General features: G+C 30.8%; 183 protein-coding genes, 10 tRNA genes and 1 pseudogene (1 of these 194 cut by a window edge). 106 read left to right on the top strand and 88 right to left on the bottom strand.

What is annotated here, in order from left to right; translation table 11 throughout:
• The 3 genes from LCI24_RS10875 to LCI24_RS10865 form a co-directional block, all read left to right on the top strand.
• Window positions 1–439: the end of an ABC transporter permease gene (locus LCI24_RS10875; RefSeq protein WP_274640388.1), read on the top strand. Its footprint begins 884 nt before the window's first position; only the last 439 of its 1,323 coding nucleotides appear in the window; the start codon falls outside the window, past its left edge; it ends in the stop codon at window positions 437–439.
• An 89-nt stretch (window positions 440–528) separates the two neighbouring features.
• Complete coding sequence (locus LCI24_RS10870; protein WP_274640387.1) at window positions 529–1,368, top strand: mechanosensitive ion channel family protein; 840 nt, start codon at window positions 529–531, stop codon at window positions 1,366–1,368.
• Between the two features lie 58 nt (window positions 1,369–1,426).
• The gene (locus LCI24_RS10865) at window positions 1,427–2,590 is read left to right on the top strand and encodes a sigma-54-dependent transcriptional regulator (RefSeq protein ID WP_274640386.1); all 1,164 of its coding nucleotides are present in this window, start codon (window positions 1,427–1,429) and stop codon (window positions 2,588–2,590) included.
• 66 nt (window positions 2,591–2,656) lie between these two features.
• Here LCI24_RS10865 and katG read toward each other — a convergent pair whose 3' ends face one another.
• The gene (gene katG, locus LCI24_RS10860; protein WP_274640385.1) at window positions 2,657–4,855 is read right to left on the bottom strand and encodes a catalase/peroxidase HPI; all 2,199 of its coding nucleotides are present in this window, start codon (window positions 4,853–4,855) and stop codon (window positions 2,657–2,659) included.
• 287 nt (window positions 4,856–5,142) lie between these two features.
• Here katG and LCI24_RS10855 point away from each other — a divergent pair, with 287 nt between their 5' ends.
• The 3 genes from LCI24_RS10855 to LCI24_RS10845 all read left to right on the top strand — a co-directional run bounded on the left by LCI24_RS10855 (window position 5,143) and on the right by LCI24_RS10845 (window position 6,443).
• Window positions 5,143–5,784, top strand: a complete 642-nt coding sequence (locus LCI24_RS10855) for a peroxiredoxin (RefSeq protein ID WP_121148250.1) — start codon at window positions 5,143–5,145, stop codon at window positions 5,782–5,784.
• Between the two features lie 90 nt (window positions 5,785–5,874).
• A complete protein-coding gene (locus tag LCI24_RS10850) occupies window positions 5,875–6,183 on the top strand; it encodes a thioredoxin family protein (RefSeq protein WP_099214027.1) in 309 nt (102 codons plus the stop codon).
• A 2-nt stretch (window positions 6,184–6,185) separates the two neighbouring features.
• Entirely contained in the window at window positions 6,186–6,443 is a 258-nt protein-coding gene (locus LCI24_RS10845; protein ID WP_028892839.1) for a DUF6952 family protein, read from the top strand.
• A 57-nt stretch (window positions 6,444–6,500) separates the two neighbouring features.
• Here LCI24_RS10845 and LCI24_RS10840 read toward each other — a convergent pair whose 3' ends face one another.
• The 3 genes from LCI24_RS10840 to LCI24_RS10830 all read right to left on the bottom strand — a co-directional run bounded on the left by LCI24_RS10840 (window position 6,501) and on the right by LCI24_RS10830 (window position 9,277).
• Window positions 6,501–6,923 carry a response regulator gene (locus LCI24_RS10840; protein ID WP_274640384.1) on the bottom strand — a complete coding sequence of 141 codons (423 nt, stop codon included), beginning with the start codon at window positions 6,921–6,923 and terminating at the stop codon, window positions 6,501–6,503.
• 2 nt (window positions 6,924–6,925) lie between these two features.
• Window positions 6,926–8,800, bottom strand: coding sequence for a sensor histidine kinase (locus LCI24_RS10835; RefSeq protein WP_274640383.1), 1,875 nt, complete (start codon window positions 8,798–8,800; stop codon window positions 6,926–6,928).
• A 96-nt stretch (window positions 8,801–8,896) separates the two neighbouring features.
• Window positions 8,897–9,277, bottom strand: coding sequence for an Hpt domain-containing protein (locus LCI24_RS10830; protein WP_274640382.1), 381 nt, complete (start codon window positions 9,275–9,277; stop codon window positions 8,897–8,899).
• A 132-nt stretch (window positions 9,278–9,409) separates the two neighbouring features.
• Here LCI24_RS10830 and LCI24_RS10825 point away from each other — a divergent pair, with 132 nt between their 5' ends.
• The 5 genes from LCI24_RS10825 (at window position 9,410) to LCI24_RS10805 (ending at window position 16,036) form a co-directional block, all read left to right on the top strand.
• Window positions 9,410–9,778: a response regulator gene (locus tag LCI24_RS10825; RefSeq protein WP_274640381.1), complete on the top strand. Its 369-nt coding sequence runs from the start codon at window positions 9,410–9,412 to the stop codon at window positions 9,776–9,778.
• Between the two features lie 157 nt (window positions 9,779–9,935).
• Window positions 9,936–10,907 carry a HEAT repeat domain-containing protein gene (locus LCI24_RS10820; RefSeq protein ID WP_274640380.1) on the top strand — a complete coding sequence of 324 codons (972 nt, stop codon included), beginning with the start codon at window positions 9,936–9,938 and terminating at the stop codon, window positions 10,905–10,907.
• Window positions 10,908–10,919: 12 nt separating this feature from the next.
• Entirely contained in the window at window positions 10,920–12,353 is a 1,434-nt protein-coding gene (locus tag LCI24_RS10815) for a glycosyltransferase family 2 protein (protein ID WP_274640379.1), read from the top strand.
• Window positions 12,354–12,359: 6 nt separating this feature from the next.
• On the top strand, window positions 12,360–14,771 hold the full coding sequence (locus tag LCI24_RS10810) for a sulfatase-like hydrolase/transferase (protein WP_274640378.1): 2,412 nt from the start codon (window positions 12,360–12,362) through the stop codon (window positions 14,769–14,771).
• A gap of 119 nt (window positions 14,772–14,890) precedes the next feature.
• Window positions 14,891–16,036 (top strand): YaiO family outer membrane beta-barrel protein, encoded by a 1,146-nt coding sequence (locus tag LCI24_RS10805; protein ID WP_274640377.1) that lies wholly within the window; start codon window positions 14,891–14,893, stop codon window positions 16,034–16,036.
• A 52-nt stretch (window positions 16,037–16,088) separates the two neighbouring features.
• On the opposite strand, the gene LCI24_RS10800 is transcribed toward LCI24_RS10805, so the two are convergent.
• The 5 genes from LCI24_RS10800 to LCI24_RS10780 all read right to left on the bottom strand — a co-directional run bounded on the left by LCI24_RS10800 (window position 16,089) and on the right by LCI24_RS10780 (window position 20,071).
• Window positions 16,089–17,402: a DUF3570 domain-containing protein gene (locus LCI24_RS10800; protein WP_420802993.1), complete on the bottom strand. Its 1,314-nt coding sequence runs from the start codon at window positions 17,400–17,402 to the stop codon at window positions 16,089–16,091.
• Between the two features lie 27 nt (window positions 17,403–17,429).
• A complete protein-coding gene (locus tag LCI24_RS10795; protein WP_099214035.1) occupies window positions 17,430–17,639 on the bottom strand; it encodes a DUF4266 domain-containing protein in 210 nt (69 codons plus the stop codon).
• Window positions 17,636–18,631, bottom strand: a complete 996-nt coding sequence (locus LCI24_RS10790) for an FAD:protein FMN transferase (protein ID WP_274640376.1) — start codon at window positions 18,629–18,631, stop codon at window positions 17,636–17,638. The genes LCI24_RS10795 and LCI24_RS10790 overlap by 4 nt, the downstream gene beginning before the upstream one ends.
• Entirely contained in the window at window positions 18,615–19,052 is a 438-nt protein-coding gene (locus LCI24_RS10785; protein ID WP_274640375.1) for a thioredoxin family protein, read from the bottom strand. Before LCI24_RS10785 ends, LCI24_RS10790 begins: the two co-directional genes overlap by 17 nt.
• A 125-nt stretch (window positions 19,053–19,177) precedes the next feature.
• The gene (locus tag LCI24_RS10780; RefSeq protein WP_274640374.1) at window positions 19,178–20,071 is read right to left on the bottom strand and encodes a LysR family transcriptional regulator; all 894 of its coding nucleotides are present in this window, start codon (window positions 20,069–20,071) and stop codon (window positions 19,178–19,180) included.
• Between the two features lie 110 nt (window positions 20,072–20,181).
• Here LCI24_RS10780 and LCI24_RS10775 point away from each other — a divergent pair, with 110 nt between their 5' ends.
• Window positions 20,182–20,805 (top strand): LysE family translocator, encoded by a 624-nt coding sequence (locus tag LCI24_RS10775; protein WP_274640373.1) that lies wholly within the window; start codon window positions 20,182–20,184, stop codon window positions 20,803–20,805.
• A 54-nt stretch (window positions 20,806–20,859) separates the two neighbouring features.
• Here the strand turns inward: LCI24_RS10775 and LCI24_RS10770 are convergent, their stop codons facing one another.
• The 5 genes from LCI24_RS10770 to LCI24_RS10750 form a co-directional block, all read right to left on the bottom strand.
• Window positions 20,860–21,291, bottom strand: a complete 432-nt coding sequence (locus tag LCI24_RS10770) for a hypothetical protein (RefSeq protein ID WP_274640372.1) — start codon at window positions 21,289–21,291, stop codon at window positions 20,860–20,862.
• 62 nt (window positions 21,292–21,353) lie between these two features.
• The gene (locus LCI24_RS10765; protein ID WP_274640371.1) at window positions 21,354–21,854 is read right to left on the bottom strand and encodes a cupin domain-containing protein; all 501 of its coding nucleotides are present in this window, start codon (window positions 21,852–21,854) and stop codon (window positions 21,354–21,356) included.
• On the bottom strand, window positions 21,832–22,005 hold the full coding sequence (locus LCI24_RS10760; RefSeq protein ID WP_274640370.1) for a hypothetical protein: 174 nt from the start codon (window positions 22,003–22,005) through the stop codon (window positions 21,832–21,834). The genes LCI24_RS10765 and LCI24_RS10760 overlap by 23 nt, the downstream gene beginning before the upstream one ends.
• Window positions 21,998–23,440, bottom strand: a complete 1,443-nt coding sequence (locus tag LCI24_RS10755; protein ID WP_274640369.1) for a sodium:solute symporter — start codon at window positions 23,438–23,440, stop codon at window positions 21,998–22,000. The genes LCI24_RS10760 and LCI24_RS10755 overlap by 8 nt, the downstream gene beginning before the upstream one ends.
• Before the next feature lie 63 nt (window positions 23,441–23,503).
• On the bottom strand, window positions 23,504–24,136 hold the full coding sequence (locus LCI24_RS10750) for an NAD(P)H-dependent oxidoreductase (RefSeq protein WP_274640368.1): 633 nt from the start codon (window positions 24,134–24,136) through the stop codon (window positions 23,504–23,506).
• 220 nt (window positions 24,137–24,356) lie between these two features.
• Between LCI24_RS10750 and LCI24_RS10745 the strand changes: the two genes are divergently transcribed.
• From LCI24_RS10745 to LCI24_RS10735, 3 genes are read left to right on the top strand one after another with little or no spacing between them, the layout of a single operon-like run.
• Window positions 24,357–25,628, top strand: a complete 1,272-nt coding sequence (locus LCI24_RS10745; protein WP_274640367.1) for a DUF2851 family protein — start codon at window positions 24,357–24,359, stop codon at window positions 25,626–25,628.
• Window positions 25,629–25,633: 5 nt separating this feature from the next.
• Window positions 25,634–26,026, top strand: coding sequence for a DUF3592 domain-containing protein (locus LCI24_RS10740; protein ID WP_274640366.1), 393 nt, complete (start codon window positions 25,634–25,636; stop codon window positions 26,024–26,026).
• A 55-nt stretch (window positions 26,027–26,081) separates the two neighbouring features.
• Complete coding sequence (locus LCI24_RS10735; protein ID WP_274640365.1) at window positions 26,082–26,852, top strand: SH3 domain-containing protein; 771 nt, start codon at window positions 26,082–26,084, stop codon at window positions 26,850–26,852.
• Window positions 26,853–26,936: 84 nt separating this feature from the next.
• On the opposite strand, the gene LCI24_RS10730 is transcribed toward LCI24_RS10735, so the two are convergent.
• The 28 genes from LCI24_RS10730 to uvrA all read right to left on the bottom strand — a co-directional run bounded on the left by LCI24_RS10730 (window position 26,937) and on the right by uvrA (window position 47,109).
• Window positions 26,937–29,390, bottom strand: coding sequence for an alpha-ketoacid dehydrogenase subunit alpha/beta (locus LCI24_RS10730; protein ID WP_274640364.1), 2,454 nt, complete (start codon window positions 29,388–29,390; stop codon window positions 26,937–26,939).
• Window positions 29,391–29,507: 117 nt separating this feature from the next.
• Window positions 29,508–32,330, bottom strand: a complete 2,823-nt coding sequence (locus LCI24_RS10725) for a gluzincin family metallopeptidase (RefSeq protein ID WP_274640363.1) — start codon at window positions 32,328–32,330, stop codon at window positions 29,508–29,510.
• Between the two features lie 105 nt (window positions 32,331–32,435).
• The gene (locus LCI24_RS10720) at window positions 32,436–33,146 is read right to left on the bottom strand and encodes an LOG family protein (protein WP_274640362.1); all 711 of its coding nucleotides are present in this window, start codon (window positions 33,144–33,146) and stop codon (window positions 32,436–32,438) included.
• A 165-nt stretch (window positions 33,147–33,311) separates the two neighbouring features.
• A complete protein-coding gene (locus LCI24_RS10715; protein WP_274640361.1) occupies window positions 33,312–33,524 on the bottom strand; it encodes a hypothetical protein in 213 nt (70 codons plus the stop codon).
• 12 nt (window positions 33,525–33,536) lie between these two features.
• Window positions 33,537–33,743, bottom strand: a complete 207-nt coding sequence (locus LCI24_RS10710) for a hypothetical protein (protein ID WP_274640360.1) — start codon at window positions 33,741–33,743, stop codon at window positions 33,537–33,539.
• Window positions 33,744–34,081: 338 nt separating this feature from the next.
• Window positions 34,082–34,258, bottom strand: coding sequence for a hypothetical protein (locus tag LCI24_RS10705; RefSeq protein ID WP_176550525.1), 177 nt, complete (start codon window positions 34,256–34,258; stop codon window positions 34,082–34,084).
• Between the two features lie 32 nt (window positions 34,259–34,290).
• Window positions 34,291–34,470: a hypothetical protein gene (locus LCI24_RS10700; protein ID WP_274640359.1), complete on the bottom strand. Its 180-nt coding sequence runs from the start codon at window positions 34,468–34,470 to the stop codon at window positions 34,291–34,293.
• 83 nt (window positions 34,471–34,553) lie between these two features.
• Window positions 34,554–35,843 (bottom strand): HlyD family secretion protein, encoded by a 1,290-nt coding sequence (locus tag LCI24_RS10695; protein ID WP_274640358.1) that lies wholly within the window; start codon window positions 35,841–35,843, stop codon window positions 34,554–34,556.
• 52 nt (window positions 35,844–35,895) lie between these two features.
• Complete coding sequence (locus LCI24_RS10690; protein WP_141554021.1) at window positions 35,896–36,078, bottom strand: hypothetical protein; 183 nt, start codon at window positions 36,076–36,078, stop codon at window positions 35,896–35,898.
• 3 nt (window positions 36,079–36,081) lie between these two features.
• Window positions 36,082–36,273, bottom strand: a complete 192-nt coding sequence (locus LCI24_RS10685; RefSeq protein WP_099214050.1) for a hypothetical protein — start codon at window positions 36,271–36,273, stop codon at window positions 36,082–36,084.
• 45 nt (window positions 36,274–36,318) lie between these two features.
• Window positions 36,319–36,513: a hypothetical protein gene (locus LCI24_RS10680; protein WP_274640357.1), complete on the bottom strand. Its 195-nt coding sequence runs from the start codon at window positions 36,511–36,513 to the stop codon at window positions 36,319–36,321.
• A gap of 16 nt (window positions 36,514–36,529) precedes the next feature.
• Window positions 36,530–36,757 carry a hypothetical protein gene (locus LCI24_RS10675; RefSeq protein ID WP_099214051.1) on the bottom strand — a complete coding sequence of 76 codons (228 nt, stop codon included), beginning with the start codon at window positions 36,755–36,757 and terminating at the stop codon, window positions 36,530–36,532.
• Window positions 36,758–36,775: 18 nt separating this feature from the next.
• A complete protein-coding gene (locus LCI24_RS10670) occupies window positions 36,776–36,982 on the bottom strand; it encodes a hypothetical protein (RefSeq protein WP_274640356.1) in 207 nt (68 codons plus the stop codon).
• Window positions 36,983–37,000: 18 nt separating this feature from the next.
• Window positions 37,001–37,183: a hypothetical protein gene (locus LCI24_RS10665; protein ID WP_274640355.1), complete on the bottom strand. Its 183-nt coding sequence runs from the start codon at window positions 37,181–37,183 to the stop codon at window positions 37,001–37,003.
• Window positions 37,184–37,282: 99 nt separating this feature from the next.
• Complete coding sequence (locus LCI24_RS10660; protein WP_274640354.1) at window positions 37,283–37,474, bottom strand: hypothetical protein; 192 nt, start codon at window positions 37,472–37,474, stop codon at window positions 37,283–37,285.
• 18 nt (window positions 37,475–37,492) lie between these two features.
• Window positions 37,493–37,663, bottom strand: coding sequence for a hypothetical protein (locus LCI24_RS10655; RefSeq protein WP_274640353.1), 171 nt, complete (start codon window positions 37,661–37,663; stop codon window positions 37,493–37,495).
• Between the two features lie 83 nt (window positions 37,664–37,746).
• Window positions 37,747–39,936 (bottom strand): peptidase domain-containing ABC transporter, encoded by a 2,190-nt coding sequence (locus tag LCI24_RS10650; protein WP_274640352.1) that lies wholly within the window; start codon window positions 39,934–39,936, stop codon window positions 37,747–37,749.
• A 73-nt stretch (window positions 39,937–40,009) separates the two neighbouring features.
• Window positions 40,010–40,159 carry a hypothetical protein gene (locus tag LCI24_RS10645; protein ID WP_274640351.1) on the bottom strand — a complete coding sequence of 50 codons (150 nt, stop codon included), beginning with the start codon at window positions 40,157–40,159 and terminating at the stop codon, window positions 40,010–40,012.
• Between the two features lie 19 nt (window positions 40,160–40,178).
• Window positions 40,179–40,373 carry a hypothetical protein gene (locus LCI24_RS10640; RefSeq protein ID WP_274640350.1) on the bottom strand — a complete coding sequence of 65 codons (195 nt, stop codon included), beginning with the start codon at window positions 40,371–40,373 and terminating at the stop codon, window positions 40,179–40,181.
• An 18-nt stretch (window positions 40,374–40,391) separates the two neighbouring features.
• Complete coding sequence (locus tag LCI24_RS10635; RefSeq protein ID WP_121148312.1) at window positions 40,392–40,628, bottom strand: hypothetical protein; 237 nt, start codon at window positions 40,626–40,628, stop codon at window positions 40,392–40,394.
• Between the two features lie 14 nt (window positions 40,629–40,642).
• Window positions 40,643–40,846 carry a hypothetical protein gene (locus tag LCI24_RS10630; protein WP_274640349.1) on the bottom strand — a complete coding sequence of 68 codons (204 nt, stop codon included), beginning with the start codon at window positions 40,844–40,846 and terminating at the stop codon, window positions 40,643–40,645.
• Between the two features lie 11 nt (window positions 40,847–40,857).
• On the bottom strand, window positions 40,858–41,049 hold the full coding sequence (locus LCI24_RS10625) for a hypothetical protein (protein WP_274640348.1): 192 nt from the start codon (window positions 41,047–41,049) through the stop codon (window positions 40,858–40,860).
• A 15-nt stretch (window positions 41,050–41,064) separates the two neighbouring features.
• Window positions 41,065–41,223, bottom strand: coding sequence for a hypothetical protein (locus tag LCI24_RS10620; protein WP_274640347.1), 159 nt, complete (start codon window positions 41,221–41,223; stop codon window positions 41,065–41,067).
• Window positions 41,224–41,258: 35 nt separating this feature from the next.
• On the bottom strand, window positions 41,259–41,465 hold the full coding sequence (locus LCI24_RS10615; RefSeq protein WP_099214059.1) for a hypothetical protein: 207 nt from the start codon (window positions 41,463–41,465) through the stop codon (window positions 41,259–41,261).
• Between the two features lie 2 nt (window positions 41,466–41,467).
• Entirely contained in the window at window positions 41,468–41,626 is a 159-nt protein-coding gene (locus tag LCI24_RS10610; protein ID WP_164723453.1) for a hypothetical protein, read from the bottom strand.
• Between the two features lie 116 nt (window positions 41,627–41,742).
• Window positions 41,743–43,341, bottom strand: a complete 1,599-nt coding sequence (locus LCI24_RS10605) for a vitamin K epoxide reductase family protein (RefSeq protein ID WP_274640346.1) — start codon at window positions 43,339–43,341, stop codon at window positions 41,743–41,745.
• 119 nt (window positions 43,342–43,460) lie between these two features.
• Entirely contained in the window at window positions 43,461–44,144 is a 684-nt protein-coding gene (locus tag LCI24_RS10600) for a response regulator transcription factor (protein WP_099214061.1), read from the bottom strand.
• A 139-nt stretch (window positions 44,145–44,283) separates the two neighbouring features.
• Window positions 44,284–47,109: an excinuclease ABC subunit UvrA gene (uvrA, locus tag LCI24_RS10595; RefSeq protein ID WP_274640345.1), complete on the bottom strand. Its 2,826-nt coding sequence runs from the start codon at window positions 47,107–47,109 to the stop codon at window positions 44,284–44,286.
• 99 nt (window positions 47,110–47,208) lie between these two features.
• Between uvrA and LCI24_RS10590 the strand changes: the two genes are divergently transcribed.
• The 25 genes from LCI24_RS10590 (at window position 47,209) to LCI24_RS10470 (ending at window position 69,435) form a co-directional block, all read left to right on the top strand.
• Window positions 47,209–48,033: a class I SAM-dependent methyltransferase gene (locus LCI24_RS10590; RefSeq protein ID WP_274640344.1), complete on the top strand. Its 825-nt coding sequence runs from the start codon at window positions 47,209–47,211 to the stop codon at window positions 48,031–48,033.
• Complete coding sequence (locus LCI24_RS10585) at window positions 48,033–48,260, top strand: PspC family transcriptional regulator (protein WP_099214064.1); 228 nt, start codon at window positions 48,033–48,035, stop codon at window positions 48,258–48,260. Before LCI24_RS10590 ends, LCI24_RS10585 begins: the two co-directional genes overlap by 1 nt.
• Window positions 48,257–49,261 carry a potassium channel family protein gene (locus LCI24_RS10580; protein WP_274640343.1) on the top strand — a complete coding sequence of 335 codons (1,005 nt, stop codon included), beginning with the start codon at window positions 48,257–48,259 and terminating at the stop codon, window positions 49,259–49,261. The genes LCI24_RS10585 and LCI24_RS10580 overlap by 4 nt, the downstream gene beginning before the upstream one ends.
• Window positions 49,261–50,160 (top strand): SDR family oxidoreductase, encoded by a 900-nt coding sequence (locus tag LCI24_RS10575; RefSeq protein WP_274640342.1) that lies wholly within the window; start codon window positions 49,261–49,263, stop codon window positions 50,158–50,160. The genes LCI24_RS10580 and LCI24_RS10575 overlap by 1 nt, the downstream gene beginning before the upstream one ends.
• Before the next feature lie 85 nt (window positions 50,161–50,245).
• The gene (locus tag LCI24_RS10570; protein ID WP_274640341.1) at window positions 50,246–51,937 is read left to right on the top strand and encodes an alanine/glycine:cation symporter family protein; all 1,692 of its coding nucleotides are present in this window, start codon (window positions 50,246–50,248) and stop codon (window positions 51,935–51,937) included.
• A 12-nt stretch (window positions 51,938–51,949) separates the two neighbouring features.
• The gene (locus LCI24_RS10565; protein ID WP_274640340.1) at window positions 51,950–52,849 is read left to right on the top strand and encodes a helix-hairpin-helix domain-containing protein; all 900 of its coding nucleotides are present in this window, start codon (window positions 51,950–51,952) and stop codon (window positions 52,847–52,849) included.
• Window positions 52,850–52,880: 31 nt separating this feature from the next.
• On the top strand, window positions 52,881–54,047 hold the full coding sequence (locus LCI24_RS10560; RefSeq protein WP_274640339.1) for an acyl-CoA dehydrogenase family protein: 1,167 nt from the start codon (window positions 52,881–52,883) through the stop codon (window positions 54,045–54,047).
• 228 nt (window positions 54,048–54,275) lie between these two features.
• A complete protein-coding gene (gene rpsU, locus LCI24_RS10555) occupies window positions 54,276–54,473 on the top strand; it encodes a 30S ribosomal protein S21 (RefSeq protein ID WP_028892869.1) in 198 nt (65 codons plus the stop codon).
• 83 nt (window positions 54,474–54,556) lie between these two features.
• Window positions 54,557–55,444, top strand: a complete 888-nt coding sequence (locus tag LCI24_RS10550; protein ID WP_274640338.1) for a tyrosine-type recombinase/integrase — start codon at window positions 54,557–54,559, stop codon at window positions 55,442–55,444.
• Window positions 55,445–55,458: 14 nt separating this feature from the next.
• The gene (gene hpf / locus LCI24_RS10545; protein ID WP_099214071.1) at window positions 55,459–55,767 is read left to right on the top strand and encodes a ribosome hibernation-promoting factor, HPF/YfiA family; all 309 of its coding nucleotides are present in this window, start codon (window positions 55,459–55,461) and stop codon (window positions 55,765–55,767) included.
• Between the two features lie 97 nt (window positions 55,768–55,864).
• Window positions 55,865–55,938 (top strand) — tRNA-Thr (locus LCI24_RS10540).
• 41 nt (window positions 55,939–55,979) lie between these two features.
• Window positions 55,980–56,062 (top strand) — tRNA-Tyr (locus tag LCI24_RS10535).
• Between the two features lie 21 nt (window positions 56,063–56,083).
• Window positions 56,084–56,156, top strand: a tRNA-Gly gene (locus LCI24_RS10530).
• An 11-nt stretch (window positions 56,157–56,167) separates the two neighbouring features.
• A tRNA-Thr gene (locus tag LCI24_RS10525) sits at window positions 56,168–56,240 on the top strand.
• Window positions 56,241–56,315: 75 nt separating this feature from the next.
• Window positions 56,316–57,503, top strand: a complete 1,188-nt coding sequence (tuf, locus tag LCI24_RS10520; protein ID WP_099214072.1) for an elongation factor Tu — start codon at window positions 56,316–56,318, stop codon at window positions 57,501–57,503.
• Between the two features lie 58 nt (window positions 57,504–57,561).
• Window positions 57,562–57,634: transfer RNA gene (locus LCI24_RS10515), tRNA-Trp, on the top strand.
• A 54-nt stretch (window positions 57,635–57,688) separates the two neighbouring features.
• Complete coding sequence (gene secE / locus LCI24_RS10510) at window positions 57,689–57,880, top strand: preprotein translocase subunit SecE (protein ID WP_274640337.1); 192 nt, start codon at window positions 57,689–57,691, stop codon at window positions 57,878–57,880.
• Window positions 57,881–57,882: 2 nt separating this feature from the next.
• On the top strand, window positions 57,883–58,431 hold the full coding sequence (nusG, locus tag LCI24_RS10505) for a transcription termination/antitermination protein NusG (RefSeq protein ID WP_099214163.1): 549 nt from the start codon (window positions 57,883–57,885) through the stop codon (window positions 58,429–58,431).
• Between the two features lie 65 nt (window positions 58,432–58,496).
• On the top strand, window positions 58,497–58,934 hold the full coding sequence (rplK, locus tag LCI24_RS10500; RefSeq protein ID WP_047790105.1) for a 50S ribosomal protein L11: 438 nt from the start codon (window positions 58,497–58,499) through the stop codon (window positions 58,932–58,934).
• A gap of 20 nt (window positions 58,935–58,954) precedes the next feature.
• Entirely contained in the window at window positions 58,955–59,644 is a 690-nt protein-coding gene (gene rplA, locus LCI24_RS10495; protein WP_099214074.1) for a 50S ribosomal protein L1, read from the top strand.
• Window positions 59,645–59,665: 21 nt separating this feature from the next.
• A complete protein-coding gene (gene rplJ / locus LCI24_RS10490; protein ID WP_274640336.1) occupies window positions 59,666–60,184 on the top strand; it encodes a 50S ribosomal protein L10 in 519 nt (172 codons plus the stop codon).
• Window positions 60,185–60,234: 50 nt separating this feature from the next.
• A complete protein-coding gene (rplL, locus tag LCI24_RS10485; RefSeq protein ID WP_099214076.1) occupies window positions 60,235–60,609 on the top strand; it encodes a 50S ribosomal protein L7/L12 in 375 nt (124 codons plus the stop codon).
• A gap of 240 nt (window positions 60,610–60,849) precedes the next feature.
• Window positions 60,850–64,659 (top strand): DNA-directed RNA polymerase subunit beta, encoded by a 3,810-nt coding sequence (gene rpoB / locus LCI24_RS10480; RefSeq protein ID WP_274640335.1) that lies wholly within the window; start codon window positions 60,850–60,852, stop codon window positions 64,657–64,659.
• Between the two features lie 98 nt (window positions 64,660–64,757).
• Window positions 64,758–69,032, top strand: a complete 4,275-nt coding sequence (gene rpoC / locus LCI24_RS10475; RefSeq protein WP_274640334.1) for a DNA-directed RNA polymerase subunit beta' — start codon at window positions 64,758–64,760, stop codon at window positions 69,030–69,032.
• 91 nt (window positions 69,033–69,123) lie between these two features.
• Complete coding sequence (locus LCI24_RS10470; protein WP_047790111.1) at window positions 69,124–69,435, top strand: DUF3467 domain-containing protein; 312 nt, start codon at window positions 69,124–69,126, stop codon at window positions 69,433–69,435.
• 180 nt (window positions 69,436–69,615) lie between these two features.
• On the opposite strand, the gene LCI24_RS10465 is transcribed toward LCI24_RS10470, so the two are convergent.
• Complete coding sequence (locus LCI24_RS10465) at window positions 69,616–71,151, bottom strand: vitamin K epoxide reductase family protein (protein WP_274640333.1); 1,536 nt, start codon at window positions 71,149–71,151, stop codon at window positions 69,616–69,618.
• Window positions 71,152–71,312: 161 nt separating this feature from the next.
• Between LCI24_RS10465 and LCI24_RS10460 the strand changes: the two genes are divergently transcribed.
• The 6 genes from LCI24_RS10460 to gwsS all read left to right on the top strand — a co-directional run bounded on the left by LCI24_RS10460 (window position 71,313) and on the right by gwsS (window position 74,960).
• Window positions 71,313–71,504 carry a hypothetical protein gene (locus LCI24_RS10460; RefSeq protein WP_274640332.1) on the top strand — a complete coding sequence of 64 codons (192 nt, stop codon included), beginning with the start codon at window positions 71,313–71,315 and terminating at the stop codon, window positions 71,502–71,504.
• A gap of 26 nt (window positions 71,505–71,530) precedes the next feature.
• Entirely contained in the window at window positions 71,531–71,731 is a 201-nt protein-coding gene (locus LCI24_RS10455; protein ID WP_274640331.1) for a hypothetical protein, read from the top strand.
• A gap of 65 nt (window positions 71,732–71,796) precedes the next feature.
• A complete protein-coding gene (locus tag LCI24_RS10450; RefSeq protein ID WP_274640330.1) occupies window positions 71,797–72,726 on the top strand; it encodes a hypothetical protein in 930 nt (309 codons plus the stop codon).
• Complete coding sequence (gwsG, locus tag LCI24_RS10445) at window positions 72,726–73,679, top strand: grasp-with-spasm system ATP-grasp peptide maturase (RefSeq protein WP_274640329.1); 954 nt, start codon at window positions 72,726–72,728, stop codon at window positions 73,677–73,679. Before LCI24_RS10450 ends, gwsG begins: the two co-directional genes overlap by 1 nt.
• Window positions 73,676–73,900 carry a hypothetical protein gene (locus LCI24_RS10440; RefSeq protein ID WP_274640328.1) on the top strand — a complete coding sequence of 75 codons (225 nt, stop codon included), beginning with the start codon at window positions 73,676–73,678 and terminating at the stop codon, window positions 73,898–73,900. Before gwsG ends, LCI24_RS10440 begins: the two co-directional genes overlap by 4 nt.
• Complete coding sequence (gene gwsS / locus LCI24_RS10435; RefSeq protein WP_274640327.1) at window positions 73,893–74,960, top strand: grasp-with-spasm system SPASM domain peptide maturase; 1,068 nt, start codon at window positions 73,893–73,895, stop codon at window positions 74,958–74,960. The genes LCI24_RS10440 and gwsS overlap by 8 nt, the downstream gene beginning before the upstream one ends.
• Before the next feature lie 32 nt (window positions 74,961–74,992).
• Here the strand turns inward: gwsS and LCI24_RS10430 are convergent, their stop codons facing one another.
• Window positions 74,993–75,679: a Crp/Fnr family transcriptional regulator gene (locus LCI24_RS10430; RefSeq protein ID WP_274640326.1), complete on the bottom strand. Its 687-nt coding sequence runs from the start codon at window positions 75,677–75,679 to the stop codon at window positions 74,993–74,995.
• Window positions 75,680–75,782: 103 nt separating this feature from the next.
• Between LCI24_RS10430 and LCI24_RS10425 the strand changes: the two genes are divergently transcribed.
• From LCI24_RS10425 to LCI24_RS10370, 12 genes are all read left to right on the top strand, one after another.
• Window positions 75,783–78,155, top strand: a complete 2,373-nt coding sequence (locus tag LCI24_RS10425; protein ID WP_274640325.1) for a heavy metal translocating P-type ATPase — start codon at window positions 75,783–75,785, stop codon at window positions 78,153–78,155.
• A 4-nt stretch (window positions 78,156–78,159) separates the two neighbouring features.
• The gene (gene deoC, locus LCI24_RS10420) at window positions 78,160–78,825 is read left to right on the top strand and encodes a deoxyribose-phosphate aldolase (protein ID WP_274640324.1); all 666 of its coding nucleotides are present in this window, start codon (window positions 78,160–78,162) and stop codon (window positions 78,823–78,825) included.
• A 42-nt stretch (window positions 78,826–78,867) separates the two neighbouring features.
• A complete protein-coding gene (deoD, locus tag LCI24_RS10415; protein WP_274640323.1) occupies window positions 78,868–79,566 on the top strand; it encodes a purine-nucleoside phosphorylase in 699 nt (232 codons plus the stop codon).
• 27 nt (window positions 79,567–79,593) lie between these two features.
• Window positions 79,594–80,979, top strand: a complete 1,386-nt coding sequence (gene hemN / locus LCI24_RS10410) for an oxygen-independent coproporphyrinogen III oxidase (protein WP_274640322.1) — start codon at window positions 79,594–79,596, stop codon at window positions 80,977–80,979.
• 89 nt (window positions 80,980–81,068) lie between these two features.
• The gene (locus LCI24_RS10405; RefSeq protein ID WP_274640321.1) at window positions 81,069–81,404 is read left to right on the top strand and encodes a hypothetical protein; all 336 of its coding nucleotides are present in this window, start codon (window positions 81,069–81,071) and stop codon (window positions 81,402–81,404) included.
• Window positions 81,405–81,515: 111 nt separating this feature from the next.
• The gene (ccoS, locus tag LCI24_RS10400; RefSeq protein WP_073184498.1) at window positions 81,516–81,680 is read left to right on the top strand and encodes a cbb3-type cytochrome oxidase assembly protein CcoS; all 165 of its coding nucleotides are present in this window, start codon (window positions 81,516–81,518) and stop codon (window positions 81,678–81,680) included.
• 33 nt (window positions 81,681–81,713) lie between these two features.
• Window positions 81,714–83,915 (top strand): cytochrome-c oxidase, cbb3-type subunit I, encoded by a 2,202-nt coding sequence (ccoN, locus tag LCI24_RS10395; RefSeq protein WP_274640320.1) that lies wholly within the window; start codon window positions 81,714–81,716, stop codon window positions 83,913–83,915.
• A 5-nt stretch (window positions 83,916–83,920) separates the two neighbouring features.
• Window positions 83,921–84,088, top strand: coding sequence for a CcoQ/FixQ family Cbb3-type cytochrome c oxidase assembly chaperone (locus LCI24_RS10390; protein WP_115902066.1), 168 nt, complete (start codon window positions 83,921–83,923; stop codon window positions 84,086–84,088).
• A 14-nt stretch (window positions 84,089–84,102) separates the two neighbouring features.
• The gene (locus LCI24_RS10385) at window positions 84,103–85,026 is read left to right on the top strand and encodes a cbb3-type cytochrome c oxidase N-terminal domain-containing protein (RefSeq protein ID WP_274640319.1); all 924 of its coding nucleotides are present in this window, start codon (window positions 84,103–84,105) and stop codon (window positions 85,024–85,026) included.
• Window positions 85,027–85,062: 36 nt separating this feature from the next.
• Window positions 85,063–86,484 carry a cytochrome c oxidase accessory protein CcoG gene (ccoG, locus tag LCI24_RS10380; protein ID WP_274640318.1) on the top strand — a complete coding sequence of 474 codons (1,422 nt, stop codon included), beginning with the start codon at window positions 85,063–85,065 and terminating at the stop codon, window positions 86,482–86,484.
• A 64-nt stretch (window positions 86,485–86,548) separates the two neighbouring features.
• On the top strand, window positions 86,549–86,995 hold the full coding sequence (locus tag LCI24_RS10375; RefSeq protein WP_274640317.1) for a FixH family protein: 447 nt from the start codon (window positions 86,549–86,551) through the stop codon (window positions 86,993–86,995).
• On the top strand, window positions 86,995–87,693 hold the full coding sequence (locus tag LCI24_RS10370) for a sulfite exporter TauE/SafE family protein (protein ID WP_099214091.1): 699 nt from the start codon (window positions 86,995–86,997) through the stop codon (window positions 87,691–87,693). The genes LCI24_RS10375 and LCI24_RS10370 overlap by 1 nt, the downstream gene beginning before the upstream one ends.
• A gap of 39 nt (window positions 87,694–87,732) precedes the next feature.
• On the opposite strand, the gene LCI24_RS10365 is transcribed toward LCI24_RS10370, so the two are convergent.
• Window positions 87,733–89,037 carry a hypothetical protein gene (locus LCI24_RS10365; protein WP_274640316.1) on the bottom strand — a complete coding sequence of 435 codons (1,305 nt, stop codon included), beginning with the start codon at window positions 89,035–89,037 and terminating at the stop codon, window positions 87,733–87,735.
• A gap of 129 nt (window positions 89,038–89,166) precedes the next feature.
• Between LCI24_RS10365 and LCI24_RS10360 the strand changes: the two genes are divergently transcribed.
• Window positions 89,167–90,003: a universal stress protein gene (locus LCI24_RS10360; protein ID WP_274640315.1), complete on the top strand. Its 837-nt coding sequence runs from the start codon at window positions 89,167–89,169 to the stop codon at window positions 90,001–90,003.
• A 67-nt stretch (window positions 90,004–90,070) separates the two neighbouring features.
• Here LCI24_RS10360 and LCI24_RS10355 read toward each other — a convergent pair whose 3' ends face one another.
• From LCI24_RS10355 to LCI24_RS10315, 9 genes are all read right to left on the bottom strand, one after another.
• Window positions 90,071–90,775: a DUF4369 domain-containing protein gene (locus tag LCI24_RS10355; RefSeq protein WP_274640314.1), complete on the bottom strand. Its 705-nt coding sequence runs from the start codon at window positions 90,773–90,775 to the stop codon at window positions 90,071–90,073.
• Between the two features lie 40 nt (window positions 90,776–90,815).
• A complete protein-coding gene (locus tag LCI24_RS10350) occupies window positions 90,816–92,123 on the bottom strand; it encodes a DUF819 family protein (protein ID WP_274640313.1) in 1,308 nt (435 codons plus the stop codon).
• 42 nt (window positions 92,124–92,165) lie between these two features.
• Window positions 92,166–92,831: a DUF2490 domain-containing protein gene (locus tag LCI24_RS10345; RefSeq protein WP_274640312.1), complete on the bottom strand. Its 666-nt coding sequence runs from the start codon at window positions 92,829–92,831 to the stop codon at window positions 92,166–92,168.
• A 140-nt stretch (window positions 92,832–92,971) separates the two neighbouring features.
• Entirely contained in the window at window positions 92,972–94,891 is a 1,920-nt protein-coding gene (locus LCI24_RS10340) for a S9 family peptidase (protein WP_274640311.1), read from the bottom strand.
• Window positions 94,892–94,935: 44 nt separating this feature from the next.
• Entirely contained in the window at window positions 94,936–98,130 is a 3,195-nt protein-coding gene (locus tag LCI24_RS10335) for a WD40/YVTN/BNR-like repeat-containing protein (RefSeq protein WP_274640310.1), read from the bottom strand.
• 96 nt (window positions 98,131–98,226) lie between these two features.
• The gene (locus LCI24_RS10330; protein WP_081728321.1) at window positions 98,227–98,394 is read right to left on the bottom strand and encodes a type II toxin-antitoxin system antitoxin; all 168 of its coding nucleotides are present in this window, start codon (window positions 98,392–98,394) and stop codon (window positions 98,227–98,229) included.
• 138 nt (window positions 98,395–98,532) lie between these two features.
• On the bottom strand, window positions 98,533–99,033 hold the full coding sequence (locus LCI24_RS10325; RefSeq protein ID WP_274640309.1) for a hypothetical protein: 501 nt from the start codon (window positions 99,031–99,033) through the stop codon (window positions 98,533–98,535).
• Between the two features lies 1 nt (window position 99,034).
• The gene (locus LCI24_RS10320; RefSeq protein ID WP_121148363.1) at window positions 99,035–99,202 is read right to left on the bottom strand and encodes a DUF4177 domain-containing protein; all 168 of its coding nucleotides are present in this window, start codon (window positions 99,200–99,202) and stop codon (window positions 99,035–99,037) included.
• Between the two features lie 16 nt (window positions 99,203–99,218).
• Window positions 99,219–100,079 (bottom strand): SPFH domain-containing protein, encoded by an 861-nt coding sequence (locus LCI24_RS10315; RefSeq protein ID WP_274640308.1) that lies wholly within the window; start codon window positions 100,077–100,079, stop codon window positions 99,219–99,221.
• Between the two features lie 122 nt (window positions 100,080–100,201).
• Here LCI24_RS10315 and LCI24_RS10310 point away from each other — a divergent pair, with 122 nt between their 5' ends.
• The 4 genes from LCI24_RS10310 to LCI24_RS10295 all read left to right on the top strand — a co-directional run bounded on the left by LCI24_RS10310 (window position 100,202) and on the right by LCI24_RS10295 (window position 104,873).
• Complete coding sequence (locus tag LCI24_RS10310) at window positions 100,202–100,990, top strand: S1/P1 nuclease (protein ID WP_274640307.1); 789 nt, start codon at window positions 100,202–100,204, stop codon at window positions 100,988–100,990.
• 129 nt (window positions 100,991–101,119) lie between these two features.
• Window positions 101,120–101,632, top strand: coding sequence for a TlpA disulfide reductase family protein (locus tag LCI24_RS10305; RefSeq protein ID WP_274640306.1), 513 nt, complete (start codon window positions 101,120–101,122; stop codon window positions 101,630–101,632).
• Between the two features lie 6 nt (window positions 101,633–101,638).
• On the top strand, window positions 101,639–102,259 hold the full coding sequence (locus tag LCI24_RS10300; RefSeq protein WP_274640305.1) for a thioredoxin family protein: 621 nt from the start codon (window positions 101,639–101,641) through the stop codon (window positions 102,257–102,259).
• 115 nt (window positions 102,260–102,374) lie between these two features.
• The gene (locus LCI24_RS10295; RefSeq protein WP_274640304.1) at window positions 102,375–104,873 is read left to right on the top strand and encodes a M14 family metallopeptidase; all 2,499 of its coding nucleotides are present in this window, start codon (window positions 102,375–102,377) and stop codon (window positions 104,871–104,873) included.
• 106 nt (window positions 104,874–104,979) lie between these two features.
• Here the strand turns inward: LCI24_RS10295 and LCI24_RS10290 are convergent, their stop codons facing one another.
• Window positions 104,980–105,885, bottom strand: a complete 906-nt coding sequence (locus tag LCI24_RS10290; protein ID WP_274640303.1) for a hypothetical protein — start codon at window positions 105,883–105,885, stop codon at window positions 104,980–104,982.
• Between the two features lie 265 nt (window positions 105,886–106,150).
• Between LCI24_RS10290 and LCI24_RS10285 the strand changes: the two genes are divergently transcribed.
• Complete coding sequence (locus tag LCI24_RS10285; protein WP_073184478.1) at window positions 106,151–106,306, top strand: YqaE/Pmp3 family membrane protein; 156 nt, start codon at window positions 106,151–106,153, stop codon at window positions 106,304–106,306.
• Between the two features lie 92 nt (window positions 106,307–106,398).
• Here the strand turns inward: LCI24_RS10285 and pafA are convergent, their stop codons facing one another.
• The gene (pafA, locus tag LCI24_RS10280; protein WP_274640302.1) at window positions 106,399–108,036 is read right to left on the bottom strand and encodes an alkaline phosphatase PafA; all 1,638 of its coding nucleotides are present in this window, start codon (window positions 108,034–108,036) and stop codon (window positions 106,399–106,401) included.
• A gap of 118 nt (window positions 108,037–108,154) precedes the next feature.
• On the opposite strand from pafA, the gene LCI24_RS10275 reads away from it, so the two are divergent.
• The 9 genes from LCI24_RS10275 to LCI24_RS10235 all read left to right on the top strand — a co-directional run bounded on the left by LCI24_RS10275 (window position 108,155) and on the right by LCI24_RS10235 (window position 115,998).
• Window positions 108,155–108,895, top strand: coding sequence for an MlaE family ABC transporter permease (locus LCI24_RS10275; RefSeq protein WP_274640301.1), 741 nt, complete (start codon window positions 108,155–108,157; stop codon window positions 108,893–108,895).
• A complete protein-coding gene (locus tag LCI24_RS10270) occupies window positions 108,895–109,659 on the top strand; it encodes an ABC transporter ATP-binding protein (protein ID WP_274640300.1) in 765 nt (254 codons plus the stop codon). The genes LCI24_RS10275 and LCI24_RS10270 overlap by 1 nt, the downstream gene beginning before the upstream one ends.
• A 134-nt stretch (window positions 109,660–109,793) precedes the next feature.
• A tRNA-Lys gene (locus LCI24_RS10265) sits at window positions 109,794–109,866 on the top strand.
• A gap of 47 nt (window positions 109,867–109,913) precedes the next feature.
• Window positions 109,914–109,996 (top strand) — tRNA-Tyr (locus tag LCI24_RS10260).
• Window positions 109,997–110,110: 114 nt separating this feature from the next.
• On the top strand, window positions 110,111–112,510 hold the full coding sequence (locus tag LCI24_RS10255) for a TonB-dependent receptor (RefSeq protein WP_274640299.1): 2,400 nt from the start codon (window positions 110,111–110,113) through the stop codon (window positions 112,508–112,510).
• Window positions 112,511–112,580: 70 nt separating this feature from the next.
• Window positions 112,581–113,696, top strand: a complete 1,116-nt coding sequence (locus LCI24_RS10250) for a C1 family peptidase (protein ID WP_274640298.1) — start codon at window positions 112,581–112,583, stop codon at window positions 113,694–113,696.
• A gap of 117 nt (window positions 113,697–113,813) precedes the next feature.
• On the top strand, window positions 113,814–115,262 hold the full coding sequence (locus LCI24_RS10245) for a DUF389 domain-containing protein (RefSeq protein ID WP_274640297.1): 1,449 nt from the start codon (window positions 113,814–113,816) through the stop codon (window positions 115,260–115,262).
• Window positions 115,263–115,291: 29 nt separating this feature from the next.
• On the top strand, window positions 115,292–115,702 hold the full coding sequence (locus LCI24_RS10240) for a winged helix-turn-helix transcriptional regulator (RefSeq protein WP_274640296.1): 411 nt from the start codon (window positions 115,292–115,294) through the stop codon (window positions 115,700–115,702).
• Between the two features lie 8 nt (window positions 115,703–115,710).
• Window positions 115,711–115,998: a YciI family protein gene (locus LCI24_RS10235; protein ID WP_099214113.1), complete on the top strand. Its 288-nt coding sequence runs from the start codon at window positions 115,711–115,713 to the stop codon at window positions 115,996–115,998.
• 122 nt (window positions 115,999–116,120) lie between these two features.
• Here LCI24_RS10235 and LCI24_RS10230 read toward each other — a convergent pair whose 3' ends face one another.
• The 3 genes from LCI24_RS10230 to pdxH are packed head-to-tail and all read right to left on the bottom strand — an operon-like array spanning window position 116,121 to window position 118,192.
• On the bottom strand, window positions 116,121–117,017 hold the full coding sequence (locus LCI24_RS10230; protein ID WP_274640395.1) for a Ppx/GppA phosphatase family protein: 897 nt from the start codon (window positions 117,015–117,017) through the stop codon (window positions 116,121–116,123).
• 8 nt (window positions 117,018–117,025) lie between these two features.
• A complete protein-coding gene (locus LCI24_RS10225; protein ID WP_274640295.1) occupies window positions 117,026–117,514 on the bottom strand; it encodes a SixA phosphatase family protein in 489 nt (162 codons plus the stop codon).
• A gap of 30 nt (window positions 117,515–117,544) precedes the next feature.
• Entirely contained in the window at window positions 117,545–118,192 is a 648-nt protein-coding gene (pdxH, locus tag LCI24_RS10220) for a pyridoxamine 5'-phosphate oxidase (protein ID WP_274640294.1), read from the bottom strand.
• Window positions 118,193–118,427: 235 nt separating this feature from the next.
• Between pdxH and LCI24_RS10215 the strand changes: the two genes are divergently transcribed.
• Both LCI24_RS10215 and LCI24_RS10210 read left to right on the top strand, forming a co-directional pair.
• Entirely contained in the window at window positions 118,428–120,584 is a 2,157-nt protein-coding gene (locus tag LCI24_RS10215) for a TonB-dependent receptor (RefSeq protein ID WP_274640293.1), read from the top strand.
• 101 nt (window positions 120,585–120,685) lie between these two features.
• The gene (locus tag LCI24_RS10210) at window positions 120,686–121,312 is read left to right on the top strand and encodes a tetratricopeptide repeat protein (RefSeq protein WP_274640292.1); all 627 of its coding nucleotides are present in this window, start codon (window positions 120,686–120,688) and stop codon (window positions 121,310–121,312) included.
• Here the strand turns inward: LCI24_RS10210 and LCI24_RS10205 are convergent.
• From LCI24_RS10205 to LCI24_RS10140, 14 genes are all read right to left on the bottom strand, one after another.
• Entirely contained in the window at window positions 121,309–121,986 is a 678-nt protein-coding gene (locus tag LCI24_RS10205; protein ID WP_274640291.1) for an SGNH/GDSL hydrolase family protein, read from the bottom strand. The genes LCI24_RS10210 and LCI24_RS10205 overlap by 4 nt on opposite strands.
• A 14-nt stretch (window positions 121,987–122,000) precedes the next feature.
• Window positions 122,001–122,651: an ArsR/SmtB family transcription factor gene (locus LCI24_RS10200; RefSeq protein ID WP_274640394.1), complete on the bottom strand. Its 651-nt coding sequence runs from the start codon at window positions 122,649–122,651 to the stop codon at window positions 122,001–122,003.
• 60 nt (window positions 122,652–122,711) lie between these two features.
• Window positions 122,712–123,182 carry a DinB family protein gene (locus LCI24_RS10195; protein WP_274640290.1) on the bottom strand — a complete coding sequence of 157 codons (471 nt, stop codon included), beginning with the start codon at window positions 123,180–123,182 and terminating at the stop codon, window positions 122,712–122,714.
• A gap of 183 nt (window positions 123,183–123,365) precedes the next feature.
• Complete coding sequence (locus LCI24_RS10190; protein WP_274640289.1) at window positions 123,366–124,001, bottom strand: nitroreductase family protein; 636 nt, start codon at window positions 123,999–124,001, stop codon at window positions 123,366–123,368.
• A gap of 11 nt (window positions 124,002–124,012) precedes the next feature.
• A complete protein-coding gene (locus tag LCI24_RS10185) occupies window positions 124,013–124,444 on the bottom strand; it encodes an organic hydroperoxide resistance protein (RefSeq protein ID WP_275563654.1) in 432 nt (143 codons plus the stop codon).
• Window positions 124,419–124,865, bottom strand: a complete 447-nt coding sequence (locus LCI24_RS10180) for a MarR family winged helix-turn-helix transcriptional regulator (RefSeq protein ID WP_274640288.1) — start codon at window positions 124,863–124,865, stop codon at window positions 124,419–124,421. The genes LCI24_RS10185 and LCI24_RS10180 overlap by 26 nt, the downstream gene beginning before the upstream one ends.
• A 119-nt stretch (window positions 124,866–124,984) precedes the next feature.
• Window positions 124,985–125,425: a hypothetical protein gene (locus tag LCI24_RS10175; protein ID WP_274640287.1), complete on the bottom strand. Its 441-nt coding sequence runs from the start codon at window positions 125,423–125,425 to the stop codon at window positions 124,985–124,987.
• Between the two features lie 99 nt (window positions 125,426–125,524).
• Entirely contained in the window at window positions 125,525–125,677 is a 153-nt protein-coding gene (locus tag LCI24_RS10170) for a hypothetical protein (protein WP_274640286.1), read from the bottom strand.
• On the bottom strand, window positions 125,667–127,235 hold the full coding sequence (locus LCI24_RS10165) for a serine hydrolase (protein WP_274640285.1): 1,569 nt from the start codon (window positions 127,233–127,235) through the stop codon (window positions 125,667–125,669). The genes LCI24_RS10170 and LCI24_RS10165 overlap by 11 nt, the downstream gene beginning before the upstream one ends.
• Window positions 127,236–127,377: 142 nt before the next feature.
• Complete coding sequence (locus LCI24_RS10160; protein ID WP_274640284.1) at window positions 127,378–127,785, bottom strand: GNAT family N-acetyltransferase; 408 nt, start codon at window positions 127,783–127,785, stop codon at window positions 127,378–127,380.
• A 196-nt stretch (window positions 127,786–127,981) separates the two neighbouring features.
• A complete protein-coding gene (locus tag LCI24_RS10155; RefSeq protein WP_274640283.1) occupies window positions 127,982–130,312 on the bottom strand; it encodes a discoidin domain-containing protein in 2,331 nt (776 codons plus the stop codon).
• Between the two features lie 206 nt (window positions 130,313–130,518).
• Complete coding sequence (locus LCI24_RS10150) at window positions 130,519–131,136, bottom strand: hypothetical protein (protein ID WP_274640282.1); 618 nt, start codon at window positions 131,134–131,136, stop codon at window positions 130,519–130,521.
• 17 nt (window positions 131,137–131,153) lie between these two features.
• Window positions 131,154–131,531, bottom strand: coding sequence for a nuclear transport factor 2 family protein (locus LCI24_RS10145; RefSeq protein WP_274640281.1), 378 nt, complete (start codon window positions 131,529–131,531; stop codon window positions 131,154–131,156).
• Between the two features lie 139 nt (window positions 131,532–131,670).
• Complete coding sequence (locus LCI24_RS10140; RefSeq protein WP_274640280.1) at window positions 131,671–132,156, bottom strand: GNAT family N-acetyltransferase; 486 nt, start codon at window positions 132,154–132,156, stop codon at window positions 131,671–131,673.
• Window positions 132,157–132,379: 223 nt separating this feature from the next.
• Here LCI24_RS10140 and LCI24_RS10135 point away from each other — a divergent pair, with 223 nt between their 5' ends.
• Window positions 132,380–132,979, top strand: coding sequence for a leucine-rich repeat domain-containing protein (locus tag LCI24_RS10135; RefSeq protein ID WP_274640279.1), 600 nt, complete (start codon window positions 132,380–132,382; stop codon window positions 132,977–132,979).
• A 149-nt stretch (window positions 132,980–133,128) separates the two neighbouring features.
• On the opposite strand, the gene LCI24_RS10130 is transcribed toward LCI24_RS10135, so the two are convergent.
• From LCI24_RS10130 to LCI24_RS10075, 12 genes are all read right to left on the bottom strand, one after another.
• On the bottom strand, window positions 133,129–133,284 hold the full coding sequence (locus tag LCI24_RS10130; RefSeq protein WP_274640278.1) for a hypothetical protein: 156 nt from the start codon (window positions 133,282–133,284) through the stop codon (window positions 133,129–133,131).
• A 193-nt stretch (window positions 133,285–133,477) separates the two neighbouring features.
• The gene (locus LCI24_RS10125) at window positions 133,478–133,639 is read right to left on the bottom strand and encodes a hypothetical protein (protein ID WP_274640277.1); all 162 of its coding nucleotides are present in this window, start codon (window positions 133,637–133,639) and stop codon (window positions 133,478–133,480) included.
• A 176-nt stretch (window positions 133,640–133,815) separates the two neighbouring features.
• Window positions 133,816–134,013 carry a hypothetical protein gene (locus LCI24_RS10120; protein WP_273695388.1) on the bottom strand — a complete coding sequence of 66 codons (198 nt, stop codon included), beginning with the start codon at window positions 134,011–134,013 and terminating at the stop codon, window positions 133,816–133,818.
• A gap of 190 nt (window positions 134,014–134,203) precedes the next feature.
• Window positions 134,204–135,136 (bottom strand): hypothetical protein, encoded by a 933-nt coding sequence (locus tag LCI24_RS10115; protein WP_274640276.1) that lies wholly within the window; start codon window positions 135,134–135,136, stop codon window positions 134,204–134,206.
• Between the two features lie 78 nt (window positions 135,137–135,214).
• Window positions 135,215–135,565, bottom strand: coding sequence for a hypothetical protein (locus tag LCI24_RS10110; protein ID WP_121148432.1), 351 nt, complete (start codon window positions 135,563–135,565; stop codon window positions 135,215–135,217).
• A gap of 16 nt (window positions 135,566–135,581) precedes the next feature.
• Window positions 135,582–136,289 carry a DUF3667 domain-containing protein gene (locus LCI24_RS10105; RefSeq protein ID WP_121148434.1) on the bottom strand — a complete coding sequence of 236 codons (708 nt, stop codon included), beginning with the start codon at window positions 136,287–136,289 and terminating at the stop codon, window positions 135,582–135,584.
• 576 nt (window positions 136,290–136,865) lie between these two features.
• Window positions 136,866–137,087 carry a heavy-metal-associated domain-containing protein gene (locus tag LCI24_RS10100; RefSeq protein ID WP_099214139.1) on the bottom strand — a complete coding sequence of 74 codons (222 nt, stop codon included), beginning with the start codon at window positions 137,085–137,087 and terminating at the stop codon, window positions 136,866–136,868.
• A gap of 118 nt (window positions 137,088–137,205) precedes the next feature.
• Window positions 137,206–139,659, bottom strand: coding sequence for a heavy metal translocating P-type ATPase (locus LCI24_RS10095; RefSeq protein ID WP_274640275.1), 2,454 nt, complete (start codon window positions 139,657–139,659; stop codon window positions 137,206–137,208).
• An 86-nt stretch (window positions 139,660–139,745) separates the two neighbouring features.
• Window positions 139,746–140,306 carry a helix-turn-helix domain-containing protein gene (locus tag LCI24_RS10090; RefSeq protein WP_274640274.1) on the bottom strand — a complete coding sequence of 187 codons (561 nt, stop codon included), beginning with the start codon at window positions 140,304–140,306 and terminating at the stop codon, window positions 139,746–139,748.
• A 51-nt stretch (window positions 140,307–140,357) separates the two neighbouring features.
• Entirely contained in the window at window positions 140,358–141,314 is a 957-nt protein-coding gene (locus tag LCI24_RS10085; protein ID WP_274640273.1) for an MBL fold metallo-hydrolase, read from the bottom strand.
• A gap of 189 nt (window positions 141,315–141,503) precedes the next feature.
• Entirely contained in the window at window positions 141,504–142,541 is a 1,038-nt protein-coding gene (locus tag LCI24_RS10080; RefSeq protein WP_274640272.1) for a methyltransferase, read from the bottom strand.
• 144 nt (window positions 142,542–142,685) lie between these two features.
• Window positions 142,686–145,247 (bottom strand): ATP-dependent Clp protease ATP-binding subunit, encoded by a 2,562-nt coding sequence (locus LCI24_RS10075; RefSeq protein ID WP_274640271.1) that lies wholly within the window; start codon window positions 145,245–145,247, stop codon window positions 142,686–142,688.
• Window positions 145,248–145,555: 308 nt separating this feature from the next.
• Between LCI24_RS10075 and gyrA the strand changes: the two genes are divergently transcribed.
• Both gyrA and LCI24_RS10065 read left to right on the top strand, forming a co-directional pair.
• The gene (gene gyrA / locus LCI24_RS10070; RefSeq protein WP_274640270.1) at window positions 145,556–148,057 is read left to right on the top strand and encodes a DNA gyrase subunit A; all 2,502 of its coding nucleotides are present in this window, start codon (window positions 145,556–145,558) and stop codon (window positions 148,055–148,057) included.
• A 17-nt stretch (window positions 148,058–148,074) separates the two neighbouring features.
• The gene (locus tag LCI24_RS10065; RefSeq protein ID WP_274640269.1) at window positions 148,075–149,313 is read left to right on the top strand and encodes a tetratricopeptide repeat protein; all 1,239 of its coding nucleotides are present in this window, start codon (window positions 148,075–148,077) and stop codon (window positions 149,311–149,313) included.
• A 69-nt stretch (window positions 149,314–149,382) separates the two neighbouring features.
• Here LCI24_RS10065 and LCI24_RS10060 read toward each other — a convergent pair whose 3' ends face one another.
• Both LCI24_RS10060 and LCI24_RS10055 read right to left on the bottom strand, forming a co-directional pair.
• On the bottom strand, window positions 149,383–150,156 hold the full coding sequence (locus LCI24_RS10060) for a C40 family peptidase (protein WP_274640268.1): 774 nt from the start codon (window positions 150,154–150,156) through the stop codon (window positions 149,383–149,385).
• A 25-nt stretch (window positions 150,157–150,181) separates the two neighbouring features.
• A complete protein-coding gene (locus LCI24_RS10055; protein WP_274640267.1) occupies window positions 150,182–151,357 on the bottom strand; it encodes an acetyl-CoA C-acyltransferase in 1,176 nt (391 codons plus the stop codon).
• A 207-nt stretch (window positions 151,358–151,564) separates the two neighbouring features.
• On the opposite strand from LCI24_RS10055, the gene LCI24_RS10050 reads away from it, so the two are divergent.
• The 5 genes from LCI24_RS10050 to LCI24_RS10030 all read left to right on the top strand — a co-directional run bounded on the left by LCI24_RS10050 (window position 151,565) and on the right by LCI24_RS10030 (window position 155,031).
• Complete coding sequence (locus LCI24_RS10050) at window positions 151,565–153,607, top strand: HD family phosphohydrolase (RefSeq protein WP_274640266.1); 2,043 nt, start codon at window positions 151,565–151,567, stop codon at window positions 153,605–153,607.
• A gap of 91 nt (window positions 153,608–153,698) precedes the next feature.
• Window positions 153,699–153,780: transfer RNA gene (locus LCI24_RS10045), tRNA-Ser, on the top strand.
• A gap of 25 nt (window positions 153,781–153,805) precedes the next feature.
• Window positions 153,806–153,880, top strand: a tRNA-Pro gene (locus LCI24_RS10040).
• A gap of 6 nt (window positions 153,881–153,886) precedes the next feature.
• Window positions 153,887–153,960: transfer RNA gene (locus tag LCI24_RS10035), tRNA-Arg, on the top strand.
• 318 nt (window positions 153,961–154,278) lie between these two features.
• Entirely contained in the window at window positions 154,279–155,031 is a 753-nt protein-coding gene (locus tag LCI24_RS10030; RefSeq protein ID WP_274640265.1) for a ThiF family adenylyltransferase, read from the top strand.
• Window positions 155,032–155,033: 2 nt separating this feature from the next.
• Here the strand turns inward: LCI24_RS10030 and LCI24_RS10025 are convergent, their stop codons facing one another.
• Window positions 155,034–155,792: a response regulator transcription factor gene (locus LCI24_RS10025; RefSeq protein WP_274640264.1), complete on the bottom strand. Its 759-nt coding sequence runs from the start codon at window positions 155,790–155,792 to the stop codon at window positions 155,034–155,036.
• Window positions 155,793–155,975: 183 nt separating this feature from the next.
• Between LCI24_RS10025 and LCI24_RS10020 the strand changes: the two genes are divergently transcribed.
• From LCI24_RS10020 to LCI24_RS09910, 23 genes and pseudogenes are all read left to right on the top strand, one after another.
• Window positions 155,976–156,581: a hypothetical protein gene (locus LCI24_RS10020; protein WP_274640263.1), complete on the top strand. Its 606-nt coding sequence runs from the start codon at window positions 155,976–155,978 to the stop codon at window positions 156,579–156,581.
• 131 nt (window positions 156,582–156,712) lie between these two features.
• Window positions 156,713–157,234 (top strand): UpxY family transcription antiterminator, encoded by a 522-nt coding sequence (locus LCI24_RS10015; RefSeq protein WP_274640262.1) that lies wholly within the window; start codon window positions 156,713–156,715, stop codon window positions 157,232–157,234.
• A gap of 152 nt (window positions 157,235–157,386) precedes the next feature.
• Window positions 157,387–158,046, top strand: a complete 660-nt coding sequence (locus tag LCI24_RS10010; protein WP_420802992.1) for a 4'-phosphopantetheinyl transferase family protein — start codon at window positions 157,387–157,389, stop codon at window positions 158,044–158,046.
• Between the two features lie 49 nt (window positions 158,047–158,095).
• Complete coding sequence (locus LCI24_RS10005; RefSeq protein WP_274640260.1) at window positions 158,096–168,088, top strand: non-ribosomal peptide synthetase; 9,993 nt, start codon at window positions 158,096–158,098, stop codon at window positions 168,086–168,088.
• Between the two features lie 43 nt (window positions 168,089–168,131).
• Window positions 168,132–169,448 carry a KamA family radical SAM protein gene (locus LCI24_RS10000; RefSeq protein ID WP_274640259.1) on the top strand — a complete coding sequence of 439 codons (1,317 nt, stop codon included), beginning with the start codon at window positions 168,132–168,134 and terminating at the stop codon, window positions 169,446–169,448.
• A 28-nt stretch (window positions 169,449–169,476) separates the two neighbouring features.
• The gene (locus LCI24_RS09995) at window positions 169,477–172,725 is read left to right on the top strand and encodes a condensation domain-containing protein (protein WP_274640258.1); all 3,249 of its coding nucleotides are present in this window, start codon (window positions 169,477–169,479) and stop codon (window positions 172,723–172,725) included.
• Window positions 172,726–172,846: 121 nt separating this feature from the next.
• A complete protein-coding gene (locus LCI24_RS09990; RefSeq protein ID WP_274640257.1) occupies window positions 172,847–192,475 on the top strand; it encodes a non-ribosomal peptide synthase/polyketide synthase in 19,629 nt (6,542 codons plus the stop codon).
• Window positions 192,476–192,484: 9 nt separating this feature from the next.
• A complete protein-coding gene (locus LCI24_RS09985; protein WP_274640256.1) occupies window positions 192,485–196,930 on the top strand; it encodes an SDR family NAD(P)-dependent oxidoreductase in 4,446 nt (1,481 codons plus the stop codon).
• A 2-nt stretch (window positions 196,931–196,932) separates the two neighbouring features.
• Window positions 196,933–203,229, top strand: coding sequence for a condensation domain-containing protein (locus LCI24_RS09980; protein ID WP_274640255.1), 6,297 nt, complete (start codon window positions 196,933–196,935; stop codon window positions 203,227–203,229).
• 3 nt (window positions 203,230–203,232) lie between these two features.
• Window positions 203,233–204,228: a TauD/TfdA family dioxygenase gene (locus tag LCI24_RS09975; RefSeq protein WP_274640254.1), complete on the top strand. Its 996-nt coding sequence runs from the start codon at window positions 203,233–203,235 to the stop codon at window positions 204,226–204,228.
• Window positions 204,229–204,394: 166 nt separating this feature from the next.
• Complete coding sequence (locus LCI24_RS09970) at window positions 204,395–207,445, top strand: amino acid adenylation domain-containing protein (RefSeq protein ID WP_274640253.1); 3,051 nt, start codon at window positions 204,395–204,397, stop codon at window positions 207,443–207,445.
• Window positions 207,446–207,464: 19 nt separating this feature from the next.
• On the top strand, window positions 207,465–209,060 hold the full coding sequence (locus LCI24_RS09965; protein ID WP_274640252.1) for an MBL fold metallo-hydrolase: 1,596 nt from the start codon (window positions 207,465–207,467) through the stop codon (window positions 209,058–209,060).
• A gap of 30 nt (window positions 209,061–209,090) precedes the next feature.
• Entirely contained in the window at window positions 209,091–212,432 is a 3,342-nt protein-coding gene (locus LCI24_RS09960) for a non-ribosomal peptide synthetase (protein ID WP_274640251.1), read from the top strand.
• A 76-nt stretch (window positions 212,433–212,508) separates the two neighbouring features.
• Window positions 212,509–213,831, top strand: a complete 1,323-nt coding sequence (locus LCI24_RS09955; RefSeq protein WP_274640250.1) for a condensation domain-containing protein — start codon at window positions 212,509–212,511, stop codon at window positions 213,829–213,831.
• Window positions 213,832–213,873: 42 nt separating this feature from the next.
• Complete coding sequence (locus tag LCI24_RS09950) at window positions 213,874–216,354, top strand: TonB-dependent receptor (protein WP_274640249.1); 2,481 nt, start codon at window positions 213,874–213,876, stop codon at window positions 216,352–216,354.
• A gap of 12 nt (window positions 216,355–216,366) precedes the next feature.
• The gene (locus tag LCI24_RS09945) at window positions 216,367–217,104 is read left to right on the top strand and encodes a thioesterase II family protein (protein WP_274640248.1); all 738 of its coding nucleotides are present in this window, start codon (window positions 216,367–216,369) and stop codon (window positions 217,102–217,104) included.
• Window positions 217,105–217,356: 252 nt separating this feature from the next.
• Window positions 217,357–218,994 carry a cyclic peptide export ABC transporter gene (locus LCI24_RS09940; RefSeq protein ID WP_274640247.1) on the top strand — a complete coding sequence of 546 codons (1,638 nt, stop codon included), beginning with the start codon at window positions 217,357–217,359 and terminating at the stop codon, window positions 218,992–218,994.
• A 61-nt stretch (window positions 218,995–219,055) separates the two neighbouring features.
• On the top strand, window positions 219,056–223,492 hold the full coding sequence (locus tag LCI24_RS09935; RefSeq protein ID WP_274640246.1) for an amino acid adenylation domain-containing protein: 4,437 nt from the start codon (window positions 219,056–219,058) through the stop codon (window positions 223,490–223,492).
• A gap of 8 nt (window positions 223,493–223,500) precedes the next feature.
• On the top strand, window positions 223,501–225,438 hold the full coding sequence (locus LCI24_RS09930; RefSeq protein WP_274640245.1) for an alpha/beta fold hydrolase: 1,938 nt from the start codon (window positions 223,501–223,503) through the stop codon (window positions 225,436–225,438).
• Window positions 225,439–225,460: 22 nt separating this feature from the next.
• The gene (locus tag LCI24_RS09925; protein WP_274640244.1) at window positions 225,461–226,822 is read left to right on the top strand and encodes a hypothetical protein; all 1,362 of its coding nucleotides are present in this window, start codon (window positions 225,461–225,463) and stop codon (window positions 226,820–226,822) included.
• Window positions 226,823–226,852: 30 nt separating this feature from the next.
• Window positions 226,853–228,229, top strand: a complete 1,377-nt coding sequence (locus LCI24_RS09920) for a hypothetical protein (protein ID WP_274640243.1) — start codon at window positions 226,853–226,855, stop codon at window positions 228,227–228,229.
• 32 nt (window positions 228,230–228,261) lie between these two features.
• The gene (locus tag LCI24_RS09915) at window positions 228,262–229,635 is read left to right on the top strand and encodes a hypothetical protein (RefSeq protein WP_274640242.1); all 1,374 of its coding nucleotides are present in this window, start codon (window positions 228,262–228,264) and stop codon (window positions 229,633–229,635) included.
• 451 nt (window positions 229,636–230,086) lie between these two features.
• Window positions 230,087–230,686: pseudogene (locus tag LCI24_RS09910) on the top strand (hypothetical protein); the annotation flags it as partial.

Below are 230,686 nucleotides of genomic sequence, written 5' to 3'. Positions count from 1 at the left end.
AATTTTCAGATTGCCTTTAGTAAAAATGTTCTTCTTATTCATTTTCTACTTCTTAGGAGGATATATGTTGTATAGTTCTTTGTTTGCAGCGGTAGGAGCAGCAGTGGATAACGAAACGGATACGCAACAATTTATGATGCCTATTATGTTACCGTTAATTTTAGCAGTATATGTAGGTTTTGCAACGGTAATTAATGATCCTCATGGTCCGGTTTCAGTAATATTCTCATATATACCATTTACGTCACCAATCGTTATGTTAATGAGAATTCCATTTGGAGTAGCTTGGTGGGAAATAGCTATTTCTATGTTGCTATTAATTCTTACTTTTATGGTGATTGTATGGATTGCTGCAAAAATTTATCGCGTGGGTATTTTAATGTACGGTAAAAAGCCAACCTACAAAGACTTATGGAAGTGGATTCGTTATAATGGATAATTAAATCTTTAAGTTAACTTAATAAATATTATTCTAAAGAGTTTAATAGTGAAACGAATCTGATGAATAAAAACAATAAGAACTAGTAGATGAAAGAATTAATAAAAGAAGTAACCGATTTTCTAAACCTTAGAATCCCAGTAGGAGGGAAAGAAATAGATATTACAATAAAGACAGTTTTGTTCTTGATACTTGGTTTAATTCTTGTGAAAATTTTACTGAAGTACTTAAAAAAACTAGCTAAAAGTAAACTAGAACAAGAAGACAAGAATAAGTTTGATACTATTTTCTCTTTTACCAGCTGGTTAGCTTATGTAGTTGTCTTTTCAATAGCTTTAAGTTCAGCAGGAGTTAATTTGAGTGCAATTTTAGTAGCGTCTTCAGCTTTATTAATTGGTATTGGTTTAGCATTACAGACTTTTTTTCAAGACATAATTTCTGGAATTTTCATTATCCTTGATAAAAGTGTTCATGTTGGTGATATTATAGAGTTAGATGACAAAGTTGGTAGAGTAGAGGAAATAAAACTAAGAACCACTAGAGCTGTTACTATTGATAACAAAGTATTGGTAATACCTAATCATAAATATTTATCTAATAGCTTATATAACTGGACTCAAAATGGTACAACAACAAGAGAAAGTGTAACGGTAGGTGTAGCATATGGAAGTGATGTAGCTTTGGTAAAAAAACTGTTAATGCAAGCGGCTAACGAACATTCAAAGGTGTATCAACATCCTGCTCCGTTAGTGCTCTTTGAAAATTTTGGAGATAGCTCTTTAAACTTTAAATTGATTTTTACATTAAACGATAGTTTTCAAGCAGCTATACCTAAAAGTGATATACGATTTAGAATAGACGAACTGTTTAGAGAACACAATATTAGTATCCCATTTCCTCAAAGAGATATACATATTATTAAAGAGTAAAGTAATAGTGGCTTAATTGTTGCCCTTTAGAGGAAATATTAAAAGAATAAAATAAAGCATGGCTAAAATATTAATAATAGAAGATGAAGCTGCAATTCGCAGGGTATTAAAAAAAATTATTTCTGAAGAGAATGATTCCTATGAAGTAGAAGAAGCTGAAGATGGTTTACAAGGAATTGAAATGATAAAGAAAACTGATTATGATTTAGTTTTATGTGATATTAAGATGCCTAAAATGGATGGTGTTGAGGTGTTAGAAAAAGCCAGAAAGTTGAAACCAGAAATACCAATGGTAATGATTTCTGGTCATGGAGACCTAGATACTGCAGTAAATACAATGCGTTTAGGAGCCTTTGATTATATTTCTAAACCGCCAGATTTAAATCGTTTGCTTAATACAGTAAGAAACGCTTTAGATAAAAAGGAGTTGGTAGTAGAAAACAAGCGTTTGAAAAAGAAGGTGAGTAAGAATTATGAAATGATTGGAGAAAGTGATGCCATAACTCACATTAAAGATATTATTGAAAAAGTATCTGCTACAGATGCTAGAGTTTTAATTACAGGTCCTAATGGAACAGGAAAAGAATTAGTAGCACATTGGTTGCATGAAAAGTCTGATCGTTCTAAAGCTTCAATGGTTGAGGTGAATTGTGCAGCTATTCCTTCTGAGTTAATAGAAAGTGAGCTTTTTGGACATGTAAAAGGAAGTTTTACAGGGGCTAATAAAGATAGAGCAGGGAAGTTTGAAGCAGCAAATGGAGGAACTATTTTCTTAGATGAAATAGGAGATATGAGTTTGTCAGCACAAGCAAAAGTATTACGAGCATTACAAGAAAACCGTATTCAAAGAGTAGGGTCTGATAAAGATATAAAAGTAAATGTACGTGTAGTTGCTGCAACAAATAAAGATTTAAAGAAGGAGATTGAAGAAGGACGTTTCCGTGAAGATTTATATCACCGTTTAGCAGTGATTTTAATTAAAGTTCCTGCATTAAACGATAGAAGAGAAGATATCCCGTTATTAGTAGATTTCTTCGCGAAGAAGATTTCTGAAGAACAAGGAATGTCAAAGAAAGGGTTCTCAGAAGATGCTATTAAGTTATTACAAGAATATGATTGGACAGGGAATATTCGTGAGTTACGAAATGTAGTTGAGCGATTACTTATTTTAGGAGAAAAAGAAGTTTCTAAAAATGACGTGAAACTATTTGCGAGTAAATAACATTACTAGTAATAAATAAAAAAGAAGAGCATTTTGCTCTTCTTTTTTTATGATTTAGTTTTTAAATTATGCTAAATCATACCTGTCAGCATTCATTACTTTAGTCCAAGCAGCTACAAAATCTTTCACAAATTTTTCTTTATTATCATCTTGTGCATATACTTCTGCATACGAACGTAAAATTGAATTTGAGCCAAATATTAAATCAGCTCTTGTAGCAGTCCATTTAGTACTTCCAGTTTTACGGTCAACAATATTGTATAAGTTTTCCCCTGCAGGCTTCCATGAGTATTTCATATCAGTAAGGTTTACAAAGAAGTCATTACTTAATACACCTTCATTATCTGTAAATACACCATGTTTGGTACCTCCATGGTTGGTTCCTAGTACACGCATTCCTCCAACTAAAACAGTCATTTCAGGAGCGGTTAAGCCCATAAGCTGTGTTCTATCTAATAATAACTCTTCAGGTTTTACTACATAATCTTTCTTTTGCCAGTTTCTGTACCCGTCGTGTAAAGGCTCTAAAACATCAAAAGATTCAGCATCTGTCATTTCAGCGGTTGCATCACCTCTTCCAGAAGTAAAAGGAACCTTAATGTTGACACCACCTTCTTGAGCAGCTTTTTCAACAGCAGCACTACCTCCTAAAACAATTAAATCAGCAATACTTACTTTTTTACTTAGCTCTGATTGAATCTCAGTAAGCTTATCTAGTACCTTCTTTAATCTTGCTGGTTCGTTTCCTTCCCAGTCTTTTTGAGGAGCTAAACGAATACGAGCTCCATTAGCACCACCTCTAAAGTCGGATCCTCTATAAGTTCTAGCACTATCCCAAGCAGTATTTATAAGTTCAGTACGAGAAAGTCCACTATTTAATAGTTTTTCTTTCAATTCTTCAATTTCACTGTCATTTAAAGTATAGTCAACAGTAGGAACAGGATCTTGCCAGATAAGTGTTTCTGCTGGAGCATCAGTACCTAAATAACGTGTATTAGGTCCTAAATCACGATGTGTTAATTTAAACCAAGCACGAGCAAATGTATCAGCAAAATACTCAGGGTCTTTATAGAATTTTTCAGATATTTTTCTGTATTCAGGATCCATTTTCATCGCCATATCCGCATCAGTCATGATAGGGTTTCTTTTGATGTTCGGGTTGTGAGCATCTACAGGCTTGTCAGCTTCATCCATACTAACAGGCTCCCATTGCCATGCTCCTGCAGGACTCTTTTTTGATTCCCATTCATGATTCAGTAATAAATGAAAGTATGTGTTATTCCATCTATCAGGTGTTGTTGTCCATGCACCTTCTAAACCACTAGTTACTGTATGTTCAGCATTTCCACTTCCTTTGGGATTCATCCAACCAAAACCTTGGTTGTGAATTTCTGCCCCTTCAGGACTTTGACCTAAAGCATCAGCATCACCATTACCGTGAGCCTTTCCTACGGTATGTCCACCTGCAGTTAAAGCAACGGTTTCTTCATCATTCATTGCCATTCGCTTAAAAGTCTCTCTAACATCTTGTGCAGTTCTTAACGGATCAGGTTTTCCGTCTACACCTTCAGGGTTTACATAAATTAATCCCATTTGAACGGCGGCAAGAGGGTTTTCAAGTGACTCACGGTCATTGTCACTTCCGTATCTATTTTTGGTAGGAGCCAACCATTCTTTTTCAGTACCCCAATAAGTATCTTTTTCAGGATGCCAAATATCTTCGCGTCCTCCTGCAAAACCAAATGTTTTGAATCCCATAGACTCATAAGCCATGTTACCTGCTAAAATAATAAGGTCTGCCCAAGATAGTTTATTTCCGTATTTTTTCTTGATAGGCCATAATAGTCGTCTAGCTTTGTCTAAGTTACCATTATCTGGCCAGCTATTTAATGGAGCGAAACGTTGGTTTCCTGTATTACTACCACCTCTACCATCTGCAACTCTATAAGTACCTGCAGCATGCCACGCCATACGAATCATTAAACCACCATAATGTCCCCAGTCGGCAGGCCACCAATCTTGGCTATCAGTCATTAAGTCTTTTAGGTCGTTTTTAACAGCTTCTAAATCTAATTTTTTAAATTCTTCAGCATAATTAAAACTTTCTCCTAAAGGATTGGTTTTAGTGTCATGTTGATGTAGGATGTCTAAATTCAATGATTTAGGCCACCACTCCATAACGTTGTCATGTATTTCAGTATTAGCGCCTTGAGAAAAAGGACACTTTCCATTTTTACTAGAAGAGTGTGAGTGTAAATCTTTCATATTTATATTTTTTTCAGGTTAGAATACGTTCAAATTTACAATAAAACCATGGATAATTTTTATCTATATTTTTTATTTTGGTATAATATATTTTTATTCTGTGTTTTTTTTGTTCTGTAAGTTGTTGGCTTTTAAAACGGTATTTGCTTTATTGATTTTGTTGGTTAGGAAGTATTGATAATTCTTATAATGTAATAAAAAAATATTTTTAGATTCACTCTTTTAATGATAAGAAACGAAATACATTTGTGCTCGTAAAAAATTATTAATCAATAAAAAATTATAAAATGGCTACAGCAGTAGGAAAAAAATTCCCAAGTTTAAACGTAGATGCAATGAATGAAATGGGTGATACGTTTAAATTAAATGTATTAGAAGAAGCAGTTAAAAACAAGAAAAAAGTGTTGTTATTTTGGTATCCGAAAGACTTTACTTTCGTTTGTCCAACTGAGTTACACGCTTTTCAAGCTGCATTACCAGAATTTGAAAAAAGAAATACTATTGTAATTGGAGCTTCTTGTGATACTCCTGAAGTACACTTTGCTTGGTTAAGCCAATCAAAAGACAACGGAGGTATTGAAGGTATTACTTATCCATTATTAGCTGACAGTAATCGTAATTTGTCATCTATTTTAGGTATCTTAGACATCTCTAACGAAACTTACGATGAAGCTACAGGAACTGTACAAGTTGAAGGTGATAACGTAACGTATAGAGCTACATATTTAATTGATGAAGAAGGAACTGTATTCCATGAAGGAATCAACCACATGCCAGTTGGTCGTAACGTAAACGAATATTTACGTTTAGTTGATGCTTACACTCACGTACAAGAAAAAGGTGAGGTTTGTCCAGCAAACTGGGAAGAAGGTAAAGAAGCAATGCAAGCAAATGCTAAAGCTACTGCAGAGTACTTAGCAGCAATCTAAAATATAATTTAAGAAAGGAAACAAGTTCGTGTGAGATAAGTGAAGGGGTCGAGCACGAGCTCCTTTCGAAATTGATAATATTAAGAAACTATGGTACAAGAATTGAGTCAAGACAATTTATCAGAGGTTGTTGCAGGTAATAAAAAAGTAGTAGTACAGTTTTCAGCTACTTGGTGTGGTAACTGTCGTATTATGAAACCTAAATTTAAAAAATTATCTTCTGAAAATGAAGATATGGTTTTTGTAATAGCTGACGCAGAGAAGTTTCCAGAAAGTAGAAAACTTGCAGATGTAAGTAACTTACCTACTTTTGCTACTTTTATTGATGGTAAATTTGTAAATCAAACTCAAACTAACAAGTTTGATGTGTTGAAAGATTTAGTAAACGAAGTAGCTTAATTATGAAATTACCTGTAATTAAACACTTAACTTCATTTATTGAAGAAAACGATCAAGACTACGTACTAGAAACTATTGAAACTCTTGAAGCTTTAACTGAGGTTCCATCGTTAAAAGACGAAGAATTAGACGTAATAGGAGAGTTAATCTCTAATATGTACGGAGCAATTGAAGTTGATAAAATGATAAAAGACGGAACACCTAAAAAAGAAGCGTTAAATAACTTTATGAAACGCGTTTTAGGTTCAATTGACCAATAGTTTTTAGAAAGACATTTTATAGGATCCCAGTTAACTGTTAACTGGGATTTTTTATTTTTAAGAGTGATTAAATTTTGTTGGAAAATTTGAAGCTAAAATACTTTTTAGTTTATCTGAAGTTAAAGGTTTTGATTGAAACTCATTTATTTGATTAATAGATTTAGCTTTTTCTCTGTCATTAGGATCTAAAGATGTAGTAAGCATAATAACAATCTTTTTAGCTTGTCGATTTTTATCAAACTTTTTATACTCTTCTAAGAAATCCCATCCATTCATTTTAGGCATATTAATATCTAAAAAAATAAGCTCAGGATGAGGAGATTTGTCATCAACTTTAGATTTTAAATATACAAGAGCTTCTTCAGCACTTTGTTTACATACAACATGTTCAGTACAGTTTTCTTTTTCTATAATTAACTTATGAAGAAAGTTGGTTGCAGGATCGTCATCGATTAATAAAATAGTGTGTAGTTTTTTCATAATTATTGGTTTGGTATTGTAAAGAAAAAGGTACTACCTTTTCCTAGTTTAGACTTAACTCCGATTTCTCCTCCATGCATTCCTACTATCTTATGGCAATGTGCAAGACCAATTCCGGTACCTTCATATTCATTTTCTGAATGTAGGCGTTGAAAGATTGAAAAAATCTTTTTTTGAAATTGCTCAGGTATTCCAATACCATTGTCTTTTACATAGAATTTCCATGCATGGTCTTTCTTTTTTGCTCTAATTGAAACTTCAGGAGGAATATCTTTTTTAGAAAATTTTATAGCATTACTAATAAGGTTCTGAAATAATAACCTAAGTTCTGTTGGATAAGCGTCAATAATGGGTAAATCACTATATTCTATAGTTGCTTTGTTTTGTTTAATGCTACTGTTTAAGTCTTCTATAATATCACTAACCAGAAGATTACAGTTTACTTTAGATATTTCTCTTTGACGACCTAACCTAGAATAATCTAATAAGTTTTTAATTAAACTACTCATTCTACTAGTTGCTTTTTTTATAAAAAGAAAAAGTTGTTTAGCATTGTCGTCTAATTGATTGTTGTATTCTTCATAAAGTATGTCAGAAAAAGCAGCAATAGTTCTTAAAGGTTCCTGTAAATCGTGAGAAGTAATATAGCTAAATTGCTCTAACTCTTGATTTTTTTGCTCTAAGGTTTTTACATATTTAGAAGCAAGTAATTCTTCGGCTTCTTTACGCTTTGTAATATCTAACTGAATAGCCATATACTCTCTAATATAGTCAGTTCTTTTCTTCAAAGGAACAATGGCAGTTTCTGTCCAATACAACGAACCGTCTTTAGCTCTATTTTTTACTTCTCCAAACCATGGTTTTCCTGAGGACACTGTTAACCAAGCTTCTGTAAAAAATGAGTCTGGATGGTAATCTGAACGAACAATTTCATTTGTGTGCCCTAGGATTTCTTCTCTAGAATATTTAGAAATTTCACAAAACTTATCGTTTACATATTTAATAAATGTGTTTTCATCTGTAATAGCAACAATAGCTATTTTATCTAAAGCTTCTTTAAACTGTAATAATTCTGAGTTTTTATGAATTAGACTCTTTTCTAATACCCTTCTTAGATAGTCAGATTTATTTAACCCTATAGATATAATGTAAGTATATAAAAAACCAGAAAGAATAAGTACTAAAGTGTATACAATGATACCAGATTGTGCTCCAATAATATTTTCATTTATTAGGGTTAACATTAAAAAGCTCAAGAAAAAAGGAATAAGAATAATAAAAGGTAGTAGTCTTTGAAGAGATTTGCTACCATCGCTGTTTCCTAAAATAGTTTCTTTAAACCCAATGTTATACGATTTAAATACTAATAAAAATGAAATAAAAATAAAAGATACTGCTGTTTGGATAGACATGGTTCTGAAGAAACCAATTTTTGATTCCATCGGGATTCCTAAAATAAAATAAAGGATACTAATTAACGAAACAACAGAGGTTACAAGGGCAACATGTTGAGTAGTTGCTATATAAGCTCTATTGGTTGATTTTAGACCTGTAAGTCCAATAGAAAAGAAAATAAAACATACTGCTGTAGCTTCAGACATTCTTCCTGGGTTAACTGCTGTAAAAGTATCTTTTACAAATAGGTTGTCTATATATAAGTTAATCCTAAAAATATATTCTATAAGAGTTAAAGTACTAATAAATAGTATGGTGTATGTTAGAATAAAGAAAGGTTTTCTGTATTCGCGTTGTTTTATTCTACAAATAATTAAACTTATTATAGATAGAAAAAATAATAAGGCAGTATTAAACTTAGTTGTAGCCCCATTTTTATTAATTGTAAATACGAGTTGTTTATGAAAAAACCACTCGAGCATAGTCAAAAGACTAAAAAACAAAACTAAATATGTGAACAAGTAACTTATGTACTTAAGTTTTTGTGATTTCATGTAGTGAGGGACTCTGTAAGTAGGTTAATTATTGTTTTTAGAAAAGCAAGAGAGCATTCTCTCATACTCAATAATGCTTTCGTGATAATTATCTATAACTGAATTTATAAGCAGTTTTATTCGTTTAATATCTTTTGATTGTGAGCTTAATTCTTCAATTTCAATAAGCAAATTTTTAGATTTTAGCCCCATAATGGTAAAGGAAGACTTTAAAAAATGAGCAACTTCTTTAATTAAAGTAAAATCTTCTTCATCACTAGCTTTTTTTAGAGTAGCAATTTTCTTTTTACTTTCTGTTAAGAAGACAGAAATCATTTCAACATACAAGTCAATATCATCAGAAAGATTCCTATTTAGAAAATCTAAATCAACAATTTCGCTATGAAAACAATTGTTTTTTAACATGGGGGACAGTTTTTTAAACACAGTTTTATTACAGGTAATTAAGTAGTTAAACTAGCATATTTTTGTTATATTTGAGTATTAAGTGTGATTTTTCTATAAAATTAGTAAAAAAAGTATGTAAATAATAATTTAATGAGCAAGGAAAAGAAAATTGTTATAGCTGAGGATAACTCAGTGTTTTTATTATTAATTAAATTGAAATTAGAAAAGGAAGGTTATGAGTTGTTTGTTGCTGAAGATGGAAAAAAGGCAATTGAACTCATAGAAGCTCATCAACCTGATTTGATTTTAACAGATATAATGATGGATTACCTTTCTGGTTTGGAAGTTATAAGTCATGTTAGAAATGTATTAAAAATGGATGTCCCTATTCTTGTTTTTTCGGCTTCAGGTCAAGAAGAAATGGTAACGCAAGCGTTTAATTTAGGTGCTAATGATTTTATGGTAAAACCATTAATGCCTAATGAGTTAGTGATAAGGGTAAAACGAATGCTTATGTAAAATAAACTTATCCCTCAACTTTATGGTCCCCCCTCAATTTATCGATTCTTTTTTAAAAGGCCTTCCGTCTATTGCCAAAATAATCTGGATACTTACTATAGTCTTCTTTTTTATTTTACTAAGTCTTGTCCTATTTTTAAAAGTGGTAAGATTTCGTTTGAGAAAAAAAGAAGCATTTGTTAAAAATCAGAGTGAGCAATATGAAATTTATATTGTAGACTACCTATATGCATGTGAAGATAGTAAAGAAGTAAACAGTACTCAGAAAAAGATTGTCTCACAAATAAAACTCAGTTTAATAACCAGTATAAACAGAAAAACATTTGTTAATACACTTTTAAAATTAAAAGGAGAAGTTTCTGGTAATATGATTGATATAATTAATCAGTTGTATAAAAAATTAGAGCTAGACACGCGAGCCTTATCTAAGCTAAAAAGTAGTAAATGGCATATAATAGCAATAGGAATTAGAGATTTAAGAAGGTTTAAAGTATTAGAAGCTCAAAATGAAGTAGCGAAGTGTATTAATCATTCTAAAATGGAGGTTCGTAGACAAGCCTATTTATACTTTATAAATTTATTTGGTTTTAAAGGACTTGATTTTTTAGATAACTTAAAGTCATCAATTTCCGTTTGGGATCGAATAGGAATTTTAGACGCATTACAAGGAATAAAATCTCAAGAAACCCCCGATGCTGGTAAGTGGTTAAACTCTAAAAATGATTATGTTGTATTATTAGCTCTTGAATTAGTAAGAGTTTATAATTTAAGGGGAACAAAAGAAGAACTACTACAACTAATACAGCATAAAAATAGTGAGATTCGTCTTAAAACAATAAATGTTTTAAACTACTTGTATATAACAGAAGCAAAAGAATTGCTAATTAATACTTATGAAACTTTATCGGTAAAAGAACAAATAGCTGTATTTAAGTTGTTGGAAAATATGGGAGCAAAAGAAGAAGAGCCTTTTGTTTTAAAATATGTTACCAGTAACGTTTTTGAAATTAAAGTTTTAGCCCTAAAAATTTTAAAACAAATAGACTCCCCTAAATTTATAGGTATTAAAAATGAAATAAGTAGGCTAGGGAATTTTAAGGTTATTGATTTTTTAGAAAATACCCAGTAAAAAAAGAAAACTATGGATACTTCAAGTGTTGCATATTACATATTGTTAATCATTCACTTTTTATTTTTAGGATACTCGTTTTTGGTTTTAGTATCCTACGGGATACTAGCAGTTTACTCTAGAAAAGAAACAATTTCATATTTACGAAAAAATAGCTTTGTTAATTACAAAGAAATCTTATCATCAAGGTTAGCACCAGGCATTTCAATAATTGCTCCAGCCTATAATGAAAGTTTAAATATTGTAGAAAATGTAAGGTCATTGCTTTCTACTCACTATGCAGATTATGATGTAATTATAGTTAATGATGGAAGTACAGATGATAGTTTAGAAAAGTTAATTAAAGCTTACAATTTAGAGAAGGTAGAATATCTAATTAATGAACGTATCAAAACAAAACCAATAAGGGCAGGAGTTTTTAAATCAAAAAACCCAGCCTTTGAAAGACTTATTGTAGTAGATAAAGAAAATGGAGGAAAAGCAGATGCCCTTAATGTAGGGCTAAACATTAGTAAAAATGATTATGTGGCTTGTATTGATGTAGATTGCCTGCTGATGGAAGACTCACTACAAAAAATGATTAAGCCTTTTTTAGAATATACAGATAGAAAAGTAATTGCATCTGGAGGAGTTATAAGAATAGCTAACTCATGTATTATAAAAAACGGGAAATTAATAGATATAAACTACCCAAAAGCAACCTTAGTTAGATTACAAATACTAGAATACTTACGATCTTTTTTATTGGGTAGAATGGCATGGAGTAAATTAAATGGATTGTTGGTAATTTCAGGAGCGTTTGGAATGTTCGATAAAAACATAGCCATTAAAGTAGGCGGATATAGTACAGAAACAGTTGGAGAAGATATGGAAATTGTTGTTCGAATGCGTAGGTATATGGAAGAGCAAAACAAAAAATATAAAGTAGCATATATTCCAGATCCTTTATGTTGGACGGAAGCTCCAGAAAGTTATAGAACATTTATATCACAACGAAATAGATGGACAAGAGGAACAATTGAAACATTAAAAACACACAGAGTAATAGGATTCAACCCAAAATATAGAGTTTTAGGAATGTTAAGTTTTCCTTATTGGTTTCTTTTTGAGCGACTAGCGCCTATAATTGAAGTATTAGGAATTATATATTTTACAGTTTTACTTTTTATAGGAAGTGTTCACTGGAATTACGTACTTGGATTTTTCTTGGTAGCCTATTTTTCTTCAGTAATTTACACCTTATTAGCAATTTTTTCAGAAGAATTTAGCTTTCACCAATATAAAAAAAGGGGAGTAGGCTTTCAGTTAATAAAGTCAGCATTTATAGAACCATTTCTTTTGCATCCAGTAGTCTTATATGCAGCGCTAAAAGGAAATAAAGACTACTATTTTAATAAAAAGCTTAAATGGGGAAAAATGACTAGAAAAGGATTGAGTAACAAGTAATGAATTATGAAAAAAAGCCTATTAATATATTTAAAAGTACTTGCAGCATTATTAGTAATGTTTTGGTTACTGGGTGTAGTAGAGGTTTTTGTTAGTTTTAAAGAAACACATACAATAATTTATGTTGCAAAACTTGTTATGTATAAGCTATTACATGCTTTTATAACAGTTGTAACAATAGGAGTGTTGTTTTTGCCAATATATTATTTAGTAGGGCTAGGAAATAAAAAAATAGCGGAAATAACAGCCATAGCCCTAGGAGTATTTCTTGTTATAGGAGAGTTTTCTTTAGTAAAATATAGTACAACTACTCTGTTAAACTTAGGAGCAGATCTTTTAGGGTATTCGTATGACGATATTTATAAAACTATTGAATCTTCAGAATCGTTTTCTGTTGTCAACTATCTACTTTTCCTAGTAATTCCGTTATTATTTTTAGTAGTTGTTTACCTGTTCAAAAAGAAAATACCAGAAAAGCTTTTTCTTAAAACAGCTCTAGGGTTGCTAATAGTGGCAGTACTATTAAGGCTCTTTAGTTTAGAATTTAATGAAGCTAAATATCAAAATAAAATAAGTTTTTTAGCAACAGATATTTTAAAATTTAAATTAGACGAAGCACAAACATACAGCTATCAACCAGGAGAAATAAAAGAGTATCCCTTTTTAAAACCATCAGAAGAAACAAAAGATGTGTTAGGAGCTTTTTTTAATACAAAATTGCAAAAACCTAATATAGTTATAATTATAATGGAAGGATTAGGGAGTGAGTTTGTAGATGGCAATTCATATAGCGGATTTACTCCATATTTAGATAACCTAATAACACAATCGTTATATTGGGAGAATTTTGTTAGTAACACCGGTCGAACCTTTGGGGTACTACCTTCACTACTTGGATCGTTACCTTTTGGAGACACAGGTTTTTTAGAAATACCCAAAACACCATCACACCTATCGCTATTTAATATATTAAAAGCAAACGGGTATACAACTTCGTATTATACAGGAACCCAATCTAGCTTTGATAAAATCATTAACTTTTTAGAATATAATAGCGTTGATTTTATTGTTGACGAAAATAAATATGGACCGTCATATGTAAAAACAGGTGGAGTAGATGGTTTTTCTTGGGGCTATCCAGACGCAGAAATGTTTAAAAAAGTTGTAAGTACTTTAAAAAATAAAAAGCAGCCTAGGTTAGATGTGATAGCAACACTTAGTAATCACGAACCTTTTGTGTTTCCAGAGAAAGAAATCTATAAAAAGAAAGTAGACAGTATATTAAATACATCACGGGTTTTTGGAGTTTCTAAAAGAGAAATAGAAAATAAAAAAGATATTTATGCAACACTACTTTACAGTGATAACTCTCTAAAAAACTTTATGGAGAGTTATAAAGAAAGAGAAGATTTTGATAATACAATTTTTGTGATTACGGGTGATCATAGATTAATTCCGATAGAACAAAAAGATAAACTGTGTAGGTTTCATGTACCGTTGCTAATATATAGTTCCATGTTGAAAAAAGCGGAACGCTTTAAATCTGTCTCTTCTCATTTAGATATAGCTCCGAGTCTCTATTCCTTTTTAACGAATAACTATATGCTAGAACCATTAAAAGAAACTGCGTGGGTAGGAATAGGTTTAGATACCACAAAAAGATTTAGAAATATTCATCAAATAGGCTTAATGCGTTACAAAGGAGGTTTGAAAGATTTTATTGATGGAGAATATTTACTTTCTGATGGAGATTTGTATAAAATAGATAAAGCTTTCGATACCCATAAAATTAATGATGGAAAAATACTTACCGAGGTAAAAAAGTCTTTTGAAGAGTTTAAAGCAATCAATAAATATGTAACTCAGCAAGATAAAATTTACCCAGATGTTATTTATGAAAAAAAACAATCCAAAATTCAATTTACAGAAGAAGAACAAAAAAGTATAAGAGAAATAACAGAAGGAAAAACGTTTGATGAGGTGTTTTTAATAGCAAGATCAAAGGCTTTTGATGGAGATAGGGCGGGAGCGAGACTATTATGCGATTTCATCTTAAATAATATGCCAAATCATGCAGATACAAGAATTTTAAAGGCTAGAACTTTGTCTTGGGATGGAGAATATAAAGAAGCAGAAAAACTCTTGTTAAATGCAGTTGAAAGGCATCCGTTTTATGATGATACATATGTTGCTTTGTTAGATTTATACTGGTGGTCTGGTCAAGAAAGTAAAAGTATAGCTGTAGCTAAAGAAGCTTATGCAAATGAAGTCAAAAACCCAGACATAAGTTTTAAGCTAGCAAAAGCACACCAACGATTGAAACAAAAAAATCAGGCATTAAAAATTATGGATAGTCTCTTAACAATTTATCCAGACAATAAAGAGTATGTAGAATTAGAAAAAGCATTAAAAGAATGATCCTAAAAAGTATAAAGTATCACCTTTGTATACTGTTAACTTTGTTTGTGTGCTCTGTTTTTTCACAACAGAAAGTATTTCAAGGTGACCCTGATGTAGCTTTTGAAAAAGCGAGAAAAATGACTTTTAATAAACAACGAAAGGAAGCTCAAGATACCTTACGATTTATTTTAACAAAATATCCAAATTATTTAGATGTGCGTTCCTTTTTGGCAAGTACTTATTCTTGGGATGGAAACTATAAAGAAGCTAGAAAAGAGTTTGAATATGTGTTGAAAAAAGATCCAAAAAGGAAAAATGATTGGATAGCAACAATTAAAAACGAGTTGTACGCTTCACTGCCATATAAAGCAAATGACTTGGTGAAAAAAGCATTATCATATTTTCCAGATGACACAGATTTATTATACCTAAAAGCAAAGTCAGAAGAAAAACTACAAAACCCAGAAGAAGCTTTAATAACGCTAGATAAAATAATTAGTATTGATGCTAACAATTCTAAAGCAATTTCTTACAAAGAAAGCTTAATCAATACATTGCGTTTTAATAGCGTTGGACTGAGTTATTCAACAGTTTTATATAATAAAAATGAAAGAGATGCATCTCACTACAGCACACTTAATTATACAAGACAAACAAAATATGGGAGTATTATAGCTAAAATAAACTACTCAAGACGTTTTGATACAGATAATTTACAATATGAAGTAGACTTATACCCAAGAATAACAGATGGTTTATATGCATATGTGAGTGCAGGTTTTTCAAATTCTAGTTTGTTTCCCAAGGTTCGTTATGGAGCAGAATTGTATAAGTCGTTACCATTTAGCTTAGAAGTTTCTTTAGGCTTTAGAGGGCTAAAGTTTTCTGAAACAACAACTATTTATACGGGGTCTGTAGGTTGGTATACAGGAAATAGTTACTGGTCATTAAGACCTTATTTTACACCTAATGATAATGGTACAAGTAAATCTGTTACACTAACCTATCGTAGATATTATAGTGACGCTGATAACTATTTTGGCATTGCAGTAGGGGCAGGATTCTCCCCTGAAATTGACAGATTTCCTGTAAATACAGAGCAAACGGTTGTTTTTGATTTAAAAACACAAAAAATTAGTGGTGAATATGCATTTACATCTAAAAGTAAAAAGCATGCTTGGAAAGCATCAGTAAATATTTTAAGAGAAGAAAAAAGTTTTGCTCGCGGCGAATATTTTTTACTATACACTTTAGGAATATCTTATGATTTAAGATTTAGATAGAGTTTTGGATAAAACTCTTATTGGATATAACTTTTATTTTATGAGAATTTTATTAGTCCATAATAAACTTAAACCCTGCCGTAATTAAACTTGAGTTAAAAGTTGTATTTCTGTCATACTTATAAAACTTCACATCAATACTTTTTAGTCCAAACTTCCATATATGTGCTTTTGAAAAAATATCAGTATAAGAAACACCAAAACCAAATTGGTTAGAAGAATATTTTGAAAGATCATAGTCTGAGGTATAAAAATTGTTTGTAGACAAATGTTTTTCGTAAGCTGCAAAATAATCTGCCGCAGTTTGGTTATAAAATCGGTATGAAGGGTACAATATGAACTTATCTGTAATCTTTACAGGAATTTCAATACTTGCTGTATGAGAGTTAATTCCCCAATCGTCAAAATAGTAACGATAAAAAGTTCGAATTGTAAGTAACTCGTTCAAGTACCAATTTAGTCTACCACCTAAGGCAATCTTAAGCCTATTGTTTGGTAGTTTTTCGTTAGCATCTGCTAATTGAAAGTTGTCAATAAACGAATCGTCTATATCACTAAAATACACTCTTTGGAAAGGAGTAGAAAGCAAGCCACTTTGCTTAGTAAGATCAAAAGCTAATGAACCTTGTACGTTTTTATGTAAAATTTGAGAAAAACCTAGCCCAAAGGAATAAGAGTTCCTGCCTTTATCAGAAAAATCATTAAAAATAGGATTGTAATTAGGGTTTCCTGTAACTGTATTTTGGATAAATAACGCATCATTTATACCGTCACCTCCATCAGAAAAAGGTCTTAATTCATAAGGGTAAATAGTTTTCCAAGTATCTAAGTATATGTTAGCACTAATACTAAGTTCAGTGTTTTTTTCATTAAAAAGTCTCGTGTAACTTCCACCGAAACCTATTGAAGAGTAATCAAACTCTGAAGAAACCGAGGCTTTTGCTGCCCAAATTTGGTTTCTGTCATCAGAACTATGGCTATAATTTCCTGTAAAATTAAACCATAAATCTGAACTTGAGGCTCCTGTAGATGCTTGAAAAGGGTCAGCAGTACCTTTATCAAAAGGGTTTACATTACTTGAAGAAGCTGAGGTATAGGCAGAAATACCTGTGTCTAAAGTTAGTGCATCATCATCATTTAAAGGAATAGAAACAATAATGTTGGCAGTTATGTCGGTTAATTCCTCCGTACCAACACCTCCACTTACTGCAGCATTATCACCATCTTGGCTATAATAGCTTGTTAAAAAATCTACTTCGGTAGTTTCTAAAACACGTTTTTTGTACACCTTAACTGAGTCTTTAGCTTGTTGAGAGAAGCTAAAGAATGATGTAAACAAAAAAGTTATTGATAAAAAATATTTCAAATTATAATTATTAAAAGATTTGACACATTAATTGCAGCCGCAACCGCCTCCTGTTTTACCTCCATTAGCTCCAGAAGCTGCTTCTCTATAGGAATGCATAGTGGTTACATAGCGATCACATTTTTTTTCCGTAAGTGCCATGTCAGGATCGTTGATATTTATTTTTTCGTATTCTTTAACAGCCACACAGCTTGTGCAGAAGAAAATACTTATACTAGCAACTATTAATTTTTTCATATTTTGTCTATCGTTATATTTTTTGAGGTTGAAATTTCACCTTTATCATCAATAATAATGCATTCAATTTTTGGTAATTGATTAACTCTGTTTATACCAACATTTTTCCCCATTACAAAGATTGATGTAGCTAAGGCGTCTGCTAGTTCTGCTTTAGGAGCAAAAACAGTAACACTAATAATTCCGCTAGAAGGATACCCTGTTCTGGGATCAATAATATGGGTATATCTTTTTCCGTTTAAATTTACGAATTTCTCATAATTTCCAGAGGTAACTACAGCACTATTAATTAAAGGGAAAAGAGCAAATACTTTGTTTTTGTTTAAAGGGTTGGTAATAGCAACTTTCCAAGGTTTACCATCAGGTTTACTTCCCCAAGTATTCATATCGCCTGAAGCATTGATAATACCAGCAGAAACACCTTTAGAAATAAGCAATGCTTTGGCTTTATCTGCAGCGTATCCTTTTCCAATAGCACCAAAGCCAATTTTCATTCCCTTTTCTTTTAAAAAGACAGTATTTTTACTTTTGTCTAGTATAATATTTTGGAACCCAACTTTAGCTACAGAAGCACTTATCTTATTAGGAGGAGGCATTTTTGTCATACTACCATCAAACTTCCATATTCGGTCCATTGAAGCATAACTAATATCAAAAGCACCATCGGTTAATTTTGAGATAGAGATTGCTCTTTTAATAAGTTTAAATAGTTCTGAATCAATGACAACAGGTTTAATACCTGCATTCTTGTTAATTTTTGATGTTTGTGAGTTAATATCCCAAGAAGAAATTAGTTTTTCAATTCTTGTAATTTCAGATACGGCAATATCAATATTTTTGTTTGCTAATGCCGAATCATTTGCAACTACTGTAATGTCAAAACGACTACCCATTAGTTTGAGAGTACGTTGATATGTTTGTTGACCGTAATTATAACTAGTAACTACTAAAAACAGTAGAAGAAAAGAGACTGTTTTATTTAATGAAAGCATTTAATTCGTCAATATATGATACTGGAGTTGTTTTTTTATATCCTGTTTCACCCAATACTTTTCCATCTTTATCTAATACTACAACTAAAGGGAAGAAACCTTTCTTGTTATAAGTTTCAAACAGTTTTGCATTGGTGTTCTGTTGTTCTTTAGATAATTTATTTTTCTTTTTTCTAGGAAAATCTGCTTGTAACATTACATAATGTTCTTTTGCATACTCTTTAAAAGTGTTTGTGTTCCAAACTTCTTTATTCAGCTTCATACATGGAATGCACCAATCTGACCCTTGAAAAACAAGGATGATAGGTTTATTTTCTTGCGAAGCTATTTCTTTTGCTTTTGAAAAATCTGTTTGCCAATCTTGGGCATAAGTAGTGCTTAAGCCTATTAGAAAAAAGATGATAATTGTTATTTTATTCATCCGATTGTTATTTTATTGTATTAATAACGAATTATATTTCCCTTTCTTACAATTTATATTAAAAAAGTTATTTAAAAATAAATACTCAATATAAATGTGGTTTAATAATTTTAAGTTGACTGATTCTATATGAATTTTCGGTTATAGTTTTTACCTAGTTTTACTGAATAGTCAATAACGTTTTTAATAATCTTTCTATTGTCATTTTTACGCCAATTAATGTATAGTTCGGTACTTTCTGGTAGTGTGATAAAACGAAGATTGGTATTTAATGAAAATTGATACGAGTAGGGTAAAATAGAAATACCCAAACCTCTACCAATTAAATTTAAAATCATACTTCCAAAATCAGATTCAATATGAGTTTGGGGTTCAAAACCGTAAGTATTAAAAATGTTGCGTAATAATGAAGAAAAATAAGTTGTATGATGTAAACCTGAAAGAATAAATTTTTCATCTTTTACATCCCTTAAATCTACAAATGAATCTTCTGTTACCCAATGATCTTTCGGAACTACAAGGCAAACAGGTTCAGCATACAATCTTTCAGATAAAATAGAAGTATTTAAAACTTTATTTCTGCTAAAAGCAAAATCTATTTGATAACTAGAAAGTAGTTTTTCAAGTGTAATGTCAGTAGGTTCCATAAGTTCTACTTTTAAATCAGGTTTCTCTTCTGAAAATATTTTGAGTAATTCAGGTAAATAGTTGTAAGAGATAGAACCAGGGTAGGCAATACTAACAAGCCCGGAAGAACCTTCATCAATTTTTTTAGCATGCTGATGTGTGCGATCAAACTCGTCTAATAAAACGTCCCATTTTTTCTTAAGGAATACACCAGCCTCGGTAAGTTTTACATTTCTTTTATCTCGCTCAAATAAAGTAACACCTAATTCTTCTTCTAAAGACTGAATTTGCCTACTTAATGACGATTGAGAGGTGTAAACTTTCTCTGCTGTTTTCCAAAAATGTAACTCTTCTGCTAGCGTTAAAAAATATCGAATCTGTTGAAATGTCATTTTAATGCGTTTTTTGCATTAATCAGTCAAAAATAAGTATTTTTTAATAAAGAGAACCGCAGTTGCTTTGCATAAAAAAAACTTTGTAATCATTTTTAAAAAATAAAGAAATGGGAATTGAGAATTTTATTGCATTTTTAGTAGCAACTGTTCTTTTTGTGTTAACACCAGGAATAGAAACTGTTTTTTTAATTAATAAGTCAATTAGTCAAGGACGAAGGTCTGGTGTATATACCAGCTTTGGCTTAAACACAGGTGCTTTAGTGCATACATTGTTAGGAGCATTGGGTTTGTCAATTATGATAGCCAAATCAGCATTGTTTTTTGCATTGATTAAGTATTTAGGAGCGGCTTATTTAGTTTATTTAGGAGTAGCAAAAGTGATGTCAAAAAAAGGATTAATAGCTGAAACGAATGAAGAACAAAAGAAAGATTCAGCAAAAAGTAGTTTTACATCAGGGTTTGTCACTAATATATTAAACCCGAAAGTTGCATTATTCTTTATAGCTTTTTTTCCGCAGTTTATAAGTCCAACAGAAATAGAAAATCCAGTTCCTTTTATTATTTTAGGAGTAATTTATGCAACGATGACTACTGTTTGGTATTTAGTTTTAACATCGTTTGCAGGATCATTTTCAACGAAAATTAAAGAGAACGAAAAAATAGGCGTAAGACTAAACAAAGTATCAGGTGCAATATTTATATTGATGGGATTACAAATAGCGTTTATGTAATAGTAAATAATGCTTAAAAGAAAAAACCTGAGTTATAACTCAGGTTTTTTAAATTTAGAATCGTACAGTTCTATTAGTTATGTTTTCATCATGTTTTTTAGCAAACTTCTTAAGTCTTTCATAATCTATTTCTCCCTTTATGTTAAGAACTTTACTTTTTAATAATTGTTTTATAACATATTTCCATCCTCTCCCATTAAAGCTACTAGTTTCAATTTTTATTTCATCTTCAGAGAAAAACATTTTTCTATAATCATCGTCTTGAAAATGAAGAGTTCCGTTATCTTCTATTTTCATATCTGCAACTTCGTTATCATTAATAAGAGAGTAAAAAGTTATTTCGGTACCAAGACCTCTTTTTTCATATTTTAAAATTTCTTTTCCGTCTACTAGTACTTTTCCTTTTTTTAATTTTATTTTTTGAGAAAACCCCAAAGAAGATATTAGAATAGTAAAAGCAATTGATAATAAAAGTTTCTTGTTCATAATGGTAATTTAATTTGTTTAATAAAGGGAATAAAAATAGCTTTTCTTTATGAAAAGAAACATTAAATGTGAGTTAATTTAGTTACTATTTCTTTATGCTCAGGGAATAATAGTATAAGCTCTTCTCTTTTAGGTAATACAAAATCGTTGAAATCAAATCCAGGGGCAACGGTACAACCTGTAAAAGCATATGAGTTTTCTTTACTAACTTCCGCAGCAAACCAGTAACCAGCAGGGACCACAAATTGTGGTTGCTCATCATTTTCTATGTTATTTCCAATCAATACAAAAGAGTAGTTTCCTTCGGGAGATATCATATGTAGTTTTAAAGTACTTCCTTTATAAAAATGCCAAATTTCATCTTGATTGATTTTATGAAAGGCAGAAAATTTTTCAGAAGTCAATAAAAAATAAATACAAGTGCTGTAGTTTCTATCACCTAAGAAGTTAGAATTTAAGTGTTCGTTTTTAATAACTCCGTTGCTTCTGTAAGTTTCTTTATAAAAACCGCCTTCAGGATGTTCCGTTAAGTCAAACTTTTTAATTATTTGTTGAACTGTCATTTTCTTTTTGTTCGTTTACTTTTTTAATAATTGCCTTTAAACGTTCTTTGGTACGTTGTTTTTCTAAACGAAGTTTATTTTCTTTCTGCTTCATCAAGCGCGTATGCTTCGCTTTGTTTACGGTATTTTTTGCTTTTCCTTTTTTAGCCATTTTTTGATGTTTTAATAGCTAATAATCCTAAGAAAGTTAAGAATCCGTTTAATATCAATACAAAGAATCCAAAGTCAAACCCGAGTTTTTCTTTGCTGTAAAAACTAATTGCATAGGTTAACACTGGAGCTATTAAGCAAATGATAGGAACTAACTTGTCTTTTATGTTTAATTTAGTAAATAGTCCGAAAGCATATAAACCTAGTAACGGCCCGTAAGTATAACCAGCAAATTGGAATATTTTAGCAATTACACTCTCGTTAGCAATAAAATATTTAAAAATTAAGATGGTAGCGACTAAAATAAAAGAGAATAGTACATGGATTTTCTTTCGTATTTTCTCTTTTTCTTCTTCGCTATCTTTCTTGTCAATTTCTAGAATATCAATACTAAAGGACGTAGTTAACGAAGTTAAAGCACTATCTGCACTAGAATAAGCAGCTGCAATTAAACCAAGTAAAAAGAATAGAGAAGTAGCCAATCCTAAATCACCACTCATTGCTATAGTAGGGAATAAATTGTCTTTATGAGCGTTTAGTTCATTTGCTGTAGCATAATCAGTTAACAGGATTCCTAAAGCTAAGAAGAAGAAGTTAACAATGACTAGCACAATGGTAAACCAAAACATGTTTTTTTGAGCATCTTTTAAATTGCGGCAAGTCAAGTTTTTTTGCATCATGTCTTGATCTAAACCTGTCATCACAATTGAAATAAAAGCTCCTGAAAAGAATTGTTTCCAAAAATAATTACCAGCCTTTACATCGTCAAAAAAGAAAGTTTTAGATAAGCTATTGTCTGTTACATACGAAAACAAATTATCAATTTGCATTTTATCTTTTATCATTACAATACAAACTCCAACAGCAATTAGCATAAACAACGTTTGTAAAGTGTCTGTCCATACAATAGTTTTTATACCTCCTTTAAAAGTATATAGCCATATAAGTAAAATGGTAATGGTTACCGTTACCCAAAACGGAATTCCATAAGCATCAAACAAAATTAACTGTAATACATTTGCCACTAAAAACAAGCGAAAGGCAGCACCAATAGTTCTTGAAAGTAAGAAAAAAGAAGCCCCAGTTTTATACGAATATCTACCAAAACGTCCTTCTAAATAGGTGTAAATTGAAGTTAAATTTAATCGGTAATATAGTGGAAGTAGCACCAATCCAATTACGGCATAACCTAATACATAGCCTAGTACCATTTGCATATAACTCATTTTGTCACCTTCAACCCAGCCAGGAACCGAAATAAAAGTAACTCCAGATAATGATGCTCCAATCATACCAAAGGCTACTAAATACCATGGAGATGAGTTGTTTGCTTTAAAAAATGTTTGATTATTTGCCGATTTACCTGTTATGTATGAGATAAGAATTAATACACCAAAATAGGCTAAAATAAGGAGTAGTATATGTAATGGTTGCATATAGTTAAATTATGAATTACGAATGTACTAAAATTATCATTCGTAATTCATAATTAGCATTGTCTAAGAAAGCTCAATAACTACTTCTTCGGTTTTTCTACGAACTTTTTTTAAGTTTTTCATGTAGTCATCTTCTGCTCTAAAACCAACAGGTAATACTAAAACTGACTGTAAGTTGTATTTATCTAATTCTAAAATTTCATCATATTTTTCAGGAACAAAACCTTCCATAGGGCAACTGTCAATTTTTTCATTAGCAGCAACTGTCATTAGATTTCCTAAAGCAATATATGCTTGGTTTTTCATCCAATGGAATAATACTTCAGGAGATTTACTTTCTATATCGTTAGTTAAAAACTCTTTGAACGGATTTAAAATTTCATCGGGTGTGTTTCTAATGTCTTTTACTAATTTAAAATAGCTCTCAACATCTTTAGTAGTAAGTTCTTTAGGGGTACATAATACCAATAAATGAGAAGCCTGTGCAACTTGGTGTTGATTCCAAGAATGTGCTACCAATTGTTGTTGTAAATCTTTGTTTTTAACCACAACCATTTTTACAGGTTGTAATCCATAAGAAGTAGCAGTTAAATTAAAAGCTTCTTTTAAAATATTGATTTGTTCTTCAGAAAGAAATTTATGTTTGTCAAATTTTTTAACAGCGTATCGCCATTGTAAATTTTCTATACTATTCATGTGGTTTTTAATTTTTGTTCTCAAATACTTGAGAGTTATAATACTTCAAGATTTGTCTTGAAATTGATATATTCCTTCACTTAATTACTTTGTAGATTTCTCTACAGTAACTTATTTAGCAAAAATAGAGGAATAAAAAGTTGCCTAAAAATACTTCGAATAATTAATATTGATAGTGTCATAGAAATATTTTGTACATTGAGAATGAAAAAGAAAGCAAATGAAAGAAGAATTTTTACACTTTTTGTGGCAATACAAATTATTTAACAGTACAAATTTAATATCAGTAAAAAGAGAAATCGTTGAGGTTATAGATTCTGGAAGTCATAATACAAATTCAGGACCTGATTTTCTAAATGCAAAATTAAAAATTGATGAGCAGTTATGGGTTGGAAATGTTGAAATTCATATAAAATCATCAGATTGGTATGCACATCATCATGAAAAGGATGTGAATTATGATGCGGTTATTTTACATGTTGTGTGGGAGCATGATGCAGATGTGTTTATGAAAAACAATCATCCAATTCCGACAGTAGAATTACAAAGTTTTGTTCAAAAAGAAGTATTAGAAAACTATAAAAAGCTGTTTTTAAAAGAGCAGCGATGGATTCCTTGTGAAAAGCAAATAGCTGAAACTAGTTCTTTTATATTGAATAACTGGTTAGAGCGCTTGTATTTTGAACGGCTGGAGAATAAGTCGATTGTAATAAAAGAATTATTAGAAAAATCAAATAATGATTATGAAGCAGTACTATTTCAATTACTAGCTAAAAACTTCGGATTAAAAGTAAATGGAGAGGTTTTTTTGCAATTAGCTCAGTCGTTTGATTTTTCTGTATTGCGTAAAGTTCGATTCAGTGAAGAACAATTATCAGCTTTATTGTTTGGGCAAGCTGGATTCTTAGAGCAAGAACTAGAGGGAACTTATTATCTACAACTACAAAAAGAATATGCTTACATACGGCATAAATATAGGTTAAAACCAATAGCTAAGCATAGATTTCAGTTTTTTAGAATGCGCCCGAATAACTTTCCTACGATTAGAATAACTCAATTGATAGCTTTATATAACAAGTATCAAAATTTGTTTTCAAGATTAATAGATATAAATAAAGTAGAGGACTTTTATGACTTATTTACAGGTGAGGTGAATGATTTTTGGAAAACACATTATACATTTGAATCAGAATCAAAGAAATCAGATAAAAGGCTTACAAAATCATTTGTTGACTTGTTAATTATTAATACGATTATTCCTTTAAAGTTTGTTTATGAACAGGCTAGAGGAGAGGTTGATCAAGAAGGTTTGTTACAATTAATAAAACAGTTGAAACCAGAAAATAATTCGATTATAAGTAAGTTTTTGGAGTTAAAAATTAAAGCAAATAATGCATTTGAATCTCAAGCTTTATTAGAGCTTAAAAATAATTATTGCGCAAAGAAATGTTGTTTACAATGCGCTATAGGAAGTAAGTTATTAAAAAAATAAACAATATGATATTTGTAGTTATAACTAGCGTTTTGTCTCTTTTAGTATTTGTTTATACATTACGTAATTACCTTCTTTTTAAGTTTGGAGAAGTAGTTAAGGGAAAGGTTGTTGATGTAAAGTATGAAGTTATAGGAATAAAAACTAGAGTACCAACTGCAAAAATAACATATAATTATACTGTAAGGGGTGAATTGTATGAACGAACGGAGAATAGCGATGCTAAAAAGTACATGTTTAAAATGCATTGCATGGAAGGAGAAACGATAAAGGTTTATGTACATAAAAAGGATATGAGTAAAGCTACTATTGTTGATCTGAAGCATTATTTTTTTCCAGTCGCTTTAACAGGCTTTTTGTTTTTAATTTCAGTTATAGCTGTAGTAGTATCAATATAAAAAACATATCAAATTAATTAATAAAATGATATATTTGCGACAAAAATTTATAAAAATGAAAAAAGTATTAATTGCTATTACATTAGTATCTACTATCTGTGTAGGTTGTAAAGACAACAAAAATTCAAAAAACAATGGAGAAGCTTCAACAATTGAAGAATCTATTAGTGAAAAAGAAGAAAAATCAGCTTCAGCAATTTGTTTATTAGATAAACTATCTATTAGAGAAAGTGCTTCTGCCAAAGGGAAATGGATTACTTCTATTAGCTTAGGTGAAAAAGTAACCTTAACAGGAGATGAAACTATAGATTCTGTTTCGAAGAAGGAGTATTACAAGGTAAAGTTAATTGACGGAAAAGAAGGATGGACTAGATCTACCTTTTTAGCTGTTAATGGTAAAGTGGGAGCTATGTTAGAAGAAGCAGTAGTTTATAAAAGACCAGATTTACTTACTAAAACAGAAAAAAAATACAGCATTATGGATATTATTGCTGTAACTGAAACTCAAGGAGATTGGATTAAGGTTAAAGGAAAAAGGTCTGAAGGAAAGTATATTGAAGAAGGTTGGGTGAAAACTTCTAACATTACAAATGATCAAGTTGATATAGCAACGGCTAAATTTGCAGGAATAGCAAATACTCAACCAACAATGACAGAAAGAATAAAAGCATTGAAAGATGTTATAAATAATTCAGATTTATCTTCTTCTAAGTTTATTACAGTTATAGAGAATAAAATAGAAGATTACGAGTCGAAAAATCAACCTTTAGATGCTCAGGAAGCAGCAACGGCTACTGAGGAAGTAGCAGAGAAAACAGCTGAATAATTATAAAAAAGACTAATAAAAAAACGATTTTAGAATATTCTAAAATCGTTTTTTTTTATTTTAATCTATTTTGAAAAATAGTTATTAATACAAACTCTTAAATTTAGCAGGGTTTGCTTCGTTCATGATTTCGTATACTTTTTCAAAAATATCTTCTGCAGATGGTTTAGAGAAATAATCTCCATCGGTACCATAAGCAGGTCTATGTGCTTTAGCAGTTAAGGTTTGTGGTTTGCTATCTAAATGTTTGTAACCATTTTGATTCTCAACAATTTCTTGTAATAAATATGCTGAAGCTCCACCAGGTACATCTTCGTCAACAACTAACAGACGATTTGTTTTTGCAACCGACTTTACAGTGTCATGATTCAAGTCAAAAGGTAATAAACTTTGTGCATCTACAATTTCTACATCTATACCTACTTGTGCTAAATCTTTAGCAGCTTCTTCAACAATTCGTAAGGTAGAACCGTAAGAAACAATTGTAATATCTGTTCCTTCTTTGATTGTTTCAACAACACCAATTGGAGTTTTAAAGTCTCCTAAGTTTGTTGGTAACTCTTCTTTTAAACGATATCCGTTTAAACACTCTACTACTAAAGCAGGATCGTCACCTTCTAATAAAGTGTTATAGAAACCAGCAGCTTTCGTCATGTTACGAGGAACTAATACATGAATTCCTCTTACGTTGTTTATTATTCCACCCATTGGTGAACCTGAATGCCAAATTCCTTCTAAACGATGTCCACGGGTACGGATAATTAATGGAGCTTTTTGCTTTCCAAAAGTACGATAACGTAGCGTTGCTAAATCGTCACTCATAATTTGTAAAGCATATAATAAATAGTCTAAATATTGAATTTCAGCAATAGGACGTAATCCACGCATTGCCATTCCAATACCTTGACCTAAAATGGTAGCTTCTCGAATTCCTGTGTCAGAAACACGTAACTCACCAAATTTTTCTTGCAAGCCTTCCAATCCTTGGTTTACATCACCAATATATCCAGCATCTTCACCAAAAATTAATACTTCTGGGTGTTTAGCTAAAATAGCATCAAAATTATCACGCATAATAATACGTGCATCTACAATATTTTTTTCTGCAGCATAAGTTGGAGCTTCTGCAGCAATATTTTCAGTTGCTAATTCAGTTTCACTTAATAAATGTGCAGAATATTTTACAGCAGCTTTGTCAATTGAAGCTTTGATGAAGTTTTTAAGTGCCGTTTTTTCAGCAAAATCTTCATCTCTTAAATAACGTAAAGTTTTACGAGCAGCTACTAAAATATCTTTTCTAATAGGTTCAGAAATAGCGGCTAAATCATTTTTATATTTTGTAATGAAAGAACCATTATTGCTTTTTTGAGCAATGGTTTCTAATAAAGAAATAGCTTCAGCTACTTCTGCTTTTATTTCATTTGTATAAGCACTCCAAGCATCACGTTTTGCCTTACTTACTTCTTTTTTTGCTTCTTTTTCAATGTTGATTAAATCCTCTTCAGAATCAATAAACTTTAAAGTTTCTCCATCTTCATTTTCTAATTCAAATTCTAAAATCCACTTACGCATTTGGGCAATACAATCAAAGTCTTGTTCCCATTGTAAGCGTTCTTTTGATTTATAACGTTCATGTGAACCAGAAGTTGAATGCCCTTGAGGTTGTGTTAACTCTTTTACGTGAATTAATACAGGAATATGTTGTTCTCTTGCAATTTGAGAAGCTTTATTGTAAGTGTCAATTAACTGAACATAATCCCAACCATTTACTACGAAAATCTCATATCCGTTACTTTCATTTTCACGTTGGAATCCTTTTAATATTTCAGAAATACTTTCTTTAGTTGTTTGGTGGCGTGCATGTACTGAAATTCCGTACTCATCATCCCAAACATTCATTATCATTGGAACTTGTAGAACACCAGCAGCATTAATTGTTTCAAAGAATAACCCCTCACTAGTACTAGCATTACCAATAGTACCCCAAGCAACTTCGTTACCGTTGATTGAGAAGTTCGTGTGATTTTCTAAACCTTCAACATTTCTGTAAATTTTAGATGCTTGTGCTAATCCTAATAAACGAGGCATTTGACCTGCTGTAGGAGAAATATCTGCTGATGAATTTTTTTGAGCTGTTAAGTTTTTCCAGTTTCCATTTTCATCTATAGAATGCGTTGCAAAATGTCCTCCCATTTGACGACCAGCAGACATAGGTTCAACATCAATATCAGTATGAGCATATAAACCTGCAAAAAAATGTTGTGGAGTTAATTCTCCAATAGCCATCATAAATGTTTGATCACGATAATAACCTGATCTGAAGTCTCCATTTTGAAAAGCTTTAGCCATAGCTAACTGTGGTACTTCTTTACCATCTCCAAAAATTCCAAATTTAGCTTTACCTGTTAAAACTTCTCTTCTCCCTAATAAACTACATTCTCGACTAATACGAGCAATTCTATAGTCCTTTAAAACTTCATCTTTAAAATCTTGAAAAGAAAGCTGTTGAGTATTAGCTATTTCGGTATTTTGCGTCATAATCATCTAATTTAGGTATGGTTACAAAGATAGGTTTTTTAGTTGAAATTTAAAAATTTCTATTTTCATTGAATATTTTTCAAAAAAAAGAGAAAAAACAAGATATTATTGAAGTATCTATAATATACCTCTTCTTATAAAGTTATAAATTCTATCAATATCCGTTGTAATGATGAATCTAATTTTTGAAGGATAGGCTCTCTTATTAATTTCAAAACCTTCGTTGGTGTATATAGGCAAGTAAAATTCAAATATTTCAGGAAGGAAGTTTAATCGAATACCATTTTCATAGAAAAATTTAGGAGAAGTGTTTTTGTTTTTCAACATAGCAACATCATTATAAATTTCAGCCCACTTCCATAAACTTACGCTAGTATTAATAGATGTTATAAGTTGATTAGCAAAATAAGGTTCTTTAAAATTAGATTTGAAACCTCCTTGTCCTACAACAAATTGCTGACTGAAAAAACCTTCATTTTCAGAACGCCCAAATAGGTTTTGCTCAAATAAATAATCGTTACCACGGTTTAATCCAAAGCTAAAGTAATTTCCTTCTGTTTTATTAGATAAAAAGAGTCCACCAAAAAAACGAACTTCAAAACTTTCATTAGCGGTAAAAAACTTTCTATAACGAAAATCAGTAGATATTTTACTAAAATTAGAGTTTATCTCAAGATTAGCAGCATATCTAATTCTGTGTATAGCATCAAATTTGTTGTTGATATAGCGTAGGTTAAAAATATTATACTTGTCTTGGTCACTTTGAGTGTTGTTAGGAGCAACTTCTTTATCAACACTAACCATACGGGCTATTAAGAATTTAGAACCAATATCACGGAGCGTATTTCTTCTGAATTGAAAATTAATAAATGGGCTTAAAGTATTGTATCCTAATTCAGGTGCGTAATGAAAGTTACTTCCTGAAATTCCATATCGTATTTTATAAACTTTAGAGTCTCTTAAAAAATGATTGTATCCTACAGAGAATGATCCGGTTAAGTTTCTACTTTTAAGACCATAGTTAGGAGTTAAACTGAATTGAAAGTTATGACTGACGAGTGATCTGTTATTTATGTTTACCCCAAGTATTAATCCATCATATAAATTGTATTTAATATCAGGATAATAGAATAGTTGATTATAGTATGGGTTCTCAAAATCTTTAAAAAAACGAAACTGAATAGGTTTACTTATAATGCTATTATTTACATTTCTAAAATTGTTAAGGGAATTAAATTCAGGATAATTATTTTCATAATTCAAAGCTAGCTTGTTAAAGTTGCCTCTTTTAATTTTTACTGTTTTGGTAGAATCTACATTGGTAACCCAAGTTTTAAGTTTTATATTTTTCTTTTGAATACCATAAAGTGCTACGGGAGCTGTAAAATCTCTTTTGTTTTTGATGGTTACAAATAGAGAATCTTTTTTTTTGGAGTAGGATACTTTTTTTATTTTGTAGTCAATTTTTTTATCGGTAGTAAGATAATCACCAAAAAACCATTGCAAATCTTTTGAAGTTTTCTTTTGAATAATCTCAGCAAAGGATTTACTGCTTGAGGGCGTTAATTGATTTTTAATGTAAAATTCTTTTACAGTTTCTTTTAAGATGCTATCTCCAACAAAGTCATGTAAATATTTAATTCCTAAACCAGCTTTATACTTACTTACTACTTTCCTGTTAAAGTTAGAAAGAGAGTCACTAGAGGTTGTTAAAGGTTGATCATAAAACTTACGAGAACTAAATTGATAAACAAGAGGATATTTATCGTTCTGTTTTAATTTGGCAATGTTATAGGTTTTTATGGGCCAATACTTGGAGTATTTACCTAGAAAAGTAACTTCTGGATAGTATTTTTTTACATACTCCATCATTAAATAAGTTTGTAATCCATCCGTTAACCAATAATCTTTTCTCGGTTTTTGAATAATTACATCATCGAAATACTTTTGAGTAAGTGCTTTAAAAAATCCTGTTTCCCATCTAAAGTTTTTAGGAAAAGGTTTTAACCAACTAGGAAGACCATAAATTTCATGTAGAGAGTTTTTGTTTATGGTACGTGAATCTACAAGGATTTCAGGGTGTGGGTGTTTACCAATAAAGTCTTCTATAAATTGTATTTGTCTATTTATAATTTTGGTGGTCTCGTTATTAGATATTTTTCTTAGATAAGCATCTGTTTTTATCTCTTTATCTTTTAATTTAAAAGATTTAAAAGTTCTTACTGTATCAATATGAAGTATAATATCCTTTTTTTTTGCTCCAACTAAATAATAGTTGGTATAATTATCATTTTCAGTTTTATACTGATATAAGTTACTTTCTATATGATAATTCTTAGGTATATCTATAGAAATTGAGTAATTAGAGAGTTCTTCGTATAAATCATCTAAATTTAAGTTACTCATTAACTGCCACTTTTTATCATATACAGCAGGAGTTATGTACCAAAACCGTAAATGATACCCTGTTTTTGTTTTTCCATATCCTGTATATTTTGCATTTGGTATTTTTACAGAATATGAGGTACGGAGTATTAAACTATCTTTTGGTTTTAAGGGCTTATTAAGAGATACTTTAATAATATCTTGTTGATTCTTTACTTCTTTAAATGATACTTGTTTAAAGTTAACAGTTAAGTTTCTTACTATGCTATAGCCTCGATCTTTATCTTTTGAAAAATGAAAAGTTTTTCTATAATCTTCAATAAAACGTTTAGCTAAAGGAGTGTCGTCATTTTTATAACTATTAGCCCAGTTGTGTAAAAAAATATAATTTAGATTAGAAGAAGAGTGATTATAAAGTGTTGTTTTTTGTAGAATATGAATTACATCGTTGTATATATCTAATTTAGCTTTTATTTCAACAGAATTTTCTTGTGCTACTATTTTAAAGCAATACAAGATGATAGCACATAATAAGAGGAGTGTTTTCTGTTTCAATATTATACAGGGTCTGTTTTAAGAAGGGTTATAAAAATATTTAATAAACCTTGTGAAAATAAAAAAGCTCATTGAATTTTCAATGAGCTTTAAAGATAAATATTTTTAGAAGTTTGGTTTTAGCTGATATTTAGCATAGAATTTATTAAAGTGTTCAACAGCTTCATCTGCAGTATCAACAACTCTAAATAAGTTTAAATCTTTTTCGCTAATGTTACCTTCCTCAATTAAGGTGTTCTTAATCCAGTCTAATAAACCAGCCCAAAACTTTCTACCAATTAGAACAATAGGGAATCGACCAATTTTGTTAGTTTGAATTAAAGTAATTGCTTCAAATAGTTCGTCCATTGTACCAAAACCACCAGGCATTACAACAAACCCTTGAGAGTATTTTACAAACATTACTTTACGAACAAAGAAATAATCAAAGTTCAAGTTTTTATCACCATCAATCCATGGGTTATCATGTTGTTCAAAAGGAAGATCAATGTTTAAACCTACTGATGTACCTTTTCCTCGGTGAGCTCCTTTATTACCAGCTTCCATAATACCAGGACCACCGCCAGTAATTACTCCAAAACCACTTTGTGTTAATTTAAAAGCTACTTCTTCTGCTAATTTATAGTGAGGATCATCGGTTTTTGTACGTGCTGATCCAAAAATAGAAACACAAGGACCTATTTTACTAAGTTTTTCATAACCTTCTACAAACTCAGACATAATTTTAAATATTGCCCAAGAGTCATTTGTTTTTATTTCGTTCCAAGTTTTTTGCTGTAGTTTTTCTCTAATTTTTCTGTCATCATTCGGACTCATAATTCTTCTACTTTTATATTAAATAACAAATTAAACTGCCAAAATTTGATTTTTAGCAAGCCTGCTAATTTAGCTTTTTTTTAAAAGATTTAGAGAAAAAAACAAAAAACTTAGTATATAAAAGAAAGCAACCCTAATTTCGGGTTGCTTAATTAAAAAGTAATGTTAATAACATACATCGATAGCACCTGGTCCAGGGCTATAACATGTTCCAGATACACAATCAAAATTTCCAGAGCATGGGCACCCGCTAGGAACTCTTTCTCCTTCTATTACATGACATGGGTCGCCTTCATGTGTAATTGGCGTACCACCACTTATTGTTTTTTGTTCAGTTTTGTTTAAAATGTTACCTATGTTTAGAATTGATTTTTTCATGATTAAGAATATTTAGCTTTCACAACATTGACCTCCTTGTATTTCACCGTAACAGTAAAACCCCTCTGGAAATAAAGCGGGATACATACAAGAACCGTCTCCATTATCTGTATAAGAAGAGGTGCATGGACATGGGTCGTTAAGTTTGTTTCCTCCTTTAATTTGTTTTTGATTAGCTATAGTTAAAGTTTTACCTAAATTTAAAATTGATTTTTTCATGATTAAAAATTTTAAAATAAATAATCCTTGAACATTTAAAGACACTCAAGGTTTGCGTCTATTCTTCGCGAAAGTTTTTTTATTTAAAATCTAAAGATAGAGGGATTTGTTCCCTCTATCAGTTATAATACAGGAATACTATAAAATATTAGTTTAATTTTTATGTGGGGCAGCAGTCTAAATAAAAGACACTATCAAAACGTTGAAAAAAACAGTAGTCTTTACATTTCTCTTCATCAGGTATTTGGGGGTACCCACCTGATATTTGTTTTTGATTAGTTTTATTTAAAACTTTACCTAAGTTTAAGATTGATTTTTTCATGATTAAAACTTTAATATTAGTACCAAATGCAACCAAATCTATCACATCTTCCAGGTGCACATAAGTTCCCCCAAGAGGTAGATTCACAACACATTACGCCATCCTGAGTACAGCCACGAGCAATACCTCCATTAATTTGTTTTTGATCAGTTTTATTTAAAACTTTGCCTAAGTTTAAGATTGATTTTTTCATGATTTAAAATTTTAGGTTATTAATTATTAAGTTTAATACCAAATGCAACCGTATTGTGTACATCTTCCTGCATCACAGAATTGTCCCCATTGAGTTTGTACACAGCATCTGCTTCCACTTCCAGTACAAGAACCAGAACCGAATCCACCATTAATTTGTTTTTGATCAGCTTTATTTAAAGCTTTACCTAAGTTTAAAATTGATTTTTTCATTTTAAAATAATTTAAATTTGATAAAAACCCTTGAACAGTTTAAAGACACTCAAGGTTTGTGTCTATTCTTCGCGAGAGAATTTTTATTTAATAATATTTTTAAGTTGATAGAAAAAACGTTCTATCAAGCGTAAGTCTTCAGTTACTATGTCTGCGGCACCTTTCATTTCTTGCCTAAAGGGGATTGTTTTATTGTATGTAGTTTCTAAATTTTGGGGTAATTCTACATCTACGAGGTAGTTGCCTTTTTCATTAGGTATAAGAGATATAGATTTTACTTTTCCGTTTAATTCACCAAATTCATCAGAAGGGTAGTTTAATAGTTTAATCTGAACCTTTTGTCCTTTTTTTATCTTTCCAGAGTTGGCAGCAGGAGCTTCTATTTTTCCGATAAATGAATTTCCTTTGTTAGGAATAATGGTGAATATTAGATCTCCCGTATTAACAGTTTGATTTTTATTCCAAAAAGATAAGAAGGATACTTTACCATCTATTGAAGAAGTTAATGCATATTGCTTTTCCCAATCCTTAATGGCTTTTTTCAAGTATAAAAAAGATTGAATGGCCTTCTTTTTCAAACGGGTATCTTGTTGTGTTTTTTTTATAGAAGTTCCTTCTAAATTTTTAGCAGAATTATTGATTAATTCTCTTATTTGTGAAATCGAAGATTCAAGGGTTTTGTATGATCGTTTAGCTTGTAAATACTCTATTTCTTTTTGATCTTTTTCTTTAGCAGAAATAACCCCTTGACCAAACATTTTTCTACTACGTTCTAAGTCTTTTTCTTTAAACTCCAATTCTTTTAAGTTTAACTCTTTTTGAGATAATAAGATTTGCAACCTACCTCTTGCTTCTATAACAGACATTTGATTTGCGAAATTTTCAGATTTAAACGGAGTTAATTTCTCGTTTAAAACATATTCAGAGTAGTCATTTTCAAATTGAGAGTAGCTAGAAGTTATGTCACCTAAAATTAAAGGTGGAACTTTATCAACAGGGAAAAAGAACTTTTGTTGATTTACTTCTATAGTATCAGCAATACTCTTTAGTAATAAGACATCTTTGTAAGAAGCGCTGTTTTCAATTACAGCTAAAACATCACCTTCAGAGACATTTTTACCTTCACTCGTTAAAAAAGTTTCAAATTGACCTGTTGATTTAGCATAAATTTTTTCAGGAGGAGTAGAAGTGGTAACCATTACCTCTGTAGATATAACATCGGGATATTTTACAAACCATGAAATGAATAATAGCATTATTATTAGTCCAAGAAGTAAAGTATTACCCCAACGAATCATCCAATTAGGAACATGAGTTAGGATTTCTTGAACTTCTTCACTACGAATTTCTATGTCTTGGGTATTGTTTGGCATATTTAGGGATTAAAATAGAGGGAAAAAACTTTCCCTCTATTGCTTTTTGTTTTTAGGAATTACAGGCGGCATGAGTTGGAAGTACACACATATAATTGCAGCAGACGTGATTTTCTACTCCACAAAAGAAACTGTATTTCTCTTTACATTCTCCATACTCGTTAATACTTCCATTAATACTCTGTTGTTCTGTTTTGCTTAAGTTTTTACCTAAGTTTAAGATTGATTTTTTCATTTTTTAAAGAAGATTACATGTTTTATCGTATTGAGAGTCAAAAGTTAGGCAAATTCCATAACAACATCTTAGTCTGGCTGTATCACAGTCTAAGTCGGTTTTACATCCAAATTCACCAAAACCAATACTTCCTTTAATTTGTTTTAGCTCTATGTTACTTAAAGCTTTACCTAAGTTTAAAATTGATTTTTTCATGATTAAAATATTTTATACTAGTTTTAGTAGAGAGATAAAAAAAGACTAATAGGATTGTTGACAAATTTGAGTGTAATCAGGAACACAGGTATCTCCTTGTAGTTTACAACAATCTGAACATAAAATTCCATAAGGTCCCTCATCTATAACATAACAATTGTTATTAGAGGAACCACCATTTAACTTTTGTAGTTCTTTTTTATTTAGTTCTTTACCTAAGTTTAAAATTGATTTTTTCATTTTTATTTTTTTAAAATTATACACCAAAACAATAATACCCAACTCTAACTCTGTTTTGACAGCTAGAAGGAAGGTTGTTATAGTCACTACAACTCCCACAATAAACAGCACCACCAAATAACTCTGTGTCACTATTACCATAGTAGCAGTTAATTGGAGGACATGATTCATTTCCTCCACCGTTAATTGTTTTCTGATCTATTTTACTTAGACCTTTACCAAGGTTTAAAATTGATTTTTTCATAATTATTTATTTAAAGGGTTAAGCAGGGCAACATTGTCCATTTTTTATGACACCTCTATTAGCTCCCCCTATACCATTTGGTACAGCACAAGCATCTCCTTCTTCGCAATCTAAAGCGCAAAAAAAGTAACTAGAGCAAGGAAAACCAATTACCTTTCCTCCATTGATTTGCAGCTGTGCAACTTTATTTAAAACTTTACCTAAGTTTAAAATTGATTTTTTCATAATTAAGGTTATTAAATATTAGCAAGGAACATAACAAGGGCAAGAGCTAAAAGCTGAACAGCCATATCTATCAATTTGGTCTTGTTGTTCTTCACGAGATACACTACAAAACTTTTCACAAGTATATATGTATCCACCATTAATTTGTTGTTGTTCTACTCTGTTTAGGGTTTTTCCCAAGTTTAAAATTGAATTTTTCATGATTAAAAAAATTAAGTATTTAACTAACCCTTGAATATTTAAAGACACTCAAGGTTTGTGTCTATTCTTCGCGCGAGAATATTTTATTTATATACTACTTTAGTAAGCCATTACACAACAATTATTGTGGCAAAGAGTAGGGGCTCCAGGTAACATAGTATTAATACATTCACTACAATCGTTTACGTAATACATTTCAAAACCGTCACAAGTTTGACCAAATTTCCCATTGATTTTTTGTTGTTCAAGTTTGTTTAAAGTTTTACCTAGTTTTAATATTGATTTTTTCATAGTTAAAAATGTTTGATATTAACAAGGGCACATTTGAAAAGCATCATAACCATAGAGGTCAATTTGAAGTTGTTGTGCTTGAGGCGAAGCACTACAGAATTCATCACAGGTAAACATACGACCTCCATTAATTTGTTTTTGATCAGCTTTATTTAAAGCTTCACCTAGGTTAGAAATTGATTTTTTCATTTTAAAATAATTTAAAATTTGATAGAATCCTTGAACATTTAAAGAGACTCAAGGTTTGTGTCTATTCTTAGCGAGAGAATATTTTATTTACCTAAATCTAGTTGGTTTTTAACTAGATGATAATAACTTCCTTTTAATTTGATTAGCTCTTCGTGACTTCCTTTTTCTATAATTTTTCCTTTTTCAAGTACCACTATTTGGTGGGCATTTTTTACAGTACTTAATCGGTGTGCAATTACCACAGCTGTCTTGTCAGCAAAGAACTCATTAAGCTTACCCATAATAACCTTTTCGTTATTGGCATCTAATGCACTAGTAGCTTCATCAAAGAACAAAAATTTAGGGTTTTTATAGACGGATCTAGCAATTAGTAAGCGTTGTTTTTGACCTGTACTTAATCCGTTTCCTTCACTACCTATTTTTGTATTGTAACCCAATGGTAAACCTTCAATATAATCTCCAATGTTAGCTACATCGATTGCATGAGCTAATTTTTCTTTATCAACATAATCTTCACCTACAGCTATGTTTTTAGCTATAGAATCATTAAAGATGTAACCTTCTTGCATTACAACTCCACAATTTCTCCTCCATTCTTTTTGTGATATATTTTTCAAATTGAAGTTGTTTATCATAATATCTCCTTGGTCTACTTGATAGAAACCAAGCAGCAACTTCATTAAAGTGGTTTTACCACTACCACTAACACCTACTATTGCCGTTGTTTTATTAGCAGGGATTTCTAGTGATAAATCTTTTAAAACAGGTTCTAAACCACCAGTGTATCTAAATGAAATGTTATTTAATTTTATAGATGCATTTTCAGGGATGGTAGTTACCTTTTCATCACTAGGTTTTTCTTCATCTTCCATGTTGTGTATTTCACCTAGCCTATCTAAAGAGATTTGTGCATCTTGTATGTCTCTCATGAAATTTATTAGTTGTGTAATAGGTCCATTTAATTGACCAACTATGTAGCTAATAGCCATCATCATACCTAAAGTAATTTGTCCATCTATAACTAACTTTGCTGAAAGTATGGTAATGAACATGTTTTTAAGCTCATTAATAAAGTTTGATCCCACACTTTGGGTTTGTTCTAAAGCAAGACTTTTAGTGGCCACTTTAAATAAACGAGCTTGTACATATTCCCAGTTCCAACGCATGCGTCTTTCAGCGTTATGAAGTTTTATTTCTTGCATTCCATTAATAAGCTCAATAACTTTGCTTTGTTCTTGACTTACTTGAGAGAAACGTTTATAATCTAGTTCTTTTCGTTTTTTAAAGAAGAACAACACCCAACCAAAATATAGCACACTTCCTAATACAAACACCCCAAATATTTGTAAGCTGTAATAACCTAAAACCAAACTAAAAATTAAAAGATTAAAGAAAGAGAATAGTACTGTTAATGAAGATGTAGTTAAAATTCGTTCAATACGTTTGTGGTCATTAATTCTTTGTAATAAATCTCCTGTCATTCTTACATCAAAGTAAGAGATAGGTAGCTTCATTAGTTTGATGAAAAAGTCAGAGATTAAAGAAATATTAATTCTAGTACTAAGGTGTAATAAAATCCAACTTCGAATAATTTCTAATGAAGCTTTTCCTATAAAAAGAAACAGTTGTGCAAATAAGATAAGGTATACAAAGTTTAAATCTTGGTTTTTAATACCTACGTCAACTACACTTTGAGTTAAAAAAGGTAAAATTAGTTGAAGCAAACTACCAGCAAGAAGTCCTATTATTAATTGAACTATAAATTTCTTGTATTTGTATAAGTATTTAAAAATAAATGAGAATCCAAACTTTTCATCTTCTTCAAACTCTTCTTGATAAAACTTAGGGGTTGGTTCAACTAACAAAGCGATTCCTTCCTCTGTGTTTTCGTCAGCGTTGTTACCAATCCAATGTTGGATAAACTCTCCTTTTGTGAAAGAAATTAATCCGTGAGCAGGATCAGAAATATAAACGGTGTCCTTTTTTATCTTATAAAGGACAACATAGTGGTTTTTGTTCCAGTGAACAATACAAGGAAAAGGAGCTTCTTTAAGTTTGTTAAAAGCTAATTTTATACCTAAAGACTTAAAGCCTATGGACTCGACAGCTTCACTTAAACCAAGTAAGCTACTCCCTTCTCTAGTAGTTTCACTTAAACTTCTTAGTTGTTGTGTGTTAATAGTTTTACCATAATGCTTAGCTATGATTTTTATACAAGTAGGGCCGCAGTCTTTAGCTTCAGTCTGTTTGTAATTTGGGAATTTTCTTGTCATTAAAATTGTTTAAAAAAATATACAGGGAAATTTTCCCTGTATAGGTGTCTTATAAATTAACAATTCTATATTGTTAAGGACGATAACAAATAGCTCCGTTGCAAATAAAACCATCACCACAATCTCTGTTGTTATTACAGTAAGGAGGGTGATAACCTCCTTTAACTAGTTTTTGTTCTGTTTTATTTAAATTTTTACCTAAGCTTAAAATTGATTTTTTCATAAAGTATTAATTTAAGATTTTATAGATAAGGAGCAGGACATTCTAGTGTTCCATAGCAGCAATTGTACTGATCTGTCCAACAGCAGTTTTTTACAGGGTTCCAATAATAACCTTTGTCTGTTCTACACCCTCCAGGGATTTCTTTACCTCCTTTTACCTGTTTTTGATTGTTTTTATTTAGAGCTTTTCCTAGGCTCAAAATTTGTTTTTTCATAATATTAGTTTTTTATAATTAACATCCAGTGCAACTAACGCCTCCATTAGGACAAAATTCCCAAGGGCCTGTGCAGTTGTTACCACCAGGGTCATTACTACCTCCATCATCTATATAACAATATATGCCTTCACAATATTGACCTGATGGACAATTACCTTGACCGTCACAAAAACCTACAGCTCCTCCACCATTGATTAATTTTTGTTCTATTTTATTTAGAGACTTTCCTAAATTTAAAATTGTTTTTTTCATAATTTTAGTTTTTATTAAAAACAAGCACAATTATTAGAGGTACCATAACCTCCACAACTAGGGCACCAAATCCCTCCAGTATTCCCACATTCTTCAGCAGTACAACATCTAGGATCTCCATAGTTAACTAAACACTTGAATTTGTCTAAACCTCCAAGAATAACTTTTTGTTCTGTTTTATTTAGAGGTTTACCTAAGTTTAATATCGATTTTTTCATAATTAATTTAGTTAAATTATACTACCATCACATAAAAATCCTGTGTTTCCTTGATCACCAAATAACTGACACCATCCAGCAGTATTACAGCAATACCCATTTCCACATTGGTAATGATTGTCACATTGCACTTTACCTCCGTTAATTTGAATTTGTTCTACTTTTCTTAAAGCTTTACCTAAATTTAGAATTTGTTTTTTCATTTTGAAATTTTTTATCTAAAAAGGTCCGAAGACACAATATAATTCAGCACAGTGATCTCCATAATCTTCACATACTCGGTCTTTGTTTGTATCACACATTTTTCTACCACCATTAATTTGGGTTTGTTGAGCCTTATTTAAAGTTTTTCCTAAGTTTAAAATTGATTTTCTCATAATTTAATACTTTTTGTTAAGAAGAAGTTAGTTAATTATTCTGGGAAATTTGGGCATTCCATTGCAGGACAATTCCCTGTAGGGTAATTAGGGGCTGATACAAGGAAACACATATTGCTACAGCAATGAGAGTTAAACCCACAATCAGAATCACATTGACAAAATCTTGGAGCTCCTCCTTTAACTTGCTTTTGTTCAGTCTTGTTTAAAAGCTTACCTATGTTTAAAATTTGCTTTTTCATAACTATTCAAGTATTAGGCGGCAGTAGGTTTCAGCACATTGCCAACCATAGTATTCACATACACGATCTCTGTTAGAGTCACATTGCATTCTACCTCCGTTAATTTGAGCTTGTTCCGCTTTTTTTAAAGCTTTACCTAAATTTAGAATTTGTTTTTTCATAATTAAAATATTAAGGTTACTTTTGCGGCGAACATTTAAAGACACTCACCAGTGTGTCTATTCTTCGCGAGAGAATTTTGTTCAAAACGCAAAGCCCTTTTTAGGGCTTTGTTTTTTTATGCTGTTTTTAATGAAATATTAGAAGTTTGCGAGTTTTCTTCCAAATCTTCAATAAATAATATTAAATCAGTTCTGTTATATTCTTTAGGGAATGATTTCCCGTTTATTAGAATTTCCGGAGTAAAATTGATCGCATTTTTTGTACACCAATCTTTTTCTTTTTCGAGTTCTGAAATATAGGCTTCTTTGTCTGTACACTCATCCCATTTTTTTAACCAAACAGCAGGCTTTTGCCCCTCATAAATGGCATCCATAGCAATGAGGCATTCCTTATCTCCTTTGGTATTGTATATTTCTATGAGCCTACTAGTAATTTTAACAACATCACTATCCTTATTTTCTACACTTATATTAAACCTTACTTTAATTTTTACATTGTTATGATACCTTTTGATGATTTCATCAACGTGAGCATGAACAGGTTTACAGTGCCCACAAAAAGGATTGGTAACTATTGTTATCTCAAGATTAGAGTTTGGGTTACCAAAAACGATTTCTTTGCTATCGGTCAATTGAGTATCAAGTTGAGGCGACTTTTGTAAAAGGCTATCAAATAAAGCGTAGTTTCTTTTAAATTTAACACTTGCTATTTTTTCTTTTTTAAGCTCTTGTACCTCAGTAAACAAAGGTTTTATATAGCTCCAAGCTAACCAAGTAAAAGAAGCAATGAGAACTAAGGTAACAAAATCACTAAGTATAAAAGTATTAATGTAATTACTTGTTAATACTGGAGCTAATGCTTGTAACCAAAGCACTCCAACAATACTTAAACATAAAAGACACCACTTTTTTACTACTGCATATTGATAATATAGCGAGTATAGAGTAATAGGTATAGCAAGTAAACTAATAGTATATGAAATTACAGGATTAGAAATTTGGGTAAAAGTTAAAAGAGATAAGCCTATAAAATAAAGAATGCTAAAGTCACTTAATTTATATCCTTTTAAAATTTCCGCTCCTTTTGAGGTTAATACAGCGTCACAATCTTTTTTATCATCGGCTCCAGAACAAAAAGCATCACCAATAGAGGTTTTTAATCCAAGTTCTTGTTTTATGATCGCAATGCTAATAACAATTCCTGTTATTGATAATAAGAAATAAAAGGTGTTATACCACGAAGTTGAATTGTTAAAAACAAAAAATAAAGCAAAAACAGCAAGTAGAGAAAAACCAATAGTTTTTACCAGTTTGGAGTTGTTTTTAGAAGCTTGATAATCCTCAGTTTCTTCAACAGCAACAATAATTCCAGTAAATTTATTTAGAAACTCACTTTCTGTTAGTTTTGTTTTTTTGTTTTCAGAATCGTAAATTATGTAATCTGACTTTTTTCTTTCTACTACAATTAAATCTTGACCATGTTCACTGTTTATTTGAGCAATAAAACAATCGGGTAGTTGAGAAAGAGTTTCTGAGTTAACAGGAACATCAGCAGCAACATTTTCAATATTAAAATGATCTAAAACTCCTGTAATTGCATGTAAACTAGGGTAAGAAGGATGGCTTTGAATTTGAAAAGCTAATTCTTCTTTGTCAAAAGAAATACTATTTTTCTTAAGTAATTTTTGTACTAAATTGATTAATGTGTCTTTCAAAAGTAAATAAGTTTTTTAAGGATAGCTATTTTAAATCTTCCCAAAGCTATATGTTGATAATTATTTTTTTGTAAAAAAAACCATAAAAAAAGTATGGAAAAACCGTAGTTTTTATTTTTTTAAATGAATCCCTTTTCTTTGGCTACTAATATTAACTCTCTGTCTCCTTTAGCTTTAACGTTAAATATTTTCTTTAAATGTCGTTTTCGCTTTTCAATACTAGCTGCAGAAAGTGGTATGTAATTAGGCATGTCTTTCATTTTAGAACCCAATGAAAGTTCATATAGAATTTGTCGGTCTATTGAATCAATAGAGAAGTTATTAGAAACTTCTTTTCTCAAAAGGCTTAAAACAGTTTTACTATAATAAGGAATATTGTTTGTTACATTTTTTATAGCGTTTTTTAACTCTTTTGAAGTTAGATCACTTTTAACAAGAAAACCTTCAGGGTTTAAGCTTTTAAATATATTGTGAATTCTATAGTTGTCATTACAATCAGTTGAAACAATAAGTTTTGTACTTGGAAGTAGTTTCCTGATTAAAAGGCCTAAATCTTCACCGGATAAAATTTTTCTGTTCTTAGCAGGTGAAAGTTTTAAATCTAAAACAACAAAGTTTAGAGAGGTTTCTTTTTCAATTGTCTTTTTTATAATATCGTAAGCTCCATTACAATTATAGGTAATGTCCGTGTTAAAATTAAAATTTGGGTTTAATCTAGCTATTTTAGATATTATGTTCTTATACGTTTCGCAAATAAGCGGGCAATTATCCGCTAATAAGGCAGATTGTTTTTCTTTTCTCATGTTTAAATAATTTCGGGGGGAATACTATTTAATTGATTCTTTTATTCAAAAAATCAGCTCATAAATTTATATAAACTAATTTAAAATCAAAAAAAATATGTATAAAATAAATTATCTATTGATGAGAAATATTGTAATTTTATTTTTTTAACTCTTTTTTTAAGAATTTTGCAGTGTAGCTTTTTTTGTGTTCAGAAACTTCTTCAGGAGTCCCAAAAGTAAGTACTTTACCGCCTTTTTTACCACCTTCCATACCTATATCTATAATATAATCGGCTAGTTTGATAACATCTAAATTATGCTCAATTATTAAGACAGTGTTTCCTTTATCTGCTAATTTGTTTAAAACATCCATTAATACACGAATATCTTCAAAATGAAGACCGGTAGTTGGTTCATCTAAAATATAAAAAGTATTTCCAGTATCTCTTTTTGAAAGTTCTGAAGCTAATTTAATACGTTGCGCTTCACCACCAGAGAGGGTAGTAGATTGTTGTCCGAGTGTAATGTAACCTAAACCAACATCTTTAATTGTTTTTAGTTTTCTGTATATTTTAGGGATATGCTCAAAAAATGCTGTAGCTTCATTAATTGTCATTTCTAAAATATCAGAAATAGATTTTCCTTTATAGCGAATTTCTAATGTTTCTCGATTAAAACGTTTTCCTTGACAGGTTTCGCATTCTACATGAACATCTGGTAAGAAATTCATTTCAATAACACGAACACCACCTCCTTGACAAGTTTCACAGCGTCCTCCTTTTACATTAAAACTAAAACGGCCTGGTTTATAACCTCGAATTGAAGCTTCTGGAGTTTTTGCAAATAAACTTCGTATTTCACTAAAGACTCCAGTGTAAGTAGCGGGATTTGAACGAGGAGTTCTACCAATAGGAGATTGATCAATATCAATTACTTTATCAATATGCTCTAAACCTTCAATTTTTTTATAAGGCATTGGTTTTTTTACTGCTCGATAAATATGAGTATTTAAAATAGGGTAGAGGGTTTCGTTAATTAAAGTAGATTTACCACTACCTGAAACGCCAGTAACACAAATCATTTTACCTAAAGGAAACTCAACAGAAACATTTTTTAAGTTGTTTCCAGAAGCACCTTTTAAAGAAATTGTTTTTCCGTTTCCTTCACGACGTTTTTTAGGAACTTCAATTACTTTTCTTCCAGATAAATAATCAGCAGTAAGGGTATCATGACTTTTTAAATCGTCAAAATTACCTTCACTAACAATTTCTCCACCATGTCGGCCAGCGCCCGGGCCAATGTCTAGGACAAAGTCAGCGTTTTTAATCATGTCTTCATCGTGTTCAACCACTAAAACAGAATTACCAACATCACGAAGTTTGATTAGAGAATCAATTAATTTTTGGTTATCGCGTTGATGTAAGCCAATACTAGGTTCATCTAAAATATATAAAACACCAACTAGCTGTGAACCTATTTGTGTTGCAAGTCGGATACGTTGTGCTTCTCCACCAGATAGTGATTTTGATGTACGGTCTAATGTTAAATAATCTAGTCCTACATCTAACAAAAACTGAATTCGAGTGCGTATTTCTTTTAAAATTTCAGCAGCAATAGTTAATTGTTTTTCTGATAGTTTTTTATCTACATTCTTGAACCAGCTGGCTAATTCTAGCACATCCATTTGCGCTAAGTCACTAATATTTTTATCGGTAATTTTAAAATGAAGTGCTTCTTTTTTTAAGCGCTTTCCATCACAGGAAGAACAAGAAACTTCATCCATAAAACCTTTAGCCCAACGTTTTATGGAAGTGCTTTCTGAGTTTTTGTATTGATTTTCAATAAAGGCAATGATTCCTTCAAAATCAATTTCATAATTTCTGGTAACACCAGCAGTTTTTGACTGTATTTCAAACTTTTCTTTTCCGCCATGAAGAATAATCTCCATAGCTTCTTTTGGAATACTTTTTATAGGGTCGGTTAACTTAAAACTATAGCGTTCAGCAATAGTTTGAAGTTGTTTGAAAATCCAACTATTTTTTTGTTCGCCTAGGGGAGCTATTCCTCCATTTTTAATAGAAATACTACTGTCTGGGATTACTTTTTGATGATTTATTTCATTTGTAATTCCTAGTCCATTACACTTAGAACAAGCTCCTTTTGGTGAATTGAACGAAAAAGTGTTAGGTTCTGGGTTAGGGTAAGCGATTCCCGTGGAAGGACACATAAGTTCACGGCTAAAATAACGTGGTTTTTCATCATCAACATCAATCACCATTAAGATATTGTCGCCAGTGTATAAAGCAGTTTTTATAGTTTCTTCTAAACGTTTTTCTGCGGTGTTATTTACAACTAAACGATCAATAACCACTTCAATATCGTGTGTTTTGTAACGATCGAGTTTCATGCCTTTTTCAATCTCACGAATTTCACCATCCACACGAACACGAACAAAACCTTGTTTAGAAATTTGTTCGAATAATTCACGGTAATGTCCTTTTCTCGATTTAATTAAAGGTGCAAGAATAGCAATGCGCTTTCCGTCAAAATCTTTTAAGATTAAATTTCTGATTTGTTCGTCAGAATAGCTAACCATTTTCTCGCCTGTGTTGTATGAGTAAGCATCTGCTGCTCGAGAAAATAATAAACGGAGAAAATCATAAATTTCAGTAATAGTACCTACTGTAGAACGTGGACTTTTATTAGTAGTTTTTTGTTCAATAGAAATTACAGGAGAAAGTCCATCTATTTTATCAACATCAGGACGTTCTAATCCTCCTAAAAACTGACGAGCATAAGCAGAAAACGTTTCAATATAACGACGTTGTCCCTCAGCATAAATGGTGTCAAAAGCCAAAGAAGACTTTCCACTTCCACTCAAACCAGTAATTACAACTAGTTTTTCACGAGGAATTTTAATATCAATGTTTTTTAAATTATGAGCGCGTGCTCCGTAAACTTCTATGTATTCTTGTTCTTTCAAAGTGAGGATTTTACCAAAAACAGCAAAGTTACCAAAACCAAATTTATTTTAAAGTAACCATTGTTAACAAATAAGTTGAAAATAGTATCTTGCGTATTAATGAGTGGCCTAGGAATAGAAATACATGAAACAGCGTTTGTTACATCAACATTTAGATCTTTAAATGCTGAGTTAAGTAGAGATATGTATGCAAAGCTTTGGAATAACTCTCGGACTGACGAGTTAGTGGAAAAATATCTTAATAACGTTTGTGAAGAAGAAGTTTCAGCTCATTGTTTAAGAAATAGGTTTTTTCTAGAGGAGATTGAAAGGTTAAAACCAGCCGTAGTTGTTAATTTTGGATCAGGTTTTAGTATGTATCCGTTTTTGTTGGATAAAAGTATAATCAATATTGAAATTGATAAAAAAGAAATTATTGATTATAAGGAAGAGAGGATAAAAGAATTTCAAAAAAAAGGAGAACTACCAAATAGAACAATTCATTATGTAGGAGTTGATTTTAGTGAAGATTATGTTGAGGATTTACTAGAAAGAATAAAACCTATTGTAAAAAACAAAACTTCATTTGTTTTAATAGAGGGAGTATTGTTTTTTCTGTCAAGAAAAGATACCGATAAACTTTTTGATTTTTTCTCGATATTACAAAGAAAAGGAGATTATATAGGAAGTGCTTCATTTCAAAAAGATTTAAAAAAATCTAAAGGGTTTAAAAAATTACTCGACTTTTGTAATAATGAAATGGTGAAAACTGAAGCATCAGATTGGCAAACAATCGAAGATGATTTTTATGTTGAGAACAAAAGTTATGATTTGTTAAATCATCAAGATTATTTTAGTCTCTCAGAAAAATATAATAATGAAGTGAAGTTAGAAAAAGATTTAATTTTAAATGAGAATTTTTATATCTTGAAAAAAATAGTGTAATGAAATTTATCCATTCTGTACGACATTTTTTTGAACGACATGGTTTTAACGTGTCTTCGAGGTTTGCAGACCGTTTAGGTATGCGAGCTACCAATGTACGTCTGTTTTTTATATACATATCATTTGTAACAGTAGGTTTGTCTTTCGGTTTGTATTTAACTATGGCATTTTTACTGCGTTTAAAGGATATGATTTACACTAAAAGAACTTCTGTTTTCGATTTATGATAAATACCGTATTTAAGTCAAGATTATATAAAGCTATAACTTATTCTGTACTAATTGTTTCAGTAGGAATGTTGGGTTATATAGTGTTTTTTGGGTACTCTTTAATAGATGCCTTATATATGACAATTATAACCATAAGTACTATTGGCTTTGGTGAAGTACACCCTTTTGGTACAGGTGAAAAGTTATTTACCATAGGGCTAATAATATCTAGTTTATTTATTTTTGGTTACGCGGTTTCTTCATTTTCAGAATATTTAATTAGTGGGCAATTTTTTCATCAACTAAAAGTAAAAAAAGTGCAAAAACAAATAGAACAATTACGAGGTCACACAATTGTGTGTGGTTACGGAAGAAATGGTAAACAAGCTATTTCAAAGTTAAAAAATTACAAGAAGCAAATAGTTGTAGTTGAAAAGTTTGAGGGAATAGCTAGACAACTGGATGAAAAAGGAGTGTTAACTATTCAAGGAGATGCAACGCTTGACGAAACATTGTTAAGAGCTGGTATTATGAATGCTAAAAATTTAATAATTGCTTTACCTTCTGATGCCGATAACTTGTTTGTAGTGTTAACAGCAAAACAATTAAATAAAGATTGTAAAATAATAAGTAGAGCATCAAAAGAAACTTCGTATAGTAAGTTGAAAATTGCAGGAGCAGATAATGTAATTATGCCTGATAAGTTAGGAGGTTCACACATGGCTTCTTTAGTCGTTACCCCAGATGTTATAGAGTTTGTTGATAGGTTAACTATAGAGGGTGAAACTACTGCAAATTTAGAAGAAGTAGCTATTAATGGTTTACCTGAAAAATATATTGACAAAACAATTTTAGATTTAGATTTAAGAAAAAAAACAGGATGCACAGTGATTGGATATCGTACTCCTGATAAAGACTATATCATTAATCCAGAAGCATCTGTAAAATTAGAAGCAGGAGGGAATTTAATCGTTTTAGGTCGACCAGAACAAATAGAAACGCTTAGAAGAATTTTTTAATGAAGAAAGTTGTTGTAACTGGAAGCAATGGTTTGCTTGGGCAAACTTTAGTAAGCCTTTTATTAGAAGAGAAAGAAAAATATCAAGTAATAGGTTTTTCTAGAGGAGAGAATAGGAGTGGAAGAAGTGATTTTGACTATGTTTCTATAGATATTACAGATGAATTGTTACTTCGTGAAAAATTAACTGAATACAAGCCAGATGTTATTGTAAATACAGCAGCAATGACAAATGTTGATGCTTGTGAAACAAATCAAGATGCTTGTGATGAATTGAATATAGGTGTCGTTCAGTACCTAAAAAACTATGCAGAAGAAAATAATACCCATTTAATTCATATTTCTACTGACTTTATTTTTGATGGTAAAAACGGTCCATATAAAGAAACAGACGTTCCAAATCCGTTAAGTCATTATGGGATTTCAAAACTAAAATCAGAAGAGGTTTTAACAAAGTCTACAATAGATTACACTATTTTACGTACGATACTAGTATATGGAAAAGTATATGATATGTCTCGTAATAATATAGTATTATGGGTAAAACAAATGTTAGAAGAAGAAAAAGAAATAACGATAGTAAATGATCAGTTTCGTATGCCAACTTATGTCGAAGATTTGGCACTAGCATGCAAGCTTTCAATTGATAAGCGAGCACTTGGAGTTTTTAATGTGTCGTCGAATACTTTGCTGAGTATTTATGAAATAGCACAGCAAATAGCAGAAGTTTTTAAGTTAAATAAAAACCTAATAAAGCCAATTACTACAGCTACTCTATGTCAAAGAGCTAAACGCCCAGCAATAACTGGCTTTGATTTAATAAAAACAAAGGAATATCTAGGCTTAAACCCAAAATCGTTTCAAGAAGATTTACAAAAATTTAAAGAAAAACTAACGTAAAAACTATATTTAACAACGAAAACTTGTTGTAAGTACATTTTTTTATGATATTGCGGGCTACTAATTCAAAAATCTAATACATATTATGAACAAAAAACTACTTGCATTGCTGTTATTAATGACGCCAATGTTAACATTTGCACAGGAAAAAGGTTTAGACCAACAAATAGATGAAGCTTTTAAGCCTATTTCTGATTTTTTTAGTAGTGTGATTTTCTTTCAAGTGTTTGGAACCCCTTTTGTATTGATTTTGTTAGTGGCTAGTGCCGCTTTTTTTACGCTTTATTTTAAGTTTCCTAATTTCCGCCATTTTTTCACTGCAATTAATGTTGTAAGAGGAAAATATGAGGATATAGAAAAACATGGAGCACAGGTATTGTATGGAGAAGACGGTATAGCTCAAGGAGTAGATATGAATGAGGTTGATGATATTGAGGAGCATATTGAAAATGTAGAGAGTTTACATAGTGATTTAGAAATTGACGGAGATATAAAAGATACTATTCGTGATGAGAGCCATGAAGGTGAGGTATCTCACTTCCAAGCGCTAGCAACGGCAGTTTCTGGTACGGTTGGAAATGGTAACATTGCAGGTGTTGCGTTAGCAATCGCTTTAGGTGGTCCAGGAGCAACATTTTGGATGATAGTTTGTGGTTTACTTGGTATGTCAACAAAATTTGTTGAATGTACACTAGGAGTGCACTACCGAGATGTAGGTGAGGATGGAACAGTATACGGAGGACCTATGTATTACTTGTCTAAAGGATTAAAAGAAAAAGGTTTTGCAACTTTAGGTAAAATTGCTGCAGGAGCATTTGCTGTTTTCTGTATTGGAGGTTCTTTTGGTGGTGGTAATGCAGCACAATCTAACCAAGCAACAATAGTAATTAAAGAGTTATTAGGTTTAGAAAGTACAGCAGCAGGAGCTATTATAGGTATTGTATTAGCTATTTTAGTAGGTATTATAATTATTGGGGGAATCAAGAGAATTGCTTCTGTAACAGAAAAAGTAGTTCCTTTCATGGCATTATTATACTTATTAGCGTGTCTTTATATTTTAGGAATTAATTTTTCTTTAATAGACGATGCTATATCATTAATTATAAATGAGGCGTTTAATCCAACAGCAATTGGTGTTGGAGGATTTATTGGTGTTTTATTAGTAGGATTTAAAAGAGCAGCTTTCTCAAACGAAGCAGGAGCAGGATCGGCTTCTATTGCTCACTCTGCTGTAAAAACAAAATATTCAGCTTCTGAAGGTTTAGTAGCGTTATTAGAGCCGTTTATCGATACAGTATTAATATGTACAATGACAGCTTTAGTTATTATTATCTTTAACTTCGGAGGAGCTTTTGAATACGGAGGAGATGGAACAGGATCAGTATTTATTGATGGTGTAGCTTATGAAGGAGCAGGAATTACTTCAAGAGCATTTGCAGCTTATATTCCTTTCTCAAATGTATTCTTAACAGTAGCAGTGGTGTTATTTGCAGTTTCTACAATGATTTCTTGGTCGTACTACGGATTACAATCTTGGAAATTTTTATTCGGTAGAGGTAAGAAAGCAGATTTAACATATAAAATTTTATTCTTAACTTTCGTGGTAATTGGAGCTGCGGCTAGTATGAAGTCTATTTGGGATTTCTCAGATGCAATGATTTTTGCAATGGTATTCCCTAATATGGTAGGTTTATATTTATTGATGCCAGTGGTTAAAAAGCAACTAAAAAGATATTTAGATGCTATTAATCTTAAAAAGGAGGCAGTAGAAGACTAAGAAGTAAAACAAATGAAAATACTTAAACCCCATTTCTGGTATAACAAACGCCAACGAAATGGGGTTTTCTTTTTATTGTTTGCGATAGTTTTCTTGCAAATTGTGTATACTTATGTAGATTTTTATTCAGAAGAAGTACAAGCTTTAAATAAAAATGAGTTGATAGCTTTTCAGAATACCATTGATAGTTTGAAAAGAATAGAGCAGAATAAAAGAAAACCTAAACTGTATCCATTCAACCCAAATTATATAACAGATTTTAAAGGCTATCAATTAGGAATGTCAATAGAGGAAATTGATAGGTTACATAATTATAGAAAGCAAAACAAATGGATTAATTCTGCTAAAGACTTTAAACAAGTAACAAAAATATCTGACAGTTTATTGAGTAAAATAGCTCCGTATTTTAAATTTCCAGATTGGGTTGTAAAAAAAGAGAATAAAAAGAAGAGAAGTATAACAAAAGCAAACTCAGTTAAGAAGAATACATATAATGAGGAGTATAAGGTTTCTACAAATGATATTAATAAAGCTACTCAACAAGATTTTGAAACTATTAGTGGAGTAGGGGAAGTGTTATCTTCTAGAATTGTAAAGTATAGAAATAAACTACAAGGATATTCGTTATCTAAACAACTGTATGAAGTTTGGGGTTTAGATAAAGTTACAGCAGATAGGGTTATGCGAACCTTTATTGTAATAGAAAAACCAACTATTAAAAAAGTTAATGTAAATACAGCTAAATTTAAAGAGGTGTTGAAAAATCCATATATAAACTATGAATTGTGTAAAAAGATTTTTGAATACAGAGACGAAGTAGCAGAATTACAAGATATATCAGAATTAAGAAATATTAAAGATTTTCCGTTAAATAAATACGATAGAATAATCTTATATTTGGAAGCAAAATAAGCAAACAACAAAATTTAATAAACAAACCACTATGAATAGTATGTACTTTACCGAAGAGCATGAAGCCTTTCGTCAGAGTTTTAGAGATTTTTTACAAAAAGAGGTAGTTCCTCATATAGATAAATGGGAGAAAGAAGGTACGGTAGAGCGTTTTATCTGGAAGAAATTCGGTGAAATGGGGTACTTTGGTTTAAATCAACCAGAAGAATATGGAGGATTAGGTTTAGACCTTTTTTACACTGTAATCTTTTTAGAAGAGTTGCAGAAAATTAATTCAGGAGGTTTTGCAGCGAATATGTGGGCACATGCATATTTAGCGATGACCCATGTTAACAAAGAAGGGGACGATCGAATTAAAAGAGAATACTTAACACCAAGCATTGAAGGAGATAAGATAGGGTGTTTATGTATTACAGAACCTTTTGGAGGAAGTGATGTGGCAGGAATGCGTACTACCGCAATAAAAAAAGGAGACACTTATGTAGTTAACGGATCAAAAACCTTTATTACAAACGGAGTGTATTCTGATTATCTAGTAGTGGCAGCCAAAACAAACCCAGAAGATAAACATAAAGGAATGAGTATTTTTATTATTGATAGAGATACTCCAGGAATATCATCAACTAAATTGGATAAGTTAGGATGGAGAGCTTCAGATACTGCTGAAATAGCGTTTGATAATGTAGTGATACCTGCTGAAAACCTGATGGGAGAAGAAGGGAAAGGATTTCCGTATATTATGCAACACTTTGCATTAGAGCGTTTGGTTATGGGAATTAATGCTCATGCACGTGCTGAATATGCTGTAGATTATGTAGTGCAATATATGAGTGAACGTGAAGCTTTTGGGAAAACATTAGATAAATTTCAAGCCTTACGCCATAAAGTAGCGGAAATGGCAAGTAGAGTAGATATGTGTAGAGAATACAATTATTCTATAGCAAAACGTTTAAATGATGGTATTTACGTTGTAAAAGAAGCAAGTATGAGTAAACTATTGTCTACTAAAATGGCAGATGAGGTCATATATGACGCTTTACAGTTACTAGGAGGTTATGGTTATATGGAAGAGTATCCAATGGCACGTTTATTACGCGATAGTCGATTAGGACCAATAGGAGGAGGTACTTCAGAAATCTTGAAAGAAATCATTGCAAAAATGGTGATTGATAAGAAGGAGTATAGACCAGCTACTTAATGGTTTCTGTTTTGTAACAATGATTATTGATAAATATATTAAAAGAAGGATCCTGCGTTTGCAGGATTTTTTATTTTTTTAATGAAAACAGAAAAAAATAATTTTAATTTAAAGAATACTTTGTATCTTTGCCGTCCAAAATCTAATAAAACAATATAATTAACTGATATACTGTTTGTTGTTGGTTTTTTAAAATATAGATACTACGATGAAAGGAGGTGCAAAAATATGTTAATCATTCCAGTTAAAGAAGGAGAGAATATCGATAGAGCGTTAAAACGTTATAAGCGTAAATTTGATCGTACAAAAACGATGAAGCAGTTACGAAACAGAAAGCAGTTTACTAAGCCATCTGTAGCTAAACGTGCTCAAATGATTAAAGCATCTTACGTTCAGAGATTAAGAACTCAAGAAGAAGTAGGATAGTAATAATCCTAAAAAGTATAAAGACCTGTATTGATATCAATACAGGTTTTTTTTGTACCTTCAATTAATAAAAAAAGTTAATAATGCTGATAGAAGCTTTCTTGGAATATTTAGAATTTGAGAAAAAATATTCAAAAAATACAATTCAAGCATATAAAACAGATTTAATTGCATTTAAAGATTTTTGCGAGGTTGAGTTTGATCAATTGGATTTAGAGAATGTTCATTACAATCAAATTAGAACATGGATTGTTAGTTTGGTTAATGTTAATGTGTCGAATAGAAGTGTGAATAGGAAGGTAAGTTCATTAAAAACCTTCTATAAGTTTTTACAAAAAATAGGAGAGGTAGAAACAAACCCGTTATCAAGTCATAAGGCGTTAAAAGTTCAAAAGAAAATACAAACACCTTTTGATCAAAATGAAGTAAAAGAAGTTTTAGAATTAATAAGAGAAGGTTCCGATTTTGAATCAATAAGAGATCGATTGATTGTCGAAATGTTATACTCAACAGGGATGAGAAGGGTTGAGTTAATAAATGTTAAAGAAAAAGATATAGATCACACTAGTAAAACAATAAAAGTATTAGGTAAAAGAAATAAAGAAAGGTATGTAACAATCTTACCATCTGTGTATAAAACTTTACAGGAATATTTAAGGCAAAAAAGAGAGGTTAAAGAGGCGGATATGGAGGTGCTTTTTATAACTAAAAAAGGAGTTAAAATTTATGAAACCCTTGTTTACCGAATAATAAATTTGTACTTTAGTAGGGTGTCAACAAAAGCAAAAAAAAGCCCTCATATATTGAGGCATGCTTTTGCGACACATTTACTTAATAACGGTGCGTCGTTAAATTCGGTTAAAGAATTGCTAGGACATTCAAGTTTAGCCTCTACCCAAGTGTATACGCACAATAGCTTGGAGCAAATAAAAAAAGTGTATAATAAGGCTCATCCTAGAGAGTCAACTTAAAAGATCGAAGAATTATGAAGGTATTCACGCAATCAGTAAATTTCTCAGCAGACAAAAAATTAATAGACTTCATTGAGAAAAAAGTAGGGGGATTAGAAAAGTTTCATGATAAGATCGTTGATGCAGAAGTTTTTTTGAAAGTGCAAAAAACGAGTGAAAAAGAAAATAAAATAACTGAAGTAAAAATTAACATACCTGGAAATGAATTAATCGTAAAAAAACAAACTAAAACCTTTGAAGAAGGAATTAGTGTATCTGTTGAATCTTTAAAACGACAGTTACAAAAATCAAAAGAAAAATCAAAGGATGCCTTAGTGTCATAAAAACAATAAAAAATAATTAAAAAAGTTTTAAAAATTAAAAATTACTTTTTACATTTGCAGTCCGTTAGAAATAGCGGATTGTTTTTTTATAGCAAAAGCCGATGTAGCTCAGCTGGCTAGAGCAGCTGATTTGTAATCAGCAGGTCGTGGGTTCGAGTCCCTCCATCGGCTCTAAAAAAATAAAAGTTCATTAAAATACTATTTAAGGTTTAGGGGAGATTCCAGAGCGGCCAAATGGGACGGACTGTAACTCCGTTGTCTTACGACTTCGCAGGTTCGAATCCTGCTCTCCCCACTATCTTAATAAAATTTTATTGCGGGAGTAGCTCAGTTGGTAGAGCGTCAGCCTTCCAAGCTGAATGTCGCCAGTTCGAACCTGGTCTCCCGCTCTAAATTCGTTGCCGACATAGCTCAGTTGGTAGAGCGCATCCTTGGTAGGGATGAGGTCACGGGTTCAAATCCCGTTGTTGGCTCTATTTTAGAGTTTATTTGACAAGAGTTTAAAAATAACACTAAATATATTTAACTAAGAATTAAAATTAATAATCATGGCAAAAGGAACTTATGATCGTTCGAAACCGCACTTAAACGTAGGTACTATTGGTCACGTAGATCACGGTAAAACTACTTTAACTGCTGCAATTACTAAAGTATTAGCAGATGCTGGATTTTCTGAGCAGAGAGCTTTTGATCAAATCGATAACGCTCCAGAAGAAAAAGAAAGAGGTATCACAATTAACTCTTCTCACGTAGAGTATGCAACAGCTAACCGTCACTACGCACACGTTGACTGTCCAGGTCACGCCGATTACGTAAAGAACATGGTAACTGGTGCTGCACAAATGGATGGAGCTATCTTAGTAGTAGCTGCTACAGATGGTCCTATGCCTCAAACTCGTGAGCACATCTTATTAGGTCGTCAGGTAGGTATTCCACGTATCGTTGTTTTCTTAAACAAAGTTGATATGGTTGATGACGAGGAGTTATTAGAATTAGTAGAAATGGAAGTGAGAGATTTATTATCTTTCTATGAGTATGATGGAGATAATGGTCCTGTAATTGCTGGTTCTGCTTTAGGTGCATTAAACGGAGAGCAAAAGTGGGTTGATACAGTTTTAGAATTAATGGAAGCTGTTGATAACTGGATCGAAGAGCCACCAAGAGATACTGAAAAAGATTTCTTAATGCCTATCGAGGATGTATTCTCTATTACTGGTCGTGGTACAGTAGCAACTGGACGTATCGAAACTGGTATCGTAAATACTGGAGATCCTGTTGAGATTATTGGTATGGGAGATGAAAAATTAACATCTACTGTAACTGGTATCGAAATGTTCCGTCAAATCTTAGATAGAGGTGAGGCAGGAGATAACGCAGGTATCTTATTAAGAGGTATTGAAAAAACTCAAATTAAGAGAGGAATGGTAATCTGTAAGCCAGGTTCTATCACTCCACACGCTAAGTTTAAAGCTGAGGTGTATATCTTAAAGAAAGAAGAAGGTGGACGTCACACTCCATTCCACAACAACTACCGTCCACAGTTCTACGTGCGTACAACTGACGTAACAGGTAACATTAACTTACCAGAAGGTGTTGAAATGGTAATGCCAGGTGATAACTTAACTATTACAGTTGACTTAATCCAACCTATCGCATTAAACACAGGTTTACAGTTCGCTATCCGTGAAGGAGGTAGAACAGTAGGAGCTGGTCAGGTAACTGAAATCTTAGACTAATTATAGTTTAATAATAAAGTATAAGGAGTCTCTTTTTAGAGAGAGACTCCTTTAAAATACGGGTTTAGCTCAGTTGGTAGAGCACTGGTCTCCAAAACCAGGTGTCGGGAGTTCGAGCCTCTCAACCCGTGCAAAAAACTAAAACGAGTTGTGGTGAAAACTGCAACTCGTTAAAAGGATAAAATATGAGTAACTTTGTACAATACATTAAAGATTCTTTTGAAGAATTAAATACCAACATGACTTGGATTTCTCGTGAAGAAGCTCAAAAGTCTACTGTAGTAGTTGCAGCATTTACAATTGTATTTGCTTTAGCTGTAGCAGCTATAGATAAGGTTTTTCAAACAGGGTTAGATAACTTCTTTAAAATGTTTTAATGATGGCTGATTCGGTGATGAAGTGGTATGTGGTTAGAGCTATTGGAGGTCAAGAGAATAAGGTGAAAACTTATATCGAGACTGAGATTGCTCGTCATGGGTTGTCTGATTTTGTGAACCAAGTAATTGTTCCTACAGAAAAAGTTATTCAAGTAAGAAACGGAAAGAAAATTAACAGAGAAAGAGTTTACTTTCCTGGTTATGTAATGGTAGAAGCTAACTTAGCAGGAGAGGTTCCTCACGTAATTAAATCAGTAACAGGAGTTATTGGTTTCTTAGGTGAAACAAAAGGAGGAGATCCAGTACCAATGCGTAAATCAGAAGTAAACAGAATGTTAGGTAAAGTAGATGAACTTTCTGTTAAAGATGAAAATATCGCAATACCTTATACAGTAGGAGAAACTGTAAAAGTAATTGATGGTCCTTTCAATGGATTCGATGGAACTGTTGAAAAGGTAAATGAAGAAAAGCGTAAGTTAGAAGTAATGGTTAAGATTTTTGGAAGAAAAACACCATTAGAGTTAAACTATATGCAAGTAGAGAAAATATAATAGTTACACCTATATTTAGATCGTGTTTAAGCTTCCAATTTAAACACATCGTTAAATCTTAAACAATGGCAAAAGAAGTAAGTAAATTAGTTAAACTACAAGTTAGGGGAGGTGCAGCGAATCCGTCGCCACCAGTTGGACCCGCTTTAGGTGCTGCCGGTGTTAACATCATGGAGTTCTGTAAGCAGTTTAATGCTCGTACACAGGACAAACAAGGTAAAGTATTACCAGTTGTTATTACAGTTTATACAGACAAATCATTTGAATTTGTTGTAAAAACTCCACCAGCCGCAGTACAATTATTAGAAGCGGCCAAAATTAAGAAAGGTTCAGGAGAACCTAATAGGAAAAAAGTAGCAAGCGTTTCTTGGGATCAAATTCGAGGAATTGCAGAAGACAAAATGGTAGATATGAATGCCTTTGAAGTAGAGTCTGCAATGAGAATGATCGCTGGAACAGCTCGTTCTATGGGATTAACAGTAACAGGTGATGCACCTGCTTAAACTTTAAAAGATATTTAGAAATGGCAATTACTAGAAAGCAAAAAGAAGCTCGTGCTAAGGTAGATAGCTCTAAAGTTTATAGCTTACAAGATGCATCAGCATTAGTTAAAGAGATTACAAACGTAAAATTTGACGCATCTGTAGATTTGGCAGTACGTTTAGGAGTAGATCCTCGGAAAGCTAATCAAATGGTTCGTGGTGTTGTAACATTACCTCACGGAACAGGTAAAGATGTAAAAGTTTTAGCATTAGTTACTCCAGATAAAGAAGCAGAAGCTAAAGAAGCAGGAGCTGATTATGTTGGATTAGATGAATACCTTCAAAAAATTAAAGGAGGTTGGACTGATGTAGACGTTATTATTACTATGCCAAGTGTAATGGGTAAATTAGGTCCTTTAGGACGTGTATTAGGTCCTCGTGGTTTAATGCCTAACCCAAAAACTGGTACAGTAACTATGGATGTTGCAAAAGCAGTACAAGAAGTAAAAGCTGGTAAAATCGACTTTAAAGTAGATAAAACTGGTATTGTACACGCTGCAATCGGAAAAGCATCTTTCGATGCTACGAAGATTGAAGAAAATGCAAATGAGTTATTACAAACATTAATTAAATTAAAGCCAACAGCGGCAAAAGGAACATATATTAAGAGCATTTTCATGTCTTCTACAATGAGTCCTAGTGTTGCTATAGATGTAAAATCTGTATCGTAAGGCAGTTAAAACTTTTTAATTATGACTAGAGAGGAAAAATCACAGGTAATACAAGATTTAACAGCACAATTAGCAGATACAAGTACCATCTATTTAGCAGATATTTCTGGTTTAGATGCAGCAACTACATCTAACTTACGTAGAGCTTGTTTTAAAGCAAACGTACAATTGGCTGTTGTAAAAAATACATTGCTTTCAAAAGCAATGGAAGCTTCTGATAAAGATTTTGGAGAGTTACCAGATGTATTAAAAGGAAACACTTCAATGTTAATTGCTGAGGCAGCTAATGCGCCAGCAAAAGTTATCAAAGAGTTCAGAAAAAAATCAAAAGATCGTCCTTTATTAAAAGGAGCGTATGTTGAAGAAGCAGTTTATATTGGAGATGAACAATTAGATGCTCTTGTTAACATCAAATCTAAAGAAGAACTTATTGGAGATATCATTACATTATTACAATCTCCTGCTAAGAATGTTGTTTCAGCATTACAATCAGGTGGTGGTAAGTTATCAGGTATCTTAAAGACATTATCAGAAAAATAATTTCGCGCACTAATAAACTAAATAAATAAAATTTTTAAAAAACAATTAAAATGGCAGATTTAAAAGATTTCGCAGAACAATTAGTTAACTTAACAGTAAAAGAAGTTAATGAATTAGCTGATATTTTAAAAGAAGAGTATGGTATTGAGCCAGCAGCAGCAGCAGTAGCAGTAGCAGGACCAGCAGCAGGTGGTGGAGATGCAGCTGAAGAAAAAACTGAGTTTGATGTAATCTTAAAAGCAGCAGGAGGTTCTAAATTAGCAGTTGTAAAATTAGTTAAAGAATTAACTGGATTAGGATTAAAAGAAGCTAAGGGTATTGTAGATAGCGCACCAGCACCAATTAAAGAAGCAGTATCTAAAGATGAGGCAGAAGGTCTTAAGAAGTCTTTAGAAGAAGCAGGAGCTGAGGTAGAGCTTAAGTAAGCTATACTCCCGAATTATAAAAAAACGGGAAAAAACAATAAAGGTTTAGGTACTAAAAACTTATGTTTTTAGGCCTAAACCATTTTGTGTATATATTCGTTCTTTATTTTTCACAATTTGCAGAATTGTGAATTTACGATTATAAAGTGCTGATTTTTAATCAGTAACAGCAATTAAAATTGCAGTATTGAAACTGTTAAGTTTCAAAAATAATATTTTTAATTAAAAATAGCATCTCTTTTGGCAACGATAAATACTACTGAAAGAATTAACTTCGCGTCATCGCAGTTAGGAGCTGATTATCCAGATTTTTTAGATATTCAGGTAAAATCTTTCCAAGATTTCTTCCAATTGCAAACTAAAGCTGAAGAGCGAGGAGAAGAAGGTTTGTATAAAACTTTCATGGATAACTTCCCGATTACAGATACACGTAATCAATTTGTATTAGAATTTTTAGACTACTTTGTAGATCCACCAAGATATAGCATCCAAGAATGTATAGAACGTGGATTAACTCACAGTGTACCTCTAAAAGCACGTTTAAAATTATATTGTACCGACCCAGAACACGAAGATTTCGAAACAATTGTTCAAGATGTTTATTTAGGTACAATTCCTTATATGACAAACTCTGGTACCTTTATTATAAATGGTGCAGAAAGAGTTGTAGTGTCACAATTACACCGTTCACCAGGTGTATTCTTTGGGCAATCTTTTCACGCTAACGGAACCAAACTATACTCAGCAAGAGTAATTCCATTTAAAGGTTCTTGGATTGAATTTGCTACAGATATCAATCAAGTAATGTATGCTTATATTGATAGAAAGAAAAAATTACCAGTAACAACGTTATTCAGAGCCATAGGTTTTGAAAGAGATAAAGATATTTTAGAAATCTTTGATTTAGCTGAAGAAGTAAAAGTTTCTAAAGCTGGATTAAAGAAAGTATTAGGGCGTAAATTAGCAGCAAGAGTATTAAAAACTTGGCACGAAGATTTCGTAGATGAAGATACAGGAGAAGTTGTATCTATTGAGCGTAACGAAATTATTTTCGACCGTGATACTATTATAGAAAAAGAACATATTGATGAAATAATCGAATCTGGAGCTAAAACTGTATTATTACATAAAGAAGATAACCAGCAAGCAGATTATGCCATCATTCATAATACTTTACAAAAAGACCCTACAAACTCAGAAAAAGAGGCTGTAGAGCATGTATATAGACAATTACGTAATGCTGAACCGCCAGACGAGGAAACTGCAAGAGGAATTATTGAAAAATTATTCTTCTCAGAGCAACGTTATAGTTTAGGTGAGGTAGGACGTTTTAGAATGAATACTAAACTTGGTTTAGATGAAGATTTAGATCAAAAAGTATTAACTAAGAACGATATCATTACAATTATTAAGTATTTAATTGAGTTAATCAATTCAAAAGCTGAAGTAGATGATATCGATCACTTATCTAACCGTCGTGTTAGAACTGTTGGTGAACAATTAGCAGGTCAGTTTGGTGTAGGTTTAGCTCGTATGGCACGTACTATTCGTGAAAGAATGAATGTTCGTGATAACGAAGTATTTACTCCAATCGACTTAATTAACGCTAAGACGTTATCTTCAGTAATTAACTCTTTCTTTGGTACTAACCAGTTATCTCAGTTCATGGATCAAACCAACCCATTAGCAGAGATTACTCACAAGCGTCGTTTATCGGCATTAGGGCCTGGAGGTTTATCTCGTGAAAGAGCAGGTTTCGAGGTTCGTGACGTTCACTATACACACTATGGTCGTTTATGTCCTATTGAAACACCTGAAGGACCAAACATTGGACTTATTTCTTCTTTAGCTGTTTATGCTAAAGTAAATAATATGGGATTCATTGAAACACCATATAAGAAAGTAGAAGAAGGAAGTGTTTTAGGAGAAGAGCCTATTTATTTAAGTGCAGAAGAGGAAGAAGGAATGAAGATTGCTCAATCTAACTTACCAATAGCAGAAGATGGTAAGATAGAAAGAGATAGAGTAATTGCACGTGAAGAAGGTGATTTCCCAGTTGAAAGCCCTGAAGCAATTAATTATATGGACGTTGCTCCAAACCAAATTGCTTCGATTTCAGCATCGTTAATTCCTTTCTTAGAACATGATGATGCGAACCGTGCATTGATGGGATCAAACATGATGCGTCAAGCAGTTCCATTATTACGTCCAGAATCTCCAATCGTAGGTACAGGTTTAGAACGTAGAGTAGCAAAAGACTCTCGTATCTTAATTAATGCTGAAGGAGCAGGAGTTGTTGAGTATGTAGATGCCAACAAAATTACAATTAAGTACGATAGAACAGAAGAAGAGCGAATGGTAAGCTTTGATTCTGATGAGAAATCTTATGACTTAATTAAGTTTAGAAAAACCAACCAAGGTACTAACATCAACTTGAAACCAATTGTAAAAGTAGGAGACAGAGTTGAAGAAGGACAAGTACTTTGTGAAGGATATGCAACACAAAAAGGAGAATTAGCTTTAGGTAGAAACATGAAAGTAGCCTTTATGCCTTGGAAAGGGTATAACTTTGAGGATGCGATTGTGATTTCTGAAAAAGTAGTTCGTGAAGATATTTTTACTTCTATCCACATTGATGAATACTCATTAGACGTTCGTGATACAAAATTAGGAGCAGAAGAGTTAACAAATGACATTCCTAACGTTTCAGAAGAGGCTACAAAAGACTTAGATGAAAACGGAATGATTCGTATCGGAGCAGAAGTTAATCCTGGTGATATCTTAATAGGTAAGATTACACCAAAAGGAGAATCTGATCCAACTCCAGAAGAAAAATTATTACGTGCTATCTTTGGTGATAAAGCAGGTGATGTAAAAGATGCATCATTAAAAGCTTCTCCATCGTTAAGAGGTGTAGTAATTAATAAAAAACTATTCAAACGCGCAGTAAAAGATAAAAATAAGCGTGCTCGTGATAAAGAAGCTATTTCAGCTTTAGAAGCGTCTTACGTGTCTAAGTTTGAAGGGTTAAAAGAAGTTTTAGTTGAGAAATTATTCAACTTAGTATCAGGAAAGACTTCTCAAGGAGTTTATAATGACTTAGGAGAAGAAGTTTTACCAAAAGGTAAAAAGTTTACACAAAAAATGTTAAACTCTGTTGAAGATTTTACACATTTAAGTGGAACATGGACTACTGATAAAGACTTAAATCAATTAGTTGTAGAATTAGTTCACAACTATAAAATTAAAGTAAACGACTTACAAGGAGTTTTACGTCGTGAGAAATTTACAATCTCTGTAGGAGACGAGTTACCAGCAGGAATCTTAAAACTTGCTAAAATTTACGTAGCTAAGAAGCGTAAGTTAAAAGTAGGAGATAAGATGGCAGGACGTCACGGAAACAAAGGTATTGTTGCACGTATTGTACGTCAAGAAGATATGCCTTTCTTAGAAGACGGAACACCAGTAGATATCGTATTAAACCCATTAGGGGTACCATCTCGTATGAACATTGGTCAGATTTATGAAACTGTTCTTGGATGGGCAGGTCAAAAATTAGGTCAAAAATATGCGACACCTATTTTTGATGGTGCTAAAATAGATCAAATTAATGCTTTAACTGATGAAGCAGGAATACCACGTTACGGACACACATATTTATATGATGGAGGTACAGGTAAACGTTTTGATCAACCAGCAACAGTAGGAGTAATTTATATGATTAAGTTAGGTCACATGATTGAAGATAAAATGCACGCGCGTTCTATTGGACCTTACTCATTAATTACACAACAACCACTAGGAGGTAAAGCTCAGTTTGGAGGTCAGCGTTTTGGTGAGATGGAAGTTTGGGCACTTGAAGCATATGGTGCATCAAGTATCTTACGAGAAATCTTAACTGTTAAGTCTGATGACGTATTAGGTAGAGCAAAAACTTACGAGTCTATCGTTAAAGGAGAAGCAATGCCAGAACCAGGTTTACCAGAATCATTTAACGTATTAATGCACGAACTTAAAGGTTTAGGATTAGACGTTAAGTTAGAAGAATAATCACAGTGAAATGTCTCAGAGCAATAGCTCTGAGGCAAATCATTTTTTCAATATCAGTCTTATTACAAGACATTTATTTTTAATTCGAATCCATTATCATGGCAAGAAAAAACGAAAAATACACTGTTAAGAAGTTTAACAAAATTTCAATAGGTTTAGCATCACCTGAGTCTATTTTAGAGGCTTCTAAAGGAGAGGTGTTAAAACCAGAAACTATAAACTACCGTACACACAAACCAGAAAGAGATGGGTTATTTTGTGAGCGTATCTTTGGTCCTGTAAAAGACTATGAGTGTGCGTGTGGTAAATATAAAAGAATTCGATATAAAGGTATCGTTTGTGACCGTTGTGGTGTTGAAGTTACTGAGAAAAAAGTACGTAGAGATAGAGTAGGTCATATTAACTTAGTAGTACCAGTAGCACACATTTGGTACTTTAGATCATTACCTAACAAAATGGGATACCTTTTAGGTTTACCATCTAAGAAGTTAGATATGATTATTTACTACGAACGTTACGTAGTAATTCAACCAGGTATTGCTAAAAATGCCGAAGGAGAACCATTACAAAAAATGGACTTCTTAACTGAGGAAGAGTATTTAGATATCGTAGATGAACTTCCTCAAGAAAATATGTACTTAGAAGATTCTGACCCTAACAAGTTTATTGCTAAAATGGGAGCAGAGTGTTTAATTGATTTATTAGAAAGAATCGATTTAGACGAATTATCATACCAGTTACGTCATAAAGCAAATACAGAAACTTCTAAGCAACGTAAAAATGAAGCATTAAAGCGTTTAAATGTTGTTGAAGCATTTAGAGATTCTCAAAAAAATAGAGAGAATAACCCAGAATGGATGATAATGAAAGTAGTTCCGGTAATTCCACCAGAGTTACGTCCGTTAGTTCCATTAGATGGTGGTCGTTTTGCTACTTCTGATTTAAATGATTTATATCGTCGTGTAATTATCCGTAACAATCGTTTAAAGCGATTAATGGAAATTAAAGCACCAGAAGTAATTTTACGTAACGAAAAACGTATGTTACAAGAATCAGTAGATTCATTATTTGATAACACACGTAAATCATCAGCAGTAAAAACTGAGTCTAACAGACCATTAAAATCATTATCTGATAGTTTAAAAGGTAAGCAAGGTCGTTTCCGTCAAAACTTATTAGGTAAACGTGTTGATTACTCTGCACGTTCGGTAATTGTTGTTGGACCAGAATTAAAATTATACGAATGTGGATTGCCAAAAGATATGGCAGCTGAATTATACAAACCTTTCGTTATTCGTAAGTTAATCGAAAGAGGTATTGTAAAAACAGTAAAATCTGCAAAGAAAATAATTGATAGAAAAGAACCAGTTGTTTGGGATATCTTAGAAAATGTAATTAAAGGACATCCAGTTTTATTAAACCGTGCTCCTACCTTACACCGTTTAGGTATTCAAGCTTTCCAACCAAAATTAATTGAAGGAAAAGCAATTCGTTTACACCCATTAGTATGTACGGCATTTAACGCCGATTTTGATGGGGATCAAATGGCGGTTCACTTACCATTAGGACCAGAAGCTATTTTAGAAGCGCAGTTATTAATGTTAGCTTCTCATAACGTTTTAAACCCTGCAAACGGAGCACCAATTACGGTACCGTCTCAGGATATGGTTTTAGGGTTATACTATATGACAAAAGAAAGAAAGTCAACTCCAGAAGTGCCTATTAAAGGTGAAGGATTAACTTTCTATTCTCCAGAAGAAGTTACTATTGCTTATAACGAAGACAGAGTAGACTTAAATGCTGGAATAAAAGTAAGGACTAAAGATTTTAATGAAAACGGAGAGTTAGTAACTCAAATAATTGAAACAACTGTTGGTAGAGTATTATTTAATGAAGTTGTACCAGAACAGGCAGGATATATTAATGAGGTATTAACAAAGAAATCATTACGTGGAATTATTGGTAATATCTTAAAAGTAACAGATATTCCATCAATAGGTAAGTTCTTAGATGATATTAAAGGAATGGGATATAAGTTTGCCTTCCAAGGTGGATTATCTTTCTCATTAGGAGATATCATTATCCCAGAAGAAAAACATAGCATGATTGCTGAAGCTAATAAAGAAGTGGATGGAATCGTTATGAACTATAACATGGGTATGTTAACGCAAAAAGAGCGTTATAATCAGGTAATTGATGTTTGGGGATCTACTAACAATAGATTGACTGAATTATCAATGAAACGTTTACGTGAAGATCAACAAGGATTTAACTCTGTATTTATGATGTTAGATTCTGGAGCACGTGGATCGAAAGAGCAGATTCGTCAGTTAACAGGTATGCGTGGATTAATGGCGAAACCTAAAAAATCGACTGCAGGAGGTGGAGAAATTATTGAAAACCCAATTTTATCGAACTTTAAAGAAGGTTTATCAATTTTAGAGTACTTTATCTCAACGCACGGTGCACGTAAAGGTCTTGCCGATACCGCATTAAAAACAGCCGATGCAGGATATTTAACACGTCGTTTAGTAGATGTGTCTCAAGATGTAATCGTTAACGAAGAAGATTGTGGTACATTAAGAGGATTAGAAGTTTCTCCATTAAAGAAAAACGATGAAATCGTTGAACCTTTAAGTGAAAGAATTTCAGGACGTACAGCATTATATGATGTTTATGCACCAGCATCAGATGAATTATTAGTTGAAGCAGGTGAGTTAATAACACCAATCTTAGCTGATAAAATTGAAGCTGCGGGAGTAGATAAAGTAGAAGTTCGTTCAGCATTAACATGTGAATCTGAAAGAGGAATTTGTGAAAAATGTTACGGACAAAGTTTATCAACAGGTCAAAAAGTTCAAAGAGGTGAGGCAGTTGGTGTAATTGCAGCACAGTCTATTGGAGAGCCTGGTACACAGTTAACATTACGTACATTCCACGTTGGAGGGGTAGCAGGAAACATCTCAGAAGATAACAAGTTAATCTCTAAATTCGATGGATCTGTAACAATTGATGATTTACGTACTGTAAAAGGTAAAGATTCAGCAGGAGAAGAAGTAGATATCGTTATTTCTCGTACAGCAGAAATTAAAATTACTGATAAGAAAACAGGAATTGTATTAAGTACTAACATTATTCCTTACGGTTCTATCATCTTTGATAAAGATAGAAAGACAATTAAGAAAGGAGATGCAGTATGTCAATGGGATCCATTTAACGGAGTTATTGTTTCTGAGTTTGGAGGAAAAGTTAAGTTTGACAACTTAGAACAAGGAATTAACTACTCTGTTGAAATAGATGAACAAACAGGTTTCCAAGAAAAAGTAATTACCGATTCTAAGAACAAGAAAATTATTCCTTCATTAATTATTGAAGATGCTGATGGTAATGCTTTACGTTCGTACAGTTTACCAGTAGGAGCACACTTAATGGTAAGTGATGGAGATAAAGTAGAGTCAGGTAAAACATTAGTTAAGATTCCTCGTAAGTCTGGTAAAGCAGGAGATATTACAGGAGGTTTACCACGTGTAACAGAGTTATTCGAAGCACGTAACCCTTCTAATCCAGCTGTAGTAGCACAAATTGATGGAGTTGTATCATTTGGTAAAATTAAGCGTGGTAACCGTGAAATTATTATCGAATCTAAAACAGGAGAGATTAAGAAATACTTAATTAAGTTATCTAATCAAATCTTAGTTCAAGAAAACGACTTTATTAAAGCAGGAATGCCTTTATCTGATGGAGCAATTACTCCTATTGATATTTTAAATATCAAAGGACCTTCAGCAGTTCAAGAATACTTAGTTAACGAAATTCAAGAAGTATATCGTTTACAAGGGGTAAAAATTAATGACAAGCATTTCGAAGTAGTAGTACGTCAAATGATGCGTAAAGTTAGAATTATTGATTCAGGAGATACTTTATTCTTAGAAAATCAATTAGTTCATAAAACTGATTTCATCAAAGAAAATGACGCTATTTACGGAATGAAAGTTGTTGAAGATGCTGGAGATTCTGCAAACTTAAAACCAGGACAAATAGTTTCAGCTCGTCAATTAAGAGATGAAAACTCTTTATTACGTAGAGAAGATAAAAACTTAGTAGTAGCACGTGATGCTCAACCAGCAACAGCTGAGCAAGTATTACAAGGTATTACAAGAGCATCGTTACAAACGAAGTCATTTATCTCAGCTGCATCATTCCAGGAAACAACTAAAGTATTAAATGAAGCCGCTGTAAATGGTAAAATTGATACCTTAGAAGGATTAAAAGAAAATGTAATTGTAGGTAAACGTATACCAGCAGGTACAGGAATGAGAGCTTACGAAGACATCGTAGTTGGACCTAAGGATGAGATTGAACAAAGTTTATAAAAACTTAAGTTTATAAATAATATCAAGGGTTTAGAGTTCTTAGAACTCTAAACCCTTATTTTTTAATTAAATAATATTAAGAGACTTAATTATGGAAGATAATAAGAAAGAACCACAATTAAATATAGAGTTAGATCAAGAAATAGCAGAAGGAACTTATAGTAATTTAGCTATTATAAACCATTCTGTATCAGAATTTATTGTTGATTTTATAAATATTATGCCAGGAGTTCCAAAAGCAAAAGTAAAATCAAGAATTATTTTAACTCCACAGCATGCAAAACGTTTGTCAAAAGCTTTAGCAGACAATATTCGTAAGTTTGAACAAGCTCATGGAGAAATAAAAGATTATGAGCAACCACCAATTCCAATGAATTTTGGAGGTACTACAGGAGAAGCTTAAATTGTAAGACTTATCCTAATTTCGAGGATAAGTCTTGCTATTCCTTAAAAGGTTAAATATCTAGAGGCTTGCCTTGTTGGTAAGTGTTTAAAGTTTAAAAAACGTGTTCTGATTAAATCCTCAGTGGCTTACCTCAGAAAAATTTACTTAAAAAGTTGTTATAGCTTAATTTCTGATTTTTTAATAAGAATTAAAATTTATTATTCTCCTTAAAAGTTGAGATAATTCTTCAACTCCAAAAAAAGAAGGTAATATAACCCCATTTAATATAATAGCGGGTGTTCCATCTAGGTTGAGTTCATTTGACCACTCGCTTTGTTTTGTTAATGATTCATCAACCTTTTTAGGAAGTTCTTTCTTTTTTGTAACAAGATTTAAGTTATTCTTTAAGAAAAAGAGTTTCTCTTTTTGAGTCAAAGCTTCCATAGATTTGAATAGTTCAAAGAACATTATTTTACTTTTAAAATTAATGTTAGTTACTCCCGAATACAAAACTCTCAACTGTATAGATTTTTCAAACTCTAAAAACAGTCTTGATAAATTTTTTAAAATAGCTTTACACCTTTTGCATTCAGGGTTCATAAACAATATAATTTCAAAGTCAGCAGCATTTTCTCCTATTACAATTTCATTTTCAAACATCTTATTTCCAATATCACTATTAACAAACCCAAATGAGGTTATAGGAGAATTGAAAAATGAATCTAAACGATATGAAAACTTTTTAGATTTCTCATTTAACAGTAAGTTATTTATTACCAAACTCGTAACTAAAATAGAAATAGCCAATGAAAACAAAACTTCTATATTAGGAATAGCAAAACTCAACGCAAACCTTTGGTAAGAAAAAAGAATAAGAGAACTTAAAACTAACACAATTGAAAGACACATAATACAATAAGTTCTTAGCCTCAATTGTTGATATAATGAATAAAAAATACTTAAGCCTGACATGTATATAAGTGGTAAAACAAATTGTACAGAGTTATCTTGTCTATTTATTAATGTGTTTACTATAAGAAATAGAAAAAAAATTATACTTATCTCTGATAGTGAGAACCCTAATAGTTTACTATCTTTAGATGAGACAACTTTATCACAATCAAATTTTTTCCCAATTTTACAAATATCAAACCCCTCCAGTGTAAAAAAAGAATGTTCTCTTAATAATAAATAAGATGAAAACGAAAACCCCAAAATAGAGATTATTAAGAAAAAGATATCATTTTTATTTATATAAAAAAAGCTTAAAATAATACAAGAAAAAAAACTAGTTATAATTAACCCTTTTATGATGTCATTTTTCTTTCTCTCTTCAATCTTTATTTCTTCATTTATTTCTCCTGAATCTTCATTAGCTTCAAGTATAATAGAAAAGCCACTCCAAATACTTAACAGCTCTTCTTTACTTATCGTTTTGTATTTTGATTCGTTAGAGAAGAAGCATACATAATTCTCGTTTTGTTTCTCCCATATAAAAAAATATTCTTTATCATTAGTTAAAGATAACATAGGTTTAGGAGCTTTCTCAACCATTTCTAACGGAATTTCTACTAATAAATTCTTAATACCCCAAGTATTAAAAATATTAGAGAATTCATTTAAATTAGGCTCATAATAATAAGTTTTAAGTCGTTTTTTTATTTCTTCTTTTCTTACCGAAACAGAAATTCTTCTTAATATTTCTGTTAAAAAAATAAATTTTTCTTTTTTCATGTAATTGTTTTTTGTAGTTTTGAGTAGCTATTGAATGAAAGAAAATGAATATTGCTATGAGTTTTCAAAATCAACTTTTTGGTAAAAATAATAGATTTTTAAATTTTATTTGGAAAATAGCTACACTAAAAATGTAAGTTTAATTTTAAATCCAATATAATATGGAAAATTTAAGTAAAATGGATAGTTTTGAAAGCTTTCAAGTGTCAAAACAATCAATGAACCAAGCTATGGGAGGTCGTACAAAAGAATGGTTAGAAGGTTTTGACGGCGATTGTTGGAAAATGATAGACAACAATGATGGCACCCCAAGAAAAGCTAAAACAAAACCTCGTTATGAAGAGAAGTGCTAAATTTTAATTTTTCAAAAACATAAATTATGAAGAAAATATCAAATTTTCAGAGCTTTGAGGCTTATGAAATTTCAAAACAAAGTATGAATTCAATATCTGGATCAAGAACAAGAAAGTACGAAGAAGCTACCATTGGAGGAAGAGATACATGTGTGAAACGTATTGACAACAATGATGGGGTACGTATTAAAACAAAGATTAAAGATAGATATGAAGGAAAATGTTAACCTAACATATTATCTTATATAAACTAAAAGAGGTTGTTTACAACCTCTTTATAATTATCTAAGGAATGAAAATTAAAATTCTGATTCTTTTTAGCTTTATTCTTATCTCTAAAAGTTTATTCTCTCAAAAATATTTAAACTATTATAAAATAATAAATATAGCAGAGATAAATAGTATAGATAAGAATTTTTTGAAAGCTGATTCGATATATCAAGAAGCATTTTCTCTTGTAAAAAGTCCCTTTAAAGAAGATTATTTTTTAGCAGCAATAAATTCAGAAAAGTTAGGAAACCCTAAAAAAGTATATAGCTATTTAAAGTTAAGTCTCGAAAAAGGTTTATTGTTTAAGAGAATAAAAACAAAAGATTTTAAAAACTTTAAGAAATCTATTTTTTGGAAAAAGCTGAAAGTAGAAAGAAAACAATTAGAAGAAACATACTTGTCTAACATAAATGTTTCTCTAAGAGATGAAATTCATGAAATGATAGAAAAAGATCAAAAAGCTAGACGGCCTATTTTTGGAGGTTGGAAGCAAATGAAAAAAGTAGACTCTTATAATTTTAATAGGTTTTTAAAAATAATAAAAGAAAATAATAATAAATGGCCTGGATTCTCATTAATCGGAGAAAATACACCAAAAGGGAAATATAATGTTACAGGTAACATAACTTTAATGCTACTCCATTTTTCTAAGGAGCAAGTTGAAATTTTAAAGCCATATATGTTGAAAGCAGTTTTAGATGGAGAAATGTATCCTTATCATTTTGCTAGAGTAATTGATTATAGTGGCTTAAAAGGAGGTGTTAAGGTTATAAAAAAATCAAACGGAAAAAAAATTATAGAGTTTTGTGCTTTTTATGGAACGTATTTTAACGAAAGTATTTGTGATTGTGTAGAAGCGGAAAAAGAAAGAAAAAAAATTGGTTTTGAGCCTTTAGGTGATTACTATAGAAAAGTAAGTTCTTCATATACTTGTAAAAATAGAAAGTTATAATGGTTTTAATTATTTCAGAAGAAATTGATGGTAGTACTAATGATGTTATAGATTGGTGCTTTAATTCATTAAATATTGCGAGAGCCAACAAGAATGATTTAAAAATTGCTTCTATAGATTATCAAAAAGAAGAAATAATTTTTCAATTTAGAGAAGAGTTTATAAGTTCTAAAAATATAACTTCTTTTTGGTATCGAAGAGGTTATCTTGATAATGATTATTCCATTAATAACAACAACAAGGATTTAGAATATTTAATTTACAGTCACCTAGATAGTGAATGGGATGAGGTTATCCGTTTTTTTACTCAAGCCTTCACTAATAACGAAATAAAATCTTTAGGCACATACCAAATTAAAGATCAAAAACTTGTACAGTTAAAACATGCACAAAAAGCAGGGTTGAGAATTCCTAAAACCTTTATTACTTCTTCTAAAGAAGACCTACTTTTACGCAAGAAAAATTGTGATAACAATCTTATTACAAAAGGAATAAGTGTCTCACCATCATTTACTTTCGATAATATTTCATTAGAAGGGTATACAGAGTTAGTATCTAATGAATTTATCCAATCATTACCAGATACTTTTTTCCCAAGTTTGTTTCAAGAAAGTATAGAAAAATTATATGAACTAAGAATTTTTTATTTAAAAGAAAAATTTTATTCGATGGCTATTTTCTCACAAAACAACTTGCAAACAAAAATAGATGTTAGAAAGTATGATGATTCCAAACCGAATAGGACTGTTCCTTACCAATTACCTAAGAGCATAGAGGAAAAGTTAAATCAATTCATGGTTAATATGGGCTTAGATACTGGGTCTATTGATATGTTAGTAGATAGAAATAATGATTTCTATTTTTTAGAAGTCAACCCTAATGGTCAATTTGGTATGGTTTCTACACCTTGTAATTATTATATTGAAAGAGAAATAGCAAAAGAATTAATATGAAAATAAATGAGCTTCCTTTTTATAAAGGTTTTTTGAAAAAAGAATTAGAAAGTCTTCCTGTAAACTATCAGCTTTTAACTCATTTTACTTTTGAACAAAATGTAATAACATCTGAGAATAGCGAAAACTCACAAGGAATAGGCATTAGTTTGTATAATGGAAAAATACTCACTTCAGAAAAACATTTTTCTCCAATTTCAAAAATAATTGATTTTGACTAAGAAGACAGCCTTATACAGTAATTGTATTTTAGTTAAAGGAGCTTCACGCTCTGTTATATGTGATTTGCAATTACAACAAATGCATTACATCCCTAATAGTTTATATGAATTATTAGAAAATCATTTAGGAAAGACAGTTGAAGATATTAAAAAGGCGTATAATAACAAATATGACGATATAATAGATAGTTATTTTCAATTTCTTGAAGAAAAAGACTGTGTGTTTTTTACTGAGCACCCTGAAAGATTTCCTAAATTGAACATGGATTGGGACTTCCCTCATAAAATCTCAAATGCTATAGTTGATTATCACTCAAGATCAAGTTATGACATAATAAATGTATTAAATCAACTTGATGAGCTAAAGTGTAAATCTATCCAAATACGCTTTTTTTCAAAAATTGAGAAAGAAAAACTAACTTCAATTTTAAACTACCTCAAAGAGAAGGAGTCTATTATTACTTCTGTAGAGGTTTATTTAGAAGTTTCTGAATGGACTAATAAAGATAGGCTTATAGATATTATATCTAGCTACCCTAGGGTAAATCAGTGTGTTGTGCATTCTTCAACTTTTGAAGACATAATAGACTTAGGAAATAAATATTTAATATACACTAAACAAAAAGTAAACTCAGAATTACATTGTGGAATAATATCTCCAAAATACTTTTCTATTAACCTAAAAACCTTTACCGAGTCTAAAAACTATAACTCTTGCTTAAATAGGAAAGTTTCTGTAGATAAAGAAGGTTTAATTAAAAATTGTCCGTCTATGACAGACGATTATGGTAGCATTAAAAATACCACTTTAAAAAAAGTTGTAGAGAGTGAAAAGTTTAGAAAAATTTGGTCTATAAAGAAGGATCAAATCAGCATCTGTAAAGATTGTGAGTTTAGGTATGTCTGTACAGATTGTAGAGCATATGTAGAGTCTGCAGAAGACCCCTATTCAAAACCCTTAAAATGTGGTTACAACCCCTATACAAATGAGTGGGAGGATTGGAGTACTAACCCACTTAAAAAAGAAGCTATAGAGTATTATGATATGAAAGAGTTGTGAAAAATAATTAAAAAATCAAATATTACTTAAGGTTAAAAACCTTCAGAAAGTTCTTTTAGAGCTTTCACATCAGTTATAAAGATTTCTTTACCTTTTAAATCGATTAGTTTTTTCTTTTTAAATTCAGAAAGTAAACGAATAGCACTTTCAGTTGCTGTACCTATAATATTAGCGATATCTTCTCTTGATAAATTAATATTTATAGAGCCATTTTCGTTTTTATCAAACTTTGAGTCTAGTAACAATAGAGTAGCAGCCAAACGTTGTTTAACGGTCTTTTGAGCCATATCTACAATAACATCATCAGCTTTCTTTAAAGAATTGGCCATTTTCTTTAAAACATCCATAGAAAAGTTAGAGTTATTTTCTAAATCTCTAAGAATTTCGTCTTTAGGAATAAAGCAAACCTCCATGTCATTCACAGCAATAGCTTTTAAGTTTGAAGCCTCATTGTTTATTAAACTACGCTCACCTAAAATATCACCTTTTCTTATTAAGTGAATAATTTGGTCTCTACCATTATCACTCATTTTAGACACTTTACAAACACCATCTTTAACACAAAAAACACCATTAATATATTCGCCTTCATCAAAAAGGACTTCTCCTTTTTTAATTTTTTTAGACGTTTTACAGCCAGTAATTCTTATCAATTCATCTTTTGTTAAAGCTTTCAAAGAATTAAATTCTCGAATGATACATTGCTCACACTTGCTCATAGATATGCCCTTTTTTTATTACTCAAATATACGGAAAACCTGACAATTATCATGTTTTAAATTGATATCTTATCGGACATTTGTACTAGGCAAAAGAGTAAATATGGAAAGCACAACATGTTTTCATTGTGGTAACGAGTGCGATACAAAAACAATTACAATAGAAGAAAAATTTTTTTGTTGTAATGGATGTAAAACAGTTTATGAAATTTTTTCAGAGAACGATTTAACTTGTTATTACGATTTTCAAAACAACCCAGGAGCAATACCTGAAGAGATACAAGGAAAATACGATTTCTTGGACAATGAGTCTATTGTAGATAAACTATTAGAGTTTAACGATGGTAATGTACAAGTAGTAAATTTATATATTCCACATATACATTGTAGTTCATGTATTTGGGTATTAGAAAATTTACACAAACTACAAGAGTATGTGTCTTCATCTCAAGTTAATTTTCCTAAGAAAACGGTACGAATTACTTTTAATTCAGAAAAAACATCACTTAAAGAAATAGTATTGTTACTAAGTTCTATAGGATATGAGCCTTATATAAGTCTTGAGGATTACGAGGTAGGTAAAAAGAAAGTAGACCGTAGTTTAATTTATAAATTAGGAATAGCAGGTTTTGCCTTTGGAAATGTGATGTTCTTGTCGTTTCCAGAGTACTTTGAGGTATCAGAATATTGGTTAGAACAATACAAAGGAATCTTCCGTTGGTTAATGTTTATATTTTCCCTCCCAGTAGTTTTTTATGCAGGACAGGATTATTTTATTTCAGCTTATAAAGGAGTTCGGTCAAAAATTTTAAATATCGACGTTCCTATTGCTTTAGGAATCTTAGTATTATTCGTACGAAGTACAGCAGAAATAGTTCTTGATTTAGGGACAGGTTTTTTTGATAGTTTAACAGGATTGGTGTTCTTTTTATTGCTAGGGAAATTTTTTCAGCAAAAGACCTATAACTTTCTTTCATTTGAACGCGATTATAAGTCATACTTCCCAATTGCAGTAACAAAGATAACTACCGATAAAAAAGAAGAGAATACTCAAATTTATGAGGTAAAAAAAGGAGATAGGTTATTAATTAGAAATCAGGAATTAATTCCTGTTGATGGAATTTTAATTAACGGAGAAGCAAAAATTGATTACAGTTTTGTTACAGGTGAAGCCATTCCTGTAAATAAAAAGTCAGGAGATAAATTATTTGCAGGAGGAAAACAACTGTCAGGAAGTATAGAAATGGAAGTGCTAGCTTCAGTTTCACAGAGTTATTTAACACAGTTATGGAGTAACGATGTATTTCAAAAAGATAAAAACTCATCATTTAAAACCTTAACAGATAAAATCAGTAAAAACTTTACCATAATTGTACTGTCTATAGCGTTTTTATCTACAGCTTTTTGGTTGTATTACGATTCAAGTGTAGCATTAAACGTATTTACATCAGTATTAATTATAGCGTGTCCATGTGCAATAGCATTAGCAGCACCGTTTACTTTAGGGAATATTTTACGAATTTTTGGAAGAAAGAAGTTCTATTTAAAAAATGCTACAGTCGTAGAGCAGTTAGCAGCTGTAAACTCAGTTATTTTTGATAAAACAGGTACACTTACTACTAATAAAGAGAATACGATAACATATGAAGGAGAAGACTTAGATAAAACTCAAAGAGCGATATTAAAAAGTTCATTAAGATCTTCAAATCATCCACTGAGTAGAATGCTATACACTTCCTTAGAAGAAGAAATGTTACCAGTTGAAGACTATCAAGAACATGTTGGAAAAGGAATTGAAGCAAGTTATAAGCATACTATTTTAAAAATAGGCTCATCATCATTTGTGAAAAACGCAAAAGAACAAGCAAATCTTGATACTTCTGTTCATATTAGTGTAAATAATGAGTACAAAGGAAAGTATGTATTTAAGAATGCTTATAGAAAAGGAGTTAAAGAGCTATTTTCTAACTTAACCAAAAAATATAGTCTATCAGTAGTTTCAGGAGATAATGAAGGAGAAAAGAAATTTTTAGAAGAGTTATTGCCAAAGGAAACTACATTTTTATTCAATCAAAAGCCTCAAGATAAATTACACTACGTAGAAGAATTACAAGAGAAAAAGAAAAGTGTATTAATGATAGGTGATGGATTAAACGATGCAGGAGCGCTAGCGCAAAGTAATGTAGGGGTAGCGTTATCAGAAAATATAAATGTATTTTCTCCTGCTTGTGATGCTATTTTAGATGCTACAAAATTTAGTGAGATAGGCAATTATATTAAAGCATCACAAAAAGCAATAAAAATTATTAAGTATTGCTTTTTATTATCTTTAATGTACAATATTGTAGGGCTTTATTTTGCAGTAACTGGTCAACTAATGCCAGTAATAGCTGCAATTTTAATGCCGTTGAGTTCAATTAGTGTGGTAGTGTTTACAACTATAGCTACCAATATTTTAGGAAGAAAAATAAAATAAAAAGATGCAGATTAATAAATATATAGATCATACGTTACTAAAAGCCACAGCTACAAAAACTGATATTATAAAACTATGTAATGAAGCTGAAGAGTATGACTTTTATGCAGTTTGTGTAAATGGATGTAATGTAGAGTTAGCAGCCAAAGAATTAAAAGGTTCAGATGTAAAAGTAGCAGCAGTAATAGGTTTTCCATTAGGAGCAATGACTACAGAAACTAAAGTTTTTGAAGCTAAAAACTGTATAAAAAATGGAGCTTCAGAAATAGATATGGTTATTAATGTAGGCAAGTTGTTAGAAGGAGATGAAGATTATGTAGAAAACGAAATTCGATTAATTAAAGAAGTGATAGGAGAAAATACCTTAAAGGTAATTTTTGAAAACTGTTATTTATCAAAAGAGCAAATTAAAGTAGCAAGTAAATTGGCTGTTGAAGCTGGTGCTGATTTTGTGAAAACTTCTACAGGTTTCGGTACTGGAGGAGCAACCTTTGAAGACGTTGCAATAATGGATAGCGTTGTAGATGGAAAAGCGCAAATTAAAGCAGCTGGAGGTATTAGAGATATAGAAACGGCTAGGAAATATATAGAAAATGGAGTAACTCGTTTAGGAACCTCTTCAGGAGTAGCTTTAGTGACTAGCGGTGTTTCTGATAAAAACCAATATTAAAAACCGAATCTTAATAGTTTAAAACCTAAAAAAAAGTAAAGAATGAGCATACATATAGAAGCAAAAAAAGGAGAAATAGCAGAAACTGTTTTATTACCAGGTGATCCTATGCGTGCAAAATGGATTGCAGAAACATTTTTGGAAAATCCAGTTTGTTATAACGATGTTCGAGGTATGTTAGGATTCACAGGAACCTATAAAGGAAAACGAATTTCCGTACAAGGAACAGGAATGGGAATTCCTTCTGCTTTAATTTATGCTCATGAATTAATTAATGAATATGGGGTTAAAAACTTAATAAGAGTAGGTTCAGCGGGGTCGTATCAAAAAGGAGTAAAAATTCGAGATATTGTTATTGCTATGGCAGCTTCTACAAATTCAGGATTAAATACCATCCGTTTTAACGGAGCTGATTTTGCGCCAACAGCAAGTTTTGAGTTGTTTCAAAAAGCTGTAGATGCAGCAAAAGAAAAAGGAATTCCATTAAAGGCTGGAAACATTTTAAGCTCAGATGAATTTTATGCAGATGAATTTGAAAGCTATAAAAAATGGGCAGACTATGGTGTATTGTGTGTTGAAATGGAAACCAACGGATTGTATACAGTTGCAGCAAAGCATAAAGTAAACGCATTATCAATTTTAACCATTTCAGATAGTTTGGTTACAGGAGAAAGAACCACAGCTGATGAAAGAGAACAAACCTTTAAAGAAATGATTGAAATTGCTCTAGAGTTGGCGTAATGTCAGTTAGAGTGATTTTATTGAACAATGAAACAAAATAGTATTAAGAACATGAATTCACTTATTCAAAAATATAACATTCCAGGACCTAGATATACAAGTTATCCAACAGTTCCATATTGGGATAACGAAACATTTTCAAAAGAAAAATGGATAGAAACTTTTAAGCGTTCGTTTATAGAAAGCAATTCCTCAGAAGGAATTAGCTTATATATTCATTTACCATTTTGTGAGAGTTTATGTACGTTTTGTGCTTGTCATAAGCATATTACAAAACGTCATGAAATGGAAGATCCGTATATAGAAACCGTTTTAAAAGAGTGGCAGTTATATGTTGATTTAGTTGACGAAACCCCTGTAATAAAAGAAATACATTTAGGTGGAGGAACACCAACATTCTTTTCAGAGAAACAATTAAAAAGGTTAATTGAAGGAATTTTTATTAATGTTGAAAAACATCCAGACCACGAATTTAGTTTTGAAGGGCATCCAAACAATACTACAAAAGAACACTTGCAAACATTGTACAATTTAGGTTTTACAAGAGTAAGTTTTGGAGTACAAGATTATAACCCAAAAGTACAAGAAGCTATTCATAGAGTACAACCTTTTGAAAACGTAGAAAAAGTACACAATTGGGCAAAAGAAATAGGTTATACGTCTATTAGTCATGACTTAGTATTTGGACTTCCATTCCAAACAAAAGAAAACGTAATTCATACTATTAATAAAACAAAAGAATTAGAACCCGATAGAATTTCATTTTATAGTTACGCGCATGTTCCATGGGTAAAAGGAGTAGGGCAACGTGGATTTAATGAAGATGATTTGCCAAAAAATGAAGAAAAACGCGAGTTGTATGAAATAGGTAAAGAATTATTTGCCGAAATGGGTTATGTAGAAATTGGAATGGATCATTTCGCCTTAGCTACCGATAGTTTATACAAAGCCACCCAAGAAAAAACATTGCACCGCAATTTTATGGGATACACTGCAAACAAAACACAGTTAATGGTAGGTTTAGGAATGTCGTCAATCTCTGATTCTTGGTATGGATTTGCACAAAATGTAAAAACTGTAAAAGAGTATGAAAGAATTGTAAACGAAGGAGAAATCCCTGTGTTTAGAGGGCATATATTATCGGAAGAAGACTTAATAATAAGAAAACATATTTTAAATATTATGTGTCATTTCTCCACTTCGTGGGAAGAAGAGCAATTACAAATAAAAAATGTAGAAACACATATAGGAAAGTTAGAAGAAATGATAGATGATGGTTTGGTTTCTATTGAAGGGAAAAAGTTAACAGTTCCTGAGAAGGCAAGACCCTATGTACGTAATATTTGTATGGCATTTGACAAGAAATTGCATGAAAAACAACCAGAAACAAAATTGTTTTCAATGACTATTTAATTAGTTGGTAATTAGTGTTTTGTGGTGGTTTTTGTTGTGTTTTTACTAAAAAAATGATTAAATTTGAGTAAACCTAAAAACCAGACGTCATGAAATCATTTGAAGTAAATTGGTCAAAGGAAGAGCTACAAACCTATGTTTTTATCTATTGTATTAATGCAGATTATAAAGAAACAAAAGAAGAACTCGAAGCTATTTCTTTAAGAACGAACCAAGAAACGTACAAAAAGATGCATGAAGAGTTTGAAAAAGATAATGACTATGCTAGCATTCAAAAAATTAATGAATCACTCAAAAAATTAAACTACGGTAAAGAAGAAATAAATCAGCTATTCGAAGAAATAAAAGAATTATTTCTATCAGATGGTAGCTATGCTATTTTAGAGAAAAACCTTCTAATGGGTTTACAAAGATTACTTAAATAAAGAGAACGCAAGTTCTCTTTATTTTTTTGAAAAAAAAACTCAAACATGACAAAAGTCATATTTTAAGAAAACCTTCACAGTTACCTTTGAACTATAATTATCAGGCAAGATATGAGCGTTATTTACTTACTACTATCACTAAGTATTTTAGTGGCTATTATTTTCTTTATAGCATTTATTGTTTCAGTAAAAAAAGGGCAGTACGATGATTCGTACACGCCATCAGTTCGCATGTTGTTTGATGATGAACTGGTAAAAGAAGAAACAAAGAACTAACAATTAACAATAGATATTAAATTCAAATAGATTATGGAAATGCAACAATTTTATTACGATAATAAGATCGTAAAAAAATTCATCTACGCAACCTTACTATGGGGAATAGTAGGTTTTTCAGTAGGATTGTTATTGGCTTTTATGTTTTTATTCCCAAATTTAACTGATGGAATTTCATGGTTGAGTTTTGGGCGTTTAAGACCATTACATACAAATGCAGTAATTTTTGCATTCGTAGGAAATGCCATTTTTGCAGGAGTTTACTACTCACTACAACGATTACTGAAAGCGCGTATGGCGAGTGATTTTTTAAGTAACTTTAACTTTTGGGGATGGCAGTTAATAATTGTTGCAGCAGCCATAACACTTCCGTTAGGGTATACAACTTCAAAAGAATATGCCGAATTAGAATGGCCAATTGATATAGCCATAGCATTAGTTTGGGTAGCTTTTGGTGCTAACATGATTTGGACAATCTTACAAAGAAGACAACGCCATTTATATGTAGCAATTTGGTTCTACTTAGGAACTTTTGTAACCGTAGCGGTATTACATATTTTTAATAGTTTAGAATTACCTGTAAGCTTTATGAAAAGTTATTCAGTATACGCAGGTGTTCAAGATGCATTAGTACAATGGTGGTACGGACATAATGCGGTAGCGTTCTTCTTAACGACTCCGTTCTTAGGGTTAATGTACTACTTTGTTCCTAAAGCGGCTAACCGTCCGGTATATTCATATAGATTATCTATTGTACACTTTTGGTCGTTAATTTTTATCTACATCTGGGCAGGACCTCACCACTTATTATATACATCATTACCAGATTGGGCACAAAACTTAGGAGTAGCATTCTCTGTAATGTTAATTGCACCATCTTGGGGAGGTATGATTAACGGATTACTAACACTTCGTGGAGCTTGGGATAAAGTAAGGGTAGACCCAGTATTAAAATTCATGGTAGTTGCAATTACAGGGTATGGTATGGCAACGTTTGAAGGACCTATGTTATCATTAAAGAATGTAAATGCAATTGCACACTTTAGTGATTGGATTATTGCTCACGTACACGTAGGAGCCTTAGCATGGAACGGATTCTTAACTTTCGGTATGTTATACTGGTTAGTACCAAGAATGTTTAAAACAAAATTATACTCTACAGCATTAGCAAACTTCCACTTTTGGATAGGTACCTTAGGTATTATCATGTATGCATTACCAATGTATGTAGCAGGATTTGTACAAGCATCAATGTGGAAACAATTCAACCCTGATGGAACCTTAACATATGGTAACTTCTTAGAAACAGTAAACGAGATTATTCCAATGTACTGGATGCGTGCTATCGGAGGAAGTTTATTTATACTAGGAGCATTTGTAATGTTATACAACATTGTTAAAACTGTAAGATCAGGTAGTGGAGTAACAGATGAATTAGCAGAAGCGGCAGCATTAACAAAAGTATCTAAATATAGAACTTCTAAAGAAGGATGGCACACTTGGTTAGAAAGAAGACCAGTAAAACTAACTATCTATGCTACTGTAGCTATTTTAATTGGAGGTGTTGTGCAAATTATACCAACATTATTAGTGAAGTCAAATATTCCAACGATAACAAGCGTACAACCATATACACCATTAGAATTAGAAGGAAGAGATATTTATATCCGTGAAGGATGTGTAGGATGTCACTCACAAATGGTTCGTCCATTCAGGTCAGAAGTAGAGCGTTATGGAGAGTTTGCAAAAGCAGGAGAGTTTGTATACGATCATCCATTCTTATGGGGTTCTAAACGTACAGGACCAGATTTATTAAGAGTTGGAGGAAAATATAATGACAGCTGGCACTTAAATCACATGTACGATCCGCAAAGTACTTCACCTGGTTCTATCATGCCTTCATACCAATGGTTAGTAAGAGATAAACTAGATAAGAGTGATACAGAAGGCAAAATGAAAGCAATGGTTAGCTTAGGTGTTCCTTATACTGAAGAAGATATAGCTAATGCGCAAGCAAGTATGGAAGAACAAGGAGCTAAAATTCAAGAGAACTTATATGCTGATCCAGACTTTGCAACAAATTATGAAGCAGATAAAAAGTACGCTCAAGAAAACGGACAAACTTTCATTGAAATGAAAGATAGAGAAATCGTAGCCCTAATTGCTTATTTACAACGACTAGGTACCGATATTAAGATTAAAGATGTTGAAGATCAATTAAGCGCTAAAAACTAGAAATCATGTTAAAGTTTGTAAAAAACCATATGGAAACTATTGCAGGTATTGAAATATACCCAATTATTTCGCTAACCATATTCTTTACATTTTTTGTAGTGTTGTTTTGGTGGGTGTTTACGGCCAAAAGAGAATATATAAGTAATGTAAGTAAATTACCTTTAGATAATTAGTAAAATTAAACAAGATGAAAAAATATTTTCAATCTATAGTATATATCATTTTTGTTGCAGTTACCTTTTTTGCTATAACAACTGCAATTAAATCATACGAAAACCCATTTAGCCTGTATGAACATCCGTTAGTATGGATAGCAATTGTAGGGCTCGTAACAGCAGTTGTGTTAAAAGAAGCTTTAAATATAGTAGCGCAACAAAAAGCAGAGCAACTTCAAATGGAAAAAGATGGTATTCAGCCAGAAGAAGTTGATAACTGGGCTTGGGCGAAGAAAATTATAAATAAATGGACGGAAGCTAAAGCGATAGAAGAAGAGGATGAAATTATATTAGATCATAACTATGATGGAATTAAAGAGCTAGATAATAACTTACCACCATGGTGGCTATATATGTTCTACGCAACAATAGTTTTTGCAGCTGTATACTTAGTAAGATATCATGTACTGGGAGCAGATAACCAAGAGATGGAATACGCCCAAGCTGTAGCAGAAGCTAAAAGAGAGTTAGCAGCATTTAAATCAAATTCTAAAGAAGCAGTTATTGATGCTGAAACAGTAACAGTTTTAACAGATGCTGGTGATTTAAGTAGAGGTAAAGCTGTATACAACTTAAACTGTGCTGCATGTCATATTGCAGATGGTGGTGGAGGTATTGGACCAAACTTAACCGATGAATATTGGATTTTAGGAGGAGGTATAAAAAATATCTTTAATACTATTTCTAATGGAGGTAGAGACGGTAAAGGTATGGTAGCTTGGAACAAAACGTTGAAGCCAAAAGATATTCAAAAGGTAGCAAGTTATATTATTTCTTTACAAGGAACTACTCCAGCAAAACCAAAAGAACCTCAAGGAGAGTTATATAAAGAAGAAGGTCAAGCGCCAACTGTTGCTGAACCTGTAGAAGAGCAAGTAAAAGACAGTATTCAATAAAAATAGTAGTTACAAATTAGTTTTTAATAGTTGATTATGGAAACACCCAAAAACGAACAATTCAGAGATAGTATTGGCACTATAAATGATGAAGGAAAAAGGGCTTGGGTGTTTCCAAAAAAACCAAGTGGTAAGTTTTATAAATACCGAAGCTATGTAAGCTACTTTTTATTAGCATTTTTATTACTAGCACCGTTTGTTAAAATCAATGGAAATCAGTTTTTACTATTTAATGTTTTAGAACGTAAGTTTAACATTTTTGGATTTCCTTTTTGGCCTCAAGATTTCCATTTAATGGTGATTTCAATGATAATAGGAGTAGTATTTATCATCCTATTCACTGTTGTATTTGGTCGAATTTTCTGTGGATGGATTTGCCCACAAACCATTTTTTTAGAAATGGTTTTCAGAAAAATTGAATATTTAATAGAAGGAGATAGAGGAAAACAAATTCGTTTAGCTAAACAAGCATGGAATGCTGAAAAAATAAGAAAAAGAGTTTTAAAATGGATAGCCTTTTTTATCATCTCTTTTATTATAGCAAACGTTTTCTTAGCGTATCTTATAGGAAGTGATAAATTAATAAGTTACATAACAGGTAACCCATTAGACCATATTAGCACTTTAATATCATTGCTAATTTTTACAGGGGTTTTCTATTTTGTTTTTGCATGGTTTAGAGAACAGGTGTGTATTATAGCTTGTCCTTATGGTAGGTTGCAAGGAGTACTGTTAGATAATAAAACTATTAATGTTGCTTATGACCACGTAAGAGGAGAAGGAAAAACAGGAAGGGGAAAGTTTAATAAAAAAGAAGATAGAGCAGCGACAGGAAAAGGAGATTGTATAGATTGTTTTCAGTGTGTGAATGTATGTCCTACAGGAATTGATATTCGTAATGGTACACAGTTAGAATGTGTAAACTGCACCGCCTGTATTGATGAGTGTGATCACATGATGGAAAAGGTAGGCTTACCAAAAGGGTTAATCCGTTATGCAAGTGAAGAAAATATTGTTAAGAAAGCGCCTTTTAAGTTCACTGCAAGAATGAAAGGGTACTCAGCAGTATTGTTTATTTTAATAGGGATTTTAGTAGGAATGCTATTTTTAAGAAATGATGTAGAAGCAACAATTTTACGATTACCAGGTCAGTTATATCAACATAAAGAAAATGGGGTTATTAGTAATATTTACACTTTTAAAGTGGTAAATAAGACAACAAAACAGATTGATAATGTGAGTTATAAATTGTTGTCTCATAAAGGAAAAATAGAAACGGTAACACATCAAGATTTTGAAGTCCCAAAACAAGGATTGGCAGAAGGAACTTTGTTCATAGAGTTACATCAATCTGAAATGAAAGACGAAAAAGAAAAACTAAAAATAGGAGTGTATAGTGGCGATAAACTTATTGAAACAACTACAACCAATTTTTTAGGACCAAGAAGTTATAGATAAACCAGTCTAAGGTTATTAGTTTTCGTAAGTATGACTAAGAACTAAAGGCTAAAAATTAAATAAAATGAAACTAAACTGGGGCACGGGTATAGTAATAGCAATTATAGGGTTTATAGGCTTTATCATGTATTTTGTAATCACTATGAGTACAGGTAAAAACTATAACCATGATTTGGTAACTGAAAAATACTATCAACAAGAATTAGAATTTCAGAACAAATTAGATGCTACTAAAAATGCGAAAGCATTAAAAGACAATATTAAGATAGAAAAAGTTACTGAAGGAATTAAAGTCCATTTTCCAACAGACTTTAATCCTAAAGATATAAAAGGAAAAGTGTTCCTATACAGACCATCTGATAAACAATTGGATTTCGAAATGCCTATTTCGATTTCCGAAACATATTTGCTCGTGCCTGAGAAACGTTTGTTGGGTGGTCGTTGGAACATAACAGTTTCCTGGAACTACAAAAATAAAGATTATTTATTTCAGAAAGAGTTGGTGTATTAATGTTTCTCTCAGCAATTATATTTGGTTTATTAGGAAGCTTCCACTGTATTGGTATGTGTGGTCCTATAGCCTTTATGTTACCTGTAGATAGAACGAATAAAGTAAAGCAGTTTTTTCAAATTACCAGTTATCATTTTGGACGCTTATTTACTTATAGTTTAATAGGTTTTTTGTTTGGTTTATTAGGAAAAGGATTTTATTTCTTCGGATTTCAGCAACAACTTTCTATCATTGTTGGCGTATTAATGATTTTGGCAATCCTTGTTCCCAAAACCTTTCAAAAATACAACTTCTCAAATCCAATAAATAAATTGGTAATGAAGGTAAAATCTTCTCTGGGAAAAGAGTTAAAGAAAAAAGGAAATGATACCTTTTTTACAATTGGCTTTTTAAACGGTTTTTTACCTTGTGGCTTAGTATATATGGCAGTTTTTGGAGCACTAACTACAACAAATATGTTGTCAGGAAGCCTATATATGTTTCTATTCGGGTTAGGAACTATACCGTTAATGACAGCAGTGGTTTATGTAGGTAACTTTGCAAATGGCTTGGTGCGAAAAAGAATTCAACAAGCAATACCTTATGTTGTAGTTTTTATAGGCGTATTGTTTATTCTTAGAGGATTAGGGTTAGGAATACCTTATGTTTCTCCACTTCCTGTAACAGATATTCATAATTCAGTTGAAGGCTGTCATTAATCATAATTTAAAACAGCCTAAATAATACTTATTTACTAGTTAGTTCTTTTGTTTATTAGTTATACCAATACCTTGTGTTATACGGTTTCCTTGATTATCGATTATTACATTTCCTTTTAATGTAAAAGCATCATAAAAACTAAGAATTGTTTTGTTTGGTAAAAAAGTTGCATCCACAGTAACTTTACCATAAGTATCATTAAAAAAAGGATTGTTTTCTTCATTAAAATCCCATAGTTTATTTCCTGTTATAGTATCATATGCTGAAATGATATAAGGAGTTTCTTTTTTTATGTTGACTTTGTGTCTAATAATAACAACATTATTTGTGTAAGAAATAATTTTAGCATTTAAAAACACAGCTTCTTGTAAAGTAGTAGCTAGCTGTTTCTTTTTTGCAAATAATTTATACCTATGTTCGTTTATACGTCTTAAATAGTATGTACTGTTAGTGTATTTGTATTTATCAGTAATTAAATTATCATCTGTATGTAAGTATAATACCTCACCATAATTAGTTTTTACATAAATACTACTTTTTTGAGCAGACGAGTAACTTAATTCGGCAATACCACTTTTTTGATGTTTTTTAGGCATCATACGGTTTAAATCTTCCTTGTTTTTTATAACGATGTTGCTGTTAACCATGCTAAAAGCTTTTATATAATTATTAGAAGCTTCAAATAACCATAAGGTATCTTTTGCACTAAAAGTGTAAACATTATTGCCTGGAATAACTAACTTTTCAAATAAAACAGTATCTATTTTGGTAGTGTTAAATTTTCTTACAACTAAAAAAGAAGAGTCATTGCTTACGGTTTTGTGTTCTTTAATATAATTACCTTTTATTTTTTGTATACCTATTTCCCAAATTTCATTATTAGGATTATATATACGCTCTTTAAGTACATAAGCACCTCTTTCATTGATGTTTAAAAAAGAATCAATATTAATGTATTTGGGCATAAAGTAGAAGCTAACAATAAGTAGTGTTAAAATAAAATCTCTTTTGGCTAATTGCGTGTTTTGCGCTTTAAAATTTAAAAATGTTGCGATAGCAGAAAATACTCCAAAGTAAAAAATTAAAGCAATAAAAATCACTAAAAGTAAGGGTAAGGCTACATATAAACCATCATTATTTAATACAAAAAAATCAAAAGTCCATCCATTTTGTCCTGGTTTATATGAATAATGTGTACTAGTATATGCTATAGGTCTATTAAAAAAAAGACGATTGGGTACGGTAATAAAGAATTTTAATAAAATACCTAAAATAGAAACGACCATTAAAGAAATAAAGGCACGTACAATAACGCCCACAAATTTAGAAGAGTTTTTATTCATAACAAATGTAAAATCTAAGAAAGCAAATGTATAGAATATATAGTGGTTTATAAAGTGACAAAAATCATAGTTTTACTAATAAAATTTAGGTAACTTTATAGGAGACATTAAACCTAAAAGTAATTAATCATGAAAAAAATTATAGTCCCAGTTGATTTTTCTGAATATTCTGAAAATGCTTTACAAACAGCAGCTTTTTTAGCAAAAAGATCAGACGCTGAGGTATTGGTAGTACATATGCTTGAGTTGTCTAACGCTGTTTTAAGTCGCTCAGAAAGCTATTTACAACAAGAAATGTTGTTTTACCTACAAATGTCTGAAAAAAAGTTAGCAGAATTTTTAAAGAAAGATTATTTATCAGGAATAAAAGTAACACCAGTTATAAAACATTTTAAAATATTTAGTGAGATAGACCTTTTAGCAAGAAACGAAGGAGCAGATTTGATAGTTATGGGATCTAAAGGAGCTAGTGGTTTAAAAGAAATGTTTATAGGTTCTAATACAGAAAAGGTTATCCGTTACGCACATGTACCTGTATTAGTAATTAAAGAAGAGCCAATAGTAAAACAAATAGAAAAGGTATTGTTTGCTTGCGATTTTTCTGATGACGATGTGAAACCATATAAAGAAGCAAAAGAATTTCTTAAGAAATTTAATGCAGAAATAGAACTAGTGTATGTGAGTACTCCAACCTCTAAATTTAAAAGTACAAAAGAGTTAGAAGAAAGAATGAAGCGTTTTTTCAATCAAACTAATGAAAGTTATGAAGAATGCGCACAGAAAGTAAAAATTATTTCTGATTACACTGTAGAAAAAGGAGTGTTTTACTACGCCAATAAAATAAACTCAGATGCCTTAATGGTAGCTACACATGGTAGAAAAGGAGTAGCACACTTTTTTGAAGGAAGCATTTCAGAAGATATTGCTAACCATAGTAAATTGCCAGTGTTGTCTTTTAAAATTTAATACACAGAAAATAAAAAAAGCTCATTCAAATTGAATGAGCTTTTTTTATCTTTACAAGAGGAAAATTTTACTTTTCTTCTTTAGCTTTTATATCATCTACAAATTTTTGTAAACGTTTACCATATTCAGAGCTTTTAACTTTATCTGTTAAACTGTTATTAATAGTATCTAAAAGTTGAATGTTAGCGTCGTATAGTTCAGATAATGCAATATATGGTGCAGCTTCACTATCAGCGTTTGCAATGGCAAAGTTTGTAGAGAATAAGTAACGACGACGGATCATTTTTTTGTAATCAGCTTCTACCTGCTCTAATTGTACTTCGTCCTGAGCTTGACGAGCTTCAACTTCTTTTTTAACAAAGTCTAAACGTTGATCTATAAATCGTTGGTTTACTTTACGGTATTCGTCCATTACCTCTTGGTTTTTAGAACCTTTAATTTCAGGCTTAAAACCAAATTCTTCAATTTTATCGTTTATAGTAATTTCACCTTCTTCACCAAAAAACATGATGTGTTTATCTGTGGTATTACCATCAAAAGTTAGGTAATATATTACAGGAGATTCAATATTATCTGTTAGTATAAATTTATCATCACCTAACAACGCCATAGAATCAACAGATACCAATAATGTATCCTTCATCTTTTGAAGATATAAAGTACCTTTTTTTAATCCTTTAATCTGACCTTTAACAACCATGTTACCCTCTTTTTTAGAGGAACAAGCAAAAGCAACAAGTGCAATTGCGAAAAGAGCAATAATTTTCTTCATTGAATTCAAAATTTGTCTGTTGCAAATATGCAGATTTCTCCTAAACTTTTGAGGCTATTTCCATTAAAATTGTACATAGGATAGCACCTACAGTACCGATAGCGTATCCAAAAACAGCTAATAAAACACCTACGGTTGCTAAAGAAGGGTGAAAAGCTTGTGCTACAATTGGAGCAGAAGCAGCTCCTCCTACATTTGCTTGACTTCCTACAGCTAGGAAGAAATATGGAGCGCGAATTAATTTAGCTACTAATATTAATAATCCAGCATGAATTGCCATCCATACTAAACCAATAAAAATTAAATTGAAATTATCAAAAATTAGCGTTAAGTCCATTTTCATACCAATAGTTGATACGAGTACATAAATGAAAATACTTCCTATTTTACTAGCACCGGCACCTTCGTAATTTTTAGCTTTAGTAAAAGATAAAACAACAGCAGCAATTGTTGATATACTAATTAACCAGAAGAAGTTAGAACCCAAGAAAGAGAAAATGTTTCTCATAGTTTGAGACTCCATACTTGCTGTAAACGAAGCAAAAACATCACTTAAATACGCTCCTGCAAAATGACCAAAACCAACAGTTCCAAAAGCAATAGCAAGCATAATTATAAAATCGGTTAAAGTTGGATTTCTTTTAACACTTTGAGTAAAGTTAGAAACTCTTTGTTTTAAATCTTCAATAGCTGAGGTATCAGCTTTTAACCATTTATCTATTTTATCTTTTTTACCAATTCCAATTAAAATGATTGCCATCCAAATATTAGCCACTACAATATCAACAAATACCATTCCTCCATATTTAGCAGGATTGTATTGGTAAATTTCTAGCATGGCAGTTTGGTTAGCTCCACCACCAATCCAGCTACCAGCTAAGGTAGAAAGTCCTCTCCAAACAGCATCAAAACCTGCACCGCCAACTGTTTCTGGCGAAACAGAAGAAATTAATAAAATAGCTATAGGCCCTCCAATTACAATTCCTATAGTACCTGTAAAAAACATGATTAATGCTTTTGAACCTAAGTTAAAAATAGCTTTTAAATCGATACTTAAAGTCATTAAAACTAAGGCAGCAGGCAATAAAAATCTACTAGAAACATAGTATAGTTGTGATTTGTTTTTTACGACTTCGCCAGCAGCACTAGTAGTTTCCCATTCTGGGGAGATAATACCAAGTGTTGTGAATATTGCAGGGATAAAATAAGCCATAAATAATCCTGGGACTATTTTGTAAAACTTAGGCCAAAACCCTGTAGTTTTAGATTCTGTATAAAATACAAAACCTAACGAAATCATTAAAATACCAAATACGATTGCATCGTTTGTAAAAAGAGGTGCTTCCATTTAAAAATAATTTGTCGCTAAAGTATGAAATATTAGTTAGTTCTATTTTCTATGATCTGTGCTGATTGCAACTCCTAATTGAATTCTATTAAAGTTACCAACCTCATTTAGATTTATCAGTTGATATCCTGCTTGAAGCTTAACTATATCAGATACTTTGTATTTAAAACCAGCTCCAAACCAGTTTTGATTATAGGCTTCACCCTTAAAGTCTAAAAAAGTTTCATTATACAAATATGTAGACCATTTTTCATTGATAGGATACCCTAAGGCCAATTGGTATCGGAAAAAATTACCAGTTGTAGATTCAAAAAAACGTTGTTCTCCTCTAAAACGATGTGCTAAATTTAAGCTAGCTATTTTATGCTTTACATTTAGGTCTTCATAAATTCGATGCTCATTAAAATCTCCCGCATTAATATCAAAAGTTCTATCTGTATTTAAGAAAGCGTATCCTACAGTAGCGCTTAAAGTTTTGTTGAATTTATAGTTACCACCTAAGCGTCCAATGAATTGCTGCATATCGTCTCCAATTTCAAAAAAACGGAAATGCGCCATGCTTTTTAAACTAAACTTATCAGAAATTTGATGAGATCCGTTGTACATATACCATACACCTAATTCTTTTGTTGGGTCTGGGGCTGCTGATTGTTGAGCGAAATTATTTAATGAAAATAAAGTGATAATTAATAAAGTTAACTTTTTCATAATTGTTAAAGTGGTTGTTTGTTATATTAAAAATCCCCTACATATTTGGTATATGTAGGAGATTTAATTGTTATGTAAGCAAAAATAAAAACCAGAGTTTTCTTACGAAAAATTAGGATGTTAAAATTGCGCCAACTTGTTTATAATTCATCATTTTTAATAGGTTCTTCTTTTTTTAGATAAGTATCTAAAAATTGTAAAATTCTACTATTAGCTTCTATTTGATTTTCCTTTTTAACAAAACCATGTCCTTCATCATCAAAAAGAACATATTCTACTGGAACTCTATTTTTCTTAACTCCAGCTACAATTTCATCAGACTCCACTTGTAAAACTCTTGGGTCTTTAGCTCCTTGTAGTACCATTAATGGTTTTGTTACTTTATCTGTATGAAATAAAGGAGAAATTCTTTTCAATCTTACCGAGTCTGCAGAGTGTGGATCGCCTAACTCTTTGTATAAAGCTTCTCTAAAAGACTCCCACCAAGAGGGAATACTTTTTAAGGTGCGCATCCAGTTCGTAACTCCGTAAATGTTTACACCTACAGCAAATTCCTCAGGAGTATATGTTAAAGCAGCCATTGTCATATAACCACCGTAAGAACCTCCTATGATTCCTATTTTTTCAGCGTCTATTTCTGGTTGTTTTGCTAACCAATTTTTACCCTCTACACAATCTTGTAAATCTTTTTCACCGTGGTTTAAATCATCCATAGTAAAAAAGGTTTTACCATATCCGCTACTACCACGATTATTAACAGCCAAAACAGCGTATCCGTGGTTTACTAAATATTGAATTCTTGAACTAAAATTTTGACGTGATTGTCCTCCTGGGCCTCCATGAACCCAAACTAAAGCAGGAACTTTAGTATCTTTTGAAGCTTGATGTGGTAAGTAGTAGATTGCAGGAATAGTTACTCCATCAAAAGAAGGGTAACGGATTACTTTCGCTTTTACTAAATCTTCGGGGTTAATTTCTTTATTTAATACATTAGTTAGTTGTGTTTGCTTTTTTGTTTTTAAGTCATACACATATAAGTTAGAAGGAGTGTTAGAGCCACCAGCATAAAAACGCATCATGCTTTCATCTCTAGAAAAACCAACACTAGTAATGCTTTTTCCGTTAACATTAGGTAGTTCTATGTTTTTACCAGCTTTAACATCATAAACTTCAATTACATTCTTAGCATCTTCATTAATATATGTTACTCTGTAGCTACCATTATAGGTAAAGTAACTTCCAGAAATATCCCAGTCTTTAGCTAATACTTTTTCTGTTTCGTTGGTACTAATAGTATATTTCATTAAGGTAGCAAATTCACCTTCCGCATCTGTTGTGTAGTAAAACTCAGTATCATCGATAGAAAAATCAGCTGCTGAATTACCACTTAATCTTAGGTTAATTTTAGTGATTACTTTGGTGGTTCTGTCAAACAAAAATAAATCACTATCGTTAGTATTAACCGTTTTACTTAATGCTAATATATTTTTGTTGTTTGATATAGCCGAAACGTTATAACCTTCTTTGTTCTCATAAATCATTTTAGGAGTAAAAGTTTCAAGATCCATTTCGTAGAGATCCATAAAGCGATTGTCTCTTTTGTTTGAAGTAAAAAAGAAGCTTTTTTCATCTTTAGCCCACCCAAAAAAGCTAGCTCTAGCTCCTTTAGTTGGTGTTAAATCTTTAATGTAACCATTAAGTTCTCTTAAAAAGATGTGGTAAATTTCATCACCATTATTATCCATTCTAAACAGCATTCTTTCATCTTTAGGGAAATAAGAGGTTGCAAAAACTGAAGAGCTATCTGATTTTGTAATAGGCTCTAACTCACCACCAGAAGTTGAAACAGTGTACATGTTATAAATTCCTGAACGATTACTAGTTACTAGTAATTTAGAGTTATCAGGAGAAAAACTTCCTCCAAAAACATTTTCGTTATCCATCATTTGCTCAATAGAGTATTTTTTGAGTGTTACAATGGCTTTGTCAGAATCTTTTTTATCCATTTTACAGGCAACTACCGAAATGGCAATGGCAAGTAGTAAGAAATGTTTTTTCATAAGTGTATGTTTGGGTTATTAATTTTTGTTTTTAGTAAGCCCTTTTATTCTAAGCTAAATTGCTTGGTTTCTTTAAAAGGGGACAAGTCTATTTTTTCAACTTCAATCTTATATTCTTTCCAATCTTTATTAAAGAAAGCATTGGTTTTTTCTAGTGCTGGTTTTAGTGCTTCTTTAAATTGAATAATTAATTGTTTTTCTGTAGAAGTTTGTTCGCCAAACCTACTATTCACATATCTGCTAGCTATTCCTAAACGTTGCGTAACATTCATTTCTGGATTTCGTGTAATACCCTGTCTTTTGTCTACTTTTCCTAAATAAACAGCTAAAAGTGTATCTATTTTTTTAACAATATCTTTAGAGTTTTTAATTGGTTCTTTGTAAAGTTTTTTGTCTTTTTTAGATAGTTTTTGATTGAAATTATTTGCAATATTTTTACTCTCAACTAACTGTTTTACCACATCAGCTATAATTTTTTGTTGAGACTCTAAGTCTTTGGCTGTTGCATATTTTTGATCGATTGCGTTTTGAGAAATACGAAGTCTAGGGTCAAACTTTACAGTAATATTTTTTTCTGATGTTTGGTTACCAAACGTAGCTTTTATTCTGTAAGTACCAGGTTTTACTTGTACACCTCTAGGTTCTCTTTTTTGTTTTCTGATTGTTCTTGAAGGTCGAGTAACACCTTTTTCACTCATAAACCAAACACCTTTGTGAATTCCATTTTCTTTAGGAGCTTTTCTTTTAATAGTTCGAATAAGTCTGTTACCATCAAAAACTTCAAATTTGATAGAGTCCCATTTCACAGTATTCTCATCCTCTTTTTTTAGTGGTTTCTTATTTTTTTCATCAGACTTTTTTACTGGTTTTGGTTTATTCACATAAAACTGAACCAAAGCACCACGACCTCTATTAGTTCCATTAAACATAGCATCAGCACCAAATCGGCTACCAGTGGGTTGTTGATATGCTGCTTGATATGCTGTTGGTGGTGTGAATAACTCAATATTTTTGGTAAGAATATTTTTGTCTTTAGCTAAGGCTCTTAATGGACGAATATCATCTAATACCCATGCTGCTCTACCAAAAGTACCAATAACTAAATCGTGTTCTCTTGGGTGAATTACTAAATCTTTTACAGGAACAGTAGGGAAGCCCTCAGTCCACTTAGTCCATTTTTTTCCTGCGTTTAAAGAAATATATAAACCATCGTCAGTTCCTAAGAAAAGTAAATTTGGTTCAATTGGGTCTTCAATAACACACTGTGTAAAGCTTTTTACATCATTTTCATCAACAATACGTTCCCAAGTTGTTCCATAATCTTTAGTTCTGTAAGCATAAGGTTTATAGTTAAAACGACGATAATCGTTAGCAACTAGTAAAGCTTCTCCTTTATTTTTGTTAGATGCTTTTATTTGCGTAATCCAACTGTTTTCCGGTAAACCTTTTAGGTTTTTGGCAACATTTGTCCAAGTTGTTCCTCCATTTTTAGTAATATGTACTTGTCCATCATCAGTAGCAGCCCACAACATATCTTTTTCAATAGGAGAGGGTTCAATTACTAAAACAGTACAGTGGTTTTCTGCACCAGTAGCATCCATGGTTAACCCACCACTTTCAGATTGTTTGAGTTTACTTTTATCATTTGTAGTTAAGTCTGGAGAAATTACTTTCCACGTTAAGCCTTTATCGGTTGATTTATGTACAAACTGACTTCCAAAATATAGTGTAGAATTATCAAAAGGATCAATATTAATAGCTGCATTCCAATTGAAGCGTAGCTTTACATTAGCATCAGGATGTGTTGGACGAACGGTATAGTTGTTACCTGTTTTGTAATCGTAGCGAGATACATATCCTTGTTGACTCATAGACCATCCATAACGCGAGTCGTCTTTATCAGGAATAACATCAAAACCATCTCCAAAACTAATCTCTTGCCAATACGAATTTCGTATTCCTTGTGCTTTCCATACATAAGCTGGTCCTCTCCAAGAACCGTTATCTTGCATACCCCCATACACATTATATGGAAACTCATTATCTACATTAATATGATAAAATTGAGCTACAGGTAAATTACCAATAAAACGCCAAGTTTTACCACCGTCTTTGGTAACATTCATTCCTCCATCATTTCCATCAATCATAAATTTTCCATTTTTTGAGTGAATCCACCAGGCATGATGGTCTGGGTGAATACCGTTATCAACTCCATATGCAGGCATGAGTTGTTTGAAGTTCTTCCCACCATCAATAGAAACATTTACGTACGTAAAAACAGTATATAATTTATGCTCATTTTGAGGGTCTACATAAATTTCTGAATAGTAAAAAGGTCTATTTCCAATGCCTTTTTTATCATTAATTTTTTTCCAAGAAAAACCACCATCTTCACTTTTATATAAAGCATTTTTCTTTGCTTCAACAAGAGCATACACAGTATTTGGGTTCGAAGGAGCGATTGCTACGCCAATTCTACCTAGTTCGCCTTTAGGGAAGCCTTCTTTTTCGGTAATTTTCTTCCAGTTATCGCCACCGTCATGAGTAATGTATAAACCACTTCCTTCACCTCCAGATTTAAAAAACCAAGGATCTCTTTTGTGTTCCCACATAGCTGCTATTAGTTTATTAGGATTGGATGGATCCATAATTAAATCAGCAGCACCAGTTTTGTTATTGTTGAATAAAATTTGTTTCCAAGTTTTACCACCGTCGGTAGTTTTATATACACCACGTTCTTTATGTTCTCCCCAAGGAGATCCGATAGCGCCTACGTAAACAACATCCGGATTGTTTGGGTGTATAACTACACGATGTATGTGACGTGTTTTTTCTAATCCCATTGACTTCCATGATCTACCACCATCAAGAGACTTGAAAATTCCGTAACCACCATTTAAACTATTACGAGGATTTCCTTCACCAGTTCCTGCCCAAATTACACTAGGATTGGATTGTTGTATGGCTAAAGCACCAATAGAAGCAGTTACTTCTTTATCAAAAATAGGTTCCCATTTAATCCCTCCTGAAGTAGATTTCCAAATACCTCCAGAAGCTGTCCCAACAAACATAATATCAGGGTTGGATTCTACAACATCAATGGCTGTTACACGTCCGCTCATTCCGCCAGGACCAATATTTCTTGGTTTCATGTTTTTGACTAAATCCATTGAGAATTCTTGAGAAAAAGCAGCACAAGAGAAGGTTATAAATAGGAGATAAAAAAGTTTTTTCATAATAGTTAGTTGCTTGTAATTTAAGTTTGTACAATGTACAAAATAGAAAACGCCCAATAAAATTGGACGTTTTTTTTAACAAGTTCTTAAGATTTGTTATTCTTCTTCTTTCTTTTTAGGCTCTCTTTTAGCTTCTTTAAGTGCTTGCATAAGCATCCATTCAATCTGCCCATTGGTAGATCGAAACTCATCTGAAGCCCATTTTTCAATGGCTTTTAACATATCTTCATTAATGCGGAGTGCAAAAGCTTTCTTTTTTGCCATGTTGTGTTTTATAATAGTGTTTTTTTGAAACGCTAAAATGGTTGCAAAAATACAATTTCAAATTTCTTTTAATTTACAGTAAAGACATTATAAAGGTTAAAATATATATTATTGTAATAGTTATTACTAGTATCATTATTAGTTGATTTTGTATTGATAGTTTTCTAATACATGTTTAGCTTCTTGTTCTTTTTTAGTTCCTATCAATAGTTTTTTGTTGTTTTTCAATTCTATTTGAATGCCAATGTTTCCAGAAATATTAATAGCTGTTCCTTTTCCTTTGTTCCAAAGAAAACCACCTTTTAATCCCCAGCCGCCATATTCGCCAATTGGCTCGTATTTTCTAACATGTATTTTATTAATTTCTGTCCAAGTAATTTTTCTCATTGAAAGATGAAATGGGAAAAACTGATAATGAATTCCAATTTCATCTATTCTAGTTGTTAATTTAAAGAAGAATATAAACGTAATAGATAAGGTGATACCAAGTAACGTTAATATAAACTCGGTTGAGCTCATAGTTGAATTTTCTTTCATGTACTCTTTTATAATAAGAGTTATAGGAAGAATTATACTTATTGTCATAAGAATAATTAACCATGATTGTGTAAACCGTTGTTCTTCTTTAAAAACTTTCATGTTATCGGTTTTTATCTCTTTCTAAAATAACTTCAATATTACCGTCACTTACTTGGTATGTACTAGCAACTCGCCAACCTTGTTTCGCATAATTGTTAATTTCATCTTCAAACTTTTGTCTTCCATTTGACCAACTAAACTTTCTATGTATAATTTTATATTCTTTCATTAGTAAGTAATCGTTTTTAATGATTTAAAGTTCCTGCATTTACTACTGGAGAAGCTTCTTTATCTCCACATAAAATAACCAATAAATTACTAACCATAGCAGCTTTGCGTTCTTCATCTAAATCAACAATCTCTTTTTTGTTTAATTCCTCCAAAGCCATATCAACCATGTCAACAGCACCTTGTACAATTTTATGACGAGCTGCAACGATGGCTGTAGCTTGTTGACGTTTTAACATAGCACTTGCAATTTCTTGTGCATAGGCTAAATAACCAATTCGTGCTTCTAAAACCTCAATTCCAGCAATAGCTAATCGTTCTTCTAACTCTTTTTCTAATGCTTCACTTACTTCGTTTACACTAGAGCGTAGTGTAATATCTTCTTCGTGTCCCTCATCAGCAAAATTGTCATACGGATACATACTAGCTAGTTTTCGTACAGCAGCATCTGTTTGTACACGAACAAAATTCTCATAATTATCAACATCAAAAGCAGCCTTATAGGTTTCGGTAACTCTCCAAACCAAAATGGTACTTATCATTACTGGGTTTCCTAGTTTGTCATTAACCTTTAAACGCTCACTATCAAAATTACTAGCCCTTAACGAAACAGTTTTCTTTTTATATAATGGATTAGCCCAGTATAAACCATTTTGTTTCACAGTACCTACATATTTACCGAAGAATAATAGAACTTTTGAAGAATTAGGATTCACTAAAATGAAACCTAACGCTAAGATAAATGCTAATACAGACATTAATATAAATATTGGGTTTTCGCTTTTTACTGATAATGCGATTCCGCCAATAAAAAGAATAAGTACAATAAAAAACATTACGTACCCATTTGCTGGTTTGATAATTTTTTCTGCTTTCATGTTTGTTTTATTTAAAGTGATATTAAAATGATATCATAAAGATATAAATTAAATTTTGTTAAATCCAAATTTTTGATGATTATATTTTATAATTTAGCTTCCGATTATAATTTAAACCGTTCATGAAGACAAAATTTTTAATAGTACTAGCTGCATTGTTAGTGAGTATTTCGTCAATAGCTAACAACGAAGATATTTGGGGACCAACAGGTCATAGAGCTACTGGAAAAATTGCAGAAAAACATTTGACTAAAAAAGCTAGAAAGAAAATTGAAAAATTATTACAAGGTGAGAGCTTAGCGTTTGTATCTACTTATGCAGATGAAATAAAGTCTGATAGAAAGAAGTATGGTAAGTTTTATACTTGGCACTATGTAAATATGCCATTAGATGCTCGTTACGAAGAAACAGAGAAAAATCCGAAAGGAGATATGATTACTGGTATTGAGCAATGTGTAAAAGTGTTAAAGGATGAAAATAGTTCAATTGAAGACAAGCGTTTTTACTTAAAAATGTTAGTACACTTAGTAGGTGATTTACATCAACCTATGCATGTTGGACAAAAAGAAGATTTAGGAGGTAATAAAATTCAGGTTCAATGGCATGGAAAAGGATCTAACTTACATAGAGTTTGGGATGAAAACTTGATTAATAAGTGGGATATGAGTTATGTTGAATTAGCTGATAATGCAAGAGATTTATCTAAAGAGCAAATTAAAGTAATTCAAAAAGGAACTGTTGTAGATTGGTTACATGATACACACAAAATTACTAAAGAGGTGTACAAGTCTGCTGAAGTAGGAGAAAACTTACGTTACCGTTATTCGTATGTTTATTTTCCTATAGTTAGAGAACAGTTACAAAAAGGAGGTTTACGTTTAGCTAAATTACTGAATGAAATTTTTTGTTAGTAGAACAAATAAACGATAATAAGAAGAGCTCGGAAATTGTATTTTCGAGCTTTTTTCTTGTTAATATTTAGTTAATTCTATCTTTTTAATGTGATAAACAGTTAATTTTGAGAGAAATCGTTTTAAAAAATGTTTAGAAGTAAATTCTTACTAATACTTATAGTAATTGCTCTTTTTAGTGGAAAAATAACTAAAGCTCAAGTTAAAACCATACCTAAAACAATTAAGATAACCACGTTAAATTACGAAGAGTTAAAACCATTTTTACATAAGAAGAATAATAAAACATATGTAGTTAATTTTTGGGCTACATGGTGTATGCCTTGTGTAAAAGAGTTACCTGCTTTTGAAAAACTTTATAAGAAATATAAAGATAAAGGTGTTGAGGTTGTTTTGGTGAGTCTAGATTTTTCTAAACAAATAGAAACGAACCTTATACCATTTATAAAAAAGAAAAAACTGCAATCTAAAATACTTCATTTTGAAGATTCAAATGAGCAATTTTGGATACCAGATATTGCAGAAAACTGGTCAGGTTCAATACCAGCTACGTTAATCTACAATTCTAACAAAAGAAAATTTTACGAACGAACTTTTAGCTATAAAGAGTTACAAAACGAATTACAAACCTTTTTAAACTAAATAATTATGAAGACATTTAAAATAATACTAATGTTATTGGTGGTAGCATCTATCTCAGCATTTACTAATGATACTTCTAAAGGCTATAAAATAGGGGATGAAGCTTCAGACTTTACATTAAAAAATATTGATGATACCATGGTTTCTTTGGCAGATTATAAAGATGCAAAAGGATTTATTGTTGTGTTTACATGTAATATGTGTCCGTATTCTGTAGCTAATGAAGATAGATTAATTGCTCTAGATAAAAAATATAAACAAAAAGGGTTTCCTGTAATAGCCATTAATCCGAACGATCCAGAAGTGTCAAAAGGAGATAGTTTTGAGGCAATGAAAGTACGTGCTAAAGAAAAGGGGTTTACATTCCCTTATTTGTTTGATGAAGGGCAGAAAGTATATCCTAAATATGGAGCAACAAGAACACCTCATGTATATATTTTAAATAAAAAGAAAGACAAATTAATTGTAGAATATATAGGAGCTATTGACGATAATTCTCGTGATGAAAACAATGTAAAAGAACGTTTTGTTGAAAATGCTGTAGAAGCTTTGTTGAAAGGAGAAAAACCAACAAAAACAGATACCAGAGCAATAGGTTGCTCTATTAAGGATAAAAGAAACAGATAATTAAATAGATAAAGATTAAAAAATGATAAATCCCGCGGTTTATGCGGGATTTTGTTTATTAGTGCTATTTACTGCCTAATTTTATAATCAATCGTAAAATGAAACCAAGAAAATAATGAAGAAATTATTACTATCACTACTATTTATCAGTGCTACATTAACAGCTCAAACTGTAGATTTGAGTTATTATTTACCAAAAGGTATTTCATATAACCAAAATATTCCGACTCCAAAATCAGTTTTAGGACATGAGGTAGGAGAGTGGCATGTAACACATGATAAGTTGGTAGAGTATATGAAGGCGTTAGCCAAAGCTTCTGATAGAGTGATGCTTGAAAATAGAGGAACAACTTATGAAGGAAGACCTTTAGTATTGCTAACAATTACGTCCTCTAAAAATCATCAAAATTTAGAAGTAATACGAGAAAATCATATAAAAGCAACGAACAATGCTTCTGTTGATGTTTCTAATAGCCCAATTGTGGTGTATCAAGGTTTTTCTATTCATGGAAACGAAGCAAGTGGTTCAAATGCAGCGTTGGCAGCAGCCTATTATTTAGCAGCAGCAGAAGGACAGAAAATAGAGGAGCTACTAAATAATTCAGTTATTCTTTTTGATCCTGCAATGAATCCTGACGGGTTACAACGTTTTGCATATTGGACAAATACAAACAAGGCAAATAATATCAATCCTGATCCGAATGATAGAGAATATCACGAAGTTTGGCCAGGGGGAAGAACTAATCACTATTGGTTTGATATGAATCGTGATTGGTTACCTGTGCAATTACCAGAGAGTAGAGCACGAATTAAAACCTTCCATAAATGGTTACCAAATATTTTGACCGATCATCATGAAATGGGAACGAATTCAACCTTCTTTTTTCAACCAGGAATTCCGAGTAGAACAAATCCGTTAACTCCAAAAATGAATCAAGAGTTAACAAAAGAAATAGCAACCTATCATGCAAAAGCATTCGATAAAATTGGTTCAACGTATTATTCAGAGGAAAGTTTTGATGATTTTTACTACGGAAAAGGGTCAACTTTCCCAGATATTAATGGAGGTATCGGAATTTTGTTTGAACAAGGAAGTTCTCGTGGACATGCACAAGAAAGTGAAAACGGAATATTAACCTTTCCGTTTACAATTCGTAACCAGTTTACAGCAGTATTGTCAACTTTGGAAGCTGCTAAAAATATGCGAACTAAAATCTTACAGTATCAACAAGATTTTTATAAAAATTCAAGAAGCTCAGAAACAAACAAAGCGATAGTATTTGGTGATGAAAAAGACGCAACGAAAACAAACCACTTAGCTGAGGTTTTACAACGTCATCAAATAAAACTCCACGAGTTAAAAGAAGATTTTACATCGAATGGAAAACGTTTCAAAAAAGGGTACAGTTATGTCGTACCTATGAATCAAAAAAATCACAGGTTGGTAAAAGCAATGTTTGATGTACGAACTACATTTAAAGATAGCTTGTTTTATGACGTATCCGCTTGGACGTTCAATCATGCATTTGGAGTCGATTTTGCAGATAATGTATCGTTGTCGAAAGCAGGAGTTGAGGTGACTCAATTACAACCAAAACAAGGAACAATTCAGCAAAAAAGTAGTGTGGGATATTTATTTCCTTGGAATGAATATAACACTCCTAAAGCTTTAAATGCGATTTTAGAAAAAGGATTACGAGCGAAAGTAGCGATGAAAAAATTTACAAACGACGGCAATTCATATGACTATGGAACTATTTTTATTCCAGCTCAAAATCAAGAGTTAAACGGAAATGAGTTGTTCGATTTCTTGGGAAAAGTAGCAAATGAAAACCATATTGAAATTAAAGGAGCATCTACAGGGTTAAATGAAGGAATTGATTTAGGAAGTAGAAATTTTGAAGCTGTAAAAAAACAAAAAGTAGCGATGTTGGTAGGAAATGGAGTAACAAGTTACGATGCAGGAGAAATTTGGCATTTGTTAGACCAACGCTACGATATGAAGTTAACAAAGTTAGATACACAGTACGCTACAAGAGTAAATCTTGATAAATATACAACGATTATTGTTCCAAATAGTCGCTCTATTGATAAGAATTTAGTAGAGAAACTAAAAGTATGGGTGCGTAATGGAGGAGTGTTAATCGGATATAGAAATGCAGCAAATTGGTTATCTAGCAGAGGATTTGTTAATGTAAAGTTTAATAAAACTAAAATAGATTCTATAAAAGATGTGTCATTTGAAAACCGTTCATTACAATCAGGAGCACAGGTAATTGGAGGAGCAATTTTTGAAGCAAAGATTGATCGTTCACATCCAATCAATTTTGGATATAAGAATGATAAAATAGCATTATTTAGAAATACAAAACAGTTTATTCAACCTGATGCAAAGAGCTATAACAATCCAATTCAGTACACCAAAAATCCTTTATTGAGTGGTTATATTTCAAAAGAGAACTTAAAAGAGTTGAAAAACACCGTTCCGTTTAAAGCAGGACGTCTAGGTAGTGGAAGGGTAATAGTTTTTACAGACAATACCAATTTTAGAGGTTTTTGGTTTGGAACCAATAAACTATTGATGAATGCTATTTTCTTTGGAAAGTTGATGTAATGGTTTGTGTTTTTGTGTAGGTAGGTGGATATAAACTAGTAGTGTAATAGCTGCTTAATTTTATTTATTACAAAATTAAGCAGCTATTATTTATATTGACAAAGTACTAATTTTTATACTTATGAGTAATATTTAAATAAGTGTTTTTTCTTTTTCCAATTAAATTCAAAGAATCATTTTCTAACTCATACTTAAAACTCAGTTCTATGGGTAACGTATTTTTTTTGGAGTTATAATACTCTCGAATATTACTCTTAGTTTCTTTAAGATCCTCCTCTTTAACATTCAATTTTTTTAAACTATCTTGAATAAAGTTATAGGCTCTATCGGAGTAATGTTTTACTTTAAATTTTAATTTTTTGTTTTTGTCATCGAGTTCTATTTTTCCATAATAGAAATTATCAGATGTGTCTCTGACCTTAACTCTATTGTTGAATTCTATATAAAGTTTGTCAATTTTGGTTTTAGTGTTTCTTGGGGTAATTTCCCATACTCCAAAAAGCTCGTTTTTAACCATATATTCTTTTTTAAGGTTATTGATATGTATATACCCGTATAGTATCATACAAGGAATGACTAGAAATTTTAACCAATAAAGAACTTTTATTTTAGCGGGTATTAATTCAGGAATAATAGATTCTTTTGAGGTAGATTTTAAAAAGTAGTTTGTCAAGGCTTTCCAATCTGAAAACAAAAGGAAGAGTCCCATGATTGTCAATCGAATTGACATGGGTTTTGCACCATCAATTTCGTAAAAGTAATTTATTAATAAGATGTTCACCATAAAACTCAGAAAAAGTATGATTCCAATACGTTCAGTTTTTCTAAATAATAAGAGTAAAGCTGATGCTATTTGAGTGCCTGCGATGACTAATCCATAAGTTCTAGAATAACCATAATAATGCCAAGTGAGCGTCAACCCATTAAAACTGTTTACATTCTCATCAATGGTAGATGAAAAACCTAAATTAAATTGTGTTTTAAGTATTTTAGCAAATGCATAAGAAAACATTTGAAGGGCAATGTAGTATCTACAAAATACTCTTAATAGATATAAAATATTCTTTTTCGAAAATGTCAATTTTTTTTGAATTTAAATTAAATAGTTCTCAAATATATTGACATTTCTATATCACAGCAAATAAATCCTTTTTAAAACAGTTTGCAAGGGGCAGCAGAATATATTATGTAGTTTACATAAATTTATCAGTTTTTAACACAAGTGTAACAAAATTCTAATTAACTCGTCTTTTAAGTATACTAACTAAAAAAGTACTATGAGTTTATTAAGAGTTTTATTAGCAATTTTTTTTCCACCGTTAGCAGTGATAGGTAAAGGTTGTGGATCTATTATTATAGTGTTTTTACTAACACTTTGTGGATGGGTTCCTGGAGTAATTGCTGCACTAATTATATTAAACAATCCAAATTAAACGATGTGTTGATTTGAGAATATGAATTAATTAAAAACGCCATTTTGAGTTTATCAAAATGGCGTTTTCTATTTTTTATCTTCTAAGTTTTTCTATTCAAGAACCTCTTCAATAATTTTTCCAGAACATCCGTTAGGGAATTCTATCTGTAATAAATTAGAGATGGTAGGAGCTATATCTACAATTTCATATTTCTTTTTAGAAACACCGTGTTTAATTCCGTTTCCATAGAAAATCATAGGAATATGCGTGTCGTATGAGTACCCAGAACCGTGAGTGGTTCCTTTTCTAAAGCTACTTGCAATAGTTGATGGATTAGGCACTAAAATAACATCACCAGAAAGCTTTTGATTATAACCATTTTGTAATACATGTAAAACTCCGTTTGTAAAAGTAGTAGTCTGCATGGTTCTAGCAGTTACCGATTTATAAATCTTTTTATGATTAATGGCTTCATCCGCTATGGTTTGTGCTACATTTTCATAGTTAAGGTTTAACTCTCTAATCTTATCTTTATTTAAGAAAACTTGGAAGTTAGAAACATTTTCAATGATTTCGTCAGATTTAAAATGCTTTAAGGTAATTTCATTTAAAAAGTTTTTAAAAGCAACAGGCTTTACATAACCAGCAGGTATTTTTAAAGACTCTAAGTATGAAGGAACTTGTACAGCAGCATGATCTGCAGTTAAGAATAAGGTATAATTCCCTTTTCCAACTTGTGTATCTAAAAACTTAAATAATTCTGCTAAATCTTGATCTAAACGTAAATAAGTGTCTTCAATTTCTTTAGAAGCAACTCCAAATTGATGTCCAACATAATCAGTTGAAGAATAGCTAACCGCTAAAAAGTCAGTATATGCTGATTTTCCTAAGTTTTCACCAATAATAGCTGCTTTAGCAAAATCGGTTGTGATAGAGTTACCAGCAGGAATACCTTTTATAATGCTATAGTTGTTATTGCTTTTTCTTAATGTTGGAATATCGTGTGGAAAAACTGGCTTTTCTTCCCCTTTAAAAGTAGCTTCAAAATTATTATCATCTTCTATACTTTGTTTGTAGGTAGTAATATCATATAAAGTTTCCCAAGGCTTACTTAAGTATTCGTCTGCTTTTCCAGAAGCATTAAATTCTTGTACCCAATCAGGTAATTCATTTAAATAAAAAGAAGAAGAAATCCACTGTCCTTTATCACCACCATCAAACCAATAAGCAGCATTAGCAGTATGTCCTGCAGGTAAAATAGCAGAACGATCTTTTATAGCAACACCAATAGTTTTACCATTCATGTTTTGAGCTAATTTTAATTGATCAGTCATAGTTGTAGTAAACATTCTGTAAGGAGATTTTTTACCTCCTTCACCATCGTTACCAACTGTGTTGTAGTTATTATCATCAACACAATAAATGGTTTTCTTTAAATACTTATCGTACCAATGATTGCTAATAATACCATGGTTAGTAGGAGTTGTTCCTGTATATATAGAAGTATGTCCTACAGCTGTGTAGGTAGGAATATAATTGTAGTGTGCGTTTTCTAAAGAGTACCCCTCTCTAAGCAAACGTTTAAAACCGTCATTTCCATATCTATCAGCAAAACGAGTAAGGTAATCGTAACGCATTTGGTCAATAACAACACCAACTACAAGTTTTGGTTTTTGAGTATTTGTTTTTTTGTTAACAGAGCAGCTTGTTAAACATATTATAGCTGCTAAAAAAGCTATTTTTCTCATTTTGTTTTTTGAAAATTAAAACTCAAAGGTACACAAAAAGCAAGCTAAAACTTGTAAATAAGGCGATGAGTTAATGGTTTTTTAATACTTTAGCAAAAAAGAAAATATATTTCATTTAATGAATTACATTGAGCATATAGGTAAATACTTTTCAATGCTAAAACAGGTTTTTTCAAAACCTCAGAGGGCAAGAGTATTTCGTGAAGCTTTGTTTAGAGAAATAGATGAGTTAGGACATAAATCCATTGGAATTATAGCTTTTATCTCATTTTTTATTGGAGGAGTAATCGCTCTACAAACTGCGTTGAATTTAGAAAGTCCGTTTATACCAAAATCGTTGATTGGTTTTGCAGCAAAACGATCAGTAATTTTAGAGTTTGCACCTACATTTTGTTCTATTATCTTAGCAGGTAAAGTAGGGTCTTATATTACTTCAAGTATAGGAACAATGCGTGTAACTGAGCAAATAGATGCCCTAGAAGTAATGGGGATTAACTCACTAAATTATTTGGTATTGCCAAAAATAATAGCAACTGTTTTCTTTTATCCTTTTTTAATAATCTTAGGAATGTTTTTAGGAATTTTTGGCGGATGGGTAGCAGGAGTTTTATCTGGTTTGTTTTCAGGAGCAGATTATATTGCAGGAGTTCAATTAGATTTTGATCCGTTCCTTATAACCTATGCGTTGATAAAAACAGTAGTTTTTGCCTTTTTAATTGCTACAGTACCATCATATCATGGGTACTATGTAAAAGGAGGCTCATTAGAGGTTGGAAAAGCAAGTACACAATCGGTTGTTTGGACAACAGTACTTATCGTAATAGCAAACTATTTCTTAACTCAAATGTTATTAACCTAATGATAGAAGTAAATAATTTACATAAAGGATTTAATGGTGTTGAGATTTTAAAAGGAATTACAACTTCATTTAAACCAGGAGAAACAAGTTTGATAATTGGTCAGAGTGGTTCTGGAAAAACAGTGTTTTTAAAATCGTTAATTGGTTTACATACACCAGAAGAAGGAACGATTGTTTATGATGGGCTAGCTAATGTTGATATGACCTTAGAGGATAAACGTCAATTTCGTCAAGAATTAGGGATGGTATTCCAAGGAAGTGCTTTGTTCGATTCGCAAACAGTGGAAGAAAATGTAATGTTTCCTTTAAAGATGTTTACAAAGCAACCTGAAAGTGAAATGTTAGATAGGGTAAATTTTGTGTTGAACCGTGTAAACTTAGAGAACTCGAATAAAAAGTTTCCAGCAGAATTATCAGGAGGGATGCAAAAACGTGTAGCAATTGCGCGTGCGATTGTAATGAACCCTAAATATTTATTTTGTGATGAACCAAACTCTGGATTAGATCCTCAAACATCTATTGTTATAGATAACCTAATTCAAGAAATTACGGATGAATATAAAATTACCACAGTAATAAATACACACGACATGAATTCGGTGATGGAAATAGGAGATAAAATTGTTTTTCTTAAAAATGGAGTAAAAGCATGGGAGGGATCTCATAAAGAAATCTTCAAAACAGATAACGAAGCAGTGGTAGATTTTGTGTATTCATCTAATTTATTTAAAAAAGTAAGAAAAACATACTTAAATGATTTTTAGGTAACTTTCTGTTAATTAATAGGTAACAAAAAACATTAAAAATTTTTCAAAAAAACTTCTAAAAAATGTTTGTGGGAACAATAAAAGCTTCTATATTTGCACCCGCAAACGCAGAAAAGCAAAAGCAAAAAAATGACCGGGTAGCTCAGTTGGTAGAGCATCTCCCTTTTAAGGAGAGGGTCCTGGGTTCGAGCCCCAGCCCGGTCACTAGTAAAGCTTCTCGATTTTACTGAGAAGCTTTTTTTAAAAGCTTTGGGGAGATTCCAGAGCGGCCAAATGGGACGGACTGTAACTCCGTTGTCTTACGACTTCGCAGGTTCGAATCCTGCTCTCCCCACGAAAACTCAATCATAACGATTGAGTTTTTTTGTTATCACAATAATTTTGTTTAATGTTTTTTGTTTTTAATTAAACAAAATATGTATTTTTGTTCGATACTAAATATTTTGATATGAGAAAAGTGTTGATACTCTTGGTTTTACTTCAGTCGTTTACTGGAATGTCTCAAAATGAAGGAGTAATTTCAGGAAAAGTTGTTGATTCTAAAACAAGAGAAGTACTTCCTTTTGTTAATGTTTTGGTATATGGAACAAAAATAGGAGCAGTTTCAAGTGAAAAAGGAGAGTTTGTATTGAAAAATGTTCCTTTGGGGTATAATAAAATACAGGCTTCGTTTGTCGGCTATAAGACGTTAATTTCTGATGAGTATTTAGTTACTAAAGATAATTCGCCATATATAACCTTAGAGTTGATTGAAGATGCAACACAGTTAAAAGAAGTTCAAATACAAGCACCATTATTTAAAGAATCTGTAGATAGCCCATTATCACTTCAAAGTTTAGGAATAGCTGAAATAGAAAAGAACCCAGGAGGAAATAGAGATGTCTTAAAGGTTATTCAATCTTTTCCTGGAGTAGCCTCCAATCCTGGATTTAGAAATGATATTATTATTAGAGGAGGAGCAACTTCTGAGAATAAGTTTTACTTAGATGGAATTGAAGTTCCTGTAATAAATCACTTTCAAACCCAAGGGGCAACTGGTGGGCCAGTAGGAATTATGAATGCAGATTTAATTCGTAAGGTAGATTTTTATTCAAGTGCATTTCCAGCAAACAGAGGTAACTCTTTGAGTTCTGTTATAGAGTTTACTCAAAAAAGAGGAAATCCAAATTCACTAAACACAAGAGCAACTATTGGAACTTCAGACGCAGGAATAACCTTAGATGGTCCATTAGGAAAGAATACGACTTTTATGTTTTCTGCACGTCAATCGTATTTACAGTTTTTATTTAAGTTGATAAAACTTCCTTTTTTACCAACATACAGCGATTTTCAAGTAAATGTTAAATCACAATTATCAAAAAACGGTGAATTATCAATAGTTGCTTTGGGAGCTATTGATGATTTTGAAATAAATAAAGAGGTAAATGATGGTGAAACAGATTTAGAAACGATAAAGAGAAATAAAGTTATTTTAAACTCTGTTCCTGTAAATAGTCAATGGAATTATACGGTAGGTGCCAGTTATAAGTATTTTGCACCAAACTCAACACATTTAGTTGTGCTTAGTCGAAATGAGTGGAAAAACAAGGCAGTAAAGTACTTTTTAAATGAAGAAATACCAGCAAACTTACTGTTAGATTATTCATCAAAAGAAATAGAGAATAAGTTACGATATGAAAACAGTTTTGAAAGTGACAATAAGATTGATTTTAATCTAGGTTTTAATTTGGAAACTGCAAGATATACGAATAACAATTATCAGAAAAATGCTAATTCAGATGGAGTAACGATCTACGATTTTAATTCAGCTATAGATTTTGTTAAATATGGAGTTTTCGGACAAGTATCAAAAAGATATTTAGATGAAAAGTTAGGAGTTTCTTTTGGTTTTAGAATGGATGGGATAGATTATAATTCAACAATGAAAAACCCGTTCAATCAATTTTCACCACGATTGTCGTTGAGCTATGATTTGTCAGAAAAATGGATGATAAGCTCTTCCGTAGGACGCTATTATCAATTACCGTCTTATACAGTATTAGGATATAAAAACGATATAGGCGAATTTGAGAATAAAAATGGATTGAAGTATATACAATCAGATCATTTTGTAAGTGGATTAAGTTACAAGCCTAATACAAGCTCAAAAATAACTTTTGAAGGGTTTTATAAAGGATATAAAGACTATCCGTTTTCGCTAAGAAATCAAATAAGCTTAGCAAACCTAGGTGCTGATTTTGGCATTATAGGAAATGAAGCAGTGAGTTCAACATCTGAAGGTCGAGCGTATGGATTTGAGTTATTGGCACAGAAAAAATCATATAGCGGACTGTATGGAATAGCATCGTATACTTTTGTAAGAAGTGAGTTTAAAGATGCACAAGGTGGATACATTCCTTCAACATGGGATAATAAACACTTGTTAACAATTACAGCAGGAAAAAAATTAAACAGAAACTGGGAAATAGGAACTAAGTTTCGATTAGTTGGTGGTAAACCTTATACACCATACGATTTAGATGCTTCTTCTTTAAAAGATAATTATGATGTGCAAAACGGCGGGATTTTAGATTATGCCAAACTAAACACAGAAAGATTAGATACGTATACACAACTAGATATACGTGTAGATAAAACTTGGTTCTTAAAAAAAGCGGCTATAAACTTATATTTAGATGTTCAAAATATATATGCTAGTAGCTCTAAACAGCAACCATTTTTATTGCCTATTGAAGATGGGAATGGAAGAGTAACCGACCCTAATGATAGTTCAAGGTATTTACTAGAGGAAATAGAAAGTACAACAGGAAGAGCTTTACCACGTATTGGCGTTATAGTAGATTTTTAACACTTTTGAAGTTTAATAATCTTTTAAAAAGAGTAAATTGCTTGCTTAAATTATCATAAGATTTTTAAACATGAAAAAAATTCTATTAGGAGCGGCATTAACTTTTTTAAGTATAACTTCAACTTCAGCACAAAAGTATCAGTTTTCAACAGTAAAAGATATTGAAGACACTGAAGTTAAAAGTCAAGGAAGAACAGGAACATGTTGGAGTTTTTCTACAACCTCTTTTTTAGAATCAGAAATTATCAGATTAACAGGTAAAAACATTGATTTATCAGAAATGTATACGGTTCGTAATACCTATTCAGATAAAGCAAATAATTACTTATACCGCCAAGGAAAAGCACAATTTAGCGAAGGAGGTTTAGCGCACGATGTAATTAATTCAGTAGAAAAATACGGATTAGTACCTGAGGAAGTTTTTACTGGTTTAGATCTTGGGCAAGACAGACATAATCACGCTGAAATGATTGCGGTGTTAAAATCGATGTTAGACGCTTACATTAAAAACCCAGCAGGAGAATTAAGCCCTAAATGGAAGCAATCGATAGAAAGTGTTTTAGATGTGTATTTGGGGAAAAATAAAGAAGAGTTCACTTTCGAAGGAAAAAAATATACTCCTAAATCGTTTGCAGAATATGTAAAAATAGATCCTTCAAACTATGTAACGATTAGTTCTTTTGAGCATGCAAAAAAATACGATCAGTTCATTTTAAACATTCCTGATAATTTTTCAAATGGAGCATTTTATAATGTTTCTTTAGACGAATTAGTAGCTGTAACAGAAGAAGCTATTAAAAAAGGATATACAGTAGAGTTAGACTGTGATGTTTCAGAAAAAACATTTTCATCAAAAAGTGGAGTTGCTGTAATTCCTGCGAGTAGTACAGAAAATAAAAAAGCGTTGACAGAAATTGTAGAAGAAAAAACAATTACACCAAGTTTACGACAAACAGAATTTGAAAATTTTAACACAACCGATGATCACTTAATGCATATTGTAGGTTTGGTAAAAGACCAAAAAGGAAACACCTATTTTAAAGTAAAGAATTCTTGGGGTAAAAATCAAGGAAATCAGGGGTATGTGTATATGTCAGTTCCTTACTTCAAATTAAAAACAATATCTGTTTTATTACATAAAGATGGAATTTCACCAAAATTGAAAAACAAGCTAGGTATTAAATAAGAAAAACTTTTTAAGAGTATATAAAACGCTTGAAGGTTCAGAATCTTCAAGCGTTTTTTATATCTTTTCTAATTTGGGAATTTCGTATCTTTCCAAAGTTAACAAAAATCAAAATTTATGGAAGAAAATAAACAAGAAGAAGCTGCAGAGCAGTCAAAGCAGGAGATACAGCAGGATGCGAAAGGTTTATGGGAAAAGATAAAGAAGTTTATATTAGAGCTTCTAGATTTTAGAGATGATACAGACCAAGAGGCAACAATAGAAGCAATAAAAAGCGATATTTCTTTCAAAGGAGCCACAGCGTGGATTTTAATATGTTCTATTTTTGTGGCGTCTATTGGATTAAATGCAAATTCAACAGCAGTAGTAATTGGAGCCATGTTAATATCTCCTTTAATGGGACCTATTTTAGGAGTAGGAATGTCAATTGCTATTAACGATATTGATACATTACGCAAATCGTTAACAAACTTAGCTACAATGATTGTGTTAAGTTTATTAACAGCGTTTTTGTTCTTTTTTATATTTCCACTTCGTGAAGAAACCTCAGAGCTATTAGGTAGGGTAAGACCCGATATTCGAGATGTGTTAATTGCTTTCTTTGGTGGTTTAGCATTAATTATCGCACGAACTAAAAAAGGTACGATTGCTTCTGTAATATTTGGTGTAGCAATTGCTACAGCCTTAATGCCGCCATTGTGTACAGCAGGGTATGGTTTGGCAATAGGTAATTTTGACTACTTCCTTGGTGCGATGTATTTGTTTACAATCAACACCATTTTTATTGCTTTAGCAACTTTCCTAGTGTTGAAGTTATTAGGGTTTACAATGATTCGTTATGTAAATTCTGCTAAACGTAAAAGAATAGCACAAATAGCATCTTTTATTGCCTTTTTAGTAATGGTTCCTGCTGTGTTTACTTTCGTGGGAGTATATAATGAAAGTGTAATTGATGCAAGCTATAAAAGGTTTTTAAAAGCGAAAGTATATGATAATCCTAACTTATGGTTACAGCGTGAAAAGCTAGAAGTTAAAGAAAAAACGATAAAGTTATTTTTTAACGGTGATGTAAGTGATGCAACAGAATCCTTTTTGAGAAATGAATTAAAAAACTTCCCAAAAATAGACTCTTATTCTTTGGTTATCAACGAAAACAAAGCAAAAAGTGTTGATAGGGTAGTAGATGCGTATGATAGGGCAGTAAAAGAGTTAGATCAAAAAGATAATGTTATAAAAGGTCTGCATATGGAGATTGATGATTTAAAAAGAACAATTTCTAATTTAAATCAAACCATTGAACAAGATGCTTTATACAGAGATAAAAACTCAATTCCTTTTAGTAAAATTAGTACAGAAGCTAAAATTCGATTTAACGATATTAAAGAAATGAGTTTGGCAAAAGTATTATCATCAAGTGATTTTATAAAAGTAGATACAACAACCGTAGTCTCTGTAAAATGGAATGCAAAATTAAAAGACTCTGTCATTGTAAAAAATGAAAATGAATTAAGAAGCTGGATACAAAAAGAGTTAAAGACAGATAAAATTCAACTAAGAAGAAAATAGATAGTCTTCTGATTATTAAACAAAGCTGAATGAATTATTTATTCGGCTTTATTTTAAAAATAACTACTACAATTTTTGTAGTTAACTACAAAAATTGTAGTTTTGAAAGCAATATGAATATACCCAAACCAGGAAAATCAGTAAGAGGTTCTAAATCAGGAAAACCTATTATGGCACTTTTTGATTTGTTAGGACGTAATTGGACAATGAGTATCATTTGGCATTTGAATGACGCTCCAAAATCATTTAGTGATTTAGAAAAACTATGTAATGATATTTCACCTACAACTTTGAATACAAGGTTAAAAGAGCTTCAGAAAACCTTTATCATAGAAAAAGTTGTTGAAGGCTATAAACTAACAGATATAGGAGAAGAATTATTTGTTCTGTTTGAGCCTTTAAGAGAATGGTCGTCAAAATGGTCAGAAAAATTTAACTAAAAACAGATATGTTTATAATCAACTTTAATTTTATTAAACCTATAGAAGAGGTTAATAAATACACAGAATCACATAGAGATTATGTAGCTGAACAATATGAAAAAGGTAAGTTTATTATTGGTGGACCCAAAGTACCACGTGAAGGAGGAATAGTATTGTCTAATTCATGTACAAAAGAAGAGGTCATCGAAATATTAAGTAAAGATCCTTTAATAGTTAAAGGATTAGCTGAATATAGTTTAACTGAATTCTCGCCAATGATGAGTACAGAAAATTTAAATTCTTATGTAAAATAAAAAACCGAGCTGTACAGCTCGGTTTTATTTTTTGATTACTTGTTAGAGTATTCATAGTAAATAAGAGAAAACTCTAATTACTTATTATATGACACTATAATATTAAAAGAGTCACAAAAAAGTTAAAGCTTATTGAAATATAAACTTTTTATGATTCCGTCTGAAAGTCCAATTTTAGGAACATATATTTTTCTTGCTCCACTCCATTTCATGGCAGATAAGTATATTTTTGTAGCAGGAATAATTACATCAGCTCTATCAGGATTTAAACTTAACTCTGAAATTCGTTCTTGATAACTCATCTTTTTTAAGAACTGATATTGAGCGTTAAGATAAATATAAGAAATAGGTTTACCAGCATCTCTACCAGACATTTTAAATAGCTTGTTGATGTTTCCACCAGAACCAATTAAAGAAATACGTTTGTATTCGCTTGTATTTTCTTCAATCCATTTTTGAACCTTTTTAAAAAGTGCTTTATTTTCAGGTTTGGTGTTGTTAAGTACGCGAACTGTACCTATTTTAAAGGATTTAGAGTTTATAATTTTTCCTTTAGAAAATAAGGTAAACTCTGTACTACCACCACCTACATCTACATATAAGTAGGTAGATTCAGATTTTATTAATTGATTTAAATCAGTTGATGAGATTATTGCAGCTTCTTTTTTACCATCAATAATATCAATTTTAACTTCAGTATTTTTTAAAATAGTAGCAGCAACTTCCTCTCCGTTTTCTGCTTCTCGCATAGCCGATGTTGCACAGGCCTTGTATTTTTCAACACCATGAATTTTCATGATTAACTTAAAGGCTTGCATTGCATCAAGCATTCTTTGAGTATTAGCCTCTGAAATTTTCCCAGAAACAAAAGCGTCAGCTCCCAAACGAATAGGTACACGAACTAAGGATGATTTTTTAAACTGTGGTTCTTTGTTTTTTTCTTCAATAACGTTGGCTACTAATAACCTTACTGCATTAGATCCAATATCAATAGCGCCGTACTTCTTTATCTTCAAAATGTATTGATTTATCTATGGTTTTTAGGAAATTCTACTAAAATTGTATTTCCTTTCTTAATATCTTTCCAATGTTTTGTATCAAACTCTATTCCAACAACACCACAAGTAGCTACATGGGCAATAGGTTTATTTCCAAATTTATTAACAAAACTATTAATACCGTGATCGTGACTAAATACAATAGCACTGTTAAAGCTATCATCAAGAGCCTTTACAGTTTTTACCAAATACCCATCACTAAAGCTATACAGCTGGCGCTTTATTTTAAGGTTGGATAAAGGATATCCGAAGTTCTCACAAAAAATAACAGCCGTATGAAGTGCTCTATTGGCACTACTAGAAAGAAATACATCGGGTCTTTGTATTTCTCCTGCTAGGTACTTAGATAAAAGATGGGCATCGTTAATACCACGTTCTTTTAATGGTCTGTCAATATCTTTAACGCTCTCATATTTCCAAGATGATTTCGCGTGACGAACGATATAAAGTGTTTTCATTTAATTATAAAATGCTATGTAAATATAAAACTAAGGAGCTAAACGTTCAAGTTTCCAAGAAAAATCTTTTTGTAAAGTATATCTAATACGATCGTGCATACGGTTAGGTCGTCCTTGCCAAAACTCAATAGAAACAGGTTTAACTAGAAAACCACCCCAATGTTTGGGCCTAGGTATGTCTTGATTTTCAAACTTTTTTTCAAAGGAAACAAGATTGTTATCTAGCTCATTACGAGAAGTCACTACTTCACTTTGGTTAGAAGCCCAAGCACCTAATTTACTTCCGTCTGGTCTCGATTCGAAATAACCATCAGATAAATTCTCAGCAAGTTTTTCAGCTTTCCCTTTAATAATAATTTGTTGCTCTAAACCAGACCAGAAAAATGACAAACACACATGATTGTTGTTTAAAATAGCCTTTCCTTTTTCTGAATTATAGTTGGTATAAAAAATAAAACCTTCCCATGTATATTTCTTTAATAAAACAACTCTACTTTTTGGAAAACCATCTAACCCAATAGATGCAATTGTCATAGCATTTGCTTCATCTACCATTTCAGATTCATCTGCAGTAAAAAACCAATCCCTAAATAATTCAATAGGATTTTCAGGACAGTTATTCTCTAGTAACTCTCTTTTTTCGTAAGATTTTCTATAGTCACTTAAATCGTGTGCCATTCTTCTTAATTTATACTATGTAAAAGTACAACATTATCAAAAGTATTGTAAGTGTTGGGTATTAAAATTTAGCAAGATTTGAATAATTAAAAGCAAGAAAGGTAAAATGAAGATAGTTAAGTAGTTTTAGTTTTGATGCGTAAAACAATTCATCCGTAAAATTATACAGTTGAGTATTTCTTTTTGTGTTGAAGTTTAAAAAGAAAGCAGTTTTGTGGTGTCAAAAACAAACAGAATGAAACATTTATTACTTGCTATATGCTTTTTAATGCATACACTATTAATTGCACAAACAACTATTTCAGGAAAAGTAACCGATACAAAAGGTCATCCTATAGAAGGGGCAAATGTATACTTAGAAGGAACTTACGACGGAACTTCATCTGACGAAAAAGGAAATTTCTCATTTACAACTTCAGAGAAAGGACAACAAACATTAACGGTGTCTTTTATTTCATTTGAAACATATATAAAAACAGCGAATGTTTCAATGTTCAAAAACTTAAAAATAGTACTTCGAGAAGATGTTAATACTTTGGATGCAGTAAATATAAATGCAGGAACTTTTGAAGCAGGAGATAATGCAAAAGTAACAGCGTTAAAACCTTTAGATGTAGTAACAACAGCAAGTGCTCTGGGAGATTTTGTTGGTGCGCTACAAACCTTGCCAGGTACTTCTTCGGTTAGTGAAGATGGGCGTTTATTTGTTCGTGGAGGAGAGGCAGACGAGACACAAATTTTTATAGATGGAATCCGCGTATTTACACCGTACAGTCCTTCTGCGCGTAACATCCCTACTCGCGGACGATTTTCTCCTTTTTTGTTTAAAGGAATTACATTTTCTACAGGAGGCTATTCAGCAGAATACGGTCAAGCGCTATCGAGTGTTTTATTACTGAACACAAATGACGAAGCCATCAAAGAAAAAACTGATATCTCATTAATGACGGTTGGTTTAGGAGTAGGAAATACTCAGGTATTTGGAAAAAACTCGCTAAGTGTGAACGCTTCGTATATCAATTTAGCACCTTATCAAAAATTATTTCCCGATAGGAATACTTGGAACAAACCAGTACAATCATTAAATGGTGAAGCTGTATATCGTTTTAGATTTAAAAATGAGTCTTTGTTGAAGTTGTACGGAGCTTATAGTTATACTGATTTTGATATGATTCAAGAGGATATTAATTATGAAGATGGATTTCGTTTTGGATTGAAAAATAGAAACTTGTATTTCAATGGTTCCTATAAACAACATTTAGCTAATAACTGGACAATTTCAGGTGGAGCATCGTTTACCAACGATAATTCAAAAATGAATATACTGAATGATAAAGTTGTAGATAATGAAAACTCAGCTCATGTTAAAGCAACATTAAAAAAGAGATTTTCAAACCGATTTAAATTAAGTTTTGGTGCAGAGTATTTTATAACTGATTTCTCTGAAGATTACAACAGTGAAACGAATGGAAATGCTACTTATGGATTTGATAATAATATCTTTGGAAGTTTTGTTGAAGCAGATATCTTCTTTTCTAAGAAACTAGCAACAAAAGTAGGAGTACGTATAGAAAACTCTGAGTTGTTAGATGAATTTACAGTTTCTCCAAGAGCTTCTATAGCATACAAATCAGGAGAAAATGCACAGTTTTCATTTGCTTACGGACGTTTTTATCAAAACCCTAAGAATGAGTACTTAAAATTCAACACACAATTTAAAGCAGAAAACACTTCTCATTTTATAGCAAATTATCAGTATGTAAAAAACAAACAGATTTTAAGAATAGAAGGGTATTATAAAAAGTATCAAGATTTAGTAAAATATGATACTGACATAGCGTTGCCATATTCTAATTACTCAAACTTAGGAGAAGGATTTTCTAAAGGAATAGATGTTTTTTGGAGAGATAATAAAAATATAAAAAACACAGATTATTGGGTTTCTTATTCGTTTTTAGATACAGAAAGAGATTATAAAAATTACTCAACAAAAGCTACACCAAATTTTGCATCAAAACACAACTTATCGGTCGTAGCAAAACATTGGATAGAAGATTGGAAAAGTCAAATTGGGATGAGTTATAATTTTGCTTCAGGTAGAAGTTATACAAATCCTAATAAAGGTGGGTTTTTAAACCAAAAAACAAAGAATTATAATTCTGTAAGCTTGAATTGGGCATACCTAATTAGCCAACAAAAAATACTGTATTTCTCGGTAAATAATGTTTTAGGTACTCAAAACGTATTTGGGTATAATTATAAAAACACACCAAACTCAGTAGGGACTTACAATCGACAAGCTATAATACCATCGGCTGATAGTTTCTTTTTTGTTGGATTCTTTTGGACGATAAGTGATAATAAAAAAGATAACCAGTTAAATAACCTTTAAACAATGACAATTCAGTTATAAAAAGCAACAGTTCATTATAGTATTTTATATAAATAATAACAATAAAAAGATATTTGAAGCATTAATTAAAATCAATTAACATGAAGAAAATTATTATAGTTTTAGTATTAGTATTTACAGTAAGTATATCAGCACAAGATAAATACGAAAAAGGAATGGCAAAAGCCTTTGAGCTTTGGAAAGGGAATAAAACAACGGAGGCAGCTCAATTATTCGAGCGAATTTCTAAAGCTGAAAAAGACAACTGGTTACCGTCTTATTATGCAGGGATGATTAACATCTTAGAGAGTTTTCAAATAAAAGAAGAAGCATCGTTAATTGCCAAATTAAATAAGGCACAAGAGTTTTTAGATACTGCAAAATCTATTTCACCAGAAAATCCGGAAATATTAATTACACAGGCATTATTACATGTTTCATATATGGCTTTTGATGGACAGAAGTACGGGATGACTATGTCGATGAAAAATGCAGCGTTGTATGAAAAAGCATTGAAAATAGCTCCTAATAATCCGAGAGTTATTTTAAGTAAGGCAGAATCTGATATGGGAGCAGCTCGTTTTTTTGGACAATCTACAGAACCTTTTTGTAATAATGTAAAAAGAGCTATTGAGTTAGGAAAGGAAGAAAAAATAAAAGAAAAGTTTTATCCTAAGTTTAATGTACAAAGAGCAGAACAGGTGTTGAAAAAATGTATGAAGTCTTAATGTTTTTGTACTAACTGAATTAATAAGTTAAAAGAATCTTCATCAGCTACCCATTTTTTATTTTTTTTAAAAGGGAGTTGTTGAAGGTTTTTTGTAGGATATAATTGATGAAAAACAGTAAGAGCAGCTACAAAACTTCCAGCAGTAGAAGGATGGAAGTTATCCAAGCTATATAAAGATTCTTTACCTTTATAGGAATTGTATTCTTTCCATATATTTCCCACAGGAAACAATAAAGCATTATTCTGTTTGGCGGCAGATTTATGATTCTCTATTACTTTATCAAAAGTATGGTAATATCTAACAGATGGCCATACCATAAAGTAACCAAGTTTGGTGTTGTATTTCTCACAAAGTGCTTGTAAAGTAGCTCCGTCTTGTATTAGCATTCTTCTTCCTTCTGCTTGTGAGGAAGGACCTTGTTGAATAATTAGATAATCGAATTGTTTTTTTGCTAATAGTTTTTGAAGTTTTCCGTCGTTAATATGATCAATAATAGCATAATTAGGAAAACATAAGCTTTTGGTTTTAATAGTAATTCCTTGTTGTTTTCCGATATACTCTAACATTTTAGGTATGTTGTTCGTATAGGTTAAACTATTTCCAACAAATAATATTTGTTGTGCTTGAACTGAAAGTTGAAAAAAGAGTAGTATGTAGAGTAGCTTCTTCAAGGGTAATGATATTTTTACACCTCTAAATTTAGCCTATTTTTTAATTCTATTCTACCAATAGAGGTAATAATAACTTCTCTAGAGTTTGGTTTTTTACGTAACCAATCTTTTTTTATCATTACTTCGAGAAGAGAAGCTCCCAATGCCCCTGCAATATGATGCTTTCTTTCACTCCAATCTAAACATTGATGAGCAAAAGAACGTTTTTTAAGTTGAATAACGTTAATATCTACGCCAACTTCATTAAACCATTCTTTTCCATATTGAGTAACAACATAATTTTTATCAGAAATTTTAATGATCTTATTGTTTAATAAAGAAGTTGTCATTTTTACACCAAGGCTGCCAGCTAAATGATCGTAGCAAGTTCTAGCGTAGGTAAAATCATTCAGTTTAGGAGTTTTAATTTTCTTGTAATCGTTATCTATAGAGATTAAACTAGCCATTGATTCTATAACCTGTGCAGCATCTTCGTTAGCAAATTTAAAGTAGCGATGTCTTCCTTGTTTTTCAACTGATAAGATGTTTGCTGAAACCAATTTTTTTAAATGATTACTTGCTGATTGCAACGATATATTTGCACTTGTTGCTAATTCTGTAGCAGTGTAGGCTCTACCGTCTAGTAAATTCCACAACATGATAGCACGAGACTTATCTCCTAAAATAGCAGCGATTTTACTAAACTGATGTTCTAACTCTTCGATAGTAGTAAATTTTATATTGTTTTAATCCCATATTAGAGAGCGTTTAACATTAAGTGTTCTTAAATATCCTAACAGTTGACCAGCATGAACAGCTTCATGATACACCATTCTGTTTAAATAATCTCCTAATGTTTTACTTTGATTAACTTCTTTTCGTTCAATGCGTATATTCTCTAAATCAGCTTCATTAAGTGTTCTTATCATCTCTATAAAACTGTTATGATATTTTTCAGCAAAGCTAAGTTCATTTTTTAAATCTGAGTACGCTAAATTTTCCCAAGGAGATTTATAGTCACCTAAATCACCTCTGTTTTTAATAATTGTATGAAATAAATGTTCACCTTCTAGGGTGTGTCTTATCATTTCGATAATTGAGAAGGCTTCTGCATCAGGTTTCCAGTTTAAAAATTCATCAGGAATCCCTTTCCACAGTTTTATGCTTCGTCTTCTTGTTTCTGAAAAGTTTAATAGTATATTTTCTATAGCGTTCATAGTTACCTTATTGTTGTTAGAGTGTAAAAGTACATGACGCTTTTATATCCTACTTCATTTTAAAATGAAGTATGGATTTTACGTTAATTAAAAAACAAATGCTTTTCTATAAACAGGCAAAGCTGTAAGAAAAGCATTTAGTTGAGTGTTTTACTTTTTGATAAAACGTTGTTTATTGCTGTACTATTTTACATCAATAACGAATTCATCTCTAGGAATTCTAACTTTTTTCATTGGTTTAATCCAGTCCTTTTCATCGTCGGCATAACCAATGTACATCAATGATACACTTTTTAAGCCCATTTTATCTAATTCTAAAACTTCATCAACTACTTTATTGTCAAACCCTTCAGCAGGACAAGTATCTACTTTTAATTCAGCTGCTTGTGCTAAAGCTAAACCTAAAGCAATATAAGTTTGTCTAGATGTGTGTGCAAAGTTAACTTCATTTGGAAGCTCTAAATACACTTTTTTAAGCATGTCTGTATAGCTACTAAATCTACCTCTAGGTAATCCTCTTTCATCTGTAGTATAGTCGAAAACTTTGTCTATTCTTTCAGCTGTATAGTTGTCCCAAGCAGCAAAAACTAACACATGTGAACAGTCTTTCATAGAATCAGGGTTTAAAGCTCCTTGTATTAGCTTTTCTTTAACCTCCTGATTTGATATCGAAATAACTCTAAATTGTTGTAACCCCGATGAGGTTGGTGCTAATCTAGCAGCTTCAATAATTTTTTCAATATTTTCTTCACTTACTTTTTTATTTGGATCAAAAGCTTTTACAGCATGTCTCCAGTTAAGATTTTCTATTAATGACATTATATTAATATTTAATTATTTGTTGTATTTAATTTTACTTCAATATTTCCTCTTGTAGCATTTGAGTAAGGACAAACTTGATGTGCTTTTTCGGTTAAGGTTTTTGCTTCTTCTAAAGAAACATCGGGAATATTTACATCTAATGCTACTGCAAGTCCAAAACCACCATTTTCTATTTGACCAATACTAACTGTTGCTTTAACAGTAGTTGTACCCGTGTTGATTTTAGATTTTTTGATGACTAAGTTTAATGCACTATCAAAACAAGCTGAATACCCTGCTGCAAAAAGCATTTCAGGATTTGGATAATCGTCATTAGCTCCTCCCAGTGCTTTCGGGTGTCTAACATCAAGTTCTAAAACTCCGTTTTCACTTTTTACATGTCCGTTTCTTCCGCCAGTTGCTTTGGCGCTGATATTATAAATTGGTTTTATTTTTTCCATTAATCTGATTTAATATATGTTCTATTATATTTTTGAGCTCTGTTAATTTGTCAACAGGAATATTTAACGAAGTCATAATTTGACCAGGGACGCATTCTGCTTTTTCTTGGATATTTTCCCCCAGTTCTGTTAAATTAATTTTCACAACGCGTTCATCCGCTATCTCTCTTTTTCTCTCTACAAGTTTTTTCTGTTCTAACCTTTTAAGTAAAGGAGTAAGGGTACCACTGTCCAAATTAAGTTTAGAACCTATTTCTGAGACACTTTGACCACCTTCTTCCCATAAAACTAACATTACTAAATATTGAGGGTATGTTAAATCTAGCTTTTTTAGTATGGGACGGTATAAACTAATTACTTCTTTCGCTAGTGTATAAACTGGAAAGCATACTTGATTGGTTAATTTTAATTGTTCTGACATAATTGACTTATAAATGACGACACAAATATATTGCACAATTAAATTGCATACAATTTAATTATTGTGAAATTATGTGAAAATTATTTTAAGAATGTTAATTCGCTTGTTTTACTGAATGATTAACTGTTTAATGCAGTATTGAAATTTTGATATTCGTAGGTTATTGCTTGGGTGTAAAATTGTGTAGCTAATTTTTCATCTATAGGATTTTCTTTCTGATATTCAATTAAAAAGTTTCCGATAGCGTAAGCTCCACTAGGATCGTTGTTACCAGCAATCCAGGAAGCATAAAGATTTTTTGAAGAAGTAGGAGCAAGCTGTTCTGCTAACCAAGCCCATAAATATTCACAAGGTATCATTACTATAAGTGCATAAATGGGATCTTGATGAGAGGCTACCATAGACTCAAATAGAGAATATTGTTTACAAACTTCATTGGGTACAATTCCCTTAGCGTCTTTTATATGCCATGTTTTAGGAAATGTTTCATTGTATTTTTGATAGCTATCATATTTTTTGAATAAAAGTGCTTTAAGGATAGGATTCGAAGCTCTGTTCATAGCAGTTAAATAATCTTGGGCTCCGTTAAAACAATAATAAGCATCATTAATATTAAAACCTCCGTAATCTACTGGATTAAGTGTTCCTGATTTTATCTCTTAAATAAATTGAGTGTTCAATGCTTTATCAGCAATTTCTTGGCAAGCATTCCACATGTTCCAAAACAATGAATCTGCTGGTGGGGGAGCGGTTGATAATTTGTGCTCCGTTACAAATTTATGGTCCAGTTGGGTAGCTCTATTATTTCTCAATTCGTTTTAAATTTAAATCATGGAAATCAAAACTAAAATCAATATTAGGGGATATACCTTTCATTTTTATACCAATTGCTTTGCCTTCTTCATCTAAATTAAACGTAGCAAACGCATCGGCATTCATGTCTTTATATTCCCATTTAATTGCAAAAGTAGTCGCTTTGTAGTAGAACATTTGTCCATTCAATTTAGGTGAGCGTTTAGAAGTAAACCAAAGCTTTCCATTCTTTAACGATATTTCTACCTCACCAAACCAATTATCTTTATAAGTCCCAAGATAGTTGTTTAAATTGATGTTTACGGATTTGTTTTGCTCAACAGTTATCCAAACTTTGGTAGTTACTGAATCTGATTCTTGTCCAGTAGCTTTTGCTTGATCTGCTAATATTTTTACCCAATCTTTTGCTTGAATTTTTAAGTACGAATCCAAAATTGTTTCGGGAATAGAACTATAAGCTTTTCCGCCAGGTAAGGAGTTTGTTAAAACTACAATTCCCAAATCAAGCTCAGGAACTAAAACCGTTTTTGATAGCATGCCTGCTAAACCACCTGTATGGCTAATCACAATTTTTCCTTGTTTATCTGTGATAAACCAACCTAAACCGTAAGCGGAAAAATGTTGTTGAGTTCTAGGGTTGGGTTTTGTGGTGAATCTTAAGTTAGTATGAGGGCTCCACATTTGTCTTTGCTGTTTTCCAGAAAACAATTGATTAGATAACTCTTTGCCGTATTTTCCATTATTTAGTTGCATAAGCATCCATTGGGTTAAATCTTGTACGCTTGCATAAATACCACCAGCAGCTGCAATCAAATCGTTATCGTAAGTAGTTAATTGTTTAATTTTTTCTCCTTCAGAATCATGAGGTAATGCTAGGTTTGCATTTTTAGCTAATTTAGAACTTATAGGAGCAGAATTTTTCATTCCTAGTGGGTTAAATATTCTGGATTGTACAAAATCAGCCCAAGACATACCACTAATTCGATTTACGATTTCTCCTGCTACGATGTACAGAAGATTGTCATAATCGTATTTGGTACGAAAAGCTGAAACTGGTTTTTGATATTGAAAACTACTCACTACATCTTTGATGGTAAAATTAGATCCATCAGGGAAAAACATTAAATCGCCTGCCCCAAGTCCTAAACCGCTTCTATGGGTTAAAAGGTCTAGAATGGTAAAATTAGCGGTCACATAATCGTTGTACATTTTAAACTCAGGAATGTGAGTAATTACTTTATCTTCCCACTTTAGTTTTCCTTCATCAACCAATATTGCTAGGGTAGCGGCAGTAAATGCTTTTGAATTTGAAGCAATGGCAAACAAGGTGTTTTTGTCTACCTTTTCTTTATTTTTAATAGATTTAACTCCGTATCCTTTAGAGTGAATAACTTTTCCATCTTTTACTACAGCGACTGCAATTCCTACAGAAGGAGTTGATGCTAACGCTCTATTTACAAGAGCGTCAATTTCAGAGGAATTTATTTCTTGTGCGTTAATAGAGTTAGTTAGAAAAACAATGGTTATTAGTGAGAGAAAGAGAGTTAGTTTTTTCATAATTGATTTTGGGTTATGCTAGCTTTTTTTGAATGGTTAAAGCACCCAATTTAATAAATACAAACTGAATAGAAAATGCGCTAGGATTTTTAGAAGTAGGCAAGAACAAGCAATTACTTATAACCATTGTTGTGCGTTCGTTTTATTTTTTTAGGAACATTCCTTTTGATTCAGGCATAGTATTTTTAAACCCAAATTTTTCATATAAGAAAGAAGCATTTCCATCCGCAATCAAACTCACGTAACAAGATTCAGGTAATTCATCATTTATGAATTCAGTTAAATTTCTCATAATTATTTTTCCAAGTCCTTGTCCTTGATGTTTAGGTAAAATACAAATATCAACTATTTGACAAAAACACCCTCCATCTCCGATTATTCTTCCCATTCCGATTATCTCATTTTCAAATTCAATCATCATTGAATGAATTGAGTTTTTTAATCCGATTCGACTTGCTTTGTCAGTTTTACTTGATAGTCCACAATCAATTCTTAACTTTTGATAAATATCAATTGGGATTTGATTTTCTATTACTTTATAGTTTTTCATTTAGGTTTTTCTTAAATGACGCACAACGGTCTTGTGTATGAAACGTAGCGTATAAATAAACGCTAACTTTTCGGATTTAGCACGAGCCGAATTTTCATTTTTGCGAACTAAATATACTAATAAATCCCAAGCTAGTAACTTGGGATTTTGTGGTATCAATAATTATCTGTTTCTGTATTAGATTCTTGTAAGCGTTTTATTCTTTTATAATTTTATAGGTAAGCGTTTTTTTCTTGGTTTTTACATCAATAAAATACATTCCTTTAGGGGCTGATTTTAAATTAATGTTCACATTGTTTTGTGTAGTGTTTTGCTGTAAAATTGTTTGCCCTAAAAAGTTTCGTACTGTATAGGTAAACGGAGTACAGTCTTCACACTTGATATTCACCATACCTTTTGTAGGGTTAGGATATACGCTAAAGATATCTTCGATTTGTGTAGTGTTATCGGTTGTTTCAAACATTCTAGCTGCACTATTTGCTGATAGATTGATTACCGCACTAACTCCTTTATGGTCAGAAGGCCAAGGCAATTGATCTGCTTCAAACGTGTCGTTTTGGGTATTAGCAGTACTCGATACATTGTTAACATACGAAGCTTTTGGACCTACAAGAGCAGCACTCGTAGCAGAAAGGGTAGTACCTCGGTAAAAAATATAGTCAATACGATCTCTTTCGTCAGCTTCTGGTGTCCAGCTAGTGCTTCCAACCCCTGTAGCAACAGAAGGCCATGTGATACCAGGATTGGTAACTTCATCAGGATATACTTCTCTAAAAGCATCTACAAAACCATTATTTTCTAAAGTTTTGGTCGTATGCCAAGGGAATACTACTCCGTGATGGTCAAACATATTGGCTTGTCTTGAGGTCCAGTCTAAGTGCGAAGGTTCGTTAAAATCTCCCACTAAAATTACTGGACGAGTTTCATTTTTTATATGATTGATAAATGCAGCAATTTGCTCATCTCTTCGTGAACCTAAGTTTTGTTCTGAAATGATAGCAGGATCTGTAACTGGTTGCGGATCTTGATTCGAAGCACCTATTTTACTCCATCCAGTGTAAGGTGAAGAACCTCCACAGTTGTATCCTCTTGGAAGATAGGTAGCATAGTAAGTATAATCCAAGTGTGCCGTTGCTACCACTACACTTTGTCCGTTAACATCTACCTCAAAAACCGAAATCGCACCAAGGTTGGTACCCGATGAGGTAATTGGGTATTTACTAATGATAGAAACATCGCCATAAGCATAACCTCTGTTATAATTTAAGCCAATAGCAGCAAGGTTGTTTACAATTTTAGTAGTCCAATCCCCCGTATAGTTTCTTACTTCGCTAAAACATACAATATCAGGATTTACTTCAGCAATTACATCTCTAATATAGGTCATTCCGTTTGGTACTGAAGTTCCTTCTTGCCAAATATTAAATTGCAATACTTTAAGGCTATTGGTGTTACGTACAGTAATATAATTGGTTTTAATAGTGGTATTACTGCCCGTAGTATTACTAGCGGTTAAGGTTACATTGTAAGTTCCTTCGGTAGTATATGTTACTACTGGATTTTGAGCGGTACTGGTGGCAGGTGTTCCTCCTTCAAATGTCCAATTCCAAGAAGTAGGATTGTTGGTAGAACTATCTGTAAAAGAAATTTGTTGTCCTGCGATAATAGAAGAGGTGTTTGATGTAAAGTTAGCTACTGGAGCTCCTGCTTGAATTAAAGTTCCTCCAATATTGATTTCTGCAGCAGAGGTATAATTTCCTCCGTTGATATCAGAAGTAGCTACTAAGCGTACATATTGTCCTTGTTTTTTAGGAAAACTAACAGTTTTTTCTGTTTGATTGGAAGCAAAAGTTCCGGTGGCTACCGCAGCCCCCCAATTAGAAGGAGTATCACTTACATAAATTTGATAATCGGCTATGGTACCGTTAGTCCCTGTTTGGCGAGGTAAGTATTTTAGCTCGCAAACATCATAAATACCGTTTAAGTTAATCTGAATTTCATGTGGGTGCGTTGGTTGATTAGAACTCCATTCGGTATGCCAAATAGTTGATGAGTCACCATCAAAAGCATTAGTAGCTACTCCGTTTTCACCTGATGTTTCTTGACTGTCTACATATTGTAAAGTCCATCCAGATTGTGAAATAGGAGAGCAGGTTGGAGTTTCTGTACCCACCGTAAAACTTGAAGAAGCTAACACGGTATAACCGTCATTCTGAAAAAAATATACTTTATAAGTTCCAGTATTTGGTAAACCAGAGGAAAAGGTAACACTACCATTTTTCAGTTTTTTGGTAGCACTTTGTTTTCCATTTACATACAACCAATCAATAGAGCTTACAAGCCCAGGTGTATCTCCTTGATTGTAGACGCCAATCCAATCTTTTGAATTTCCTGGACCGTTAGAAAAATTGACAGTTATAGCTTCGTTAGGAGCATAAGTGGTTTTTGAAGGGTTTACACTTTGTGCGTGTAATTTGATAAGGCTTCCTATTAATAAGAAGCAAGCAAAAAAAATAGTTTTTCTCATGGGGGTTAAATTAGTTTGATGTTGTATAAATTCTTATTGAATCTAGACTACAGAAATAGTTAATTGATTAGTTGCCAAATTTATAAGTTAGTATTTTTTATAAGTGAAGAGAGCGTAAATAGTCTGTTAAGTCATTGTTATTTTTGTAGTTGTAAATAACAATTCTTAGTATGTTTACTTAAAATAGTAGAGGAGAACTAGGGGTGTTATTTGTTTTTATTTCTAAGCTCAATTTCCATTGCTCTTTTATAAAAATCAGCAAATTCTTTTTCATCATATTTAACTCTCATTGCAGCTAATACATCTGGTAACCCTAAACTAAACCAATCCCAAAGCATGGTGTCAAAATTGTATTTATACATTTGTTTACCTACTTCGTCTCTTATTTTTGTTATCTCAGAGTTAGAAATACCGTGTTTGTTTAGTAATTGGGTTGTTTTAATATTTTCTTCTGGAGTGTTTTCTGTGTCAAGGTATGGCTCTAATAACCAGTTCCAGTTTTTGGTTTCTCTAAAAGTAGCTATGTTGTTTCTTTCTGTAAACTCTTTAAGTAACTCGGCATGTTCTCGAGAGATAAATATAACTTCATTACCCATTTTAATTAATGGGGGATAAGATTGATGGCAAATAGCAATTATTTTACTAGCTTTAATTGTTTTATTAGGGAATACAGCTGATGGTTTAAAAGGGTATTCTGAAATTTCAATCTCAGTTTCTAGAATTTTAGCTTTTCCAATGCCACAAATCATATCATCTATTTTATAATTCGTAGCCCCAAAAAAGGTTCCTTTTTTACTAAATATTTTCTTTAAAAACTTCAGCATTTTTGATTGGTTGAGCTTTACTCATTTAAGTCATTTACTAACTTTCTAGAAATAACAGTGTCGTAAATTATTTTTAGCTTGGTTATTTTGTTTTCAGAATCAAGTTCAATAATATCAACAACATCAAACTCTACTTTTTCATTGTTTTTTAAAGTCCATTTATAGGTGAAGTAAAGAGCTAAATTGTTAGAATCATTTTGTTCAAAAATCCCTTTTAGGAAAAGTTCAGAATTAGAAGTGTCATTATTTAATTCACGATAAAATTTGTCAGCTTTTTTAATTCCATAGATAGGAGACTCAACAATTCCGTTATTGCTAAACAGATTAATAACCTTTTCTATATTTCCATTTTCTAGGTGTTCTAGGTATTTTTTAGCTATTTCACTTTTATTCATTAGTTCTAGGTTTATTTAAGATTACGTATACAGTCTTTCTAAAGGTAAGGTTTTAATCTTCGCTCAAAAAATAGTTGAATGTTAGTTTTTAGTATTAATGAATTAATATTCTTTTAGAATTTATATATGCAAAACATATTTATAAATTTAATTCGAGTATTTCTCCAGGTAATCCGTCAAAATCTTTAAACTCTTTTGAGTAGAATCCATTATTTGTTAAAACTTTTCTTGAGGGAATATTTTTAGGGTCTATTATTGCAAAAATTCTTTTTAAAGAGTTTTGTTTTTTACCTATTTCAATTAACCTTCTTCCAACAGTACTAGCAATTCCTTTTCCCCAGTGTTCAGGCAAAAGCATATATCCTAGTTCAGCTTCAGTAGTGTTAACCTCTGTTATTTTTAGTTTAGCTAATCCTAAAAACTCATTTGTATTTTCATCAATAATTTTGAAGTTACCGAAACTTGATGTAAGCCTGTTGTTTTTTATTAATTTTTCAAAGTCTTTTTTAGCTTCCTCTAATTCAATAGCTCTTTCGGTAATCATTTCCATGACTTTTTCATTATTTACGAGTTTGAAATAATCGGTAAAGTCAGATTCTGTAAATTTTGTTAGTATTATTTTCATGCAATATTTTTATGAGTTGTTTTCAGAATAGTAGCAATTTGATTAAAAATTTTAAAAAATCTAATTATCGCAATTTTGTATATCTGATCAGTAAACAGGGTTAGCCAGTATAATTACGAATATAAAAACAAATGCTACGAAAACAAACTACTTTTTATAGGCTATTACCTACCGTATACATTTGATACTTGTAATTAATAATAAAACATCATATCAAATAAAAATGGAAGAACAAGTTGCTATTTTAAAAAATGAGGATTATTCTTTTAGAGAACTTAACGGAGGTATTGCAATTTTAGATTATACAGGAAAGTCTACTGATATTGTGATCCCCGATAATATTAACGATAAACCTGTAAAATATATACTAAGGGAAGCTTTTGATAACAAAGGGCTCAAAGCGGTGGTTTTACCAAAGTTTCTAGAGTATATAGATGAAGATGCTTTTTATGAAAATGAAATTAAAGAGTTGGTAATTCCTTCAAAAGTAACAGAAATTAGAGGAGGGGCTTTTGGAAGAAATAAAATTGAAAAACTAGTTATTGAAGCACCAATTACAACGATTCATATGTTTTGTTTTGTAGGAAATGCGCTTACAAGTATAGATTTACCAGAGTCAGTAACTACATTGTATAACGATTGTTTTGCAGAAAATAATTTTGAAGAACTTACAATTCCAGAACACATAACAACCCTAGGGAGTGATTCTTTTAAAGATAGTAAGAAGTTAAGAAAAGTAATTTTGCCTCAAAAATTAGAAGGTAGTATTACTGGAGCTTTTAGAGGGGCAGATATTGATAATATTGATTTTGTGTTGTACTAGTTAGTATTAATTAGGGTTAACAAAAAACAGTCATTTTATCAAGTTAAGATGACTGTTTTATATTTAGTTGAATACTAAGCTTAGTTGTATTTAAAACAAGAATAGTTTTAAAAAGAAAATAGCGAACCGAAGTTCGCTGATAAATTTAATTACATTGTTTTGGGAACACACCTACAGTTTTCATCAAATTCATGATGATCATCACAAGGGTGAGGTAGGAAACGACATTCAGTTGTTCCTCCGTTAATAGATTGTTGTTCTTGTTTATTTAAAACAGAACCTAAGTTTGAAATGTTCTTTAACATAATTTTTAATTTAAAATTTTATCAAAACTAGGTATAAATAAAAATGAAAGAATCTTTAAAACCGTAATAAAAGTAAGGCAATTCCTTACTTAACTAAATTTAACAATTAGTTATTGTTGAAAAGAACTTACTATGTTTTTATGAATAATAGTTATATAATAAAAAAGTCCTCGGTGGACGAGGACAAATAATATTAATGAACGCAATCATCAAAGATAGCGCTAGCCAAATGTGTGCAACCTCCACTCCAATTTAAGCAATATCCTGAAGGACAAGATGTTTCTCCTTTACCATTAATAGATTGTTGTTCGTTTTTGTTTAAAACAGAACCTAAGTTTGAAATGTTCTTTAACATAATTTTGAGTTTTAAAATTTTCTAAACTTAGTAATAAAATAAAATGGAGAAATAAAATAAGCCGTAATAAAAGTAAGGTAATTCCTTACTTAACTAAATTTAACAAATAATTAGAGTTAAAGAAGTAATCATAGGATTTGGAGAAATAGAAAAGCGAACCGAAGTTCGCTTATTTTTTACTTAATCATTGTAAAACACTGACCGCTTCCTGAACAAGACCCAGCACATGTTCTTAAACAGTTGAAATAGTTTGGATTATTAAATGGTTCACAGTCATGACCACCTGTAGAGTAACAATCATCACCTTTTCCGTTAATAGATTTCTGTTCAGACTTGTTTAGGACAGTACCTAAGTTTGAAATGTTTGTTAACATAATTTAAGTTGTTTTAAAATTTATCAAACTTATAAATAAATCAAAATTAAGAAGTGGAAAAAAACATAAGAAAAGTAAGGTAAAACCTTATTTATTAGAGATATAACAAATAACTATTCTTAAAGAAGTATAGAGATGATTGAAACAAAACAGGAAAAGTTATCTCTATAATTATAGTTGTATCCAGTGTTTATTTTGTTAATATCCAGTTTATTAGGTCTTTTTTGTCTACAATAGCCCAACTATGAGGGTGTCGTTCACCATTTGCTCTATATCCTTTGTTAGTTGTTGGTATATACTCAACATTATTAAAACCTTTAGTTTTTAAACTCTCATATAATTTTTTGATATAGAAAGCATTCATTTGGTCATAATCAGCCATTCTATTCTTTTTCCACCATAGAGTATCAGGTTCGGTATAAAGTCTAATCTTAGTGTTTTTTAGTTTCTTTATGTTAGAAATATTGTCTGTACTAGAGGTAAATACAGCTTTTTCCTCGTATTTTTTAATACTATCTTTAGGGTTGCCAAAGTTATTACCTAATGTTTCTAATAGCCAAGTACTTTCTAGAATTGCAGGCTCTGAAAAGTTTCGTTCTATACTTTTTTCTGAAGATTCATATAGAGCAACTAAGTCTATTGGGGAATCTACTATAAATACCCCTTTTGGATCGATATAGAACTGTTTCTTCCCAACAATATAATTGCTTATTAAAAGACTAACAACTCCACCGCTAGAAAAGCCTCCAATAAAGATATTGTCAGTTGGCAATTGGTTTTCTGTAATTATATTCTGTAAGCTTTTGGCAAGTTGTTGTTTTTCGTTTTCTTCAAGCCATAATTTCTGATTAAGATTAGAAAGTATAACTGCAATATTATTTTTTCTAGCAATATCAAGAATTTTAAACTCTCTTTTAATGTCTTTAGCAACTTCTGGGTAACCTCCAAACAGAATTAAAACCGCTTTAATTTCTTTTGTTGGCTTATAAAGTTCGTAATCTTCTTTTATAAGTTCAGTAAACTCAGACTTTTCAAGAGTTACTTGTTGTTTTTCTTGTTTACTCTGCCTACAGGAAACAAATACAGTAAAAGCTAGAATTAAAATTATTGTAAGTTTTTTCATTTGTTAAATTGTGTAGAGCGGTTTAGATAAACTGTGTTTTAATGCAGTTTAGGTTTTGTTAGCTACTTTTTTTGTGTTTTACAATCCAAATATCTGAGGCGGTTGAATACCAATTTTTGGCAGTGCATCATGCATCACTCCTCCAACAGAATTATCCACTTTATACTTTCGTCCGGTCGGATCGATTCCAACATTTAGAATTATAATTTCCAGATAAATTTCATCCTTTTTATATCTCTCAATCCAATTCGTTTTAAATTCTTTTTCAATTGCTCTTAAAATCTCTTCATCTTGTAATTGAATATTAGCTCCACGATTTATAGTTGCTTGTTCTGATTTTTTTATCTCAATCGTTATGTTAGAATAAATTCCATCTTCTCCTTCTCCAAGAAAGAATTTGTTGGATGATATTGTGGAGTTGTTTTTCATAGAATTATAGCCATTGTTAGAAAAAGTATTTTATTCCTCCGATTATTCCAATAATTATAATTAATTGAATTATGAATAATATTAAAACGGTTATTGATATTAGAATTGCTTCAATTCTATCGTTATTATTTTTAAATATTCTATAAACTAACCATAGAATGACTAGATAAACTACTGGATCTAAAATTAATGGAAATCTGAAAATTAAGTAGCTTAAAATTCCTATTAAAGTAGCTTGTCCAATTATAAATGAACTTATAGCTAGATGTTCTATTAAATTATATTTTCTAAAAAATAGTTTTAATGATATTCCTAGTGGAATTATGCACAATACCCAAAAATACTTCAAGTAAGTTCTAATGAAAAGTCCAACGTAATTACCTGTCTCTTTAAGTTTAGATTTTGTAATACTATTTTCTTCGACTAATTCTTTTGGTACCTTAAAAAAGGTTATTACAATTATATATATGGTAATAGCAAGAATTAGAAACGAAATAGGGTTAAGAATCCCTTTTCTTTTTCCTAAAACATAGTCAATTGTAATTTTTCTTGGATGTAGCAATAGTGCTTTTATATTAAATAAAAGGCCTTTATCCATATTTGTAATAGATGAAAATGAATCTTCAACTATTGAACTTAAAGTTATTTTTTTAGTTCCATTTTTTTCACCACAATTCGGACAATATTTTTCATTGTGTTCAAAATTACAGGAAATGCAATTCATTTAATTCTTTAATTGAGTGTTCTGATTTTATTTTTGCCAACTAGTTTATATATGTAATAAAATTACTAATATGCACTTTACACAGTAGAATAAGTGGAAGATATAGCAATTTTATTAACACTCTCAAATATAAAAAAAGTAAGATAAAAAAGTGTAACTTTTTTATCGGGTCGACACCCCAAGCCTAATCGGGTCGACACCCCAAGCCTAATCGGGTCGACACCCCAAGCCTAATCGGGTCGACACCCCAAGCCTAATCGGGTCGACACTCCTTGCCTAAGGGGAGTGACACTCCCTCGGTAAGGGGAACGATGCTCACCGCCTAAGGGGAGTGTCATTCACTGCCTAAGGGGAGCAACACCAAACAAGTAAAAAGGTAAAATATTCGTATTGTGTAGAAAAATGTTTGTTAGGTGCCGTGGTGTATAAAGAAGTCTTTTTAAAAAACAAATACACCCCAAAGAGGAGTGTATTTAAGTGTAAAGTTTTATAAGTAGTTAACTTAACAGCTAACAAAAGCACAGGTGTTCTCGCTTGTTTCAATTTGTATTGTAAGTGAGAGTCGCGTAATTGTTTTTATACTAAAGGCTCTGCTTTAAAACCTTTACTTTTTACAATAGCAATTACTTCATCCGCAGTAATTCCTTTAGAACTTACGGTAAGAATTTTGTCATCAAAGTTAGTATCTACATTCCAATGGCAAATGCCCTCAGCATTGTCTAAATCAGCTTGTACTTTTGATACACAACCTCCGCAGTTAAGGTTAGTTTTAAATTTTAGTTCTTTATTGCTTTCCATTATATTAAAAATTTACTTGTTATTGAATACTACAAATTTCAGCACAACACCGTTATTTTTTGTTGTACAATTTAAAGATTGATTTGTGAGATTTACAGATTTACTTACTAAGTGAGGTTTAAAATGTTTTGACACTTGCTAGTGCCAAAACACTTGTTATTTTTTTCCATTTTAATCGTAAGCTATTGGTAATCACACTAACACTACTCATAGCCATAGCCGCACCAGCAATCATAGGGTTTAGTAAAAAACCATTAAATGGGTATAAAATACCAGCTGCAATAGGAATACCAATAAGGTTATAAATAAATGCCCAAAATAGGTTTTGTTTAATGGTAGCCACCGTTTGTTTTGATAGTTTTATAGCTTGTGGTATTTTACTCAGGTCAGATGATATAATGGTCATTTTAGCAACATCCATCGCAATATCACTACCTTTTCCCATGGCAATACTCACATCAGCAGTAGCTAAGGCAGTACTGTCGTTAATACCATCACCCACCATAGCAACAGTTTTTCCTTGTTGTTGTAATTCTTTTACAAAATCGGCTTTGTGTTGTGGTAATACTTCAGCTTTGTAATGTTGAATACCTGTTTCTTCAGCAATAGATTTTGCAGTAGCTTCGTTATCACCCGTAAGCATATATAACTCAATATCCATAGCCTGTAGCTCCTTAATAGCTTGTACTGAGGTCTCTTTTATTTTATCCGAAATAGCAAGTACAGAAAGTGTTTCCTTATTATTAGCAAACCAAATAACTGTTTTAGCCTGTTTGCTCCATTCTTCCGCCTGTTTTAAAAGTTCGTTAGCTATGGAAATGTTGTTTTCTGCTAATAGTTTTTTATTACCAACAAAAAAGGTTTCTCCATTATAATCAGCCTTAGCACCTTTACCAGTAATACTGTCGAAATTTGTTAGTGGGGTAGTGGTAGTATCTCCTAAAAACTTTACAACAGCTTCTGCTAATGGATGTTCAGATTTTTTCTCAATACTTAAAAGAATGTTCTTGGCAGTATCATTATTCTGTAACCAAGATATACCAGTAACTTCTGGCTTTCCTTCGGTAATGGTTCCTGTTTTATCTAAAATAATAGCGTTTACTTTTTTAGCAGATTCAAGGCTTTCAGCGTCTTTAATTAAAATACCGTTTTCGGCACCTTTACCCACACCCACCATAATAGCAGTAGGGGTAGCGAGACCTAAAGCACAAGGACATGCAATAACCAATACGGTGATGGCTGCTAATAATCCTTGAACAACTCCGTTATCCCCACCTAAAATAAACCATATAATAAATGTAATAACAGCAATACTCATTACTACAGGTACGAAAATACCTGCAATTTTATCAACCAATTTCTGTACAGGAGCTTTACTACCTTGTGCATCTTGCACCATTTTAATAATCTGAGCAAGCATGGTTTCTTTTCCAACTTTAACAGCTTTAAACTGAAAACTTCCTTTCTGATTAATGGTTCCTGCAAATACTTTTTCATTTTCTTCTTTTAGTACCGGAACAGGTTCACCACTTAACATACTTTCATCTACATACGAGCTTCCTGTAGTAACCATACCATCTACTGCAATTTTTTCTCCTGGTTTTACAAGAATAGTATCACCTACGTTCACTTCTTCAATAGCAGTTTGCTTTTCCGTTCCGTCAGGTTGTATCACAACCACAGTTTTAGGCTGTAAACCCATCAATTTCTTAATGGCAGATGAGGTGTTTCCTTTGGCTTTTTCTTCTAATAACTTTCCTAAAAGAATAAATGCAATAATAACTGAAGCAGACTCAAAATATACATGTGCTTCTAGTCCTCTAGATTCCCAAAACTTAGGAAATAGCATGTTAAATACACTAAATATATAAGCTATACCCGTACTTAAGGCTACTAGGGTATCCATATTTGCAGAACGATGTTTGGCTTGTTTCCATGCATTGATAAAAAAGTCTTTACCAAACCATAGCAAAACTGGGGTAGAGAAGGCCCACATAATAGGGTTTGCATAAGGCATGTTCATAAAAAACATACCAATAACAACCACAGGTAACGAGAGTATTACCGACCAAATGGTTTTGGTTTTTAATTGGTTGAATTTCTTTTCGTGAATTGCTTCTAGGGTTTCTTGCTGTTTGGTTTCGTCTTCAATTAACAAATCATAACCCGCACCTTGTACTGCTTTTTGCAGTTTTGTAGCATTGGTCATATTAGGAAGGTATTCTACCGTTAAGTTTCCGCTAGCAAAATTTACTGAGGCATTTACTACCCCTGGTTCAAAGCTAACAATACTTTCAGCACTTCCTGCACAAGAGGCGCAAGTCATACCCAATACAGGAAAAACTTTTTTTACAGTAGTTACACCGTAACCAAGGTCTTTTATAGCAGTAACGGCGTTCTCAAGAACTTCTTCGTTGGTAACTGTAATAGCAGCTCTTTGGTTGTTTAGTTCTACTTTATGGGTTTCAATTCCTTCAACATGTGCTAAGCCTTTTTCAACGATTAAAGCACAGTGTTCACTTTCTACACCTTCTAAGGGTAGGTAAATGATATCTTTATTATTTGTTGCCATTTTTTCTTGTATGAATTTGTATACTACAAAGTTGGCTATAAGTTAAAGAAAATTTATTGTGGAATTTTGTAATTGATTTATAAGATTTACACCTCGTCTAATGGTGTACGTTTGTCTTTACGGATTTTTTTGAAGTGACTCGGGGTTAATCCTGTTACTTTTTTAAACTGATTACTTAAGTACGCTACGCTTGAATAGTGTAAACGGAAAGCAATTTCACTCAACGATAATTCATCGTAAACAAGTAACTCTTTTACCTTTTCTATTTTTTGAGCAATAAAATACTTCTCAATAGTAGTGCCTTCTACTTCAGAAAAAAGGTTAGATAGGTAGTTGTAATCGTGATGTAGTTCGTTGCTTAATAATTCAGATAAATTGATTTTTGTTTCACTGTCTTGATGATGCACTAAGTTGATGATTAGGTTTTTAATCTTTTCAATAATGCGACTTTTTTTATCGTCAATAATCTCAAACCCTAAGCTAAGTAAGGTTTTGTTTAAGTGTTTTCTTTCTTCGGAAGTAAGCTCTTTTTCAACTGTAACTTCACCTAATTTAATATTCTTTACACCCACACCTAGCTTGTCTAATTCATTTTGAATGACTAGGATACAGCGATTGCAAACCATGTTTTTGATAGTGAGCGTCATAGTGTTTTTAATTATAGATGTTAGGTTTACAAAGATAAAAAGAAGTGATTGCTATAAATCAAAAACAGTTTCAATTTCTGCAATTCTATATCCTTGTGATGTTACAAATTTACTTTCTTCACTAGTAGAGTTTATTACAGGGTTTGTATGGTTGAAGTGAATAAAGATAATTTTGTTCTTTTCTTGTTTACTTAAGTCTTTAAACTTATCTAAACTTTCAACAATAAAAGGGTGTGGTATCTGGCTAATATCTCTACTATTTATTTCTTTTCCACTATAAAAAGTAGCATCTAAAAAAGCATAGTTTACTTTTTTAATTTCATCAATAATGTTTTTGTCCCATTTTTCCCACTTGTCAATATCAGGAATAAACAAAGCACTTTTATTAGGGCCCGTTATTCGGTAGCCTACGGTTTCAGAGTATTCGTCTCTATGAGGGACAATAAGTGGAGTAACCTTAATGTTTTTGGATAGCTCAATTGGTTTTTCATTTTCTATTGGATGAAGCTCTATGTTTTTTCGAGTAATCAATTGATCCCAAGGACCATTTTTAGATAAGAACTCTTTCATTCTAGGCATAGTATATACAGGTGTGTTGTCAGCATCCATAGCTTCTTTACCTAAATACATTAAACCAGTATAGTGCCCTATGTGAGCATGTGTTAAAAAGATTCCATCTGCAATTTCTTTGTCAGCACTATCTTCTAGTTTGGTAAGTGTTTTCATTTGTGACGTAATATCTGGAGTTGCTTCAAATAAGTAGGTTTTTTGATGTTGTTTGTCAATTATTCCTAATGAAGTTACCTGTCTTTTTTTATCAGGATTCTTAAAAAGGTTAGTGCAACATTCTTTTTTACATGCAATTTGTGGAGAGCCTGCATCTTGAATAGTTCCTAAAATAACAATAGAGGTATTGCTTGTATTTGTTTTGAATGTTTTTTCTGAAGATTTATTACCAGCACATGAAAGGATAAAGAGAGTAATGAAAAGAATACAGTATTTATTCATAATTATAGCTTGTTGGTAATAATGTGTTTTAATTATCAGTTAAAAGTACAAATTTTAATACTAGAAAGAAGAGGGGAAATTTATTACTCTTTATATAATGATAGGTATAGTATGAAAAAATCCCAAGTGTTATTTACTTGGAACTTTTATTTCATGGCCTTTGTTTATTTCATACGAGAGTTTTTAGAATTATTTAACAGCAATAATGGCACTTGCAGGACCAGTTAAATGCATCAATCTAGTATTACTAAAACCTGCTTCTTTTGCCCAGTTATTAAAATCAGAAAGGGTAAAATCGTAACCTTCATCAGTTTCAATAATCATGTTTAGCGACATCATTAAACCAAAAGCATTTTTATTTCTTTCATTATCAATTATATTTTCAATAATAATTAAAGATCCTTCTTTAGGTAGGGCGTTATAGGCTTTTTTTATAAGTGTTAACTTATCTTTTGTACCCCAATCATGAAGAATGTTTCCCATAGTAATAACGTCTGCTTTTGGTAATTCATTAGTAAAGAAATCACCTGAGTGAATTTCTATTCTGTCGTTTAAACCAAAACGAGTTACATTTTCTTTAGCTATTGGTTCAACAGCAGGAAGGTCAAAAGAAATACATTTTATGTGTGGATTATTTTTAGCTATTTGTATTGATAGGTTTGCTCCAGAGCCACCAACATCACATAGCGTATTGTATTTAGAAAAATCAATATCACGAGCTAATTTTATGAAGTTTCCAGCCTGAACACCTGACATTCCGTGTATAAATTCTCGAAGCTTATTTTCATCTGCATAAATAGCTTCAAATATTGGCTTGCCACCATTTTTTGTCTCGTTTTGTGGTTTTCCAGTTATTAAAGCTTCTTCTAAATTGTTCCAAAAAGGGTACAATCTGTTGTTAGACATTTCCAATATGCCTCCCATATAACTTGGTTTGTTTTTATCTAAGAATAAGTTGGTGTCTTCAGAATTACTATATATAGCACTTTCTTTTAATCCAGAACGCTCTAAGAAACCTAAAGCAACTAATGTGTCAAGAAAGTCGAAAAGAGATCTATCATGAAGTTTGAGTTTGTCTTGAATTTCTTTTCCTGTTAATCCTTCATTAGCTAAATGCGTGAATAACCCCATTTTAACTGCAGTAAGTAAGGTTTTTGAAGCCCAAAAACCCATGCCTACTTCCATGATTCTTGAAGGGGTAATTTGGTTTTCATTTGTTGAGTTCATAGTTTAGTTGTTGTAGTTAATAATTAATCTTTTTAGTTTTATTAAGTTCAATTATTAGGGATAAATGAAACTAGTTTATGAGCAGGGGTAAAATTATGAGGGTAAAAAAAATCCCAAGTAAGTAACACTTGGGATTTTTATTTTTTAATTGTCTTCGTCTATTTCTGTTCTAGACTCTTTGGGTTTTTCACCTTTTTCTATTTTTATGATGAGTTTTTTGTCTTTCTCATCTAAATCCATAAAGATAGCATCACCTTCATCAAGTTTTGAGTTTACAATTTCTTCAGCTAATGCATCTTCAATGTATTTCTGAATAGCTCTTTTTAATGGGCGAGCTCCATATTGTTTATCAAAACCTTTATCGGCAATATAGTCTTTGGCTTTATCACTTAACGTAAGTTTGTAACCTAAATCATCAATACGTCTTAGTAATTTGTCTAATTCAATATCAATAATCTTATGAATGTCTTCACGCTCTAATGAGTTAAAGATTACAACATCGTCAATACGGTTTAAGAATTCAGGAGCAAACGATTTCTTTAAAGCACCTTCAATAATACTTTTAGCATGTGCATCTTCCTGCTCTTTTTTAGAAGCAGTTCCAAAACCAACACCACCACCAAAATCTTTAAGTTTACGAACTCCAATGTTTGAAGTCATAATAATAATGGTGTTTCTAAAATCTATTTTACGACCTAAACTATCAGTTATGTGTCCATCATCTAACACTTGTAATAACATGTTAAATACATCAGGATGTGCTTTTTCAATCTCATCTAACAAGATTACAGAATAAGGTTTACGACGTACTTTTTCAGTTAATTGTCCACCTTCTTCATAACCAACATATCCTGGAGGTGCACCAATTAAACGAGAAATAGCAAACTTCTCCATGTATTCACTCATGTCAATTCTAATTAAAGAATCGTCAGAGTCAAACAATTCACGTGCTAATACTTTAGCTAACTGTGTTTTACCAACACCAGTTGAACCTAAGAAGATAAAAGAGCCAATTGGTTTGTTAGGATCTTTTAACCCAACACGGTTACGTTGTATAGCTTTTACTACTTTGGTAACGGCTTCATCTTGACCAATTACTTTACCTTTTATTAATTGAGGTAATTCTGCTAAACGGCTACTTTCTGCTTCGGCAACACGATTTACAGGAATTCCTGTCATCATTGATACCACTTCAGCAACATTATCTTCAGTAACGGTTTCACGATGTAGTTTAGAGTCTTCTTCCCATTGGTGTTGTGCAGACTCTAAGGCTGTTTCTATATTCTTTTCGTCATCACGAAGCTTTGCAGCCTCTTCATACTTTTGTCCGCTTACCGCTTTAGTTTTACGTCCTCTAATTTCTTCTAGTTTCGCCTCTAATTCTAAAATTTGTTGCGGAACTACAATATTTGTAATATGAATTCTTGATCCAGCTTCATCTAAAGCATCAATAGCTTTGTCTGGTAAAAAGCGATCAGTCATATAACGATTGGTTAATTTTACACAAGCTTCAATAGCTTCATCTGTAAAAGTAACATGATGATGCGATTCATATTTACCTTTAATATTGTGTAAAATTTGTATAGTTTCTTCAACTGTGGTAGGATCTACAATTACTTTTTGAAAACGACGCTCTAATGCACCGTCTTTTTCAATGTTGGTTCTGTATTCATCTAAAGTAGTTGCACCAATACATTGAATTTCTCCTCTTGCTAAAGCAGGTTTTAACATGTTAGAAGCATCTAAAGAACCTGTAGCTCCTCCAGCACCAACAATTGTATGAATTTCATCAATGAATAAAATGATATCATCATTCTTTTCTAGTTCATTCATCAACGCTTTCATACGTTCTTCAAACTGACCTCTATATTTTGTGCCAGCAACTAAGCTAGCTAAGTCAAGAGAAACAATGCGCTTATCGAATAGAATTCGAGATACTTTTCTGTCTACAATACGTAAAGCTAATCCTTCTGCGATAGCAGATTTACCAACACCTGGCTCACCAATAAGCATTGGATTGTTCTTTTTTCGTCTACTCAAAATCTGAGAAACACGTTCAATTTCTTTTAAACGACCTACAACAGGGTCTAATTTTCCTGCAACTGCTAAGGCTGTTAAATCACGTCCAAAGTTGTCTAAAACAGGAGTTTTAGACTTTTTAACTTGCTTTCCTTTTTGCGATTGTTGTCCATAAGGATTTGACTTTTCGTCAGCAAACTCATCATCTGAAGGAGTTTCTCCAATTGGTGAAATAAACGTGTCGTCATCTACGTGTAGTTCTTTATACAAGTTTTTAGCCTGCTCATAATCTACATCATACTTTTGAAGTAGTTTAGTGGTAGGATCGTTCTCGTTACGTAAGATACACAGTAATAAATGTGCAGTGTCTATAGCGTTACTTTGATATAATTTAGCTTCTAAAAACGTTGTTTTTATAGCTTTTTCTGCTTGTCTGGTAAGATGTAAACTCTTCCTTTGAGGGCTTGAAAAAGATGGGGTTGTAGGATTTAGTTTTTCTAGTTTATTACGTACTAAATCTAAATCAACATCAAAAGTTGTTAATATTTCAATGGCTTTTCCGTCACCTTTCCTAATCAAACCTAACAAAAGATGCTCTGTTCCAATAAAGTCATGTCCTAGTCGTAAGGCTTCCTCTTTACTGAAAGTAATCACATCTCTAACCTGTGGTGAAAAATTATCGTCCATATATTTATTTTCTATCTCTGTAAAGTTAGTAAGTTTTTTTCTTAAAAATTACAAAAAAGGTGCCAATAGTTTTCAACTGACATTCTGACGAGTAAAATAAGGTGTTTTAATGTTTAATAACCTTATAAAATTGTTAATAAATAACCGTAAAACAGTCTATATATTTTTTGTGTAAAACTGAGGGTTATAGTATCTTGCAATGTTTTAGAAAATGCAGAGAACTAGAAAGCATTTCAAAAGTGAGTTTTATCGAGTGTAAAATTCACTTTTTTGACGAAAATAAATACTAATATTTTAAAAGAAAATATATGGCAGATGGCGAAAAGTTGATACCTATCAACATTGAAGAGCAAATGAAGTCAGCATACATCGACTATTCTATGTCGGTGATAGTATCGAGAGCATTACCAGATGTAAGAGATGGTTTGAAACCAGTGCATAGAAGAGTGTTGTTTGGTATGCATGAATTAGGAATTAAATCTACAGGAGCATATAAAAAATCTGCAAGAGTTGTAGGGGAAGTATTAGGTAAGTATCACCCACACGGAGATACTTCTGTATACGACTCAATGGTACGTATGGCACAAGACTGGAGTGTGCGTTATATGATGGTTGATGGGCAAGGGAACTTTGGTTCGGTTGATGGTGATAGCCCTGCAGCAATGCGTTATACCGAGGTACGTATGCAGAAAATATCAGAAGAAATGTTGTCTGATATTGAAAAAGATACTGTTGATCACAAGTTAAACTTTGATGATACGTTACAAGAACCTACGGTATTACCAACACGTATTCCTAACTTATTAGTTAATGGAGCATCAGGTATTGCAGTAGGTATGGCAACAAACATGGCGCCGCATAACTTAACTGAAGTTATTAATGGTACTATTGCCTATATTGATAATAGAGATATTGAGATTGATGAGTTAATGCAACACATCAAAGCGCCTGATTTTCCTACAGGTGGAATTATTTATGGATATGACGGCGTAAGAGATGCTTTTCATACTGGTCGAGGACGTATTGTAATGCGTGCTAAAGCTACTATTGAAGAGGTAAAAGGACGTGAGTGTATCGTCGTAACTGAGATTCCTTACCAAGTGAATAAAGCAGAAATGATTAAGAAAACTGCAGACTTGGTTAATGATAAGAAGTTAGAAGGTATTGCAAGTATTCGTGATGAATCTGACCGTAAAGGAATGCGTATTGTTTATGTTTTAAAACGTGACGCAATTCCTAACATTGTTTTAAATAAGCTATTTAAGTATACACAGTTACAAACTTCTTTTAGCGTAAACAATATTGCTTTAGTTAATGGTCGCCCAGAGCAATTAAATTTAAAAGAATTAATTCACTACTTTGTAGAGCATAGACATGAAGTAATTGTTCGTAGAACAGAATTTGAATTAAAGAAAGCTGAAGCTCGTGCTCATATTTTAGAAGGATTAATCATTGCTTCGGATAATATTGATGAAGTAATTGCTATTATTAGAGGTTCTTCTAATGCTGATGAAGCTCGTGAGAAGTTAATTGAACGTTTTGAATTAACAGAAATCCAAGCGCGTGCTATTGTTGAAATGCGTTTACGTCAGTTAACAGGACTAGAACAAGATAAATTACGTGCAGAATATGATGAAATCATCAAAACAATTGCAGATTTAAAAGATATTCTAGCTAATGAACCAAGACGTTACCAAATTATTAAAGATGAATTATTACACATCAAAGAAAAGTATGGTGACGATCGTCGTTCAGTAATTGAATATGCGGGAGGAGATATGAGAATCGAAGACATGATTCCTAACTCTAAAGTAGTAGTAACTATTTCGCATGCTGGTTATGTGAAGCGTACAAACTTAGATGAATATAAAGTTCAGAATAGAGGAGGGCGTGGACAAAAAGGAGCAACTACTCGTAATGAAGATTTCTTAGAACACTTATTTGTAGGTACCAACCACCAATATATGTTGTTCTTTACTCAAAAAGGAAAAGTATTCTGGATGCGTGTGTACGAAGTTCCAGAAGGAGGAAAGAATACGAAAGGTAGAGCTATTCAAAACTTAATAAATATTGAGCAAGACGATAAGGTAAAAGCATTCTTGGTAACAGGTGATTTAAAAGATGAAGATTACATCAACAATCATTACGTTATTATGGCTACCAAACGTGGTCAGGTTAAGAAAACACCTCTAGAGCAATATTCTCGTCCAAGAGCTAATGGTATCAATGCAATTACTATCAAAGAAGGAGATGAGTTATTAGAAGCGAAGTTAACTACTGGAGATAGCCAAGTAATGTTAGCACTTAAATCTGGAAAGGCAATTCGTTTCGAAGAAGCTAAAACACGTCCTATGGGAAGAACAGCTTCAGGAGTTCGTGGTATTACATTGTCACATGATAATGATGAGGTAATTGGTATGGTTGCTGTAAATGATATGGAAAGTAATATCTTAGTAGTTTCAGAAAAAGGATATGGAAAACGTTCTAATTTAGAAGATTACCGTATAACGAACCGTGGAGGTAAAGGAGTTAAAACATTGAATATATCAGAAAAAACTGGTAATTTAGTCGCTATCAAGAATGTTGATGACTCTAATGACTTAATGATTATCAATAAATCTGGGTTAACTATAAGGATGGCAGTAGAAGATTTACGTGTTATGGGTAGAGCAACTCAAGGGGTTAAGTTAATCAATATTAAAGATAATGATGATATTGCTGCAGTAGCAAAAGTTATGCATGAAAAAGACGAAGAAGAAGATGGCACGGAAATTGAAAATGAAACAAACGAAAGTCAAGAACAACAATAAATAAATCATAACTAAAAATGAAAAATCAAATTTTAGCCCTTTCTTTAGGATTAATGTCGTTAGGGGCGATTGCTCAAAAATCAGAACTTAAAGCTGCTGAGAAGGCTATAAAAAAACAAGATTTTACTACAGCATTAACTACCCTTAACGCTATTGAGGGTTCTTTAATGATGAACGGTGAAGATAAATATAAGTCTAAATTCTATTTCTTAAAAGGAAAAGCATTAGCTGCTAAAAAAGATTACAAAAAGGCAGGAGAAGCTTTGAATGCTTTAATAGCAATGAAAGAAAATAAGTATACAGATGAAGCTAAGCCTATCTTAAATCAAATGATTCAAGAAGTTTCAAAAAAAGCAGTAGACTTATATAACAATAAAAAAGATTATAAGGCTGCAGCTGAAGACTTCTATTTGACATATGTATTAAGTCCTACAGATACCTCTTTTGCTTATAATGCAGCAGTTTCTGCTACTCAAGCTAAAGACTATGATAAAGCAATTGAGTATTATAGAGAGTTGCAAAAAATAGGTTATACAGGTGTTGAAAAACAATATGTAGCTACTGATAAGGCAACAGGAAAAGTTGAAAGCTTCGGTAATGATAAAGCTAGAAGAGATTTAATGGTGAAGTCAGGAAGTTATGTGAAACCAGATACTAAATCTTCAGAGTCAAAATCAGCAACAATTGTTAAAAATGTAGCTTTAATATTAAAAGAGCAAGGAAAAACTGACGAGGCTATTGCTGCTTTTAAAGATGCTCGTGCTTCTAATCCAAAGGATTTAAATTTAATTTTAAATGAAGCTCAACTTTATGTTGATATGGGTAAAATGGATAAGTTTGGAGAGTTGATGAATGAAGCAGTGGCTTTAGATCCAGAAAATCCAACTTTATATTATAACTTAGGTGTTGTAAACTTCAATGAAGGAAGAGTAGATGATGCTAAGAAGTATTACACTAAAGCAGTTGAGTTAAAGCCAGATTATGCTGATGCTTACATGAATTTAGCAGTAGTGGTTTTAAATAAAGAAAAAGCCATTGTTGAAGAAATGAATAAAAACTTATCAAACTTTAAAAAGTATGATGAGTTAGCAGCAAAGCAAAAAGAAGTTTATAAAGAAGCTATACCATTCTTAGAAAAAGCTGACAGTTTAAATAGAAATTTACAAACTGTTAAAACTTTAATGAATTTATATGAAGTTTTAGAGATGAGTGATAAGGCTTCTGAATACAGAGAGCTGTATAAATCAATGCAATAAAAAACATTCAAATAAAGAAAAAACCGAAACTTTAAAGTTTCGGTTTTTTTTATGTTATAGGATTAGTTTTTAATCAACTAAACGTTTTATAACTCTAAGTTTGTGGGTGTGTTGTTGTGTGTCAACATTATAAATACCGCTATGGTCTAACTTGTCAATACGAACTTTTCCATGAGCATGTATAATATTGTAATCATTCATAATAATCCCTACATGAGTAATTATACCTTCTTCATTATCAAAAAAAGCTAAATCACCGGGTTCGCTCTCTTCAATAAAGCTCAATACTTCTCCTTGAGTTGCTTGTTGTTTAGCGTCACGAAGTAAGTTATATCCACATAATTTATATACAGTTTGGGTAAAACCTGAACAATCAATTCCAAAAGGTGATTTTCCTCCCCACAAATAAGGAACATTTAAGAATAAAAAAGCAGTTTCTACAATTGCAGATTTAGCCAGTTTACTATTACATACTTTGCCCTCATATAAAAAGGAAGTGTTGTTAATGTTTATTTTATTATTCTTAAATAACGGAAGACGAGCTCCCATAGGAATAGTCGTTAAGTTGCTATTATTATCAGTAATAAAATCAATTAATTCACCAGCATAGTGCTTTTTCTCTTTAGATAAAAGAGTATGTGTTTCTTCTGAAATTTCTTCGTATTGTTTATTGTCGATGTATCCCTCATAATTATCAAAAGCTAAACGGATTCTACTCCACTTTTTAGATTTTTCTAAGACTTCAAAATGTTCACCAAAAACAACTTGATTCACCATTTCTGAAGCATCAGAAGGTTCTAATCGAAGAGGAACAATACTCAAATTACAAATTCCGAAAGACATCTACTAATAGGAGCTTTTAAAACAATTAAACTCTTTCAATAACCATTGCACTAGCACCACCACCACCGTTACAAATTCCAGCAGCACCAATTTTAGCATTGTTTTGTTTTAAAATAGAAGTTAAGGCAATAATAATTCTAGCTCCAGAAACTCCTAACGGGTGTCCTAACGAAACCGCACCACCATTTACATTTACTTTGTCAGCTGATAAACCTAAAATTTTCATGTTAGCTAATCCAACTACAGAAAAAGCTTCGTTTAATTCGAAATAATCAACATCATCAATAGAAACTCCAGCTTTAGCTAGGGCTTTTGGTAATGCCTTTGCAGGAGCAGTTGTAAACCATTTTGGTTCGTGAGCAGCATCAGCATAACCTTTAATTTTTGCTAATGGAGTTAACCCTAATTCAGCAGCTTTTTCAGCAGACATTAATACTAATGCAGCACCACCATCATTAATAGTAGAAGCATTTGCAGCAGTTACTGTACCTTCTTTTGTAAAAGCAGGACGTAAAGCAGGAATTTTATCCATTTTTACGTTTTTATATTCTTCATCTTCAGAAAAAATAATAGGTTCACCGCGACGTTGAGGTATTTCTACTGGAACAACTTCATCAGCAAATTTACCTTCACTCCAAGCTTTAGCAGAACGGTTATATGATTCAACAGCAAACGCATCTTGATCTTCTCTTGAGAATTCATATTCAACAGCACATTCATCAGCACAAACTCCCATAGCTACTTGCTCGTAAGCATCAACTAATCCGTCCTTTTGCATTCCATCTTCCATTTTAATAGGTCCAAATTTAGAACCTGTTCTAGCGTGTTGATAATGTGGAATCATACTCATGTTTTCCATACCTCCAGCTATAACAATTTCTGCATCACCTAAAGCAATAGTTTGTGCAGCTAACATTATAGACTTCATTCCTGATGAACAAACTTTGTTAACAGTAGTACAAGGTACAGTATCAGGAATTCCTGCAAAGATTGCAGCCTGACGAGCTGGTGCTTGTCCTAAACCTGCTGAAACTACATTACCCATAAAAACTTCCTCAACCATTTCTGGTTTTAAGTTAATTTTATCTAAAGCTCCTTTAATGGCTACAGCACCTAATTTTGGTGCAGGTGTAGTTGATAATGTTCCTAAAAAACTACCAATTGGAGTTCTTGCAACCGATACTATTACTACTTCTTTCATGTGCTACTATTTGTTAATTTTTATTTATCCCAATAACCAAAAACGACTAAAATAATAAAGCTGTTAAGTGCTTAATAATTATTTTTCTACTATTGATTTCATGTATTGGGTGAATTGTATTAAGATTTGTTTTGCGAAAATAACCATTTTATAACAAGTACTCAAATAATAGAGAAAGGTTATATTTACATTTTATAAACATCAAAAATGAACGATTTAATCAACAGACTGTACAAGAATAACACGATAATTTACAAAGTATTGTTGTTCTTAATAACAGTAATTGCCATAGTATACTTGTTTCCTAAGGGAGGACAGTTTAAGTATGATTTTCCACAAGGAAAACCTTGGCAATATGATAATTTATATGCTCCTTTTGATTTTGCCATTCAAAAAACTCCAGAAGAAATAGCAGAAGAGAAAAAGGAACTTGAAAGTGGATCAAAAAAATATTTTGTAGTCGATACTTCAATAAAAACAGAAGTACTACGTTCATTTACCAATCAAGTTACAAACCTAGATTCTTTATCAAGTAGCGCAGCCAGAGACTTAATAAAAGAAGGAGAGAAGCTTATTAATAGAATATATCTGTACGGTTTTTTAGATGATGCAAGTATTGATAAAGCTAGTGTAGGAGATGCGGTAGTGTTGCGAAAAGGAAATTCTATAGATGATGTTCCATTTTCAAGATTGATACAATCAAAAGATATTTTAAGTTTTTTAAGAACCAATACAGAAGGACTTCAGTATTATAAACAACGCTTGCTTGTTAATTACTTGTCAAGCAACCTGCGTCCTAATGTAAGGTACGATTATAAGTATAGTGAAAAGGAGTTAAATGAACGTTTACAAAGTATTTCTTACGCAAAAGGAAAAGTCTCAAAAGGAGAATTAATTATTTTAAAAGGAGACATTGTTGAAGGAAGAAAGTATAATGTTTTAAAATCATACGAAGTAGCCTCAAGTTCCAGAATCTGGACAAAATCAAATTATTATTGGATTGTATTTGGGTATACAATTTTAGTAGCCTTGGCATTACTAATGTTATTATTGTTTCTTGAAAGATATAGGTTTGATACTTTTAATGATAATAATAAAGTAACCTTTATTTTCTTCAATATATTTTTAATGATTTTTGTGCAAACTATGGTGGTAAAATACAATTCAGATTACCTATATGTTGTTCCGTTAAGTATTTTGCCAATTGTACTTAAAGCTTTTTTTGATGCTCGATTAGGTTTGTTTACCCATGTACTAACAGTGTTACTATTAGGGTTTATTGTGCCAAATAGTTTTGAGTTTATTTACTTACACATTATTGCAGGAATAGTAACCATATTAACGGTTTCTGAACTATATAAACGAGCAAGTCTATTTATGTCTATAGGGCAAATTACTTTAATTTATATGGTTACCTATTTTGCCTTTTCCATTTTAAAAGAAGGAAATGCAGATAAAATAAATTGGATGTACTTTGGTCTATTTGCTGCCAATGGGTTGTTATCGTTCTTAGCAGTGTTTTTTATCTATTTTTATGAAAAACTATTTGGGTTGGTTTCTGATGTAACATTATTAGAACTTTCTAATACAAATTCAAAGTTGTTAAGAGATTTGAATGAAAAAGCACCAGGAACGTTTCAACACTCTATGCAGGTAGCTAATTTAGCTGAAGCAGCGGCTAATGAAATAGGAGCAAACTCGATGTTGGTGAGAACAGGAGCATTGTATCATGATATAGGTAAAATGGCAAATCCAATGTACTTTACCGAAAATCAATCTACGGGAGTAAACCCACACAATGATTTATTACCAGTAGATAGTGCACGTATTATTTTAGATCACGTAATTAACGGTATCGAAATAGCAAAAAAGCACAAGCTGCCAGATAGAATAATAGACTTTATTCGTACACACCACGGAACAAGTGTTACTTATTATTTTTATAAGAAAGAAGAAGAGAATAATCCAGATGTTGATATTCAGAAGTTTCAATATCCAGGGCCAATTCCATTTTCAAAAGAAACAGCAATTTTAATGATGTGCGATGCAGCAGAAGCAGCTTCTAAAAGTTTAAAAAATCCAACAGCACAATCGATAGATATATTAATTGATAGAATTGTAGACAAGCAAAAAAGCGATAATCAGTTCATAAATTCAGATATTACTTTTAGAGAAATAGAAAAAATAAAAAAAATTATTAAGAATAAGTTAATGAATATCTACCACTTACGAGTTGAGTATCCAGAATAGGTATTTTTTTTATCAAAAAAGTTTGTAGAAACGTATATATAGTTATACATTTGCACTCGCAATTTTTAGTTCACGCTTCGGCAAGAATTAAGGAGAGGTGGCAGAGTGGTAATGCAGCAGCCTGCTAAGCTGTCATCCTTCGGGATGCCCGGGTTCGAATCCCGGTCTCTCCGCTAAAAATTTATAGATGACACTAATCGGGGTGTAGCGTAGCCCGGTCATCGCGCCTGCTTTGGGAGCAGGAGGTCGCAGGTTCGAATCCTGCCACCCCGACACAATGGTCGCGTAGCTCAGCTGGATAGAGCATCTGCCTTCTAAGCAGACGGTCACAGGTTCGAATCCTGTCGCGATCACAATAAGCCTTACTAGTTTTAGTAAGGCTTTTTTGTTTTGTAAAATATATGTTTTACGTTTTGTGTTTAAAATTAAGTAGCTATTAGAGTTTTGTTAATTCAAAAGTTATCAAAAAAATATCAAGTCAACTTAATTTATAGATATGGTATTAAAACTTAATTGTTAATGTTGTGTTAATTGTCGGAGAGGGTGTGATTATAATATTGGTTTTTAGTTTTTTAATTAATAATAAACTTTTGTTTGAAAAGTAAAAAACTACCCTTTTGTTTAGGTATTTCTTTTTTTGATAACTTATTTTTGTAATAAAATTAACTATGATGAAACATAGGTATTCCAGAAATAGGTTATACTTAAATCCAAAAGAACAAGAGCTAATTAAAGATTATCCAATTTTATTGGGAGGGGCTGGTATTGGAAGTATAATAGCAGAATGTGCATTGCGTTTTGGATTTGAAAATATAACAATAGTTGATGGAGATCATGTAGAGGACTCTAACTTAAATAGACAAAACTATACTGAAGGTGACGTGTCAGTTAATAAGGTTGAGGCCATAAAAGCGAGACTTAAGTCCATAAACAGTAAGGCAAATATTAAAATCCATAATTGTTTTTTAACAAGTGATAATGTTGAAGAATATATTAAAGGGCATAAAATAGCGATTAATGCATTGGATTTTTCTTCAGATGTCCCTTTACTTTTTGATGAAATTTGTCAAAAAATGGATATTCCTGTTTTACATCCATATAATTTAGGCTGGGGGGGGCTAGTAACAATTATTTCTCCTAAAGGATTATCGTTAAACTCTATTGCAATAAAAGGGGAAAACTTTAATGAATTAAACGTGGTGGAATATGTTTCTAGCTATATGAGATTTTGGGGGAAACCTCAGGAATGGTTAGAAGATATTATTTATAAATTTAAAAATGAAAGAGAAAAACTGTCACCTCCACAATTATCGGTTGGCTCATGGGGTGTAGCAGGAATGTGTACACATATACTTTTTAATATAGCTACACAAAGGGAAGTTAAGAGCTTTCCTGAGTTTTACTTATCTTCATTAGAAGGTTAAAACTAAATTAGTTTATTATTAGTAGCATATACAATTGCTTCTGAAATATTTGCGACCTCTAATTTTTCAAACAACTTTCTTCTGTGGAATTTTACAGTGTCAGGAGAAACATACATTGTTTCAGCCATTTCATTAATGGTAAAGCCTCTTACAGAGTATCTTAAGATTTCTTTTTCTCTATTAGATAACTCTATTTTTGTTTCTACTTTCCAAAAATCACCCTTTAAATCATATCTAAAAATTTTGTTTTCGCCTTTTTTAGATATTCTAATATTTCCAGAGTTTTGCTCATTGGAAATTGAGATTATACAAATAGCTTTCCATATCTTCCCTTCATTAGTAAGAAATAAAGGAGTAAGTTTTTGGTTAATTAAAAGTACTTTACCTTCTTGGTTTTTCAGATGAAAATCGTAGGAAATAGAATGGTATATTCTCTCTTCAATCGGTATTTTTTCATAAAAGTCAAAACCAATAGTGTTTATTTTTAGTAGTAGTTCTAAATCTTCAGGTATTACATAATTAAAATAAAAAAGATACCCCATTTCTTTGACCTCTTCTGCAGTATGACCGCATAAAAAGAGAGGGTTTTCCGAAACGAATTCGAAACCTTTTTTTTGATAATCAATTACATAAATACTCTTGTAAGTAGTCCTAGCAAAAGCTTTAATAGCTTCTGCATAATTTGTAGTCTGTTTTTTCTCTTCATCAGAAACATTGTATACAGTGTTTCGTGATGAAAAAAAGTCATTCACGTCATTCATAGATTAGGGGGGGCTTAGACCCCAAATAAAGTAAATAATTTAGTAATAAGCAATACTTTTTTTTTAAATGTAAATCTATTTCTATTTGATCTCATAAATTCCTGTATCTACTACTATTTTGTGTAGTGAGTTGAAGACTTTAACTAGCTAGCTTTGAGCGAGGAATAAAAAATTATAATACTTATGAAGAATTATTTAGAAAGGTTATCAACTAGTGAGGTACTAAGTTTATCAAAATTTGTAGTTGAAGAAAATTTTAATCATCACGTAGATGGAGATGAAAAAAAAAAGATAGAAAAAGATATTTTATCTGTTTATCAAGAAGAGGTAAAATACATTGAAAACTCTAAAATTTTTGTTTGTAAAGATGATAATGGTGGTATAACAGGAGCTATACGAGTTTTAAGATGGAATTATATAGATAAGTTACCAATTGAGAATATTTTTGGAATAAATCCTTTATTGGTTTTAGAAGATAAAGAACTACATGAAATATGGCATATAGGACGTTTTGCTATAAAAAAAGGAGCTAAAGATCCTAACTTATTTAAAAAATTAATGGTCTGTGCAATATCTCCTGTATGTAGTCATGAAGGCAATATAGCTTTTGCAGAATGTGATAGTAAGCTATTACGTATACTCTCTTTATTAGGAATTAAACATAAAGTAGTAGGGGAGCCTATTAATTATCTAGGGTCAGAAACCATACCAATAAGCTTGCCTTATAGTGGTCTTATAGAGTTTTATGAGAGAAATAAATATCTAATTTCCGATAATAAATTATTGTAAAAATGAAAACTACCCTTTAGTGTAGTTCTTCCCCTTTTTTTGAATACTATATTTACGCCGTTCTAATTAAAAAGATAAATTAAATCCCTTGTGATAGGGAGAAGCGAAGCTGTGTTTCGTGTTTAAGTATTATGATGAAATTTGATTGTGGTTGGTACGTACTATATGTTAAGTCTTGTTGGGAAAAAAAAGTACATGAATCATTGAAAGAAATTTCTTTGGAATCTTTTTTACCACAAGCAAAAACAATTAGACAATGGAGTGATCGAAAAAAGGTAATAATGAAGCCACTATTTCCTTCTTATGTGTTTGTTTACATTAATTCGTCTCTAGGATTTCATAAGGCACTGTCAGTAAATGGTGCTTTCTCTTACATCCGTTTCGGAAAAGAATATGCTAGAGTTCAAGAAAAAGAAATTAATCAAATAAAGTTTTTAATTGGAAATGAAAATGTTAAAGGGGTAGAAGTAACCACTGAACGTCCTAAAGTTGGTGAGATTAAAAAAATTACTTATGGTCCTTTAGAAGGATTAGATTGCGAGGTAATAAAAGTATCTAACGTTAACAAAATCATCGTAAGAATAGATTCATTACAGCAAAATATTATGGCAACTGTTCCTCTAAGTATCTTATCTGAATCGTTAATAAAATAAAATACCTTATAAGAAACTTTAACTGTTAAATATAAAAAGGTGTTTAAAATGCTATATTAAGTATGTGAAATTTATTTACATACTTGTAAGCTAAAACAGCTAGTATTCTCTTTTGAAAAACAGTTAAATAAGCTTTAATTAACTATTAAAGATTGCTTTTACTTTATTCTAAAATACAAAAAAATAAACACGATGATCTGTTAGGCACTTATTTAAATTCTTTTCCCAAAAAATATAAAGAAAGATTATTAAGGTACCAAAGATGGGAAGATGTCCAATTATCTTTATTAGGGCGGTTATTAATAAAACAAGGACTGTCTTATTTTGATAAAAAAGTAGATTTTGAAAATTTGATGTTCACAGAGTATGATAGGCCTTATTTTCAAGATAATGATGTGCAGTTCAATGTCTCACATTCAGGAGAATTAGTAGTTGTAGTTTTTACAAATAAGTTTGTAGATATAGGTGTTGATATTGAGAAATCACATGATGTAAAAATATCAGAGTTCAAGGAACAAATGACTTTATATGAAGAGCAAAAGATATTTAACTCAGAGTCTCCTCTAGAAGAGTTTTTTAAATATTGGACACAAAAGGAAGCAGTTTTAAAAGCAACAGGGAAAGGATTGTCAGTTCCATTAAAATCATTTGAAATAAAGAATAATAAGACTAGTGTTGAAACTAGAACATTTTTTGTTTTAGAGATAGATTTACAAAAAGAATATGTATGTCATATTTCCCAAAGTAAAAAGATTAACAATAAGGAGGTCACAGTTAAGGAAATAAGTGTTGAAGAGTTTCTTACTCTATAAAATAGATTTATTTCATAGGCTATTAAAAAATATACAAAGTACATTGGATATGATCAAGCAACATATAGTAAATGATTATTGGTTTCGAAAGATTGAAGAGGTTGGTATTGTAAATGATTTAAGTTTTAAAGCAAACTCAGAAATAGAAGAGGTTATAAATTTAAATAAGATAGCATACTTCCTTAAAATTTCTAACTCTAGTGAGCTTTTAGAGTATACACTTTTGCAAAGTGTATTTAATGCTTTGTTAAACCGTTATTTTGAAGTTCAAGGGCTAATATCAACTACAAGTTTAAAAGAAGGTTCTTTATTATTCTTGTCACCAAAGAAAAACGAATCAAAAATTTTTAAAGAATACCTTAATGAAGTTAAAAAAGAAATTCAGGAGGTTAATAAATATTCTAATCTTCAAAAAAATGTTTTTTTTAGAGAGGCAGTAAAAAAATCTCTTTATTCCTTTAGTTATAATAATTGGGTTCCAGACTCTTATTTAAAGCAAGTTCCATTCAATTTATATGTAGAGAATACTAATCAAGGGCTCTTTTTAAGAGTTTTCTTTGATTATAACTTTGTAAGTGAAACCAAAGTTCATCGTTTTTTAGAATCTTTCAAAAATTGGCTAATCAATTTAGAAAGTTATATAGATAAAGAAATAAGATGTATTTCATTAGTTTCAAGTAATGAACGTTATAAAATATTAAATGACTTCAATAATACATTTTTAGAATATGATAAAAATATCGATTTAGTAACTCTTTTTGAAAATCAAGTTTATGAAAGCCCTGAAAAAATTGCAATTAAATTTAAAAAGAAAGAGATAAGTTATCAATCATTAAATAATGAAGCTAATCGTTTTGCAAGGTTTCTTATTAGAAATAAGGAAATACAAAAAGGTGATTTAGTAGGGGTAAAGCTAGAAAGAAATGAAAACTTATTGATTACAATTTTAGGAGTTTTAAAAGTAGGAGCAGCTTATGTACCTATTGATATTAATTACCCTAAAAATAGAGTAGAGTATATTCAAACTGATAGTAAATCTAAATTAATAATTGACAATGTTATTTTAAATCAGTTTGTGAAATGTAAAGAGGATTTATCGTCAGAGAATTTAAACCTTGAATTAAACTGTCACTCACTAGCTTATATTATTTATACTTCTGGAACTACAGGTAACCCTAAAGGGGTTAAGATTACTCACTTTAATGCCGTAGCTTTAATAAAATGGGCAGAGTTGGAGTTTGATAGCTCTAAATTTTCAATAGTTTTTGCAGCTACATCACATTGTTTTGATTTATCAATTTTTGAAATGTTTTTCACCTTATCGATAGGTAAAAAAATAAGGTTACTAAAGAATGCTTTAGATATTAAGAAATATTTGAAGGAATCGGAACAGATTTTAATAAATACTGTGCCTTCTGTAATGAGGAGTTTAATCAAAGAAGAGGTAGATTTAGATAATGTGAAGGTTATTAATTTAGCAGGAGAAAAGTTTCCCGTTGATATTGCAGAAGAATTATTTCAATATAACCATATTGAAGTAAGAAATTTATACGGTCCATCAGAAGATACTACTTATAGTACAGCATATAAACTTTTAAAAAATACATATAAAACAATTCCTATTGGGAAACCTATAGCAAATACAGAGGCATATGTTTTAGATGATAATTTAGAAATAGTTCCAATTGGAGTAAATGGAAAACTATATCTTTCTGGGTATGGACTTTCTAATGGGTATTTGTATCGTGACGATTTAACTAATGAGAAGTTTATAGATAATCCTTTTAAGAAAGGATGTATGATGTATGATACCGGAGATATAGTAAGATGGACGGAAGATGGAATTTTAGAGTTTGTAGGAAGAAAAGATAATCAGATTAAAATTAATGGGTATAGAATTGAATTAGAGGAAATAGAAAATGTTTTTATTAAATATTCTGAAAAAATCACTCAAGTTGTTGTTAATTTAAATCAGGTGGATTCACGCAATATTCTTACTGGATATTATGTCAGTGATGATTTTTTTAACGAAGTTGAGTTAAAAGGATATTTTGAAACGAGAATTCCTTTATATATGGTGCCTAGTAATTTTGTAAAATTAGAGAAGATTCCTCTAAACTCTAATGGTAAAATAGATAAAAATGCTCTTTCAAGTTTGTCAATTGAATATAGTAAAGAAAGAGAATATATAGCTCCTAAAACTACTATAGAGCTAAAAATAGTGAAGATTTGGCAAGATGTTATAGGAGTAGAAAAGATAGGATTGAGTGATAGGTTTTTTGATTTGGGAGGGCACAGCTTAATGATCTATCAAGTCATAAATAAAATGCATAAAGAATTAAACCTGACTATTTCTTTCAAGGGATTTTATAAGAATCCTACAGTACAAGGTTTAATAAGTAATTCGAAACATCAGAATTTTTTAACTATTGAGACAGCCTCTAAGAAAAAGTATTATGATGTAACTGCTTCCCAATTAAGAATTTGGATGTTAAGTCAGCTAAATGATGCTGAAAAAGCCTATAATGTAGCAGCAGCTGTTAGGCTATCGGGGCAATTAAATATCCAAAAATTAAGTAATGCTTTTCAACAATTAATAGACAATTATGAAATATTAAGAACAGCTTTTATACTTGATGAAGAAGGACAATTAAAACAACATGTTTTAAAGGAGAAAAAATTTAATTTAAATGTAATTGATTTTTCTTCAAAAAAATATAATCAAGATAATGAGGTAAACAACTATGTCCAAAATTTAGATGTAAATTACAATTTTGAGTTAGGAAAATTATTTAGTTGTTATCTTTTTAAATTGAAAGATTCAGAGTTCATTTTATATTTTTCAGCACACCATATTATTATAGATGGCTGGTCTTTGGAATTACTTATTTCTAAAGTTTTAAACAATTATGAAGATTTCAAACAAAAGAAAAAATCAGTTAATAAACCTTTAGAAATTCAATTTAAAGATTATTCAGAATGGTTGAATAAAAATATATTATCTGGTTTTCAAAAAGAAGAAGAATATTGGCTTCAAAAATTTAAGAAAAGTTCGCCTATACTTGAATTACCAAGTTTTAAAAAGAGACCTTTAAAGAAAACATTTTCAGGAAGACAAACTCATTCTGTAATTGAAGAGCCTTTATTAAGAAGTTTAAAAGAATTTTCTAACAATAACAAGGTTACTTTATTTATGACTTTAATGTCAGCGATAAAGGTTTTACTTTATAAATATTCAAATCTGTCAGATATAACAGTTGGTATTCCTATTGCAGGAAGAGAACATCTTGCCTTAGAGAATCAGTTGGGACTTTTTGTAAATACACTAGCAATTCGTTCAAGTTTTAATGGACAAATGAGCTTTCTTGAAATACTTGATATAGAGAAACAAGAATTGTTAGAAGCTTATAGTAATCAAAACTATCCTTTTGATTTATTGGTAGAAAAGTTAGATATAGAAAGAGATTTATCAAGATCACCTTTGTTTGATGTTATGGTGGTATTGCAAAATCAACAGCAACTTTCGAGTTTAAAGAGAGAGGTAACGGAATCTTCCTTGACTGTAGAAAATTACCATATCAATAGAGATGTAGCTCAATTCGATATCTCATTTATATTTTCAGAGAATGAAGAAAAATTGTCTTTAGATGTTGATTATAATACAGATATCTATGATCAAGAGTTTATTCAACGAATTCATACACATTTTAATACACTTTTAAATGAGGTTATAAATAAAGCTGAAGAAGTTGTTGATTCAATTTCTTTATTAGTTGAAGGAGAAGAAAAAGAAGAACTACTCTCTATGAGTCAAAGCTCTGTAATAAAACAAAATTTTGACTGTAATGCTCTAGAACTATTTGAAGACAAAGTTCAAGCGAATCCAAATGGAATTGCAATAGAATATAAAGAAAGAAAAATAAGTTATAATGAATTAGATATTTTATCTAATGAATTGGCTAATTTTTTGTTAAGTAAAACAAATATCAGTGCAAACGATATTGTAATAATTTCATTAGAAAGAAATGAATGGCTTATAGTATCAATTTTGGCTGTATTAAAAACAGGAGGAGCATATTGTCCTATTGATCCAGGTTTTCCAGATTTAAGAAAAACCTACATAAAAGATAATACAAAGTCAAAAATAGTCTTAGATGAGGTCTTATTAAATGAATTTTTTGAATTTAAAGATAAGGTTAGTTTAGCCATAAATTATAGGATTACTTCACAAGATCTAGCATATGTTATTTTTACTTCAGGATCTACTGGAACACCTAAAGGAGTGATGGTATCTCATGCTAGTTTAACCAATTTCTTAGAGTTTTATAATCTTGAAAAATCCAGAACATCATTAACATGCAATTTTGTTTTTGATGTATCAGTAATGGAAATATTTTCAGCAATCACTTCAGGAAGTACTCTTGTTATTCCAGAGAAGCATATTGTTATGTCTCCAAGAGAGTATGCTTCTTTTCTTTATGAAAAGGAAATAAATCATTGCTATATACATCCTATGCATTTAGAAGAAATAAGTGTGAACTTATCTTTACATGATAAGTTATATTTAAAAAGAATACTTATTGGAGTAGAGGGAATTAAAAAGGAGGCAATACAATGGTATTTTGATAAAAATATTAGGATAATTAATGGTTATGGCCCTACTGAGGCTACTATTTGTTCTAGTTTTTATGAAGTGGAGGATATTGATAGTATTATCACAGCAAATTTGCCAATAGGTATTCCTTTACCAAATTATCAGTTATTAGTTCTAGAAGAAAATACAAATGTGTTAGTTTCCAAAGGAGTTATTGGTGAACTGTGTATATCTGGAATAGGTTTGGCTAAGGGATATTTAAACGACTTAGAACTAACAAATAAAAAGTTTCAAAACCATCCTTTTGCAGAAGATAAAAAGATTTATAGAACAGGAGATTTAGTTAGATGGCTTCCAAGTGGCAATCTTGAATTTATAGGAAGACGAGATCATCAAGTTAAAGTTAGAGGGTATAGAATTGAATTAGGAGAGATTGAACATGCTTTGCAAAAGCACCCCAATATTAAAAGGGCAGTTGTTCTTGTAAAAGAACAGGGAGATATTAAAGATATTGTTTCTTTTATTGTAGGAGATTCTTTACCAATAAATGATATAAGAGAGTTTTTAAGCAAAAGGCTAGCTAATTATATGCTACCAACGTATTATGCTTTTATTGATGAAATACCTCTAACAATTAATGGAAAGATAGATAAAAAACTATTGTTGGGTATTGAAAACCTTCAGAAAAGTACAACCGAATATATTGCTCCAACTACTGAGTTAGAAACTAAACTAGTAAAAATTTGGGAAGATATCCTGGAAACAAAAAACATTGGAATTACTGATAATTTTTTTGAACTAGGAGGACATAGTTTAAAAAGTGTTAAGCTTATTAATAAAATAGAAAAGGAATTAAATTATCACATTAAAATAAAGGAAATATTTGCTTTTCCAACTATTAAAGAATTAGTTACTAAATTAAGAGAGAAGACTTATGAACCAATCAAGAAGATATTACCAGATTCTTTAGTCAAAGTTACTCCAGCACAAAAAAGACTTTGGGTTTTAAGTCAGTTTGATAAAGGGGCAGAAGCATATAACATTCCAGGGATTTTAAAATTAGAAGGTACTTTAAATGTTGATTTTTTGAAAAGATCAATTTACAAAGTAGTTGAAAGACATGAGAGTTTAAGAACTTATTTTGTTAATTATGATGATGATATTTATCAAAATGTTATGCCTTATGAAGAAATTAAATTTGAGATAGATTATTTATGTTTTCAAGATAATAAAAGCATAAATACCCTAATAGAAAAGGTGAGTTCTAATAGGTTTGAGCTCTCAAAAGCTCCGTTGTTAAAATTGTGTCTAGCCTCAGTTTCAGAAAAAGAACATTATTTAATATTCAACCTTCATCATATCATAGGAGATGGTTGGTCTATGGAGGTTTTTATAAAGGAAATAACTAAGTTTTATAATGAAGATCAGAATGAATTACATTCTTTAAATATTCAATACAGAGATTATGTTTATTGGTTAAACCAACAAGTTTTAAATAATGAATTTGATAATTTAAAAGAATATTGGTTAAATAAATTTGCAAAAGGTGTTCCTGTTTTAGAATTACCTACTTATCAAAAAAGACCAATAATTAAAACATATAATGGGGATAGGGTTTATCATGAGTTTTCAGAGGAAGTTGCTAATAAATTAGAACTTTACTTAGCTAAGAAAGAAGTAACATTATTTATGTTATTAATGGCTGGTTTAAATGGTGTATTATCTAGATATACAGGACAAACGGATATAGTTTTAGGAACTCCTGTTGCAGGAAGAGAGCATCCAGATCTAGAGGATCAAATAGGTTTATATCTAAATACTCTAGCCATTAGAACAAGTTTTGATATGAATCAGACTTTTGAAGACTTGTTAAGAATTCAAAAGGAAAATTTAATAGAAGCATACGAACACCAGTTTTATCCGTTTGATACATTAATAGATGAATTAAAGTTAGAAAGAAATCCAGCAAGGTCAGCTTTATTTGATGTTATGGTAGTTTTACAAGATGAAGTAAGTTCTACTGGTAAGTATGATAGTTTAAGAGGAGGTGTAAAAGTGTCTCCTGTAATAACGGACTATAGAAAAACGAGTCAATTTGATATTACATTTTCTTTTATTAATTCAATTAAGGGACTATCTGTTGTAATTGAATACAATACTGACTTGTATACTGAGAATTTTATTAAGAAGTTAGGCGAACATTTAGATAATTTTTTAAGGTATATCATCAATAACTCAAATACTAAACTTAACGAAGTAAATTATTTATCCGAAAAAGAAGAATATGAACTAATTTCTGAGTTTAATAACACAAAATCCGATTATCAGGAAAATAAAAATATCGTTTTATTATTTGAAGAACAGGTTACAAACTTTCCCAATAATACGGCTTTAATATTCGAAGATAAATCCCTTACTTATTTAGAGTTGGATGAGTTGTCCACTCAATTATCAAATTACATCTTGAAGAGTTATAAGGTTGAGATAGAGGGCTTTATAGGAGTTAGGCTAGAAAGAAGTGAATGGTCTGTTATATCAATATTAGCAGTCTTAAAATTAGGAGGAGCTTACGTACCAATAGATGTTAACTATCCTCAGGAAAGAATTGAATATATAGAGAAGGATACTAATTGTAAACTAACAATTAGCGAAGAAACAATATCAAGTTTTTTAGTTTCAGATAAGGTTTCCAAAAAAGTATATAGAGATATTTCTTCGTCAAATTTGGCTTATGTTATGTATACTTCAGGCTCAACAGGTAAACCAAAGGGAGTTATGATCCCTCACAAAAGTATTATGCGTTTAGTAAAAGAATCTAATTATTATTGTTTTACTGAAAGTGATGTATTACTTTCAACAGGGGCTTTTTCGTTTGATGCAACAACTTTTGAGTACTGGGGGCCATTACTAAATGGCGGAAAACTAATTCTCAGTTCAAGAGAAAAATTACTAGATTCAAATACATTACAAATTTTAATACGTCATAATAAGGTAAATGTTATGTGGTTTACATCTGGTTGGTTTAATCAATTAGTGGATGATCATATTGATGTATTCAAAGGACTTTCAACTGTTCTTGTGGGAGGAGAAAAATTATCTTCTGAGCATATTAAAAAAGTACGTTCAAAGTATAGTAGTTTAAAAATTATCAATGGGTATGGTCCAACAGAGAACACAACTTTTTCATTAACTTATGATATAACTGATGTAAAAGAGAATATTCCCATTGGTTATCCAATTAACAATAGTACCGCATATATATTAGATGTATCAGGTAATTTATTACCAAAAGGCTGTGTAGGAGAAATATATTTAGGAGGTGATGGACTTGCAAATGGTTATTTAAATTTTGACAGTTTGACAAAAGAAAAGTTTGTAACAAACCCATTCAATCCTAAAACTAAATTATATAAAACTGGAGATTTAGGAAAAAGACTACTTGATGGAAGTATCTGTTTTGAAGGAAGAATTGATAGTCAAGTTAAGGTAAGAGGGCATAGAATTGAGTTAGGAGAAATTGAGAATGTACTGTCTTCTTTTCCATATATAACTAATGCCGTTGTCATGTTAGATGATTTTAAAAGACAAAAAGTTATTGTGGCATATTTGACGACTCCTAATAAAATTGAGGTTTCAAAAATAAGAAGAGATTTAAAAGAAACTCTTCCAGGTTATATGATTCCCAATTATTTCATTTTTATAAATGAAATTCCCTTAACTCCAAACGGGAAAGTAGATAAAAAAGCGTTACCAGTAATTAATGAAGAGTTTGAGGGAGGTATTAAAGAGAAGCCAGAAAATGAGACAGAAAGGAAGGTACAAAATATATGGGAGTCAGTTTTAGGGGTAACAAATATTGGTGTCGATAGTAACTTTTTTGAACTAGGAGGACATAGTTTAAACGCTGCAAAACTAATTAATGAGTATAAGAGAGTTTTCAAAGTAAAATTATCTATGAAATTGATTTTTACTCATACCAGTATCAGAGAACAAGCTGAATTAATACTAAATACATCTAAGCTTGTTGAAACAAAAATACCTAAAGCAATTAATGCAAAATTGTACCCTGTAACTTCAAACCAAAAAAATATTTGGATTGCAAGTCAATATAAGGAAGGGTCAAAGGCTTATCATATGTCTTTTAACTTTGAGGTTACAATGAATGCTGAAAAGCTTGAAAAGTCTATAGAAGAAGTAATAAAGCGATACGAAATTTTACGAACTGTTTTTGTTGAATCAGAAGAAGGAGAAATATATCAAAGAGTTTTAACCTTTGAGGAATTGAGCTTTGGAATAAACCATGAAGATTATAGGTATTCTTCAGATATCTTAAGTTGTGTAAATGATTATGTTTCAAAAGAAAATGAACTATTATTTAGTTTAGAGTCAGGTCCATTAATGAGAGTTTCAATGTTAAGGGTAAGTGACTCTAATTATATACTATACGTAAATATCCATCATATAATTTGTGATGCTTGGTCTATTGAAATCTTGATAAATGAAATATTGAATGAATACAAGGCTGGAGAAGAAAATTCAATTTTAAAAAGAAAAGAATTACCAATACAGTTTAAGGATTATTCTAGTTGGAAATTAAAACAAGATATTAATTATGAAGAAGAACTTAGGTATTTCTGGACAAATCAATTTCAAGGAGAATTACCTAAAATAGAATTGTCAATATCGAATAATCGACCAAGGATAAAAACATATAATGGAGGGATTTATTCAGGAGTTTTAGATACAAGAAACTCTGAAAAAGTATTCAACTTTATAACAAATAAGGAGGTGTCTTTATACATGCATACTCTTGGTGTATTACAAATTTTGCTTTATAAATATTCATTACAGAATGACATCATAATTGGTAGCCCAACAGCTGGTCGAGGTCATTTAGATCTAAAAGACCAAATAGGTTGTTTTATAAATACGATGGCTATTAGGTTAAGATTTGATGAAAATGAGCTTTACAGAACTAGCTTAGAGCGAATAAAAGATTCTGTATTAAAAGCTCAAAAGTATCAAGACTATCCATTTTATAAATTATTGAATGATATTCAGTATGAAAATGATCCATCTAGAAGTTCATTGTTTGATATAATGCTAGTTATGGTTCAAAGTGATATTACAGAGAAAAAATTTCCTTTAGAAAATTCAGTTCTAGGTCAGGTTACTAACCAAAAGGTAAGAAGTAAAGTAGATTTAACCTTTTTTATTAAGGAAAGCAATGGGGTAATTGAAACTCAAATAGTTTATAATTCAGGCTTGTATACTAATTCTGTTATAAAAAAACTGTATGCTGAATTTGAAACTTTATTAATATGTACTTCAGAAAAAAATAATCAGACAATAGGTAATTATGTAGATGAAATTAGAGAACCATCTGAAAAAGAAGAGCAAAATAAGTTTACAGAATTGCTTAATGAAGCTTTAGAAGAAGACTTCTAGAAGAAAAATAATTAATAAGAAATCGATAAAATATACTTTACAAATGAGTAATAATATACACAAGTATCAGGCATGGAGTTTACCAAATTTTTTAAAGATTCCACAGGTAAAAACATATCTTTCAGAGGGTGAGATTAAAGCAATCAGAACGGTAGGTAGTGTATTGCCATTTAAAGTAAATAATTATGTGATTGAAGAATTAATAGATTGGAACAATATTCCGAATGATCCAATTTTTCAATTGACATTTCCGCAAAAAGAAATGCTTTCTGAAGAGCATTATAAGATAGTTTCTGAAGCTATTGATAGTAATATGAATAAGCGTGAAATGATTGAGCTTATTAATGGAATAAGAAAAGAGTTAAATCCACATTCAAGTTCTCAAGTAGAAAATATACCTCTTTTGGATGGAGTACCTTTAAAAGGTATTCAGCATAAGTATAAAGAAACAGTATTGTTTTTCCCAAGTAATAGTCAAACATGCCATGCATATTGTACATTTTGCTTCAGATGGCCACAATTTGTTAATCTTGATGCTGTAAAATTTGCGATGAAAGAAACTAATCTATTAATTAAGTACATAGAGAATAATAATGAGGTAACAGACTTGTTATTTACGGGAGGAGATCCAATGATAATGAAGGCATCAATTTTTAAAAGATATTTGGAACCAATATTGAAGAATAAAGTAGGAAATCTACAAAATATAAGAATTGGTACTAAAGCTCTTGGATATTGGCCATACAAATTCTTGACGGATGATGATGCAGATGAAATTATAGCCTTGTTTGAAGAAATTATAGCCTCTGGTTATAATTTAACTATTATGGCACATTTTAATCACCCTAATGAATTAAAAACTACAGCGGTAAAAAATGCTATTAAGAGAATACTTTCAACTGGAGCTCAAATACGAACTCAATCTCCTATCATGAAATATATAAATGATTCGAGTGAGGCTTGGGAGGAGATGTGGAGAGAACAAGTAAAATTAGGGTGTATCCCTTATTATATGTTTTTGGCTAGAGATACAGGAGCTCAATCTTATTTTGCAGTTACTTTAAATGAAGCTTTAGAAATTTACCAAAATGCCTATAGAAAAGTTGGAGGGCTCGCTAGAACCGTAAAAGGACCAGTTATGTCTGCAAACCAAGGGAAAGTTCAGGTATTAGGGGTTAATGAAATAAATAATGAAAAATTATTTTCCTTGCGTTTCAATCAAGCAAGAAATCCTAATTGGGTTGGTACACCTTTTTTCTCAAAATATAATGAAGAAGCTGTTTGGTTAAATGATTTAATCCCAGCTTTTGGGGCTGAAAATTTCTTTTTTGAAAAGGAATATTTACTTCAAAATATTTAATACTCATTAGAATAAATTATATAAGAAAATGAATAAGAAAGTAATTCATAAAGTATTTGAAAATATTGTAACCAAATTTCCTTTAAATATTGCGGTAAAAACAGAAAATAAATCACTTTCATATTTAAAATTAAATGAGTTAGCTAATAAATTAGCTCATACTATAAATTCACTAAATATTGATGATAAAGGTATAATATCTGTTTTGTTCGAAGAGCGTCTTTATCAATTAATATCTCTTCTGGGAATTTTTAAAAGTGGAAAAATATACCTACCATTAGATAGTAAATATCAAGAGAAACATTGGAAGGAGATGTATAAGCTAGCTCCTAGAGTAATGCTTACATCGAATTTAAATCATAATAAAATAAAATCTTTTAATAAGAAATTAAATTATCAAATTCCATTTATTATTGATTTGTCTTTAGACAAAACTAATGAGTTAAAAATTACATTATTTAAGTTAGTAAATGATGAGTATCATCAAGAAGACTTGTGTGTAGAAGAAAAATGTTATAACCCTGATTTTGATATTGATGGAGAGGATTCCAGTTATGTTTTCTTTACTTCAGGTTCAACAGGTACACCTAAAGCTGTTTTAGGGAAACATAAAAGTTTAAGTCATTATATCCATTGGGAGTCAAAAGAATTAAAAGTCAATGAAAATGATAAATTAGGTCAAATTATATCTTATTCTTTTGATGCTTCTTTAAAAGATGTTTTTATTTCTTTAATAAATGGAGCAACATTATGTATTCCTTCAGAAGAAACAAAACAAGATACATTAAGGTTAATTGAATGGATGTTAAAAGAAAAGATAACTTTAATGCATATGGTTCCTACTATGTTCAGGCTTCTCACAGGAGCAGGGATTGAAAAAGAAGGACAAATAAAAGAGTTTCCGAGCTTAAGATATATATTACTTGCTGGAGAAAAATTGTATAACAAAGATATTTTTAACTGGAGAAAGTTTCATGGAAATAAAACAGAAATATATAATTTTTACGGAACCACTGAATCTACAATTTTAAGTACTTACTATAAAATAGGAAATGAATTAAAAGGGAAGTTGTCTGATGTTTTATGTGTTGGTAAACCTATCTCTAACACAAGGGTGTTGATAGTGAATAGTAAGAATGAAATATGTAGAATTAACGAAAAAGGAAGCATTTACATTAGAACTCCTTTTTTATCTAAAGGGTATTACAATAATGAAAAGCAAACATCAGAGAAGTTTATTCAGAACCCTCTTTCGAAAGAAAAGGAAATAGTATATGATACGGGAGATTATGGAATGTATAATGAAGAAAGAGATATTGTAATCTTAGGAAGAAAAGACGGAATGGTTAAACTAAATGGGGTTAGGATTGATGTGAACTCCATTGAAAAAATAATTCTTGAGATAGAAGATGTTTCTATGGTAAAATGTATGGTTTTTAAAGAAGGAAGTATAGATGCAGCTTTAGTTTGTTTTTATAAATCTGACTATACAAAAGAAGGAATTGTCAAAGATTATTGTTCAAAGTTTTTATCGTTATACGAGGTGCCATCTATGATTTTTAAACTAGATGAGTTTCCAATGACAGCTAATGGCAAGGTTGATGGACAAGGTTTGTATGAAAGTATTTCAGAAAGAGTAACAAGAAGAGAAATGATTGAGCCTAAGACAGAAATTGAAAAAGTTTTGGTGAAATTATGGCAAGAAGTACTGGTTATAGGAAATGTAGGAATTAATGATAATTTTCTCTTTTTAGGAGGAAATAGCATTAAGCAAATACTTTTAAGAACAAGGATAAAAAAAGAGTTTGGAGTTGCTATTTCAATAGAGGAAATCTTTCTCAACCCCACAGTACATGAACTAGGCCAACTTTTGGAAGATAGAAAAAAGGAACATAGAGTAAAAGTAATTGATAGTATTCCAAAATTAGAAGAAAATAGAGAAGAAGGATATATTGTATCAAATGAACAAATGAGAATTTGGGTAACGTCTCAATCAGAAAAAGAATCAATAGCCCATAATATGCCTCATACATATAACATTGAAGGGAAATTAAATATAGAACTATTTAAAAAGGCGTTACAACAAGTTGTTAACAGACACGAGGTATTGAGAACATCATTTGAGCTTAATAAAGAAGGAGATGTAGTGCAGAAAATAAATGAAGATATAGATGTTAATTCTATATTTTCTTATAATAGGCCAGATGATACAAATACATCACTTATAGATAAATCTATAGCAGATTTCGCTGAGACATTATTCAATTTTGAGCAAGCACCTTTATTTAGAGTAATGCTTATTCAACTAGATGAAACAAAGTTTAAACTTTGTACAGTAATGCATCATATTATAGGCGATTATACTTCGGATCAAATTCTAATTAAAGAAATTGTTAGTTTATACATAAATTATAAAGACAACAAAGATATTGATCTAACATCTCTAAAAATTCAATATAAAGATTATGCTAGTTGGATAAAGAAACGTATACAATTAAATGAATTTATTAAGGAGAAGGAATTTTGGAGTAGTAGTTTAAGAAACATAAAAAGACAATCTAAATGGTACAACACTTCTGAAGAACAGAGCTTTAGAGGAGCATACGTTATAAGACAATTATCAGAAAAATTAGTTGTAGATATTAAAGAGTTATGTTTAAAATATAATTATAACTTAATGGGGTTAATGTCTGCAGCTTTAGGTGTATTAGTCCATAAAACTACTTCTCAAAAAAATGTAGTTATTGGAGTTCCGGTAAACTTAAGAAACCATCCTGATTTATTAAATCAAGTAGGATTATATTTAAACTTACTGCCATTAAATGTAACAATTAAAGAAGAAGATTCTGTTAAAGATTTAGTAAAAGAAACTCTACAAAAACAGATAAAAATGATAGATAATTCTTTTTATCCTTTCGACTTAATTGTAGATGATTTTGAACAACAGAATAAAGAGAATTTGATTGATAGAATAGATGTTTATGTAAATTACATTAATCATGAAGATTCTAATATAAATATTGAAAATCTAACTGTTTACCCAGAGGTTAGAAGAAACAAAAAGAGTAAATTCCCTATCTGCTTTTATATAAGTAATTACGGAGAGTCTATTTCCTTTAGAATAGAATACCAAGTAAATATATTTAGCGAAACAGAGATAGAAAAGATAGCCAACCGATTTATTAAATGTCTAGAAGAGTTTACCTACTCATCAAGTAAAAAGATTGGCAAAATAGATGTAATAGATAAAGAAACTATTCCTTCTTTTAGTTTTTAAAAAATATATCTAAGTTACTATTCTTAGATATAGTATTCGTAAATCCATAAACAATATTATCAACCTTGTTATCCTGACATTTAGAAATGTTAGGATAAGAATGGTTGTAAAAAAAATAAAAATGAAAACATTAAGTTCTTACCATCAACAAAGACTTTGGTTTATTGATTATTTTGAAAAAGGAGATTTATATCCTGAAGGACCAGTTTATCACAATATACCATTAATATTTAGTGTTAAAAAGCTGTTGTCATATGAAAATATTGAAAAAGCTGTTTATGAGCTGCTATCAAAAAATGAAGTTTTAAGAACTAGTTTTTCTAGGTCTGAAGGAACAATCTTTCAAGAAATTCACAACATAAATGAAGTTTTAATAGATAAAATATTAAAGCAAGAAGTAAACTTGTTATCTAAGCTAAAGGATTTACAAGAGTTAGCTTTTACTTTTGATAATAATTTTCTAATAAAATGTTATTTTGAAAATTTAAAAGATAAAACTCTGATTTATTTTGTAATTCATCATGCATTAATTGATAGAAAAAGTATTGGGTTAATTAAAAATCAGTTGATATCAATCTTAGAGAATTCTACTTCAGAAGATGATCATAAAATTCAATTCCAACATTTTTCTAATTGGCAAAATAACTTAAACGAGGAAGATTTAGAGTCACTGTTATTTTACTGGAGGTCAAAACTGAATGATTTACAAGTATTGTATTATCCAACAGATTTTGAAAGAGAACAAGTACATATTTATAAAGCAAAGTCAACTTTAAGATTGCTAGATCGACAAGAGATATCTCAATTTGCTCATAGTCATAATCTAAATACAGAAACGTTGTTTTTAAGTGCTTATAAAATGGCATTGGCAAAATTAACGGGATTAAATGATATTGTTATAGGAACTTTAATGGATTTGAGAAATGACCAAATTAAAGAATTAGTAGGCCCTATAGAGAACTTAGTTGTTTTACGTTCAAAAGTTGATAAAAACAAAACTATAAAAGAGTTATTGTTTTTAATTGAAGAAGGAAGAAAGGAAGCAGAAAGGTATAAAACAATGCCTTTTGATAAATTAGTGCTAGAGCTCAATCCTAAGAAAGATATGAGTAGAACAGCATTGTTTGATATATTTTTTAACTATGAGAAAGAAGAAGCTTATGAAAGGAACCTTATTACCGAAAGTATAGTAAATAAAGGTTTTGGTAAGTATGATTTTAACCTTTTAGTTACAGAAAGAAATGATTTTTTTCATTTAGGGCTAACATATAATGAACTATATTTTCAAGAAGAAACTGCAAATTCATTACTAAACTTAACAATTGATATTCTAAATAGAATAGTCAAAAATAATAAGGTTATTTTAAAAGAAATACCTCTTGTTTCAGGACAAGAATATAATAGAGCTATAGGAGGTACGTCAATTCAGGAAGTTTCAACCGATTCAATAATAGATGTATTTTCTAAACAAGTTAAAATGTTTGGTTCAAGGTTAGCGCTTAGTAGTTCGTTAGGAGAAGTAACCTATGAAGATTTAGATAATGAATCAACGAAGTTGGCGAACTATTTGATTAATAGCTGTGGTGTGAAACCAGAAGATCGAGTAGCGATTATTGTTCCTAAATCTATCGAACTAATAGTTGCAATTATAGGTGTTTTAAAATCTGGTGCAGCTTATGTTCCTATAGATATTAATTACCCTGATGAGCGAAAGAACTTTATGATAGAAGATTCTGAATGTAGATTAGTAATAGATGAAAGTTTCATTAATAAAAACCAAGAGAACATTAATAGAGAGTCAATAGTTTTATCAAAGGTTCAAATAAGTTCTTCAAATTTAGCATATATAATTTACACTTCTGGAACAACTGGAAAACCTAAGGGGGTAATGATAGAACATAAGAATGTTTTGAGTTTGTTGACTTCTTGTTATGATAAATTTGAGTTTTCAGAAAAAGACACTTGGACTTTTTTCCATTCTTACTGTTTTGATTTTTCCATATGGGAAATATTTGGGGCGTTACTTACTGGGGCAAATGTGCTGATTTTAAATAATGATGAGGTAAGAGATCATGAGGTTTCTATAAAATTAATGAATAAGTACAATTCTACGGTTTTTAGTCAAACACCATCAGCATTCTATAATTTTATAGCATTAAACTATAAAGTGCCAACTTTACGCTATGTAGTTTTTGGAGGAGAAGCTTTACATCCTATTAAGTTAAAAAAATGGAGAGAAGAAAACCCTGAAGTTTCCTTAGTAAATATGTATGGAATAACCGAAACAACTGTACATGTCACATTTAAAGAACTTTCAAACGACGATATGGATAAAGCCACAAGTAATATAGGTAGATCTTTATCTTTTGCGAATAGCTATATTCTTGATCAGGATGGTCAAATAGTACCATTTGGAAGACCTGGTGAATTGTATGTTTCAGGAAATGGAGTTGCGAGAGGATATTTAAATAGACCAGATCAACAAGAAGAGAAGTTTTTACCATGTCCTTTTGATGAATACAGTACTATGTACAGAACTGGAGATTTAGCTAGATTTTTACCTTCAAGAGAGTTAGAATATTTGGGAAGGATTGATGACCAAGTTAAAATTAGAGGGTATAGAATCGAGTTAGACGAAATAAAAAAACAAATAGATTCATACAAAGGAGTTAAGGAGAGTGCAATTACCTTAGTAGAACTTTCCGATGGAGACAAAGGAATAGCAGCTTATGTGGTTCTTGATAAAAATGAAAGCATTAATAGTTTAAAACTTCATTTAGGTAGTAAAGTACCAGAATATATGGTGCCTACATTTTTTATTGAAATGGATCAAATTCCAATAAACTCTAATGGGAAAATTGATAAAGTAAATTTACCAAGTCCATTTGACAGTATAGAAAAAAATGAAAAGGATATAAAAGGACCAATTACAGATGTACAAATTAAACTTTTTAATATTTGGAAAAATGTACTGAATACTGAGTCATTTGGAATAGAGCATAATTTTTTCGAACTGGGGGGGCATAGCTTAAAAGCAACAAGGCTTATTAGTGCCATTCATAAAGATTTTGAAGTAAAATTAGAGTTAAAGGAAATATTTGCAAATCCAACTCTTGAACAACAGGCTTTATTGATTGAGGCTTCAGATAAAAATAACTTTACAGAAATAAAACTATTAGAGCATCAAGAGTTTTATCCAGTATCAGATGGTCAGAAAAGATTATGGGTTCTAAGTCAGTTTGAAGAGAGTTCGGTTGCTTATAATATGGCGTCTTATTTAGAATTAGATAGTGATTATGATGTGTCAAAATTTGAAAAAGCTATTCAATTAGTTTTAGAGAGACACGAAATTTTAAGGACAGTATTTAAAACAAATTCTAAAGGAGAAGTAGTACAAAAGATACTTGAAAAAGATGATTTTGAATTTAAAGTAGCTCACAAAGATTTTAGTTCTTTTGATAATCCTTATGAAGAATTCTTAGAATTCATAAGAAAAGATAAGAATACACCATTTAACTTAAGTTCTGGGCCTCTTTTTAGAGGAAGTATTATTAAATTTTCAAATGAAAAAACTGTCTTTTATTACAATATGCATCACATAATTAGTGATGGGTGGTCTATTGATATATTAAGAAGAGATGTATTAGCATATTACGAGAATTTGGTTAAAGCTAGTGAGCTTGATTTACCATCATTGAAAATCCAATATAAAGATTATGCGTCGTGGCAGCAAGAGCAAGTAAGGGGAGTAAACTACAAAAAGTATAGAGATTTTTGGTTAGAAAAACTAAAAGGAGAAATACCATTACTTGATTTACCATATCAAAAAAACAGACCTAAAATTAAAACATACAATGGTGGTGCTTATCAAGGGACTTTGAATTTAGAACAAACAAAAAAAATAAAAGAATTTGTTCAAAAGAATCAAAGTACATTGTTTGTTGGATTAGTAAGTATTTGGAATTTAATCCTTCATAAATATTCAGGGAACAATGATATAGTTATAGGAACATCCGTAGCAGGAAGAGAGCATGAAGATTTAAAGGATCAGATAGGTTTTTTTGTAAACACCATAGCACTACGAAATTATATTAATCCTAAACAAAGCTATCAAGACATTTTTCAGCAAATAGATGAAAATACATTAGAAGCTCTTGAAAATCAAATGTATCCATTTGATAGGTTAATAGACGAGCTAGATGTAGAAAAAAGTTTAGATAGAAGCCCTGTGTTTGATGTAATGCTAGTATTACAAAATACTAGTGAAGTGGAAGAAACAAGAGAAAAAGAAGTATTAAGTGAAACTATAGAAGTTTCTGAAGAAATTATATCAAAGTTTGATTTAGAAATGTTTTTTCAGGAAAGAAAAGGTCAATTATGGTTTCAAATCAATTACAATAAAGATGTTTATAAAAATGAATTAATACCTCAATTAATAAAGCATTTTAAACAGGTTCTTGATATAGTTATTTCTCAACCTGAAATTGAAATTGAAAATATAGAGTACCTTTCTGAGGAGGAAGAAACGAGGTTATTAGAATCATATAACGATACTCAAGCTTATTTTTCAGAAAGTACATCAGTAATTGATTTGTTTACCAAACAAGTTAATGAAAGTCCAGATGCTATAGCCTTAAAGGATTTTAATGGAAAATCATTAGACTATAGGGAGTTAGATGTTTTATCAAATAAGTTTGCTCATTATTTAATTGATAATCATGAAATAAAAAAGGGGGATTTAGTAGGAATAAACATAGATAGAAGTGTAGATACAATAGTTGTAATTTTAGGAATTTTAAAAATAGGAGCTGCTTACCTTCCTTTAGATTCAAACTACCCTCAATCAAGAATAGATTACATTCAAAGTGATAGTAAATGTAAATTAAGTGTTGATGATGATATTTTAAATGAATTTAATCAGAATAAAGCTAATTTTTCAGAATCAAAACAACTTCTTAAACCCCGAGCGACAGATTTAGCTTACGTTATTTACACCTCAGGATCAACAGGGAAACCTAAAGGGGTTATGATAGAGCATAATGCTCTGTTAAATTACTTAGAATGGGGACAAGATTATTATTTGAAAGAATTAAAGGAGAAAACGGATTTTGGTTTATTTACATCATTATCATTTGATCTTACTATAACTAGTTTGTTTTTACCTTTAATTTCAGGAGCTACTTTAAATGTGTTTTCGGGCAACGAAATAGTTTCCGATTCATTAAAGTATTATTTTGAAAGTGATATACCTTGTATTAAGCTAACACCTGCCCATATCATTTTATTGGGAAGCATGGAGTTTAATCCAGGGAAAAAAGAATTAATAATTGTTGGAGGGGAGGCTTTAACAAATCGTCATATAAATATTTTACGAGAGTATTATCCTAAAGCAAAGATTATTAATGAATATGGTCCTACTGAGGCTACTGTAGGGTGTATAGTTTGGGATACAGTTAATTTAGAAGAAAAGATATTAATCGGAAAACCTATAGGCAATACAGAGGTTTATGTATTAGATGATTCGTTGAGTTTAGTAGCAGAAGGAGTTTTAGGAGAGTTATATATATCAGGTTCAGGTTTATCACGCGGGTATTTACACCGTCCAGAATTAACGGCAGAACGTTTTATATCCCATCCATTTAAAGAAGGAGAGTGTTTGTACAAAACCGGAGATATTTGCCGTTGGTTACCAGGAGGCGTTTTAGAATATATAGGACGTATAGACGATCAGGTAAAAATACGAGGGCATCGAATAGAGTTAGGGGAAATAGAAGTAGAGTTGGACTCTATAGAAGGAGTAGAGTCGTGTGTCGTATCGATTAAAGAAGTATCAGGAGAAGCTGTATTAGTAGCCTATTTTGTAGGGAATGTAGAAGGAATAAGATTACGTAAGGAGTTGGAGTCACGATTACCATCATATATGGTTCCCCATTATTATGTTTCTATAGACGCTATTCCGTTAACCTCAAATGGTAAGGTTTCACGATCATCATTGCCAGAGGTGAGCGATTCAGACATGCTACGAGAAGAATTTTTATCAGCACGAAACGAAGAGGAAAAGGTATTACTAGAAGTTTGTGAATCGGTTTTACAACGAGAAAGAATAAGTGTATTAGATAATTTTTATAATTTAGGAGGCGATTCGATAAAATCAATTCAAGTAGTATCTCGATTAAAAGCATTGGGATATCAATTAGGAGTTTCAGATATTTTATCCCATCCAGTTTTATCAGATTTATCATTATACATAAAAAAAGAAGTAACATCTCAAGATCAATCGGTTGTAAAAGGAGATGTAGTTTTATCACCTATTCAACAACATTTTTTCAAAGACTCAGGTATCGTTAATACCAACCATTATAACCAATCAGTTTTACTAAAGAGTAAATTAGCAATAGATAAAGAGTTTTTAGGAGAGAGTATTTCAAAACTGTTGACTCATCATGATGCTTTACGTATGATTTTTAGTAAAGAATCTTCATGGAGTCAGTATAATAGAGAGGAATTAGACTATTCATCAATAGTTCAATATTATGATTTAACAGGAGTAGAAGATTTAACTTCAGAAATAACGCGTGTAGGAGAAGAGTTACAAAGTAGTGTAAATATCCTTACAGGAGATTTAGTAAAAGTAGCTCATATAGCAACATCAGAAGGAGATTACCTAGGTATTGTTATCCATCACTTGGTTGTAGATGGTGTTTCATGGCGAATTTTACTAGAAGACTTATCAAGTTTATATACCAATTTGGTTAAAGGGATACAAGAAGAATTGCCTTTAAAAACAAGTTCTTATCAGCAATGGAGTAAGGAGCAGTATAAGTACAGTAAAGAGACATTAGTAGCAAAAGAGTTGTCTTATTGGGAGAAATTATTAACAAAAGAAATAACTACTTTTCCAGTAGATTATACTACAAAAACACCTATTGTAATTGATAGTAAGCAAGGTTTTAGGTTATCTGAAATTTATACGAACTTGCTAGAAGGAGAAATTCATAGTCACTATTCTACCAATATTCAAGACGTTTTATTAGCATGTTTAGGAGTGAGTTTATCCAAGACATTTGGAGTTAAAGAAACGTTACTTGAATTAGAAGGACATGGTAGATTGTCTTTTACAGAAGATGTAGATGTAACAAGAACAGTAGGTTGGTTTACAAGTTTATACCCTTTTTTATTAAATGTAGATTCTACAGAAGACCTGTCTAAAGTTTTAATAAAAGTAAAAGATTCTTTACGAAGCATACCAAACAAAGGTATAGGCTATGGTATGTTAAAGTATTTATCAGAAGAAGTTAGTTTACAAGAAATACACCCAACAATTCAGTTTAATTATTTAGGAGCGTTTGGAAATGAATTTAAGAAGCAAGATGGAGGATTATTTAGTTTTAGTGATATAAGTTTAGGACGAGATGTTTCAGTAGAAGAGTCGAGCAGTATACCACTACGTATCTCAGGAGCAATAGTTTCAGGGCAATTACAGATATATGTTCATTATAGTTCTTTACAATATGAAGAGTCGACAATTAAAATAATGATTGATACTTATGAATTAGCATTAAAGAACTTAATAAGTCAATTAGAAGAAAAAGAAGGATACTATTTAACACCGTCAGATTTAACATATAAATCACTATCGTTACCATCGTTATCATCCATAACAAAAAACTACGAGATACTAGATGTTTATGAATTATCTCCATTACAGCAAGGTATGTATTACCATTGGCTTCAAGATGTTTCATCAAGCTTATATTTTGAGCAGTTATCGTATAAACTATCATCAAAAACTTTAGATCTAGCGCAAGCAAAGCAGGCTTATGAGATACTACAGTCACGTCATGATGTTTTACGTACAGGTTTTACTAATGACTATAATGGTATTCCTTTACAGGTTGTGTATAAAGAAGGCGACGTTAATTTTAGAGTGGAGCAAGTAACAGAAAATTCATCAGATAGTTGTGTAGACAAATTGAAGGAAGAAGATCGTTTGTTAGGCTTTGACTTATCATCACGTTCACAGATGCGATTAACCGTTTTAGATTATGGTTTGGGTGATTATGAGTTTATTTGGAGTTTTCATCATATTTTGATGGATGGATGGTGTATAAGTATTTTACTTAATGAATACTATCAAATTTTAAACTCTATCCAAAAAGGGGTGCCTCATAACTTAAACAAACCATTAGCTTACTCACGTTATATAGAATGGTTAAGTCAATTAGATCAAAGCCAATCATTATCTTATTGGAAAGGTTATTTATCATCTTACGATGAGATAGCAAGCTTACCTTATAAAGACAGTGGAGATATAGCTCAACAAGGAGTTCGAGGAAGTGAAGATATTGTTATTGAATCTTCTTTATACGAATCATTATCAACGTTATGTAAACAACACTCTATAACGCAGAATACTTTTATACAAGGAGTTTGGGGATATTTATTATCAAAATATAACAATAGCCAAGATGTAGTTTTTGGAAGTGTAGTTTCAGGAAGACCAGGGTCTTTATCAGGAGTAGAACATATGGTTGGGTTGTTTATAAATACAATTCCAGTTCGAATAAAATATAATTCATTAACAACTGGATTAGATTTATTAAACCAAGTTCATCAAGATTCAATAACAGGGCAATCTCATCACTACTTAAATTTATCAGAAGTTCAGTCAAATAGTGGTTTAGGAATGGATTTAATAAACCATGTTTTAGTGTTTGAGAATTTTGCTTTACAAGAATCGATCAAACAAGGCGAATCAGATTTATCATTAACTATAACAGAGGCAGATAGTTTTGAGCAGACCCATTATGATTTTGGAATATTAGTTCATCCTCAAGGAGACAGTTTACACATTCGGTTAGAATATGATTTAGGAGTTTATTCAAGTTCTCGAATGAGTTTAATAAAATCTCACTTTGAGCAATTATTAAGAAGCTTTATAACGACACCAGATTTAAAATTATCCTCATTAGAATATTTAACAGCAGAAGAACAGCATGAACAGTTAGAACTGTTTAACGCAACCAAAATGTCTTATGATTTAGAATCTACTTTAGTTAGTTTGTTTGAATCACAAGTTTTATCAACCCCAGATTTGATAGCAGTTTCTTATGAAGAAGAAAGTTTAACATATAAAGAATTAGATGAGTTATCAAATAGATTAGGACATTATTTACAATCAGTTCATAACGTAGGTAGAGGAGACTTGGTGGGATTAAAACTAGAGCGAGGTCTATGGATGATTGTAGGTATTTTAGGAGTATTAAAATCAGGAGGAGCTTATGTTCCAATAGATGTCCATTATCCAGAGTCTAGAAAGGCATATATTCTAGAAGATAGTGGTTGTAAGGTTTGTGTAGAAGATAGTTTATTAAAAGACTTTAAAGATACACAAGAAGAGTATTCAAAATTAGCTTTAGTAGAGCAACCATTGGCTGAAGATTTGGCTTATATAATATACACCTCAGGATCAACAGGGAAACCTAAAGGGGTAATGATTGAACATAGAAATGTGGTGAATCTAATAATTTCTCAGACTAATAAATTCAAAATAGATGAGACGGAAAAAGTATTGCAGTTTTCAAACATTTCGTTTGATGCATCTGTAGAGCAAATATTTTTAGCGATTTTAAATGGTTCTGAATTGGTTTTAGTATCACGAGAGGATATTTTAGAGCCAACAACTTTTGAGAAAATAATTATAAAAAAAGAGATAACACATTTACATGCGACTCCAAGTTATTTGAAAGCTTTAACATTAACAAGAGATACAAAACTGAAAAGAATTATTGCAGGAGGAGAGGCTTGTTCATCTGAGTTAGCAAAGAAATTGGGAGAAGTAGCTTATTTTTATAATGAGTACGGACCTACAGAAACTACAGTTACCTCAATAGAATATCATTTTGAAAATCAATATATCAATAATAATATATACCCAATCGGAAAACCTATAGGCAATACAGAGGTTTATGTATTAGATGATTCGTTGAGTTTAGTAGCAGAAGGAGTTTTAGGAGAGTTATATATATCAGGTTCAGGTTTATCACGCGGGTATTTACACCGTCCAGAATTAACGGCAGAACGTTTTATATCCCATCCATTTAAAGAAGGAGAGTGTTTGTACAAAACCGGAGATATTTGCCGTTGGTTACCAGGAGGCGTTTTAGAATATATAGGACGTATAGACGATCAGGTAAAAATACGAGGGCATCGAATAGAGTTAGGGGAAATAGAAGTAGAGTTGGACTCTATAGAAGGAGTAGAGTCGTGTGTCGTATCGATTAAAGAAGTATCAGGAGAAGCTGTATTAGTAGCCTATTTTGTAGGGAATGTAGAAGGAATAAGATTACGTAAGGAGTTGGAGTCACGATTACCATCATATATGGTTCCCCATTATTATGTTTCTATAGACGCTATTCCGTTAACCTCAAATGGTAAGGTTTCACGATCATCATTGCCAGAGGTGAGCGATTCAGACATGCTACGAGAAGAATTTTTATCAGCACGAAACGAAGAGGAAAAGGTATTACTAGAAGTTTGTGAATCGGTTTTACAACGAGAAAGAATAAGTGTATTAGATAATTTTTATAATTTAGGAGGCGATTCGATAAAATCAATTCAAGTAGTATCTCGATTAAAAGCATTGGGATATCAATTAGGAGTTTCAGATATTTTATCCCATCCAGTTTTATCAGATTTATCATTATACATAAAAAAAGAAGTAACATCTCAAGATCAATCGGTTGTAAAAGGAGATGTAGTTTTATCACCTATTCAACAACATTTTTTCAAAGACTCAGGTATCGTTAATACCAACCATTATAACCAATCAGTTTTACTAAAGAGTAAATTAGCAATAGATAAAGAGTTTTTAGGAGAGAGTATTTCAAAACTGTTGACTCATCATGATGCTTTACGTATGATTTTTAGTAAAGAATCTTCATGGAGTCAGTATAATAGAGAGGAATTAGACTATTCATCAATAGTTCAATATTATGATTTAACAGGAGTAGAAGATTTAACTTCAGAAATAACGCGTGTAGGAGAAGAGTTACAAAGTAGTGTAAATATCCTTACAGGAGATTTAGTAAAAGTAGCTCATATAGCAACATCAGAAGGAGATTACCTAGGTATTGTTATCCATCACTTGGTTGTAGATGGTGTTTCATGGCGAATTTTACTAGAAGACTTATCAAGTTTATATACCAATTTGGTTAAAGGGATACAAGAAGAATTGCCTTTAAAAACAAGTTCTTATCAGCAATGGAGTAAGGAGCAGTATAAGTACAGTAAAGAGACATTAGTAGCAAAAGAGTTGTCTTATTGGGAGAAATTATTAACAAAAGAAATAACTACTTTTCCAGTAGATTATACTACAAAAACACCTATTGTAATTGATAGTAAGCAAGGTTTTAGGTTATCTGAAATTTATACGAACTTGCTAGAAGGAGAAATTCATAGTCACTATTCTACCAATATTCAAGACGTTTTATTAGCATGTTTAGGAGTGAGTTTATCCAAGACATTTGGAGTTAAAGAAACGTTACTTGAATTAGAAGGACATGGTAGATTGTCTTTTACAGAAGATGTAGATGTAACAAGAACAGTAGGTTGGTTTACAAGTTTATACCCTTTTTTATTAAATGTAGATTCTACAGAAGACCTGTCTAAAGTTTTAATAAAAGTAAAAGATTCTTTACGAAGCATACCAAACAAAGGTATAGGCTATGGTATGTTAAAGTATTTATCAGAAGAAGTTAGTTTACAAGAAATACACCCAACAATTCAGTTTAATTATTTAGGAGCGTTTGGAAATGAATTTAAGAAGCAAGATGGAGGATTATTTAGTTTTAGTGATATAAGTTTAGGACGAGATGTTTCAGTAGAAGAGTCGAGCAGTATACCACTACGTATCTCAGGAGCAATAGTTTCAGGGCAATTACAGATATATGTTCATTATAGTTCTTTACAATATGAAGAGTCGACAATTAAAATAATGATTGATACTTATGAATTAGCATTAAAGAACTTAATAAGTCAATTAGAAGAAAAAGAAGGATACTATTTAACACCGTCAGATTTAACATATAAATCACTATCGTTACCATCGTTATCATCCATAACAAAAAACTACGAGATACTAGATGTTTATGAATTATCTCCATTACAGCAAGGTATGTATTACCATTGGCTTCAAGATGTTTCATCAAGCTTATATTTTGAGCAGTTATCGTATAAACTATCATCAAAAACTTTAGATCTAGCGCAAGCAAAGCAGGCTTATGAGATACTACAGTCACGTCATGATGTTTTACGTACAGGTTTTACTAATGACTATAATGGTATTCCTTTACAGGTTGTGTATAAAGAAGGCGACGTTAATTTTAGAGTGGAGCAAGTAACAGAAAATTCATCAGATAGTTGTGTAGACAAATTGAAGGAAGAAGATCGTTTGTTAGGCTTTGACTTATCATCACGTTCACAGATGCGATTAACCGTTTTAGATTATGGTTTGGGTGATTATGAGTTTATTTGGAGTTTTCATCATATTTTGATGGATGGATGGTGTATAAGTATTTTACTTAATGAATACTATCAAATTTTAAACTCTATCCAAAAAGGGGTGCCTCATAACTTAAACAAACCATTAGCTTACTCACGTTATATAGAATGGTTAAGTCAATTAGATCAAAGCCAATCATTATCTTATTGGAAAGGTTATTTATCATCTTACGATGAGATAGCAAGCTTACCTTATAAAGACAGTGGAGATATAGCTCAACAAGGAGTTCGAGGAAGTGAAGATATTGTTATTGAATCTTCTTTATACGAATCATTATCAACGTTATGTAAACAACACTCTATAACGCAGAATACTTTTATACAAGGAGTTTGGGGATATTTATTATCAAAATATAACAATAGCCAAGATGTAGTTTTTGGAAGTGTAGTTTCAGGAAGACCAGGGTCTTTATCAGGAGTAGAACATATGGTTGGGTTGTTTATAAATACAATTCCAGTTCGAATAAAATATAATTCATTAACAACTGGATTAGATTTATTAAACCAAGTTCATCAAGATTCAATAACAGGGCAATCTCATCACTACTTAAATTTATCAGAAGTTCAGTCAAATAGTGGTTTAGGAATGGATTTAATAAACCATGTTTTAGTGTTTGAGAATTTTGCTTTACAAGAATCGATCAAACAAGGCGAATCAGATTTATCATTAACTATAACAGAGGCAGATAGTTTTGAGCAGACCCATTATGATTTTGGAATATTAGTTCATCCTCAAGGAGACAGTTTACACATTCGGTTAGAATATGATTTAGGAGTTTATTCAAGTTCTCGAATGAGTTTAATAAAATCTCACTTTGAGCAATTATTAAGAAGCTTTATAACGACACCAGATTTAAAATTATCCTCATTAGAATATTTAACAGCAGAAGAACAGCATGAACAGTTAGAACTGTTTAACGCAACCAAAATGTCTTATGATTTAGAATCTACTTTAGTTAGTTTGTTTGAATCACAAGTTTTATCAACCCCAGATTTGATAGCAGTTTCTTATGAAGAAGAAAGTTTAACATATAAAGAATTAGATGAGTTATCAAATAGATTAGGACATTATTTACAATCAGTTCATAACGTAGGTAGAGGAGACTTGGTGGGATTAAAACTAGAGCGAGGTCTATGGATGATTGTAGGTATTTTAGGAGTATTAAAATCAGGAGGAGCTTATGTTCCAATAGATGTCCATTATCCAGAGTCTAGAAAGGCATATATTCTAGAAGATAGTGGTTGTAAGGTTTGTGTAGAAGATAGTTTATTAAAAGACTTTAAAGATACACAAGAAGAGTATTCAAAATTAGCTTTAGTAGAGCAACCATTGGCTGAAGATTTGGCTTATATAATATACACCTCAGGATCAACAGGGAAACCTAAAGGGGTAATGATTGAACATAGAAATGTGGTGAATCTAATAATTTCTCAGACTAATAAATTCAAAATAGATGAGACGGAAAAAGTATTGCAGTTTTCAAACATTTCGTTTGATGCATCTGTAGAGCAAATATTTTTAGCGATTTTAAATGGTTCTGAATTGGTTTTAGTATCACGAGAGGATATTTTAGAGCCAACAACTTTTGAGAAAATAATTATAAAAAAAGAGATAACACATTTACATGCGACTCCAAGTTATTTGAAAGCTTTAACATTAACAAGAGATACAAAACTGAAAAGAATTATTGCAGGAGGAGAGGCTTGTTCATCTGAGTTAGCAAAGAAATTGGGAGAAGTAGCTTATTTTTATAATGAGTACGGACCTACAGAAACTACAGTTACCTCAATAGAATATCATTTTGAAAATCAATATATCAATAATAATATATACCCAATCGGAAAACCTATAGGCAATACAGAGGTTTATGTATTAGATGATTCGTTGAGTTTAGTAGCAGAAGGAGTTTTAGGAGAGTTATATATATCAGGTTCAGGTTTATCACGCGGGTATTTACACCGTCCAGAATTAACGGCAGAACGTTTTATATCCCATCCATTTAAAGAAGGAGAGTGTTTGTACAAAACCGGAGATATTTGCCGTTGGTTACCAGGAGGCGTTTTAGAATATATAGGACGTATAGACGATCAGGTAAAAATACGAGGGCATCGAATAGAGTTAGGGGAAATAGAAGTAGAGTTGGACTCTATAGAAGGAGTAGAGTCGTGTGTCGTATCGATTAAAGAAGTATCAGGAGAAGCTGTATTAGTAGCCTATTTTGTAGGGAATGTAGAAGGAATAAGATTACGTAAGGAGTTGGAGTCACGATTACCATCATATATGGTTCCCCATTATTATGTTTCTATAGACGCTATTCCGTTAACCTCAAATGGTAAGGTTTCACGATCATCATTGCCAGAGGTGAGCGATTCAGACATGCTACGAGAAGAATTTTTATCAGCACGAAACGAAGAGGAAAAGGTATTACTAGAAGTTTGTGAATCGGTTTTACAACGAGAAAGAATAAGTGTATTAGATAATTTTTATAATTTAGGAGGCGATTCGATAAAATCAATTCAAGTAGTATCTCGATTAAAAGCATTGGGATATCAATTAGGAGTTTCAGATATTTTATCCCATCCAGTTTTATCAGATTTATCATTATACATAAAAAAAGAAGTAACATCTCAAGATCAATCGGTTGTAAAAGGAGATGTAGTTTTATCACCTATTCAACAACATTTTTTCAAAGACTCAGGTATCGTTAATACCAACCATTATAACCAATCAGTTTTACTAAAGAGTAAATTAGCAATAGATAAAGAGTTTTTAGGAGAGAGTATTTCAAAACTGTTGACTCATCATGATGCTTTACGTATGATTTTTAGTAAAGAATCTTCATGGAGTCAGTATAATAGAGAGGAATTAGACTATTCATCAATAGTTCAATATTATGATTTAACAGGAGTAGAAGATTTAACTTCAGAAATAACGCGTGTAGGAGAAGAGTTACAAAGTAGTGTAAATATCCTTACAGGAGATTTAGTAAAAGTAGCTCATATAGCAACATCAGAAGGAGATTACCTAGGTATTGTTATCCATCACTTGGTTGTAGATGGTGTTTCATGGCGAATTTTACTAGAAGACTTATCAAGTTTATATACCAATTTGGTTAAAGGGATACAAGAAGAATTGCCTTTAAAAACAAGTTCTTATCAGCAATGGAGTAAGGAGCAGTATAAGTACAGTAAAGAGACATTAGTAGCAAAAGAGTTGTCTTATTGGGAGAAATTATTAACAAAAGAAATAACTACTTTTCCAGTAGATTATACTACAAAAACACCTATTGTAATTGATAGTAAGCAAGGTTTTAGGTTATCTGAAATTTATACGAACTTGCTAGAAGGAGAAATTCATAGTCACTATTCTACCAATATTCAAGACGTTTTATTAGCATGTTTAGGAGTGAGTTTATCCAAGACATTTGGAGTTAAAGAAACGTTACTTGAATTAGAAGGACATGGTAGATTGTCTTTTACAGAAGATGTAGATGTAACAAGAACAGTAGGTTGGTTTACAAGTTTATACCCTTTTTTATTAAATGTAGATTCTACAGAAGACCTGTCTAAAGTTTTAATAAAAGTAAAAGATTCTTTACGAAGCATACCAAACAAAGGTATAGGCTATGGTATGTTAAAGTATTTATCAGAAGAAGTTAGTTTACAAGAAATACACCCAACAATTCAGTTTAATTATTTAGGAGCGTTTGGAAATGAATTTAAGAAGCAAGATGGAGGATTATTTAGTTTTAGTGATATAAGTTTAGGACGAGATGTTTCAGTAGAAGAGTCGAGCAGTATACCACTACGTATCTCAGGAGCAATAGTTTCAGGGCAATTACAGATATATGTTCATTATAGTTCTTTACAATATGAAGAGTCGACAATTAAAATAATGATTGATACTTATGAATTAGCATTAAAGAACTTAATAAGTCAATTAGAAGAAAAAGAAGGATACTATTTAACACCGTCAGATTTAACATATAAATCACTATCGTTACCATCGTTATCATCCATAACAAAAAACTACGAGATACTAGATGTTTATGAATTATCTCCATTACAGCAAGGTATGTATTACCATTGGCTTCAAGATGTTTCATCAAGCTTATATTTTGAGCAGTTATCGTATAAACTATCATCAAAAACTTTAGATCTAGCGCAAGCAAAGCAGGCTTATGAGATACTACAGTCACGTCATGATGTTTTACGTACAGGTTTTACTAATGACTATAATGGTATTCCTTTACAGGTTGTGTATAAAGAAGGCGACGTTAATTTTAGAGTGGAGCAAGTAACAGAAAATTCATCAGATAGTTGTGTAGACAAATTGAAGGAAGAAGATCGTTTGTTAGGCTTTGACTTATCATCACGTTCACAGATGCGATTAACCGTTTTAGATTATGGTTTGGGTGATTATGAGTTTATTTGGAGTTTTCATCATATTTTGATGGATGGATGGTGTATAAGTATTTTACTTAATGAATACTATCAAATTTTAAACTCTATCCAAAAAGGGGTGCCTCATAACTTAAACAAACCATTAGCTTACTCACGTTATATAGAATGGTTAAGTCAATTAGATCAAAGCCAATCATTATCTTATTGGAAAGGTTATTTATCATCTTACGATGAGATAGCAAGCTTACCTTATAAAGACAGTGGAGATATAGCTCAACAAGGAGTTCGAGGAAGTGAAGATATTGTTATTGAATCTTCTTTATACGAATCATTATCAACGTTATGTAAACAACACTCTATAACGCAGAATACTTTTATACAAGGAGTTTGGGGATATTTATTATCAAAATATAACAATAGCCAAGATGTAGTTTTTGGAAGTGTAGTTTCAGGAAGACCAGGGTCTTTATCAGGAGTAGAACATATGGTTGGGTTGTTTATAAATACAATTCCAGTTCGAATAAAATATAATTCATTAACAACTGGATTAGATTTATTAAACCAAGTTCATCAAGATTCAATAACAGGGCAATCTCATCACTACTTAAATTTATCAGAAGTTCAGTCAAATAGTGGTTTAGGAATGGATTTAATAAACCATGTTTTAGTGTTTGAGAATTTTGCTTTACAAGAATCGATCAAACAAGGCGAATCAGATTTATCATTAACTATAACAGAGGCAGATAGTTTTGAGCAGACCCATTATGATTTTGGAATATTAGTTCATCCTCAAGGAGACAGTTTACACATTCGGTTAGAATATGATTTAGGAGTTTATTCAAGTTCTCGAATGAGTTTAATAAAATCTCACTTTGAGCAATTATTAAGAAGCTTTATAACGACACCAGATTTAAAATTATCCTCATTAGAATATTTAACAGCAGAAGAACAGCATGAACAGTTAGAACTGTTTAACGCAACCAAAATGTCTTATGATTTAGAATCTACTTTAGTTAGTTTGTTTGAATCACAAGTTTTATCAACCCCAGATTTGATAGCAGTTTCTTATGAAGAAGAAAGTTTAACATATAAAGAATTAGATGAGTTATCAAATAGATTAGGACATTATTTACAATCAGTTCATAACGTAGGTAGAGGAGACTTGGTGGGATTAAAACTAGAGCGAGGTCTATGGATGATTGTAGGTATTTTAGGAGTATTAAAATCAGGAGGAGCTTATGTTCCAATAGATGTCCATTATCCAGAGTCTAGAAAGGCATATATTCTAGAAGATAGTGGTTGTAAGGTTTGTGTAGAAGATAGTTTATTAAAAGACTTTAAAGATACACAAGAAGAGTATTCAAAATTAGCTTTAGTAGAGCAACCATTGGCTGAAGATTTGGCTTATATAATATACACCTCAGGATCAACAGGGAAACCTAAAGGGGTAATGATTGAACATAGGAACATTGTTAACACTATTTTATCTCAAATAGAAATATTTAATCTAAATAATTGTAAAAATAGTTTACAATTTGCCTCTTTTTCATTTGATGCTTCAGTTTCAGAGATATTTATAAGCTTATTATCGGGAACAACTCTTCATATAGTAACTGATGAAGTCAGAGAAAATCCAAAAAATTTAGAAGAATTTATTGTTGATAGACGTATTGATATAGCAACAATTCCCCCCGCTTACTTAAGATATATGGATGTTAATTCATTAGAAGGTATGGTTTCTTTAATAACAGCTGGAGAATCTCCTGATTACGGTAAGGTTAAAGAATATCTTGAAATGAAAAAAGGAGATTATTTTAACGCTTATGGACCAACGGAAACAAGTATTTGCGGAACAATTTTTAAAATAGGAAAAGAAGCAGATTTAAATTGTACATCTCTTCCAATAGGTAAGCCTATACATAATGTCAATTTATATGTTGTCGATAATGAAGGAGGTATTGTGCCTAAGGAAGTTGTAGGTGAAATTTACATTAGTGGTTATGGAGTTGCAAGAGGTTATTTAAATAAGCCAGAGTTGACCAAAGAAAAGTTTATCAAAACCACGTATGTTAAAGAAGAAACTCTTTATAAAACTGGGGATTTAGGTTATTGGACAACAGAAGGAAATATCGTTTTTGTCGGAAGAAAAGACGATCAAGTTAAAATTAATGGGTATAGGATAGAACTAGAAGAAGTAGCGAGTAAGCTCAAAGAAAAAAGTGGTATTAAACAATCCTATGTTACAGTATTTAATAAAGAAAATGAAGGAAAAGAGTTAGTAGCTTATATAACTTCTAATGAAAAATTGCAATCTTCAGAATTAAGAAAGTATCTAGTAGAGAGATTACCAAGGTATATGGTACCTACTTACTTTATTCAAATAGACGAATTACCTATAACAACAAATGGAAAAATTGATAAAAAATCTTTGCCACTACCTGATGGAATGAGTATGAATACAGGGATTGAATATGTGGCTCCTCAAAATGGTAATGAAGAAGGTTTGATAAAAATATTATCAAATCAATTAGGAATAGATAGTAATAAAATTGGGGTATTAGATAACTTTTTTGATTTAGGAATGAACTCTATTAAATTAATGAAATTCATTAATGTTTTAAATCAAAAGTTTGATTTAAAAGTTAAACCAGTAGTATTATTTCAGTATCCTAATATTAAAGAACTTACACTTTATCTTTTCAAAAATGAAGAAGAAAATGAAGATTTACAAGATGAAAATATAGCACAAGAGTTTGAAGATATGCTTGATTTAATGGAAGAATAAAAAGAAATCATGGAAAAACAGAGACAAATTAATAAAAAGGACATTGCTGTAATAGGTATTTCTTGTGAATTCCCACAGTCTAAGAATATATCTGAGTTTTGGGAAAACTTGATTGAAGGAAATGAGTTACTTCATTTCTATTCAGATAAAGAGTTGAAAGAGTTTGGTATTTCAGATGCTACTATTAAGAATAAAGAGTTTATAAAAGTAAAAGCTGAAATAGAAGAGTTAGGCGGTTTTGACTATGCTTTTTTTGGATACACAAAAGAAGAAGCAAGTTGTATGGATCCGCAAACAAGAATGCTACATCAGTTAACATGGACAGCATTAGAAGACGCTGCATGCAATATTGATACTTATAAAGGAAAAATAGGAATGTATACATCTATCTCTGATAATTTAAATTGGCAGGTACATTCTATGTTACATCCAAATTCTAAAGTAAATTCTTTTTACCAATCTCAGCTATCGAATAAAAACTTTGCTCACACTTTAGTCTCTTATAACTTAGATTTTAAAGGACCAAGTTTACTAATTGATACGGCATGTTCAAGTTCTTTGGCATCATTACATGTTGCTTGTAGAAGCTTATTATTAAAAGAATGTAATATGGCAATGGCTGCTGGAATTAGCCTTGATAGTACAAAAAACAAGGGCTACTTTTATCAAGAAGGAATGATTTCTTCTAAAGATGGACATTGCAGACCTTTTGATCAGAATTCTTCTGGAACTGTTGGAGGAAATGGAGGAGCTGTTGTAGTTTTAAAAAGATTAGAAGAAGCCATAAATGATAGAGATAATATTTATGCCATAATAAAATCATCAGCTGTAAATAATGATGGAAGAGAAAGGATTGGTTATACGGCTCCAAGTGTTAAAGGACAATCCACATGTATAAAGTTGGCTCATCGAATAGCTAATATACCTTTAGAATCAATTTCATATATAGAAACACATGGTACAGCAACAAAGTTGGGTGATCCAATAGAAATAGAAGCTCTGAATAAAGCGTTTAATTACAATACAGAACATAAATGTGCTATTGGTTCGGTTAAGTCCAATATGGGACATTTAGATGCTGCAGCGGGAATAGCAGGCTTGTTAAAAACAACATTGGCTCTGAAGAATAAAAAAATTCCTAAATCTTTACATTTTAATACCCCAAACCAAGAAATTAATTTTAATGAAGGGCCATTTTATGTAAATGATCAGTTAAAGAATTGGGAGTCAGATAACGAATATCCATTAAGAGCTGGAGTAAGTAGTTTTGGAATTGGAGGTACTAATGTACATGTTGTTATGGAGGAACCTCCAGTTCTATCTAAAATAAATAAAGAAAAAAAATTTTATATAGTTCCGTTTTCTGCAAAAACGAAAAAGTCTCTTTTATCATATCAAAGAAAAATATCAGAGTTTTTAAAGGAAGGAAAAGGAGAGTTGAAAGATCTAGCTTATACTTTAAGTATAGGAAGAAAACCCTTTACTTATAGAAATACAATAGTAGCAAAGGATTCTGCATCTGTTCTTAAAATGTTAGAGCAAACAGAGATTATTGAAAATTCTATTACAAAGGCAAAACAGAGACCAATTATTTTTCTATTTTCTGGGCAAGGGAGTCAGTATTTTGGAATGGCAGAAAGGCTTTATAAAGAAAATTCTTATTTCAAAAGTATAATTAACAGTGGGCTAAGTTATTTAGAAGCTTTGACTGGAGAAAGCTATAAAGAAATACTAGGGTATGAATCAAAAGAATCATTCGATAAAAATTTAATAAACGAAACAAAATACACGCAGCCACTCTTGTTTTTGGTAGAATATGCACTAGCTAAGCAAATGATATTGTTTGGAATTGAGCCAACAGCAATGATTGGTCATAGCTTAGGAGAATATGTTGCAGCATGTATCAGTGAGGTTTTTACATTAGAAGATGCATTAAGAATTATTGTAAAAAGAGCTGAGTTGATGAATGCTTTGCCGAAAGGAGTAATGTTAGCTGTAGGAGAATCTTCAGATAAAATAGAAGAATCTTTACCAAAAGAATTGAGCATTGCAGTAATAAATACAATAACTTCCTGTGTTGTTTCTGGAGAAGAAAAAATTATTGAAGATTATGCTACCTATTTGGAAAGTATAAATGTACCTCACAAAAAATTAAAAACATCTCATGCATTTCATTCTAAAATGATGAATCCTATTTTAGATGTTTTTGGAGAGTTTTTAAAAGAGGTGAAGTTTTCTAGTCCAAAATACAAAATCGTATCTAACTTGACAGGTAAAATAATCTCTTCAAATGATATGATATCACCTGAATATTGGTGTCGCCATCTAAGAGAGACTGTATGTTTTTATGACGGGATTACAACTATTTTAAGTAATTATAAAGAATCAGTATTCATTGAATTAGGTCCAGGCAATACTTTAGAAACGTTTAGTAAGCAGCATCCAAACTTTAACTTAGGTTCAGAATGTACAATATCAATGATTTCTCATCCTAAAAATATTGAAAGAGAAGTGAGTTTATTTGAATCTTCTCTAGCCAAACTGTGGGCTTTAGGATGTTCAGTTAATTGGGAAGAGTATTATAGTGATGATAAAAGAAATAAAATTTCAGCACCTACATATTGCTTTGATGAAAAGAATTTTGAAAGCAGTGTAAACCCATTAGAAGAAATAAAAGGAAAGGTAGAACTTTTTCCAGGGATGAAAAGGAATATATCTGAGTGGTTTTATTTTCCAAATTGGAAAAGAAGTACTTTTTTAAATTCAGAACTTACCCAAGATAAATCTAAAAAATATTTGGTTTTCATAAATGATGAACCACTAATTGAAGATGTGGTTAAAATTTTAGAAAATGAAAGGAATCAGGTTGTTAAAGTTACAAAGGGAGAAGATTTTTTAAAATATGATGACTATAATTATTGTATAAACTTTCAAAATAAGGAGAATTATTTAGCCCTTTATGAAGAGCTAAAAAGGAACTTTAATAGAATAGATCATATTATTTATAGTTGGAAAACAAAAGATGAAATAACCGTAACTGATTATTTTCTTCATCTTATTGAGGTGGGTAAACTAACAATAAACTTAGCAGGAGAAATAGGTAATAAGGTTACTTTTTTATTAGAGTATGGGAATAATATTTATGGAGATGAAATATTAGATGCCAAAGCAGTAATATCTAATAGTTTACTACAGGTATTAGAACAGGAAAACCCTAAAATTAAAGTTTCTAGTATTGATATTTTTAACAACAAGTTTAATGTGAGTGCTACAAGTATAATTGATGAAATTAAAGGTGATAAAAGCTCAATTAACATAGCATATAGGAAAGATCAAAGATGGGAATTGTTCTATGATAATGTAAAGCTACCTAAACATTCAAATGAAGAGACTTTAAAAGAGAATGGACTTTATATAATTACTGGAGGACTAGGAAAGCTAGGAGGAATATTAACCAGGTATTTAAGTGAAAAATATAAAGGAACAATTATCTTATTAGGAAGAACAAATATTGAAGGTTACGATGTAGGAAAGAATCCAAAAATAGATAGTAAAATTAGCTTGTTAAAAAATTTACAGGAAGAATTTGAAAATATTTATTACTGCCAAGTTGATGTATCAGATAACGATTCATTACACAAGGTATTTGAAAACATAACTAATGAGCATGGAGATATAACAGGTGTTATTCATGCAGCAGGTGTAGTAGAGCATGATAGTTTTAAAACTTTTGAGAATATTTCACAAAGTGATGTTGAACAGCAATTCACTCCAAAAGTTTTAGGAGTAAATAATATATACTCATTAAATAAACAATTTCCTATAGGTTTTGTCTGGATTGCATCTAGTTTATCTTCAATTTTAGGAGGACTTACTTTTACTTCTTATGCAAGTGCAAATAGGTATTTAGACGGGTTTATTCAACAAAAGAGAAATAAACTTACTAACTGGTTTTCTGTTAATCTAGATGGCTTAGTAGAGGAGAGAATAAGTGATGCTGAAATGATAGAAGTTTTCGAAAAATCTTTTATAATAGGGAAAGAACCTCAGTTAATTACATCTGTTAGAGAAATTAAAACAATAAATGAAATTGAGAAGGAAGAAGAATTTCATAATGAAAATTTAGAAGATGACTTTATTACTGAAAGGCCAGATATTAGTACAGTATATGAAGAGCCAGAAAATGAGATACAAAGAAAAATATGCTCTATTTGGGAAACTTTTTTTGGGTATAAGAAAATAGGGGTTTTGGATGACTTTTTTGATTTAGGAGGAGACTCTTTAAAGGCAATGACTTTATTAAAAAAAATACAAAAGGCCTTCTCGGTAGAAATAAAATTACAAGAGTTTTACACAAAATCAACTGTTAAAGATATTGCTGAACAAGTTGAAATTCTTAAAAAAGTAGAGTTGATGCAAAACCAAAGTAAGAAAAAAAATACAATAAAAATATAGTTATGATTGATTTGATAAATGAACTAGAAGAAAATAAAATCCAAATATCTTTAGATGGAGAGGATTTAGAGTTAAGTTTTGATAGTCAAGATATTAGTTTGGAGTTGGTTGATAAAGTAAAGACAAATAAAAAAGAATTATTGTCTTTTCTGAAGAGAAAAAATAAGACCAAACTATACGATGATATTCCAGTAATAGAAAGTAAAGAGTATTATCCAATTTCACATAACCAAAAAAGAATATGGATTCTAAATCAATTTGAGGGAGGTTCTGTTGTTTGGAATATGCCTGTAACTATTAAGTTAAAAGGAGAGTATTCTGTAGAAATTTTTCAAGAAGCATTAGAAAATATTATTGAGAGACATGAAATTCTTAGAACTGTATTTGTAAAGAAAGAGGACGGTGAGGTATATCAAAAAGTCTTAACCTCTAAAGAGTTTAATTTTCATTTGAACTATTTAGATTTAAAAGGGAGAGATAATGCAATAATTAAAGCGGAGGAATACATAAATAAAGATTCATCTTTAACGTTTAATTTAGAGAAAGGTCCTTTGCTGAGATGTTCTTTGTTAAGAATTGACAATAATGAGTATTTGTTTTACTTGAACATACATCATATAATTAGTGATGGTTGGTCATTAGAGGTTCTTCAAAGAGATATCATGGCTATGTATAAAGCAAAAGAGAAAAAGGAGGTAGTAAATTTACCAAGCTTACCTATTCAGTATAAAGATTTTACTTCATGGCAGTTAAATCAATTAAATAATGCCATAGTAAGTAAAGAGGCAAAGTATTGGAAGAATGAATTAGTAACACCACTACCAAGTCTAAATTTACCTACCCTTAAAAAGCGTCCTAAAATATTAACCTATAATGGAGGGCATTACAGAACTTATCTTGGAAAAGAAACAACCAAGAAATTAAGGGAGTTTTGTAAAGAAAGTGGAGGAAGCTTATTCATGTTGTTATTGGCTAATTGGAATGTTTTATTTCATAGGTATTTGGGGCAAAAAGATATTATAATAGGAACCTTAGTTGCTGGAAGAGACCATCCTGATTTAGAAAATCAAGTAGGGTACTATGTTAATACATTAGCACTTAGGAATGAAATAGAACCAGAGAGTAGTTTCCTTTCTTTTTACCAAAAGGTGAAAGATAAAACCATAAATGCGTTTGAACATCAAATGTACCCTTTTGACAATTTATTAGAAGAGTTAGATGTAGAAAGAGATGTTAGTAGAACGCCTATTTTTGATGTTTTATTGGTGTTACATAACATAAAAGAAGGAGTAAAAGAGTATGAGAATCTCAATAAAAATCAAATTGAAGATATCAGCAATTTGGGAAAGACTTTTTCTAAATTTCCTTTAGAGATTGAATTTAAGGAACTAGGAGATTATATATCATTTGATATTAAATTTAATTCAGATATATATGAAGAGAGTTTTATTAAAAACTGTATGATTCATTATAAAAAACTTATAAATGAACTTTTATTTGCTCCTCAAAAAAAAATAAACAAAGTAGAGTTTCTAACAGAAGAAGAACGTTATAGGTTATTGCATACTTTCAATAGTAATAAAGGAGACTATCCTAAAAATAAGAGAGTCATTGATTTTTTTAAAGAGCAGGTTTTTAAAACGCCAAATAAAGTTTCTGTAGTTTATGAAAAGACAAAATTGACCTTTCAAGAATTAGATAAATTATCAGATGAGTATGCTACTATTCTTTCTGGAGAGTACGGTTTAAAATCTGGACAAAATATAGTAGTAAGTTTATCCCATGACTGTGATTTAATGGCAATATTATTAGCTGTAATGAAAATTGGAGCTATTTATATTCCTGTAGACCCAAAATCACCAAACGAAAGAGTTAATTATATTTCGGAGTTAAGCTCCAGTGTAAATATAATTGACAAAACTTTACTGAATGACATTAAAAGAAAGCAGGTTGTTTTAGAGAAAGTAAAAACCAATTGGGATAAAGAGGTTGATAGTGAAATTGAGTTTATAATTTATACTTCGGGATCAACAGGTGTTCCCAAAGGGGTTTTAATAAAAACATCTAGTGTAAATAATAGATTGAACTGGATGTGGAAAAAATATCCTTTTGAGAAAGATGAAGTTTGTTGTGCCAAAACATCAATAAGCTTTGTAGATCATATTTGGGAGTTTTTTGGTCCTTTGTTAAAAGGAATTCCATTAGTATTTTATAGGAAAGAGGATATAATTGATATTCCCTCATTTATAGAAAGTTTAGGAGAAGAAAAAATAACAAGAATAGTTTTAGTTCCTTCACTTCTAAGAGCAATATTGGAGTTTCCAGAGTTATGTAGAGTTAAATTAGAAAATTTAAGAGTCTGTATTAGTAGTGGAGAAGCCCTGAAAAAAAGAGATGTATCAAGGTTTTATAAAGTATTAAAAAGAAATAATGTTAGATTAATAAATATTTATGGGTCTACTGAGGTAACTGCAGATGCAACTTATTATGATACCTATAATGATTATTTTACAGAGTCTTCCTTTAAACTTTTCAATACTACACTTAGAGATTCTGTTAATGAATTAATTGAACATCAGGATAGTAGTTTGAAAATAGTATCGAGTTCGTTAAACGAATTATTAGAGAATGATAATTTTCAGAAGGTTGATTTTAGTAAAGGGGTAAATGAAGAAAAATATATTGAGTTTCTAAAAAAAGATATTTTACCTAATGTAGTAAATGTGGCTTCACCTAATTATATAGGGCATATGACAGGGCCTGTTCCAAAGTTTATTAGAGAAATTAACGCATTAATAGTTGCTCTAAATCAAAATCAGGTAAAAATAGAAACATCTTTGGTAGCTACGCTTATTGAAAATCAAGTAATAGGAACATTTCATAAGTTAGTTTTCGAAAAAGAATCTTCTTTTTATGAAGAATATGTTCAAAGTCCAGAAGAGGCTTTAGGAGTTATTACTAATGGAGGAACAATGTCCAATATAATGGCCATGAGCTATGCTTTAAATAATTCGTTAAAACCTAAAGAAGGTTTTAGAGGAATATCAGAAGAAGGGCTAATGGAAGGAATGAAAGCATATGAATATGAGAAAGTTGTAATAATTGGTTCTGAATGGTGTCATTATTCATTTGGTAAAGCATTAAAAATATTAGGTTTAGGTAAAAATTCTTTTGTATCCATTAGTTTTGAAGATAAGGCTTATGAAGAACTTAAAGATGAAATTAGAAGCAAAATTAAGCGATTACGAGAAGAGAAAACACTAATACTGAGTATTATTGGGGTTGCAGGAACGACTGAGTCTGGAAATATAGATCCTTTAAAAATTTTAGGAGAAATAGCTGCCGAATTTAATATTCATTATCATGTAGATGCTGCATTTGGAGGAAGCTTTTTAATGGATGATTCGTTGAAATTAAAATTTGAAGGAATTCAAATGGCTGATACCGTTTCTATCTGTGCACATAAACAACTTTACATTCCTATTGGGTTGAGTTTATGTTTGTTTAAAGATATTGATTTTGCTTCATTTTCAGAAAATAATACACATTATCAAGCAAGAAAAGGGAGTTATGATTTAGGAAAATATACGGTTGAAGGTTCAAGAAATTTTATGAGTTTAACGCTTCATGCAATTTTTCATGTATTAGGAAAAGAAGGTTTTGCAGAAGTAGTAAAGCACAATTATAATACAGCCCAGTATTTTGCTGAATTAGTTGGAAAAAGCGTTGATTTTGAATTAGTATTACAGCCAGATTTAAATATTGTATTATATAGATACATACCAGAAAAGTATAGAGGAAAATTAAAGTTTACAGAAAAAGAAATAGAAGAACTAAATGAATTAAACGAAAAAATTCAAAAAAAACAATTTGAGGAAGGAAATACATTTGTTTCATATACTAAAATTAAGAAAAAAGAAAATTTAAATAGGCATCTTGTTTTTAGAACGGTATTTATGAATCCGTTTACAAATGAAGGTAACTTAGAAGCAGTTTTAGATGAACAAAGACAAATAGCTTTTTTAATAGAAAATAAAGCAGAGTTTGAAGAAATAGATGAAAAAGGAACAGTTCCAATTGGTATTCCTATAGAGAATGTAAAGGTTTTTATATTAGATGAGTATCTAAATATACTACCTATTGGTGTTGTAGGAGAAATATGTATCAGTGGTGATTGTGTTTCAGAAGGGTATATTAATTTCTCAAAAGAAGAACCATCTAGGTTTATAGATAGTCCGTTTGAAAAGGAAGAAAAATTATTTAAAACAGGTGATTTAGGCAGAAGATTAGAAGATGGAAATATTGAGTTTATTTCTAGAAAGGATGATCAAGTAAAAATAAGAGGAAATAGAGTAGAGTTAGGAGAGATTGAGAATAACTTACAAAAACATAAAAAAGTAAAAAATACTGTAGTTATCCCTAAAGAAACAGACAATGGAGAATTATTTTTAGTAGGTTACTTTGAATCGCAGGAAGAAATTTCATCGGTTGAGTTAAGAAATTTCATGAAAGAGTTTCTTCCAGACTACATGATACCACAATATTTTGTAAAGCTTGATAAAATTCCTTTAACTACAAGTGGGAAGATAAATAAACAAGAATTACCAAATGTAGATTATAATACTTTTCAGCAGGTAAATAATTATGTAGCGCCAAGAAATGATACAGAGCTAAAATTGGTGGACGTATGGAAAAGAGTACTTAGGAAGGAAAAAGTTGGTATTTATGATGACTTTTTCGCTCTAGGTGGTCATAGTTTGAAAGCAACGAATTTAATAAATGAGTACCAGAAAATTTTTAATGTCAAATTAGGAATTAACGAGATATTCTTAAATACTACACTTTATTCTCATATAAGTTTATTAAATAAAGCGCCAAAGAGTAATTATCTAAAAATTGAAAAGGCAATAGAAAAAGAGAGTTATGTATTATCAGGATCTCAAAAGAGATTATGGATTGCAAGTCAGTTTTCTAATAGTTCGGCTTCTTATAACATGCCTTTTTCTATTGAACTAAATGAAATTTATGATATTAAAATATTCAGAAAGGCAATAGCAGCTTTAGTCGAAAGGCATGAAATATTGAGAACAATTTTTAAAGAGAACGAGCAAGGTGAACTGTCTCAATGGGTGTTACCAAAAGAAGTTTTATCATTTGAAATTCCATGTTTTGACTATTCTGACAAAGATTATGCTGTTGATAAAGTAAAGGAATTAATAAAAGAAGATTCTTATCAGGATTTTGATTTAGAAAAGGGACCATTATTTAGAGTATCATTATTCAAAGTAAATGAGAATAAATACATTTTTTACTACAATATGCATCATATTATTGGAGACGGTGTTTCTTTAGAAATTATAAAACGAGATGTCATGTCTTATTATGATGCTTTCATAAATAATGAAGTACCTAACTTACCAAGTTTGACTGTTCAATATAAAGATTATGCAGAGTGGCATAACTCTAAAAATAAAAGTGAAGAGTTTAAGGAGTATAGTAAATTTTGGAGACAAAAATTGAATGGTAAACTCACAAGATTAAAGTTCCCTGGAGAAAAATCGAGACCAAAGACAATAACACATGATGGTAGAAATTTGTATTCATATATTGATTCAGAGTTAACAAATGACTTGAGAAAGATATGTAAGGCAAATGGGGCTACCTTGTATGTTGGTATTTTAACAGTATGGAAAATACTTTTCTTAAAATATACTAACCAAACAGATATTATTATAGGTACTCCAGTGGCAGGTAGATATCATGATGATTTGAAAGATCAAATAGGATGTTATATCAATACTATTGTTCTAAGAGATAGATTAAATTTTGAAGAAACATTCATTGAGACTTTCGAGAAAATTAAAAAGAATGTTCTTGAAAGTTTTGAAAATCAAGAATACCCATTTGAGAAGATTGTTGAAGATTTAGAAGTTAGTAGACTGACTGATAGAAATGCAATTTTTGATGTAATGTTTTCATTTCATAACACAGCAGAAAATATAAAAGAAAAGAAAGTTTATGACACAGAAAATATTGAGGATAGAGGGAATGTTCAAGTTAAATTAGATCTTTTAATAAATTTTGCAGAAGAAGGTAACTTTTTCTATATGGATATAGATTATAATACCTCAATTTTTGAATCATCTTTTGTAAAGAAAATGATAAGAGATTACAAGTACTTATTAAGAGAGTTAATAAACGAACCAAATAAAAAGTTGAATGATATTGATTTTGAACAAGAACAACGAAATCAATTGAAACAAAAGAGACAACAAAAACTAAAAAACTTGTTAAAATAAGCCATGATAGATCGATTGAATAAGTTAAAGAATACTAATGTTAAGAGTATAAATGTTAACGAAGAAAATATTGTAGAAAGTGTAAAAGATGTAACTCAAGGTTTTCCTTTAGTTATTGAAACACAAAGCACAAGTCTTAACTTGAAGTCTTGGATTCATAATAACAAAGAAAAGTTTGAGCAAGATATAATAAACTATGGTGGAGTTTTATTTAGAGGTTTTGAAATTAATTCGGTAGATAAATTTCAAGACTTAATGAATGTTTTCCCAAATGAATTACTAGAGTATAAGTTAAGGTCATCTCCAAGACATTCTATATCTGGTAATGTATATGTGTCTACTACTTATCCTAATGATCAAATAATAAATATGCATTCAGAGAGTTCGTATGCACCCGTTCATCCATCAAGAATAATTTTTTGTTGTGTAACTCCCGCGTTGAAAAACGGAGAAACTCCTATCGCTGATACAAGGAAGGTATTAAAAAACCTATCTACTGAAACGGTTGAGAAGTTTAGAAACAAAGGGATAAAATATAGGAGAGTGCTTAACGGAGTTCTTGGCTTGGCTTGGCAAGAAGTTTTTCAAACTAATAATAAAGAAAGTGTAGAAAAAGAGTGTTTAAATAATGGAATGGAGTTTTCTTGGAAAGGGGATAATGAGCTTGTAATAAGTTGGACAAAAAAAGCAATTTGGAAACATCCTATTACAAATGAAGAAATATGGTTTAATCATGGTTTATTTTTTAATAAATACATGTTAAATAAAAGAGTATTGAGTTCGATTTCTGATGATGAAAAATTACCAAACAACACTTTCTTTGGAGATGGTACAGAAATATCTAAAGAAGTTATAGAAGAAATCAATAATGCATTTATAAAGTCAACTGTTTCTTATCCATGGGAAAAAGGGGATGTACTTTTTTTGGATAACCTATTAATGGCTCATGGAAGAAATACATACGAAGGAGAAAGAAAAGTTATAGTCTCAATGTATTAAGCTTTTTTTACTTAAAGAATAACTATTAAAAATAACGGTTAATCATAAAATATAATTAACCACATACCCATCAATTTAATCTTATAAAGAATATAACTACCAACACATAACCTTATATGTGCTGGTATAGTACTGCATAAACTTAACTAAAAAAGAAACTTTTATTATGAATTTAGAATTAAGCGGAAATGGATATGAACTTTCCGAAAATCAAAAAAATCTCTGGTTAATCGGAAACAAAAATTTAAACACTTTTTTTAATGAAGTAGTTCTTCAATTCTCTGATAAAGTAAAATTAGATGTTTTAAAGAGCTCGTTGATAAAACTTCTTAAGGAAAATGAGGTATTGAGGGCTAGAGTTTTAAATCATGAAAATTATAAATATCCACTTCAAAAAATAGAGGATGTTAAAATAGAAATTTATGAATCGGCTGATTCGGAATATAATAGAACATATAATCCAGAAAACGATTCTCCTATTCGTTTTAAAATAATAAAAAAAGATAATCTTATTGATGAGTTACATGTAAAAATATATTCGTTATGGTCAGATAGCTTTTCAATTGTAAATTTTACAAATCAATTATCGAGCTTTTTAGAGAATAAAAAAGCAGAAGAAACGGAAAGGATTGAATATACAAAGTTTTGTGCTTGGCAAAATGAGTTACTTAAAGAAGAAGATGAAGAAGCAAAACTTTATTGGAAGAACAAAAAGTATAATTTAAATCAGAAGGTATATCCATTTGTAAATAAAAAGAATGGTGATTTTGCTGTAGAAAAAACAAAGTTAGTGAAAATTGATGGAGGGAAATATGAAGACTTAAAAGGTTTAGCAGAGAAATATAACTCAAGTATTGAAGATTTCCTTTTTTATAAATGGTCAGAATATCTAAGGTTATTTAAAAATGAGGAATTAACAATAGGCTATATACCGTTTTTTAGAAATTATGATGAATTAAAAAACACTTTTGGCTATGTTAATAAAACGGTTCCAATAACTTGTTTTAAAAATGAAGGAGATACTCAGAAAGAGGGTATTGAAAGCTTAATTAATGAAGTTAAAGAAACTAAAGAATGGTCTGACTATTTTACTTTAGACAGAGAAATAGATTCAAATAATAATGAAGGAAGAATACTTAAATACTGTTTTGAATTCATAGAATTTAATGAGCAAAAAAAAATAATAGTAAAAGACTTTTCTTCTATACAAGACCCTTTTGAGTTAAAACTTAGTTGTGTTGATTATGGAGATAGTATTGAACTTGAATTATACTGTAATGTAGGTAATATAAATGAAAAGGATTGTGAAGTTATAATAAGTCAAACTAAAGAATATTTTCAAAGTTTAGCTGAAAAAATAATTATTACAAATGTAGAGAATGAAATAATAAATAAAGTTAACAATACTAATAAAGAATTAGTTGTAGGTAACAATGTAATTAATTTAATAGAAGAAAGAGCTGAAGAATACCCAAATGATGTTGCTTTAATAGTAGCGGGAAAGAATATTTCTTACAAAGAACTTGAAGATAAAGTAAACAGGTTAACTAATTACTTAATAAATAAAAAAGACGTTGTATCTGGAAATGGAGTTGCTATCCTAATGAAACCATCAGAATGGTCTATTATAAGTGCATTAGCAGTGTTAAAAGCAGGAGCTTACTATGTACCAATAGATGAGAGTTACCCAAAAGATAGAGTTAATTATATTTTGAACGATGTACAATGTGAGTTACTTATTTCTTGCGACGAATCAGTAGATAGGTTTGAATTTGAAAATATAAATATTCTTATTCCTAATAAAATACAAGATTATGATAATGATTCTGCTTATCCTATTAATCTTATAAAAGAAGATAGCATTGCATATTGTATTTATACTTCAGGGTCAACAGGGAAACCAAAGGGATGTTTAGTCTCACATAAGAACTTATATAATTATATAAACTGGGCTAACGAATTTTATTTTTCTAATGACAACTTGGGGAATTTTGGATTTATAACGTCAATGTCTTTTGATTTAACAGTTACAAGTGTTTTCTCTCCGTTAACAAGAGGTAAACGAATAACTATTTTTAATGAAGAATCGATAGTTAATACTATTAAAAAAGCATTTATAGATTCTAGCATAGACACTTTAAAATTAACTCCAGCTCACTTAACCTTACTTAATGAGCTTAATTTAGAGTCAACACCTATTAAGAAAATAATTTGTGGAGGTGAACAGTTAAAGCCAAATCATTTAGATGTTGTTAAAAAACTATCTAATACTATTCAATTGTATAATGAGTATGGTCCTACAGAAACAACAGTTGGTTGTGTGGCAAAAAAAATTGATTTAGAATCAAAAGAGAGAATATTTATAGGAAAACCAATAGGCAACACTCAAGTTACTATTTTAAATGAAGAAGGAGAGAGATGTCCTATTGGCGTATCAGGAGAAATTTTAATATCAGGTAATGGAGTAGCTCAAGGATACTTAAATAACGATGAATTAACATCAGAGAAGTTTATTAAATCTAATTTTTCAGAAGAAGAAAGAAGTTATAAATCTGGTGATATAGGAAGATGGCTGTCAAATGGAGAAATTGAATATATAGGTAGAATTGATAATCAAGTTAAAGTAAATGGTTACAGAATAGAACTTCAAGAGATAGAAAATTTACTAAATAAAAGAGAGAATATAAACGAAGCAGTGGTTTTAGTAAAGCAGAATAATGATTTAGAAAAGGAAATCATAGCTTTTATTAAAACAGAAGAAGAATTATCAGAAAATGAATTAAGAGGTTTTTTAGAGAATTCGCTTCCTGAATATATGATTCCAAATCTATTTATAAAAGTCGAAAACTTTCCTTTAACAATAAATGGAAAGATAGACACTATAAAACTATTGTCAACTACATCGGAAAATGTAATAACAAGTTCAATGTATGTTGCTCCATCTAATGAAATTGAAGAAAAGTTAGTTGAAATATGGGAAAACATTTTAAGAAGAGAAAAAATTGGTGTAGAAGATGATTTTTTCAGTATAGGAGGAGATAGTATTAAGGCAGTAAGGATAGTTTCCGAAATACAACAACAGTTTAATGCAAAAGTGGATCTTATTGTACTATTCCAGGAGCCAACAATAAAAGGATTGGCAGAAATGGTAAAAAATGAACTTTGGCATGAAATAGAAGAAAATAAAAACGAAATAGTAGATAAAACAGTTATTTAACTATTTAAAAAACAAAGAAATGAATACTAAATATTATTTAAAGTCAAATGTAGCAATTGAAGCTCTTATAGACAGATGGTACGCTTGGTCACATTTAATGTATCCTCCTACAGCAGGGTTAAACATTAAAGAAAGACATTTAAAAATAATGGAATCATACATAAAAAACCCAAGAATTCATGCAGCAGCAGTAAAAAAACCTGAAATGTTGGGAGGTCCATTTATAGATTACGATGGAGGTAGAGTAGGAGAAATAGAAGAGTTGTATGAAGAAACATTAAGTAAAAGAGCTAGCCTTTTAGAGCTTAACACTGCATTTGAAGAATTAAATGAAATGCTAAAAAATGAAGCGATAGGTTATTCTTTAGACCCGTTGTATGAAAAGGTTCCAGATCTATTAAAAGGATATGTTGAGTTGTATTATGATTTAAATAATAGAGCAAATTTTAGAATCTATGAATCTCTTTTTTATAGTAGTGAATATTATGATGAAAGTACACAATCTATTTCTCTTCAGTTGGTAGAATCTGATAATGCTAGATCTTTCGTTTTAAGTACTCCAAGACTAGACGACGAAAATTTAATTCATCTTCAAATAGCATTTAAAGAGAAGGTTATAGATGAACTTTTTAAGATGAAGAAAATACCTGGAGACTATAATTATATAAAAAATGCTTTAGGAATAAAACCAGAACAAGAAGAACTTTTTAAAAGTTTTTTTACAACGGAACCTCCTAAAAACTTCAAAAAATATACCGGTTCAGGAATTCGAACTAGATATTTTGGACATGCAAGTGTTTTAGTAGAAACTAATGAAATCTCGATTTTAGTTGATCCAGTTATTAGTTATGATGGTTACGAAACAGACATAAGCAGGTATACAGTTAATGATTTGCCAGAAATGATAGACTATGTACTTATCACTCACAACCATCAAGACCATATTTTATTTGAAACTTTATTACAATTAAGACATAGAATAAAAAATATAGTCGTTCCGAGTGGAAGTAAAGGAAATATTCAAGACCCTAGTTTAAGATTAATGTTAAATAAGATAGGCTTTTTTAATGTTATTGAGTTAGATGAAATGGAGTCTATAGAGTTAGATAGGTGTAGTATTACAGGTTTACCTTTTTTAGGAGAACATTGTGATTTAGATATCAGAAGTAAACTTTGTTTTCACGTTGGTCTTCATAATAATTTTAATGTTCTTTTTGTAGCAGATTCATGTAATATTGAACCAAAAATATATGAAAGAGTTCAAAAAGTTATCGGTAATGTAGATGTATTGTTTTTAGGAATGGAGTGTGACGGAGCGCCTTTATCATGGGTATATGGCCCCTTATTATATGACAAATTAGAAAGAGATAAAGATCTTTCTAGGCGTTTGGCAGGAAGTGATTATGAACAAGGTATGTCATTAATAAACATATTTAACCCTAAGAATGTTTTTGTTTATGCTATGGGATTAGAACCGTGGCTTGAATTTATAAGCTCTATTAGGTATACAGATGAATCTAGACCAATAAAAGAATCAAACAAACTCGTGGCTAAGTGTATTGAAATGGGGAAAGATGCTGAAAGATTGTTTGGAGAAAAAACAATAGAATACTAATAACCTATTTCAATTAAATACATAGATATTATGGAAACAGCAAAAAAAATAATCTCTGAATTAAGAGAAGAGAAAATTCATTTAAAGTTAAACGCTGATGATACAATAGAAATAGCTTCATATGATAAAGGTTTAACTCCAGAGTTAATAGAAAAAATAAAAACAAATAAACAAGTTTTAGTTGAGTTTTTGAAAAGTAAAAACTCTGGTTTTAGTAAGATTCAAAAAATCTCAGAATCGGAGAAGTATGAACTGTCGTCAGCTCAAATGAGGCTCTGGGTAATTGATCGTTTTGAAGGTAAAACATCCGCATTCAATATGCCTTTTCACATGCCTTTAAATGAAAAAATAGATATAACGAATTTTAATAAAGCTATTCTTTCAGTAATAGAAAGACATGAAATTTTAAGAACAGTTTTTCAAGAAGATGAAGATGGGAAGGTATGGCAAAAAATAATTCCAGTCCAAGGTTTAAATTTTTCTGTGGATTATAAAGACTTTAGAGGAAGTGGTTCTCCTCAAAAAGAAGTTGAAGACTATATAAAAAATGATTCAATTTTACCTTTTGATTTAGAAAAAGGTCCTTTGCTAAGAATATCGTTGCTTCAAACATTTGATGAATATTTTGAACTGTATTATAATATGCATCATATAATAAGTGATGGATGGTCTTTACTAGTTTTATCTAAAGACGTTTTAGCGTTTTATAACAGCTACAAAAATAACGTTAAAGCAGAGTTAGAACCTCTAGAGATTCAGTATAAAGATTACGCTGCATGGCAATTAGATAAGTTAAGTAACGATGAAACTGAAAAAGCAAAGACATATTGGTTAAATAAACTTTCTGGAGATATCCCTATACTTGATTTGCCTACAGATAAAGATCGTCCTAAATCTAAGACATATAAAGGGAATAGTTTAGAGGCATATATAAGCCCAAAAGTAACCAGAGAAATAAAAGAAATAACTCAAAAACAAGGAGGAAGCTTGTTTATGGGGATTGTAGCAGCTTTGAAGATATTACTATATAAATATACATCTGAAAAAGATATTACTATTGGAACACCTGTACATGGTAGGGATAGAACTGAATTAGAAAACCAAATTGGTTTCTATTTAAATATTCTACCATTAAGAAATCAAGTAATTCCAGATGAAACTTTCGAAGAATTTTTAGACAGAATAAAACAAACAACTCTAGAGGCTTATAAATATCAAGCATATCCATTTGATCGCTTAGTTCAGGATTTAAATGTGAGTTATGATATGAGTCGTAGTCCAATTTTTGATATCTCAGTAACTTATAACAATATTACTTCAAACTTAGATACGGTAAGCGAAAGTGAGTTAGATGAAATTAAAGTATTGGGAGATAGTCAATGTAAAAATGACTTAGAGTTGCACTTTCAAGAAGTTGATGGTTGTATTTCTTTTGGAGTAAATTATAACTCAGATGTTTATGAACAGGATATTATTATGAACTTTATGAATCATTTTAAAAATATCCTAAGTAATATCTCAAATAATCCTTCTATAAAAACAAAAGATGTAGAATATTTGTCTAAAAATGAAACTGAAAAACTTCTAAGTGCTTTTAATAGCAATGAAATAGATGTAGACACATCTAAGACAGTTTTAACATTGTTTAGTGAGTTTTCATCAGTAAACCCGGACAAAAGGGCGATTCAATTCAAGGATAAAAGTTTATCATATAAAGAACTTGATTTAGCATCAAATAAAGTAGCAAACTTTTTAAAAGAAGAATTTAATATTAAGCCAAACGATATTGTTGGAATTCAACTTGATCGTAATGAGTGGATGATAATTGCAATTTTAGGAGTGATGAAATCAGGAGCAGCATATGTTCCCATAAATCCAATGTTGCCTACATCTCGAAAGAAACATATTGTAAAAGAAACAAATTCAAAAGTACTAATTACTGAAGCAAATTATATTTTTGAATTAGATTTTTTTGATGGAAATGTTTTTGCAATTGATGTTGAGTTTGATTCATTAGAAAATGATGAAGCTATTGTAGAAGAGAGCTCAGATAGTGATTTAGCTTATGTTATTTATACATCTGGGTCAACAGGAGACCCCAAAGGAGTTATGGTATCTCATAGCAGTTTATTAAATTCTATAATATCTCGAAATGAATTTTATACAAGTATAGATTCAATACTTGCCATAACCCCATTTTCATTTGATGCTTCAATTGGATTATATTGGAATGCTTTAACTACAGGGGCAGTATACCATATTTTAGATGAGAGGAGTTTAAAGAACCCAGATTTTATTGTAAAGTATTTAATAGAAAATAGAATTAAATGTTTATGCAATCCGCCTTCGCTTTATCAACTTATTATAAAAGAAGAATCTTACACAAATATAAATTTGGAAAGAGTTATTCTAGGAGGAGAGGTAATTCATACTAATTTGGTCGATAAGCATTTTGAAATAATTCCTGAATGTAGAATGTTTAATGAATATGGACCAAGTGAAAATACTATTTGGACAACAGTAAAAGAAATTACAAAAGGAGGAAGTGTAAATATTGGTAAGCCAATACATAATAACTATATCTATATTTTAGATAAGGAAAAAAAATTAATACCAATAAAAGGGAAAGGAGAAATTTATGTAGGTGGACAAAATTTAGCTAAAGGATACATCAATAATACAAAATTAACAGAAGAGAAATTTATTGAAAACCCATTCCGAAAAGGAGAGTTAATGTATAGAACTGGAGACTTTGGGAAATGGACAAAAAATGGAGAAATTGAATTCATAGGAAGAGAAGATAACCAAGTAAAAGTAAGAGGTTTTAGAGTTGAATTAGGTGAAATAGAGAGAGAGCTCCAAAAGAAAGAGGAAATTAATGAGTCTAAAGTTTTAGTTTATAAAAATAATGTAAATCAGAATGAACTAATAGCATACTTTGTTGGAGAAAAAGACCAAAGTTTAAAAGAACTAAAAGAGTTTTTGTTGGAAAAATTACCTGAATATATGATTCCAGATAAATACGTTAAACTGGATAAATTTCCACTAACAAGAAACGGTAAAATTGACAGTAAAAAATTATTAGAACTAAAAGGTAATTTAATTTTAAGTGGAGTTGAGTACATTGCACCAGAAACAGAAAAAGAAAAATTGTTAGAAGAGGTCATTAAAAATATTTTGGGAGTCGAAAAAGTTAGTATGGAGGACGATTTTTTCTTTTTAGGAGGAAACTCTTTGAAGTTAATCGAACTTATATCAAAATTAAAACAATTAGGATTTAATTTAAATATAGCAGAAGTAGTTAAAAAACCAAAAGTAAAGCAAATAGCTAGTCTTTTAGAGGAAGTTGTTGTCGAGGAAAATATAATTTAAAAAATATAGGCATTAAACATATAAAGTCAATCCTTGTTTTGGAAACGAGTTGATTAATGCAGAAAATAGTTGAAGAATGATTGAAAATAAAAAAGAAAGCAAAACTACTTTTCAAAACGATTTGAATATTGGGGATATATTTTCTATTTCTGAAAATCAAAAGTCCTTATTAAAAGATTTAAAGGCAGTTTCTATTTTATCACCTACAAGAGTACCATATTTCAATAAAGAGGAATTAGAAATTAAAATACGTGAATTCCTAGCTGTTTACCCTGAATTGTGTGTAAAGTATATAAATAAAGAGGGAGAAATAAAACAACAATTTGTAGGAGCTGAAAAGGTTTTATTAAACATAAGTTATAAAAAAATAGACAAAGAGATTGATGAGCAAAAATTAATCTCAGAAGGGACTTCTTTTTTGAAAAGAGATTGTGATTTTTTTAAGGGGGAGCTAATACGGGTTATTATTTATGATGATGTACGTAAAAAGGATGAGTTAGTTATTGTTTTAGGAATTCATTATTCTCTAATAGATATGCAAACGAATATGATGTTAAGTAAAAACCTTTTTACATTCTTCAACAATCAAAAATATGATCAAAATTATATATCAAGTTTATTTTTTGCTGAGTGGCAAAAAAAGTACCTCGAAACAGAAAAAGCAAAAGAAAAAAAGCAGTTTTGGATTGACTTAGTAAAGAAGGCTAATTTAACTAAAGACAAGAATCATGATTTTGAAAGTCAACAAACATTTGTTTCTCAAAAATTAATAATAAAGGGAAGTGATTTTGAAAATATGAGGTTTTTAGTAAGAGAAGTTAACTTACCCTTAACAGGAATTTTAATGACATTACATCAAAGAATGTTGAACATAGCTTTTCCTAACAATAGAGGAATACAATTGATAAGGGTAGACGGACGAGAACAAGTTTTTGATGATTTTGATATTAAAAAAGTACTTGGAATGGTAGCCAATTCATTACCAATACCAATAGTAAAAGAAAATAAGATGTCACAAAGCTTAATTTTTGACGTATATATAGCATATTGTAATGCAAGATTAAATCAAGATATTCCTTATGAAGTAATTAAGAATGAAATTTTGTTAAAAGACAAAGTAAATATAGATAATCACATTTTAGGACTTTATAATTATATATCACTTGAGCATATAAAAAGAGAGTATGAGAAAGAAACGTTTTTAGGTAATAAGCTGTTTTATGAAAAAAAGAAACAACTGAATCAAGAAAAACCAATAAACCTTTACAATATCTTATATGAAAATTCTCTTGAGGTTGAAATGACTTGTAGATTAGATGTTTATGAGAAAAATAAGAGTTTACTTAATTTAAAGTATTTGATATCAAACGAATTAATCAATGCCATACAAAAGGATTAATAATTATTTAAACTATAAACTAAAAATTAACTTAAAAATCTTATGATTAACCTGAAAAACAAATTACATAAAGCAGTTGTTTTATGTATGTATATAATACCAATTGTAGTTTTTTCACAAAATAAAATAAAAGAAAAAGATGAAGTAAAGACCATATCAAACTCCAATGTTATTTTTTTACAAAAAAAAATAAAAGGAAAAGCAAAAGATGAAGTGGGAGCTGTACCATATGCCAATGTTGTTTTGATAAATGGTAAAGATGAAATTATAGCAGGAAGCGTTACCTCTGAAGATGGTAGTTTTGAAATAGAAGCGAATAAAGGAGTGTATGTTTTATCAATAACTTATGTTGGGTATAAAGTTTATAAACAACAATTAGAATTATTAGAAAATATGGAGTTACAACCAATTTTTTTAGAGGAAGAAAAAACCGAATTAGGAGAAGTAACAGTTGTAGCTAAAAGAAAATTGATTAGGAGAAAAACTGATAGATTAGTATATAATATTGAAAGTAATATAGCAGCAGCAGGTGGTGATGCTTTAGATGCTTTAAAGATAGCACCAGGAGTGACAGTCAATGGAAGTAATATTTCAATTATAGGAAAAAGTAATATGAGAGTGATGATTGATGGAAGAATCATTCAACTCTCTGGTGAAGCTTTAATGAGTTTTATATCATCTATACCCACAGATGATATAAAAGAAATCGAAATAATTACCAATCCACCAGCTAAGTATGAAGCTGAAGGGAATAGTGGCTTGATTAACATTATTTACAAGAAAGGAAGAAAAAATTCTTGGAATAACAGAACATCATTAACTTATTTTCAGTCTTTTTTACCACGATTTACTTTGAGAAATAATTTCACTTACCAAAAAGACAAATTAAGTTTGATTTTAAGTCTGAGTGGCGCTAAAGGAAATACAATTATTGATAGAGAAGGAAAAATATTTTATTCTTCAGGACCTTGGGTAATTTCAAGAAGAGATAAATGGAACAATGAAAATTTATCAGGTAGATTGATGCTTGATTACGACGTAAGTAAAAATTCTACAATTGGTTTTCAGTATTTAGGTAATCTAAGTAATCCAGATCTAAGTCAAACAACCTCCTCGAAAACCAAGATCTTTAATAATGCAATGGTAGTTGACTCTTTATTAAATAATAAAGGTAGAAGTAAACAAGAAAAGTATAATCATTCATTAAACGTACATTTTAAGACGAAAATTGATGAAAAAGGAAAAAACTTATCTACAGATTTAGATTATTTCACATACAATTCTGATAATGATAGAAATGTAAATACAAAGAGTTTTACCAATGATGGAGATTTCTTAAATAATATTTTTTCAAACAAGAATGTTTCTAATCAAAAAATTGAAAATTTTAGTGTAAAGCTAGATATGGAGTATCCTTTAAAAGCATTCAATTTATCTTATGGGGTTAAAGCTAGTTTTACTAAAAGTGAGTATAAAACAGATAATTTTAATACTTTATCAGGAACACCAGAATTAATTGTAAATGATTCTGATGATTTTGAATATACAGAGAATAATCAAGCAGTATATATCAATGGTTCTAAAAAGTTTAATGAAAAATGGAATGGACAGTTAGGATTGAGAATGGAAAACACTCAAACTAAAGGAATATCAAACGTGCTAAATCAGACAAATACTAATGATTATCTTAGGGTTTTTCCTACTTTATATATTAGTTATAAAATGAATGAGAAAAACAATTTTTCTTTTAACTATGGAAGGAGAATAAGCAGACCTTTATATTATCAATTAAATCCAGCGAGAACATATATTAGTAATGTGAATTTTATAGAAGGGAATCCTCAATTAAAACCTTCATTTACTGATAATTTAGAATTTATTCATACTTATAAAAGTAATTGGATTACAACTTTATTTTTTAGTGTAGAGAATGACGGATTTGGAGAAATAGCTGATATTGATGATACTACTAATGAGCAATTTTTTAAGCATCAGAATTTCTATACCCATTACAATTATGGAATATCTGAATATTACACTTTTGATAAGCTCTCATGGTGGGAAAGTCAAAATAGTGTATACTTAATAGGGAATAAAACAAATTTATCCATTTCAGATGGAATTATAGCGAAGCCCCAAAATGGATTTAGATTTTATGGATCAACAAATAATACCTTCACTTTAAATTCTAAAAGGACAATAAAAGCTCAAATAAATTATTGGTATAGTTCAGCATTCAAGAATAATCTATTTGAATATAGTGAGAGTCATGAGTTAGATTTAGCACTAAAGTTTAATATCTCAAAAAATAGTTGGCAATTATCAATGGGAGTTTATGATATATTTAATACAAGCCCTAGAAAATCGACTTCTTTTACTAATAATATTAAACAAACCCAAAAGATGTTTCCAAGTAACAGAAATTTTAGAGCGACATTGACTTACAATTTCGGAAATAAAAAAGTAAGAGTAAATCAAAGAAATTTTGGTAATGAAGAAGAAAAAGGAAGGGCTGGAAATTAAAAAATAAAAACAATGGAGAATAAGATAATAAAGGTTTTTCTCCTGCATTTTGCAGGAGGAAGTTCGTACTCGTTTGATTTTTTGAAACCATTTTTGCCTAATTGTTTTGAATTTATTCCTTTAGAACTACCAGGAAGGGGAAAAAGAATTGGAGAAGAGTTAATCAAAAATAAAGAGGTAGCTATAGAGGATTATGTGAAACAAATTAAGCTTTTACACGAAGGTGTACCGTTTATAATTTTTGGTCACAGTATGGGAGCAGATTTAGGTTTTTATGTAACAAAAGAATTAGAAAAAAGTTTCCTGTTTCCTGAATATTTATTTGTATCAGGGAACCCCGGTCCTCAAAAAGAAGCTCATGATTTGAAAAATCAAAAATCAAAAAAAACTCGATATAAATTAAGTGATGATGATTTAAAAGAAGAGTTAAGAAAAATAGGAGGAATGCCAGAGGAAGTCCTTCAAGATGACGATATTTTTGATTTTTTTAAACCCATTATTAGAGCAGACTTTCAAGTTCTAGAAGATGAAAATACACTATCAAAAGATATAGTGATTAAAAGCCCTATCCATGCTTTAATGGGAGATGAAGAGGAACATGCGTCCAGAATTGATAACTGGAAAAATTATACATCATCAAATTTTAATTGTTCTTTGTTTAAAGGGAATCATTTTTTTATATATGATTATCCAGAAAAAATTTCAGTAATAATTAAAAAAGCTTTAAGTAACGTTTTTATTATCAGCTAGTAACTTAGATTATAGATTTAAGTATAATCAATCACCATCTACTAAAAACCATAGTTATTTCTCTATAACTTTTTTCAAAAAATGTAGGAAACTACAGTACACTTGAAACTTTTTTGTTTAAAAATTATTAAAATAAAAACATAAATGATTCAAGTAGGATGCATCATTAAAATAAATAAAAGGAATTATAAAATCATTTAAGTGGTATAGTATCACGTATCACTTTTTTACCTAAAAATTAAAAAGAATAGAATGTTAAAACTTAAACCAAAAAATATCATTTTTTTGATATTATATGCTTTGCCTAATACAATATTAAGCTTTGGAATTGTTTATATAATAAACAATGTATTAGCAGGGAAAGAAGATTTTTTACATGATTACATGGGGATTGTTTTCCTATCTCTTGTAATTTATACTTACCTATTAAATGTGGTATATCAAAAATGGCTAAACAAATTTTCTTTCAATTTACTTTATGCTAATGAAAAGAAAGTTTTTGATCATATAATAAAAGCGCCTTTACTCAAATTAGAAAAGTTTGGATCAAAACGTTTTTTTACTGTTGTTGAAGACTTAAGAACATTTGCAATGCTACCTTACACAATAACTCATACAATCAATTCATTATTAATGCTGGTATTGTGTTTAGTTTATATGTTCACACTATCTATAGTTTCAGCATTAATAGTTATCGGATTAATTATAGTTGTGGCAGCTTGTTATTTTATAGTAATGAATTCAATGTCTAAAAAAGTAGCTGCTTTAAGAGAGTATAATGAACATTATTATCAATATGTAGACGATGTAATGAAAGGATTTAAAGAACTTAAACTAAGTTTTTTTAGAAGAAAAAACTTAATGAATAGGTTTTTAATTCCAAATAGAAATGAAGCTAGAGACTTAGATTTTCGAATTAATTACATCTTTTTGTCTATTAATTTAATAAGTCAGTATGGGTTATATTTTGTAATAGCTGCTATTTTGTTTGTTCTCCCAGAGTTTGGTTTACTAAATAGAGATGATGTAATTTCATATGTTGTTATAATCTTATTTATATCGGGTCCTATAAATAACCTAATTAATTTACAACAAATGTATACACGCTTTTTAGTTGCTAATTCAAGAATTAAAAAGTTTATGCAAGATTTTGCTGTAGTGAAAAAGGAAGAGAACAATATTCAAATAATGCCAAATAATGATTTTAAATCTGTAAAACTCAATGATATCTCATTTTCTTATAATGATGAAAAAAGTGACTCAACATTCTCTTTAGGTCCCATTAATATGGAAATAAATAAAGGAGAAACTATATTTATTGTAGGAGGTAATGGTTCAGGTAAAAGTACATTTATAAATGTTTTAACAGGATTGTATAACTCAACAGAAGGAGAAATATATTTGAATGACTCTAAAGAGTTAGGAGGAAAAGAAAAATTACAAAATATGATAGCGGCTGTTTTTACAGATAATCATATTTTTTCACATAATTACGAGGATTATGAGATAGAGAATAATGAGGAGTATCTTAGCTTGTTAGAAACAATGAAGTTAGATAAAGTCATTGAAGATGATAAAGATGCGTCAGCTAGAAGACAGTTCTCAAAAGGGCAGAGTAAAAGAATGTCTTTAATATTTGCTATCCTAGAAAAAAAGCCAATTTTGGTTCTTGATGAATGGGCTGCCGATCAAGATCCTCATTTTAGAAAATTCTTTTATGAAGAATTAATTCCAAGGTTAAAAGATTCTGGAAAAACAATCATTGCTGTTACACACGATGACGCATATTTTCAACAAGCTGATAGAATTATTAAGTTTGATTATGGAAAAATAGTGAAAGACGTTACAGTCAATAAAGAAGCTATGTTGACAGAAAATCTCTGGGCTTAATAAAGTATTATTTGCCAAGAAATATCACATTAATTTATCACAACTTATTTCTAAATTAAAAATGAAATTGACACTTCCACAACAAGATGTCTATTTTGAGCAATTGTTATATACAAATGACCCTATATATAACATAGGAGCTAAAATAGTCATTGACGGACCAATTATATATGAGATTTTAAATGGAGCATATAAAGGGCTTATAAATCAACATGATGCTTTTAGGACTAGAATTTTTGCTAATGAAGATCAAGTGTTTTTTGAAATACAAGAAGGTTTTGAAGAAGATTTGAAGTTTCTTGATTTTTCCTATATGGTGAATGCAAATGAAGAAGCTATTAGTTATATGGATAATTCATTTGCAATAAGTTTTGATTTAACAAAAAATGAATTATTACATGAGTTTGTTTTAATTAAAGTTTCAGATACATTTTATTATTTGTTTTCAAAGTATCATCACATAATTACTGATGGTTGGGGAACATCTTTAATGTTTCAAAGACTGGTTAAAAATTATAATGAGCTATTAGATAGTAACCAGCTTCTTTCAAGTTACCCATATTCATATACAAATTTTGTAAATGATGATAGATTATATGAAAATTCTGAAGACTTTAAAAAAGACGAAAGCTATTGGGTAGATAGATTTAAAACATTACCCAAGCGTTTTTTAGAAAAGAATAAAATAAATAAAGGATTGAATGAGAGTAAGAGGCAGGATTTATATATAAAAAGGGAAGTATATTCAAAATTAGAAAAGATAGCAGAGTCTAGTAACTGTTCTACTTTCCATGTAATCTTAGGGGTGTTTTATCTTTATTTTTCAAAGAAGCATGAAATAAATGATTTTGCAATTGGATTGCCAGTATTGAATAGAGGAAAATCTATGTTTAAAAAAACAGTTGGACTTTTTATGGGAGTTTCAGCTCTAAGAATGAAGATAGATTCAGAATTTACGTTTGAAGAATTAATAAAAGAAATTAAATCTCAACTTAGAAAAGATTATAGGCATCAGCGCTTTCCAATGGGGAAAATAATTCAAAAACTAAAGGCTTTTGAAGAAAAGGATAGGATATATAATGTAACACTATCGTATGAAAAACAAAACTATTCAGATCATTTTAGAAATACGAGTACTCGTGTTATTCCAATGACTCATAAATCTGAACGCGTTGCTTTGGCAGTGTACATAAGAGAGTTTGATAAGGATGAAGATGTTAAAATTGATTTTGATTATAACTTAAATTATTTTGATAATTATTCAATATCTCAAGTAGTAAAACATTTTGAAAAACTGATTTATGAAGTAATCGAAAATCCAAAAGGTAAACTATATACCTTTAATTTTTTAACTAATAAAGAAGAGGAGTTGTTAGACTCTTTTAATCAAACAGACATAGGTTATTCTAAGAAACAAACATTCTTATCACTTATAAAAGAGAGAGCAAAAAGATTACCTAATAAAGTAGCAGTTAGAGATGAGTATAACTCATATTCTTTTAAGGATTTAGAGAGGCTATCCGATAAAATAGCAGAATCTATTACTCAACTAAACATAGAAAAATCACCTATAGCTGTTTTGATGCCAAGATCAGCAAAAATGTTGGTAACATTTTTAGGAATTTTGAAGTCTGGGAATTCATACATTCCATTAGATCCAGAATTTCCAGAAAAAAGAATAAATTATATTTTAGAGCATAGTGGTGCGTGTTATGTTTTTGGAACAGAAGGAGTAAAAAAAGAAAATTTAGTACATAGTCATTATATAGATGTAGAAAAATTCTTTATAGGAGAAAATAGTTTAAGAGTTTTTAAATCAAAGAAAGTTATTGATTTGAATGAAACAGCTTATATTATATATACTTCTGGATCAACAGGTAACCCTAAAGGAGTAGAAATAAGTCATAAGTCACTTTTGAATTTCTTAATAAGTATTAGAGATAATCAAAATTTTACTTCAAATGATATTCTCTTTTCAGTAACGACTCAGTCTTTTGATATTTCAATCTTAGAGTTTTATGTGCCATTAATAAGTGGAGCCTCTGTCTATGTTGCTAATAAAAGAATATTAAATGAACCAAAATCTTTAAAAGAAAAAATAAAAGAGGTAGGTACAACGGTAATTCAGGGTACTCCTAGTTTTTATCAGCTTTTATTTAATTCAGGATGGAAAGGTGATAGAAATATAAGGGTATTATGTGGAGGAGATTTATTAAGCAATAAATTAACGAGTAAATTATTAGAAAACTTTTCTGAGGTATGGAATATGTACGGACCAACAGAAACAACGATATGGTCAAGTGCAAAAAAGATAGAAAAAGAAGATGATGCAAACAATATTGGTAAACCAATAAATAATACAAAGTTTTTTATTCTAAATAAAAACTTAGAAAGAGTTTCAATAGGTGCTTTAGGGTCAATATATATAGGAGGAGATGGTCTAGCAAAAGGTTATTATAAAAATAAAGAATTAAGCGAAAAGAAATTTATTAGAAGTCCTTTTAAAGAGGAGGAGAGAATCTATGAAACTGGAGACATAGGTAAATGGAATAAAGAAGGAGAAATACTTTTTCAAGGAAGAAATGATTTTCAAGTTAAGGTTAGAGGCTATCGTATAGAAACAGGAGAAATAGAGTGTAAATTAAATGAGTTAGAAAATGTAAAGGAATCTGCTGTCTTGGCTAAAGAACTAGAAAGCCAAGAATCATATCTAATTGCTTTTGTATCATTAAAAAAAGGAATTACATTAGATACAAAAACTATAAAAGAGAAGCTAAGAGAAACACTACCAGAATATATGATTCCTTCTGTGATAGTAAATGTGGATGAGTTTCCTTTAACACCAAATAAAAAAATAGATAGAAAAAAACTACTGAGTTTAGAAATAGATAATAAAATCACCAAAGAAGATATTGGTACTGAAACTGAAATGACTAATAAATTAAGGGGGTATTTTAGGTTAGTACTTGGGGTGAAAGCAGAAATTAGTTTACAAGAAAGCTTTTTCTCTTTAGGAGGACATTCTATAAATGCTGTCAGGTTAGCCAGTATTATTGAAAAAGAGCTTGATGTGAGTGTTAGCTTGAAAGATATTTTCAAGAATCCTACAATTGAAAAATTGTCTTTATTAATAGAAAATCAAAAGGGAAAAAGAGTAAATAAGATTCCTCTTACTGAAAGGAAAGATAATTACCCGTTAACTTTTCCTCAATATAGCATATGGTTAGCATCTCAAAATGAAGCAATATCTAAAGCATATAATATGAATGCTGTATATGAGGTTTTTGGAGAAATAAATAAGCCTGCTTTAGAGTTTTCATTCAGAAAGTTAATTGAGAAATATGAAATACTCCGAACTAATTTTATTGAAATAGACGGTGAACCAAGACAAAACATAAGTTTAGAAAAGAAACATAAATTTTATCTTGAAGAAAAGGAAATAGTAGAGGAAGAAGTTGACGATTTTATATCAGATTTTGTAAATAGAGAATTTAAATTTGAGAAAGATGTTTTAATTCGCGGGATAATCTTAAATACTCTAGATAAAAAATACTTTATATTTTCTGGTCATCATTTAATACTAGATGGATGGTCTATGGAAGTATTAATAAAGGAAGTATTAAATGATTATAAGTTCAATTTAAAAGGAGTTAATTCTATTCAAGAAAAGCTATCTCTTCAATTTAAAGATTATAGTGTTTGGTATGAAAACATGGAAAATCAAAATACTAAAGAGAGAGAAAATTATTGGAGTAAATATTTGGACGGTTACTCATGGGAATCAATAATTCCTCAAAAAAATGAAATTCAACATGATTTTAATAAAGCTAATGAATTTAGTTTTAAAATCGATTTGAATCTAAAAAAAGAAATTGACAACTATCTAAAAAGAAGAGAGTTAACGTTGCATTCATTTTTAGTAGGGGTGTTTAATATACTTCTCTGTAAATTATATAATCATAAAGAAGTATGTATTGGAGTAGTTAACTCAGGAAGGGGAAAAGCTGAATTAAATAATCAACTAGGTATGTTTGTGAAAACTTTACCACAAAGGACAAGAATTGTGGGTAAAGAAAAATTAGATAGTTTCTTAAAGGAAGTACAAAATGATTTACTGAGAGGAGATACTTATCAAAACTTACCAAAAGTTGTCTATAAAGATTTAAATTTTGAGGTTTTAATAGCTTTACAAGCTCCTTCATTTAATTATAGCAATATAGAAGTTACTCCTACATTAACCTTTAAAGAATATCAAGTACCATCATTTTACACTAGGGTTCCGCTTTTGTTAAATTTTATTCAAGGTGCTGAGGAAACCACAGCAAAATTTGAATATAATGAGTCTATTTATGAAAAAAGTACAATAGAAATACTTGCACTAAGGTACAAAGCACTTATTGTCAATATAGTTAATAATACTGGAACTATGATTGACAAACTAGATACTGATTTAGAATTTGAAAAAGAACCAATAATAGATATAGAATTTAATTTTTAATAAAGAAAATGAACTTACAAAGAACAATAATATTAGCAATAGTTTTTAATCTTCTTTCTGTTACAATAGTAAATGCTCAAAGTATAAGAAAAGAAGAAAGAGAATCACCTTTTCCAAATTCAAAATTTTTAGAAGGAGAAAATATCCAATGGGGAAACCTTATAGTACCAGAGAATTGGGAAAGTTTAAAAGGAGAAGTAAAAATAGCTTACTCTGTTTTAAACAATAAAAAAAGTAAGAATAATTCTGAAGCTGTTATATTTATTCAAGGAGGTCCAGGTGCAAGCGGAACAGAAACCATTTGGCAATGGGTAAACCATCCTATAAGAGAGAATAAAGACATTATTCTTTTTGATATAAGAGGTACAGGACTATCTGAACCAAGACTTTGTCCTGATTTAGGAAAGAAAATACTTGAAATTTTAAGTAAAAACCAAAGAGAGGAAGAGGATGAGAAAGAAAAGATAAACGCAGTAATTTCTTGTAAAACAGACTTAATAAGTAAAGGAATAGATATATTATCATACAATAGTCTAGCGATAGCAAAAGATATGAATGCGCTTAAAACATCTTTAGGATATAAAAAATGGTCTGTTTATGGGGTTTCTTATGGTACTCATGTAGCTCAGGTTTACGCTAGTAATTATCCAAATGATATTGAATCATTGATTCTAGACTCTCCAATTTCCAATATAAGTAGTTATTATGAGAAAAATACTGATGGTTTTATGAGTGGCTTGTTAAAAGTGTTCAAAAAATGTAAAGATGACCCAGCATGTAACTCTAGTTATAAAGATTTAGATACTATGTTTTTTGATGTAATAAAAGATTTAGAAATCAATCCAATTACTGTAAAAGTTGATGCTAAATTTTTAAAATCAGAAGATTTTACATTTAACTCAGAAGATTTTAAAATAGTTATACAACAAGCTCTTTATCATAAACAAATGATTGAGATTATACCATTACTGATTTCTCAGTTTAAAGAAAGAAATAAAAAAGCTTTAAGTAACCTAGTTCCTTCTTTTGCAAGTTTATTGAGTATGGATTATGGAGTATATTATTGCTTTAGTTGTGAAGAGGTTTTACCATTAAATGATTTTTCTAAATTTAATAAAGAATCAAGTAAATATGAAGGATTAGATGGAGGAGTAGCATTCTATGAATCAGATTTTAAGGTATGTGATAAATGGGGAGGGATAAAAAGGGACAGCCTTTTTATGATGAATAATTCTACAAAAAATCTAAAAAGAAATATACCTACGATCATAATATCTGGTGAGTATGACCCAATAACTCCATCTACTAATGGAAGTGAGTTAAATGCAAAATTAACCGAGTCAAAATTTTTAGAAATTCCTACTTATGGTCATTCTGCAAGTTTTACTCAAAAAGGGAGTAAACTAGTTAGTGATTTTTTATCTGATGTGGGAATCAAAAATGATGAAAAACTTTTTTTGGATATAAAACCAGTTTATTTAGTGAATGACATAACTATTAATTCAGGAGTGTTTAAAATGGGGAATAGTTTTAATAACCTAGACCCAGTTTTTTTATCACCACTAGTAATTGCACTTATATTAATGATCTTTTTTATAATTAATTATACTATAAAAATCTTTAAAAAAGAGTATTCAAAAAGAGTAGACAGTATTATTCGTTTTATGGGGGTTTTTACTTCTATAATAGGAATATTATGCTTTGTTTTATTGATGAAAGTAATGAACGAAACAGCGGCAAATAATTATTTTATCTTAGCTTTTGGGCTGCCAAGTAGTTTTGATTATGTATTCACAGCAATTACTATTTTTACCTTTCTTTTGATTCTTTCTTTTGTATATTATTTTCTAAAATTAAAATCGATAAGAGATAGAAGCATTGTTTTTTCCTTACTATTTTCAAATCTTTTGTGTATTGTTTATTTAATGTATTGGGGAATAATATAGTTCAACACTAAAAAATATTATGATGAATAATACAATTTTAAAAGAAAGATATGATTCTTTTACTAGAAATGGAGTAATAAAAGAAAACATAGTAAAAGTAAATAACGATTTAGTCCCAAAGGTTTTTCATAATTATGATGTTCCTATTAGTTCTTGGCCAGTTCTTTTAGATAAAAATGAAATAAAAGGTTTAAACGAACTTTGTAAAGAATTACCGATGTTGTTACAAAAAATACCTGAACTGTATTTTAAAAATGATGTGAAAAAAATTAGCGATTTTTATTTTGAAGGGAATGAAATGTTAGCACAGTTTGCTCTAATGTCATTAGCAAAAAACATAGAAATAAGTTCACGTTTAGACATCATACAAACTCAAAAAGGATTTAAGGTATTAGAAATAAATATGGGATCTTCAATAGGTGGAATGGAGTTCCAAAATTTTGATGAACTTATAAGGAGTTTACATCCGATAATGAAAAAGAAAGATAACGATAATAAAGATTTCGTTATAAGGAAAACTCAATCGATATATATAAATTTTATTATTGAGCAAAGTTTAAAGTTTATTAATACTAAAAATAGTGATATAAATATTTTCCTTGTAGGGTATGGTAAAAGCACAGAAGAAGATAATGAAATTCAACAGTACTTTCAAAAATTATTAGATGAGGAGCTTAAACACAGAAATTTAAAAGGTAAAGTTTTTATAGGTAAAATAAAAGAGCTAAACCTAGTAAAAAGAAAACTTTTTTATGAAGATAAACGTATAGATTCAGTTTTGATATTAAATTATGCGGCCCTTGGAAATTCTCCTAATTTATTTAGAGCTTTTTTAAGCAATCAAGTTTACTTTCCTGACCATTTAGGAACAACAATATTAGGAGATAAAAGAAACCTCAATATTTTAAGAACCTTAGCTCAAAAAAAATATTTTTCCAAAAAAAATAACTCATTAGTTCTAAACTGTATTCCTTGGACAGAATTGGTAAAGGATGAAAATGTATGGTACGACCAAAAAGAAGTTTCACTTACTAACTTATTGAAGAAAAACAAAAACCTCTTTGTAATAAAAGTAGCAAATGAACTCCAAGGAAACAATGTGTTTGTAGGGAAGTTTATGGAACAAAACGATTGGAACAATACAATATTAGAAGCAATTGAAAGTAAAAATTATTTAGTACAAGAGTTTTGTGATTCACAAACAGTTTTTGCTCCTAATGAAGATGATAAATGGGTGCCAAATAGATTAATATTAGGTGCTTATGGGTTTGGAGATGTTTATGGTGGGGTTTGTGCAAGATTATCACAAATTCATAAAAATGAAACAGGGGTGGTAAACGCTGCTTCAGGGGCTATAGGTGGTTTAGTATATGAGTATAATTAGAAAATCAAAACAAGCTTAAAAAATTAGTAAATGAAAGAAGTATATAAAACGAGCTATAAAAACTCTATTTTAGGAGAGTTTCATGAAGAGTTTATAGAAAATGAAAAAGTGTCCTCTCCAAGACTTAACATAAATGAGATAGACAAAGAAGAAATTCCAGATTTGTTTAAAAATTATGATTACGAAGTGTGTTCATGGCCAATAATAATAGATAATCATAAATCAAATCAATTAGAGGAGTTAACGTTTAAAATTCCAAAATTAATATCTAGAATCCCCGAATTATATTTTAAAAATGATATTAAAAATATAGCAGACTATTATTATGAAGGAAATCAAATTATGGCTCAATTAGGGTTAATTTCTCTTCAGATGAATCAAAATTCAAGTATAAGGCTTGATTTAAGTTTACCAAAAACCGATTTTAAAGTGTTAGAAGTAAATGCGGGGTCTTTGTTAGGAGGTTTTGAACTGAGTAGCTTTGAATGTACATTAAGAAGTTTACACCCAGCTTTTTTAAAGTTTTCAAAAGAAAAATTTAAATCTTACAATGTACAGCAGAAATATTTTCAGTTCTTAATTAATGAAGTTCTTAATTATACTAAAGAAAAAAAAGAAGTAAATATTTTTATAGGACTAACAGATAAAGAAGATTCTGTAAGACAAAATGCAATGAAGTTTATTAATGGTTTAGTGCAAAATGAATTTACTGAGCTTAAAATAAAAGGAAAAGCATATACAGGAGATGTTTCAGAGCTAAAAAATGAAAAAGGGGGTGTAACCTATAGAGGAATTCCAATTCATGGAATAACATTATTAGGAAAGAATATTCCTTTAGATAAAACTATATATAGAAGTTTTATACAAAAAAAGGTGTACTTAACAACGCATTTTGGGTATGCAATTTTAGGAGATAAGAGAAGCCTAGTATTACTAAGAAAACTTGCATTACAAAATAAGTTTAGTAAAGAAGATAACAAATTGATTTTAAGATGTATTCCATATACAGAAAACTTAAGTAAAAAAACAACTTTTTTTGAAGGTGAGGAATATGATGTATTAGAACTGGTTAAAGAGCGTAAAAATAACTTTGTAATAAAAGATGCTGTTGGAGCTCAGGGTGATAATGTTTTTATTGGTGAATTTGAGACAGAGAAAAGTTGGCATGAGATAATTAATCTAGGACTCAAGAAAAATTATATTATTCAGGAATATTGTGCCTCAAAAAATTACTTGGCTCCAAATAAAGATAATTTATGGGTAGATCATAAATTAATTTGGGGGGCATTTGGTTTTGGTGAAGAATATGGTGGTGTTTGGGGGAGACTTTCTGAATCAAAAAATGATGTTGGTGTTATTAATTCTGCTAAAGGAGCAGTAGAAGCAATTATTTTCGAATATCAATAGAGGTAAAAGAGTAAAAAATAAATGAAGTAAAAATGACTATAAATAAATCAATCTCAATTTTATCAAGTAAACATAACTCTTTTATAGAAAGTAAAAGAAAGCTAATTGCACCTAGAGTAAATACAGATTTAAAAGAAATTGATCCTGTTTTTCGTGAATATGAATATCCTGTTTGTTCTTGGCCAGTTTTAATTGAGTCGGATGTTGTTCAGAGTTTGGAAGAAATGTGCTTAAAAATACCAAAACTTCTATCACAAGTACCAGAGTTATATTTTAAAAATGATGTATCAAAAATAGCAGAGTTTTATTATGATAAAAATTATATGCTAGCTGAATTTGGCTTGATGTGTTATCAAAAAAAGCTATCGACAAGCTCAAGACTTGATTTAACGAGAACAAGTGATGGATTCAAAATATTAGAAGTAAATATGGGGCCTTCATTAGGAGGTTTCCAAGTTCAGAGTTTTGAAAAAGTAATAAGAAGTCTTCATAATAATTTACTCCAAGATAGTTCTAATAAATATCATTGTAGAAATATTCAAACATCTTATTTTAAGTTTTTAGTAGGAGAAATATTAAAGCATGTATCTGAAATAGACAAAAAGAACGAGATAAATATTTTTGTAGGGATGGATTCGGTAGGAGAAGACTTAACTTTTAATACGATGAATTTTTTTAATAATTTATGGGAAGGAGAAATAAACTCTATTGGTTTAAAAGGTAAAGCAATAACAGGGAATTTAACTGATCTTCAGTATGTAAAAGGAAATATCTTTTATAAAAATAACAGAATTCATGCTCTAACATTATTAAACAGTGATTTACACTTAAAACCAGAAGTATTTAGAGCTTACGTTTTAAATAGTCTATACATAACTTCACCAATTGATATCCAAATGGTAGAAGATAAAAGAAACTTAGCAATATTAAGAAGCTTAGCCGAAGAAAAAGAATTTACAGATGATGAAAATAAACTTATTTTGGACTCAATACCTTATACGGAAATAGTAGAAAATAAAAATGTTTTTTATAAAGGTAAAGAAGTAAATCTTCTTCAATTATTAAAGAAAAACAAAAATAATTTTGTAGTAAAAGACGCCACGGGCTCACAAGGAAAAAATGTTTTTGTAGGAAAGTTTATGACAATAAAAGAATGGGATGAAGCTATAAATTATGCGGTCAAAAATACTAAATATATCGTTCAAGAGTTTTGTGATTCAATTGATTTTATAGCTCCAAACTTCCAGAATGAATGGAGTAAACATAAGCTTGTTTGGGGAGCTTTTGGTTTTGGAGATATTTACGGAGGTGTATGGGTAAGAATGTCTGAAGTAAAAACAGATGTAGGAGTAATTAACTCAGCTAAAGGAGCTGTAGAAGCAATAGTCTTAGAAACAAGTGTTTAAGTTTGTTTAATGATAATCAAGAAGTCTTTGAAAACTAAGTCAGAAAGAATATAATATAATTGTCGCGATCACAATAAGCCTTACTAGTTTTAGTAAGGCTTTTTTGTTGCCTAAAACTTCCTTGTGTTATAAGTATCAAACTATTTAAAAGCCCTAATTATTTTCATGTGTAAAAGAATTGTTTTTTAGGGGGACTTTACCTGATAATTAAGAAGAATAAAAGAGGTATTTACAAAAATCAATTTTTTTTCATTAAATTGTAAAAGGTTAGTATGTTGTAAATCAGTTTGTTTTAGGTGTTTCTTCAAATCTATCGCCTTTTAGCTATGAAGACAGTGCTGATATTAACCCTTTTACTTACTAGATAGAACATCAAAATTTAATTTATTAATAAAATTTAATTAAATGTAATATATGATTACTAAGAAGTCCCACCAAAACAAAAAAACTAATGAAAAAAGTAACAACCCTCGTACTCTTAATTTTAAGTGTAACTATTACTGCACAAGTAGGAATAGGAACCTTGACACCTAATGTATCTGCTCAGTTAGATATCAAGTCAGATAGCAAAGGTTTATTAATTCCCAGATTGAATATTGATAATTTAAGTACAGCTTCACCAGTAAGTAGTGCGACAATTAATGAAAGTTTATTAGTTTATAATACAAATAGTACATCCGGAAAAGGATTTTATTATTGGAATGGAGTGCTATGGGAAAAATTAGTAGACATAACTACAGTGTCGAATCTCATTGCTACACAAGCAGATAATCAACAAATTAAAAATTTCTTCTTAAACAGCTCTAATATTCTTACTCTCGAGTTAGAAAATGCAATTTCAAAGTCTGTTGATTTGTCATCTCTATTAGCAGAGAATGAATTATTAACAGGTAAAGGATCTCCTATTAGTAATTCTATAGACCCAGCTACAGGTATTTTATATGTAGATACCAATTCTGGAGAAATTTATAGTTCAGATGGAAACTCATGGAGCCCAATAGTGTCAACAGGAGTAGACGGAAAATCTGCGTATCAAACATGGTTAGATGCA

The organism is Tenacibaculum larymnensis, from assembly GCF_028829235.1.
Lineage (GTDB): Bacteria > Bacteroidota > Bacteroidia > Flavobacteriales > Flavobacteriaceae > Polaribacter > Polaribacter larymnensis.
The sequence above is the reverse complement of the archived record's forward strand: the minus strand, read 5'-3'. Positions and strand labels throughout refer to the sequence as shown.

Coding starts and splice junctions, on each gene's coding strand:
- LCI24_RS10870 (WP_274640387.1), top strand. CDS start 529: ATGAAAGAATTAATAAAAGAAGTAACCGATTTTCTAAACCTTAGAATC.
- LCI24_RS10865 (WP_274640386.1), top strand. CDS start 1,427: ATGGCTAAAATATTAATAATAGAAGATGAAGCTGCAATTCGCAGGGTA.
- katG (WP_274640385.1), bottom strand. CDS start 4,855: ATGAAAGATTTACACTCACACTCTTCTAGTAAAAATGGAAAGTGTCCT.
- LCI24_RS10855 (WP_121148250.1), top strand. CDS start 5,143: ATGGCTACAGCAGTAGGAAAAAAATTCCCAAGTTTAAACGTAGATGCA.
- LCI24_RS10850 (WP_099214027.1), top strand. CDS start 5,875: ATGGTACAAGAATTGAGTCAAGACAATTTATCAGAGGTTGTTGCAGGT.
- LCI24_RS10845 (WP_028892839.1), top strand. CDS start 6,186: ATGAAATTACCTGTAATTAAACACTTAACTTCATTTATTGAAGAAAAC.
- LCI24_RS10840 (WP_274640384.1), bottom strand. CDS start 6,923: ATGAAAAAACTACACACTATTTTATTAATCGATGACGATCCTGCAACC.
- LCI24_RS10835 (WP_274640383.1), bottom strand. CDS start 8,800: ATGCTCGAGTGGTTTTTTCATAAACAACTCGTATTTACAATTAATAAA.
- LCI24_RS10830 (WP_274640382.1), bottom strand. CDS start 9,277: ATGTTAAAAAACAATTGTTTTCATAGCGAAATTGTTGATTTAGATTTT.
- LCI24_RS10825 (WP_274640381.1), top strand. CDS start 9,410: ATGAGCAAGGAAAAGAAAATTGTTATAGCTGAGGATAACTCAGTGTTT.
- LCI24_RS10815 (WP_274640379.1), top strand. CDS start 10,920: ATGGATACTTCAAGTGTTGCATATTACATATTGTTAATCATTCACTTT.
- LCI24_RS10810 (WP_274640378.1), top strand. CDS start 12,360: ATGAAAAAAAGCCTATTAATATATTTAAAAGTACTTGCAGCATTATTA.
- LCI24_RS10805 (WP_274640377.1), top strand. CDS start 14,891: ATGACTTTTAATAAACAACGAAAGGAAGCTCAAGATACCTTACGATTT.
- LCI24_RS10795 (WP_099214035.1), bottom strand. CDS start 17,639: ATGAAAAAATTAATAGTTGCTAGTATAAGTATTTTCTTCTGCACAAGC.
- LCI24_RS10790 (WP_274640376.1), bottom strand. CDS start 18,631: ATGCTTTCATTAAATAAAACAGTCTCTTTTCTTCTACTGTTTTTAGTA.
- LCI24_RS10785 (WP_274640375.1), bottom strand. CDS start 19,052: ATGAATAAAATAACAATTATCATCTTTTTTCTAATAGGCTTAAGCACT.
- LCI24_RS10780 (WP_274640374.1), bottom strand. CDS start 20,071: ATGACATTTCAACAGATTCGATATTTTTTAACGCTAGCAGAAGAGTTA.
- LCI24_RS10775 (WP_274640373.1), top strand. CDS start 20,182: ATGGGAATTGAGAATTTTATTGCATTTTTAGTAGCAACTGTTCTTTTT.
- LCI24_RS10770 (WP_274640372.1), bottom strand. CDS start 21,291: ATGAACAAGAAACTTTTATTATCAATTGCTTTTACTATTCTAATATCT.
- LCI24_RS10765 (WP_274640371.1), bottom strand. CDS start 21,854: ATGACAGTTCAACAAATAATTAAAAAGTTTGACTTAACGGAACATCCT.
- LCI24_RS10760 (WP_274640370.1), bottom strand. CDS start 22,005: ATGGCTAAAAAAGGAAAAGCAAAAAATACCGTAAACAAAGCGAAGCAT.
- LCI24_RS10755 (WP_274640369.1), bottom strand. CDS start 23,440: ATGCAACCATTACATATACTACTCCTTATTTTAGCCTATTTTGGTGTA.
- LCI24_RS10750 (WP_274640368.1), bottom strand. CDS start 24,136: ATGAATAGTATAGAAAATTTACAATGGCGATACGCTGTTAAAAAATTT.
- LCI24_RS10745 (WP_274640367.1), top strand. CDS start 24,357: ATGAAAGAAGAATTTTTACACTTTTTGTGGCAATACAAATTATTTAAC.
- LCI24_RS10740 (WP_274640366.1), top strand. CDS start 25,634: ATGATATTTGTAGTTATAACTAGCGTTTTGTCTCTTTTAGTATTTGTT.
- LCI24_RS10735 (WP_274640365.1), top strand. CDS start 26,082: ATGAAAAAAGTATTAATTGCTATTACATTAGTATCTACTATCTGTGTA.
- LCI24_RS10730 (WP_274640364.1), bottom strand. CDS start 29,390: ATGACGCAAAATACCGAAATAGCTAATACTCAACAGCTTTCTTTTCAA.
- LCI24_RS10720 (WP_274640362.1), bottom strand. CDS start 33,146: ATGAGTCCGAATGATGACAGAAAAATTAGAGAAAAACTACAGCAAAAA.
- LCI24_RS10715 (WP_274640361.1), bottom strand. CDS start 33,524: ATGAAAAAATCAATTCTAAACATAGGTAACATTTTAAACAAAACTGAA.
- LCI24_RS10710 (WP_274640360.1), bottom strand. CDS start 33,743: ATGAAAAAATCAATTTTAAATTTAGGTAAAACTTTAACTATAGCTAAT.
- LCI24_RS10705 (WP_176550525.1), bottom strand. CDS start 34,258: ATGAAAAAATCAATCTTAAACTTAGGCAAAGTTTTAAATAAAACTGAT.
- LCI24_RS10700 (WP_274640359.1), bottom strand. CDS start 34,470: ATGAAAAAATCAATTTTAAACTTAGGTAAAGCTTTAAATAAAGCTGAT.
- LCI24_RS10695 (WP_274640358.1), bottom strand. CDS start 35,843: ATGCCAAACAATACCCAAGACATAGAAATTCGTAGTGAAGAAGTTCAA.
- LCI24_RS10690 (WP_141554021.1), bottom strand. CDS start 36,078: ATGAAAAAATCAATCTTAAACTTAGGTAAAAACTTAAGCAAAACAGAA.
- LCI24_RS10685 (WP_099214050.1), bottom strand. CDS start 36,273: ATGAAAAAATCAATTTTAAACTTAGGTAAAGCTTTAAGTAACATAGAG.
- LCI24_RS10680 (WP_274640357.1), bottom strand. CDS start 36,513: ATGAAAAAATCAATTTTAAACTTAGGTAAAGAACTAAATAAAAAAGAA.
- LCI24_RS10675 (WP_099214051.1), bottom strand. CDS start 36,757: ATGAAAAAATCAATTTTAAACCTTGGTAAAGGTCTAAGTAAAATAGAT.
- LCI24_RS10670 (WP_274640356.1), bottom strand. CDS start 36,982: ATGAAAAAATCAATTTTAAACTTAGGTAAAGTTTTAAATAAAGTTGCA.
- LCI24_RS10665 (WP_274640355.1), bottom strand. CDS start 37,183: ATGAAAAATTCAATTTTAAACTTGGGAAAAACCCTAAACAGAGTAGAA.
- LCI24_RS10660 (WP_274640354.1), bottom strand. CDS start 37,474: ATGAAAAAATCAATATTAAAACTAGGTAAAACTTTAAACAAACTTGAA.
- LCI24_RS10655 (WP_274640353.1), bottom strand. CDS start 37,663: ATGAAAAAATCAATTTCTAACCTAGGTGAAGCTTTAAATAAAGCTGAT.
- LCI24_RS10650 (WP_274640352.1), bottom strand. CDS start 39,936: ATGACAAGAAAATTCCCAAATTACAAACAGACTGAAGCTAAAGACTGC.
- LCI24_RS10645 (WP_274640351.1), bottom strand. CDS start 40,159: ATGAAAAAATCAATTTTAAGCTTAGGTAAAAATTTAAATAAAACAGAA.
- LCI24_RS10640 (WP_274640350.1), bottom strand. CDS start 40,373: ATGAAAAAACAAATTTTGAGCCTAGGAAAAGCTCTAAATAAAAACAAT.
- LCI24_RS10635 (WP_121148312.1), bottom strand. CDS start 40,628: ATGAAAAAAACAATTTTAAATTTAGGAAAGTCTCTAAATAAAATAGAA.
- LCI24_RS10630 (WP_274640349.1), bottom strand. CDS start 40,846: ATGAAAAAATCGATATTAAACTTAGGTAAACCTCTAAATAAAACAGAA.
- LCI24_RS10625 (WP_274640348.1), bottom strand. CDS start 41,049: ATGAAAAAACAAATTCTAAATTTAGGTAAAGCTTTAAGAAAAGTAGAA.
- LCI24_RS10620 (WP_274640347.1), bottom strand. CDS start 41,223: ATGAGAAAATCAATTTTAAACTTAGGAAAAACTTTAAATAAGGCTCAA.
- LCI24_RS10615 (WP_099214059.1), bottom strand. CDS start 41,465: ATGAAAAAGCAAATTTTAAACATAGGTAAGCTTTTAAACAAGACTGAA.
- LCI24_RS10610 (WP_164723453.1), bottom strand. CDS start 41,626: ATGAAAAAACAAATTCTAAATTTAGGTAAAGCTTTAAAAAAAGCGGAA.
- LCI24_RS10600 (WP_099214061.1), bottom strand. CDS start 44,144: ATGAGAAAAGAAAAACAATCTGCCTTATTAGCGGATAATTGCCCGCTT.
- LCI24_RS10590 (WP_274640344.1), top strand. CDS start 47,209: ATGAGTGGCCTAGGAATAGAAATACATGAAACAGCGTTTGTTACATCA.
- LCI24_RS10585 (WP_099214064.1), top strand. CDS start 48,033: ATGAAATTTATCCATTCTGTACGACATTTTTTTGAACGACATGGTTTT.
- LCI24_RS10580 (WP_274640343.1), top strand. CDS start 48,257: ATGATAAATACCGTATTTAAGTCAAGATTATATAAAGCTATAACTTAT.
- LCI24_RS10575 (WP_274640342.1), top strand. CDS start 49,261: ATGAAGAAAGTTGTTGTAACTGGAAGCAATGGTTTGCTTGGGCAAACT.
- LCI24_RS10570 (WP_274640341.1), top strand. CDS start 50,246: ATGAACAAAAAACTACTTGCATTGCTGTTATTAATGACGCCAATGTTA.
- LCI24_RS10565 (WP_274640340.1), top strand. CDS start 51,950: ATGAAAATACTTAAACCCCATTTCTGGTATAACAAACGCCAACGAAAT.
- LCI24_RS10560 (WP_274640339.1), top strand. CDS start 52,881: ATGAATAGTATGTACTTTACCGAAGAGCATGAAGCCTTTCGTCAGAGT.
- rpsU (WP_028892869.1), top strand. CDS start 54,276: ATGTTAATCATTCCAGTTAAAGAAGGAGAGAATATCGATAGAGCGTTA.
- LCI24_RS10550 (WP_274640338.1), top strand. CDS start 54,557: ATGCTGATAGAAGCTTTCTTGGAATATTTAGAATTTGAGAAAAAATAT.
- hpf (WP_099214071.1), top strand. CDS start 55,459: ATGAAGGTATTCACGCAATCAGTAAATTTCTCAGCAGACAAAAAATTA.
- tuf (WP_099214072.1), top strand. CDS start 56,316: ATGGCAAAAGGAACTTATGATCGTTCGAAACCGCACTTAAACGTAGGT.
- secE (WP_274640337.1), top strand. CDS start 57,689: ATGAGTAACTTTGTACAATACATTAAAGATTCTTTTGAAGAATTAAAT.
- nusG (WP_099214163.1), top strand. CDS start 57,883: ATGGCTGATTCGGTGATGAAGTGGTATGTGGTTAGAGCTATTGGAGGT.
- rplK (WP_047790105.1), top strand. CDS start 58,497: ATGGCAAAAGAAGTAAGTAAATTAGTTAAACTACAAGTTAGGGGAGGT.
- rplA (WP_099214074.1), top strand. CDS start 58,955: ATGGCAATTACTAGAAAGCAAAAAGAAGCTCGTGCTAAGGTAGATAGC.
- rplJ (WP_274640336.1), top strand. CDS start 59,666: ATGACTAGAGAGGAAAAATCACAGGTAATACAAGATTTAACAGCACAA.
- rplL (WP_099214076.1), top strand. CDS start 60,235: ATGGCAGATTTAAAAGATTTCGCAGAACAATTAGTTAACTTAACAGTA.
- rpoC (WP_274640334.1), top strand. CDS start 64,758: ATGGCAAGAAAAAACGAAAAATACACTGTTAAGAAGTTTAACAAAATT.
- LCI24_RS10470 (WP_047790111.1), top strand. CDS start 69,124: ATGGAAGATAATAAGAAAGAACCACAATTAAATATAGAGTTAGATCAA.
- LCI24_RS10465 (WP_274640333.1), bottom strand. CDS start 71,151: ATGAAAAAAGAAAAATTTATTTTTTTAACAGAAATATTAAGAAGAATT.
- LCI24_RS10460 (WP_274640332.1), top strand. CDS start 71,313: ATGGAAAATTTAAGTAAAATGGATAGTTTTGAAAGCTTTCAAGTGTCA.
- LCI24_RS10455 (WP_274640331.1), top strand. CDS start 71,531: ATGAAGAAAATATCAAATTTTCAGAGCTTTGAGGCTTATGAAATTTCA.
- LCI24_RS10450 (WP_274640330.1), top strand. CDS start 71,797: ATGAAAATTAAAATTCTGATTCTTTTTAGCTTTATTCTTATCTCTAAA.
- gwsG (WP_274640329.1), top strand. CDS start 72,726: ATGGTTTTAATTATTTCAGAAGAAATTGATGGTAGTACTAATGATGTT.
- LCI24_RS10440 (WP_274640328.1), top strand. CDS start 73,676: ATGAAAATAAATGAGCTTCCTTTTTATAAAGGTTTTTTGAAAAAAGAA.
- LCI24_RS10430 (WP_274640326.1), bottom strand. CDS start 75,679: ATGAGCAAGTGTGAGCAATGTATCATTCGAGAATTTAATTCTTTGAAA.
- LCI24_RS10425 (WP_274640325.1), top strand. CDS start 75,783: ATGGAAAGCACAACATGTTTTCATTGTGGTAACGAGTGCGATACAAAA.
- deoC (WP_274640324.1), top strand. CDS start 78,160: ATGCAGATTAATAAATATATAGATCATACGTTACTAAAAGCCACAGCT.
- deoD (WP_274640323.1), top strand. CDS start 78,868: ATGAGCATACATATAGAAGCAAAAAAAGGAGAAATAGCAGAAACTGTT.
- hemN (WP_274640322.1), top strand. CDS start 79,594: ATGAAACAAAATAGTATTAAGAACATGAATTCACTTATTCAAAAATAT.
- LCI24_RS10405 (WP_274640321.1), top strand. CDS start 81,069: ATGAAATCATTTGAAGTAAATTGGTCAAAGGAAGAGCTACAAACCTAT.
- ccoS (WP_073184498.1), top strand. CDS start 81,516: ATGAGCGTTATTTACTTACTACTATCACTAAGTATTTTAGTGGCTATT.
- ccoN (WP_274640320.1), top strand. CDS start 81,714: ATGGAAATGCAACAATTTTATTACGATAATAAGATCGTAAAAAAATTC.
- LCI24_RS10390 (WP_115902066.1), top strand. CDS start 83,921: ATGTTAAAGTTTGTAAAAAACCATATGGAAACTATTGCAGGTATTGAA.
- LCI24_RS10385 (WP_274640319.1), top strand. CDS start 84,103: ATGAAAAAATATTTTCAATCTATAGTATATATCATTTTTGTTGCAGTT.
- ccoG (WP_274640318.1), top strand. CDS start 85,063: ATGGAAACACCCAAAAACGAACAATTCAGAGATAGTATTGGCACTATA.
- LCI24_RS10375 (WP_274640317.1), top strand. CDS start 86,549: ATGAAACTAAACTGGGGCACGGGTATAGTAATAGCAATTATAGGGTTT.
- LCI24_RS10370 (WP_099214091.1), top strand. CDS start 86,995: ATGTTTCTCTCAGCAATTATATTTGGTTTATTAGGAAGCTTCCACTGT.
- LCI24_RS10365 (WP_274640316.1), bottom strand. CDS start 89,037: ATGAATAAAAACTCTTCTAAATTTGTGGGCGTTATTGTACGTGCCTTT.
- LCI24_RS10360 (WP_274640315.1), top strand. CDS start 89,167: ATGAAAAAAATTATAGTCCCAGTTGATTTTTCTGAATATTCTGAAAAT.
- LCI24_RS10355 (WP_274640314.1), bottom strand. CDS start 90,775: ATGAAGAAAATTATTGCTCTTTTCGCAATTGCACTTGTTGCTTTTGCT.
- LCI24_RS10350 (WP_274640313.1), bottom strand. CDS start 92,123: ATGGAAGCACCTCTTTTTACAAACGATGCAATCGTATTTGGTATTTTA.
- LCI24_RS10345 (WP_274640312.1), bottom strand. CDS start 92,831: ATGAAAAAGTTAACTTTATTAATTATCACTTTATTTTCATTAAATAAT.
- LCI24_RS10340 (WP_274640311.1), bottom strand. CDS start 94,891: ATGAAAAAACATTTCTTACTACTTGCCATTGCCATTTCGGTAGTTGCC.
- LCI24_RS10335 (WP_274640310.1), bottom strand. CDS start 98,130: ATGAAAAAACTTTTTTATCTCCTATTTATAACCTTCTCTTGTGCTGCT.
- LCI24_RS10330 (WP_081728321.1), bottom strand. CDS start 98,394: ATGGCAAAAAAGAAAGCTTTTGCACTCCGCATTAATGAAGATATGTTA.
- LCI24_RS10325 (WP_274640309.1), bottom strand. CDS start 99,033: ATGAAAGTTTTTAAAGAAGAACAACGGTTTACACAATCATGGTTAATT.
- LCI24_RS10320 (WP_121148363.1), bottom strand. CDS start 99,202: ATGAAAGAATATAAAATTATACATAGAAAGTTTAGTTGGTCAAATGGA.
- LCI24_RS10315 (WP_274640308.1), bottom strand. CDS start 100,079: ATGAAAGCAGAAAAAATTATCAAACCAGCAAATGGGTACGTAATGTTT.
- LCI24_RS10310 (WP_274640307.1), top strand. CDS start 100,202: ATGAAGACAAAATTTTTAATAGTACTAGCTGCATTGTTAGTGAGTATT.
- LCI24_RS10305 (WP_274640306.1), top strand. CDS start 101,120: ATGTTTAGAAGTAAATTCTTACTAATACTTATAGTAATTGCTCTTTTT.
- LCI24_RS10300 (WP_274640305.1), top strand. CDS start 101,639: ATGAAGACATTTAAAATAATACTAATGTTATTGGTGGTAGCATCTATC.
- LCI24_RS10295 (WP_274640304.1), top strand. CDS start 102,375: ATGAAGAAATTATTACTATCACTACTATTTATCAGTGCTACATTAACA.
- LCI24_RS10290 (WP_274640303.1), bottom strand. CDS start 105,885: ATGTTTTCTTATGCATTTGCTAAAATACTTAAAACACAATTTAATTTA.
- LCI24_RS10285 (WP_073184478.1), top strand. CDS start 106,151: ATGAGTTTATTAAGAGTTTTATTAGCAATTTTTTTTCCACCGTTAGCA.
- pafA (WP_274640302.1), bottom strand. CDS start 108,036: ATGAGAAAAATAGCTTTTTTAGCAGCTATAATATGTTTAACAAGCTGC.
- LCI24_RS10275 (WP_274640301.1), top strand. CDS start 108,155: ATGAATTACATTGAGCATATAGGTAAATACTTTTCAATGCTAAAACAG.
- LCI24_RS10270 (WP_274640300.1), top strand. CDS start 108,895: ATGATAGAAGTAAATAATTTACATAAAGGATTTAATGGTGTTGAGATT.
- LCI24_RS10255 (WP_274640299.1), top strand. CDS start 110,111: ATGAGAAAAGTGTTGATACTCTTGGTTTTACTTCAGTCGTTTACTGGA.
- LCI24_RS10250 (WP_274640298.1), top strand. CDS start 112,581: ATGAAAAAAATTCTATTAGGAGCGGCATTAACTTTTTTAAGTATAACT.
- LCI24_RS10245 (WP_274640297.1), top strand. CDS start 113,814: ATGGAAGAAAATAAACAAGAAGAAGCTGCAGAGCAGTCAAAGCAGGAG.
- LCI24_RS10240 (WP_274640296.1), top strand. CDS start 115,292: ATGAATTATTTATTCGGCTTTATTTTAAAAATAACTACTACAATTTTT.
- LCI24_RS10235 (WP_099214113.1), top strand. CDS start 115,711: ATGTTTATAATCAACTTTAATTTTATTAAACCTATAGAAGAGGTTAAT.
- LCI24_RS10225 (WP_274640295.1), bottom strand. CDS start 117,514: ATGAAAACACTTTATATCGTTCGTCACGCGAAATCATCTTGGAAATAT.
- pdxH (WP_274640294.1), bottom strand. CDS start 118,192: ATGGCACACGATTTAAGTGACTATAGAAAATCTTACGAAAAAAGAGAG.
- LCI24_RS10215 (WP_274640293.1), top strand. CDS start 118,428: ATGAAACATTTATTACTTGCTATATGCTTTTTAATGCATACACTATTA.
- LCI24_RS10210 (WP_274640292.1), top strand. CDS start 120,686: ATGAAGAAAATTATTATAGTTTTAGTATTAGTATTTACAGTAAGTATA.
- LCI24_RS10195 (WP_274640290.1), bottom strand. CDS start 123,182: ATGAACGCTATAGAAAATATACTATTAAACTTTTCAGAAACAAGAAGA.
- LCI24_RS10190 (WP_274640289.1), bottom strand. CDS start 124,001: ATGTCATTAATAGAAAATCTTAACTGGAGACATGCTGTAAAAGCTTTT.
- LCI24_RS10185 (WP_275563654.1), bottom strand. CDS start 124,444: ATGGAAAAAATAAAACCAATTTATAATATCAGCGCCAAAGCAACTGGC.
- LCI24_RS10180 (WP_274640288.1), bottom strand. CDS start 124,865: ATGTCAGAACAATTAAAATTAACCAATCAAGTATGCTTTCCAGTTTAT.
- LCI24_RS10175 (WP_274640287.1), bottom strand. CDS start 125,425: ATGAACAGAGCTTCGAATCCTATCCTTAAAGCACTTTTATTCAAAAAA.
- LCI24_RS10165 (WP_274640285.1), bottom strand. CDS start 127,235: ATGAAAAAACTAACTCTCTTTCTCTCACTAATAACCATTGTTTTTCTA.
- LCI24_RS10160 (WP_274640284.1), bottom strand. CDS start 127,785: ATGAAAAACTATAAAGTAATAGAAAATCAAATCCCAATTGATATTTAT.
- LCI24_RS10155 (WP_274640283.1), bottom strand. CDS start 130,312: ATGAGAAAAACTATTTTTTTTGCTTGCTTCTTATTAATAGGAAGCCTT.
- LCI24_RS10150 (WP_274640282.1), bottom strand. CDS start 131,136: ATGCTGAAGTTTTTAAAGAAAATATTTAGTAAAAAAGGAACCTTTTTT.
- LCI24_RS10145 (WP_274640281.1), bottom strand. CDS start 131,531: ATGAATAAAAGTGAAATAGCTAAAAAATACCTAGAACACCTAGAAAAT.
- LCI24_RS10140 (WP_274640280.1), bottom strand. CDS start 132,156: ATGAAAATAATACTAACAAAATTTACAGAATCTGACTTTACCGATTAT.
- LCI24_RS10135 (WP_274640279.1), top strand. CDS start 132,380: ATGGAAGAACAAGTTGCTATTTTAAAAAATGAGGATTATTCTTTTAGA.
- LCI24_RS10130 (WP_274640278.1), bottom strand. CDS start 133,284: ATGTTAAAGAACATTTCAAACTTAGGTTCTGTTTTAAATAAACAAGAA.
- LCI24_RS10125 (WP_274640277.1), bottom strand. CDS start 133,639: ATGTTAAAGAACATTTCAAACTTAGGTTCTGTTTTAAACAAAAACGAA.
- LCI24_RS10120 (WP_273695388.1), bottom strand. CDS start 134,013: ATGTTAACAAACATTTCAAACTTAGGTACTGTCCTAAACAAGTCTGAA.
- LCI24_RS10115 (WP_274640276.1), bottom strand. CDS start 135,136: ATGAAAAAACTTACAATAATTTTAATTCTAGCTTTTACTGTATTTGTT.
- LCI24_RS10110 (WP_121148432.1), bottom strand. CDS start 135,565: ATGAAAAACAACTCCACAATATCATCCAACAAATTCTTTCTTGGAGAA.
- LCI24_RS10105 (WP_121148434.1), bottom strand. CDS start 136,289: ATGAATTGCATTTCCTGTAATTTTGAACACAATGAAAAATATTGTCCG.
- LCI24_RS10100 (WP_099214139.1), bottom strand. CDS start 137,087: ATGGAAAGCAATAAAGAACTAAAATTTAAAACTAACCTTAACTGCGGA.
- LCI24_RS10095 (WP_274640275.1), bottom strand. CDS start 139,659: ATGGCAACAAATAATAAAGATATCATTTACCTACCCTTAGAAGGTGTA.
- LCI24_RS10090 (WP_274640274.1), bottom strand. CDS start 140,306: ATGACGCTCACTATCAAAAACATGGTTTGCAATCGCTGTATCCTAGTC.
- LCI24_RS10085 (WP_274640273.1), bottom strand. CDS start 141,314: ATGAATAAATACTGTATTCTTTTCATTACTCTCTTTATCCTTTCATGT.
- LCI24_RS10080 (WP_274640272.1), bottom strand. CDS start 142,541: ATGAACTCAACAAATGAAAACCAAATTACCCCTTCAAGAATCATGGAA.
- LCI24_RS10075 (WP_274640271.1), bottom strand. CDS start 145,247: ATGGACGATAATTTTTCACCACAGGTTAGAGATGTGATTACTTTCAGT.
- gyrA (WP_274640270.1), top strand. CDS start 145,556: ATGGCAGATGGCGAAAAGTTGATACCTATCAACATTGAAGAGCAAATG.
- LCI24_RS10065 (WP_274640269.1), top strand. CDS start 148,075: ATGAAAAATCAAATTTTAGCCCTTTCTTTAGGATTAATGTCGTTAGGG.
- LCI24_RS10060 (WP_274640268.1), bottom strand. CDS start 150,156: ATGTCTTTCGGAATTTGTAATTTGAGTATTGTTCCTCTTCGATTAGAA.
- LCI24_RS10055 (WP_274640267.1), bottom strand. CDS start 151,357: ATGAAAGAAGTAGTAATAGTATCGGTTGCAAGAACTCCAATTGGTAGT.
- LCI24_RS10050 (WP_274640266.1), top strand. CDS start 151,565: ATGAACGATTTAATCAACAGACTGTACAAGAATAACACGATAATTTAC.
- LCI24_RS10030 (WP_274640265.1), top strand. CDS start 154,279: ATGAAACATAGGTATTCCAGAAATAGGTTATACTTAAATCCAAAAGAA.
- LCI24_RS10025 (WP_274640264.1), bottom strand. CDS start 155,792: ATGAATGACGTGAATGACTTTTTTTCATCACGAAACACTGTATACAAT.
- LCI24_RS10020 (WP_274640263.1), top strand. CDS start 155,976: ATGAAGAATTATTTAGAAAGGTTATCAACTAGTGAGGTACTAAGTTTA.
- LCI24_RS10015 (WP_274640262.1), top strand. CDS start 156,713: ATGATGAAATTTGATTGTGGTTGGTACGTACTATATGTTAAGTCTTGT.
- LCI24_RS10005 (WP_274640260.1), top strand. CDS start 158,096: ATGATCAAGCAACATATAGTAAATGATTATTGGTTTCGAAAGATTGAA.
- LCI24_RS10000 (WP_274640259.1), top strand. CDS start 168,132: ATGAGTAATAATATACACAAGTATCAGGCATGGAGTTTACCAAATTTT.
- LCI24_RS09995 (WP_274640258.1), top strand. CDS start 169,477: ATGAATAAGAAAGTAATTCATAAAGTATTTGAAAATATTGTAACCAAA.
- LCI24_RS09990 (WP_274640257.1), top strand. CDS start 172,847: ATGAAAACATTAAGTTCTTACCATCAACAAAGACTTTGGTTTATTGAT.
- LCI24_RS09985 (WP_274640256.1), top strand. CDS start 192,485: ATGGAAAAACAGAGACAAATTAATAAAAAGGACATTGCTGTAATAGGT.
- LCI24_RS09980 (WP_274640255.1), top strand. CDS start 196,933: ATGATTGATTTGATAAATGAACTAGAAGAAAATAAAATCCAAATATCT.
- LCI24_RS09975 (WP_274640254.1), top strand. CDS start 203,233: ATGATAGATCGATTGAATAAGTTAAAGAATACTAATGTTAAGAGTATA.
- LCI24_RS09970 (WP_274640253.1), top strand. CDS start 204,395: ATGAATTTAGAATTAAGCGGAAATGGATATGAACTTTCCGAAAATCAA.
- LCI24_RS09965 (WP_274640252.1), top strand. CDS start 207,465: ATGAATACTAAATATTATTTAAAGTCAAATGTAGCAATTGAAGCTCTT.
- LCI24_RS09960 (WP_274640251.1), top strand. CDS start 209,091: ATGGAAACAGCAAAAAAAATAATCTCTGAATTAAGAGAAGAGAAAATT.
- LCI24_RS09955 (WP_274640250.1), top strand. CDS start 212,509: ATGATTGAAAATAAAAAAGAAAGCAAAACTACTTTTCAAAACGATTTG.
- LCI24_RS09950 (WP_274640249.1), top strand. CDS start 213,874: ATGATTAACCTGAAAAACAAATTACATAAAGCAGTTGTTTTATGTATG.
- LCI24_RS09945 (WP_274640248.1), top strand. CDS start 216,367: ATGGAGAATAAGATAATAAAGGTTTTTCTCCTGCATTTTGCAGGAGGA.
- LCI24_RS09940 (WP_274640247.1), top strand. CDS start 217,357: ATGTTAAAACTTAAACCAAAAAATATCATTTTTTTGATATTATATGCT.
- LCI24_RS09935 (WP_274640246.1), top strand. CDS start 219,056: ATGAAATTGACACTTCCACAACAAGATGTCTATTTTGAGCAATTGTTA.
- LCI24_RS09930 (WP_274640245.1), top strand. CDS start 223,501: ATGAACTTACAAAGAACAATAATATTAGCAATAGTTTTTAATCTTCTT.
- LCI24_RS09925 (WP_274640244.1), top strand. CDS start 225,461: ATGAATAATACAATTTTAAAAGAAAGATATGATTCTTTTACTAGAAAT.
- LCI24_RS09920 (WP_274640243.1), top strand. CDS start 226,853: ATGAAAGAAGTATATAAAACGAGCTATAAAAACTCTATTTTAGGAGAG.
- LCI24_RS09915 (WP_274640242.1), top strand. CDS start 228,262: ATGACTATAAATAAATCAATCTCAATTTTATCAAGTAAACATAACTCT.